The organism is Arthrobacter sp. AOP36-A1-22 (genome assembly GCF_052377615.1).
GTDB lineage: Bacteria > Actinomycetota > Actinomycetes > Actinomycetales > Micrococcaceae > Arthrobacter_H.
Map to the genome: position 1 here is coordinate 56417 of NZ_JBQSWX010000001.1, position 202032 is coordinate 258448.

At 67.0% G+C, this 202032-nt stretch carries 197 protein-coding genes and 4 tRNA genes (1 of these 201 running past the window's edge); 91 read left to right on the plus strand and 110 right to left on the minus strand.

Annotated elements, in window-relative coordinates:
* From ACT3S2_RS00295 to ACT3S2_RS00325, 7 genes are all read right to left on the minus strand, one after another.
* A protein-coding gene (locus ACT3S2_RS00295; RefSeq protein ID WP_444561063.1) for an aromatic amino acid transport family protein crosses the window boundary here: on the minus strand, nucleotides 1–403 show its beginning. Its footprint begins 887 nt before the window's first position; only the first 403 of its 1290 coding nucleotides appear in the window; its start codon is at nucleotides 401–403; its stop codon lies beyond the left edge, outside the window.
* Between the two features lie 196 nt (nucleotides 404–599).
* Nucleotides 600–1769 carry a GNAT family N-acetyltransferase gene (locus ACT3S2_RS00300; RefSeq protein ID WP_444553304.1) on the minus strand — a complete coding sequence of 390 codons (1170 nt, stop codon included), beginning with the start codon at nucleotides 1767–1769 and terminating at the stop codon, nucleotides 600–602.
* Between the two features lie 169 nt (nucleotides 1770–1938).
* The gene (gene rplA / locus ACT3S2_RS00305) at nucleotides 1939–2646 is read right to left on the minus strand and encodes a 50S ribosomal protein L1 (RefSeq protein ID WP_444553305.1); all 708 of its coding nucleotides are present in this window, start codon (nucleotides 2644–2646) and stop codon (nucleotides 1939–1941) included.
* 153 nt (nucleotides 2647–2799) lie between these two features.
* Nucleotides 2800–3234, minus strand: coding sequence for a 50S ribosomal protein L11 (gene rplK, locus ACT3S2_RS00310; protein WP_444553306.1), 435 nt, complete (start codon nucleotides 3232–3234; stop codon nucleotides 2800–2802).
* 136 nt (nucleotides 3235–3370) lie between these two features.
* Entirely contained in the window at nucleotides 3371–4213 is an 843-nt protein-coding gene (gene nusG, locus ACT3S2_RS00315; RefSeq protein WP_444553307.1) for a transcription termination/antitermination protein NusG, read from the minus strand.
* Between the two features lie 98 nt (nucleotides 4214–4311).
* The gene (secE, locus tag ACT3S2_RS00320) at nucleotides 4312–4578 is read right to left on the minus strand and encodes a preprotein translocase subunit SecE (RefSeq protein WP_087000260.1); all 267 of its coding nucleotides are present in this window, start codon (nucleotides 4576–4578) and stop codon (nucleotides 4312–4314) included.
* Between the two features lie 124 nt (nucleotides 4579–4702).
* Nucleotides 4703–4775: transfer RNA gene (locus tag ACT3S2_RS00325), tRNA-Trp, on the minus strand.
* Nucleotides 4776–5014: 239 nt separating this feature from the next.
* Here ACT3S2_RS00325 and ACT3S2_RS00330 point away from each other — a divergent pair.
* Nucleotides 5015–6214, plus strand: coding sequence for a pyridoxal phosphate-dependent aminotransferase (locus tag ACT3S2_RS00330; protein WP_444553308.1), 1200 nt, complete (start codon nucleotides 5015–5017; stop codon nucleotides 6212–6214).
* Between the two features lie 36 nt (nucleotides 6215–6250).
* Here the strand turns inward: ACT3S2_RS00330 and ACT3S2_RS00335 are convergent, their stop codons facing one another.
* Nucleotides 6251–6925 carry a LuxR C-terminal-related transcriptional regulator gene (locus ACT3S2_RS00335; RefSeq protein ID WP_444553309.1) on the minus strand — a complete coding sequence of 225 codons (675 nt, stop codon included), beginning with the start codon at nucleotides 6923–6925 and terminating at the stop codon, nucleotides 6251–6253.
* Complete coding sequence (locus ACT3S2_RS00340; protein ID WP_444553310.1) at nucleotides 6922–8244, minus strand: ATP-binding protein; 1323 nt, start codon at nucleotides 8242–8244, stop codon at nucleotides 6922–6924. Before ACT3S2_RS00340 ends, ACT3S2_RS00335 begins: the two co-directional genes overlap by 4 nt.
* A 124-nt stretch (nucleotides 8245–8368) precedes the next feature.
* Here ACT3S2_RS00340 and ACT3S2_RS00345 point away from each other — a divergent pair, with 124 nt between their 5' ends.
* From ACT3S2_RS00345 to ACT3S2_RS00365, 5 genes are all read left to right on the plus strand, one after another.
* Complete coding sequence (locus tag ACT3S2_RS00345) at nucleotides 8369–9643, plus strand: PspC domain-containing protein (RefSeq protein WP_444553311.1); 1275 nt, start codon at nucleotides 8369–8371, stop codon at nucleotides 9641–9643.
* Nucleotides 9640–10092: a hypothetical protein gene (locus ACT3S2_RS00350; protein ID WP_444553312.1), complete on the plus strand. Its 453-nt coding sequence runs from the start codon at nucleotides 9640–9642 to the stop codon at nucleotides 10090–10092. The genes ACT3S2_RS00345 and ACT3S2_RS00350 overlap by 4 nt, the downstream gene beginning before the upstream one ends.
* Before the next feature lie 40 nt (nucleotides 10093–10132).
* Nucleotides 10133–10381 carry a PspC domain-containing protein gene (locus tag ACT3S2_RS00355; RefSeq protein WP_444553313.1) on the plus strand — a complete coding sequence of 83 codons (249 nt, stop codon included), beginning with the start codon at nucleotides 10133–10135 and terminating at the stop codon, nucleotides 10379–10381.
* 171 nt (nucleotides 10382–10552) lie between these two features.
* Entirely contained in the window at nucleotides 10553–11581 is a 1029-nt protein-coding gene (locus ACT3S2_RS00360; RefSeq protein WP_444553314.1) for a 6-phosphofructokinase, read from the plus strand.
* 43 nt (nucleotides 11582–11624) lie between these two features.
* Complete coding sequence (locus tag ACT3S2_RS00365) at nucleotides 11625–12359, plus strand: GNAT family N-acetyltransferase (protein WP_444561064.1); 735 nt, start codon at nucleotides 11625–11627, stop codon at nucleotides 12357–12359.
* A gap of 34 nt (nucleotides 12360–12393) precedes the next feature.
* On the opposite strand, the gene ygfZ is transcribed toward ACT3S2_RS00365, so the two are convergent.
* The 3 genes from ygfZ to ACT3S2_RS00380 form a co-directional block, all read right to left on the minus strand.
* Nucleotides 12394–13467 (minus strand): CAF17-like 4Fe-4S cluster assembly/insertion protein YgfZ, encoded by a 1074-nt coding sequence (gene ygfZ, locus ACT3S2_RS00370; RefSeq protein ID WP_444553316.1) that lies wholly within the window; start codon nucleotides 13465–13467, stop codon nucleotides 12394–12396.
* Between the two features lies 1 nt (nucleotide 13468).
* Entirely contained in the window at nucleotides 13469–14068 is a 600-nt protein-coding gene (locus ACT3S2_RS00375; RefSeq protein WP_444561065.1) for an FABP family protein, read from the minus strand.
* A gap of 196 nt (nucleotides 14069–14264) precedes the next feature.
* Nucleotides 14265–15158: a permease gene (locus tag ACT3S2_RS00380; protein ID WP_444553318.1), complete on the minus strand. Its 894-nt coding sequence runs from the start codon at nucleotides 15156–15158 to the stop codon at nucleotides 14265–14267.
* 135 nt (nucleotides 15159–15293) lie between these two features.
* On the opposite strand from ACT3S2_RS00380, the gene mshD reads away from it, so the two are divergent.
* The 10 genes from mshD (at nucleotide 15294) to ACT3S2_RS00430 (ending at nucleotide 24710) form a co-directional block, all read left to right on the plus strand.
* Nucleotides 15294–16277 (plus strand): mycothiol synthase, encoded by a 984-nt coding sequence (gene mshD / locus ACT3S2_RS00385; protein WP_444561066.1) that lies wholly within the window; start codon nucleotides 15294–15296, stop codon nucleotides 16275–16277.
* 94 nt (nucleotides 16278–16371) lie between these two features.
* Nucleotides 16372–18582 carry an RNA degradosome polyphosphate kinase gene (locus ACT3S2_RS00390; RefSeq protein WP_444553320.1) on the plus strand — a complete coding sequence of 737 codons (2211 nt, stop codon included), beginning with the start codon at nucleotides 16372–16374 and terminating at the stop codon, nucleotides 18580–18582.
* Nucleotides 18582–19550, plus strand: coding sequence for an NUDIX hydrolase (locus tag ACT3S2_RS00395; protein ID WP_444561067.1), 969 nt, complete (start codon nucleotides 18582–18584; stop codon nucleotides 19548–19550). Before ACT3S2_RS00390 ends, ACT3S2_RS00395 begins: the two co-directional genes overlap by 1 nt.
* 82 nt (nucleotides 19551–19632) lie before the next feature.
* The gene (locus ACT3S2_RS00400) at nucleotides 19633–19980 is read left to right on the plus strand and encodes a GNAT family N-acetyltransferase (RefSeq protein WP_444553322.1); all 348 of its coding nucleotides are present in this window, start codon (nucleotides 19633–19635) and stop codon (nucleotides 19978–19980) included.
* Nucleotides 19981–20043: 63 nt separating this feature from the next.
* Nucleotides 20044–20808, plus strand: a complete 765-nt coding sequence (locus ACT3S2_RS00405; RefSeq protein WP_444553323.1) for a DUF1648 domain-containing protein — start codon at nucleotides 20044–20046, stop codon at nucleotides 20806–20808.
* Between the two features lie 27 nt (nucleotides 20809–20835).
* Complete coding sequence (locus ACT3S2_RS00410) at nucleotides 20836–21639, plus strand: thymidylate synthase (RefSeq protein WP_444553324.1); 804 nt, start codon at nucleotides 20836–20838, stop codon at nucleotides 21637–21639.
* Complete coding sequence (locus ACT3S2_RS00415; protein WP_444553325.1) at nucleotides 21636–22217, plus strand: dihydrofolate reductase; 582 nt, start codon at nucleotides 21636–21638, stop codon at nucleotides 22215–22217. The genes ACT3S2_RS00410 and ACT3S2_RS00415 overlap by 4 nt, the downstream gene beginning before the upstream one ends.
* Complete coding sequence (locus ACT3S2_RS00420; protein WP_444553326.1) at nucleotides 22218–22445, plus strand: NF038396 family protein; 228 nt, start codon at nucleotides 22218–22220, stop codon at nucleotides 22443–22445.
* Between the two features lie 109 nt (nucleotides 22446–22554).
* Nucleotides 22555–23673 carry an aspartate-semialdehyde dehydrogenase gene (gene asd / locus ACT3S2_RS00425; protein WP_444553327.1) on the plus strand — a complete coding sequence of 373 codons (1119 nt, stop codon included), beginning with the start codon at nucleotides 22555–22557 and terminating at the stop codon, nucleotides 23671–23673.
* A gap of 155 nt (nucleotides 23674–23828) precedes the next feature.
* Nucleotides 23829–24710 (plus strand): class II glutamine amidotransferase, encoded by an 882-nt coding sequence (locus ACT3S2_RS00430; RefSeq protein ID WP_444561068.1) that lies wholly within the window; start codon nucleotides 23829–23831, stop codon nucleotides 24708–24710.
* A gap of 111 nt (nucleotides 24711–24821) precedes the next feature.
* On the opposite strand, the gene ACT3S2_RS00435 is transcribed toward ACT3S2_RS00430, so the two are convergent.
* The gene (locus tag ACT3S2_RS00435; RefSeq protein WP_444553329.1) at nucleotides 24822–25013 is read right to left on the minus strand and encodes a hypothetical protein; all 192 of its coding nucleotides are present in this window, start codon (nucleotides 25011–25013) and stop codon (nucleotides 24822–24824) included.
* Nucleotides 25014–25132: 119 nt separating this feature from the next.
* Here ACT3S2_RS00435 and ACT3S2_RS00440 point away from each other — a divergent pair, with 119 nt between their 5' ends.
* Complete coding sequence (locus ACT3S2_RS00440; protein ID WP_444553330.1) at nucleotides 25133–25753, plus strand: hypothetical protein; 621 nt, start codon at nucleotides 25133–25135, stop codon at nucleotides 25751–25753.
* 68 nt (nucleotides 25754–25821) lie between these two features.
* Here ACT3S2_RS00440 and ACT3S2_RS00445 read toward each other — a convergent pair whose 3' ends face one another.
* Genes ACT3S2_RS00445 through ACT3S2_RS00455 form a run of 3 tightly spaced genes read right to left on the minus strand, consistent with a single transcriptional unit; the run spans nucleotide 25822 to nucleotide 27778 of the window.
* Nucleotides 25822–26883, minus strand: coding sequence for a UDP-N-acetylmuramate dehydrogenase (locus tag ACT3S2_RS00445; protein ID WP_444553331.1), 1062 nt, complete (start codon nucleotides 26881–26883; stop codon nucleotides 25822–25824).
* Nucleotides 26883–27329, minus strand: coding sequence for a MaoC family dehydratase (locus ACT3S2_RS00450; RefSeq protein ID WP_444561069.1), 447 nt, complete (start codon nucleotides 27327–27329; stop codon nucleotides 26883–26885). Before ACT3S2_RS00450 ends, ACT3S2_RS00445 begins: the two co-directional genes overlap by 1 nt.
* Nucleotides 27326–27778, minus strand: coding sequence for an FAS1-like dehydratase domain-containing protein (locus ACT3S2_RS00455; protein WP_444553333.1), 453 nt, complete (start codon nucleotides 27776–27778; stop codon nucleotides 27326–27328). The genes ACT3S2_RS00450 and ACT3S2_RS00455 overlap by 4 nt, the downstream gene beginning before the upstream one ends.
* A 151-nt stretch (nucleotides 27779–27929) precedes the next feature.
* Between ACT3S2_RS00455 and ACT3S2_RS00460 the strand changes: the two genes are divergently transcribed.
* Nucleotides 27930–28268: an ArsR/SmtB family transcription factor gene (locus tag ACT3S2_RS00460; protein ID WP_444561070.1), complete on the plus strand. Its 339-nt coding sequence runs from the start codon at nucleotides 27930–27932 to the stop codon at nucleotides 28266–28268.
* Entirely contained in the window at nucleotides 28265–29929 is a 1665-nt protein-coding gene (locus tag ACT3S2_RS00465) for a SulP family inorganic anion transporter (RefSeq protein WP_444561071.1), read from the plus strand. The genes ACT3S2_RS00460 and ACT3S2_RS00465 overlap by 4 nt, the downstream gene beginning before the upstream one ends.
* Nucleotides 29930–29936: 7 nt before the next feature.
* Here ACT3S2_RS00465 and ACT3S2_RS00470 read toward each other — a convergent pair whose 3' ends face one another.
* The 5 genes from ACT3S2_RS00470 to ACT3S2_RS00490 all read right to left on the minus strand — a co-directional run bounded on the left by ACT3S2_RS00470 (nucleotide 29937) and on the right by ACT3S2_RS00490 (nucleotide 33514).
* Nucleotides 29937–30194 (minus strand): hypothetical protein, encoded by a 258-nt coding sequence (locus ACT3S2_RS00470; protein WP_444561072.1) that lies wholly within the window; start codon nucleotides 30192–30194, stop codon nucleotides 29937–29939.
* 19 nt (nucleotides 30195–30213) lie between these two features.
* The gene (locus ACT3S2_RS00475; RefSeq protein WP_444553337.1) at nucleotides 30214–31176 is read right to left on the minus strand and encodes a DUF2797 domain-containing protein; all 963 of its coding nucleotides are present in this window, start codon (nucleotides 31174–31176) and stop codon (nucleotides 30214–30216) included.
* Nucleotides 31177–31261: 85 nt separating this feature from the next.
* Nucleotides 31262–31335 (minus strand) — tRNA-Met (locus tag ACT3S2_RS00480).
* 70 nt (nucleotides 31336–31405) lie between these two features.
* Nucleotides 31406–31477 (minus strand) — tRNA-Thr (locus tag ACT3S2_RS00485).
* A gap of 174 nt (nucleotides 31478–31651) precedes the next feature.
* Nucleotides 31652–33514: a DEAD/DEAH box helicase gene (locus ACT3S2_RS00490; RefSeq protein WP_444553338.1), complete on the minus strand. Its 1863-nt coding sequence runs from the start codon at nucleotides 33512–33514 to the stop codon at nucleotides 31652–31654.
* A 283-nt stretch (nucleotides 33515–33797) separates the two neighbouring features.
* On the opposite strand from ACT3S2_RS00490, the gene ACT3S2_RS00495 reads away from it, so the two are divergent.
* The 3 genes from ACT3S2_RS00495 to ACT3S2_RS00505 all read left to right on the plus strand — a co-directional run bounded on the left by ACT3S2_RS00495 (nucleotide 33798) and on the right by ACT3S2_RS00505 (nucleotide 36748).
* Nucleotides 33798–34223 carry a hypothetical protein gene (locus ACT3S2_RS00495; RefSeq protein ID WP_443384145.1) on the plus strand — a complete coding sequence of 142 codons (426 nt, stop codon included), beginning with the start codon at nucleotides 33798–33800 and terminating at the stop codon, nucleotides 34221–34223.
* Nucleotides 34224–34301: 78 nt separating this feature from the next.
* Nucleotides 34302–35489, plus strand: coding sequence for an amidohydrolase (locus ACT3S2_RS00500; protein WP_443384146.1), 1188 nt, complete (start codon nucleotides 34302–34304; stop codon nucleotides 35487–35489).
* 29 nt (nucleotides 35490–35518) lie between these two features.
* A complete protein-coding gene (locus ACT3S2_RS00505) occupies nucleotides 35519–36748 on the plus strand; it encodes a CaiB/BaiF CoA transferase family protein (protein ID WP_443384147.1) in 1230 nt (409 codons plus the stop codon).
* Nucleotides 36749–36803: 55 nt separating this feature from the next.
* Here ACT3S2_RS00505 and ACT3S2_RS00510 read toward each other — a convergent pair whose 3' ends face one another.
* Both ACT3S2_RS00510 and ACT3S2_RS00515 read right to left on the minus strand, forming a co-directional pair.
* A complete protein-coding gene (locus ACT3S2_RS00510) occupies nucleotides 36804–37961 on the minus strand; it encodes a cystathionine gamma-synthase (RefSeq protein ID WP_444561073.1) in 1158 nt (385 codons plus the stop codon).
* A 32-nt stretch (nucleotides 37962–37993) separates the two neighbouring features.
* Nucleotides 37994–39370, minus strand: a complete 1377-nt coding sequence (locus tag ACT3S2_RS00515; protein ID WP_443384149.1) for a cystathionine beta-synthase — start codon at nucleotides 39368–39370, stop codon at nucleotides 37994–37996.
* A gap of 115 nt (nucleotides 39371–39485) precedes the next feature.
* Here ACT3S2_RS00515 and ACT3S2_RS00520 point away from each other — a divergent pair, with 115 nt between their 5' ends.
* Nucleotides 39486–40514, plus strand: coding sequence for a DNA-3-methyladenine glycosylase family protein (locus ACT3S2_RS00520; RefSeq protein WP_443384150.1), 1029 nt, complete (start codon nucleotides 39486–39488; stop codon nucleotides 40512–40514).
* Nucleotides 40515–40529: 15 nt separating this feature from the next.
* Here the strand turns inward: ACT3S2_RS00520 and ACT3S2_RS00525 are convergent, their stop codons facing one another.
* The gene (locus ACT3S2_RS00525; RefSeq protein ID WP_443384151.1) at nucleotides 40530–42239 is read right to left on the minus strand and encodes an AMP-binding protein; all 1710 of its coding nucleotides are present in this window, start codon (nucleotides 42237–42239) and stop codon (nucleotides 40530–40532) included.
* A 98-nt stretch (nucleotides 42240–42337) separates the two neighbouring features.
* Nucleotides 42338–42706 (minus strand): thioredoxin, encoded by a 369-nt coding sequence (gene trxA, locus ACT3S2_RS00530; protein WP_443384152.1) that lies wholly within the window; start codon nucleotides 42704–42706, stop codon nucleotides 42338–42340.
* 150 nt (nucleotides 42707–42856) lie between these two features.
* On the opposite strand from trxA, the gene ACT3S2_RS00535 reads away from it, so the two are divergent.
* Complete coding sequence (locus ACT3S2_RS00535; RefSeq protein ID WP_443384153.1) at nucleotides 42857–43270, plus strand: hypothetical protein; 414 nt, start codon at nucleotides 42857–42859, stop codon at nucleotides 43268–43270.
* 103 nt (nucleotides 43271–43373) lie between these two features.
* On the opposite strand, the gene ACT3S2_RS00540 is transcribed toward ACT3S2_RS00535, so the two are convergent.
* Nucleotides 43374–43455, minus strand: a tRNA-Tyr gene (locus ACT3S2_RS00540).
* Nucleotides 43456–43635: 180 nt separating this feature from the next.
* Between ACT3S2_RS00540 and ACT3S2_RS00545 the strand changes: the two genes are divergently transcribed.
* Nucleotides 43636–44124, plus strand: a complete 489-nt coding sequence (locus ACT3S2_RS00545; protein WP_443384154.1) for a YajQ family cyclic di-GMP-binding protein — start codon at nucleotides 43636–43638, stop codon at nucleotides 44122–44124.
* 72 nt (nucleotides 44125–44196) lie between these two features.
* Here ACT3S2_RS00545 and efeB read toward each other — a convergent pair whose 3' ends face one another.
* The 4 genes from efeB to htpX all read right to left on the minus strand — a co-directional run bounded on the left by efeB (nucleotide 44197) and on the right by htpX (nucleotide 48554).
* The gene (gene efeB, locus ACT3S2_RS00550) at nucleotides 44197–45510 is read right to left on the minus strand and encodes an iron uptake transporter deferrochelatase/peroxidase subunit (RefSeq protein WP_443382573.1); all 1314 of its coding nucleotides are present in this window, start codon (nucleotides 45508–45510) and stop codon (nucleotides 44197–44199) included.
* Between the two features lie 2 nt (nucleotides 45511–45512).
* Nucleotides 45513–46676, minus strand: coding sequence for an iron uptake system protein EfeO (gene efeO, locus ACT3S2_RS00555; protein WP_443382571.1), 1164 nt, complete (start codon nucleotides 46674–46676; stop codon nucleotides 45513–45515).
* Nucleotides 46677–46723: 47 nt separating this feature from the next.
* Nucleotides 46724–47581 (minus strand): iron uptake transporter permease EfeU, encoded by an 858-nt coding sequence (gene efeU, locus ACT3S2_RS00560; RefSeq protein ID WP_443382569.1) that lies wholly within the window; start codon nucleotides 47579–47581, stop codon nucleotides 46724–46726.
* A 106-nt stretch (nucleotides 47582–47687) separates the two neighbouring features.
* Nucleotides 47688–48554 carry a zinc metalloprotease HtpX gene (gene htpX, locus ACT3S2_RS00565; RefSeq protein ID WP_443382566.1) on the minus strand — a complete coding sequence of 289 codons (867 nt, stop codon included), beginning with the start codon at nucleotides 48552–48554 and terminating at the stop codon, nucleotides 47688–47690.
* 244 nt (nucleotides 48555–48798) lie between these two features.
* On the opposite strand from htpX, the gene ACT3S2_RS00570 reads away from it, so the two are divergent.
* Both ACT3S2_RS00570 and ACT3S2_RS00575 read left to right on the plus strand, forming a co-directional pair.
* Nucleotides 48799–49263, plus strand: coding sequence for a Fur family transcriptional regulator (locus ACT3S2_RS00570; RefSeq protein ID WP_443382563.1), 465 nt, complete (start codon nucleotides 48799–48801; stop codon nucleotides 49261–49263).
* Between the two features lie 47 nt (nucleotides 49264–49310).
* Nucleotides 49311–50807: a catalase gene (locus ACT3S2_RS00575; protein ID WP_443382560.1), complete on the plus strand. Its 1497-nt coding sequence runs from the start codon at nucleotides 49311–49313 to the stop codon at nucleotides 50805–50807.
* Between the two features lie 90 nt (nucleotides 50808–50897).
* Here the strand turns inward: ACT3S2_RS00575 and ACT3S2_RS00580 are convergent, their stop codons facing one another.
* The 3 genes from ACT3S2_RS00580 to ACT3S2_RS00590 all read right to left on the minus strand — a co-directional run bounded on the left by ACT3S2_RS00580 (nucleotide 50898) and on the right by ACT3S2_RS00590 (nucleotide 53269).
* A complete protein-coding gene (locus ACT3S2_RS00580) occupies nucleotides 50898–52331 on the minus strand; it encodes an FAD-dependent oxidoreductase (RefSeq protein WP_444561074.1) in 1434 nt (477 codons plus the stop codon).
* A 197-nt stretch (nucleotides 52332–52528) separates the two neighbouring features.
* Nucleotides 52529–52825 carry a hypothetical protein gene (locus ACT3S2_RS00585; RefSeq protein ID WP_443382555.1) on the minus strand — a complete coding sequence of 99 codons (297 nt, stop codon included), beginning with the start codon at nucleotides 52823–52825 and terminating at the stop codon, nucleotides 52529–52531.
* A gap of 99 nt (nucleotides 52826–52924) precedes the next feature.
* The gene (locus tag ACT3S2_RS00590; RefSeq protein ID WP_443382552.1) at nucleotides 52925–53269 is read right to left on the minus strand and encodes a WXG100 family type VII secretion target; all 345 of its coding nucleotides are present in this window, start codon (nucleotides 53267–53269) and stop codon (nucleotides 52925–52927) included.
* 200 nt (nucleotides 53270–53469) lie between these two features.
* On the opposite strand from ACT3S2_RS00590, the gene ACT3S2_RS00595 reads away from it, so the two are divergent.
* The 5 genes from ACT3S2_RS00595 to rarD are packed head-to-tail and all read left to right on the plus strand — an operon-like array spanning nucleotide 53470 to nucleotide 61265.
* The gene (locus ACT3S2_RS00595; RefSeq protein WP_443382549.1) at nucleotides 53470–53799 is read left to right on the plus strand and encodes a hypothetical protein; all 330 of its coding nucleotides are present in this window, start codon (nucleotides 53470–53472) and stop codon (nucleotides 53797–53799) included.
* Nucleotides 53800–53805: 6 nt separating this feature from the next.
* Entirely contained in the window at nucleotides 53806–55152 is a 1347-nt protein-coding gene (gene eccD, locus ACT3S2_RS00600; RefSeq protein ID WP_444561075.1) for a type VII secretion integral membrane protein EccD, read from the plus strand.
* 15 nt (nucleotides 55153–55167) lie between these two features.
* Entirely contained in the window at nucleotides 55168–56229 is a 1062-nt protein-coding gene (locus ACT3S2_RS00605) for a nucleotide-binding protein (RefSeq protein ID WP_444561076.1), read from the plus strand.
* Nucleotides 56230–56232: 3 nt separating this feature from the next.
* Nucleotides 56233–60210 (plus strand): type VII secretion protein EccCa, encoded by a 3978-nt coding sequence (gene eccCa / locus ACT3S2_RS00610; RefSeq protein ID WP_443382541.1) that lies wholly within the window; start codon nucleotides 56233–56235, stop codon nucleotides 60208–60210.
* A 47-nt stretch (nucleotides 60211–60257) separates the two neighbouring features.
* Nucleotides 60258–61265, plus strand: a complete 1008-nt coding sequence (gene rarD / locus ACT3S2_RS00615) for an EamA family transporter RarD (protein ID WP_443382538.1) — start codon at nucleotides 60258–60260, stop codon at nucleotides 61263–61265.
* 27 nt (nucleotides 61266–61292) lie between these two features.
* On the opposite strand, the gene gabT is transcribed toward rarD, so the two are convergent.
* The 3 genes from gabT to ACT3S2_RS00630 form a co-directional block, all read right to left on the minus strand.
* Entirely contained in the window at nucleotides 61293–62681 is a 1389-nt protein-coding gene (gene gabT / locus ACT3S2_RS00620; protein WP_444561077.1) for a 4-aminobutyrate--2-oxoglutarate transaminase, read from the minus strand.
* Nucleotides 62682–62824: 143 nt separating this feature from the next.
* Nucleotides 62825–62965 carry a methionine/alanine import family NSS transporter small subunit gene (locus tag ACT3S2_RS00625; protein WP_443382533.1) on the minus strand — a complete coding sequence of 47 codons (141 nt, stop codon included), beginning with the start codon at nucleotides 62963–62965 and terminating at the stop codon, nucleotides 62825–62827.
* Nucleotides 62962–64563, minus strand: a complete 1602-nt coding sequence (locus ACT3S2_RS00630) for a sodium-dependent transporter (protein WP_443382530.1) — start codon at nucleotides 64561–64563, stop codon at nucleotides 62962–62964. Before ACT3S2_RS00630 ends, ACT3S2_RS00625 begins: the two co-directional genes overlap by 4 nt.
* A 120-nt stretch (nucleotides 64564–64683) precedes the next feature.
* Here ACT3S2_RS00630 and ACT3S2_RS00635 point away from each other — a divergent pair, with 120 nt between their 5' ends.
* The 3 genes from ACT3S2_RS00635 to ACT3S2_RS00645 are packed head-to-tail and all read left to right on the plus strand — an operon-like array spanning nucleotide 64684 to nucleotide 67077.
* The gene (locus tag ACT3S2_RS00635; RefSeq protein ID WP_443382527.1) at nucleotides 64684–66090 is read left to right on the plus strand and encodes a PucR family transcriptional regulator; all 1407 of its coding nucleotides are present in this window, start codon (nucleotides 64684–64686) and stop codon (nucleotides 66088–66090) included.
* A gap of 25 nt (nucleotides 66091–66115) precedes the next feature.
* Nucleotides 66116–66550 carry a hypothetical protein gene (locus ACT3S2_RS00640; protein WP_444561078.1) on the plus strand — a complete coding sequence of 145 codons (435 nt, stop codon included), beginning with the start codon at nucleotides 66116–66118 and terminating at the stop codon, nucleotides 66548–66550.
* A 5-nt stretch (nucleotides 66551–66555) separates the two neighbouring features.
* Nucleotides 66556–67077, plus strand: a complete 522-nt coding sequence (locus tag ACT3S2_RS00645) for an HIT family protein (RefSeq protein WP_443382522.1) — start codon at nucleotides 66556–66558, stop codon at nucleotides 67075–67077.
* On the opposite strand, the gene ACT3S2_RS00650 is transcribed toward ACT3S2_RS00645, so the two are convergent.
* The 3 genes from ACT3S2_RS00650 to ACT3S2_RS00660 are packed head-to-tail and all read right to left on the minus strand — an operon-like array spanning nucleotide 67074 to nucleotide 70257.
* Nucleotides 67074–68171, minus strand: coding sequence for a polyprenyl synthetase family protein (locus tag ACT3S2_RS00650; protein WP_443382519.1), 1098 nt, complete (start codon nucleotides 68169–68171; stop codon nucleotides 67074–67076). The two genes, ACT3S2_RS00645 and ACT3S2_RS00650, sit on opposite strands and share 4 nt — an antisense overlap.
* 4 nt (nucleotides 68172–68175) lie before the next feature.
* The gene (locus tag ACT3S2_RS00655) at nucleotides 68176–69507 is read right to left on the minus strand and encodes a geranylgeranyl reductase family protein (protein ID WP_443382517.1); all 1332 of its coding nucleotides are present in this window, start codon (nucleotides 69505–69507) and stop codon (nucleotides 68176–68178) included.
* A 24-nt stretch (nucleotides 69508–69531) separates the two neighbouring features.
* Entirely contained in the window at nucleotides 69532–70257 is a 726-nt protein-coding gene (locus ACT3S2_RS00660) for a demethylmenaquinone methyltransferase (RefSeq protein ID WP_443382515.1), read from the minus strand.
* Nucleotides 70258–70327: 70 nt separating this feature from the next.
* Here ACT3S2_RS00660 and ACT3S2_RS00665 point away from each other — a divergent pair, with 70 nt between their 5' ends.
* From ACT3S2_RS00665 to ACT3S2_RS00680, 4 genes are all read left to right on the plus strand, one after another.
* Nucleotides 70328–71683: an isochorismate synthase gene (locus ACT3S2_RS00665; protein ID WP_444561079.1), complete on the plus strand. Its 1356-nt coding sequence runs from the start codon at nucleotides 70328–70330 to the stop codon at nucleotides 71681–71683.
* Nucleotides 71684–71822: 139 nt separating this feature from the next.
* Nucleotides 71823–72635 carry a basic amino acid ABC transporter substrate-binding protein gene (locus tag ACT3S2_RS00670; protein WP_443382509.1) on the plus strand — a complete coding sequence of 271 codons (813 nt, stop codon included), beginning with the start codon at nucleotides 71823–71825 and terminating at the stop codon, nucleotides 72633–72635.
* 75 nt (nucleotides 72636–72710) lie between these two features.
* Nucleotides 72711–73499 carry an amino acid ABC transporter permease gene (locus ACT3S2_RS00675; protein WP_443382507.1) on the plus strand — a complete coding sequence of 263 codons (789 nt, stop codon included), beginning with the start codon at nucleotides 72711–72713 and terminating at the stop codon, nucleotides 73497–73499.
* Nucleotides 73500–73504: 5 nt separating this feature from the next.
* Nucleotides 73505–74260 (plus strand): amino acid ABC transporter ATP-binding protein, encoded by a 756-nt coding sequence (locus ACT3S2_RS00680; protein WP_443382504.1) that lies wholly within the window; start codon nucleotides 73505–73507, stop codon nucleotides 74258–74260.
* An 89-nt stretch (nucleotides 74261–74349) separates the two neighbouring features.
* On the opposite strand, the gene menD is transcribed toward ACT3S2_RS00680, so the two are convergent.
* Together menD and ACT3S2_RS00690 are read right to left on the minus strand one after the other, a co-directional pair.
* Nucleotides 74350–76161, minus strand: coding sequence for a 2-succinyl-5-enolpyruvyl-6-hydroxy-3-cyclohexene-1-carboxylic-acid synthase (gene menD, locus ACT3S2_RS00685; RefSeq protein ID WP_443382501.1), 1812 nt, complete (start codon nucleotides 76159–76161; stop codon nucleotides 74350–74352).
* 9 nt (nucleotides 76162–76170) lie between these two features.
* Nucleotides 76171–77178: an o-succinylbenzoate synthase gene (locus ACT3S2_RS00690; protein ID WP_444561108.1), complete on the minus strand. Its 1008-nt coding sequence runs from the start codon at nucleotides 77176–77178 to the stop codon at nucleotides 76171–76173.
* Nucleotides 77179–77301: 123 nt separating this feature from the next.
* Here ACT3S2_RS00690 and ACT3S2_RS00695 point away from each other — a divergent pair, with 123 nt between their 5' ends.
* Nucleotides 77302–78222, plus strand: coding sequence for a phosphatase PAP2 family protein (locus ACT3S2_RS00695; protein WP_444561080.1), 921 nt, complete (start codon nucleotides 77302–77304; stop codon nucleotides 78220–78222).
* A gap of 15 nt (nucleotides 78223–78237) precedes the next feature.
* On the opposite strand, the gene ACT3S2_RS00700 is transcribed toward ACT3S2_RS00695, so the two are convergent.
* The gene (locus ACT3S2_RS00700; protein WP_444561109.1) at nucleotides 78238–79500 is read right to left on the minus strand and encodes an MFS transporter; all 1263 of its coding nucleotides are present in this window, start codon (nucleotides 79498–79500) and stop codon (nucleotides 78238–78240) included.
* A gap of 4 nt (nucleotides 79501–79504) precedes the next feature.
* Complete coding sequence (locus ACT3S2_RS00705; protein WP_444561081.1) at nucleotides 79505–80344, minus strand: MBL fold metallo-hydrolase; 840 nt, start codon at nucleotides 80342–80344, stop codon at nucleotides 79505–79507.
* A 183-nt stretch (nucleotides 80345–80527) separates the two neighbouring features.
* Here ACT3S2_RS00705 and ACT3S2_RS00710 point away from each other — a divergent pair, with 183 nt between their 5' ends.
* The gene (locus tag ACT3S2_RS00710) at nucleotides 80528–80908 is read left to right on the plus strand and encodes a hypothetical protein (RefSeq protein WP_443382494.1); all 381 of its coding nucleotides are present in this window, start codon (nucleotides 80528–80530) and stop codon (nucleotides 80906–80908) included.
* On the opposite strand, the gene ACT3S2_RS00715 is transcribed toward ACT3S2_RS00710, so the two are convergent.
* Complete coding sequence (locus tag ACT3S2_RS00715) at nucleotides 80905–81651, minus strand: TetR/AcrR family transcriptional regulator (RefSeq protein WP_443382491.1); 747 nt, start codon at nucleotides 81649–81651, stop codon at nucleotides 80905–80907. The genes ACT3S2_RS00710 and ACT3S2_RS00715 overlap by 4 nt on opposite strands.
* A 131-nt stretch (nucleotides 81652–81782) precedes the next feature.
* On the opposite strand from ACT3S2_RS00715, the gene ACT3S2_RS00720 reads away from it, so the two are divergent.
* Nucleotides 81783–82721 (plus strand): NAD-dependent epimerase/dehydratase family protein, encoded by a 939-nt coding sequence (locus tag ACT3S2_RS00720; RefSeq protein WP_444561082.1) that lies wholly within the window; start codon nucleotides 81783–81785, stop codon nucleotides 82719–82721.
* 80 nt (nucleotides 82722–82801) lie between these two features.
* Here ACT3S2_RS00720 and ACT3S2_RS00725 read toward each other — a convergent pair whose 3' ends face one another.
* Genes ACT3S2_RS00725 through pdhA form a run of 3 tightly spaced genes read right to left on the minus strand, consistent with a single transcriptional unit; the run spans nucleotide 82802 to nucleotide 86537 of the window.
* Entirely contained in the window at nucleotides 82802–84235 is a 1434-nt protein-coding gene (locus ACT3S2_RS00725) for a dihydrolipoamide acetyltransferase family protein (protein ID WP_443382487.1), read from the minus strand.
* Nucleotides 84236–84237: 2 nt separating this feature from the next.
* Nucleotides 84238–85353 carry an alpha-ketoacid dehydrogenase subunit beta gene (locus ACT3S2_RS00730; RefSeq protein WP_443382484.1) on the minus strand — a complete coding sequence of 372 codons (1116 nt, stop codon included), beginning with the start codon at nucleotides 85351–85353 and terminating at the stop codon, nucleotides 84238–84240.
* Nucleotides 85350–86537, minus strand: coding sequence for a pyruvate dehydrogenase (acetyl-transferring) E1 component subunit alpha (gene pdhA, locus ACT3S2_RS00735; protein WP_443382482.1), 1188 nt, complete (start codon nucleotides 86535–86537; stop codon nucleotides 85350–85352). Before pdhA ends, ACT3S2_RS00730 begins: the two co-directional genes overlap by 4 nt.
* A 218-nt stretch (nucleotides 86538–86755) precedes the next feature.
* On the opposite strand from pdhA, the gene ACT3S2_RS00740 reads away from it, so the two are divergent.
* Complete coding sequence (locus ACT3S2_RS00740) at nucleotides 86756–87205, plus strand: Lrp/AsnC family transcriptional regulator (RefSeq protein ID WP_087000797.1); 450 nt, start codon at nucleotides 86756–86758, stop codon at nucleotides 87203–87205.
* A gap of 35 nt (nucleotides 87206–87240) precedes the next feature.
* On the opposite strand, the gene ACT3S2_RS00745 is transcribed toward ACT3S2_RS00740, so the two are convergent.
* The 6 genes from ACT3S2_RS00745 to paaA are packed head-to-tail and all read right to left on the minus strand — an operon-like array spanning nucleotide 87241 to nucleotide 91899.
* Complete coding sequence (locus ACT3S2_RS00745) at nucleotides 87241–88020, minus strand: enoyl-CoA hydratase/isomerase family protein (protein WP_443382480.1); 780 nt, start codon at nucleotides 88018–88020, stop codon at nucleotides 87241–87243.
* Nucleotides 88021–88030: 10 nt separating this feature from the next.
* On the minus strand, nucleotides 88031–89200 hold the full coding sequence (gene paaE, locus ACT3S2_RS00750) for a 1,2-phenylacetyl-CoA epoxidase subunit PaaE (RefSeq protein WP_444561110.1): 1170 nt from the start codon (nucleotides 89198–89200) through the stop codon (nucleotides 88031–88033).
* A 38-nt stretch (nucleotides 89201–89238) separates the two neighbouring features.
* Nucleotides 89239–89727, minus strand: coding sequence for a 1,2-phenylacetyl-CoA epoxidase subunit PaaD (gene paaD, locus ACT3S2_RS00755; protein WP_443382478.1), 489 nt, complete (start codon nucleotides 89725–89727; stop codon nucleotides 89239–89241).
* A gap of 10 nt (nucleotides 89728–89737) precedes the next feature.
* The gene (gene paaC, locus ACT3S2_RS00760; protein ID WP_443382476.1) at nucleotides 89738–90589 is read right to left on the minus strand and encodes a 1,2-phenylacetyl-CoA epoxidase subunit PaaC; all 852 of its coding nucleotides are present in this window, start codon (nucleotides 90587–90589) and stop codon (nucleotides 89738–89740) included.
* Nucleotides 90586–90909, minus strand: a complete 324-nt coding sequence (paaB, locus tag ACT3S2_RS00765) for a 1,2-phenylacetyl-CoA epoxidase subunit PaaB (protein ID WP_443382474.1) — start codon at nucleotides 90907–90909, stop codon at nucleotides 90586–90588. Before paaB ends, paaC begins: the two co-directional genes overlap by 4 nt.
* The gene (gene paaA, locus ACT3S2_RS00770) at nucleotides 90910–91899 is read right to left on the minus strand and encodes a 1,2-phenylacetyl-CoA epoxidase subunit PaaA (protein WP_443382472.1); all 990 of its coding nucleotides are present in this window, start codon (nucleotides 91897–91899) and stop codon (nucleotides 90910–90912) included.
* Nucleotides 91900–92037: 138 nt separating this feature from the next.
* On the opposite strand from paaA, the gene ACT3S2_RS00775 reads away from it, so the two are divergent.
* The 3 genes from ACT3S2_RS00775 to ACT3S2_RS00785 are packed head-to-tail and all read left to right on the plus strand — an operon-like array spanning nucleotide 92038 to nucleotide 93934.
* The gene (locus ACT3S2_RS00775; protein WP_443382470.1) at nucleotides 92038–92457 is read left to right on the plus strand and encodes a PadR family transcriptional regulator; all 420 of its coding nucleotides are present in this window, start codon (nucleotides 92038–92040) and stop codon (nucleotides 92455–92457) included.
* Nucleotides 92454–93167, plus strand: a complete 714-nt coding sequence (locus tag ACT3S2_RS00780; protein ID WP_443382468.1) for a hypothetical protein — start codon at nucleotides 92454–92456, stop codon at nucleotides 93165–93167. The genes ACT3S2_RS00775 and ACT3S2_RS00780 overlap by 4 nt, the downstream gene beginning before the upstream one ends.
* A 56-nt stretch (nucleotides 93168–93223) precedes the next feature.
* On the plus strand, nucleotides 93224–93934 hold the full coding sequence (locus tag ACT3S2_RS00785) for a hypothetical protein (protein ID WP_443382466.1): 711 nt from the start codon (nucleotides 93224–93226) through the stop codon (nucleotides 93932–93934).
* A 20-nt stretch (nucleotides 93935–93954) separates the two neighbouring features.
* Here ACT3S2_RS00785 and ACT3S2_RS00790 read toward each other — a convergent pair whose 3' ends face one another.
* From ACT3S2_RS00790 to ACT3S2_RS00805, 4 genes are all read right to left on the minus strand, one after another.
* A complete protein-coding gene (locus tag ACT3S2_RS00790; protein WP_443382464.1) occupies nucleotides 93955–94365 on the minus strand; it encodes a hypothetical protein in 411 nt (136 codons plus the stop codon).
* A 199-nt stretch (nucleotides 94366–94564) separates the two neighbouring features.
* A complete protein-coding gene (locus ACT3S2_RS00795) occupies nucleotides 94565–95323 on the minus strand; it encodes an amino acid ABC transporter ATP-binding protein (RefSeq protein ID WP_443382462.1) in 759 nt (252 codons plus the stop codon).
* Nucleotides 95320–96810, minus strand: a complete 1491-nt coding sequence (locus ACT3S2_RS00800) for an amino acid ABC transporter substrate-binding protein/permease (protein WP_443382460.1) — start codon at nucleotides 96808–96810, stop codon at nucleotides 95320–95322. The genes ACT3S2_RS00795 and ACT3S2_RS00800 overlap by 4 nt, the downstream gene beginning before the upstream one ends.
* 153 nt (nucleotides 96811–96963) lie before the next feature.
* Nucleotides 96964–98412, minus strand: a complete 1449-nt coding sequence (locus tag ACT3S2_RS00805; protein ID WP_444553346.1) for a serine hydrolase domain-containing protein — start codon at nucleotides 98410–98412, stop codon at nucleotides 96964–96966.
* A gap of 119 nt (nucleotides 98413–98531) precedes the next feature.
* Between ACT3S2_RS00805 and ACT3S2_RS00810 the strand changes: the two genes are divergently transcribed.
* From ACT3S2_RS00810 to ACT3S2_RS00835, 6 genes are all read left to right on the plus strand, one after another.
* Nucleotides 98532–100703, plus strand: coding sequence for a S9 family peptidase (locus ACT3S2_RS00810; protein WP_444561083.1), 2172 nt, complete (start codon nucleotides 98532–98534; stop codon nucleotides 100701–100703).
* A 157-nt stretch (nucleotides 100704–100860) separates the two neighbouring features.
* A complete protein-coding gene (gene paaI / locus ACT3S2_RS00815) occupies nucleotides 100861–101313 on the plus strand; it encodes a hydroxyphenylacetyl-CoA thioesterase PaaI (RefSeq protein WP_443382454.1) in 453 nt (150 codons plus the stop codon).
* A gap of 74 nt (nucleotides 101314–101387) precedes the next feature.
* Nucleotides 101388–102707 (plus strand): AMP-binding protein, encoded by a 1320-nt coding sequence (locus tag ACT3S2_RS00820; RefSeq protein WP_443382452.1) that lies wholly within the window; start codon nucleotides 101388–101390, stop codon nucleotides 102705–102707.
* A 10-nt stretch (nucleotides 102708–102717) separates the two neighbouring features.
* Complete coding sequence (locus ACT3S2_RS00825) at nucleotides 102718–103326, plus strand: TetR/AcrR family transcriptional regulator (protein WP_443382450.1); 609 nt, start codon at nucleotides 102718–102720, stop codon at nucleotides 103324–103326.
* Between the two features lie 136 nt (nucleotides 103327–103462).
* Nucleotides 103463–104155 carry a nicotinamide mononucleotide transporter gene (locus ACT3S2_RS00830; protein ID WP_443382448.1) on the plus strand — a complete coding sequence of 231 codons (693 nt, stop codon included), beginning with the start codon at nucleotides 103463–103465 and terminating at the stop codon, nucleotides 104153–104155.
* A 47-nt stretch (nucleotides 104156–104202) separates the two neighbouring features.
* Nucleotides 104203–104814, plus strand: a complete 612-nt coding sequence (locus ACT3S2_RS00835; RefSeq protein WP_444561084.1) for a GrpB family protein — start codon at nucleotides 104203–104205, stop codon at nucleotides 104812–104814.
* 25 nt (nucleotides 104815–104839) lie between these two features.
* Here ACT3S2_RS00835 and ACT3S2_RS00840 read toward each other — a convergent pair whose 3' ends face one another.
* Nucleotides 104840–105475, minus strand: coding sequence for a GNAT family N-acetyltransferase (locus ACT3S2_RS00840; RefSeq protein ID WP_443382444.1), 636 nt, complete (start codon nucleotides 105473–105475; stop codon nucleotides 104840–104842).
* 185 nt (nucleotides 105476–105660) lie between these two features.
* Between ACT3S2_RS00840 and ACT3S2_RS00845 the strand changes: the two genes are divergently transcribed.
* The 4 genes from ACT3S2_RS00845 to ACT3S2_RS00860 are packed head-to-tail and all read left to right on the plus strand — an operon-like array spanning nucleotide 105661 to nucleotide 109823.
* Nucleotides 105661–107214 carry a thiamine pyrophosphate-binding protein gene (locus ACT3S2_RS00845; RefSeq protein WP_444553348.1) on the plus strand — a complete coding sequence of 518 codons (1554 nt, stop codon included), beginning with the start codon at nucleotides 105661–105663 and terminating at the stop codon, nucleotides 107212–107214.
* A gap of 45 nt (nucleotides 107215–107259) precedes the next feature.
* On the plus strand, nucleotides 107260–107703 hold the full coding sequence (locus ACT3S2_RS00850) for a hypothetical protein (protein WP_444561085.1): 444 nt from the start codon (nucleotides 107260–107262) through the stop codon (nucleotides 107701–107703).
* The gene (locus ACT3S2_RS00855) at nucleotides 107690–109183 is read left to right on the plus strand and encodes a sensor histidine kinase (protein ID WP_443382438.1); all 1494 of its coding nucleotides are present in this window, start codon (nucleotides 107690–107692) and stop codon (nucleotides 109181–109183) included. Before ACT3S2_RS00850 ends, ACT3S2_RS00855 begins: the two co-directional genes overlap by 14 nt.
* On the plus strand, nucleotides 109155–109823 hold the full coding sequence (locus ACT3S2_RS00860; protein WP_443382436.1) for a response regulator transcription factor: 669 nt from the start codon (nucleotides 109155–109157) through the stop codon (nucleotides 109821–109823). Before ACT3S2_RS00855 ends, ACT3S2_RS00860 begins: the two co-directional genes overlap by 29 nt.
* A 40-nt stretch (nucleotides 109824–109863) precedes the next feature.
* Here the strand turns inward: ACT3S2_RS00860 and paaZ are convergent, their stop codons facing one another.
* Nucleotides 109864–111996 carry a phenylacetic acid degradation bifunctional protein PaaZ gene (paaZ, locus tag ACT3S2_RS00865; protein ID WP_443382434.1) on the minus strand — a complete coding sequence of 711 codons (2133 nt, stop codon included), beginning with the start codon at nucleotides 111994–111996 and terminating at the stop codon, nucleotides 109864–109866.
* A 220-nt stretch (nucleotides 111997–112216) separates the two neighbouring features.
* Here paaZ and ACT3S2_RS00870 point away from each other — a divergent pair, with 220 nt between their 5' ends.
* Complete coding sequence (locus tag ACT3S2_RS00870; protein ID WP_443382432.1) at nucleotides 112217–113113, plus strand: serine protein kinase RIO; 897 nt, start codon at nucleotides 112217–112219, stop codon at nucleotides 113111–113113.
* A gap of 12 nt (nucleotides 113114–113125) precedes the next feature.
* On the opposite strand, the gene ACT3S2_RS00875 is transcribed toward ACT3S2_RS00870, so the two are convergent.
* The 5 genes from ACT3S2_RS00875 to ACT3S2_RS00895 all read right to left on the minus strand — a co-directional run bounded on the left by ACT3S2_RS00875 (nucleotide 113126) and on the right by ACT3S2_RS00895 (nucleotide 117932).
* Nucleotides 113126–114115 (minus strand): NAD-dependent epimerase/dehydratase family protein, encoded by a 990-nt coding sequence (locus ACT3S2_RS00875; protein WP_443382430.1) that lies wholly within the window; start codon nucleotides 114113–114115, stop codon nucleotides 113126–113128.
* A gap of 103 nt (nucleotides 114116–114218) precedes the next feature.
* Nucleotides 114219–114926, minus strand: a complete 708-nt coding sequence (locus tag ACT3S2_RS00880) for a tyrosine-protein phosphatase (RefSeq protein WP_443382428.1) — start codon at nucleotides 114924–114926, stop codon at nucleotides 114219–114221.
* A gap of 50 nt (nucleotides 114927–114976) precedes the next feature.
* The gene (locus ACT3S2_RS00885) at nucleotides 114977–115879 is read right to left on the minus strand and encodes a 3-hydroxyacyl-CoA dehydrogenase family protein (protein WP_443382426.1); all 903 of its coding nucleotides are present in this window, start codon (nucleotides 115877–115879) and stop codon (nucleotides 114977–114979) included.
* Nucleotides 115880–115881: 2 nt separating this feature from the next.
* Complete coding sequence (locus ACT3S2_RS00890) at nucleotides 115882–116691, minus strand: enoyl-CoA hydratase/isomerase family protein (RefSeq protein ID WP_444561111.1); 810 nt, start codon at nucleotides 116689–116691, stop codon at nucleotides 115882–115884.
* 17 nt (nucleotides 116692–116708) lie between these two features.
* The gene (locus tag ACT3S2_RS00895; protein ID WP_443382424.1) at nucleotides 116709–117932 is read right to left on the minus strand and encodes an acetyl-CoA C-acyltransferase; all 1224 of its coding nucleotides are present in this window, start codon (nucleotides 117930–117932) and stop codon (nucleotides 116709–116711) included.
* Between the two features lie 292 nt (nucleotides 117933–118224).
* Between ACT3S2_RS00895 and ACT3S2_RS00900 the strand changes: the two genes are divergently transcribed.
* A complete protein-coding gene (locus tag ACT3S2_RS00900; RefSeq protein WP_444553350.1) occupies nucleotides 118225–119649 on the plus strand; it encodes an MFS transporter in 1425 nt (474 codons plus the stop codon).
* Nucleotides 119650–119708: 59 nt separating this feature from the next.
* Here ACT3S2_RS00900 and ACT3S2_RS00905 read toward each other — a convergent pair whose 3' ends face one another.
* Entirely contained in the window at nucleotides 119709–120254 is a 546-nt protein-coding gene (locus ACT3S2_RS00905; RefSeq protein ID WP_444561086.1) for an SRPBCC family protein, read from the minus strand.
* Between the two features lie 32 nt (nucleotides 120255–120286).
* A complete protein-coding gene (locus ACT3S2_RS00910) occupies nucleotides 120287–121435 on the minus strand; it encodes a baeRF3 domain-containing protein (protein WP_444561112.1) in 1149 nt (382 codons plus the stop codon).
* Nucleotides 121436–121541: 106 nt separating this feature from the next.
* On the opposite strand from ACT3S2_RS00910, the gene ACT3S2_RS00915 reads away from it, so the two are divergent.
* Genes ACT3S2_RS00915 through ACT3S2_RS00925 form a run of 3 tightly spaced genes read left to right on the plus strand, consistent with a single transcriptional unit; the run spans nucleotide 121542 to nucleotide 124560 of the window.
* A complete protein-coding gene (locus ACT3S2_RS00915) occupies nucleotides 121542–122492 on the plus strand; it encodes a 1,4-dihydroxy-2-naphthoyl-CoA synthase (RefSeq protein ID WP_444561113.1) in 951 nt (316 codons plus the stop codon).
* Nucleotides 122493–122501: 9 nt separating this feature from the next.
* Nucleotides 122502–123620 carry an AMP-binding protein gene (locus tag ACT3S2_RS00920; protein ID WP_444553352.1) on the plus strand — a complete coding sequence of 373 codons (1119 nt, stop codon included), beginning with the start codon at nucleotides 122502–122504 and terminating at the stop codon, nucleotides 123618–123620.
* A 43-nt stretch (nucleotides 123621–123663) separates the two neighbouring features.
* Complete coding sequence (locus tag ACT3S2_RS00925) at nucleotides 123664–124560, plus strand: 1,4-dihydroxy-2-naphthoate polyprenyltransferase (protein WP_444553353.1); 897 nt, start codon at nucleotides 123664–123666, stop codon at nucleotides 124558–124560.
* Between the two features lie 11 nt (nucleotides 124561–124571).
* Here the strand turns inward: ACT3S2_RS00925 and ACT3S2_RS00930 are convergent, their stop codons facing one another.
* The gene (locus ACT3S2_RS00930; RefSeq protein ID WP_444561087.1) at nucleotides 124572–124841 is read right to left on the minus strand and encodes a DUF4229 domain-containing protein; all 270 of its coding nucleotides are present in this window, start codon (nucleotides 124839–124841) and stop codon (nucleotides 124572–124574) included.
* Between the two features lie 54 nt (nucleotides 124842–124895).
* Between ACT3S2_RS00930 and ACT3S2_RS00935 the strand changes: the two genes are divergently transcribed.
* The gene (locus ACT3S2_RS00935) at nucleotides 124896–125321 is read left to right on the plus strand and encodes a PLDc N-terminal domain-containing protein (protein ID WP_444561088.1); all 426 of its coding nucleotides are present in this window, start codon (nucleotides 124896–124898) and stop codon (nucleotides 125319–125321) included.
* A 34-nt stretch (nucleotides 125322–125355) separates the two neighbouring features.
* On the opposite strand, the gene ACT3S2_RS00940 is transcribed toward ACT3S2_RS00935, so the two are convergent.
* The 6 genes from ACT3S2_RS00940 to ACT3S2_RS00965 form a co-directional block, all read right to left on the minus strand.
* Nucleotides 125356–125583: a hypothetical protein gene (locus ACT3S2_RS00940; RefSeq protein WP_444553356.1), complete on the minus strand. Its 228-nt coding sequence runs from the start codon at nucleotides 125581–125583 to the stop codon at nucleotides 125356–125358.
* Between the two features lie 170 nt (nucleotides 125584–125753).
* Nucleotides 125754–126815 (minus strand): c-type cytochrome biogenesis protein CcsB, encoded by a 1062-nt coding sequence (ccsB, locus tag ACT3S2_RS00945; RefSeq protein ID WP_444553357.1) that lies wholly within the window; start codon nucleotides 126813–126815, stop codon nucleotides 125754–125756.
* 18 nt (nucleotides 126816–126833) lie between these two features.
* Nucleotides 126834–128513, minus strand: a complete 1680-nt coding sequence (gene resB / locus ACT3S2_RS00950; protein ID WP_444561089.1) for a cytochrome c biogenesis protein ResB — start codon at nucleotides 128511–128513, stop codon at nucleotides 126834–126836.
* On the minus strand, nucleotides 128513–129307 hold the full coding sequence (locus tag ACT3S2_RS00955; RefSeq protein ID WP_444553359.1) for a cytochrome c biogenesis CcdA family protein: 795 nt from the start codon (nucleotides 129305–129307) through the stop codon (nucleotides 128513–128515). The genes resB and ACT3S2_RS00955 overlap by 1 nt, the downstream gene beginning before the upstream one ends.
* On the minus strand, nucleotides 129304–129939 hold the full coding sequence (locus ACT3S2_RS00960) for a TlpA family protein disulfide reductase (protein WP_444553360.1): 636 nt from the start codon (nucleotides 129937–129939) through the stop codon (nucleotides 129304–129306). The genes ACT3S2_RS00955 and ACT3S2_RS00960 overlap by 4 nt, the downstream gene beginning before the upstream one ends.
* Nucleotides 129940–129946: 7 nt before the next feature.
* Complete coding sequence (locus ACT3S2_RS00965; RefSeq protein WP_444561090.1) at nucleotides 129947–130609, minus strand: histidine phosphatase family protein; 663 nt, start codon at nucleotides 130607–130609, stop codon at nucleotides 129947–129949.
* Between the two features lie 172 nt (nucleotides 130610–130781).
* Here ACT3S2_RS00965 and ACT3S2_RS00970 point away from each other — a divergent pair, with 172 nt between their 5' ends.
* Nucleotides 130782–131624 (plus strand): hypothetical protein, encoded by an 843-nt coding sequence (locus ACT3S2_RS00970; RefSeq protein ID WP_444553362.1) that lies wholly within the window; start codon nucleotides 130782–130784, stop codon nucleotides 131622–131624.
* Nucleotides 131625–131630: 6 nt separating this feature from the next.
* On the opposite strand, the gene ACT3S2_RS00975 is transcribed toward ACT3S2_RS00970, so the two are convergent.
* Together ACT3S2_RS00975 and ACT3S2_RS00980 are read right to left on the minus strand one after the other, a co-directional pair.
* On the minus strand, nucleotides 131631–132278 hold the full coding sequence (locus ACT3S2_RS00975; protein WP_444561114.1) for a redox-sensing transcriptional repressor Rex: 648 nt from the start codon (nucleotides 132276–132278) through the stop codon (nucleotides 131631–131633).
* A 5-nt stretch (nucleotides 132279–132283) separates the two neighbouring features.
* Nucleotides 132284–132538 (minus strand): glutaredoxin family protein, encoded by a 255-nt coding sequence (locus tag ACT3S2_RS00980; protein ID WP_444553363.1) that lies wholly within the window; start codon nucleotides 132536–132538, stop codon nucleotides 132284–132286.
* A gap of 102 nt (nucleotides 132539–132640) precedes the next feature.
* Here ACT3S2_RS00980 and ACT3S2_RS00985 point away from each other — a divergent pair, with 102 nt between their 5' ends.
* Nucleotides 132641–133459, plus strand: coding sequence for an HAD family hydrolase (locus ACT3S2_RS00985; RefSeq protein WP_444553364.1), 819 nt, complete (start codon nucleotides 132641–132643; stop codon nucleotides 133457–133459).
* Between the two features lie 118 nt (nucleotides 133460–133577).
* On the opposite strand, the gene ACT3S2_RS00990 is transcribed toward ACT3S2_RS00985, so the two are convergent.
* The 6 genes from ACT3S2_RS00990 to ACT3S2_RS01015 form a co-directional block, all read right to left on the minus strand.
* The gene (locus ACT3S2_RS00990; protein WP_003792170.1) at nucleotides 133578–133676 is read right to left on the minus strand and encodes a 30S ribosomal protein bS22; all 99 of its coding nucleotides are present in this window, start codon (nucleotides 133674–133676) and stop codon (nucleotides 133578–133580) included.
* Nucleotides 133677–133803: 127 nt separating this feature from the next.
* Nucleotides 133804–134016, minus strand: a complete 213-nt coding sequence (locus ACT3S2_RS00995) for a helix-turn-helix domain-containing protein (RefSeq protein ID WP_444553365.1) — start codon at nucleotides 134014–134016, stop codon at nucleotides 133804–133806.
* A gap of 204 nt (nucleotides 134017–134220) precedes the next feature.
* A complete protein-coding gene (locus ACT3S2_RS01000; RefSeq protein WP_444553366.1) occupies nucleotides 134221–134772 on the minus strand; it encodes a flavin reductase family protein in 552 nt (183 codons plus the stop codon).
* 89 nt (nucleotides 134773–134861) lie between these two features.
* Nucleotides 134862–136202, minus strand: coding sequence for an NADP-specific glutamate dehydrogenase (gdhA, locus tag ACT3S2_RS01005; RefSeq protein ID WP_444553367.1), 1341 nt, complete (start codon nucleotides 136200–136202; stop codon nucleotides 134862–134864).
* Nucleotides 136203–136368: 166 nt separating this feature from the next.
* Nucleotides 136369–136980: an ArsR/SmtB family transcription factor gene (locus ACT3S2_RS01010; protein WP_444553368.1), complete on the minus strand. Its 612-nt coding sequence runs from the start codon at nucleotides 136978–136980 to the stop codon at nucleotides 136369–136371.
* A 52-nt stretch (nucleotides 136981–137032) separates the two neighbouring features.
* A complete protein-coding gene (locus ACT3S2_RS01015; protein ID WP_444553428.1) occupies nucleotides 137033–138178 on the minus strand; it encodes an acetoin utilization protein AcuC in 1146 nt (381 codons plus the stop codon).
* A gap of 202 nt (nucleotides 138179–138380) precedes the next feature.
* Between ACT3S2_RS01015 and ACT3S2_RS01020 the strand changes: the two genes are divergently transcribed.
* Nucleotides 138381–139799, plus strand: a complete 1419-nt coding sequence (locus ACT3S2_RS01020; RefSeq protein ID WP_444561091.1) for a TrkH family potassium uptake protein — start codon at nucleotides 138381–138383, stop codon at nucleotides 139797–139799.
* A 25-nt stretch (nucleotides 139800–139824) separates the two neighbouring features.
* Nucleotides 139825–140463, plus strand: coding sequence for a potassium channel family protein (locus ACT3S2_RS01025; RefSeq protein WP_444553429.1), 639 nt, complete (start codon nucleotides 139825–139827; stop codon nucleotides 140461–140463).
* Nucleotides 140464–140477: 14 nt separating this feature from the next.
* On the opposite strand, the gene proC is transcribed toward ACT3S2_RS01025, so the two are convergent.
* From proC to ACT3S2_RS01055, 6 genes are all read right to left on the minus strand, one after another.
* On the minus strand, nucleotides 140478–141347 hold the full coding sequence (gene proC, locus ACT3S2_RS01030; protein WP_444553370.1) for a pyrroline-5-carboxylate reductase: 870 nt from the start codon (nucleotides 141345–141347) through the stop codon (nucleotides 140478–140480).
* Between the two features lie 84 nt (nucleotides 141348–141431).
* On the minus strand, nucleotides 141432–142289 hold the full coding sequence (locus tag ACT3S2_RS01035; protein WP_444561092.1) for a sugar phosphate isomerase/epimerase family protein: 858 nt from the start codon (nucleotides 142287–142289) through the stop codon (nucleotides 141432–141434).
* A gap of 17 nt (nucleotides 142290–142306) precedes the next feature.
* A complete protein-coding gene (locus ACT3S2_RS01040; RefSeq protein WP_444553372.1) occupies nucleotides 142307–143326 on the minus strand; it encodes a Ppx/GppA phosphatase family protein in 1020 nt (339 codons plus the stop codon).
* Between the two features lie 17 nt (nucleotides 143327–143343).
* Nucleotides 143344–146082 (minus strand): type I DNA topoisomerase, encoded by a 2739-nt coding sequence (gene topA, locus ACT3S2_RS01045; protein ID WP_444553373.1) that lies wholly within the window; start codon nucleotides 146080–146082, stop codon nucleotides 143344–143346.
* Between the two features lie 130 nt (nucleotides 146083–146212).
* The gene (locus ACT3S2_RS01050) at nucleotides 146213–146854 is read right to left on the minus strand and encodes an ArsR/SmtB family transcription factor (RefSeq protein ID WP_444553374.1); all 642 of its coding nucleotides are present in this window, start codon (nucleotides 146852–146854) and stop codon (nucleotides 146213–146215) included.
* An 11-nt stretch (nucleotides 146855–146865) separates the two neighbouring features.
* Nucleotides 146866–148524, minus strand: a complete 1659-nt coding sequence (locus ACT3S2_RS01055; protein WP_444553375.1) for a DUF7059 domain-containing protein — start codon at nucleotides 148522–148524, stop codon at nucleotides 146866–146868.
* A 65-nt stretch (nucleotides 148525–148589) separates the two neighbouring features.
* Here ACT3S2_RS01055 and ACT3S2_RS01060 point away from each other — a divergent pair, with 65 nt between their 5' ends.
* Entirely contained in the window at nucleotides 148590–149153 is a 564-nt protein-coding gene (locus ACT3S2_RS01060; protein ID WP_444561093.1) for a GNAT family N-acetyltransferase, read from the plus strand.
* On the opposite strand, the gene trhO is transcribed toward ACT3S2_RS01060, so the two are convergent.
* Nucleotides 149108–150034, minus strand: a complete 927-nt coding sequence (gene trhO / locus ACT3S2_RS01065) for an oxygen-dependent tRNA uridine(34) hydroxylase TrhO (protein ID WP_444553377.1) — start codon at nucleotides 150032–150034, stop codon at nucleotides 149108–149110. The genes ACT3S2_RS01060 and trhO overlap by 46 nt on opposite strands.
* A 176-nt stretch (nucleotides 150035–150210) precedes the next feature.
* On the opposite strand from trhO, the gene ACT3S2_RS01070 reads away from it, so the two are divergent.
* The gene (locus tag ACT3S2_RS01070) at nucleotides 150211–150876 is read left to right on the plus strand and encodes a GNAT family N-acetyltransferase (protein ID WP_444553378.1); all 666 of its coding nucleotides are present in this window, start codon (nucleotides 150211–150213) and stop codon (nucleotides 150874–150876) included.
* Nucleotides 150877–150923: 47 nt separating this feature from the next.
* The gene (locus tag ACT3S2_RS01075) at nucleotides 150924–153242 is read left to right on the plus strand and encodes a DEAD/DEAH box helicase (protein ID WP_444561094.1); all 2319 of its coding nucleotides are present in this window, start codon (nucleotides 150924–150926) and stop codon (nucleotides 153240–153242) included.
* 8 nt (nucleotides 153243–153250) lie between these two features.
* On the opposite strand, the gene ACT3S2_RS01080 is transcribed toward ACT3S2_RS01075, so the two are convergent.
* The 7 genes from ACT3S2_RS01080 to ssd all read right to left on the minus strand — a co-directional run bounded on the left by ACT3S2_RS01080 (nucleotide 153251) and on the right by ssd (nucleotide 158341).
* Entirely contained in the window at nucleotides 153251–153685 is a 435-nt protein-coding gene (locus tag ACT3S2_RS01080; RefSeq protein WP_444553380.1) for an Rv3654c family TadE-like protein, read from the minus strand.
* A complete protein-coding gene (locus tag ACT3S2_RS01085) occupies nucleotides 153675–154055 on the minus strand; it encodes a TadE family type IV pilus minor pilin (protein ID WP_444553381.1) in 381 nt (126 codons plus the stop codon). Before ACT3S2_RS01085 ends, ACT3S2_RS01080 begins: the two co-directional genes overlap by 11 nt.
* Nucleotides 154056–154063: 8 nt before the next feature.
* On the minus strand, nucleotides 154064–154300 hold the full coding sequence (locus ACT3S2_RS01090) for a DUF4244 domain-containing protein (protein ID WP_444553382.1): 237 nt from the start codon (nucleotides 154298–154300) through the stop codon (nucleotides 154064–154066).
* Nucleotides 154301–154471: 171 nt separating this feature from the next.
* Nucleotides 154472–155038: a type II secretion system F family protein gene (locus ACT3S2_RS01095; protein WP_444553383.1), complete on the minus strand. Its 567-nt coding sequence runs from the start codon at nucleotides 155036–155038 to the stop codon at nucleotides 154472–154474.
* Entirely contained in the window at nucleotides 155038–155913 is an 876-nt protein-coding gene (locus ACT3S2_RS01100; RefSeq protein WP_444553384.1) for a type II secretion system F family protein, read from the minus strand. Before ACT3S2_RS01100 ends, ACT3S2_RS01095 begins: the two co-directional genes overlap by 1 nt.
* On the minus strand, nucleotides 155901–157157 hold the full coding sequence (locus ACT3S2_RS01105) for a TadA family conjugal transfer-associated ATPase (RefSeq protein ID WP_444553385.1): 1257 nt from the start codon (nucleotides 157155–157157) through the stop codon (nucleotides 155901–155903). Before ACT3S2_RS01105 ends, ACT3S2_RS01100 begins: the two co-directional genes overlap by 13 nt.
* Complete coding sequence (gene ssd / locus ACT3S2_RS01110; RefSeq protein WP_444561095.1) at nucleotides 157154–158341, minus strand: septum site-determining protein Ssd; 1188 nt, start codon at nucleotides 158339–158341, stop codon at nucleotides 157154–157156. The genes ACT3S2_RS01105 and ssd overlap by 4 nt, the downstream gene beginning before the upstream one ends.
* Nucleotides 158342–158474: 133 nt before the next feature.
* Between ssd and ACT3S2_RS01115 the strand changes: the two genes are divergently transcribed.
* Nucleotides 158475–160190 (plus strand): bifunctional 3'-5' exonuclease/DNA polymerase, encoded by a 1716-nt coding sequence (locus ACT3S2_RS01115; RefSeq protein WP_444553387.1) that lies wholly within the window; start codon nucleotides 158475–158477, stop codon nucleotides 160188–160190.
* A 10-nt stretch (nucleotides 160191–160200) separates the two neighbouring features.
* Here ACT3S2_RS01115 and ACT3S2_RS01120 read toward each other — a convergent pair whose 3' ends face one another.
* The 3 genes from ACT3S2_RS01120 to ACT3S2_RS01130 are packed head-to-tail and all read right to left on the minus strand — an operon-like array spanning nucleotide 160201 to nucleotide 163048.
* Nucleotides 160201–160956, minus strand: a complete 756-nt coding sequence (locus ACT3S2_RS01120) for an NUDIX hydrolase (protein ID WP_444561096.1) — start codon at nucleotides 160954–160956, stop codon at nucleotides 160201–160203.
* On the minus strand, nucleotides 160953–161720 hold the full coding sequence (gene nth / locus ACT3S2_RS01125) for an endonuclease III (RefSeq protein ID WP_444553430.1): 768 nt from the start codon (nucleotides 161718–161720) through the stop codon (nucleotides 160953–160955). The genes ACT3S2_RS01120 and nth overlap by 4 nt, the downstream gene beginning before the upstream one ends.
* Before the next feature lie 50 nt (nucleotides 161721–161770).
* Nucleotides 161771–163048 carry a hypothetical protein gene (locus tag ACT3S2_RS01130; RefSeq protein ID WP_444561097.1) on the minus strand — a complete coding sequence of 426 codons (1278 nt, stop codon included), beginning with the start codon at nucleotides 163046–163048 and terminating at the stop codon, nucleotides 161771–161773.
* Nucleotides 163049–163294: 246 nt separating this feature from the next.
* Here ACT3S2_RS01130 and acs point away from each other — a divergent pair, with 246 nt between their 5' ends.
* The 3 genes from acs to ACT3S2_RS01145 all read left to right on the plus strand — a co-directional run bounded on the left by acs (nucleotide 163295) and on the right by ACT3S2_RS01145 (nucleotide 166849).
* A complete protein-coding gene (gene acs / locus ACT3S2_RS01135) occupies nucleotides 163295–165277 on the plus strand; it encodes an acetate--CoA ligase (RefSeq protein WP_444561098.1) in 1983 nt (660 codons plus the stop codon).
* A 103-nt stretch (nucleotides 165278–165380) separates the two neighbouring features.
* On the plus strand, nucleotides 165381–165833 hold the full coding sequence (aroQ, locus tag ACT3S2_RS01140) for a type II 3-dehydroquinate dehydratase (RefSeq protein WP_444561099.1): 453 nt from the start codon (nucleotides 165381–165383) through the stop codon (nucleotides 165831–165833).
* 32 nt (nucleotides 165834–165865) lie between these two features.
* Nucleotides 165866–166849: a DUF2332 domain-containing protein gene (locus tag ACT3S2_RS01145; RefSeq protein WP_444561100.1), complete on the plus strand. Its 984-nt coding sequence runs from the start codon at nucleotides 165866–165868 to the stop codon at nucleotides 166847–166849.
* Between the two features lie 5 nt (nucleotides 166850–166854).
* Here the strand turns inward: ACT3S2_RS01145 and ACT3S2_RS01150 are convergent, their stop codons facing one another.
* The gene (locus ACT3S2_RS01150) at nucleotides 166855–168036 is read right to left on the minus strand and encodes a MarP family serine protease (RefSeq protein WP_444553393.1); all 1182 of its coding nucleotides are present in this window, start codon (nucleotides 168034–168036) and stop codon (nucleotides 166855–166857) included.
* 203 nt (nucleotides 168037–168239) lie between these two features.
* Between ACT3S2_RS01150 and ACT3S2_RS01155 the strand changes: the two genes are divergently transcribed.
* The gene (locus ACT3S2_RS01155) at nucleotides 168240–168917 is read left to right on the plus strand and encodes a Crp/Fnr family transcriptional regulator (RefSeq protein ID WP_444553394.1); all 678 of its coding nucleotides are present in this window, start codon (nucleotides 168240–168242) and stop codon (nucleotides 168915–168917) included.
* A 143-nt stretch (nucleotides 168918–169060) separates the two neighbouring features.
* On the opposite strand, the gene ACT3S2_RS01160 is transcribed toward ACT3S2_RS01155, so the two are convergent.
* Together ACT3S2_RS01160 and ACT3S2_RS01165 are read right to left on the minus strand one after the other, a co-directional pair.
* Complete coding sequence (locus ACT3S2_RS01160) at nucleotides 169061–169966, minus strand: NUDIX hydrolase (protein WP_444553395.1); 906 nt, start codon at nucleotides 169964–169966, stop codon at nucleotides 169061–169063.
* Nucleotides 169967–170048: 82 nt separating this feature from the next.
* Nucleotides 170049–170474: a RidA family protein gene (locus tag ACT3S2_RS01165; protein WP_444553431.1), complete on the minus strand. Its 426-nt coding sequence runs from the start codon at nucleotides 170472–170474 to the stop codon at nucleotides 170049–170051.
* Nucleotides 170475–170739: 265 nt separating this feature from the next.
* Here ACT3S2_RS01165 and ACT3S2_RS01170 point away from each other — a divergent pair, with 265 nt between their 5' ends.
* The 4 genes from ACT3S2_RS01170 (at nucleotide 170740) to ACT3S2_RS01185 (ending at nucleotide 177719) form a co-directional block, all read left to right on the plus strand.
* Complete coding sequence (locus ACT3S2_RS01170; RefSeq protein ID WP_444561101.1) at nucleotides 170740–172908, plus strand: transglycosylase domain-containing protein; 2169 nt, start codon at nucleotides 170740–170742, stop codon at nucleotides 172906–172908.
* Nucleotides 172909–172937: 29 nt separating this feature from the next.
* Nucleotides 172938–173891: a metallophosphoesterase gene (locus ACT3S2_RS01175; RefSeq protein ID WP_444553397.1), complete on the plus strand. Its 954-nt coding sequence runs from the start codon at nucleotides 172938–172940 to the stop codon at nucleotides 173889–173891.
* A gap of 175 nt (nucleotides 173892–174066) precedes the next feature.
* Nucleotides 174067–175914: an ABC transporter ATP-binding protein gene (locus tag ACT3S2_RS01180; RefSeq protein WP_444561102.1), complete on the plus strand. Its 1848-nt coding sequence runs from the start codon at nucleotides 174067–174069 to the stop codon at nucleotides 175912–175914.
* A complete protein-coding gene (locus ACT3S2_RS01185; RefSeq protein WP_444561103.1) occupies nucleotides 175911–177719 on the plus strand; it encodes an ABC transporter ATP-binding protein in 1809 nt (602 codons plus the stop codon). Before ACT3S2_RS01180 ends, ACT3S2_RS01185 begins: the two co-directional genes overlap by 4 nt.
* A 97-nt stretch (nucleotides 177720–177816) precedes the next feature.
* Here the strand turns inward: ACT3S2_RS01185 and ACT3S2_RS01190 are convergent, their stop codons facing one another.
* The gene (locus ACT3S2_RS01190) at nucleotides 177817–178152 is read right to left on the minus strand and encodes a hypothetical protein (RefSeq protein ID WP_444561104.1); all 336 of its coding nucleotides are present in this window, start codon (nucleotides 178150–178152) and stop codon (nucleotides 177817–177819) included.
* A 171-nt stretch (nucleotides 178153–178323) separates the two neighbouring features.
* Here ACT3S2_RS01190 and ACT3S2_RS01195 point away from each other — a divergent pair, with 171 nt between their 5' ends.
* Nucleotides 178324–179562: a helix-turn-helix domain-containing protein gene (locus ACT3S2_RS01195; RefSeq protein ID WP_444553401.1), complete on the plus strand. Its 1239-nt coding sequence runs from the start codon at nucleotides 178324–178326 to the stop codon at nucleotides 179560–179562.
* Nucleotides 179563–179594: 32 nt separating this feature from the next.
* Here ACT3S2_RS01195 and ACT3S2_RS01200 read toward each other — a convergent pair whose 3' ends face one another.
* Nucleotides 179595–180500, minus strand: a complete 906-nt coding sequence (locus ACT3S2_RS01200; RefSeq protein ID WP_444561105.1) for a phosphoribosylaminoimidazolesuccinocarboxamide synthase — start codon at nucleotides 180498–180500, stop codon at nucleotides 179595–179597.
* The gene (purD, locus tag ACT3S2_RS01205; protein WP_444553403.1) at nucleotides 180500–181786 is read right to left on the minus strand and encodes a phosphoribosylamine--glycine ligase; all 1287 of its coding nucleotides are present in this window, start codon (nucleotides 181784–181786) and stop codon (nucleotides 180500–180502) included. Before purD ends, ACT3S2_RS01200 begins: the two co-directional genes overlap by 1 nt.
* 53 nt (nucleotides 181787–181839) lie before the next feature.
* On the opposite strand from purD, the gene ACT3S2_RS01210 reads away from it, so the two are divergent.
* Genes ACT3S2_RS01210 through purM form a run of 6 tightly spaced genes read left to right on the plus strand, consistent with a single transcriptional unit; the run spans nucleotide 181840 to nucleotide 186965 of the window.
* Nucleotides 181840–182451 (plus strand): class I SAM-dependent methyltransferase, encoded by a 612-nt coding sequence (locus ACT3S2_RS01210; RefSeq protein ID WP_444553404.1) that lies wholly within the window; start codon nucleotides 181840–181842, stop codon nucleotides 182449–182451.
* Between the two features lie 34 nt (nucleotides 182452–182485).
* Nucleotides 182486–183484, plus strand: coding sequence for an asparaginase (locus ACT3S2_RS01215; protein ID WP_444553405.1), 999 nt, complete (start codon nucleotides 182486–182488; stop codon nucleotides 183482–183484).
* 3 nt (nucleotides 183485–183487) lie between these two features.
* Entirely contained in the window at nucleotides 183488–183871 is a 384-nt protein-coding gene (locus ACT3S2_RS01220; RefSeq protein WP_444553406.1) for a sterol carrier family protein, read from the plus strand.
* A gap of 3 nt (nucleotides 183872–183874) precedes the next feature.
* Nucleotides 183875–184210, plus strand: coding sequence for a hypothetical protein (locus tag ACT3S2_RS01225; RefSeq protein ID WP_444553407.1), 336 nt, complete (start codon nucleotides 183875–183877; stop codon nucleotides 184208–184210).
* 47 nt (nucleotides 184211–184257) lie between these two features.
* Nucleotides 184258–185808 carry an amidophosphoribosyltransferase gene (gene purF / locus ACT3S2_RS01230; protein WP_444553408.1) on the plus strand — a complete coding sequence of 517 codons (1551 nt, stop codon included), beginning with the start codon at nucleotides 184258–184260 and terminating at the stop codon, nucleotides 185806–185808.
* Nucleotides 185809–185822: 14 nt separating this feature from the next.
* Nucleotides 185823–186965 carry a phosphoribosylformylglycinamidine cyclo-ligase gene (gene purM, locus ACT3S2_RS01235; RefSeq protein ID WP_444553409.1) on the plus strand — a complete coding sequence of 381 codons (1143 nt, stop codon included), beginning with the start codon at nucleotides 185823–185825 and terminating at the stop codon, nucleotides 186963–186965.
* A gap of 106 nt (nucleotides 186966–187071) precedes the next feature.
* On the opposite strand, the gene ACT3S2_RS01240 is transcribed toward purM, so the two are convergent.
* Nucleotides 187072–188016 (minus strand): Sir2 family NAD-dependent protein deacetylase, encoded by a 945-nt coding sequence (locus tag ACT3S2_RS01240; protein ID WP_444553410.1) that lies wholly within the window; start codon nucleotides 188014–188016, stop codon nucleotides 187072–187074.
* Between the two features lie 109 nt (nucleotides 188017–188125).
* A complete protein-coding gene (locus ACT3S2_RS01245; protein ID WP_444553411.1) occupies nucleotides 188126–188353 on the minus strand; it encodes a DUF3073 domain-containing protein in 228 nt (75 codons plus the stop codon).
* A 195-nt stretch (nucleotides 188354–188548) separates the two neighbouring features.
* Here ACT3S2_RS01245 and ACT3S2_RS01250 point away from each other — a divergent pair, with 195 nt between their 5' ends.
* Complete coding sequence (locus ACT3S2_RS01250; protein ID WP_444553412.1) at nucleotides 188549–189145, plus strand: septum formation family protein; 597 nt, start codon at nucleotides 188549–188551, stop codon at nucleotides 189143–189145.
* Here the strand turns inward: ACT3S2_RS01250 and clpB are convergent.
* Both clpB and ACT3S2_RS01260 read right to left on the minus strand, forming a co-directional pair.
* Nucleotides 189142–191754 (minus strand): ATP-dependent chaperone ClpB, encoded by a 2613-nt coding sequence (clpB, locus tag ACT3S2_RS01255; RefSeq protein ID WP_444553413.1) that lies wholly within the window; start codon nucleotides 191752–191754, stop codon nucleotides 189142–189144. The two genes, ACT3S2_RS01250 and clpB, sit on opposite strands and share 4 nt — an antisense overlap.
* Nucleotides 191755–192150: 396 nt before the next feature.
* The gene (locus ACT3S2_RS01260; protein WP_444555771.1) at nucleotides 192151–193596 is read right to left on the minus strand and encodes an integrase core domain-containing protein; all 1446 of its coding nucleotides are present in this window, start codon (nucleotides 193594–193596) and stop codon (nucleotides 192151–192153) included.
* Nucleotides 193597–193978: 382 nt separating this feature from the next.
* Here ACT3S2_RS01260 and ACT3S2_RS01265 point away from each other — a divergent pair, with 382 nt between their 5' ends.
* The 3 genes from ACT3S2_RS01265 to ACT3S2_RS01275 all read left to right on the plus strand — a co-directional run bounded on the left by ACT3S2_RS01265 (nucleotide 193979) and on the right by ACT3S2_RS01275 (nucleotide 197954).
* Nucleotides 193979–194950: a 3-oxoacyl-ACP synthase III family protein gene (locus ACT3S2_RS01265; RefSeq protein ID WP_444555740.1), complete on the plus strand. Its 972-nt coding sequence runs from the start codon at nucleotides 193979–193981 to the stop codon at nucleotides 194948–194950.
* Between the two features lie 83 nt (nucleotides 194951–195033).
* A complete protein-coding gene (locus tag ACT3S2_RS01270) occupies nucleotides 195034–195675 on the plus strand; it encodes an ABC transporter ATP-binding protein (protein ID WP_444555741.1) in 642 nt (213 codons plus the stop codon).
* Complete coding sequence (locus tag ACT3S2_RS01275; RefSeq protein WP_444555742.1) at nucleotides 195672–197954, plus strand: ABC transporter permease; 2283 nt, start codon at nucleotides 195672–195674, stop codon at nucleotides 197952–197954. Before ACT3S2_RS01270 ends, ACT3S2_RS01275 begins: the two co-directional genes overlap by 4 nt.
* Before the next feature lie 60 nt (nucleotides 197955–198014).
* Here the strand turns inward: ACT3S2_RS01275 and ACT3S2_RS01280 are convergent, their stop codons facing one another.
* A complete protein-coding gene (locus tag ACT3S2_RS01280; RefSeq protein WP_444555743.1) occupies nucleotides 198015–198638 on the minus strand; it encodes a ScbR family autoregulator-binding transcription factor in 624 nt (207 codons plus the stop codon).
* Between the two features lie 287 nt (nucleotides 198639–198925).
* The gene (locus ACT3S2_RS01285; protein WP_444555744.1) at nucleotides 198926–199735 is read right to left on the minus strand and encodes a MerR family transcriptional regulator; all 810 of its coding nucleotides are present in this window, start codon (nucleotides 199733–199735) and stop codon (nucleotides 198926–198928) included.
* A gap of 55 nt (nucleotides 199736–199790) precedes the next feature.
* On the opposite strand from ACT3S2_RS01285, the gene ACT3S2_RS01290 reads away from it, so the two are divergent.
* Nucleotides 199791–201068 carry an amidohydrolase family protein gene (locus ACT3S2_RS01290; protein WP_444555745.1) on the plus strand — a complete coding sequence of 426 codons (1278 nt, stop codon included), beginning with the start codon at nucleotides 199791–199793 and terminating at the stop codon, nucleotides 201066–201068.
* 308 nt (nucleotides 201069–201376) lie between these two features.
* Nucleotides 201377–202032: AAA family ATPase (locus ACT3S2_RS01295; RefSeq protein ID WP_444555746.1), on the plus strand; the 656-nt coding region annotated here is incomplete at its 3' end.

Genomic DNA, 202032 nt, shown 5'->3' on the forward strand with positions numbered 1-202032 from the left:
CCATCAGGCTTTCCACCGTATTGGTGATGCCCACCCCGTAGATCAGCACGATGGGATAGATCGCCAGGAAGTACAGGATCGTCACCACGCGCCCGGCGTTCTCTCCGAAGTAGTTCCGCACCACCCCGGTGATGTCCTGGCCGGGGTTCGGTGAGGCGCAGACGATGCGTGAGAGCGCCCGGTGGGAGAAGTAGGTCATCGGCCAGATCAACAACGTGGCGATGAGCAGCGGCCACAGCCCTCCCAGACCTGCGTTCATCGGCAGGAAGAGGATCCCGGCACCCACTGCCGTGCCAAAGAGTCCGAGGGTCCAGCTGGTGTCGAACCGGTTCCACGCCGGGAGGGCCCCCTGTCTGGTGGAGGTCGATTCCCCGGATGGCAGGGGTGGTTGGCTCGATGGCATGGCAGGCTCCTCCATTGGGGCTCTTCGGCGTCTGGCTTGGAGCCCCGGGGACCAGCAGTCCCCGTGCCGCACGGTCACCAGGGGTGTTGGTCAAGGAACTCCGCCCAGGGGCCAGGGGGTTTTCCCCATCCGGCGCCGTGGGACTACGGGACCCCGACGATGCTGCTGTGCTGATCCACCGAGGACTCCGATTCCATCATCCCCCAGGGCGGGTCCCGAGCGCCATTCGGTCGTTCGGCCATGCCGGGTCCCCGGTCCTGGCCCATTCGCCTTCCATCATGGACGGCGAGAACCCCAGGGCCTCGTTGACCCGGAGCATGTAGGAATTCTCCGCGGCGTTCCAGGTGTAGATGCGGTCGACCCGCGGCAGGGCCTGCAGCAGCCGCCGGTGGTTGGATGCCTTGATCCGCAGGCCGAGCCGGTGGCCCCGATGCTCCGGAAGCACCAGCGTCCCCTCCTGGAAAGCGAGGTGGTCCTGGCCGTTGAACACCACCAGTTCGGTATAGGCGACCAGGTGTCCACTGGCGAGTTCACGGGCCACGGTGACCACCGAGGTGGTCCCCTGGTTCCGTCGCCGGGCCTCCATGGTGCGCAGTCGCGGGCCATCCCACCGTGAGGGTTCGAAGCTCAGCCCGCCGGCCGGAGGGTCGGTATCCATGCGCTCGATGATCCGGCAGTAGTCGGCCACGTCGTCGTCCGGCACCGGCCCCGTCCACGATTCGAGGACATAGCCGGTCCCGGAGGCGGAGGCCCGCTCCTCCAGGGACGCCAGGGCCGCGTCATCATCGATTCCGATCCCGGCCCTGCTGCCACGGTCCACCAGTCCCAGGGTGAAGCCGTGTCGATGGGCGAAGGCGGGCCCGGGCGCGTCCAGGCTGATCCATCCGGCCCCGGAGTCAGGTCGCAGCACCCCCTCCACGGGCCGATCCGCTGCTTCTTCACCACCATGGTCCAGCGAGACGCCGGTATAGAGGTTCAGTACGGTGCGCCCCCGTTCCAGACACCGGTCGGCCACCCGACGGAGCAGCCGGCTGCCCACCCCTTGGCGCCGCCACCGCGTGGCCACGACCAGGTCGACGTCGGCCGACTGCCGGTTTTCGGCCGAGGGCAGGAAGACCACGGCCGCGCCGATGATCTCCGCTTCCGGGCCCTGCCCCCGGCGGGCCACCTGAATCAGGTGCCGGCCGTAGGCACTGGGTTGGATCCGGGCGATTTCCACGGAATCGCCGGTCACGAGGTCATCATGTCCGAGCTCTTCGATCCCGGCCTGCCGAAAGAGCCCCCGGATGGTGGAGAACGCCGCCCCGCCGGGGCCGTCCAGGGTGGTCGGGATGGCTAGTTCCTGCAGCGTGGTTGGTTCTGGCATGGCGGCCTTCCGCTGGCGCTCCGTGTGGCAGACACCTGCGTCGAACCACTGATTGGTACTTGTCAATCAATAGTCTAGCCATCCATGGTCCCCCGGGTAAAGACAAGGAACCCCCGCACCCTTCGGTGCGGGGGTTCCTTGTTTCCCCTGCAGGGGAGGCCTCTGCCGTTTAGGCGTCGGCGATGACCTTGGTCACGTTCGGGTCCACCGGGATGCCGGGGCCGAAGGTGGTGGCCACGGTCGCCTTCGAGATGTACCGGCCCTTGGAAGCCGAGGGCTTCAGGCGCAGGACCTCATCGAGGGCTGCTGCGTAGTTCTCCGCCAGCTTCTCGGCGTCGAAGGACACCTTGCCGATGATGAAGTGCAGGTTGGAGTGCTTGTCGACGCGGAAGTCGATCTTGCCGCCCTTGATGTCGGTGACGGCCTTGGCGACATCCATGGTCACGGTGCCGGTCTTCGGGTTCGGCATCAGGTTACGCGGGCCCAGGACCTTGCCCAGACGTCCGACCTTGCCCATCAGGTCAGGGGTTGCCACGGCGGCATCGAAGTCGGTCCAACCGCCCTGGATCTTTTCGATCAGGTCGTCGGAGCCCACGAAGTCGGCGCCGGCGGCAATGGCTGCTTCAGCCTTGTCGCCGTTGGCGAAGACCAGCACGCGGGCGGTCTTGCCGGTGCCGTGCGGCAGGTTGACGGTGCCGCGGACCATCTGGTCGGCCTTGCGGGGATCGACGCCCAGGCGGAAGGCGACCTCCACGGTCGAGTCCGTCTTGGGTGAGCCGGTCTCCTTGGCCAGGGCGATGGCCTCGATCGGGGAGTACAGGTTGTCGCCATCGATCTTGGCGGCGGCCGCCTGGAATGCTTTGCTGCGCTTTGCCATCTGCTTGTTCTCCTTATGCAGTCGTGGTCATTCGTGGATCGCGCTGGACCCTGCCACTACGACGCCGGTGGCTGCCACCGGAGGGGGCTTCCGACGTCGTTCTTTGATGTTTGGTGGGTGTTGCCGCCGGGAGGCGGAAACGGTCGGGCGGTCTTAGCCCTCGACGGTGATGCCCATGGAGCGGGCGGTTCCGGCGACGATCTTGGCGGCGGCCTGAATGTTGTTGGCGTTCAGGTCCTCCATCTTGGTGTTGGCGATCTCGTCGACCTGTGCGGCGGAGAGCTTGCCCACCTTGTCGATGTGCGGGGTGGACGAGCCCTTGGCGACGCCCGCAGCCTTCTTGATGAGCTCGGCAGCCGGCGGCGTCTTGGTGATGAAGGTGAAGGAACGGTCTTCATAGACCGTGATCTCCACCGGGATGACGTTGCCGCGCTGGGATTCCGTGGCGGCGTTGTACGCCTTGCAGAACTCCATGATGTTCACGCCGTGCTGACCAAGTGCCGGACCGATCGGCGGGGCCGGGTTGGCGGCACCTGCCTGGATCTGCAGCTTGATGAGGCCGGAAACCTTTTTCTTCTTCGGGGCCATATCGGGACCTTCTTCTCATTGCGTTTCCCGCGGAACACAGGAGCGTGTCCCGGGGTGGTGGCCGCCGTGGCGCGGCGGCCTGGTCGTTTCCAGCGGCGGAAAGCGGCCGCACTGGGAACGAAGTCTTCGGTGATCCCTACTGGATCTTGGTGACCTGGCTGAACGACAGCGTCACCGGGGTCTCGCGTTCGAAGATCGACACGAGGACCACGAGTTGCTGGGACTCGAGCTTGATCTCGCTGATCGTCGCCGGCAGGGTCTCGAACGGCCCGTCGTTGACGGTCACCGACTCCCCGACGGTGAAATCGACGTTGACCTCGGTGAACGGGGCGCGTCCCGGCTTCGAGGAGCCGCCTTCCTGGGCAGGTTCCTCGCTCACGATGGTGTGCTCGAGCATCGAGAACACCTCGTCCAGGCTCAACGGCGTCGGATCATGGGCGTTGCCCACGAAACCGGTGACGCCGGGGGTGTGGCGCACGGTGCCCCACGATTCGTCGGTCAGTTCCATGCGCACCAGCACGTAGCCGGGGATGCGCACGCGGCGGACGATCTTGCGGGTCGTGTTCTTGATCTCCACGACTTCTTCCATGGGGACCTGGATCTCGTAGATGAAATCCTCCATGCCCAGGGTCTGGGCGCGGGTCTCCAGGTTCACCTTCACGCGGTTCTCGTAGCCGGCGTAGGAATGGATGACATACCAGTCACCGGGCTGGCGGCGCAGCTTGGTCCGGTACTCCTCCTTGGCGGCCGCGACGGCCTCCTCGGGGGTCAACTCGGGAGCCTCAGCTTCCGCCTCGTCCTCGTCCGGGGTGGTGGCTTCGTCGGCGGTGGAGGCGTCGTCCGCGGTTTCCTCGGACGCCTCGGCGGCCGGGGTCTGTTCCGAAACGACGGAATCGACCGGCGCCTCTACGGCGTCGGCCTCGGTTGCCTGCTCAACGGCGTCGTCGTTGGCCTGCGGTTCGAGTTCCTGCTCGGACACTGCGGTTCCTGCTTTCTTTGACTGGTAAACCAGAACATTTCATCGTGGCTGGGCCGAGGGATGCCGACGTCGCCCTTATTCAAGGATGTCGGCAGCCGCTACTGCTCCGGTGGGTTGGTGAAGACCAGGATCGCGCCGTTTCCGAACAACAGGTCCAGCCCGCTGACGATCAGCATCACCAGGATCACGAAGCCCAGAACGGTCAGCGTGTAGTTCACCAACTCGCTACGGGTCGGGGTGACGACCTTCTTCAGCTCGGAAATGACCTGGCGGAAGAACAAGGCGATACGCGCAAAGAAACCGCCCTTGGCGGGCTTGCCGCCTCGGGGGGAGCCCGTGGAGCGTCCCGTTGTTGCTTCGGTCACTGTGCCTCGATTCGAGTTCTTCGCATCTTGAAACGATCACGGTGCACCGCGGCCTGTCGGCCGCAACACACCGTGACGTGGATTTCGCCGAGCCCCCACATGAACCATGTGGGTTGCCACTGCGCAGGGCAGACAGGACTCGAACCTGCAACCTGCGGTTTTGGAGACCGCTGCGCTACCAATTGCGCCACTACCCTTCGGATTGGTCGTCCGTCCCGCCGTGGTGGCCCTTCAAGCACACCGCGTCGAGGCGTATTCCAACACCGAGGGAACAGTCTACGCATTCACCACCCACAAGTCGAACCGGATTTGTGCCGCGGACCCGCCGGATTGGCCTGCTTCCGTAGGCCTGCCGACGCATTCTGTGCTGCCCGGCGGAGCGCGGCTAAGCTGGAATCAGCTAGGCCCCACGCCCCCGACCCCAGGAAGCGAACCCATGTCACGCATTTCCCGACGCATCGGATCGATTGCCGAATCAGCCACGCTCGCCGTGGACGCCAAGGCCAAGGCGCTCAAGGCCGCCGGACGTCCCGTGATCGGATTCGGTGCCGGCGAACCCGACTTCCCGACCCCCGACTATGTCGTGGAGGCCGCGGTCACCGCCGCACGCAACCCACGATTCCACCGCTACTCCCCCGCTTCGGGACTGCCCGAGTTGAAGTCCGCCATCGCCGCGAAGACCCTGCGGGATTCCGGCTACGCCGTGGAGGACTCCCAGGTGCTGGTCACCAATGGCGGCAAGCAGGCGGTCTACAACACCTTCGCGACCCTGCTGGATCCGGGGGACGAGGTCATCGTCCCCACCCCCTATTGGACGACCTACCCCGAAGCGATCCGCCTGGCCGGCGGCGTTCCGGTGGAGGTCTTCGCCGGCCCCGAGCAGGGCTACCTGGTCACGACAGAGCAGCTCGAGGCCGCCGTGACCGAACGCACCAAGATCCTGGTGTTCGTCTCCCCCTCCAACCCGACCGGTGCCGTCTACCCGCCGGAAATGGTCGCCGAGATCGGCCGGTGGGCCGCCGAGAAGGGCCTGTGGGTCGTCACCGACGAGATCTACGAACATCTGACCTACGACGATGCGAAGTTCACCTCGATCGCCACGGCGGCCCCGGAACTAGGCGACCGGGTCGTCATCCTCAACGGCGTGGCCAAGACCTACGCGATGACCGGCTGGCGGGTCGGCTGGATGATCGGCCCGACGGACGTCATCAAGGCGGCCACCAACCTGCAGTCCCATGCGACGTCGAATGTCGCCAACGTCCCGCAGATGGCCGCCCTGGCTGCCGTATCCGGCCCGTTGGACGCCGTCGATGAGATGCGCACCGCCTTCGACCGTCGACGCAAGGCCATCGTCGCGGGGCTCAATGCCATCGACGGGGTGGAATGCCCCACCCCGAAGGGCGCCTTCTACGTCTACGCCGACGTCCGTGCCCTCCTGGGCCGGGAGATCGACGGGGTCCGCCCGCAGACGTCGGCCGAACTCGCGGCACTGATCCTGGAAAAGGCAGAAGTGGCGGTGGTCCCCGGTGAGGCCTTCGGACCTTCGGGTTTCCTGCGTCTGTCCTACGCGCTCGGTGATGAGGACCTCGCCGAAGGCATCGGCCGGATCGCCGAGCTGCTGGGCCGGGCTTCCTAGAAGCCGTGACCACCCGGTGGGGCGCCGGGCCGTGGGTCAGAGGATCCGGCGGTCCACGGCCCATCGGGTGAGTTCATGCCGGTTGGACAGCTGCAGCTTGCGCAGGACCTTGGAGACATGGGTTTCAACGGTCTTCACCGAGATGAACAGCTCCTTGGCCACTTCCTTATAGGTGTAGCCGCGGGCGATGAGGCGCATGACCTCCAATTCCCGGGCGGACAGCAGGTCCAGCTCGTCCTCGGCGCTGACCCCGGCCTGGGTCCCGAAGGCGTCCAGGACGAAACCCGCCAGCCGCGGGGAGAACACCGCGTCCCCTGCCGACACCCGGATCACGGCATCGGAGATCTCGGCCCCCGAAATGGATTTGGTCACGTAGCCGCGCGCCCCGGCCCGGATGACGGTCACCACGTCCTCGGCCGCATCCGAGACGCTCAGCGCCAGGAAGCGCACGTCGGCCAATAATGCGGTGCATCCGGCCAACACCTCGGCACCGCCGCCGCCACGGCCTCCTGGCAGGTGCACATCAAGCAGGACGACGTCGGGGCGTTGTGCGGTGACGATCCTGATGGCTTCTTCCACGGTGGCGGCCTCCCCGACCACCTGGAGCCGATCGTCCAGATCGGATTTCAGTCCGGAACGGAAGATTGCGTGGTCATCGACCACCACGACCCTGGTCCGCCGCGCTGCCGCGGCCGGTTCGAGCGTATTCACCGGTTCGACTCCTCGTTTGGTTCATGCTTCATGGACAGGTGCACCTCGGTGCCCCCGGTATTGCTGGAAATGGTGGCGGTCCCGCCGTTGCGCTGCATGCGCCCGATGATCGATTCGCGGACCCCCAGGCGGTCCTGCTCCAGGGCCTCCGGATCAAACCCCGTTCCGCGATCGCGGATGAAGACATCGATTCCTTCCGGGGAGGCTTCCACGTAGACGGCCACGGTCCCGCCGGCATGCTTGGCCGCATTGAGCATGGCTTCACGGGCGGCCTGCACCACGGCGTCGTGCCCTTCAAGGCCCTCGAGGTCCCCGACGGCGACCACCTCGATCACCGCGTCATGGGACTCCTCAAGCCGGGCCGCTTCAGCCCGGATGTCCGCGCAGATGCCCCCTGCCGCCGCCGGGGCCTCCCGGTAGAGCCATTGACGTAGTTCCCGTTCCTGGGCCCTGGCCAGGCGAAGCACCTGGGCCTCGTCACCGGCGCGCATCTGGATCAGGGCCAGGGTCTGCAGGACCGAATCGTGCAGGTGCGCGGCGATCTCTGCCCGTTCCCCCACCCGAACCCTATTCGCCCGCTCGGATTCGTAGTCCCGCCAGAACCTGAGCCCCCACGGGGCGAGGACCAGCAGGATCCCGGCCAGGACGATGACGGCGACGAAAACCCCGTTCCACAGCGACTCAAGACTCACCGCCCCCGAGACCAGGAAGATCAGCCCCAGGACGACCAGTGCGACGCCTCCCACCAGACGCACCATTCCGGCGGCGCGTTCGGCCCCGGCGGCCTTGCGCAGCCCACGCCGCCGGCCCGCGTCGAGCTGCAACCAGGCCAGGACGGCACCGGCGATGATCAGCACGGCCGGCCAGATCAGCCCCCAGGCCACGGCCAGGCCCTGCATCTGGGCGAAGAGCAACACGCTCAGCAGCAGCAGGCCCGCGCCGGCGAGGACCTGGCGCCCTGCCAGGCCCCCCAGCCGCAGGGACCACCGGCCCCCCGCCCCCGAGGTCGAGGCGGCGCCCGGAGCCGCGGGCCCCTGCCGCTGCGTTCCGGGGACAGCCCCGGCATCGGCGGCCAGGGCGATGGGGCCTCCGGCGCGGGAACGCTCGGCCTCCTCCAGGGCGTCTTCACGGGACGGGACCATGACCCACAGCCAGCCGTACAGCACGATCCCGGCCCCGGCGAACACGGTCAGCAGGACCATCCCGATGCGGATGTTGCGCACGGGGTGGTTCAGGTGGACCGCCAATCCGGCGCAGACTCCTCCCAGGACGCGCGGTTCGGCACGCACCAGGGGTGGGCGGCTGCGCGTTTCGGTCATGACCCCATACAAACATGCCCGGACCCGTTCACCACTCCCGCTCAGGGGAATGGGGGGAAGGATCAGGGGGCGTTCAGGGCAGACCCCGATGGTGGCGGGAGCCCCGACGGGCAAGGATGGAAGCATGAATCACGCACCTGTAGAAAATTCCTTCTTCCGCTGGCTCCGGGGGCTGGGCGTCGAGCGCGGTGAACACCACTGGATCGGTGGTGTCTCCTCCGGGCTGGGACGACGCTTCGGCATCGACCCCGCACTGTCCCGCGGCCTGTTGTTGATCGTCGTCGTCTTCTCCGGCGTCGGGCTCCTGCTCTACGGGCTGGCCTGGGCCCTGCTGCCCGACTCCGAGGGGCGCATCCACCTCCAGCAGGCAGGACGCGGCCACTGGAGCAGCGGGATGACCGGGTCGCTGATCTTCGTGGTCATCGGGGTCGTCAACGGGCCCTCCTTCCTGGGCGGCTGGCGATTCGACCCCGGCAACTCCTGGTGGAGCAGCCTCATCTGGACCGCCATCTGGGTGGGCGCCATCATCTGGTTCTTCTCCACCCGGTCCACCCGTCGGGAGAACCGCCTCAACCGGCAAGGCCCCCCGGCCGGCCACGGGCCGGAGGGGACCACCCTTGACCCGGAAGCCCCGCGGGCTTCCTCCATGCCTCCCGCAGGCCCGGACACCCCGGGTTCTGCCGCCCCGTCAATGGCTGCGGGTCCCGCCCAGCCCGGAAAGGCTCCCATGACCACCACACCCCCACCCCGCCCGGTCCGGGCCCGCCCGGCCCTTCCCGGCCACACCGTCGCGATCCTGCTGGGCGTGGCCGTGCTGGTCGCCGGGTCCGTCATCCTCACCGCGATGAACGGGATCCTGGACTACGGGGGGCGCGAGGTCACCGTGGCCCTGGCCGCCGCATTGACCGTGTTGGGCGCCGGCCTGGTTGGCGCCGCCCTGCGCTCGCTACGCGGAGGGGCGCTGACCGGATTCACGATCGCGTTGCTCGTCCCCACCCTGCTGGTCAGCGGACTCGGGGCCCAATATGCTCCGAGCGTCAACTGGCCCGGGCCGGTCGTGCAACGGTCGGGCCAGGAGTACACCTACGTCTTCAACAACGGGACCCTTGACCTGACTCCGTACGGGAACGACATGAAGGAGGACACCAAGCTGTCGGTGACCAACGTCTTCAGCAACCTGAAGATCGTCATCCCGGAGGACGTCCCGGTGAAGATCACCGCCGACTCGGCCTTCTATTCGCTCCAGGTGCCCGACGACGACGGCGTGCGCAAATACTCGGGCATCGCCAGCGGGGACACCATCAACCTCAACGCCGACGCCGATGGTCCGGTCCTGCACCTAGACATCGACGGGGCCTTCAATTCCATCGACATTACCTCCAAGGAGGTCACACCATGAGCACCCCCCACCCCGAACACCAGCCCGACCAGGGTCCGGACGAAACGCAGCCCGACCAGCCGAGCGGGCCCATCGAACCCTCCGGGGACCCGACGACGCCGATCGGCACCACCGGGCCCGCCCCCTCCACGGAGTCCCCCGCCTCGGACCCCTGGCCGACGACGGCACCCACCGAAACCGGCCCCCGCTCCCCGGGCCCGGCGGCAGCCCCCGGTGAAGAGGCTCCGCTGGTGGCCGAGGAACCCCAGGGGATGCCGTTGGGGACCTTCGTCTTCGGCCTCGTGGTCCTGGCCGTGGGACTACTGATCCTGGTTTCGGTCCTCTACGGCATCACCTTGTCCGGGAGCACGGTGGCCATCATCCTGTTCCTCGGGGCCGGACTCGTGTTGGTCGTCGGTGGTCTCGTGGCGGCACGCCGGGCCTCCCGGACGCACCCCTCCCGGTCCTGATAGCGTCACTGTCCAGCAGCACACCACGAAAGGAATCCCCATGGAATCCGTCTACAAGTCCCTGCGGGCCATCCCGTTCCGCCGCGGTCCGCAGCGTTTGGCCGGCGGCATCGCCGGGGGAATCGCCCGGGCCACCGGCTGGGATGTGACCATCGTCCGGATCGCCATCCTGCTCAGTTTCGTGCTCCCGTTCATCGGCGTGCCGCTGTATCTGGTGCTCTGGCTCCTCCTGCCCTTCCACGACGACACCCTCCCCCTGGAGCGCATCATCAAGACCGCCCGCCAGTAGTGGCACCGACGGTCCGGCCCCGGACGGGGCCGGGCCGTGTGACGTGTTCAGGTGTCGCTGTGGTGGCCGTCTCATGGGCCAGTTGCTAGCATCGACGTGTTGAGCTCAACGTCGCGCTCCGATCAAGGTCCCTCACCGGGACGAGAACCCGACGAAAGCACACACATCACCATGCGCATCGGAATCCTGACCAGCGGCGGAGACTGCCCGGGACTGAACGCCGTCATCCGCGGGGCGGTCCTGAACGGCATCAAGAGCCACAACCACGAATTCGTGGGCTTCCTCGACGGCTGGCGCGGAGTCGTCGAAGGCGATGTCGTCGATCTTCCCCGCGAACGCGTCCGCGGCATCTCCAAGCAGGGCGGCACCATCCTGGGCACCTCCCGCACCAACCCCTTCGACGGGGACCACGGTGGGCCGGAAAAGATCCAGCAGACCCTGGACCGGTTGGGCGTCGACGCCGTCATCGCCATCGGAGGCGAAGGAACACTGGCCGGGGCCAAACGGCTGACCGACGCCGGGGTGAACATCGTGGGGGTCCCCAAGACCATCGACAACGACCTCGACGCCACCGACTACACCTTCGGCTTCGATACCGCAGTCGCCATCGCCACGGAGGCCATCGACCGGCTGCGGACCACCGGTGAATCCCACCACCGTTGCATGGTGGCCGAGGTCATGGGCCGCCATGTCGGTTGGATCGCCCTGCACTGCGGCATGGCCGCCGGGGCCCACGCGATCCTCATCCCCGAGCAGCACACGACCATGGAACAGATCAACGCCTGGGTCCTCGAAGCCCGGGACCGCGGACGCGCCCCCCTGGTCGTCGTCGCCGAGGGGTTCGTCCCCGAAGGTGCGCAGGAAGCGTATTCGGATCGTGGCCATGATTCCGTCGGCCGCCCCCGGCTGGGCGGGATCGGGGACCAGCTGGCCTACCGCATCGAGGCCGATACCGGCATCGAAACCCGGGCCACCGTACTCGGACACATCCAGCGCGGCGGCGTTCCCAGCGCCTTCGACCGGGTGCTGGCCACCCGGCTGGGCATGGCCTCCGTGGACGCCGTGGAGGAAAAGGCCTGGGGCAACATGGTCGCCCTGCGCGGCACCAACATCCACCGGGTGCCGTTCCAGGCGGCGCTGAACAACCTCAAGCGTGTTCCCCAGCACCGGTACGACGAGGCCTCGCTGCTCTTCGGCTAGCTCCGACGGGCCTTGCGGGCCGGCGATCAGTAGTGTGGTGAGCATGGAACTGGAGACCGGAACGCTGGCCATCATCGCCTTGGCGTGGGCCCGACGATTGAACATGGAGGACTCCGCCCTCGCCTCGGTGGCGATGGGCGGGGACACCCCGCTGCGGATCAACCATTGCGATGAGGACACCTCGACGGTGACGTTCCTGCGCTTCGGTGCCGGATCTGTGCTCTGCGGCCCCGCCTGGCTGCTGCAGGCCGCCGCCGATACCGCCGATGAGGAACTGGCGGCCGAAGCGGTTCTGCTGGGCCTGCTGCGCGACCACGGCGACGGATCGGCCCGGGGGCTGGGCGAATCCCTGCTCTACCACGCCGACCAGCCTCCGGAGATCGTGGAATCGCGTACGACCCTGGTCTCCGATGAGGCCTCCACCGCCGTCGAACTCGAGGAATTGTGTCCCCGCGACGATCTGGCCGGGGTCCGGCTCTCCGCCCAGGACCGGGCCTTCACCCTCGTCGCCGAAGAGGGCCGGGCCGCACTGGCGGGAGCCGGGTATTCGGTCTGGGAAGGGCTCATCGCCGATCTGAAGGTCCTCACGGCACCGTCGCTGCGGCGGCATGGACTCGGGACCTACATCGCCGCGGTGGCCGCCGACGACGCCCTCAGTGAAGGGTTCGTGGCCCAGTTTGCCGCCGATGTGAACCATAAGGGCGCCCAGCGTCTGGCCGATGCCCTGGGGCTCGTGCTCTCCGGATCCCTCACCCGGGCCAGCCTGGGCGGGGAATAAGGCACACGCCCACGGCACGGCCCGGGGGGCCGGCCTAGCGGCGCGGGCGGAGGAACCCGGTGGCCCGGCCCACGACCTGGCCGGCGTCCGGAGTCACGATCGTTTCCTGGTTCACCGGGTACTCCTCGTCACCATCCACCACGGTCAAGGCCGCCTCGGGATCGGTGTTGCGTCGCACGACGGCCAGCGCGATCGGCCCGGCTTCGTAATGCCAGGCGACGGAGGTGACCCTGCCGACGGTCTTCTCCCCCAGTTTCACTTCGCTTCCGGCGGCCGGATGGGAGTGCATGCTGCCATCCAGATGCAGGAAGACCACCCGACGCGGCGGACGGCCCAGGTTGTGGACCCGGGCGATCGTCTCCTGGCCCTTATAGCAGCCCTTGTCCATGTGGACGGAAGTGCGCAGCAGATCCAGTTCGTGGGGAATGGTCTTTTCATCGGCATCCACGGCCACCCGTGGACGCCATGCGGCCACGCGAAGCGCCTCGGCTGCCATGGTCCCCGCCAGCGGCAGTTGCCCGATGGCGGATTCCAGTTCGGCCCGCGGAACCAGGTATTCGATCCAGACCCGGCCCGTGCCAGCGTGCTCGGGGGCCGAATAGGCGTAGCCTCCGGTGCTGATGCCCGGCCACGGATCCCGCCAGGCGGTGAATCCGGCCAGTACTTCGAGCGGGGCTCCGGCGCCGACCACGGCCCAGTCGGCCGTGGCGTCGTGGACCTCGACACGCAGCGTGAAGCGCATGGCGTCGAGCCAGGAGGCCAGCGGGGCCGCGTCGGCGGCCTCCACGATCAGCCAGGTCGTCTCGCCATCGTCGATGACGCGGCAGGCATATTCGATGCGTCCCTGCACGGTCAGCAGCAGTGTTTCGCTGCTTTCCCCCGGAGCCAGGCCGAGCAACAGCTGGCTGGAGAGGGTGTTCAGCCAGGAGAGCCGGTCGACACCGCTGACGGTGACGACTCCCCGATGCGACAGGTCCACGACGGCTTCCCCGGCGTCGAGTCGGCGTTGTTCGGGCAGCGGCTCACCGTAATGGGCGGGGACACCGGCATCGATGCCGGTGCCTTCGATGGCCCCGTCGCGTCCGAGCAGTGGTGATTTCCACGTCATGTCATGCCTCCTTCGTCAAGGCGGCCGAAGCATGGGCCGCCAAGGCAGCGCCGCCGGCGGCGACATCCCAACGCCAGAAGAGCTGGCCGTTGACCAATCCATACATCCGCGTGGCCGCGGAGAAATCCCGGGAGTTGGACCCACGGACGACCATGTCCGTGGCCAGCTCGATGCGCGGACCGTTGATGTTGCCGTAGTAGAGCTCGCACACCCCTCGCGGGTGGGCGATGTTCACCACGATGTTGAATCCGCCTTCGGGGGCCCGCAACGCCTCGACGTCGTCGGCCGTGCGCAGGGCGGGGACGATGTCGCCGGGGATCAGGCCGGGTCCTCCATCGGCGTCCTCCAGGGGACGGTCCAGTCCCCAATAGCCCTGCTCGGTGGCCAGCGGGCGCAACTTATTGCCCTCTTCGTCACTGAGCCAGCTCTCGGCCCGGTAGGACAAGTAGGGAGTGGAGTCGTGGGTGAACTCCACCCGCTGCACGAAGTGGGCGTCGTCGCCCTCTCCTTCGCCCAGCCGTCCGGCACCTTCCCAGGTGCCGATGAGCCAGGAGAGCGGGACGAGTTCGGGGGTCAGGTCGGTGGGTAGCTCAATGGGCATGCAGTACGGTCCTGCTACTTCTGGCCCTTGAACAGGCGAGTGACGACCAGACCGGCGAAGCCGGCCATCCCCAGCCCGGCAACGACCAGCAGGGTGATGAAGAAGATCTCTAGTGCCATGTAATTCGATTCCATGGTTCCATCCTAACGCCGTGCCGCCGTGAAAGGGATTCGGTGTCCGGCAGGCGGGATCGGGCTCAGTGCAGGAGCATTCGTTCCACGTAGTAGACCAGCGCCCCCGAGGCGATCACGCAGGCCACACCGACGGCAATGGCGCCCCGGATCCCCAGCACCCCGGCGTCCTTGCCCGCGACCGTGCCCTGCTCCGCCGACGGGGAAGCCGCGATCCCGAGGACGTCGTCCCGGGGTCCGGCCGTGGCCCCGGGAGCGCCCGGTGCCACGGTGGAGAAGGATCCGCCCCGCAGCACCTGTGCCTCCGAGACCACCAGGACGTGGAAGCAGACGACGACCGACCCCACCACGGCCCCCACCACGACGGCCGGGATCACGGAGACATCGACGACCAGGACGCTGGCGACCCCACCCACCAAGATGGCGGCGAGCCAGCCCAGCGGGGCCGTCAGGCGTTCGGGCCAGGGGATGGCGCTGACCAGGACGGCGGCGGCGATGCTCAGTCCCGACAGCAGCATCATCGACCCGTTGCCGGCGTTGGGGGCCAGCCGGTCGGCGGCGACCCACCCGCTGCCGAACACCACGACCAGCACGCCGGCGCACCCACCCAGGGTCGATTCGAGTCGTTGCCGCTGGCCGGTCCCGCGCAGCAGTTGGGTCACGAAGACCAGGATCACTCCCAGGGCACCGAAGGCGCCCATCCACTGCAGCGGGGACGGCATCGGGGCCACGGTCGCCGCCGTCGACGCCCCGAGGCCGGCGAGCGCGATCACCGCGCTGAGGGGCCAGGGGGCGGGCAGGCCCACCAGGCGGGGGTAGCCCCAGGCAAACACCAGGACGCTGACGCAGACCACCGCCCAGATGGCCCAGCTTCCGGCTTCTGCCGGACCGACGTAACTTGCGGCGACGAGTGCGGCGACCGCCACGAGCGAGGCCGTGGCAAAGGTTTTGGTTCTCACGCCTTACATCCTGCCTCATCGGCCCGGTCGAGGGCAGCACGGGGACCCTGTCCATCGGGCGACTTCGGAGCACGACGCGCCCCGACGGGGAGTCGCGGACTGCACAAGCGGGCCCACCGGGGATAGGTTGGGTGCATGAGCGCGACCCAGAACACCGATTGGACCATCACCCTTGCCAACGGCAGGCCGGATCAGGACCTATTGCGTCGGATCACCCACCTGTCGGCGGAGGCCGAGGACAGTGACGGCAACCCGCCGCTGAGCGACCAGACCATCGTGGAACTGCGTACCGGGGAGGCCTCCGAGGGCCTCATGGTCGTCACCGCCTGGCTCTGCGACGACGACGGGGCGGTCTCCGGCGAGCTGGTCGGGGTCGCCGTGGCGGTCTCCACTGCCGACTCCGCCTCCGGGACCCTCGAACTGGTCGTCCACCCCGAATACCGCAACGACGGGATCGGCGCCGCCCTGCTGGCCGCTCTCGATGCCAGATCCCCGCTGGAGGCGATGCAGGCGTGGTCCCACGGCAACCATGCCGCGGCGTCCCGGTTGGCCCAACGCCACGGGTTCGTGCCCGTCCGCGAACTATGGCGCATGCGTTTGATGCACGATGCCGGTCTTCCCGCCGCCGAGATGCCTGCCGGATATCGGCTGCGCCGTTTCGTCCCCGGGCAGGACGAGGACGCCTGGCTGGCCGCCAATGCCGCCGCGTTCGTCGACCATGCCGAGCAGGGGTCGATGACCAAGGCCGATCTGTTGGCCCGGATGGAGGAGGACTGGTTCGATCCCGAGGGCTTCCTGATCGCCGAGGCCGGGGACGGTTCGATCGCCGGTTTCCATTGGACGAAGGTCCACCCACCGCTGAAGGACAGTGCCACCGGTGCCCATCAGAGCCTCGGGGAGGTCTACGTGGTCGGGGTGGTCCCCGCGGCCCAGGGCACGGGACTGGGCCGGGCCCTGACCATTGCCGGCATCGAGCATCTGCGCTCCCGCGGGCTGCAGGCCGTCATGCTTTATGTCGACGCCGACAACACCGCCGCCGTCGGGCTCTACAACAAGCTCGGTTTCACCCGCTGGGACGTGGACGTGATGTACGCGCACGGTACGGCGGCCGCCGGGTAAAGTAAGGCAGGCATGCACCGTCGCCCCCGCGCCGGAATCGTGGGCGCCACGGAGCATGCCCCACTGCACAGATTTGTACGTTAGGACAGACCCGATGGACAGCACCTCCGTAGCCGCAGCAAGCTTTGGCGACGGTGATGTGCCATCGGCCAGGGCCACCCAGGACCGGATCGAGCTGCCTTTGTTCGACCCGCCGCTGGGCCCGGACGGGGATTTCACCCTCGATCGTTTCCTGGACCGCGAGGTCAGCTGGCTGGACTTCAATGCCCGCGTGCTCGAGCTCGCGGAGGACCCCGATCTGTACCTGTTGGAGCGCATCAGCTTCCTGTCGATCTTCGCCTCCAACCTCGACGAGTTCTTCATGGTCCGCGTCGCCGGGCTCAAACGGCGCATCGCCACCGGTCTGGCCGTCCCCTCGGCCGCCGGGGTCAGCCCCATCGACCAGCTGGAGGAGATCCTGGTCATGGCCAAGGAACTGCAGCTGCGTCACGCCCACGTCTTCGCCGAGACGCTGCGCCCGGCCCTGGCCACCGAACAGATCGTGATCACCCGCTGGGAGCAGCTGGACCAGGCGGCGCAGGAGGAGATGCGGCGCTGGTTCGTCGCCCAGGTCTTCCCGATCCTGACGCCCCTGGCCGTGGATCCGGCCCACCCCTTCCCCTATATCTCGGGGCTGTCGCTGAACCTGGCGGTGATCGTGCGCAACCCGGTCAGCAGCAAGGAGCTCTTCGCCCGGTTGAAGGTCCCGGACATGCTCCCGCGGCTGATCTCGGTGGATGGGCCCCGCGCCGGGAACACCGCAGGGCGGCTGGCCCGGTTCATCCCGCTGGAGGATGTGATCGCCCAACACCTGGAGTACCTGTTCCCGGGGATGGAGGTCGTCGAGCACCACACGTTCCGGGTGACCCGCAACGAGGACCTCGAGGTCGAGGAGGACGACGCCGAAAACCTGCTCCAGGCCCTGGAGAAGGAACTGCTGCGCCGTCGGTTCGGCCCGCCGGTCCGCCTGGAGGTCGCCAGCGACATCAACCCCACGATCCGGGACCTGCTCGTCCGTGAGCTCGGGGTCGAGGAGGACGAGGTCTTCGCGGTGCCGGCCCCCTTGGACCTGCGCGGGCTCTCGGTCATCGCCAACATCGATCGGGCCGATCTGCACTATCCCAAGCAGCTGGCCCACACCAGCCGGGACCTGAACCCCTCGGAGACCTCCAAGGCGGCCAATGTGTTCGCCGCGATGCGCCGTCGGGACATCCTGCTGCACCACCCCTACGATTCGTTCTCGACCTCGGTGCAGGCCTTCCTGGAGCAGGCGGCCGCCGACCCGAAGGTCCAGGCGATCAAGCAGACCCTGTACCGCACCTCGGGCGACTCCCCCATCGTCGATGCCCTGATCGATGCCGCCGAGGCGGGCAAGCAGGTGCTGGCCCTGGTGGAGATCAAGGCCAGGTTCGACGAGCAGGCCAATATCTCCTGGGCCCGCAAGCTCGAGGAGGCCGGCGTCCATGTGGTCTACGGGATCGTGGGGCTGAAGACCCATTCCAAGCTCTCCCTGGTCATCCGCCGTGAGGGGGACCGGCTGCGTCGGTACTGCCATATCGGCACCGGCAACTACCACCCGCGCACGGCCAGGTACTACGAGGACCTGGGCTTGCTGACCACCGACGAGCAGGTCGGGGAGGACCTGTCCCGGCTGTTCAACCAGCTCTCCGGCTATGCACCGCGTTCGACGTTCAAACGCCTGCTGGTGGCTCCGCGCTCGCTGCGCTCCGGACTGATCGACCGCATCGACCAGGAGATCCACCACCGCGAGGCAGGACGCGAAGCCCGGGTGGTCATCAAGGTCAACTCCATGGTCGACGAGGCCATCATCGATGCCCTGTACCGGGCCAGCCAGGCCCAGGTGAAGGTCGATGTCATCGTCCGCGGGATCTGTTCGCTGCGCCCGGGGGTACCCGGGTTGAGCGAGAACATCAGGGTCCGGTCGATCCTGGGCCGTTTCCTGGAGCATTCCCGGGTCTTCGCCTTCCACAACGACGCGGACCCCGTGATCTACATCGGCTCGGCCGATATGATGCACCGCAACCTGGACCGCAGGGTCGAGGCCCTGGTCAGGATCTCCAATAAGGAGGACGTGGCCGAACTGCAGCGCATCCTGGACCGCTACCTCGACGAGGGCACGGCCAGCTGGCATCTGGACTCGGACGGCGATTGGACCCGCCATCACCTCGGCCCGGACGGGGAGCCCCTCTCCGACGTGCAGTCGTGGCTGTTGGAATCCCGCCAGCGGTGGGCGGCCCGCCGCTGATGTCACTGGTACTGGGATCTTCCGATGACCCACTGGTCACCGGCGGTACCGTCAAGGTGCTCGCGGGTGGGGCGATTCCCTGGCGGATCTCCGACGGCGAGCTGGAGGTCCTGCTGATCCATCGCGGGAAATATGATGACTGGTCCTGGCCCAAGGGCAAGCTCGACGACGGCGAAACCCTCCCGCAGTGCGCCGTGCGGGAGGTCCGGGAGGAAGTGGGGCTGGACATCACCCTGGGCATCCCGTTACCGGCCATCCGCTATCCGGTGAAGGCCGGACCGAAGGTCGTGTATTACTGGGCGGCCCGGGTCTCCGGCGAGCGCATCGAACCCGATGGCCACGAAGTTGATGCGGCCCGGTGGGTCTCCCCCTCCGAGGCCCGGCGTCAGTTGACGAACCCTTCGGATATCGACCCGCTCGACACCCTCGAGGGCGCCTACATCAACGGGCGTCTGGCCACGGTGCCGTTCATCGTGGTCCGCCACGCCAAGGCGAAGCCCCGGTCGAGCTGGACCAAGGAGGAGGGCAAACGTCCGCTGGCCGCCACCGGTAAGCGCCAGGCGCTGGAGGTGGATGCGCTCCTGTCGGCCTGGCGTCCCGAACGGGTGGCCAGCAGCCCGTGGACGCGCTGCATCCAGACGGTCTCCCCGTATCTGAAGCGCCACGACCTGGGTGTGAAGCTGGTTCCGGCCTTGACCGAGCATGAGGCCAAGCGCCGCCCGTCCACCGCACGCAAGGCGGTGTTGAAGCTGTTGAACAAGGGCGTGCCCCAGGCCGTGTGCACCCACCGGCCGGTCCTGCCCCTGGTGTTCGACGCGATGGCCGAGCGGCTCCCCGGGCCCTTGGCCCGTTTCCTACCGGCGACGGACCCCTACCTGCGCCCCGGCGCCATGGTCGTGCTGCATCTGCCGGTGACGAAGCTGCGCAAACCGGTGTCGGTGGAGGTCTTCGAGACCTTTGACGACTGAGACCCCGCCGTCGGGCAGGTAGTGCCCGGGCGGTGCGCCGAGTAGGGTCGGAGCACAGCTATCCGTCGTTCCAGGAGGTAATGTGACCGCCGACCACGAGCCACAGGCAGTACCGGGCTGGCGTCCGGAAAAGATCGTCCACGAGGGTCTGCGACTGGAGCATGACGACGACCGTGGCCGGTATGCGCTCTGGCAGCACGACGAATTCATCGGCTTCCTCGGGTACAGCACCGATCCGCAGAGCGGGATCGTGACCCTGCAGCACACCATCATCGATGAAGCCCATGGACGCCATGGCTATGCCCGGGCCCTGGTCACCCTGGTGCTTGACGAATTGCGTGCCGAACAGCGCCGGATCCTCGTCGAATGCAGCTACATCCAGGACTATCTGGACCGCTACCCCGAATATCAGGACCTGGTCGTCGAATAGGCCGGGACACGACGTCGGGAAGCGTGGCCGGTCGGCAGCCCGGGAACCACTAGCATCGAGGCCATGACGATGACGATCACCGAGAACGTCCTGGCCCGCGGTCGAGGCCCGATCTGGCTGACCTACCTGGTGGGGCTGGCGATCCTGGTCGGGACCCAGCTGTACGGCTTGGGTCTGTATGCGGGGCTGCCCGAGACGATCCCGACCCATTGGGGGCCCTCCGGCGCCCCGGATGCCTTTGCGGATAAATCCCCCGGCACCGTCTTCGGCATGTTGTGGGTCGGCGCGGGCATGATCGTCCTGCTGGCGTTCATCGCCGCTGTGGTTCCGGCGATGTCCCCGGCCCGCAGAAAGCGCTCCGAATACGGCCTGGTCCGCCGCGAGGGGATGATTCGCGGAACCATCGGCGCCCTGGGGTCGACCTCGATCGCCCTGGCTGCCGTGTTCGCGGGCCTGGCGCTCGAAGGCTGGCTCAGGCCGGAGCACGTGGGAGGTTGGTTCGCCGTCTTCCTGGCGCCGATCCTGCTGGTTCCCATCGGTTGGGCCATGTGGCGGGGTTCGCGCTGGGGCCGGCGCCGCGTCGTCGAACTGGGCCTGCACCCCGATGAGGACGAAGCCGCCGAGGAACGCCGGTGGGTCGCCGGCGGGCTGTTCTACAACGACCCGGCCGATCCGCAGATCCTAGTTCCCAAACGGGAGGGGACGGGGATGGGGTTGACCATCAACATCGGCAACCCGAAGGGCAAATGGGCCATCGTCATCCTTCTGCTCCTGATCGTCGGCCTGCCCATCGCCATGTCGCTGGGCATCGCAGCAGGGACCGGCTAGGCACCGGAGGGCCGGTAGACTTTGGCCATGGCTATTCCCACCCCCTACGAGGATCTGCTCCGTGATGTGCTGGACAACGGCACCCCGTCCCCGGATCGGACCGGAACCGGCACCCGCAGTGTCTTCGGACGGCAATTGCGTTTCGACCTGGACGCCGGGTTCCCGCTGATCACCACCAAGCGCGTGCACTTCAAATCGGTGGCCGCCGAGCTGCTGTGGTTCCTGCGCGGGGAATCCAACGTCTCCTGGCTGCAGGAGCAGGGGGTGCGAATCTGGAACGAATGGGCCGATGAGAACGGCGATCTCGGGCCGGTGTACGGGGTGCAGTGGCGGTCCTGGCCCACCCCTGGTGGTGGACATATCGACCAGATCACCCAGGTGGTCGACGCCTTGAAGACCAATCCGCATTCACGGCGCCATCTCGTTTCGGCCTGGAACGTGGCCGAACTGGAGAACATGGCCCTACCGCCGTGCCATGTCTTCTTCCAGTTCCATGTCTCCGACGGCAAGCTCTCCTGCCAGCTCTACCAGCGCAGCGCGGACACGTTCCTCGGGGTCCCCTTCAACATCGCCTCCTACGCCCTGCTCACCCATATGGTCGCCCAGCAGGTCGGCCTCGGGGTCGGGGAGTTCATCTGGACCGGCGGGGACGTGCATATCTACGACAACCACCTCGACCAGGTCAACGAACAGCTCGGGCGGGAGCCCTACCCCGCTCCCCGGCTGCGCCTGACCCGCACCCCGGAATCCATCCTGGACTACCGGCTCGAGGACTTCGAGATCCTCGATTACCAACACCACCCGACCATCAAGGCCCCGGTGGCCGTATGAGCCGCCACTCCGCCGACGCGGTGACGCACGCGGCCCCGACGGACCAGACCGGGGCGGGCCCGCGCATCGGCATGATCTGGGCCCAGACGGTGGACGGGGTCATCGGCCAGGGGGGCACCATGCCCTGGCACCTGCCCGAGGACATGAAGCATTTCAAGCACACCACCCTGGGCCATCCGGTCATCATGGGTCGGCGGACCTGGGCCTCGATCCCCGCGAAGTTCCGCCCCTTCGCGGGCCGGACCACCATCGTGCTGACCTCCGAAGACCGGACGGCCGCCGAGGCCACCGAGGCCGGCGCCACGGTGGCCGGGTCCCCGCAGGAGGCCTTGGACGCGGCGGCCACCGCCGAGGGCTCGGCGGAGATCTGGATCTGCGGTGGAGGCGAGGTCTACACCGCCTACGAGCCGCTGGCGGACACGGCAGTGGTCACCGTCATCAACATCGAGGCCGAAGGCGACACCCGGGCCCCCCGGCTGTCGCCGGCCTGGACGCTGACCTTGTCCGAACCCGCCCAGGGGTGGCTGACCGCCGCCAACGGGACCGAATACCGCCACGAACTCTGGGAGCGCCGCTAGGTGAAGGAAGCCTTCAAGGAACTGACGACCAAGCCGGAACCGCTTTTCGCGATCGGTTTCATGCTCTTCCCCCTGCTGGCGCTCATCTGCGCCGCACTGGGGCTCTGGATGATCATCACCGGCCAGGTCATCGGCGGGATCATCGTGCTGTTCACGATCACCCAGGCCTTCGCCCTCGGCGCGTTCTGGGCCATCAACCGCCGGGCCCGGCTACTCTCCGACCAATAGGTCCCCGGCCCGCCGGAAGGCTCTGGATCCGGCCCCGAAGCCCGGCATGGGCGGCCGGGCGAAGTAACCCGACTGGGGTTCGACCCCCTGCCCGCCGTACGATGGTTGAATGACTTCTACCGTTGGATTCATTGGATACCGAGGCATGGTTGGCTCCGTGCTCATGCAACGCATGCTCGACGAAGGGGACTTCGAGGGCATCGACCCCGTCTTCTTCTCGACCTCAAACCCGGGTGGCCCGGCCCCCTCGTTCGCCGTGGGTGCGGGCGTCCTGCAGGATGCGTACGACGTCGACCAGCTCGCCAAGCTGCCGATCATCGTCACCGCCCAGGGCGGTGACTACACCCAGCGCGTGCACCCCGAACTACGGGCCCGCGGCTGGAAGGGCCTGTGGATCGACGCCGCGTCGACGCTGCGCATGAACGACGATTCGATCGTCGTGCTGGACCCGGTCAACCGCAACGTCATCGACGCCGGCCTGGCCGGAGGCACCCTGGACTTCGTCGGCGGCAACTGCACCGTCTCGTGCATGCTCATGGGCCTGGGCGGACTGTTCCGCAACGGGCTGGTCGAATGGGGCACGGCCATGACCTACCAGGCGGCCTCCGGAGGCGGGGCCCGCCACATGCGTGAACTGCTCACCCAGTTCGGGGGGATCCAGTCCGCCGTGGACACCGAGCTGGCCGATCCCTCCTCCGCCATCCTGGACATCGACCGCAAGGTCCTCGAGGCCCAGCGCGCGAACCTGGACGCCTCCGAGTTCGGGGTCCCGCTGGCCGGCTCGCTCATCCCGTGGATCGACGCCGATCTGGGCAACGGCCAGTCCAAGGAGGAGTGGAAGGCCGGAGCCGAGACGAATAAGATCCTCGGGACCACCGCGGACAACCACATCATGCTCGACGGCCTCTGCGTCCGCGTCGGCGCCATGCGCTCGCATTCGCAGGCACTGACCCTGAAGCTGACCGAGGACCTGCCGCTGGCGGAGATCGAACGCCTCCTCGACGAGGACAACGAGTGGGCCACGGTGGTCCCCAACTCCAAGGAGGCCACCATGGAGCAGCTGACTCCGGTCTCCGCCTCGGGAACGCTGGACATCCCGGTCGGCCGGCTGCGCAAGATGGAGATGGGCCCGAAGTACCTCTCGGCCTTCACCGTGGGTGACCAGCTGCTCTGGGGCGCGGCAGAACCGCTGCGCCGCATGCTGGCCATCGCCCTGGGTCGCCTCTAGTCCCCGGACCTTCCACGACGACGGCTGCCCCCAGGGCAGCCGTCGTCGCTGTTTAAGCACCCCGCCACCCCGCCTGTTGCCTGGACGGAGGTCCGGGTCCAGACTGGCCTGACCAACCAGTTGCGGAGGTGGCCATGTGCCGCTGGATTGCCTACATGGGTTCGCCCATCACCCTCGATACCGTCCTGACCAGGCCCAACCACTCACTGCTGGACCAGAGCCTGCTTGCCCGGGATCTCCAGCTGCCTTCGCTGGAGATCTCCTCCCAGTTCCGCGACCATGCCTTCCCCACCAACGGGGACGGGTTCGGGCTGGCCTGGTCGGGCGTCAACGGCACGCTGGGGCAGTATCGGGAGATCACACCCGCCTGGGACAGCCGGAATCTCCGCCATCTGGCGGCGCAGATCTCCTCGGGGTGCTTCCTGGCCCATGTGCGGGCCGCCCCCGGGGGGACCATCGCGCAGGACAACTGCCATCCCTTCGTCCATGCCGGGTGGATGTTCCAGCACAACGGGGACATCAACGGGTTCAGCGCGGTCAAACGTGAACTGACCTTCGACGTGGACCCGGAGCTCTACCCCTTCATCCGGGGCAACAGCGATACCGAGGTCTGCTTCTTCCTCGCCCTGACCTACGGGCTGGCCACGGACCCCGTGCAGGCGCTGACCCGGATGATCCTGCGGGTCGAACAGGCCCGGAGGGACCGGGGCCTGGCCGAACCGTTCCGCGCCACCATCGCCACCTCGGACGGGGAACGGCTCTACGTCCTGCGCTGGGTCAGCCCCGACGCCACGACCGTCCGGGCCCCCTCGCTCTACCACTCCTTCGGGCCGATGACCCTGCATGTCGGCGTCGGCTTCGGCGCGGGTACCGGAGAACTGGAGATGCTGCCCGACGATGCCCAGTTGGTGGCCTCCGAACCGCTGGAACTGCATTGGAGCAAACGGCATTGGGTTGAAATACCTGCGGCCACGGTGGGCGTCTTCGCCCCTGGCCGGTCCCCGGTCTTCAGCCCGCTGGAACCCACCGGCCGGTAGCGCGGGCGGGCCCGTGGCCTCCGGGGCCGGGCACATCAATGGCGGGGGCACCACCGGGTCGCCCCGGGGTGCCCCCGCCATTCAAGGTCACGCCCACCTGCTCGCGTCGACTCAGGTGTCGCGGCGGGCGCGCCCCTCGTCCTCATGCGCCGTGTCATAGAGGCGTTGCAGCGAGGCCATCCGTTCGTCCGTGATCTCCCCGGCGGCATGGGCCTTCTTGCCCTGGTCGAGCAAACGCTTGGCTTCCTTCATGTTGCCTTCGGCCAGATCCATCGCGTGTTCCAGGCTTGTCTCGTGTTCCATGCCTCAATAATGCGTCAGATCAGCCCTAAAAGTCCACGATGACTTGCACGGGGAGGAAACCTTAATTTCCTCGTGCCCGAACCCCACCCGTGTCGTGCGCCGGGGATCCGATCGGCACCGTGCCATCGGAAATGCTCGAACTCTTTGAAGTCGTCGCGTTGGCAGCTGCCGTGTACGCGGTCGTAGCCACCGCACGCGAAGTAGTCGATCCGGCCGCCGTAGTTCGGGGCCGGTCCCCTAGACTGGACGCCGATTCACCACCGCAGAAAGGACCCGCCATCCTCAAGGGCCAGACCGCCGCCCCACTCCTCGTCGCAGCCATCGCACTCGCCGGATGCAACGCCGCCGCCCCCTCCACCGAGACCGGCACGCCGGAACGGCTCTGGGCGCAGCCCAGCTTCACCCCGCCGGACGAGCCCTACATGGAACAGGCCGTAGCCGAGGCCGCCTTGAACCGTTGGCTCAGCAACGAAGGCGCACACAGCCTCGAAGGCTTCGCCGCTCCATACAACATGATTGAGCGTGTGGAAGGCCCCGAGCGGGGAACCATCGTCCTCTACGTGGACAACCATCTCGCGGCCAGGGCCGACCCCGAGGGAGATCTGCACTTGATCGCGGCCGAAATGCTGGACAACGTCGGAGTGGACTTCCCCGAAATCGGCAGAATCATCGCGGCCACCCAAGACGGCAAGCACAGCGCGACCGTCTACGGCGACCAGTCCGACGTGATCATCAGCTAAGCAACCCGCCTCCTGGACCGGGCACCGATCCACTTTCCGGGCCACCGTAAGACCTTCGAGCAGCGAGTTCAGAGTTCGACGCCGATGAGCAGGGACTCGTTGTGCAGGGTGACCCCGAAACGTTCGGTGACCCCGTCGCGGACGGCCCGGGCGATGGCCAGCAGGTCCCCGGCGGTCGCCTCGCCACGGTTGGTGATGGCCAGGGTGTGCTTGGTCGACAGCGAGGCCCTCCCCCCGGTGAGTTCGGCGCCGGGGGTGCCGGGCAGCCCGAATCCCTTGGCGAAGCCGGCGCGGTCGATCAGCCAGGCTGCCGAGAGCTTGGTTCCCCCCTCGGCGGCGAAACGCGGGGCGTCCTCGGGTAGGGACGCGGCGGTGTCGGCATCCACGATCGGGTTGGTGAAGAAGGACCCGGAGCTGTAGGTGTCGCGGTCCGCCGGGTCCAGCACCATGCCCTTGCCCGCCCGCAGGCCCAGGACGGTCTCGCGGACGGCGGCCGCCTTCGCGCGTTCGCCGGTCTGCACGCCCAGGGTGCGGGCGAGTTCGGCGTAGGCGATGGGTGCCCCCCATTCGGAGGTTTCCAGGGCGAAGGTGACGTCGAGGACCACGTAGCGCGGGGACCCGTCCACCGTGGTGGCCTTGAGCAGCGAATTGCGGTATCCAAACTCCAGCTCGGCGGTGCCGAAGACCACCAGGGCCGCCTCCTGCCGGTCCCAGGCCCGGACGGTTTCCAACGTCCTGGACACGTCCGTCCCGTAGGCCCCCACATTCTGCACCGGGGTGGCCCCCGCGGAGCCGGGGATCCCCGAGAGGGCTTCCAGGCCCACCAGGCCGGCCTCGAGGGTGCGGTGGACGACGTCGTCCCACGGATGTCCCGCCTGGACCGTGATGCGGGCCCCTCCGGGGCCGGTGGTGATGTCCACGCCCCGGGTCGCTACGCGCAGCACGGTGCCGGGGTACCCGTCGTCGGAGATGACCAGATTGGAGCCGCCACCGACCAGCAGGAGCCGGTGGCCGGCGTCGTCCGCCGCCCGTACCGCGGCGATGAGCTCCTGTTCGGTATGCGCCTCGAGGTAGGTCCCGGCCGGTCCCCCGACCGCGTTCGTGGTCAGGCAGGACAGCAGCTGGGCCATCAGAACCCGACCAACGCCTGGGCCTTGACCAGGACCTTTTCGCCCCCGGCGATGACCGTCAGGTCCACCCGGGCGGTGCGTGCCTCGGGATCCAGTGCCCCGATGACCCCGGTGACCTCCAGGGCGGTGCCGTCGGCCTCGGAGGGGTTGGTGCCCGCGGGATCCTCCACGACGACCGGCTTCGTGAAGCGGCTCTGGTAGTCGATGACCGCCCCGGGATCGCCGATCCAGTCCGCGACGAGCGTGACGGCGGCACCCATGGTGAACATGCCGTGGGCGATGACCCCGGGGAGCCCGACGTCGGTGGCGAAGCGTTCGTTCCAGTGGATCGGGTTGAAGTCACCACTGGCCCCGGCGTAGCGCACCAGGTCGGCCCGGTTGACGTGCACCGTGGTGCTGCCGATCTGCTGGCCCTTTTCCAGGGTGGCGAAGTCGATGGGGCTCATGCTGCTTCCTCTCCGCGAACGAGGATCGACGAAATGGTGGTGGCGACGGACTCCCCGTCCACCGTGCTGATTTCCGCGCGCGTGGTGATCATGGCACCGGTCCCCATGCCGCGGACCTTGTCCACATGCAGTTCGGCCACCAGCTCATCCCCGGCGAGGATCGGGCGGTGCAGGGTGAAGCGCTGGTCGGCATGGACCACGCGGGAGAAGTCGATGCCCGCCTCCGGATCGGCGATCAGCTGGGCATCGGCCCGCTGGGCCACGATGATCGCGAAGGTCGGCGGGGCCACGAGCTCGGCATGACCGAGCGAGGCGGCGGCCTCGAGGTCGAAGTGGGCCCGGTGGGTGGCGTGGGTGGCCGTCGCGAATTCGCGGATCTTCTCCCGGGAGACCACGTAGGTCCCGCCCGCCGGATAGCTGCGCCCCTGAAGGGCTGGATTGATGCTCATGGTGTCCTCGCTGTCAGGCACGTCGGTGGCTGGAACTGCTCGGTCTCCAGCCTATGACACCGGGAGCCGGCGGGCCGGCCGCGGCCCCCGGGCCCGGCCCGTGTTCCCACCCACGTCCGGTATAATGAATCCATCATGTCGGTATCCTGTGGTGAAAGGCAGAATGTTCCTGGACGACGAGCAACGACCGCTGTATGAAATCAAGGCCAACCTCTTCAAGGCCCTCGCCCACCCGGCCCGTATCCGCGCCCTGGAGATCCTCAGTGCCGCCGAGGGGGGCACGGCCACGGTGGCCGAGCTGCTGCATGGCATGGACATCGAGCCCAGCCACCTGTCCCAACACCTCAGGGTGCTCCGCCGCCACCAAGTGGTGACCTCCGAACGCCGGGCCAGCCACGTCCACTACACCCTCGCCCACCCCGGGATATCGGAACTGCTCGACATCGCCCGGGTCTTCCTGGGCGACCGGATGAACGCGGGCCGGTCATGAGGCCGGGACAGCGCATCCGCTCGTTCCTGCCCACGGTCGACGACTACGTCGAACTGCCCGGCTCCTGGCGGGTCGACCTCCTGGCCGGGGTGACGGTGGGCATCGTGGCCCTTCCCCTGGCCCTGGCCTTCGGAGTCACCTCGGGGGTCGGGGCAGCGGCCGGGCTGGTCACCGCCGTCGTCGCCGGATTCGTGGCAGCGGTCCTGGGTGGCTCCCATGTGCAGGTCTCCGGTCCTACGGGGGCCATGGTGGTGATCCTGGCCCCGATCGTCGCCGCCCATGGGGCCGGCTCGATCGCCCTGCTCTCGATCATGGCCGGAGTGATCGTGTTGGCTGCCGGCTTCCTGGGGATGGGCCGCGCCGTCGCCTACATCCCGTGGCCCGTGGTGGAGGGGTTCACCCTGGGCATCGGTACCATCATCTTCCTCCAACAGGTGCCGCTGGCCACCGGAACCACGGCCCCGCCGGGACTGAACACCGCGGTGGCCGCCTGGCTGGCCGCCTCCGGATCCGTGTGGCCGACCGCGGCCATCACCGGCTCGATCGTGCTGCTGGTCGCGGCCCTGATGGTGTTCGGCCCGCGGATCCACCCCGGGCTGCCCGCCAGCCTGGCCGCCGTCGTGCTGATCACCGTCGCTGCCGAATGGCTGCAGCTGGACATTCCCCGCATCGGCGAACTGCCCTCGGCGTTGAGTGCCCCCTCGATCCCCGGATTCTCCTGGCCCCTGATCACCGACCTGGCCGGCCCCGCCTTGGCCGTCGCGGCCCTGGCCGCCATTGAATCACTCCTCTCGGCGCGGGTCGCCGCCGGCCTGGTGGGCCCCAGCGGCTCCGCCACAGGCCCGTACCAGCCCGATCGCGAGCTCTTCGGACAGGGATTGGCATCGATCGCCGCGGGGCTCTTCGGGGGCATGCCGGCCACCGGGGCGATTGCCCGGACCGCGGTGAACGTCCGCAGCGGGGCCCGCACCCGGCTGGCCTCCATGGTCCATGCCCTGCTGCTGCTGGTGGTCGTCTATGCCGGCTCGCAGCTGGTGGGGCGCATCCCGTTGGCCGTGCTGGCCGGGATCCTCATGGTGACCGCCACCCGCATGGTCTCCCGCCACACCATGACCTCGATCCTGCGTTCCAGCCGGGCGGACGCCGCGCTGTTCGTGATCACCGCGGTCATCACCGTGGCCTTCGACCTGATCGAGGCCATCCAGATCGGTGTGCTCGTGGCCGCCTTCTTCGCCCTGCGCACCGTGGCCAGGTCCTCGGGCGTCGCCCGGGAACCGCTGGAGGGTCCCGCCGTGGGCGGGGACGAACGCATCGCCATCTTCCGGCTGGACGGGGCCATGTTCTTCGGGGCCGCGGAGAAGATCCTGCAGGACCTGCAATCGGTCACGGGGGTCGAGGTGGTGATCCTGCGGCTGTCCCGGCTGCGAATGCTCGATGCCACCGGGGCCCACGCCCTGGTGGAGATCATCGGGGCCCTGGAACGACGCAGGATCACCGTGCTCATCAAGGGCATCAAACCCGAACACCTCCAGCTGGCCGATACCGTCGGGGTCATCGGCGCCCTGCGGCACTACCGCCACTCCTTCGATGAGCTCGAACCGGCAATCGAGCATGCCCGCAAGCATGTCCGGGAGAACCGGGAGGCCGACGAGGCCAGCTGACCGGGCCCTAGCGTCCCGGGTTCTGTTTCGGCGTGGGCGGATGCTGCTGCCGATAGACCTTCACGTCGCGGCTGCGCACCACCAGCCCCGTCACATGGGTCAGCAGGCCCAGCAGGATGATGGCGACCGCCGTATACATCAGCGGCCGGTTGGTGGTGTTGGCGCCGAACAACGCCAGGATGATGCCCAGCCCGGAGATGGACATGGAGGCGATCACCAGGAGCTTGTACAGGCCCGACGCCGATTCCCAGGGTGTGCTGATCATGTCCTCCAGTGTATCGGGCTCAGAACAAGGAGTCCTGCGCCGCGGGGATGGCGGTGGTGTATTCGCCCGGGGTGACCCGGCGGCCCTTGAGCACGGCGGCGTCGGCGGCGTAGAGCCGGTCCGAGCCCTCCAGCCGCACCCCCAGGCTCTGGCCCAGGACGGAGTCCACGACGAATCCGTGGGTGCTGGCGCTGAGCCACCCGGGGTAGGGGTAGAGCTCCCCCGCGTCCCAGGCCGACAGCATCGCGGCGGCCGGACGGGGCGGCACGAAGGCCTCGTCGGCGGGCTCGATGCCCAACTCCCGCGCCTGTCGATCCTCGGCGATCAGGGCCAGTACGCGCTCCACCTCGCTGCGGTGCATCCGGGCCAGCGAGACGGCGTCGTACACCCCGGCCGCCGAGGGCCCGCCCTGGCCCGGTTCGCATAATCCCGCGGTCTTGGCGGAGGCCCGCACGGCCTGCCCCAGCCCCAGCCGTCCGGTCACCAGGTCCTCGAGCACACGCACCTGGCGTCCGTCGGCGACCAGTGCCACATAGGTGCCGGCCACGGCCCCCTGCTGGGCGAGCCGGCGCCATTTGTTCCCCTCCCCCGCGGTTCCGACCTTGGAGGCCCCGTGGGCGAAGGTGGCGACGTAGAGCCACTGCGGGCGGGCCAGGTACTCGCGCAGGCCCGGCGGGGCGATCCCCGACCGGTGGAAGTCGTGCATGTACCGGGCCTGGTCCAGGGCCAGGCAGGGCCCGCATTGGGTGCCGCGTTCGGCCCGGGAGGCCCGGGGACACTCGACGTGTTCCCAGCCCCCGACCGCGTGGACCAGGACATGGCCCAGGCACCAGCGTCCCGGAGCCACCGCGAAGGAGCAGCGGGTTCCCGGCTCCAACACCAGGTCCGCCGATTCCCCATGACGGGTGCGCAGGTCCCACCGCGGGGTGGAGCCGTCGGCCGGCCATTCGATGCCGCCACTGAGCAGGGCCGGTGATTCCATCCCTCCAGCATAGAGGGGCGCCGGACAGGTGGGGGTGGGCGTTAACGACGAAATCCGCCCCGCGAACGGGACGGATTCCTGTGGGTAGCGGTGCCGGGACTCGATCCCGGGACCTCACGATTATGAGTCGTGCGCTCTAACCAGCTGAGCTACACCGCCACGAATGTGAAATGCCCGCGCCGCGTCGGTTCCTCTTTCGAGTCGACACGGACGCGGGCTTTCCATTCAGAGCCCCCCACGGGATTCGAACCCGTGACCTCAGTCTTACCAAGACTGCGCTCTACCCCTGAGCTAGGGGGGCAACGGAGAAAAACATTACCAGCATTTGCCGCCCGGATGAAATCGAGACGGCCGTCGTGACACAGCCCACAGGGCTGCGGTCCCGAACGCCGGAGGCCGGGCGTTCCCCGGGGGGACGCCCGGCCTCCGGACAGGGTGGTTCCGGCGCTCCCGACCCGCGGGACGCCGGGCGCTGCTAGCTGCGGCCGCGGCCGCCTTCGAAGCTGCGCTGCGAGCTGCGCGGCTTGCGGGATCCGCCGTATCCGCCACGGCCGCCCTCGTCCTTGCGGTGGCCTCCACCGCCACGGTTTCCGTCGAAGCCACCACGGTCCTTGCGGTAGCCGCCGCCTTCGCGGTCACGGCGCGGGGCCCGGCCGGTATCGAGCTCCAGGCGGATCAGTTCGCCGCCGATCCGGGTGCGGGACAGCGAGTTCCACTGGTCCTTGGACAGTTCGGCGGGCAGTTCGACCAGGGTGTGGTCGGCGCGGATGTCGATCCCGCCGATCTGCCCGGAATTGAAGCCACCCTCATTGGCCAGGGCGCCGACGATGGAGCCCGGCATCACGCGCTGACGGCGTCCGACGGCGATGCGGTAGGTGGCGTTGCCCTCGGTGAGGGCGCGCGTCGGGCCGCGGGAACCGAAGCCGTCCTTGGCGCCCTTGGACATGCGCGCCTGCTTGGCCGGCGGGGTCGGCAGTTCCTCCATGAGCAGCGGGCGTCCCCCCTGGGCCATATGGGCCAGGGCGGCGGCGACCTCCACGGCCGAGACGTCGTGCTCGGCCTCGAACTTCTCCACGAGGTTGCGGAAGACCCCCAGCTCCTGGGAGGCCAGGGTCTCGGAGATCTGTCCGGCGAAGCGCTCCAGGCGCTTGTCGTTGACGATGTCGATGCTGGGCAGGGTCATGGCCTCGACCGGCTGGCGCGTGGCCCGCTCGATGGAGCGCAGCATGTGCTTCTCGCGCGGGGTCATGAACAGGATCGCGTCACCCTGGCGGCCGGCACGGCCGGTGCGGCCGATCCGGTGCACGTACGATTCGGTGTCGTGCGGGATGTCGTAGTTGAAGACGTGGCTGATGCGCTCGACATCGAGGCCGCGGGCCGCGACATCGGTGGCGACCAGGATGTCGATCTTGCCGCTGCGCAGGTTCTCGACCGTGCGCTCACGCTGCTGCTGCGGGATGTCGCCGTTGATGGCGGCCGTAGTGAACCCGCGGGCCTTGAGCTTATCGGCCAGGTCCTCGGTGGCCATCTTGGTGCGCACGAAGGCGATGACGCCCTCATGGGCCTCGGATTCCAGGATCCGGGTCATCGCGTCGAGCTTATGCGCGCCCATGACCTGGACGTAGCGCTGACGGGTGTTCTTGCCGGTGGTCGTGGAGGACTTCACCGACACCTCCTGCGGGTTGCGCAGGTACTGCTTGGAGATCCGGCGGATGGAGCCGGGCATCGTGGCCGAGAACAGGGCCACCTGCTTCTCCTCGGGGGTGGCCTCGAGGATCTTGTCGACCTCTTCGGCGAAGCCCATGCGCAACATCTCGTCGGCTTCGTCCAGGACGACGTACTGCAGATGCGACAGGTCCAGGGACCCCTTGTTGATGTGGTCGATCACGCGGCCCGGGGTGCCCACGACGACCTGCGCCCCGCGGCGCATCGCCGAGAGCTGCGGGCCGTAGGGGGATCCGCCGTAGACGGGCAGCACGGTGAAGTCACCCATGTGCTTGGCGTAGGAGGTGAAGGCCTCGGCGACCTGCAACGCGAGTTCGCGGGTCGGGGCCAGGACCAGCACCTGCGTCTTGCGGGCGGTACCGTTCTGGTCGGCCAGTTCGGCCATCCTCGACAGGGCGGGGATCGCGAAGGCCGCGGTCTTGCCGGTGCCGGTCTGGGCCAACCCGACGACGTCGCGGCCGTCCAGGAGCATCGGGATGGTGGCGGCCTGGATCGGGGTCGGGGTCTCGTAGCCGAGGTCCTCGACGGCGGCCAGGACGCGGCCATCGATCCCGAGGTCGGAGAACTTCACCGGGGTCTCTTCGGAGGCGGATTCGGGCGTGTTGGTGGACATGTCTGAAGACACGGGGCATTACCTCATTCATAGGGGCGGATAACCCGGGGCTCGGTTCGAGACGGGATCCGCGGCACATTCGGACTCAAACACCAGTCCGGCCGCTCCCCTATGAAGGAACTGCCCGCTGTTTTGCGGACTCACACACGATGAGCTCCTGCCTCAAGAATTGGGCAGGATGCGAGGGAAGCCGGATATCGGTGAGATCCCAGTCTACAGCAGGGACCGGCGTGAGGACGGGCCGGACGCTGTGCGGTTGGGCACATCCAGTAGGCTGGCAGGCGTGGAGAAACTACCCCTGACCCTGCGCCTGGCCGTCGGCTGGTGGACCGTGCTGGCTGCCGCTCTGCTGGGGCTGGGCATCGCCTCGTGGGGGAACTCCAAACTGTTGGAGGACCGGGGCCCCTCGGGCCTCGTGGCCCTGGGGGTGCTGCTGGCCCTGCTGGGGCTGGGCGTCGGCTACGGTGCCTGGCGCCTGGCCCGCGGGAAACTGGCCGGGCGGGCCTGGTTGACCACCGTCGGACTCATCGGCGGGGTGCCGTTGATCCTGCGCGGCCCGCGACTGGGGGTCATCGGGGCGACCCTGCTCATCGGCGTCGTCCTGCTCTGGCTGCCGCCGAGCCTGGCCTATTTCAAGGAGCAGTCCCGGGCGGCCCGGGCCGAGCGCAAGGCCCAGCGCCGCGCCCTGCGCACCCGTCCCCCGAAGTAGCAGGCCCTACCGTGTCGCAGCTCACGGCGGGGCGATAGGCTCGGGGCATCCCGTCTCCGCTCCGAAAGGGCTTCACCCATGAGTCTGCTGGCCATCATCAACGCACACGTCGTCCCCATCGAGGCCGAACCCTACGACGGGGCCGTCGTCGTCCGTGACGGCAGGATCGAGGCCAGCGGCCCCGATATCGTCGTTCCCTCCGATGCGGAGATCGTCGACGCGGACGGCCAATGGCTGCTGCCGGGCTTCATCGACGCCCACGTCCACCTGGGTATGCACCCCGAGGGCGAAGGCGACGCCAGCGCCGATGTCAACGAGATGACCGACCCGATCATGGCGGCGGTCCGCGCCATCGACGCGGTGGACCCCTTCGACCCCGGCTTCGACGATGCGCTGGCCGGGGGCATCACCACGGTCAACGTCAACCCCGGCTCGGGGAACCCGGTGGGCGGTCTGGCGGTGGCCATCCACACCCATGGCCGCTACATCGACGAGATGGTGCTGCGCTCCCCCAGCGGGCTGAAATCAGCCCTGGGTGAGAACCCCAAACGGGTCTACGGGGAGAAGAAACAGACCCCTTCCACCCGGCTGGGGACGGCCATGGTGATCCGCAAGGCCTTCATCGAGGCGCAGAACTACATGGCCAAGGCCGACCCCGAAGCCATCGACCCGCGGCTGGAGGCCCTGGCGATGGTGCTGCGCCGGGAGATCCCGTGGCGTCAGCACTGCCACCGCACCGACGATGTGGCCACCGCCATCCGTCTGGCCGAGGAATTCGGGTACGACCTGGTCATCGACCACGGCACCGAGGCCCACCTGATCGCCGATCTGCTGGCCGAACGGAACATCCCGGTGCTGATCGGCCCGTTGTTCACCACCAAATCCAAGGTCGAACTCCGCGGACGCTCCCTGGCGAACCCGGGCAAACTGCACGACGCCGGGGTGGAGATCTCCGTGATCACCGACCACCCGGTGGTGCCCATCAACTTCCTGGTCCACCAGTGCACCCTAGCAGTGAAGGAGGGGCTGGACCCGGTGACGGCGTTGCGCTCGATCACCATCAACCCGGCCCGCGTGCTCGGCCTGGCCGACCGCCTGGGGTCCATCGAGGCGGGCAAGGACGCGGATCTGGTGTTGTGGTCCGGGGATCCGCTGGATGTGATGCAACGGGCGCAGCAGGTGTTCATCGGAGGCCGGAAGGTCATGGAGTTCGACGCCGGGACCCGTCTTCCCGTCGTCGCCGACCGGGCCCCGTCCCTGCGCTAGGTCCCCTCCCCGTCCCGAAAGGAGACTTCATGTCCCCCACGAACGCTTCGTCCCCCTCCACCGCCGGCGGACCGCTGGCCGGATACACCGTCCTGGACCTGACCCGGGCACTGGCCGGACCCCACGCCGGCATGATGCTCGGTGACCTCGGGGCCCGGGTCATCAAGATCGAGACCCCCGGCACCGGGGACGACACCCGGAGCTGGGGCCCGCCCTTCGTCGGACCCGAGGACGACCCCCAGGCCACCTACTTCCTGTCCTGCAACCGCAATAAGGAATCGCTGTCCCTGGACCTGAAATCCGCGGAGGGCCGGGAGACGTTGACCGCGCTAATCCGCCGGTCCGATGCCCTGCTGGAGAACTTCAGATCGGGGGTGCTCACCCGCTTGGGGTTCTCCATGGAGGCGTTGCAGGAGCTCAATCCCCGGTTGGTCATCCTCTCGATCACCGGTTTCGGCCACGACGGGCCGGAGGCCCGGCGCAGCGGCTACGACCAGATCGTCCAGGGCGAGGCGGGGCTGATGTCGTTGACCGGGTCGGGCCCCGATGACCCCCAACGGGTCGGGGTGCCGATCACCGATCTGCTCTCGGGCATGTATGGCGCCTACGGGGTGCTCGCGGCACTGCTGGAACGGGAGAAGACCGGACGCGGCCAGGTGGTGCGGACCTCGCTCCTGGCGTCGGCCATCGGGGTGCACGCCTTCCAGGGCACCCGGGCGACCGTCGCCGGGGAGGTCCCGAGAGCCCAGGGCAACCACCACCCCTCGATCGCCCCCTACGGGCTGTTTGCCTGCCGCGGCGGCAACGTCCAGATCAGCGTCGGCAGCAACAAGCTCTGGAAGGCGCTGACCGGGGCCTTCGGCCTCGACGGCGACGACCCCGATTTCGCCACGAACGCCGAGAGGGTCCACCACCGCGAGAAGCTCATCACCGTGATCGAGGATGCCTTCAGCGCCTATGCCCCGGCCGACCTGCTGGAGAAGCTGAACGAGGCAGGGGTCCCCGCCGGGAAGGTCAGGACCCTGGACGAGGTCTACGCCTGGGACCAGGTCGAATCCCAGGGCCTGCTGGTCGACGTCGACCATCCGGTGCTCGGGACGATCCAGTTGCCCGGCCCGCCGCTGCGCTTCTTCGACGCGGCCACCGCCGAGGAGACGACCCGCACCACCCATACGTCCCCTCCCCTGCTCAATGCCGACGCGGAGTCCATCCGCTCCTGGCTCGAGGAGGAGAACCCTGCCTCGTCGACCGGGGACTAGGAAGCAGTGGCCCCGGCCGCCTGTCCCGGCGGGGCAGGCGGCCGGGCCGGTCGGCCTATAACCGGCTGAAGGCCCGGTCGAGATCGGCGATCAGGTCCTCGACGTCCTCGATCCCGCAGGACAGGCGCAGCAGGTTCACCGGAACCTCCAGCTCGGTGCCCTTGACCGAGGCGTGGGTCATCTCCGACGGGTAGTTCATCAACGATTCGATGCCGCCCAGCGATTCGGCCAGGGTGAAGACCCGGGTGGACTCGGCGATCTTCCGGGCCGCGGCCTCGCCGCCGGTGAACTGCACCGAGACCATCCCCCCGAAGCCACTCATCTGGCGCGCCGCCAACTCGTGGCCCGGATGCTCCGCCAGACCCGGATAGAGGACCTTTTCCACCTCGGGTCGGCCCTGCAGCCATTCGGCGACGACCTGGGCGTTGTGGCAATGCCGATCCATCCGCACGCCCAGGGTCTTCAGCCCACGGGTGGTCAGGAACGCATCCAGCGGACCGTTGACCGCGCCGGCCGCGAACTGCAGGAAGCCGATCTTCTCCGCCAGCCCGGCCTCCTTGACGATGACCGCCCCACCCCCGACGTCGGAGTGGCCCCCGATGTATTTGGTGGTCGAGTGGACCACCACGTCCGCACCCAGGTCCAACGGCTGCTGCAGGTAGGGCGATGCAAAGGTGTTGTCCACCACCAGCAGGGCCCCGGCGTCGTGCGTGGCCCGGGCGACGGCGGCGATGTCGGTGATCTTCATCATCGGGTTCGAGGGCGTTTCCAACCACACCAGTGCCGTCCGATGCGCGGCGATCGCGGTGGCCAGTGCCTGCGGGTCCGCCATGTCCACGGCGGTGTTGCCGATGCCCCAGTCCCCGAAGATGCCCGAGATCAGCCGGTAGGTGCCGCCATAGGCGTCGTTGCCCAACACGATGTGGTCCCCGGGGCGGGTGAGCGCACGGATCAGCGAATCCTCGGCGGCCAGACCGGAGGCGAACGTCAAGGCATGGGTTCCGTTTTCCACGGCCGCCAGCTGTTCCTGCAGCGCATCGCGGGTCGGGTTGGTGCCGCGGCCGTATTCGTAGCCGTCACGCAACCCGCCGATGCCGTCCTGGGCATAGGTGGTGGAGAAATGCACGGGGGGCACGACGGCGCCGGTGCGCGGTTCGAAGGCCTGTCCCGCGTGGATGGCACGGGTATTGAAGCCGCTCGTCGGGCTGCTCATGGGGGTTCTACCTTTCGCTGGGATGGGCTGGGTCAGTGGTTCAGGTGGTTCAGCAGGTCCTGCCGGGTCAGCACCCCCGCGGGGGCCCCATGGTGGGTGACCAGCAGGGCGTTGGCCTCCTGGAGTCGGGTTCGGGCCGCTCCGATCGTCTCTCCGGCCCCGATCAGGGGCATGGGGGCGCCCATATGCCCGGCGACGGCCTCGGTCAGGGCCGCTTCGCCGGAGAAGAGCAGTGCGGTGAGTTCACGTTCGTCGACGCTGCCGACGACCTCGCCCAGGCGCACGGGGGGCTCGGCGGTGAGCACGGGCAGCACCGAGACCCCGTATTCGTTCATGATGTCGATGACGTCGCGCACCGACTCCCCCGGGTGGGTATGGATCAGCTCCGGCAGGGCGCCGGTCTTGCCGGCCAGCACCTGCGCCACGGTCCCCTCCTCGCCGTCGGTGATGAATCCATAGGACTTCATCCAGGAGTCGTTGAAGATCTTCGCCAGGTAGCCGCGTCCGCCGTCGGGCAGGATGGCCACCACGACGGCGTCCTCGTCCAGGTCCTTCGCCGCTTCCAGGGCCGCCACCACCGCCATGCCGGAGGAGCCCCCGACCAGCAGGCCCTCCTCCCGGGCCAACCGGCGGGTCATCGCGAACGAATCCGCGTCGTCCACGGCGATGACCTCGTCGGGAATCGAGGGGTCGTAGTTGCCCGGCCACATGTCCTCCCCGACGCCTTCGACGAAATAGGGCCGTCCGGTGCCCCCGGAATAGACGGAGCCGTCGGGGTCGGCGGCGATGACCTTGACCTGTCCGGTGGCCCGATCCGCCGACACCTCCTTGAGGTAGCGACCGGTACCGGTGATGGTGCCCCCGGTACCGGCGCCGATGACCACATGGGTCAGCTTCCCGTCGGTGTCCTTCCAGATCTCGGGGCCGGTGGAGGCGTAATGGCTGGCGGGGGCGGCGGGGTTGGAGAACTGGTCGGGTTTATAGGCCCCGGGGATCTCCCGGACCAGCCGGTCGGAGACCCCGTAATAGGATTCGGGTGATTCCGGTGCCACCGCGGTCGGGGTCACCACGACCTCGGCGCCGTAGGCGCGCAGCACATCGAGCTTTTCGGCACCGACCTTGTCGGGGGCCACGGAGATCGTCTGGTAGCCCTTGGCCTGGGCCACCAGGGCCAGTCCGACGCCGGTGTTCCCCGACGTCGGTTCGACCACCGTCCCCCCGGGGGCCAGTTCCCCGGATTCCTCCGCGTCCTCGATCATCTTCAACGCGATCCGGTCCTTGATGGAGCCCCCCGGGTTCAGGTACTCCACCTTCACCAGGATGGTGGCCCGGAGGCCGTCGGTGACCTTGGACAGTTTCACCAACGGGGTGTTGCCGATCAGTTCCAGAACGGATTCCGCGTATTTCATAGGCCGACTCTACCGCCGGGCCCACGGGGCCCCCGGGTCCGGCGCAACCCGGAGTCATGGAGTGCGCCCGGGCCTTCGGCTGGGTCCTGGGGCGTCCGGGTGGGATCATCGGGGGATGACCTCCACCCCTGCTGCGGGCCTCCCGACGTCGGCGGCCCTGCTGCGTCCCACCGGCCCGGTGGACGCCCCGGATGCCCACCGGCGGTGGTCCGCCCCGGCCGGATACGACCTGGCAACGACGCTCGGAGTCCTCCAGCGTGGCACCCACGATCCGTGCACCCGTGTGGGACCGGGTCTGGCCTGGCTGTGCTTCGAGACCGGCCAGGGCCCCGCCACCTTGCTGGTGATGCGGGACCGTGGAAGCCCCCTGGAATCCGGTGGCCACGGCCCCGGACCGGAATTCTCCGTGCGGGCCTGGGGGCCCGGGGCCCAGCAGGCCGTGCTCTGCGCTCCGGCACTGCTGGGCGCAGCCGATGACTGGTCGGGCTTCGACGCCGGGGCCCGGCATGAGCTTCCACACTGGATCGCCGAGGCACGACGGCGGAACCCTGGCTTGCGCCTGCCCTCGACCGGCCGGGTCTTCGATGCCCTGGTGCCGGTCATCCTGGAACAGAAGGTCACCACCATCGAAGCACGCCACGCCTGGCGGTATCTGGTCTCGCGTTTCGGCGAACCGGCTCCCGGTCCGGCGCCCGAGGGCCTGGCCATCGCCCCCGGAGCCCACCGGCTGCGCCTGATCGGCGGCTGGGACTGGCATCGGGCCCGGGTGGATGACTCACGCCGTCGCACCGTTCTGCGGGCCGCCGAAGCGGCCGCCGGAATCAACCGGCTCGGTGCCGTGGAGCTCGCCCGCAACCCGGGCTCCACGCTGCAGTCGGTTCCCGGAATCGGCCCGTGGACCGCCGCCGAGACCCTGCAGCGCAGCCATGGGCACCCCGATGCGGTATCCGTCGGCGATTTCCATCTGGCCGCCTACATCGGCCATGCCCTGGCCGGGAAGTCCACCGACGACGCCGGGATGCTCCGGTTGCTGGCCCCCTTCGCCGGGCATCGCCAACGCGTGGTCCGGCTGATCGGGCTGTCCGGATTCCGCAAACCGTCCTTCGGGCCCCGGCTGGCCCCGATGGACCACCGGGGCCGCTGAGCCGGGTCGGCGCGGCTAGTCCCCGGCCACCATCCGGATCGCTTCCTGGCGCATCTCCACCTTGCGGATCTTCCCCGAGATCGTCATCGGGAAGCTGCTGCGGATCTGCACGTAGCGGGGGATCTTATAGTGGGCGATCTGACCGGTGCAGTATTCGCGGACCGTTTCCAAGGTCATCTCCTGCGCCCCTTCATGCAGGATGATGCAGGCCATGATCTCCTCCCCGTACTTCTGGTCGGGCACCCCGATCACCTGGACGTCCTGGACATCCGAATGGCGGTAGAGGAACTCCTCGATCTCCCGGGGCGAGACGTTCTCGCCGCCGCGGATGATCAGATCCTTGATGCGCCCTTCGACGCGGACGTAGCCGTCCTGGTCCATCGAGGCCAGGTCCCCGGTGTGCATCCACCCGTCCGGATCGATGGCTGCGGCGGTCTTCTCCGGTTCGTTCCAGTAGCCCTTCATGACCGCGTAGCCGCGGGTGCACAACTCACCGGTCGATCCCCGGGGAACCACGTCCCCCGACACCGGGTCGACGATCTTGGATTCGAGCTGCGGCATGGTCCGGCCCACGGTTTGCGTGCGGCGTTCGAGGGAATCATCGGTGCGGGTCATCGTGGAGACCGGGGAGGTTTCGGTCATGCCGTAGCAGATGGCCACTTCGGCCATGTTCATCTCGGAGATCACCCGTTCCATGACCTCCTCCGGGCAGGTCGCCCCGGCCATCACCCCGGTGCGCAGGGTGCCCAGGTCGTAGTCGGCGAAGTCGGGAAGGGCGAGTTCGGCGATGAACATCGTCGGTACCCCATACAGGCTGGTGCCTCCGTGGTCCTGCACGGCCTGCAGGGTTTCATCCGGTTTGAAGGCCCGGCCCGGCAGGACGGTGGCCGCCCCGTGGGAGAGGGCCCCCAGGTTGCCGATGACCATCCCGAAGCAGTGGAAGAACGGGACCGGAAGCACCACCCGGTCGTTCTCGGTGTAGCCGAGCAGCTCGGCGATATGGAAGCCGTTGTTCAGGATGTTGTGGTGGCTCAGGGTCGCACCCTTGGGGAATCCCGTGGTCCCCGAGGTGTACTGCAGGTTGATCGCCTCATGGGGGTCCAGCGATTCCAGGATCGTTTCCAGGTGCGCCTGCGGTGTTTGGCCGGCCATTTCCAGCAAGGAATCCCAGGTGAATTCCCGTCCGGGGTTCCGGGCGGCATCCGCCGCGGGGTCTCCGCCGCGCGGTTCCATGCCCTCGGGGCGCGGCAGGTGGATCAGTTCCTGCAGGGGGTTGTCCTGTCCGGCCACGGTCCGGGCCATCGAGGTGTAGTCACTGCTCTGGTCCGACGGGGCGACGGCCAGGGCCCGCATGCCGCATTGGCCCACGACGAAGGAGAGTTCCTCCAGCCGGTAGGCCGGGTTCACGTTCACCAGGATGATCCCGGCCTTGGCGGTCGCGTATTGCAGCAACGTCCATTCGGCGCAGTTCGGACTCCAGATACCCAACCGGTCGCCGACGCCGATGCCCGCGGAGATCAGGGCCCGGGCGAGCTGGTCGGTGGCCCGGTCCATCTGGGCATAGGTCCAGCTGCGTCCGGTCGAGGCTTCCAGGACCGCCGGATGATCCGGGAACCGGGCCGCCACGGATCTGAAGTTCTCCCCGATACTCTGTTCCAGGACCGCGGGGGTGTTCCCCCCGTGGGTGTAGGAATCGGCGCTGGCTGGGTTGTCGGTATCCATCATCGACGGCACCTTTCAGGGGTTGCGGTCCAAACATCTGTGATCCACAACATATCAGCCCCGAACGGTGGCCCGACGCCCCGCGGAGGGCCGTCGCGGTGCTACTGGCCGGGGGTCTGCTCGGCGAGCTGGGCATGGACTTCCTGCATGTCGATGCCCTTGACCGCCTCGATCAGGTCATCGAACTGGGAGGACCCGATGGCCCCGGGCTGGGAGAACACCAGCACCCGGTCCCGGAAGGCCATCAGCGTGGGGATCGAGGTGATTCCCGCTGCCGCGGCCAGCCCCTGCTCGGCTTCGGTATCCACCTTGGCGAAGGTGATGCCCTCGTGCTTTTCCGAAGCCGCCGCGAAGATCGGGGCGAACTGCTTGCAGGGCCCGCACCAGGAAGCCCAGAAATCAACGAAGACAATATCGTTGTCCTGGATGGTCTGCTGGAACTGGTCTTCGGTGATGTCGATGGTAGCCATGCCTCCACGGTAGCCTTCCCCCCTGCCGCATGTCTGCCCCGGCGCCGTTCCGTGGTGGGTTTTCCACAGCCCGGGGTCCCCCCTGTTCCGGGCCGTTGCCGCTCCCTAGGCTTGCCCCACTATGGAACCGGCGCCAAGGAAGGAACGCATATGCCACGGTGCACGCTGCTGTTCGTGATCGAAGGTGAACTCCTGCGGGAGTCCATCCGGGCCAGCTGCGAACTGGCCGACGAGTACCAACGCCTCATGCCCCAGGTGATGGAGGTGTCCAAGTCCGAGATCTTTGCCGTCGGTGAAGCCCCGAGGATCCAGCGGCGCATGCGCCTTCCGCGCCCGTTGGACGACTGCTCCTCGGCGGCCACCAGCGCCGGCCCGATCCACGCCCTCTGGTCCCCCGCCGGATGGCGGACCCCCGGCGATTGTCCTCCCGCGCCCCCGGATTCCAATGGGGCGACCGCTTGGCAATGGGCCCATTATGCGACCGTGATGAACGCCAGCCGGGAGGCCCACCTGATCCTGTGGGACCTCTATCTCAGGCACGTCGGCAACGAGCTGGCCGCCTGACGCCGTCCGGTCGGGCCACCGGAGGGAAGACCCGGCCCCGGACATGAGAAGACCCCGGACTCATGAGTCCGGGGTCTTCAGCGGTCCTGGCCGGGACCGTGGGTGGCAGATACTGGATTCGAACCAGTGAAAGCGATGCTAGCTGATTTACAGTCAGCCCCCTTTGGCCACTCGGGAAATCTGCCCGAAGTTCCGTAACGGAACGAGAAGAAACTTTACCGAAGTTCCTGCCAAGAATCGAATCGGGCCCCAAACCGGGCCCCGCCGGCCGGGCGGGCCCGCCCCCGGGGCCCGACAGGGTGCCCCGGATGGCCCCTGCCGATAGGCTGGAGGCCAATGCAGGGAAACCAACTTGAGGAGGACTTGTGGCCAGTGAATCCACATTCGATGTCGTGAGCAAGGTCGACAGCCAGGAAGTCTCGAACGCAATGAACCAGGCCCAGAAGGAAATCTCGCAGCGCTACGACTTCAAGGGCGTCGGAGCCGAGCTGGACTACAGCGGCGAGAACATCCTGCTGAAGGCCAGCTCGGAGGAACGCGTCAAGGCAGTGCTGGATGTCTTCCAGTCCAAGCTGGTCAAGCGCAAGATCTCGCTGAAGTCCCTGGATGCCGGGGAGCCCTACGCCTCGGGCAAGGAATACCGGATCGATGCCTCCATCAAGGAGGGGATCGCCCAGGACATCGCCAAGAAGATCAATAAGCAGATCCGCGACGAGGCCCCCAAGGGAGTGAAATCCACCATCCAGGGGGATGAACTGCGTGTCTCCTCGAAGTCCCGCGACGACCTGCAGGCCACCATGGAACTGCTGCGTAAATTCGAGGAAGTCGACCTGCAGTTCGTGAATTTCCGCTAGATCGTCACCTCATGGATCCCCGCGGGGCCGTAGTCCGCCACGGACTGCGGCCCCGCGGCGTTTCCGCAGCCCCTAGGTCTCGAACAGTCCCTGGCCGAGGTAGCCATCCGGCTCGGTGACCCCCGGGGGCACCGCGAAGAGCCCCGAGCCCGTATGTTTCAGGTACTCCACGAGCAGATCGTTCTTGGCCATCGCCATCTGCATCGGCACATAGTGGGTGCGCGGATCAACCACGTAGGCAATGAAGAACAATCCGGCGTCGAGCCGTCCCAACCCATCGGAACCGTCGGTGTAGTTGAATCCACGACGCAACATGCGCACCCCGGCGTTCCGGCTCGGATGGGCCAGTGCGACATGCGAATCCCCCGCAATCAGCGGTCCCGCGGAGCCCTTGAGCTCGAAGTCGGGTTCGTCGAATTCCCCGCCACCTGACAGGGGCGCCCCTTCGCGTTTGGTCCGTCCGATGTCCAGTTCCTGTTCACGCAGCGAGGTGCGGTCCCAGGTTTCGATGTGCATCCGGATGCGGCGGGCCACCATGTAGGTGCCCTCGTTCATCCACGCTTCCCCGCCCGTGGCCCCGGAGACCCACACATGCTCGGCGACGGCCTGGGTCTCCTGCGATTTGACGTTCGCGGTCCCGTCCTTGAAACCAAAGAGGTTTCTCGCCGTGACCTGGTCGGTCGAGGTGGAGGACGTGCGCCCGAACCCGATCTGGCTCCACCGCACCCGGGCCCGTCCGAAGGCGATGCGCACCAGGTTGCGGACGGCATGCACCGCAATCTGCGGATCATCGGCGCAGGCCTGGACCACCAGGTCACCATCGCTGCGTTTCTCCTCCAGGGCGTCCCCGGGAAAGTGCGGCAGCTCGATCAGCGCCTCGGGGAGCCGCTCGGACAGGCCGAACCGGCCCTTCCCGTCCTTGGTGAAGAGCGTGCGCCCAAAGCCGATGGTCACCGTCAGATGGCTCGCCGGCAGATCCAACGCCTCCCCGGTGTCTTCCGGCGGGGCATCATAGGCGCCGCCGGTGGCCCCCTCGGGGCCGCCGACCGGCTGCCCTCCGGTCATCGATTCGATGGCGGCAGTCCAATCCTTCAAAAGCGAGATCAGTTCCTCCCGCTCGGTGGTCGTGACATCGAAGGCTGCGGTATGCATCCGGTCCTGTGCTTCGGTCTCGATCCCGGCCTGGTGATCTCCCCGGAAGGGCACGATGTCCTGGTCCGCCTCCGGCGCGGAAACACGCTCCACGGCGGAAGCCCCGGTGGCACCGGCGGCCACACCGACCACCCCGCCGATGCCCGCGGCAGTGAACAGGGTCCGGCGTCGCAGCCCGGGCCGCCGCTCCTGCGGCTCCGGCACCGTTTCTCCCTCGGGCTGTTGTTCCTCCACGACTACTTCACCACCGCGGCGGTCAGCCGGGAGAGCGGTTCGGCCAGGGCGTCGACGGCCGAGGCGAGTTCCTGTTTCTGGGACTCGGTCAGTTCATCGAAGTACACGAATCCGTCACCTCGCTGGTACTGGTCCAGGAGCTTCTGCAGCGCAGTGAAGTTCTTATCGAGGCTGGCGTCGAGCTTCGCGTCGTCGCGATCGAGCAACGGCTTCAGGTCCTCGTAGGCGATGCGGGCCCCATCGACGTTGGCCTGGAAGTCCCACAGATCCGTATGGGACCAGATCTCCTCTTCGCCGGTGACCTTCCCGGTGGCGACCTCGTCCAGGAGTTCCTTGGCCCCGTTGGCCAACGCGTCCGCGGTGAACTCCGTGTCCAGCGTGCGCTCCTTCAGTTCCTGGGTGTCGTCCACCATCTGGTCGGCGATCTCCTGGCGCTGGGCGGAGCTCATGGCCTGGTAGTCGTCCTTCGGCGGCCAGAGGTCCTTCTCCGCACGGTGCCAGCCGGTCCAGTCCTGGCCCGGCTCCAGATCAGCTTCCCGGGCGTCGAGGATCGGGTCCAGGTCCCCGAATGATTCGGCCACCGGTTCGATCCGCTCCCAATGCATACGCGTCGAGGCGTAGAGCTTCCTGGCCTGATCCGTCTCACCGTCGGCAAAGGCCCGGGCGAATTTCTTGGTGCCCGCCAGCAACTGGTCGGTCTGGTCCTTGACGTAGGCGCCGTACTGCGTCGTGGCCGTGTCCTGCAGGGCGGCCCGGTCGGCGCTGATCTCCTGGCCCTCGGGGACCGGTCCCACGGCGAAGTCCGCCCGGATCCCGTCGCCGACCATGCCCGGCTTGCAGGCGGTGGCATATTTTCCTTCGGGGGCCACGACCACCAGATCCCGGCTCAGGCCCGGGCCGATGTTCTCCACCTCCCCGACGATGCGCAGGCCGTCGTCGGCTAGCAGGTAGAACTCGGTGACCTGGGACCCCTCGTTCTTCACCGAGAACTTGAGTGTCCCGCCCGGCACGGTATCGGTGCTGACCTCGCAGGTGTCATCGGTGCTGGTCACCGCGATGCTGCCGTCCCCGCCATCGGCGGTCGCATTGTTGTCGGTGCACCCGGCCAGGGCCAGCGCGGCCAGCGCCAGGGCGGCGACGGTGGGTAATGTGCGGTTCGGGGTCATGGGGTTCCTTGGTGGGTCGGGCGGAATCGCGGGGACGGCGGGGGGATTCAGGCGTTCGAGTCGACGACGGTGCCGGCAGAGGCCCCGGTCCGTGCCTCCGGGGTGCCGCGGCGCAGGCCGCGGAAGTAGAGGTAGAACACCGGGATGATGTAGCCGGTCCAGGCGATGGCCTCGAGCCAGGTGGTGGCCGGGGAGAAATTGAAGACCCCCTTGAGCACGGTGCCGTACCAGCTCGAGGGCGGGATGACGTGGGACACGTCGAAGGCCAGCCGATGCAGCCCCGGTAGGATGCCGGCTTCTTGTAGGTCGTGGATGCCATAGGCCAGGACCCCGGCAGCAACGATGATCAGTGCCGCCCCGGTCCAGCTGAAGAACTTGGCGAAGTTGATCTTGACGGCACCGCGGTGGATCAGGGCGCCCAGGACGACGGCGACGGCGAGTCCGAGCCCGGCGCCGGCGATAGGCTCCCAGGTCTCCCCCGTGGCGCGGGCCGCGGCCCAGATGAACAGGGCGGTTTCCAGGCCCTCCCGACCGACGGCCAGGGCAGCCACCAGGACCAGCATCCAGGCCTTCCCGTCGGCGGCACCATCGACCTTATGGCGCAGGTCGGTGGCCATGGACCGCGAGGTCCGGGCCATCCAGAAGATCATCCACGTCACGAATCCGACGGCGACCAGGGACAGGGTTCCTCCGATGGCCTCTTGCGCTTCGAAGGTCAGGCCGCGCGGGCCGAAGGTCAGCAGTGCCCCGAAGGCCAGTGACACGGCGACCGCGACACCGACGCCGGCCATGACCCGCGGCACCAGATGGGTCCGTCCGGTCTTGCCCAGGTAGGCCAATAGGAGCACCACGATCAGGACGGCTTCAAGCCCTTCCCGCAGGCCGATCAGGAAATTCGCGATCATCGTGGAGCTTCCGGGTGGACGTCAAGGTGTCTAGGTAAGCCTTACCTATGCTCATGACGATACGCAAGCCTGACCCAATGACCAAATGGGTGGTGCGCGGCCGCTTCTACTCCAGCGGCCGGCCCGCCATCTTCTCCAGCCGGGAGATGCGGTCCGCCATCGGCGGGTGGGTGGCGAAGAGCTTCTTCGCTCCGCCGAGGAAGGGGTTGGCGATCATCAGGTGGGAGGTGTTGACCAGGCGCTGATCCTCGGGCAAGGGCGCCCGCTGGACGCCGGTTTCGAGTTTGCGCAGGGCCGAAGCCAGGGCCAACGGGTCATTGGTCAGCGTCGCGCCGTCCTCGTCGGCGTCGTATTCACGGGTCCGGCTGATCGCCATCTGGATCAGCGCGGCCGCCAGCGGCGCCAGCAATGCGGTGGCGATCATGGCCAGCGGGTTGGCGTTGCGGCGGTCTCCGCCACCGAAGAAGAGCATGAACTGGGCCACCGAGGTCACCACGCCGGCGACGGCGGCGGCCACGGAGGAGGTGAGGATGTCCCGGTTGTAGACGTGCATGAGTTCATGGCCCAGCACTCCTCGCAGTTCACGCTCGTCGAGCAGGTTCAGGATGCCCTCCGTGCAGCACACGGCGGCGTTGCGCGGGTTCCGTCCCGTCGCGAAGGCGTTGGGGGCCGCGGTCGGGGAAACGAACAGCCGCGGCATCGGTTGACCGGCGCTGATGGAGAGCTGGTTGACGATCCGGTACATCGCCGGTTGTTCCTGTTCGGTGACCGGGTAGGCCCGCATCGAGCGGATGGCGATCTTATCGCTGTTCCAGTACCCGTAGGCGGTGGTCCCCACACCGATCAGGGCGAATATCCAGATGAACGAGGACCTGCCCGTTCCGGAGGCGATCAGCGATCCGATGACCAACAGCAGGGCGAACAGGCCGCCGAGCAGGGCGGCCGTCTTGAGGCCGTTGTAATGATTGCGCACCGGGTGTGGCTCCTTGCTACTGCCTCTGCCCCTCGACCTGACGGGCGGGATATCTGCTTAACGTCCGCCTCCTGCCCGGGGTTCCGGATGAGCCGCGGATCACGGCGCCGGAGGAACGGACGGGATGGGGCTCCTCGACCCACCATTCTATGGCACGGCCCGGGGGCGCCCCCATCCGGACCGGTGGCAGCCGACTTAGTCTGCCCTATCTTGACTTCATCAAAATAGGGAGTTGAATAGGGGTATGGATCACACGGAGCGGCTACACGAATTGGGACTGCGCGTGACACGCCAGCGCCTGGCCGTGCTGCGCTTCCTGGAAACGACTCCGCACTCCTCGGCCGATACGGTGGCCTCCGGAGTGCGTGACGAGTTGCCCGAGGTGTCCATGCAGTCCGTCTACAACGTGCTGAACGACCTCACGGCGCTGGGGATGCTGCGGCGGTTCACTCCGCCCGGTTCCGCGGCCCTGCACGAGACGCGCGTGGACGACAACCACCACCACGCGGTGTGCATGACCTGTGGACGGATCGAGGATGTCGAGTGCGCGGTGGGCCATGCCCCCTGTCTTTCCCCCTCCGATACGCATGGCATGAACATCCAGATCGCTGACGTGGTCTATCAGGGGGTATGCGCTTCCTGCAGGGAATCGGCGCATGCCACCGAGGGTGGCGCTTCCGGGGCCCAGCCCCGGGAGAGCGTTGCCTGAGACCGCCCAGTCATCGACCAGCAAACCATCACCTGAAGGAGAACCTCTTGTCTGAGAACTTCACCACCACACAAAGCGGTGCCCCCGTCCCCAGTGACGCACACTCGCTGACCACCGGCGCCAACGGCGTCACGGCCCTGCACGATCGTTACCTGGTCGAAAAGCTGGCCTCGTTCAACCGCGAACGCGTCCCGGAGCGCAACCCGCACGCCAAGGGCGGCGGAGCCTTCGGCGAACTGACCATCACCGAGGACGTCTCGAAGTACACCCGGGCCGCGGTCTTCCAGCCGGGCGCCAAGTCCGAGACGCTGGCACGCTTCTCCTCCGTCGCCGGCGAGCAGGGCTCCCCCGACACCTGGCGTGACGTGCGTGGTTTTGCCCTGCGTTTCTACACCACCGAAGGCAACTACGACATCGTCGGCAACAACACCCCGGTGTTCTTCATCCGCGATGGCATCAAGTTCCCTGACTTCATCCACTCGCAGAAGCGCCTGAACGGCTCCGCCCTGCGTGATGCCGACATGCAGTGGGATTTCTGGACCCTTTCCCCCGAGTCCGCTCACCAGGTCACCTACGTCATGGGCGATCGTGGCCTGCCGACCTCCTGGCGCGAGATGAACGGCTACGGTTCACACACCTACCAGTGGATCAATGCCGAGGGCGAGCGCTTCTGGGTCCAGTACCACTTCCAGTCCCGCCAGGGCGTCCACAACATGAACAACGACGAGGCGGAAAAGCTCGCCGGCTCCGACGCCGACTTCTACCGTCGCGACCTGTACGAGAACATCGAGGCCGGCAACTTCCCGACCTGGGACGTGTTCGTGCAGATCATGCCGTATGAGGATGCCAAGACCTACCGTTTCAACCCCTTCGACATCACCAAGGTGTGGCCGCACGCCGACTACCCGCTGGTGAAGGTCGGACACTTCACGTTGAACCGCAACCCGCAGAACTTCTTCGCCGAGATCGAGCAGGCCGCCTTCTCACCGTCGAACATGGTTCCGGGCACCGACATCAGCCCCGATAAGATGCTGATGTCCCGCGTGTTCTCCTACCCGGATGCCCAGCGCAACCGCATCGGCACGAACTACAACCAGTTGCCGGTGAACCAGCCGCGCGCTGCCCATGTGAACACGTACATGCACGAAGGCAACATGCAGTACCACTTCAACGACGCCACCACGCGCCCCTACACGCCGAACTCCTACGGTGGAGCGGCAGCCGAGCCGGAGCGTGCCGGCGAAGGCAGCTGGGAAACCGACGGGACGCTCGTCCGCGCCGCACAGACCCTGCGCAGCGAGGACAGCGACTTCGGCCAGGCCGGAACGCTGTACCGCGACGTCTTCAGCGCCGAGTCCAAGGAGCGCTTCCACGACAACCTGCTTGGACAGGTTGCCGGCATCACCCGTGATGACATCCGCGAGCGCTTCTTCCAGTACTGGACGAACGTGGACGAGAACCTCGGTCAGATCCTGCGCGACGGCCATGCTGCGGGCAACCAGGGCACGACCGATGGCGCGTCGGAGCAGTCCGGCAAGGCCTAGGCAGCCCGTCCCCGGCACCCGCCGGTGACCGACAGAAAAGCCCGGGATCCCTTCGAGGGGATCCCGGGCTTTTCCGGTGGCGGCTCCGAACTACGGCTGCTGGGAGATCCGCACCATCTCCTCGCGCTCGACGACCTTGACCCGCTCACGGGATACCGGTCCACGGCTGGTTTCCACGGCACCTGCCGCCTCCCCCAGGGAATGCTCGTGCGCATCCAGGGCGACCCAGCCCTCCCACGTCGTGAAGGCGACTTCGCGTTCCTTGAGCAGGTCGATGATCGCCTGTTCATCGGGATGCACCGCAGCCGGCAGCTCCAGCCGGTCCTCCAGCAGGTTGCCGATGGTCTCGAGGGCATCGCCCTTGGTGCTACCGATCAGGCCCACCGGACCGCGCTTGATCCACCCGGTGGCATAGAGCCCGGGAATCTTCTGCCCGTCATCGTGCAGGACGCGTCCGCCCTCGTTGGGGATCACGCCACGGTTCGGGTCGAAACCGATCTCGGCCAGCTCGGAGCCGAAGTAGCCGATCGCCCGGTAGACGGCCTGGACCCCGTAGTCCACCAGCTCCCCGGTCCCGCGCACGTTGCCGGTCCCGTCCAGTTCCTGACGTTCGAACCGGATGGCCTCCACGGACCCGTTGGACCCGGTGATCTCCACCGGGGCGTGCAGGAAGTGCAGATGCAACCGCCGCGAGGCCGGGGTCCGAGTCCCGGCGTCCTCGGCCTCCTCCCGGTCCTCCTGCTCGACCAACCAGTTGGTGAGTGTATTGACCATCGTCTTGGCCTGGTTGTTCGTCTTGATCGCCTCATCGGAGGCATCGTCGAATTCGAAATCCTCCGGGTAGAGGACGATGTCCACATCCCTCGAATGTGAGAGTTCGCGCAACTCCAACGGGGTGAACTTCACCTGGGCGGGGCCCCGCCGGCCGAAGATATGCACGTCGGTCACCGGTGAGGCGGCCAGGCCCGCATGGACGTTGTCCGGGATCTCGGTGACCAGCAGGTCCTCGGGATGCTTGGAGAGCATCCGGGCGACGTCCAGGGCGACGTTGCCGTTGCCGATGACCGCGATCTGCTGCGCGTCCAGGGGCCAGGTCCGCGGCACATCGGGGTGCCCGTCGTACCAGGACACGAAGTCCGCGGCCCCGTAGGCGCCCTCGAGGTCCATGCCCGGGATGTTCAGGTCGGCGTCCTTGATCGCCCCGGTGGCGAAGATGACTGCGTCGTACATGTCACGGATGTCGGCCAGGGTGATGTCCTGGCCGTAGTTGACGTTCCCCAGGAAGCGGATGTCCCCGCGGTCCAGGACCTTATGCAGGGCCTTCACGATGCCCTTGATCCGCGGGTGGTCCGGGGCGACGCCGTAGCGGATCAGCCCGTAGGGGGTCGGATACCGGTCGAAGAGGTCGATGCTGACCTCGAACTCGCGTTCGGCCTTGGTCAGGATGTCCGCGGCATAGACGCCCGCAGGACCGGCGCCGATGATGGCGACTCGCAGCGGACGATCAGCAGCTGGGTTGGACACTGTTTTTCCTTTCGGCGGTACTCCTGGGATGCGTCATTCCGGAGAATAATTAACACACGGCCACCTAGTCTAATTGCCAGAGCGCCGGCCCGCGCATTTGTGTGGGAGCGCACACACCAAGGGGGCGGGTGGCCGGCCGGCCACCCGCCCCCTTGGGACGTCGATCGCAGCGTGGTGCACCGCGATCCATCAGCGGATCAGCTCCAGATGCCCTGGACCTTCCCGCTGGCGTCCTTGGCCGTCACGGAGTTCTCGCCCAACAGCTTGCGCGCCCTGTGCACGAGCTGGAGGGTTTCGTTGGCGGCATCGATCCAGTCCTTTTCGACGCTGGAATAGGCATCTCCCGAGTTGTTGTCCTCCCAGTTGTCCTTGACGAACTTCGTCTGGGATTCGCGGTCGCCGATGATGCTTTCGATGCGTCCGGCAATGCGGATGATGTCGCCTTCGGTACGCGAGGCGGCGTCACTGTCAAACTGAATGAGGCCTTCTTGCATGTTCGATTCCTTTGCTGCGGGTCCGTGTCGGACCGGTATGTCGGGTTGGTGGGGCGCTGGTGCGCGTGGACAGCCCCCGGAGGCGCTGCGCGGTAGTGGCTATTTGGAGAAGCTGAAGCCCGAGGTCTTGGCTCCCGCAGCCTGTCCTTCGGCTTGCTTGCCTTCGGCATCGAAGGCGTCATCCATCTGGACGTAGTGCTTGGCGCTCTCGGCCTGACCCTGCGAAATACCCGACAGTGCCTTGATCAGGTCCTGCTGGACCCGCTGGGACTCGACCATGAAGTTCTGGTAGGAGACCGCCCCCTGGCCCTTGAAAGTGGTCTTCAAGTCCTCGACGCCGTCGACGAGCTCCTCGACCAGTCGCACCAGCTCATCGCCGGAGCCGCTGGACTCTTCAGCCGCCTTGTTCATGGCGTTGACGTCCATTTTTCCCTTGAAACTCATATCCCGCTTCCCTTCATCGATGCGTGGCGGTGGCCTCGCTGACCGTGCTTTGCTTGCTACCAGCTAACGGCAAGGCAACAAACAGGGTCAAGCGTCCTGCATGGGGAGAACTACCCATGCCCCCGGTTTCCTGCCATTTTTCGTCCATCGACCTGACATGATGGACTCACACCACCACATTGTTAGACCGAAAGGGCTCCATGGCGACTGAATTCGACAACCAGCTCATCGAGTCGGTCGCCGTCCGTCGCAACCGGGTCACCGATGCCCTGCTCTATGGCGAGAACCCGACCGAGCGCCGTTGGAAGGCCACGACGAAGCAGTTCCTCTTCAGCCTCGTCGCCGCGGCCTTGATCACCGCCATCTGCATCGGGATCTCCTTCGTCTCCAACATGCTTGCCACCCGAGCCGAGGAAAAGAAGCAACGGCAGGATCAAATGCAGAGTTCCGCCGCCGCCTTCATCGGGCCGACCCAGTCGGCCTGGTCTTCGTCCAACCCGAGCCCGAGCCCCGGAAGGATGGGGAACTAGCCCGTCATGGCCCAGCCCTACACACGCGTGACCCTTGTGGGGGAACGCCGCAACGCCGACCTCCTGCTGCCCGCCACCGAATCGGTGGGAACACTGATGCCGCAGATCCTGGACCTGCTGGGCGACAACCCGGGCGACGCCGTCGCGACCAAGGTCCTTCTGACCGCCAGCGGGGAACCCATCCCAGCCCGGGAGACCTTGACCCAGGCGCAGGTCTTCGACGGGGCACGGCTGACCCTGCTCAGCAACAGCGAAGCCCCGCCCCCTGCCGTCGTCTATGACATCTCCGATACCGTCGTCGAGCAGTCCCGTGAAGTACGCGGTTCCTGGGACCGGACCCATCTGGTCACCGCGTCGGGGATCTTCGCCGCATTCGGGCTTTGGCTGGCGCTGGACATCCTGTTGGGAAGGTATCTGCCCGATGCCCGCTGGTGGGTCCTGCTCGTCGTGGGGGCCGGGCTGCTGGCACTGGGCGCCTCGGTCTCCGCTGCGTCCCGCCCGGTGGCCTCCGCCCTGATGGGCGCCGGATGGGGGGCGGGCATGATCGGTCTGCTGCACTGGACCGCGGCTCCCTCGTTGCGATTGCTGCTGGCCGCGGCAGGCACCGCCGTATTCGTCGCCTGCCTGGCCACGGTGCTCAAACATCCCCGGGCCGTCCTGCTGGGTGCCGGTGTCCTCGGGACGTTGGCCGGCATCTGGGCCGTGGCCCTACCCCTGGCCCGGTGGACAGCGGCCAGCACCGATACCGACCTCCTCGTCGGGGTCGGTGCCATCGCGGCGATCTGTTCGGTGCTCATCATGGGCCTGCTGCCGGCCCTGGCCCTGTCCCTGTCGGGTTTGTCCACCCTCGACGACCAGCGGGCCAACGGCACCTCGATCTGGCGCCGTGATGCCATCACCGCCATCCGTTCGGCCCACGCCGGCCTCACCCTGGCCACCGTGGCCGCAGCCCTCTCCGCGGCCGCCGGGATGTGGCTGGTTGCCACGGGCGATCGGCATCCGGTCTGGACGCTTCCCCTGCTCCTTGCTCTCGCGTTGGCAACCCTGCTGCGCTCGCGGGCCTTCCCCCTGGCCCTGGAGCGCTATTCGCTCTATGCCGCCACTGCCATCGGGGTCCTGGCCGGTGCCGGGGCCCTGACCCGGCTGAACGAAGACACCGTATGGATTGTCGGGCTGTCGATCCTGGTGCTGGCCGTGGTGATCGGCCTGGGGTTGGCCGTGGATCTTCCGGACCATATCGAGGCACGGATCCGACAGATCTGTGAACGCCTCGAAACCCTGGCCATCCTCGCCACGATCCCCTTGCTCATCGGCTACTTCGGCGTCTACGCCCAAATGCTGGACACGTTCTAGCACGGAGGACCTTCCATGACCGCACCTCAGACTCCCGGCCACCCCGCGGGCGAGCAACCACTCGACCCGTGGGGACAGCCGATCACCGATCCCTGGGCCCCCGCACCGGGCCGCCGGCGCGCCGGTTCCGTCCCGGCTCCCGGCCCTTCCGCCCCGCCTGCCCAGTCCTCCCCCGGCACCCTGGGGGCCCCGCTGGAGAACGACCGACGCCGGCTCTCCGGCGTCCGCGCCACCGGGGGGTCCTTCCCGCGGGCCCTGCAGATGTTGTTCGGCGGCAAGCACCGGGCCACGCAGGTCAGCCAGTTTGCTGCCGGCGTGCAGACGCCGGTCACCACCGGTCGACGGATCGCCGTGGTCTCGACACGCGGCGGTGCCGGGAAGACGACTGCCTCCGCACTGCTCGCCCGCACCTTTTCCGCCCTTCGGCCCGACAGTGTCTGCGTCCTGGACCTCGACCCGGGCCACGGAAGCCTCGCCCTGCGGCTGGGACTCGATCAGGCTCCCTCGCTGGACTCCATCGTTCCCGAACTCACGAACGGCGCCCAACCCGGGGCCGCGCATCTGGCAGGGTTGCTGGCCCCGGCCGCCGAAGGCCTCTATGCAACGGGTCCTCGGTCGGGGTCGGCACAGCGAACCGGCGCCCCGTTGCTCCGCGAAGCCGCCTCCACGGTCTCGAGGTATTTTCCGATCACCCTGCTCGACTGCCCCACCGGTCTGCAGGCCCCCGAGACCCAGGCGGCGCTGGCCGATTGCCATGGGGCCCTCTTCATGGTCCCGGCGACCCTATCCGGCCTCGATGACGCGCTGGCGGCCTTGTCCAGATGGCGGGCGAACCCGCTGTTGTCCGGCTTGCCCCTGACGGTGCTCGTGATGCAGCAGGACCGTTCATCGGCCCTGCAGGCCCTCGATCAGGCGGGCCGGCTCTCCCGCCTCGGATTCGATGCCCATGCCATCGGCTACGATCGCCATCTGGCCGCAGGGGCCCTCATCACCTTGCCGTTGATGCTTCCTGCCCATCGGGAGGCTGCCACCGCACTGGCTGCCCGTAGCCTCGAACTGGCCAACGGGGTCCGGTAGCCGATGGCCCAGCGAATCATCCACCGCCCAGCGCGGACCTCGGCACCACTGCGCATCTTCCGCCCCTTCCTTCTCGACGGTCCCCCACCAGTCGAAGGCGAGGCCCCGGGGCTGAACCTGATGTCCATCGTGCCCATGCTCGGTGGCGCCGTCTCCATGACCGCCATGATGATGTTCCGCAATTCCCCGTTCGCGGCCATCGGCGCCATGATGATGATCGTGACCGTGGTGATCGCCATCTTCATGATGTTCTCCAACCGGGGCAAGGCCGTGAGGACGCGCACCCAGCTGCGCGAGAACTACATGCGCTATCTGGAACGCTCCCGGGTGAACATGCGCTCCGACGAGATCGAGGCACTCGGCGTGGCCCGGCAAAGCGCCCCACCGCCCGAGGCCCTCTTCGACATCGTCCGCACCCCCATGAGGCTCTGGGAACGCCGGCGCGGAAACGAGGACTTCCTGCACGTCAGGATCGGTTCCGGGTCCCGCCCCTGCCGGGACATCACGGTCAACGACGTCTCCGGCGCCACCCAGCAGACCGATTCCTTCATGGCCGCTGAAGCCGAAATCCTCAGGCGCCGTTTCTCCACCAGCCCCGACATGCCGGTGACGGTTCCGCTCGATTCGGTGGGGAACGTCAGCATCATCGGCGACCGCGACTTCGTCACCGCCACCACCCGGAACCTCCTGGTTTCCGCCAGCGCGTTCCATTCGCCCGAGGATCTGGGTCTGGGCATCAGCACGCCCGAGGATTTGCGGGACGACTGGCAGTGGGCGACCTGGTTGCCGCATCTGGCGGACCAGGGCCGCAGTTCGGGGGTGGAACTGGAGCGTCGGATCGGCCCCGACCTGGCGTCGTTGGCCGACATCATGGATACCGATCTGCAACGGCGGGCCAAGATCGCCGTGGAAGCCAAGAAGGTCAATAGCCGGGCCAGCCAGGCCTTGGCACGGCTCGTCGTGGTCTCGGATACCCATGGATCCCGGGCCCAGGAGCTGCCCTTGGCCGACCGGTTCCTCACCCCCGGGGATCTCGGCCTCACGGTCCTGCACCTGGTGCACGACCGGAGCGAGGAACCCAGCGACATCACCATCCGGATCACCCAGACCAGTGAGGGGTTCCAGGTCCAGGACTACCGGGCGGATCCGGTGCATCCCGACGTCTCCTCCGGATCCCTGGACCCCCTCTCCGTCGCGACGGCTGATGCGCTGGCCCATGAACTGGCTCCCCTGCGGCTCTCGGCCGACTCGCTGGAGCATGGGGGGTCCGGCCAAGGCGCCGAGAGTTTCCTCGGCATGCTCGGGCTCAGCTCGAACCTGGACCGGGCCGATATAGAGCGGACCTGGAAACCGCGTGGCGACGCCGAATTCCTGCGGATCCCGTTGGGGCCCGACGACGCCGGCCGTCCCACGGTCCTGGATCTGAAGGAGTCCGCGCAATTCGGCATGGGTCCGCATGGGTTGTGTGTCGGGGCCACCGGTTCGGGCAAATCGGAGATGCTGCGTTCACTGGTCTTCGGACTCCTGGCCACCCACTCCCCGGACGTGCTGGCCATGGTCCTCGTGGACTTCAAGGGCGGGGCTACCTTCGCCCCCTTCGAGGGGGCGCCGCAGGTCACGGGCATCATCACGAACCTCTCCGATGACCTCTCACTGATCGAACGCGTCTATGCCAGCCTCAACGGCGAGATCCTGCGCCGCCAGGAGGTCCTCAAGGCCGCCGGGAACATCGCCAACATCACCGATTACCAGGTCCACCGCAACGAACGTCTGGCCCGCGGGGAGGACATGGCCCCCTTGCCGCATCTGGTGGTCATCATCGACGAGTTCGGTGAACTGCTGACCGCACGCCCCGATTTCATCGACCTGTTCCTGTCCATCGGACGCATCGGCCGCTCCATCGGCGTCCACTTGTTACTGAGCAGCCAGCGCGTCGAATCCGGAAAGCTCAAGGGCCTGGAAACCTATCTTTCCTACCGGTTGGGCCTGCGCACGCTCTCGGAATCCGAATCGCGGACCGTGCTGGACAGCCCCGATGCCTTCCACCTGCCCCCGGTGCCCGGCTACGGCTTCCTCAAGGTCGACACCACGGTCTATACGCGATTCAAGGCCGGCTACGTGTCCGGCCCCGTGGAGGACGTCCGGCAGGACGAGGCGGATGAACTGGCCCCTGCCGAGGTCGCCGAGGTGCTCAGGGTTCCCCGCTATGCCGGGGAGGAACCCGATGGGGAGGAAGGCACCGCCAGGAAGAAGGACGTGGCCGCCAAGCGCACCACCGGGCCGACCGTGATGTCCACGCTGATGGATACGCTGCGCTCCTTCCCGCGTTCGGTCCAGGAGATCTGGTTGCCTCCGCTGCCGGCCGCCATCCCCCTGGATGCCGCAGCCGGCGGCGTCCATCCGGGGGAACATGGCCTCCAGCTGGGGGCGGGAGGCGGTTTGCGGGTGCCGATCGGTCTGCTCGACGACCCGGCCAAGCAGTGGCAGGGCCTCTGGCAGATCGATTTCGGTTCGGGCGGTGGGAACCTGATGATCACCGGAGGCCCGCAGTCAGGTCGCAGCACCTTGTTGCGCACCGTGGTGGCTTCGATGGCCCTGACCCATTCCCCCCATGAAGTCGGCATCTACTGCATCGACCTGCTCGGTTCCGCTTTGCTGCCGCTGGGAGGGTTGCCCCATGTCGGGGGAACTGCGATCCGTACCAACCGGGAGGTCGTCCGCCGCACGGTGGAGGAGCTGGTGGGCATGCTCATGGTCCGTGAGCGGGTCTTCGAACACCACCAGATCGATTCCCTGACCACGATGCGCCGGATGCACGCCGACGGGCGGCTGCCCGAACTGCCCAGCGCCGATATCTTCCTGGTCATCGACGGTTACGGGCAGATCGCCGACGACTTCGAGGAGATCCAGGAAAACGTCTTCGCGCTGATCATGCGCGGTGGGGGCTACGGCATCCATGTGGTGACCACCTTGAACCGCAATGCGGAACTGCGCATGGCCCAGCAGGGCTTCTTCGGCAACAAGATCGAAACCGCCCTCGCCGAACCCTCGGACTCGCAGATCGATCGGAAGGTGGCCCCCGGGATCAATCCGGAGGCCCCCGGACGGGCCTTGTCGGACCGCAAGCTGATCGGCCATGTGGCGCTGCCTCGGATCGACGGGGTCCACGATCCCGAGGACCTCTCCGACGGGCTGAAGGACCTGGTGGCCCAGGTGGCCGAACACACCACTGAAACCGCCATGAAGGTCCGGGTGCTGCCTCCCAGCGTCGCGTGGGACCAGGCGCCCGCAGCCTCGGGCCGGGGCCGGTTCCCGCTCGGGCTGCGCGAGGTCGACCTCGGAGACCACGTCCTGGATCTGCAATCCAAGGACCGCCACCTGATCCTGCTCGGCGACGAGGAATCTGGTAAATCCAACATCCTGCGCAACGTTATCGCCACCCTGGTCGCCCAGCACGCCCCGGATGACTTGCTGTTCGGCGTCTACGACCCCCGCAAGGGGCTCGACGACGTCGTGCCCGACGACTATCTGGGTGGTTACGCCGGCAGCGCCATCGTGGGCGAGCAGCTCTCCGGGGCCCTGGCGGCCGAACTGGAGCTGCGCAGCACCGGAGGCGACGAGGAGAACAAGCCCAGCAAGGCGAAGCTGGTGGTCATCGCCGACGATTACGACGTGTTGACGGCCAGTGGTTCCTCCCCGCTGTCACGCCTGACCCGATACCTGCCCATGGCTGATGAACTGGATCTGCATGTGATCCTGACCCGCAAGGTGCGCAGTGCCAGCCGCGGAATGTATGAATCGTTCTTCTCCACCCTGCGCGACGCCGGAACGGCCGCCCTGATCATGAGCGGGGACCGGTCGGAGGGTGGACTGATCAACAACATCCGGGCCCGGCCGCTTCCCCCGGGACGCGGCCAGCTGGTCCAGACCGGTCGACCGGTGCAGACCATCCAGACCTATTTGAACTCCGACACGGAATAGCCCCCGGAATGCGGAATAGGCCGGGCACGCCCCGGGTTGCCAGAGGTATGTCCCACCAGAGCGCCTCCGAAGCACCCGTACGTCCGGGAACGGCGGGCGCCGCACCCCGGCCGAGCCGCGCCGGATTGGGGCAGGGTCTCGGTGCCTACGGGCTATGGGGCCTGATGCCGCTGTACTTCATGACGATCGCGATCGCTTCACCGACCGAGATCGTGGCCAGTCGGATCGTGTTCAGCCTGGTCTTCTGCCTGCTGCTCATCACCATCACCCGCAGCTGGGATGACCTGGGCGTGCTCTTGCACGATCGCCCTGCCCTGCGACGGCTCTCCCTCGCCGCGGTCCTGATCACCGTGAACTGGGTGACCTACGCCTTTGCCGTGCTCAACGGGCACGCCGTGGAGGCCTCCCTGGGCTACTTCATCAATCCGCTGGTTTCCGCTGGCCTGGGAGTTCTCTTCCTGAAGGAACGATTGACCCGGCTGCAATGGACGGCCCTGGGATTCGGGCTCGCCGCGGTACTCGTGCTGACCTTCGCCTACGGTTCGGTGCCGGTGATCGCCTTGACCCTGGCCTTCTCCTTCGGCCTCTACGGCTTCGTGAAGAACCGGGTGGGACGCACCGCCACCGCCGTGACCAGCCTGACCTTCGAGACGGCATTCTTGACGGTTCCCGCACTGGTCTTCCTGGGGTGGCTGATCTCCCGGGGCGAGGCGACGGTACTGAGCAGCGGTCCCGGACACTTCTGGCTCATGGCCGCCAGCGGCATCGTCACGGCGGTACCCCTGCTGCTCTTCGGCGCCGCGGCCCGGCGACTGCCGTTGAGCACCCTGGGGACCCTGCAGTTCCTGAACCCGGTGATGCAGTTCATCATTGCGGTGGCCATCTTCGGGGAGGCCATGCCGGCCGAACGACTGGCCGGCTTCGCCCTCGTCTGGGTGGCCATCATCCTGGTGGCGGTCGACATGCTGCGCCGGCCCGGTCCTCCCCGGATGGCTCGCCGCGCGGCAACTGCCACCGCGCTTAAGCACGACGGCGCCGGACCAGCCAAGGACTGATCCGGCGCCGGCCGTCACCCCGGCCCGTCAGGCGTGCTGGCGGATGGCTGCCTCCAGCACGTCGAAGGCGTCGGCCAACAACTCATCTGAAATCACCAGCGGCGGCAACAGGCGCACCACGTTCCCGTAGGTGCCACAGGTCAGGATGATGACACCGGCGGCCAGGCAGTCGGCGGCGATCTTCCGCGTCAGTTCGGCATCCGGTGCCGTCCCGCCGGCCTGGACGAATTCAATGGCCAGCATGGCTCCACGACCCCGCAGGTCCCCGATGGCCGGCAGCTGCTGCTGCAACGGACGCAGGCGGGTGTAGAAGGCCTCCTCGATGGCGCGGGCGCGACCGTTCAGATCCGCCTCGGCCATGTAGACCACGGCGGCCAGCCCCGCGGCGACGGCCACCGGGTTGCCACCATAGGTTCCGCCCAACCCGCCGGGATGCACGGCATCAAGCAGTTCGGACCGGCCGGTGACCGCCGAAAGCGGCAGGCCCCCGGCGATGCCCTTGGCCAGGGTGACGAGGTCGGGGACCACGGATTCGTGGTCGACGGCGAACCAGTCACCGGTACGGCAGAAGCCCGTCTGGACCTCATCGGCGATGAAGACGATGCCCTGCTCCTTCGCCCATTCGGCGATGCGCGGCAGGAATCCGTCGGCGGGGACGATGAACCCGCCTTCGCCCTGGATCGGCTCGATGATGATCGCGGCGATCTGGTCGCCGCCGATCTGCTTCTCCATCGACAGGATGGTTCGTTCGGCGGCTTCCTTGCCGGAGATGTTTGGATTCTCCTCACGGAACGGGTAGCTCATCGGCATCCGGTAGATCTCCGAAGCCAAGGGCCCGAATCCCCGCTTATAGGGGGCCGCCTTCGCGGTCAGGCCCATGGTGAGGTTGGTGCGGCCGTGATAGGCGTGGTCGAAGGCCACGACGGCGGTCCGGCCGGTGGCGACCCGGGCGATCTTCACGGCGTTCTCCACCGCTTCGGCACCCGAATTGAAGAACACGCTCTTCTTGGCGTGTTCGCCGGGAGTCAGTGCGGCCAGCCTCTCGGCCAGTTCCACATACCCCTCATAGGGGGTGACCATGAAACAGGTGTGGTTGAAACGTGCCGTCTGCTCGCTGACCGCGGCGGAGACCTTCGCATTGGAGGCACCGACGGTTGTCACCGCAATGCCGGAACCCAGATCGATGAACGAGTTTCCGTCGACGTCCACGATGACCCCGCCATCGGCATCGGCGGCATAGACCGGCACGGACGAGGCGACGCCGGCGGCCACGGTCGCCGCACGACGTTCGGCCAGGGCCAGGGAGGCCGGACCGGGGAACGCCCCGGTGATGTTGCGCTTTTGTTCGAGCCGGTATTCGATCTCCACGGCGGCTTCCTTCCATTCGATGCTGCGTCCGGGGTCAGACGTCGGCACCGAGCCTACGGTCAGGCCTACGGCCGAAGCTAGGGTGCTTGGCACAGGCCTGCCGACGATGCGTTATGCATCCGCACAGCACACGGACGGCGGCGTTTCCCGTCCCCGGAAGGGACGGGAAACGCCGCCGTTGAAGGAAGGCGCTAGTGTTCGGGTGCGGCGGCCTCGGTCAGGTCGTCCTCCGGTTCCTCGGGGTGGCGGGAGAGGTTGATCAGCGCAAGCGCCAAACCGCCCCAGACCGTCACGATGGCAATGATGAGCATGGTGATCGCAATGGGTGTCATCGCAGGGTCTCCTCCTTCTTCGCGGCCGCGTATTCGTCCTCGTCGGCCTTGACTACGTCGTATTCCGGGTCGTTGTTCGCCTTGGATTTCCTGCTCCAGGGAACGAGCGTCAGCAAGAGGGCGATGACGATCAGCGAACCGGCCATCCCCCAACCGAAGACCCCGTTGAACCAGGCAGGGTAGCCGCTGTACTGTTCGGTGGCCTTCTCCTGCAGCTCGGAGATCAGGATGTAGCCGAGGACGATGGGCGTCAGCCCTCCGAGCAGCACCCGCCACAGCCCGCCCATCTTGAGGCTGGAGGTGCGGTTGAGGTGTTCGTGCAGGGCGGGCAGCTTGGTGACACCCACGGTGACCACGATGACCGCGGCCAGGGCGACGGCCATGATGCCGAAGCTGTTCACGAACGCGTCGGTGGTATCGAGCAGCTGCAGCCCCGTGGTGGTGGGGAAGAGCACGAGCGAGATCAAGGCGATCGGCACGGTCACCACCAGCGTCGAAGCCACACGCCCCCAGGCCAGCTTGTCCTGGACGGCCGCGACGATCACTTCCAGGATCGAGATCAACGAGGTGATGCCGGCAAAGACCAGCGCCCCGAAGAACAACACCCCCAGCACCGCACCGAACGGCGCTTGCGAGACGATCGTCGGGAAGGCCACGAACGCCAGGCCGATACCGCCGCTGACGACATCGTCGATGGCGACGTTCTGTGCCTGTGCCATGAAGCCGAGCACCGCGAAGACGCCGATGCCGGCGAGCAGTTCGAAGCCCGAGTTGGCGAAGGCCACGACCGAGCCGGATCCGGTCAGGTCGGTTTTGCGCTTGAGGTAGGAGGAATAGGTGATCATGATGCCGAAGGCGATGGAGAGGGAGAAGAAGATCTGACCGTAGGCCGCGGCCCAGACTCCGGGATCCGCCAAGGCACCCCAGTTCGGGGTGAAGAAGGCATTCAGTCCGTCCATGGCCCCGGGCAGGAAGAGTGCCTGGACGACCAGGATGACGAACATGACCACCAGCAACGGCAGGAAGATGCTGTTCGCCTTCGAGATACCGCGCCGCACACCGAGCACCATGATGGCGATGATGACGGCCCAGACGATGAACAGCGGGATCAAGACCCCCGGCACGTAGTCGAAGCTCAGGCCGGGGACTTCGGCGACCTGCAGGAAATCACTGGAGAAGAACGCGTCCGCGTCGTCGCCCCAGGCCTTGTCGAAGGAGAAGATCGTGTACATCGCAGCCCAGGCGATGATGACCGCATAGTAGATGGCGATGACGAAGCAGATCAGGACCTGCCACCAGCCCAGCGGTTCGGCGGCGCGGTGCATGCGCCGGTAGGCCAGCGGGGCCGACCCGCGGTATTTATGGCCCACTGCGTAGTCCAGGAAGAGCAGCGGGATGCCTGCCGTCAGCAGGGCCACCAGATACGGGATCAGGAAGGCGCCGCCACCGTTTTCGTAGGCAACGTAGGGAAAGCGCCAGATGTTGCCCAGGCCGACGGCGGAACCGATGGCCGAAATGATGAACAACTTGCGCGAGGAGAAGGTTTCTCGTTTGTGGCTCTTGGCTGTCGCTGCCCCGGCCTGAGATGGAGTGGTCATGCCATACACCGTAAACCGCTGTTGCGCTCGTCACAATTACCCCGAGTCGCGTTCGTCACAACAACCAAAGATCCCAACTGTTGTAAGGCCGATGCACAACCACGGACTAGACTGGCGCTTATGGCGATGACGCTCTCCGGACTTTTGTCCTCCCCCACCTTGAAACTCAAGCCCCTCGCCGGGACGGACGACGCCGCAGACAGCGCGCTGTCTTGGGCGGCCGTCACCGAATTGGCCGATCCCACGCCGTTCCTGGCCGGCGGCGAGGTCCTGTTGACCACCGGGGTCCGCCAGAAGACCGTCGCCTCCCAGACCGGGTTCGTCGATCATGCCGTCCGTGCCGGGGTGCTGGCCCTGGGCTACGGCACGGGGCTGACCCACGCCAGGGTCCCCGCCGCCGTCATCCGACGGGCCACGGAGGTGGGCCTGCCATTATTCGAGGTGCCGTACGAGACACCCTTCGTGGCCATCACCCGGATCATGGCCGAAGCACTGGCCGCCGAGAACGTCGCCCGTGTGGAAGGGCTCCTGCAGGGCCACCAACGACTGGCCTCGGCACTGCTCAGCGGCGGTCTGCACCCCTTGCTGCGCGAGCTGCGCCGACAAGTCCAACGGCCTGTTGCGCTCACCCAATACGGGGCCCGGATCCATGGGCCGGCCCCCGCTGCCGAGGGATGGCAGAGCGTGGCAGTCTCCACCGGCCTGCAGGATCGATGCACCTTGTATCTGGAAGGCTCCGGGGCCGGCGGGGGCCTCATCGAATACGCCCAGTCGCTGATCAGCGTCGAGCTGGCCGGCAGGGCCCGGTTGCGCGAATCCCGCCGCACCACCAGCGGACAGGTCCTCTCCGACCTCACCCGTGGAATGGTCGAGGGCCAGGACGCCGCCCTGCGGCTGCAGTCGATCGGGATCGCCCCCCACGCCGCGCACACCCTCCTGCTGGTCGAAGCGCTCAGACCCAACAGCAAGGCGCTACCCACCCTGCCGCTGCCGCCGGGACGGGAAAAGGCGGTCTCGGCCATGGTGGAGGATCGGCTCGCGGTGGTCCTGGACGCCGGGGACGGCGAGGTTGCTGCCTCGGAATTCGCCACCTACCTCTCGGGCGCCGGCATCCCGGCCAAGGTGTCCTACGGCGGCTCCTACGCCCAGGTGACCGGCCTGCGGTGGAGCTATTTCGAAGCCGTCGAGGCGCTGCGTCATGGGGCCCGGATCAACCACCCCTCCAGGATTTCGTTGACGTCGCTGCTCCTGGCGGCCCATGACGTGCCGCTGCAGGCACTGGCAGCCGAGGCGCTGGAGCCCCTGACGGACTTTGATGCCGCCCACGGCTCCGACCTGATGCTCACGCTGCGACGGTTCCTGGAGCTCAATGGCAGCGTCGGTACCGTCGCCGAGGCGTTGGGCCTGCACCGCAACACCGTCAGGTACCGGCTGCAGCAGATCGCCGATCTCAGCGGGTACGACCCTTCGAACACCCCGGACCGGGTCCAGTTGTGGCTGGCCCTCTCGGCCCGCGACGTCTACTGAGTCCCGGGACAGATAGTATTTAGGCATGGCTGAAATGTTCGTGGAGAAGTTCCGTTCCCTGATTCCCAAATACCTTGATGACCAGTGGATTTCACAGGACGGGTTGACTTCCGAAGAGCTCCGTGACGAGCTCGCGGATGCCGGCGTCGAGATCCCCCAGGTGCTCGAGGAGTTCTACCTGGCGGTCGGGGCCTGTGATGACCTCATGGAGGCCTACTACTTCTTCTTCGATCCGGACGAGTTGGAGATCGAGGACGGGTATCTGCTGTTCATGGAGGACGAGGACGAACAGTATGTCTGGGGCTTCCGGGCCGACCAGTTGGACGTCCCCGACCCGATCGTCCATCGTCGCCGCAACGCCAACGGATCATGGGACAGCGAGGAGGGGACCTTCAGCGAATACGTACTCGATTTGTTCGAGTGGGTCTTCGAGGAACTGGAACCCGAACTGGAGGTCTAGCCCACGTGCCGGTGCACCCCCATGGAAGCCATGAGCCGCCCGGGTACCACTGCCCCTTCTGCGAACTGCTGGCCGGCGGCCCGCTGTCGGAAGACAACCTGTGCGTGCCGACCGATCTGGTCTACAGCGACCAGACGGTCGCGGTCATCATGGCCTGCGACGGATTCGGTGATTACGGCGGGCATGCGATGGTCATTCCCGCAGCCCATCTGGAGTCCCTCTACGATCTGGATGACGCCGCCGCAGCGTCGATCATGATCATGACCCGCCAACTCGCCCTGGCCATGAAACTGGCGTGGAATCCCGAGGGGACCTCCACACGGCAGCATAATGAGCCGGCCGGAAACCAGCATGTCTGGCATTACCACCAGCATGTCTTTCCCCGGTATTCGGACGATAACCTGTACCGCCAGCTACGCCACCGGGTTCCCGCTGACATCAGGGCCCGCAAGGCCCGGGAGTTGTCGGCAGCCCTTGCGGCGCTCGGCTGGGCCCCGGACCCGGGACGAGCCCGCCCTTCGGGCTAGTTCTCCCGGGAGACCACGGCATCGGCGAAGGCCGCCAGTGAGGACTTCACCGGCCCCTCCGGCAAGGGGGCCAGGGCCCCGATGGCGTCTGCGGACCATTGGCGGGCCACTGCCCAGGATTTCCGGGTGACCTCATGGGCCGCCAGGGCGGTGACGGCGCGGGCCAGATCCTCGTCGCTGGACAGATCCCCGTCCACCAGTGTCAGCACCTCGGCCGCGGAGGCGTCCCCCGCGGCGGCGGCCTCGCGCAACAACAGCACCGGAAGCGTGGGGACTCCTTCACGCAGGTCGGTTCCGGGGGTCTTGCCCGAATCCACCTGGGCTCCGGTGACGTCGATGACGTCATCGGCCAGCTGGAAGGCCACCCCGACCTTCTCGCCGTAGTCACGCATGACGTCAACGTAGTCGGCGGCCCCGCCGAAGAGGGCGCCGAAGACTCCCGAGGTGGAGATCAACGACGCCGTCTTGTCCCCGATCACGTCGAGGTAATGCGCCACCGGGTCCTCCCCGTCGCGCGGGCCCACGGTTTCGTGCAATTGGCCCAGGCAGAGGCGTTCGAACGTCTTGGCCTGCAGTTCCACGGCCTGGGCCCCGAGCTCGGAGCCGATGACCGAGGCGCGGGCGAAGATCAGATCACCGGTGAGGATGGCCGTGGAGTTGCCCCAGACCTCATGGGCGGTGGGGGCTCCGCGCCGGTAGGAGGCCGAGTCCATGACATCGTCATGGTAGAGCGTGGCCAGGTGCGTGAGCTCGACGATGGCCGCGGCCTTGATGGTCTCGGGGCCCACGCCCTCGCCCAGCAGCGAGGTCAGAATGACCAGCAACGGGCGCACCCGTTTGCCGCCGGCTTCGACCAGGTGGCGGCTGGTGGCGTCGATGAGCGGATCGGAATTGGCCACGGCGGCGCGCAGGACCTTCTCGACCTTGGCCATGCCCTGCGAAATGGCGGGGCCGAATTCTGCGTCCTCGGCGACGGCTCGGAACCCCGGTGGCAGGTTGATGCCCGCGGCGATCGCCGAGGTTTCCGCGAACAAGTCAACGGATTCGGGCACACCGTGTCCGGCGGTCGTCCAGTTGGTCGGGGAATCATTCACGGTTCTAGGACCTGCTTGTCATCTGGGTGGGTCGTTTCTCGGGCCGTGCCCTTTGTGCTTGCCGGTTTCCCGTAGGCGGGGCCAACCGTTCCAGCACATGGATCACTCTATCCTCAAAAGAGCGTCCGCCGTCGTCGGTGAGGTTGGCGAGCATCCGCACGACGAACCGCATCAGCACCGGGGTGCTCATGCCGGTACGCAGCGCCAGTTTCATGATCTTCGGGTTGCCGATGAGCCGGGCGAACATCCGGCCGAGCGTGAAGTGGCTGCCCCAGGCGTTCCTCACCACGTCCGGGTAGGAAGCCAGGAGTGCCTCCCGGGCCGCCGGCGTCGTCCCGCGCAGCCCCGACCGGGCATCGATGATCAGCTCGGCCGCCATCCGGGCCGATTCCATTGCATAGCTGATTCCCTCGCCGTTGAACGGCGAGACCATGCCGCCGGCATCGCCGAGCAGCATCAGCCCCGGGGTGTAGTGGGGGGTGCGGTTGAACCCCATCGGCAGGGCGGCGCCGCGGATCGGCCCGACCTGGTTCGCTTCGGTGAACCCCCATTCCCCCGGCATCCCGGCGGTCCACTCGCGCAGCACCTGACGGTAGTCCATCTTGCCGAACTCCCGCGTGGAGTTCAGGATGCCCAGTCCGACGTTGGAGGTTCCGTCGCCGACCCCGAACACCCACCCGTAGCCGGGTAGAGGGCGTCCGGACTTATCCGGCAGTTCGAGCCATCCTTCCATCCAGTCGTCGTCGTGCCGGGGGGAGGTGAAGTAGGTCCGGTAGGCGACTCCCATGGGCCGGTCATCGCGCTTATGCAGCCCGCTACTGACCGCTGTACGCGTTGAGTTCCCATCGGCGGCCAGCACCACATCGGCCCGGAATTCGCGCCTCTGGCCCGTTTTGCGGCCGCGCTCGTCCAGGATGTTGGCCATGACGCCGGTGACGCGGCCCGTCGCATCCCGGACCACGTCGGAAACGCCGTGGCGTTCCAGCACGCGGGCGCCTCCGGCCTGGGCATGGCGGGCCAGCGTTTCGTCGAATCCCTCCCGGGTACGGATCAACCCGTAATCGGGGAAATCGCTGAGCTCGGGCCACGGGATCTCCAATGAACGTCCTCCGGCGACCAGACGAAGCCCCTGGTTCCGCCGCCAGATGCCGTTTTCGGAATGATCGACACCGAGCCGGGCGAGTTCACGGACGGCACGGGGGGTCAAGGCGTCGCCGCAGACCTTCTCCCGGGGGAAGGAGGTCTTTTCCAGGACGGTGACCTCGATGCCGGCACGGGCCAGGTAGCTGGCTGCGGTCGAGCCGGCCGGGCCGGCCCCGACGATCAATACAGACACGGGTGTTCCTTAATCGACTGGAGGCTAGCTGGCCGGACGGGCGGCGGCCCGGGGGTCAACCGGTTTGGTGGCCCGGTGAACGGCGACGATGCCGCCGCTGAGGTTGCGGTACCTGCAGTTTTGCCACCCGGCTTCGGCCACCCACCCGGCCATGCCTTCCTGGTTCGGCCAGGCACGGATCGATTCGGCCAGGTACACGTAGGCGGCGGGGTTGGAGGTGACCTTCCGTGCAACGGTCGGCAGCGCGCGCATCAGGTATTCGGTGTAGACGGTCCTGAAGGGTGCGAAGGTGGGGTGGGAGAATTCGCACAACACCAGCCGGCCGCCCGGCTTGGTGACCCGGAGCATCTCGGCCAGGGCCTTCTTCGGTTCGCTGACGTTCCGCAGGCCAAAGCTGATGGTGACGGCGTCGAAGCTGTCATCGGCGAAAGGCAGGTTCGTTGCGTCGCCGGCCACGAAATCAATATCCGGACGCCGGCGTTTGCCGACCTCGAGCATGCCCAGGGAGAAGTCGCAGGCCACGACGTCGATTCCGGCGTCGGCATAGGGTTCCGACGAGGTCCCGGTTCCGGCCGCCAGATCCAGCACCCGCTGACCGGGCACCGCGTCGACGGCTTCGACGACGACCTTGCGCCACAGCCGTGCCTGCCCCAACGAGAGGATGTCGTTGGCCAAGTCATAACGCGGGGCAACATCATCGAACATGGCTTGGACTTCTTCGGGACGCTTTTCCAGCGATGCACGGCTCATTCCCCAAGTATCCCAAAATTCAACGTCAGGGCGAAAAGCGCCCCGCACGCCCGGGTAGGCTGGGACCATCATGGACATTGATCTTCCCGGCTCCGTCGCGCCGGAAACCGGCAGCGCGCAGACCCAGGACCCATCCCGTCCCCGGTTGCGCAGCATCACCATCGCCCGCGCCCCCGGCCAGGAGAGCTCACTGTTGGACCTGCTCGTTCGCGATGACTCCCTCGTCTGGGGCCGCCGCGGCGAGGGCCTGGTCGGGTTCGGGGAGGCAGCCCGCTTCACCGCCGACGGCCCGGATCGCTTCCGTCTGCTCCGTCATTGGTGGGCCGACGTCTCGGCGGCGGCCTCGGTCCAGGACGATGTCGACTTGCCCGGAACCGGACCGGTTGCCTTCTCCTCCATCGCCTTCTCGGGCACCAGCCCCCATGCTTCACGACTCATCGTCCCGCGCGTACTCGTGGGGCGCTCCGGCGACAGCGGCTGGTTGACCCTGGTCACCGACGACCCGGAGTTCGAGCTCAGCGCCGCTGCGGCCGAGGCGGAGCTGGCCGGGTTGCTCGAGGAGGCCTCCACCGAACGCGACCTCTCCCCCGGTGGCGACCAGCTGGTGCCCGGCCGGGTCTCGGAGGACCAGTATGAGGAGTCGGTGCGCGCCGGGGTCCGGGCGATCGCTGCGGGGGAACTGACCAAACTCGTTCTGGCCCGTGATGCCGTGGCCGAACTGGGCTCTCCGCTGGCCGTTTCCCAAGTGCTCAGGGAGTTGGCGCTTCGCTACGCCGATTGCTGGACCTACTCGGTCGACGGTCTGATCGGCTCAACCCCCGAGATGCTGGTCAAGGTCTCCGGGAACACCGCGCGGGCCCGGGTGCTCGCCGGGACCCTGGACCGGGCCACGGCACCATCCGGTGACGAGGGGTACGCCGAACGGATGCTCTCGGGCAACGAGAAGCAGCGCCACGAACACCGCCTGGCCATTGATTCGCTGACGGTCGAGCTCGGGCCCCTGGTGACCGGGATGACCGCCCCCGAGGAGCCCTTCGTCCTGGAGCTGCCCAATGTGTGGCATCTGGCCTCCGACGTCGAAGCGCAGCTGCGGGTGAACGAGGACGGAACCTCCCCCTCGGCGCTGGATCTGGCCGAGGTCCTCCACCCCACCGCTGCGGTCTGCGGAACCCCGACGGTGACGGCCGATGACCTCATCCTCCGGTTGGAGAACATGGACCGCGGCCCCTACGCCGGACCGGTCGGGTGGGTCGACGCCACCGGCAACGGGGAGTTCGGTATCGCCCTGCGCGGCGGGGTCGTCGAATCGCCGACGACCGTGCGGCTGTATGCCGGCTGTGGCATCGTCGCAGCCTCCGACCCGGCCGCCGAACTGGCTGAATCCTGGGCAAAGATGCGCCCCATGCGTGAAGCGCTTAATTTGTAATCTTTTTGTCACCTAAACAACTTGTTTACCGGAGCGACACCACTGTAGCTTGTGATGAACATCTCATTGGGCCCGTTCCCGGGCTACACTGGCCATCCCGGCGAGGATGTCCGTCGGATCACTCGAGAAGGACACTTACATGCGGATTCACTCCAGCTTCACTAAGGCTCTGGCCGTTTCGGCCGTTGCCTTGATGTCATTGACGGCTTGCGGCGGCTCGGACGGCGGGGACGAACAGTCCACCTCCTCGGCCGGCGGCGACGATCTGGGGCTGGTGACCGCGGGCACCCTGACGGTCTGCTCGGATATCCCGTACAAGCCCTTCGAATATGAGGAAAACGGTGAATACACCGGCTTCGACATGGACATGGTGGGCGCGATCGCCGAGGGGATGGGCCTGAAGCTGGACGTCAAGGACGTGGGCTTCGACGGCCTCCAGTCCGGCGTTGTCCTCGCCTCGGGGCAGTGCGACATGGGGGCCAGTGCCATGACCATCACCCCGGAACGCGAGAAGAAGCTCGCTTTCACCGATGGCTACTACGACTCCGAGCAGTCGCTGCTGGTGCCCAAGGGCTCGGATATCAAGTCAATTGATGACCTGGCCGGCAAGAAGGTGGGTGTCCAGCAGGGCACCACGGGTGAAAAATACACCCGCGAGAACGCCCCCGAGGACGCGAAGATCAAGGCCTACCCCTCGGATGCCGAGCTCTTCCCGGCCGTGCAGTCCAGGGGCGTGGACGCGGTGCTGCAGGACCTTCCGGTGAACCTTGAACACACCCAGGGTGGCAAGTTCGACATCGTCGCCAAGTACAAGACCGACGAGCAGTACGGCTTCGCCGTGAAGAAGGACGGCGGCGAGGCCCTCCTCAAGGAGCTCGATGCCCAGCTCGCCGAGCTCAAGGACAACGGCAAGTACGACGAGCTCTACGACAAGTACTTCTCCACGAAGTAGTAGTAATCCAGATGGCTGTGCCCCGGGGAAGAATCCCCGGGGCGCAGCCCTGACAACGCCCGGAAGGCCACACCGTTGAAACCCTCCACTCGCAGGCGCCTCTTCCGCGGCAGCCTGTACGTCATCCTCGTCGCCGCCATCGCAGCCCTCCTCCTGTCTGCGAACTGGAAGGAAATCAAATACAACTTCCTCGACGTGGAGATCGCCAAGCAGCTCTTCCCCGCGATCATCATCACGGCGGCGAAGAACACCGTGGTCTACACGGCCATCGCCTTTGCCGGTGGCCTGCTCCTGGGTCTGCTGCTGGCCCTGATGAAGCTGGCCCCGGTGGGCCCGTACCGCTGGATCGCCACCGCATACATTGAGACTTTCCGCGGTTTGCCGGCCCTGCTGGTCATCTTCGGTTTCGCTTTCGCCGTGCCCACCGCCTTCGCCTCCTGGGATCCACCCGGCGGTAGCGCCAGTAGCGGCCTGATCGGGCTGATCCTCGTCTCCGCCGCCTATATCGCCGAAACGATCCGCGCCGGCATCCAAGCCGTTCCTGCCGGACAGCGCGAGGCCGCCCGATCGCTGGGCATGGCACCGGGGTGGACCATGATCTCCGTGGTTCTTCCCCAGGCCTTCCGCATCATCACCCCACCGCTGACCAACGAACTGGTCATCATCATCAAGGACACCTCGCTGCTGTTCATCGCCGGCATGGCGCTGGGCGACCGCGAACTAACCGTATTCGCCCGAGATTCGCTGTCGCAGTTCGGCAACTCGACGCCGCTGATCGTGGCGGGACTGATGTACCTGGTCATCACGTTGCCGCTGACCCAGCTCGTGGCCAAGCTCGAACGCCACCAAAACAGAGGACGGTAAGGCCCATGAACGCACAGGAATCCGCACCGGCCCATCCGGCCATCGAGGTCCGCAATCTGCATAAGAGCTTCGGTGACAACGAGGTCCTCACCGGCATCGATTTCCATGTCGGCCAGGGCGAGGTGGTTTGCGTGATCGGGCCTTCCGGTTCAGGCAAGTCGACCCTGCTGCGCTGCGTGAACCGGCTCGAGGAACCCACCTCGGGAACGATCCTGGTCGAGGGGATCGACATCACCGACCCGGAAACGGACCTGAACAAGATCCGCACCCGCATCGGAATGGTCTTCCAGCAGTTCAATCTCTTCCCCCACCTGGACGTGCTGGACAACCTGGTGCTGGCCCAGCGCCGGGCCAAGAAACGTGGCAAGACCGAAGCCCGCCGGATCGCCCGTCAGAACCTGGAGAAGGTCGGGTTGGCCGATCGCGCCGACGCCTTCCCCTCCCAGCTCTCCGGTGGCCAACAGCAACGCGTGGCGATCGCCCGGGCCCTGTCGATGGATCCGGACATGATGCTCTTCGACGAGCCGACCTCGGCACTGGACCCCGAACTGGTGGGCGATGTCCTGGCGGTCATGCGTCGGCTGGTCGACGAGGGCATGACCATGATGGTGGTGACCCACGAGATGGGATTCGCCCGCGAGGTCGGCGACCGGGTGGTCTTCATGGACGGCGGGGTCGTCGTCGAACAAGGCAAACCGGACGATGTCCTGGGAAACCCCCAGCATGAACGCACCCGGGGATTCCTCTCCAAGGTCCTCTAGGAACACACCACCAGGACGAAGAGCGTGGCCCCTGCTTCGGTGGGAGCCACGCTCTTGCTGTGGTTGAAGGGCCCCGCCCACCGCCGGCCTCAGGTACGGGCGACGGAGGCCATGATGCGCTGGTGCAGTCCGCGCACTCCGACACGGTCGATCCGCACATCGACGATGCGCCGGCGCACCGCCGAGTCGGCCATCGGACCGGAGGCCAGGACGGTTTCCAGGGCGCGGCGGTCCTCGACCCGGACGTAGTCCACCCCGTAGGCGTCGGCCAGGGCGCGCAGATCCACCCCATGCGGGGTGGCGAAATAGCGTTCCACGGTTCCTGCATACTCCGGTTGTTCGGCCAGGGAACCATGTTCGAGCGTGGAGAAGATCGCCCCACCACCATCGTTGAGGACCACCAGGTCCATGACCGGGACCGTTTCCCCGGCGCCGACGAACAAGCCGCCGACGTCATGCAGGAAGGTCACGTCCCCCAGCAGGACCGTGGTGCGCTCCCCGACGCCGTGCGAGGTGCCCAGGGCGATGCCCGTGGCGGTGGCCAGGGTCCCGTCGATTCCTGCCAGCCCGCGGTTGGCATAGACGGCCCGCCCGGTACGGCCGGGGGTCCCGGCGAGATCGACATCGCGGATCGCATTGGAGGAGCCCAGGACCAGCGGGCCGGTATCTGCGCTCCAGACCGTCCGGGCCAGTTCCACACCGGTCAGTGTCGTCGCGGACGTCGCCTCGTCGATGATTCCGGTGGCCCGTTGCGCGGCAGCTCTCCACTCATCGAGCCACCCCGCGGGGCCCCGGCCGGCGAATCCCGCCAGTTCACCCAGTTCGGTGATGACCCGGTCCCGGCGGTGCCCGGCGTCGAACCAGGCCACCGGTTCGGGGACGTAGAGCGCCGGTGGCAGCTCGCGATGGGCCAGCAGCCGTCCCACCTGACGGTTCAACGTCGGCCTGCCGAAGACCACGACCCGGTCGATCCTGGCCTCGAATTCCGGGATCAATACCCGGTAGGGGCCGATCGCATTGGGACCGAAGCGGGCGTTGGAACTCGGCTCGGCCAGGAGCGGCAGGCCCAACATCCTGGCAAACCGTTCGGCAATGGCCGTTGCATCGTGTCCGGCGATGACCACCGTGCGTCGATTCTCCAGCTCCGCCTCGCGCAGTTCGTCCAGCACCGTGCCCGAAGACAGGTCCCCGACCGTGGCGGGATCCGGCTCGCCTGGCACACCGCTCCCGGGAGCCTCCGTCGGGTCCTCACGGCTGCCTTCGGTGTCCGGGACCAGCGGGTCCCGGAAGGCGAGGTTGATATGGATCGGTCCACGGGCCGCGAGTTGGACGGCGGGGCGCAGTGCCCTGGACGCCGGGGTGGGGGTGCTGACGTCCACCGCATGCACCCCGGCCCTGGTGGACCCTGCCAGCGGCAGCCCTTCCCCGGCCAGCAGGGCGCGCCTGACCTCCGGCGTCGGGTCCTGGCCTGCCGGGATGTCCACGCAGTAGCGGACATGCACCCCGAACAGGCCGGCCTGGTCGGTGGTCTGGTTGGCCCCGGTGCCGCGCAGCTCCTCCGGCCGGTCGGCGGAAACAACCACCAACGGCACGGCGGCGTGGTTGGCTTCCATCACGGCGGGGAGCAGCTCCCCCACCGCGGTGCCGGAGGTGGTCACGATGGCCACCGGGCGGCTCGTGGCCAACGATAGCCCCAGTGCGGTGAAACCGGCGTCGCGTTCGTCGATGCGGATGTGCACGCGCACCTGGCCCCGGGTCTCGGCCTCGGCGAGCGCATAGGCCAGCGGGGCACTGCGGGAGCCGGGACACAGGACGACTTCACGGACGCCGTCCTCGATCAGGGTCCCTACGGCGAACCGCGCCGCCTGCATGGAGGTCAGGAGGCTTTCCGAGAACGTCATGCCCCCATCCTATGGCTGGCCGGCCGCCAGGAGCCCGGCACAGCGCCGCAGGCGTTCCCTCCACCAATGCTGCCGCTCGGGGGAGGCAGCATGCCGGCGCAGTAGATCCGGATCGGCCACCACGTCGCGGACCTGGAGCGAGCCGCCGTGGGCTTCATACCGGTCGAGGCAGACATCGTCGGCAAACAGCGATACCGTCCCGAGTCCGCAGGCGTATGGCAGCGCGGGCAACGCCGCGGCCAGGGCCACCCCGGTACGGATCCCGACGGAGGAATCCAGGGCCGAGGAGACGACGGCGGGCAGCCCGGCGTCGGCCACGACCCGCAGGGCGGCACGGACCCCGCCCAGGGGTTGGGCCTTGACGATGATCAGGTCGGCGGCCTCCGCCCGGGCCACCGCCAGCGGGTCCGATTCCTTGCGCACCGACTCATCCGCGGCGATCCGCACCCCCAGCCCCCGGCGCTGGACCTCCAGACGCAGCCGACGCAGCCCGTCGATTCCCGCGACGGGCTGTTCGGCGTATTGCAGGTCGAACCCGGCGAGCGCCTCGAGGCCTTCCAGGGCTTGTTCGTGGGTCCACCCCGCATTGGCGTCGACCCGCAGGGCGGCGGCGGGCAGCAGGCGACGGACCTCGGCGACGCGGGCCACGTCGTCGCGCAGGGTTTGACCGTGTTCGGCGACTTTGATCTTGACGGTGTCGGCGGCGTCGAATGAGGCGAGAACCCCCTGAACCCCTCCGGCCGGGACCGCCGGGACCGTGGCGTTGACCGGGATGCTGGTCCGCACGGGCGCGGGGAAACCCTGCCAGCCGGCCTCGAGTGCGCACCGCAACCAGGGGGCAGCCTCCGCGTCGTCGTATTCCAGGAACGGGGAGAATTCCGCCCATCCTGCTGGACCGTCCAGGAGCAGGACCTCACGGTGGGTCACTCCCCGGAAACGCACCCGCAACGGCAACGACACGACACGGGCCGAGGCCAGGATCTCCTCCACGGGGGGCAGCGCCCAGGGGGTCTTCATCTGCCTCGATGCCTGCGTGGGAACCTCGGAGGGGGATGGTGCGTTGTCCGGATTAGCCATCACACCATCGTATCGGCGGCGGTCCGCTCGAACCGGCCCGGCCCGTGGGATGCTAGGAGCGACATGAACGAGACCAGGGAAATACCCGTTCCGGGGGGACCGCCCCACCGTGCAGCCCGCAATCCGGGGTTGTGGATCCTGGCGATGCTGTTGGTCGCCGGACTGTTCGGCGTGGCCTATTGGGCCTTCGTCCTCACGGCCACGGGACAGCAGGCCGATGAAGACGCCCTGCGCGGGGCGACGGCCTTCCTTGACAGCGACACGGCCCGGGCCGCGGCCCTCTCGTTCTTGAACCAGCTGCCGTTGATCTCCGGCATCGTGGCGCTGGTGGCGCTGCTGGCTGCGGCAATCCTGCGGCGGGACCTGTATGCCCCCATCGTGGCAGCCTTGTCCTTCGGCGCCGCCATCGGCAGCACCCAGATACTCAAGCACTTCCTGCTGGTCCGCCCGAACCTGGGCATCTCGGAGGCCACCGGCAATTCCTTCCCTTCCGGGCACACCACGGTCGCCACCTCCGCGCTGATCGCGGTCTTCCTGGTGACCTCCCCCCGGTGGCGTCCCCTGATCGCGACCTGTGGCGGGCTCTATGCGGCGGTGACCGGGATCTCCACGTTTGCGCTGGGCTGGCATCGGCCCTCCGACGTGGTCGCCGCCTATCTGGTCGCCGGTTTCTGGGGGTTGCTGGCCGGCCTGATCATCCTGCGTCGGCAGCCGGAGTGGAACCGATGGAAGGGCCCGGATTCCTCCTGGTCCTCCTCCGGGATCTGGCCCACGCTCCTGTGGTTCCCGGGGATCCTGGGGTTCATCGGCGCCGCGGCGGTGTATCTGTTCGTCACGCATGTGGGCCCGACGGCGGGGACCACGGCCCGTGGCTGGTTCCTCGTCGCCGGGGCATTGCTCATCATCGGTGCCGCGGGCTGCCTGTTCGGCTTGTTGTGTGGGGTCTTTTCCCATCAGACCCGGAGCCGGGCCCCCCTGTCCTGACCCGGGCCGGACTCCTCACGAGGCCCGCGTCCTGCGGGCATCCAGGCTTCCCGGTGGTGCCTTGCGCGGGATGAACCAGGCGAAGAGACCTCCCCCGGCGAAGGAGAGGGCCGCGATGGCGAAGACCCCGGTCCCCAGGCTGGCCATCGCCGTCACCGCCGAAAGGAGGACGGGCCCGGACAACACCCCCACATCCGAGATCAGTCGCCAGAAGCCCAGGAACTGCGGCCGGCCCACCGAGGGGGAATGATCGGCGCCCAAGGTCATCACCAGACCCGAGCCGATCCCGTTGCCCAGGCCCAACAACATGGCCACCAGCAGCAGGGTCCCCGGCCCGGTGGTGAAGGGCATCAAGGCCAGGGAAACACCCATGACCACCATGCACGGTACCGCGATCCACGTCCGTCCACGCCGGTCCATCACCACTCCTGCCGGGTAGAACACCAGCATGTCCACGGCCCCGGAGAGCCCGTAGACCAGCGAGGTGGCGGAGGCGTCCATGCCCAGGTGTTCGGCCCAGAGCGGGATGACCGCCTGGCGGGTGGCCCGCACGGCGGAGATCACCACGATGGCACTGCCGATCGTGGCATAGGTGCGCCAGTGCGCGGCCAGGATCGCCCGCAACGTCACCGTCGCGGTCCGCGGCACCGGGGCGGCACCGGTTTCGCCCCTTTCCGGGCGTCCCGACCCGGCAGGGGCCTGGAGTTCGGGGATGCCGATGCAGACCCCGGCTGCGGCCACCATGGCCACCAGCCCGGCCCAGTAGGCCCCCTGCAGACCAAGGAAGTGCATGGTGGCTGCCCCGACGAAGGGCCCGACGAACAGGCCCACGCGCAGGGTTCCGCCCAGCCCCGACATGGCCCTGGCCCGGTAGGTGACCGGCACCGCTTCGGTCAGGTAGCTCTGCCGGGAGAGGTTGAAGACGGAACCGGCCATGCCGATCATCAGCACCCCGGCAGCATAGGGGGCCAGGTGGCCCGCCCCCAGGCAGACGGCCATGCCGACGCTGGCCCACAGCGCGGCACCGATCATGGCGGTGCGCTCGCCGAGGCGGGCGATCAGCAGGGACGCCGGGATGTTGGTGATCAGGGAGCCGACCCCCATGAGCGTGATGACCAATGCTGCTTCGGCGACCGTGGAGCCGTGCCCACGGGCGCTCAAGGCGATGACGGGCAGGATGCTGCCCCGGCCCACGGCATAAAGCAGTGACGGGGCGTAGATGCGGAAGATCAGCGTGCGCAGCGGGGGTCCACCGCCGGGCTGCGAAGTCGAGGTGATGTCCCTACTCCTGTTCCGTCCCGGCGGTGTCCCTCACCCGCAGGAACAGGTGCCGGGACTGGACCGGGTCGTAGGGCAGGGACGGGACGACCCCGGCGGGGTCGGTGGAGGGGTGCTCGAGCACGGCACGGCACCGCTCTATGGCTGTTTGAAGCTCCTCACGTTGGGCCCGGACGAACCCCAGGTCCACGATCTTCCCGTGCCCCGGCACCACCACCGGGTGCCTCGGGCCCAGGGCCAGGATCCGTCCGAGCGCCTCGTCCCAGGCGCCGGGGAAGGAGTCCTCGAATTGGGGGGCGGCCCCCTCTTCGACGAGGTCCCCGGCAAAGAGCACCCGGCCGGAAGCGATGAGTAGATCCCCGTCGGTGTGGGCGGGGCCCAGGTGGAAGAGCCTGATGGACCACCCGCCGAGATCCAGGTCCACCCCGTCGGCCCCCACGGTCCGGTTCGGGGGGAGGATCCGGGTGTGTGGACCCCGAGGTGCCGCCATGTCCGGATCCACCTCCAACACCAGGTCGCGCTGTTCGGCGCCGCGCAGGGCGATCGTCGTGGCGGCCCGGTCGTGGGCCCAGATATCGGCGACCCCTTGGGCACGGAAGTAGGCATTGCCGAAGAAGTGGTCCCCGTGGGCGTGGGTATTGATCAGCACCAGCGGCAGGTCGGTCAGCGTGCGGACTGCGGCATGTAGTTCGGCCGCTTCGGCCGGCCCGGCCCCCGAATCGATGACAGCTGCCCGCCGATCACCGATCACCAGCCCGGCATTGACGGCGAACCCCTCCAGGCGCAGGACGTGGGTGCGTCCCCCTGCCCGCTGCCAGGGAGCGGCCGTCGCCTTGGCACTCATGATCCGTCCTTGTCCCGGCAACCGTGGGTGGGCCGCGGTTCTCCGAAGTCGCTGTCGATGCTCCGACTCTATTCCCCCGGCCCCCCCGGGGCCGTGGGGGCCGGTCCTGGTAGGTAGGCTCGAGGGGACCAAGGCGCCGGCGAGGAACCGCCGGAACCACCCAAAGGACCGGGGGAAGCAGCGATGAAACGCATTTCGATCAAGCTCATGATCTACGGGGTCGTGATCTTCATCATCGGTGTGGCGCTGCAGCTGTTTTCGATGAACCTCATGCAGTACCTCTTCGACACGGTGGACCCGGAAGATATGGTCACCGCCAACGCCTTGAGGGCGCTGAGCACGATCTTCAGCACCGCGGTCATCCCGCTGGGCGTCGCGTTCATTGCCGCCTCGGTGGTGGTGCGCATGCTGGAGAACCATCTGCGGCTCGACGAACGGGCAACCCCGGCCGTGCCACACGGTGCCGCCGGGGACGAGGGACCCGAGGTCCCCCACGCCGCAGCCACGCCCGCCGAGGACGACGAGGCGGTGGAGACCTTCTCCGACGACTTCTACCGCCGTTAGGCCTTCCCTCCCGGCTGGCATCGGGGGCCCAACCCCACCTGTGTCGCCAGGAGCCGGATGGTTCGTTCGAAGATCTCCCCGGGGTCACCGAAGGTCGCGGGCCCATAGTGACCAAATACTTCGAAGGTGACTGCCCCGAATAGGCCCGACCAACAGCTGAATCCCCGGGCTACGAGTTCCGCGGGCATGGAGATTCCGTAGTCCTGCCTGATCGCCTCGAGGTCCCGGCCCAACCGCTCCGGGATGGCGGGCTCCTGGTCCCCGGCGGAACCACTGACCGCCGTCGTGATCATCCCGTTGGCCCACGCCTGGTCAAGAATCGTGAAGAGGGCGACCACCACCCGGGTCCCCGCGTCGTTCGTCAGCGCTGCCGGGGCCGCGTACCCCGGGACCGGGGTTCCGAACAGCAAGGCGTAGCGGGCGGCATCGTCCAGTGCCCAGCTGCGAACGGCCCGGGCCAGCGCCGTGAATCGTTCCAGCGGGTGCGCCGGGGCCGCGGCCACTGCCTTTTCGACCTGCCCACCGAGATCCGAATACGCCTCGACGATCAGCAGGGTCAGCAGTTCGTCCCGGCTGGAAACATAGCGGTAGATGGCCGAGGAGACGATGCCCAGCTGCCGGGCCACGGCCCGTAGCGACAGCGCGGCGGGCCCCTCGGCGACCAATTGGTCCCGGGCGATGCGCATGATCTCGGCCATGGTCCGTTCCCTGGCTTGTTCACGCGGCGTCAACGTCCTGGTCATGCCCTCATCAAACGACACCTCCGGGAGCACTGTCAACTTAAGAGAGCACTGCTCTTGACCACTCTGTTTCCCGGCTGTAGCCTTGCGTTAGAGAGCACTGCTCTCATTTCCGTCCAACGAAAGAGCGTGTCATGTCCCAGCATTTCCTGGTCACCGGATCCGGCCCCGTCGGATCCACCGTTGCCCTCCAACTGGCCGATGCCGGCCACACCGTGGTGATGGCCACCCGTTCAGGTGGCGGGCCGGCCCATCGGTTGATCCGCAGGGTCCGCGTCGACGCGACTGATGCCTCCCAACTGGCCGAGGCCGCCGCGGGTGCCTCCGCGATCTTCCACTGCGTCCACGCCGCCTACCGGGCCGACGCCTGGCGCAAGGTCCTGCCGCAGGCGGATCAGGTGGCCCTGGAGGTCGCCGGCGCCCAGGGGATTCCGGTCATCTTCCCCGAGGGCCTGTATTCCTACTCCGAGCCGGGGGTCGTCATGACCGAAGACTCCCCCCGCCAGGCGACGGGAGGCAAACGCGGGATCAGGACCGGGCTCTTGGCCGCGCGCGAGGCCTCGACGACCGCGACGGTCAGCGTGGTCGCTTCGGATTTCTTCGGCCCCCTGGTGGAGAACGCCCATGCCGGAGCGCGCATGCTGGAGGCCGTGTTCTCGGGCCAACGGCTCTTCGCGTTCGGTCACCCGGGACAGCTCCACTCCTTCACCTTCGTCCCGGACCTTGCCGCGGCGATGATCCGGGCCAGCGAACGGCCCGAGCTGTGGAACCGGATCCTCCACGCCCCCACCGCGACCGCCACGACGCAACGGGCCCTGGCGGCGGCGTATGCCCGGGCGGGCGGGGTGGAACCACCCCCGGTTTCGGGACTTCCTGGATGGCTGGTGCGCCTGCTGGGCGTCGCCGCCTCCGGCCTCGGGGAAATGGCGGAGATGGCCTACCAATTCGATCGCCCGTTCATCATGGATTCCCGCGCCAGCCAGGAAGCCCTCGGGCTCGAGCCCACCGCCCTGCCGGCGGCCGCAGCGGCGACCGTGGACTGGTGGCGGAACTCCCGGCTGGCACCGGCCTGAAACCTTCCGCCTCCAGGGCTTCCGCCGATTCCCTCGGGACCTTCATCGCCGGCTGCATGGTCCCGCCGGGCCGGCCCGGCCTACAGGTCCGCGAGCACCGAGCCGGGATTCTCGATGGCGTCGGCGATATAACGCAGGAACCCTCCTGCGGTACCGCCGTCGCAGACCCGGTGGTCGAAGGTCAGGGTCAGCTCCGTGACCTTGCGAACGGCCAGTTCCCCGTCCACGACCCATGGGCGGTCGATGATGCGCCCGACGCCGAGGATCGCGACCTCGGGGTGGTTGATGATCGCCGCGGACCCGTCCACCCCGAAGACGCCGTAGTTGTTCAGCGTGAACGTGCCACGGGTGAGCTCGGCGGGCGTGCATTTGCCCTCGCGGGCGACCCCCGCCAGACGGCGGACCTCGGTGTCGATCTGTCGGGCGCTGAGGTCCTGGGCCCGGGCGATGCTGGGCACCATCAGGCCGCGATCCGTCTGGGCGGCGATGCCCAGGTTGATCCCCTCGAAGCCGATGATCTCCTGTCCGCCATCGGAGGCGTCCTGGATCCGGGTGTTCAGTTCCGGGTACCGCTCCAGACCGGCGACGGTGAAGCGGGCGATGAACGCGAGCAGCCCGGGGGTGTTCTGCGGATCCGCCGCCTTGAGCTTCGCCCGCATCCGCACCAGTTCGGTGGCATCGACATCGACCCATACCGTGGCCTCGGGGATTTCACGGCGCGAGGTGCTCATGGCTTGGGCAATGGTCTTGCGGACGCCCTTCAACGGTGTCCGTGAGCTAATGCCCAGCCCCGAACGGGAGTCGGCTCCGACCATGCCATCGACCGAAGCTGCAGCCGCAGCCGGGGAGGCTGCCGACACTGCCGGCGCCCCGTCCGACGAGGCGTCGATGGCCCCTTGGACGTCGGCACGCATGATCAGCCCGCTGCGGCCCGAGCCGGTCAGCGTGGCGATGTCGATCCCGTGGTCCCGGGCCAGTTTGCGCACCAGCGGGGAGATCACGGTCGGTGCCGCGGTGCGGGCCTGCGTCAGAGCCGCTGCCGGGGCCGCGGTGGCGGATGGCGCCTTCGCCGCGGAGGGCGTCGAGGAGCGCGGGCGGCGGGTCCGCCGGGTCGCACCGGCCCCGCCGGGGGTGCCGTAGCCGACCAGCACGTTGCCGGAGCCCTCGCCGGTTCCGGCCCGCTCCTCCTCCCGGTAGGACTGGGCCGTTTCCACGGGGGCCGCCTCGGTGGCGACCGGGGCTTCCGGTGCCGCGTCACCGCCGTCGGCACCCTCGCCGTCGTCCACGGAGAGCAGTGCCTTGCCCACATCCATGGTGTCTCCAGCGGCACCATGGAGCTGGTGCACGGTGCCGGCGAACGGGCTGGGCACCTCGACCAGGGATTTGGCGGTCTCGACTTCGGCGATCGGCTGGTCCACGACGATCGTGTCGCCTTCGGCCACGAGCCAGTTCACCAGATCCGCTTCGGTCAGCCCTTCGCCCAGATCGGGCAGCAGGAATATCTTGATGCTCATGTCTAGTCCTCCCACTGCAGCGAGTCGACGGTGTCCAGGATGCGGTCCACGCCAGGCAGGAAGAAGCCTTCCAGCTTCGGTGCCGGGAACGGGATGTCGAATCCGGTCACCCGCAATACCGGGGCGGCCAGGGAGTGGAAGCAGCGTTCCTGCACCCGGGCCGTGATCTCCGAGGCGACGGAGGCGAACCCCGGGGCTTCGGAGATGACGACGGCGCGGCCGGTCTTGCGTACGGAAGCGCAGACGGCCTCATCGTCGAAGGGCACGATGCTCCGGACGTCGATGACCTCCAGCGAACGCCCCTCCTCGGCCGCGGCCGCAGCGGCGGCCAGTGCCGTGGAAACCGACGGACCGTAGGCGATCAACGTCGCGTCGGTGCCGGCACGGGCCACGGCGGCATGGCCCTCGGTGGGGTGTTCGCCGGCGGCGGCCGCGGCCTCGTATTCGGTGCGCAGGGCGTCCAGGTCCACCGTGTCCTTGGAGAAGTAGAGCTTCTTCGGCTCCAGGAACACCACGGGGTCGTTCGAGGCAATGGCCTCGCGCATCATCCGGTAGGCGTCGGACACCGTTGAGGGGGTCATGACCTTCAACCCGGGGGTATGCGCGTAGTAGGCCTCGGAGGAGTCGCAGTGGTGTTCGACACCGCCGATGCCCCCGGCGTAGGGGATGCGCACGACCACGGGCATGTCCACGGCACCGCGGGTGCGGTTGCGCATCTTGGCCAGATGCGAGGCGATCTGTTCGAAGGCCGGGTAGGCGAAGGCGTCGAACTGCATCTCGATGACCGGGCGCATCCCGTTCATGGCCATGCCGATAGCCATGCCGGCGATGCCGGATTCGGCCAGCGGGGTGTCGAAGCAGCGTTCGACTCCGAAGCGTGCCGTCAGCCCGTCGGTGATGCGGAAGACCCCACCCAAGGTGCCAATGTCCTCGCCGAAGAGCACGACGCCGGCGTCGGCTTCCATGGCGTCGGCCAGGGCCGTGTTCAGGGCCTTGGCGAAGGTGACCGGCCGCGGGCCTGCGGCCTCGGCCCGTTCTGCGGCGCGTTCGGTGGCTCGGGCCGTGGCGGCGCTGACGTTGCCGTTGGCCTCGGATGAAGTGGTGATGTGCGGGCTCACTTGGCGTCCCCTTCCCGGGAGAGTTCGTCCGCGAGCAGTGCGCGCTGTTCGGCCAGCTGCGGGGTCTGGGTGGCGTAGACGTGATCGAACAGTTCCAGCGGATCGATCTCCGGGTCCTGGTTCAGTCCATCACGCAGGGCCTGCGCCGTGTCTTCGGCGTGGGCGGCAATGCGTTCGGTGACCGCATCGTCGAGCAGACCCTTGTTCTTCAGGTAGGTGGTCATCCGGTTCAACGGGTCCTTCGCCTGCCAGGCCGTCACTTCCTCGTCCTCCCGGTACCGGGTGGCGTCATCGGCGTTGGTATGGGCCTGCATCCGGTAGGTATGGGCTTCCACCAGGAGCGGGCCGGAGCCGGTGCGGGCCAGTTCCACGGCGCGTCCCAGCACGGCCATGAGCGCGACCAGGTCGTTGCCGTCCACGCGTTCGCCGGCCATGCCGTAGCCGACGGCCTTATGGGCCAGCGACGGGGCCACCGACTGTTGGGACAGCGGCACGGAAATGGCGTACTGGTTGTTCTGCACGAAGAAGATCACCGGCAGGTTGAACACCGCGGCGAAGTTCAGGGCCTCGTGGAAATCGCCTTCGCTGGTCGCCCCATCGCCACACATCGCCAACACGACGGTGTCCTCGCCACGCAGCTTGGCGGCATGGGCGACACCGACCCCGTGCAGCAACTGGGTGGTCAGCGGGGTGGATTGGATGCCGACCTTGTACTGGCGGGGGTCGTAGCCGCCGTGCCAGTCTCCGCGGAAGAGCACCATCGTCTCCACCGGGTCCACTCCCTTGGCCATCACGGCCACGGAGTCCCGGTAGGTGGGGAACATCCAGTCGTTCTGGCCCAGGCAGAGGGCCGCTGCCACCTGGCAGGCCTCCTGGCCATGGCTGGAGGGGTAGACGGCCATGCGGCCCTGGCGGACCAGTGCCGAGTTCTGGTCGTTGGCCCGGCGGCCGATCACCAGCTGCTCGTAGGCCTTCAGCAGCGTCTCGTCGTCGGGAAGCGGGTATTCATGGCCCGGCTCGGTCCCCTGGTCCTCGGCGGGGCGCAACGAACCGCCCTCGTCGACGATCTGGATCTGGCCGCGCGAGGGCAGCAGGTAGTCCTCCACGGAAATGCCGAAGTGGCGGCAGACGCTGTCGAGGTCGGCGGCTTCGGCGGCTTGCGACTCACCTGGCACGGCGCTCATGATGTACTCCTTCGTAGAATCCCGGCGCCCGACGGGCCGCATCAGCACGGCAGCGTCGAAAGCACTTCGTGACTCAAGTATGCGAAGCGGGAGCGGATCGTATCCAGTTAAGGACAAATGCCTAGAAAATAGGGAATAAATACTCTATTCTTGAAGACAGAACGTCACCGTGAGTGACGTTACATCGTCTTTCGTAGACATCCGTTCCGGAGGAGACCATGGACTCGATCCCCGTGAAACTCGACGACGTCGATCACCGCATCATTGCCGAGCTGACCCGTGATGGCCGGCAGTCGGTGACCACCGTGGCCCAGAACGTCCACGTCTCACGCGCCCACGCCTACTCGCGCATCAACCGGTTGCAGGACGAAGGGGTCATCACCCGGTACATGGCCGTCGTGGACCCGGTGCGGGCGGGACTGCGCTCCTCGGCCTATGTCACCTTGAAGTTGCGCCAACACTCGTGGCGTGAGCTGCGTGAACGGCTCGCGGCCCTGCCGGAGGTCCACCACATCGGACTGGTGGGCGGGAACTTCGACGTGATCCTGCTGGTCCGGGCGAAGGACAACGTGGATCTGCGCCGCGTGGTGTTCGATAACATCCAGTCGATGCCCGGGGTGCTGGACACCCAGACGTTCCTGGTCTTCGAGGACGTCGACACCCGCTAACGGGCACGGACCGGGCGGATGCCGCCCGGACCGGCTCAGCCCTTGAAGTCGGGCTTGCGCTTCTCCTGGAAGGCCTTAAAACCCTCGGCGTAGTCGGCGGTGGCGCAGAGTCCGTCCTGGGCCCGGTTCTCGTGGGCCATGGACTCCCAGAGCCCGAGCCGCTGGTCGCGCACCTCGGCCACCAGCGCCTTGGAGGCCACGAAGGCCCGGGTGGCCCCCTGGGCGACCTTGCCCACGATTCCCCGCGTGGTCTCCAGCAGGTCATCGGCGGGCATGGACCGGCTGAACAGCCCCGAGCGCACCGCTTCCACCCCCGAGATCAGCTCGGCCGTGTAGATCATGTCCAGCGTCCGGTGGGCACCGAGCCGTTCGGTGAACAGCCAGTGGCCGCCCGAATCCAGCGTGGCCCCGAGATTGGCGAAGGGCGAACCGATCTTGGCGTTCTCCGCCACGTAGACGACGTCGGTGGCGATGGCCAGGCCCAGCCCGACGCCGAGGCAGGCGCCCTGCACCGAGGCGAAGGTCGGGGCCGGGAACTCGGACATCCGGCGCAGCAACGGCTGCACCAGACCGCCCAGGTAGCCCTGGACGTCGTCCTCCGCCGGGTCGACGTCGGAGATATCGCGTCCGGCGCAGAATCCGCGTCCTTCACCGCGCAGCAGCAGGGCCCTGACCTCTCCGGAGTCCGCGGCCCGGGCGGCACGCCCGTAGACCTCGGAGAGTTCGCGTAGGGCGTCCTCGTTGAGGGAGTTCATCTTCCCGGGTGCGTTGAGCACGACTTCGGCGATGCCGTCGGAGATCTGCAGATCGATCATGCGGTGCCTCCTAGGCGTCGTAGTTCACGGACACGGCGTCCGAGGTCGGGTGGGACTGGCAGGTCAGGATGTAGCCGGCTTCGATCTCCTCGGGTTCCAGCGCATAGTTCTCTTCCATCTCCACGGTTCCGGTGACCAGCTTGGCGCGGCACGTGCCGCAGACCCCGCCGGCACAGGCGAAGGGGACATCCGGGCGGACCCGCAGGGCGGCGTTGAGGATCGTCTCGCGGGCGGAGAGCGGGGATTTCACCTGGCCCTGAAGTCCGTCCAACCGGAATTCGATGTCGTAGTTCTCACCGGAGTCATCGACTTCCACTGCCCGGCCGATCTGGCCTTCGGGACGGTTGGGCCGGCCGGTGGTGAAGAGTTCGTACCGGACCTTCTCCGGCGATACCTCTTGTTCGGTCAGGTGGTCACGGACCAGCTGGACCAGCTCGAAGGGTCCACACAGGAACCATTCGTCGATCTGGTTGGTGCGGATGACCGAGCCCAACAGCGAGGTGAGCTTCTCGGCGTCCAGGCGTCCGGACAGCAGCGGGGAGATCCGTTGTTCACGCGAGAGCACGTGGTGCAGGGCGAAGCGGGAGGGGTAGCGGTCCTTCAGATCCGCCAGTTCCTCCAGGAACATGACGTCCATGGCGGCCCGGTTGGCATAGATGAGGTCGAAATGGACGTGCTCGTTGGCGGACAGCACGGTCCGGGCGATGGCCATGACCGGGGTGATCCCCGAGCCGGCGGCGACGGCGACGAAGTTATGGCTGACGTTCGTGTCGATCGATGTCGGGTCGTTCAGCGCGGTCATCTTGTGCTTGGAGATGAAGGCACCCGAGGGGCTCATCACTTCCATCGTGTCGCCGGCACGCAGCGATTCGTTGGCCCAGGAGGAGAAGAGGCCACCCAGATCGCGTTTGATCGCCACCTTGATCTCGCCCGGCTTCGGCTCGGCACAGATGGAGTAGCTGCGCCGGACCTCGGAGACGTTGCCCTCCTCGTCGGGCAGGTCCTTGCGCAGGGCGACGTACTGACCCGGAAGGTAGTCGTACTCCCCGATCAGGTCTTCCGGGACGGCGAAGGTGACCTCGATGGCCGCGGCCGTCAGGCGGCGGACCTCGCTCACCTCGAGGGTATGGAACGCGGCCCGGCGGCGCGAGGAGGTCCCGGTCCCGGAATCCTCCGGCATATCGGTGTCGGCTGCCTCGGGCAGGGGGGTCGTTTCAGTCATGAAAGCACCTTGAAGTAGTCGAAGGGTTCCAGGCACTCCCGGCACTGGTACAGCGCCTTGCAGGAGGTGGACCCGAAGCGGGAGAGTTCCTTGGTATTGAGGCTGTGGCACAGCGGGCATTTCACGGCCAGGCCGAGGGTGACCGGACCGCGGTGACCGGTTCCGGTCGGCGGGGCGATCCCGTATTCCTCGAGCTTGAGCTTGCCGGATTCGCTCATCCAGTCGGTGGTCCATGCCGGGGAGAGCACCAGGTCGACGGTGACGTCGCCGTAGCCCTCGGCGTGGAACGCCGTCTGCAGGTCCTCGCGGATGGCGTCCATGGCCGGGCACCCCGAATAGGTCGGGGTGATGACCACCCGCACACCGCCGTCCTCGGCGAGTTGGACATCACGCAGGATGCCCAGGTCCTCGATGCTCAACACCGGGATCTCGGGATCACAAACCTGCGCGGCGATGGCCCACAGGGTCGTCGTGCTCGTGCTCATGGCTTGCTCCTTACCAGCTGGCGCCGGGGTGCTTGCGCGCCAGGACCTGCATTTCCGCCAATAAATGGCCCAGGTGTTCGGAGTGCTCGCCGTGGCGGCCGCGGCAGAGCGCGAACGGGCCGGTCGGGACCTCGAGATCGGCCGACTCGAGGACGGCGGCGAATTCGGTGTCCCATCGTTCGCGCAGGCTCGAGGGCCGCACCCCGGCGTCGCCGAGTTCGTCGTAGAGGTCCTCGTCTTCGAAGAGTTCGCCCACATAGGGCCAGAGGACCTCGAGGGCATGGCGCATCCTGCGGGCCGATTCCTCGGTGCCGATGCCCAGCCGGCGGGTCCACATGATGGCGTGGTCACGGTGGTAGTCGACCTCCTTGACCGCCTTGGCACAGATCGCCGAGATGGTCTCATCGGAGGAATCCAGCAGCTCGGTGTAGAGCAGGTGCTGGTAGATCGAGATCATCAGCTGGCGCATGATGGTGACCCCGAAGTCGCCGTTGGGCTGCTCGAACAGGTGCAGCGAGCGGAAGTCCTCCTCCTCGCGCCAGTAGGCCAGATCGTCTTCGCTCTTGCCCCAGGCCAACCCGGCATAGGACAGGAACGAGCGGGCATGGCCGAGTTGGTCCAGGGCGATATTGCCCAGGGCGATGTCCTCTTCGATTTCCGGGCCGCGCGAAATCCAGTTCGATAGGCGCTGGGCCAGCACCAGGGCGTCGTCGCCCAGACGCAGGGCATACTGGGCCACCGCTTCGCCCGGTGCCCCCTGCTGCAGCTGGATGTCTTCCGGGCGCAGGGCGTTGCCGGGGGTGATGCGGGTGGCCGAGGCGGTGGAGTCGCCGTAGCTCTCGGTGGTCTCGGTGGCGCTCACAGGTGCTTCACGCCTTCGCTCTTCTTGTAGTACGTGGCGTGCCGGTAGTCCTTGCCCTGGGGGGATTCGAAGAACTGGCCCTTGGAATCCGGGTCTGAGGCGATGATGTCCGTGGAGGCCACGACCCAGAGCGAGACGCCCTCATTGCGCCGGGTGTACAGGTCCCGGGCATTGCGCACCGCCATTTCGGAATCCGGTGCGTGCAGCGATCCGGCGTGCACATGCGACAGACCGCGGGCGGAGCGCACGAAGACCTCCCACAGGGGCCATTCGCGGGTGGCGGGGGCCCCGGCGTCGTGCTGGTTCTTTTCCTGGGCCACCTAGGCCACCTCTGCTTCCTGTTGCATCTTCTCGGCATATGCTGCGGCGGCCTCGCGGACCCAGGCCCCTTCGTGGTGGGCATCGCGGCGACGCTGCAGGCGCTGCGCGTTGCACGGTCCGGCCCCGGCGATCACTGCCTTGAACTCGGCCCAGTCCAGGTCCTTGTGGATCCATTTGCCGGTTTCCTCGTCGAAACGCAGTTCCGGATCGGGCAGGGTCAGCCCCAGCACCTTGACCTGCTCGGCGATCATGCCCACGAAGCGCTGGCGCAGATCGTCGTTGGTGAAGCGCTTGATCTTCCACTTCATCGTCTGCTGCGAGTTCGGCGAATCCCCGTCCGGAGGACCGAACATCATCAACGAGGGTCCGTAGAAGCGGTTGATGGCATCCTGCGCCATCTGCTTCTGGGCCTCGGTGCCGGCGGCCAGCTCCATGAGGATCTCGAAGCCCTGGCGCTGGTGGAAGGATTCCTCCTTGCAGACCCGCACCATGGCCCGGCCGTAGGGCCCGTAGGAGGCACGGCACAACGGAACCTGGTTCACGATGGCGGCACCGTCGACCAGCCAGCCGATGGCGCCCATATCTGCCCAGGAGCGGGCCGGGTAGTTGAAGATCGAGGAGTATTTGGCCTTGCCGGAGATCAGCTGCTCGGTGAGCACGTCCCGGCGGGTGCCCAGGGTCTCGGCGGCCGAGTAGAGGTAGAGACCGTGGCCCGCCTCGTCCTGGACCTTGGCCATGAGGATGGATTTGCGCTTCAGGCTCGGGGCGCGGGTGATCCAGTTGGCCTCGGGCTGCATGCCGATGATCTCGGAGTGGGCATGCTGGGAGATCTGCCGCGTGAGGGTCTTGCGGTACCCCTCCGGCATCCAGTCGCGGGGCTCGATGCGCGAGTCTTCGGCGATGACCGCGTCGAAGTGCTCCTGCGCCGCCTCTTCCTCCGGCGTCGGAACCGTGGACAGGGGCCCGTTCGGGTCGTTCTGTGCAGCCAAGCGGCTCACCTCACTGTGACAAGTATTCGAATTACTGACCGTTCGTTCAGGATATGGGGCAGATCACCTATCCGTCAATTGATGCGCCCGACCTCCCAAAAGATTGACACACTTACTAGTTAGACAGACAATCTACTCATGTCCATCCACCACGCGGCTGCCGACGACGGGCCCCCGGGAACCCCGTGGCCCACCGATTGGATGCGTGCCCTCTTGGGGCTATGCACCCTGCGGGCCCTGGAATCCGGGCCGTCCTACGGCTACGCGATCATCGCAGAACTGGAAGAAGCGGGACTCGGCGTGGTCAAGGGCGGGACCCTGTACCCGCTGCTCACGCGGTACGAGGGGGCCGGCTGGGTGGAGACCGAATGGCGCGCCGGAACCTCCGGCCCGGGCCGCAAGTACTTCTCCCTCACGACCGAGGGGCGGGCCGAGCTCGAACGCCACCGCCGCGGGTGGCAGCAATTCGCGGCACTGACCTGCCGCTTCCTGGCCTCCGAGCCGGACCAGACGGCAGTATCGCCGTCCACTGATCACGAAAGGCAGCCCCGGCCATGAGCTCCACGCAACCCAACGAATCCTGGATCGAAGAGTTCATCCTCGCCCTGCGCCTGCGCGAGGTCCGCGGCGATGCCATCGGCGATGCGACAGCCGTGGTCCGCGGGCATATCGCGGATTCCGGGCAGGACGCCCACGAAGCCTTCGGGGATCCAAGCTTCTACGCGAAGCAACTCGACCTGCCGCGTCAACCGAATCTTCGACCAGGCAGCCCGGTCATCATGGGGCCGGCGATCTCGCTGACGGGGCTGCTGGTCTTCGCCCAGTCCATCCCTGCCGTGTTCGCGGGGAGCCCCATGGAGGTGTCACTGCCGCAACTACTGCTCTTCGCACTTCCCTGTGCGCTCGTACTGGCCTTGCCGTATTACTTCAACCTCGGGGTGCGCCACCTCTGGGTCTTCGCGGTGGCCTTCTTCGTGGTGATCGGCGCCGGTATCGGGGCGGGCCTCTTCGACCCCGACCGAGGCTTCCCGGCCTGGCTCAACCTCCAGCCCCTGTGGTTCGCCATCGGTTCCGGGGCCGCGATGCTTGCGGCTAGCGTCTGGTCGGTCGTCGACGATCTCCGCACCCCGCAGGATCCCTTGCCGGGCCCGACGGGCCCGGCCCCTGCCCCCACGGGTATCGTCGCCCGGCTCATCGGGACGATCCCGCATTTCTTGATGCCGCTGATCGCCCTGGCCTTCCTCGTCTCGGAACTCAGAATGCCATGACTGCGTCAAGCAGCGAACTATACGTCTCGGCGTCAACCGATCACGAAAGGCGGATCATGAGCCCCACGCAGACCGACAAGTCCTGGATCAACGATTTCATTCTCGCCCTGCGCCTACGGGGGGTGCGCGGCGAGGCCATCGGCGACGCGGTGGCCGTGGTGCGCGAGCACGTCGCCGATTCCGGCCAGGCCGCCGGTGACGCTTTCGGGGACCCCCGCACCTACGCCGAAGAACTGGAGTTGCCCACGGTCCGGCGAACCGGGGCGTCCAGCGTTTCCGTCATGGCTCCGGTGGTGTCCCTGCTGGCAATCGTGGTGCTCGGCCGCGCCGCTTCCGCGGTCTTCGGCGGTTCCGCACTCGGGCTCTCACTGCCGCAGCTGGGCCTGGTCCTGATCCCGATGGCCCTGATGCTTGGCTTGCCGTACTACTTCAACTTTGCCGTACGGCACCTGTGGGTCTTCGCGGTGGTCTTCGTTCTGGCCACGGGTGCCGCGGCCCTGTCAGGTTTCTTCGACCCCCACCATGGAACACCGGCCATCGTGGTCCTGAACGCGGGATGGGTGCTGGCCGTGGCCGCGGTGACCATCGCCCTCATGTCCGCCTGGCAACTCCGCCGGGCGCTGACAGATGCCGCGGATCCACTGGTGGACCCGCTGCAGCCATCGCCGGCAGCCGAACGCCACGCGAGGATCGCGGCCATGCTGCCGGCGGTGCTCATGCCGGTCATGGCGCTCGTCGTTCTGGCCATCGCCTGGGTGGCACGCTAACCGGCCGCTTCCGGCGGACCCTAGTTCGAGTCGAGGTCGTCGTCCGGGTCCGGATCCCCGTCGAGGTTCACGTCGTCCCCGGCGTCGGCTGCCAGGACCCGGTCCAGCCCTTCGTCTTCTTCCTCGTCGATCGAGGCGTTGGCCAGTCGGTCGGCCTCCGGGTCGGAGAGCTCGCCCTGGTCTTCCAGGTCTTCCACTTCTTCCTCGACGAACGGCAGCTCCTCGGCTTCGGCGTATCCGGCTTCATGCAGCGGGTCGCCCTCTTCCATCATGGCGGCATCGTCCGAGGACCCCTCGGCCGGTTGTCCTCCCCGACCATCGGTGGGCACCGGGTCCATTGGATCTCCGGTGGACTCTTCGGGGTCGGGCGCGAACTCGGATCCGGGGTCCGGTTCCATATTCGGGTCTCGTTCTGGCGTTTCGGAACTCATGAATCGCTCCTTCGCTGGTTGCCTGCAGGGCGACGAACGCCGCCTTGCCGTCCCCGGGGTGCGGTTCCGGGAACGTCCATCTTCACCGTAGGCACGGAGAGGGCCCGCGGACAAGGAGCCAGGGCCCCGGGAAACGACGACGGAGGCGAGCCGGCATCCATACCGGCCCCCGCCGTCGGACCGGGTGGCCCTGGCCGGGTCAGAGGACCTTCGAGAGGAACTCCTTGGTGCGTTCCTGCTGCGGGTCATTGAAGAGCTGCTCGGGGGTCCCCTCTTCGCAGACGACGCCGTCGGCCATGAAGATCACCCGGTCCCCCACCTCGCGGGCGAAGCCCATCTCGTGGGTGACCAGAACCAGGGTCATCCCCGAATTGGCCAGATCCCGGATGACTTGCAGGACCTCCCCGACCATCTCCGGGTCCAGGGCACTGGTGGCCTCGTCGAAGAGCATGATCCCGGGGTTCATGGCCAACGCCCGGGCGATGGCCACACGCTGCTTCTGCCCGCCCGAAAGTGCGGCCGGCCGGGCTTTGGCCTTCTCGGCCAACCCGACCCGGGTCAACAATTCCATCGCCTTCTCCCGCCCTTCGGCCTTGGACGCCTTCTTCAACTCGACGGGAGCCAGCATCACGTTCTCCGCCACGGTCATATGCGGGAAGAGGTTGAAGTGTTGGAAGACCATGCCGATATGGCGGCGGACGTCGTTGATATCCACTTTCGGGTCGGTGAGGTCGAAGCCGTCGACCACCACCGTGCCTCCGGAGATGTCCTCGAGCTTGTTCAGGCAACGCAGGAACGTGGACTTGCCCGAGCCCGAAGGGCCGATCACGCAGACGACCTCCCCCTCGGCCACCTCGGCGTCGATCCCCTGCAGGACCTCGTTGGAGCCGAACGATTTGCGCAGTCCACGCACCTCGATCATCAGCTTGCGGGCCGTTTCCGTTGTCGACGCACTCATTTGTTGAACCTCCTGTCAGCGAAGTTGGCCAGCTTCGTCAGCAGCATGACCGCGACGAAGTAGATGACGCCGACAATGAACAGCGTCTCGGTGACGCGGAAGTTCGCCGCGTAGATTTGTTGGCCCTGGTACAGCAGTTCGGCGAAGCCGATGGCCAGCAGCAGGGAGGAGTCCTTGAGCATGATGATCAGCTGGTTGATCAGCGATGGGGTCATCATCTTGAACGCCTGCGGAACAACGACCTTCTGCATGGACTTTCCGTAGCCCAGGCCCAGCGACCGGCTGGCCTCCATCTGCCCCGGATCCACCGATTGGATGCCGCCGCGGACGATTTCCGCGACATAGGCCCCCGAGTTCAGTGACAGGGTCAATACCGCGGCAACCCAGATATTGATGGGCAGGCCCGTCAGTTGGGGGATGCCGAAGTAGAACATGAAGGCCCAGAGCAGCAGCGGGGTGCCACGGAAGACGTTCACGAACGTCGTGGAGATCCCGCGGACGATGATGTTCCGTGCGATCTTCATGAATCCCGCGGCCAGGCCGATGATCATGGCGACCACGAAGGAAATCCCGGTAACGACCATGGTGTTCTTCAGACCCTTGAGCAGTGCCGGCAACGAGCTTTCCAGGAGTTCCCAGAAGCTCGTGGGCTGGGCGGCCGTGGGATCGCCGAGGTACTTATCGAGGATCTTGTCGTATTCCCCGTCGGCCTTGAGCTTGGCCAGCCCGTCGTTGAAGGCAGCCAACAGGTCGGCGTTCTTGCCCTTGTTCACGGCGAAGCCGTAGGACCCGCCGGGCACCTTGTCGGTGACGGTCTTCAGCCCGTTATTCTGCGCGATGCCGTAGGCCAGGACCGGGTAGTCATCGAACACGGCGACGGCGTTTCCGGATTTCACCAATTCGTACATGCTCGCCGACTGGTCCAGTGACTTGACCTTGAAGTCGTATTTCTTGGCAATGGACTTGGCGTAGGTCTCGCCTTCGGCACCGGTCTTCGCGGTGACGGTCTTGCCCTTGAGATCCTCGTAGCCCTTGATGTCGTCGTTGCCCTTGGCAACGGCCATCTGGACGCCGGATTCGAAGTAGGGCTCCGAGAAGTCGTAGACCTCCTTGCGCTCATCGGTGATGGACATGCCCGCAATGACGCCATCGACCTGGTTGGAGGTCAACGCCTGCAGTGCGGCGTTGAACCCGAGCGATCGGATCTCCACCTTGAAGCCCTGGTCCTCGGCCACTGCGCGGACGATGTCCATGTCGATGCCGGTCAGTTCACCGTCGGCATTGCGGAATTCGAACGGCGCGAAGGTCGTATCCGTGCCGATGACGAAGGTCTTGCCTTCGACGGCGGAATTACCGGAGCCTGATGCCGAGGTATCGGCGGCTGCTCCCGTCGCACCGAATAAAAGCGAGGCCACGGCCAGGAACGCCGCGACCACCAGCCCTGTTCGACGGCGCCCGGTCCGGGCCGCCCTGATGTGATGTCGCAAGTTCTCTACCCCGTTCGCTGGTGGTGCGGCCCGTCTTCACGGGTCTTGGACTCCCTTAGACAATAAGGCATCGTGACCCAGCTCACAGGGAGTGCTCAGCGGCGTGTGTTATTTTTTCCACCCACACCCGACGCTCGCGACGACCAGGCCGGGTCAGCCTGCTGGGTCGGCCACCCTTGACGGCAACCGGAAATCGGATTGCCGGACCAGCTTCATGCCCCCGGGGCCCCGGATGGCTGCGGCTCCGGCGGCATCGAATTCAAAGACGAAGTCCTCCCCGTACCCGCCGAAACCGTTGGGATCGCGCGTACGCAGGGTCCGGGAATCCACATATTCCAGCGGTTCGGCCAGTGCCGGATCGGGGGCGGCGCCCAGGGACAGGCAATACAGCTTGCCCCCGAGTTCGACGATGTCCTGGACACCCCACAGACCCGCGAACCGCCCGGTGAACCGGTCGAGGTGTTCTGCGGGGACGTCGGCGTACGATGCCGGGGTGTCCGCCGCAGCGAGGGTCGCCAACCCGATGAGCTGCTCGCCCCAGGTCGTGGCCGGGCCGTCGATGGCATTGGTCAGGACGCTGAGGGCGACCCCGGTTTTCGGCAACGCCCAACTGCGGCTGATATGTCCCGGGTAGCCGCCGCTATGTCCGAAGGTCTCGTGTCCGTGGACCTCCTGCAGGATCATCCCCAACCCGTAATCCCGGCCGGGCACCCCCGAGGGTTCGAATTTGCGTTGCATGCGGCGTTTGGAGTGTTCGGAGACCGGGGATCCCGCGACCGGTCGTCCCGGGCGCTGCGGCAGATGGGCCGAGAGGAATCGCACGACGTCGCCTGCGGTGGAGTAGAAACCGGTTGCAGCACTCAGCGCGCCGGTATCCACGTGGTCGATCGTGCACCGGTGCTCGAGCGTATAGGGCTCCCCCATCACGGCCAACGCCCCGTACCCGGTCGCCAGCTCGGTGGCCCCCTCGTCCAGATCCGGCCCGGTGTCGTGGAGCCCCAACGGTTCGATCAGCTTCTCCCGGACGTATCCGCGGTAGTCCTGTCCGCTGGCGGCCTCGATGACCAGACCCAGCAGACCGTAGCCGATGTTCGTGTATTTGAAATGGACATGGCGCCCGATGCCCCCACCCCCGGCAGCGGTCTCGAGCAGGACCCCGCGGCCGGGGAAGGGCCGGGACAGGACCCAGAAGTCCGAATCCGTGCCGTCACGGGTCAACCCGGAAGAATGGGAGAGCAGCTCCGCTACGGTGACCTTCCCCGTCTCCGTCCCCGCCAATTCGGGCAGGTGGTCGGCGAGCGCGTCCTCAAGGGTCAGCGAGCCCTGTTCGGCCAGCTGGAGGATGGCGGTGGCGGTGAACATCTTCGAATGCGAGGCGATGCGGAACTGGTGGGCCGCCGTCAGCCCGGTACCGGAGCCGACATCGGCATAGCCGCCGGCGACCGTACCGATGACCACCCCATCAACGGCGACGGCAACCTGGTAGCCGGGCTGCCGGTCGAAGGAGCGCAGATGCTTCAGGAAGCGGGGGGCATAGGCGAGGACGGATTCCCAGACGGCGAGGGCGGGGTTGGTTTCAGCGGTCGGTTCTTCAAGGGCCATGGACCCATCCTGCCACCAGGGATTCCGGCTGCCGTCGATCACGAGGCCCCGGAACAGTAGCCGCGCCCCCAACACGCCGCTGGCGAACAGCGCGCGGGACCCCTTCGTCATGGCGTTGAATGGGACGCATGAGCGAATCCCCCATCGAAGCGCAGCCTCCCGTTGCTGCCAAGGTCCCCGTCCAGCGCACCCACCACGGCGACACGTTCGTCGACGACTACGAATGGTTGCGCGAGAAGGAGAATCCGGAGGTGATCGCCCATCTCGAGGCCGAGAACACCTATGCGGAGGCGGTGACCGCCGGGCAGCAGGAGCTGCGTGGGAGGATCTTCGCCGAGATCAAGGAGCGCACCGAGGAGACGGACCTTTCGGTCCCCGCCCGCAAACGCGGGTGGTGGTATTTCAGCCGGACCGCAGAGGGCCAGCAGTATGCGGTGCACTGCCGCGTCGCGGCCACCGACACCGGGGACCCCGTCGCCGACTGGACTCCGCCGGTCATCGAAGCCGGGAAGCCCTTCGACGGTGAACAGGTGCTGATCGATGGCAATGCCGAGGCGGAAGGCCAGCCGTTCTTCGCACTCGGCGGCCTGGCCGTCACCGAAGACGGCAACCTGCTCGCCTACGCCGAAGACAATGCAGGCGACGAACGCTTCACCCTGCGCCTCAAGGACCTGTCCACCGGCGAGCTGCTTCCCGATGTCATCGAGAACGTCTTCTACGGCTTGGCCTTCTCCCCGGACGGCAGCCGGGTCTACTACACGGTGGTCGATGACTCCTGGCGCCCGAACCAGATCAAGGTCCACACCCTGGGCCAGGATCCCTCCCGGGACGTCGTCGTGCTCCAGGAGGATGATCCGGGCATGTGGATGGGCTTCGACCTCGCCCCCGACCAGAAGGAACTGCTGATCTCCATCGGCAACTCCGAATATGCCGAGACCCATTCGCTGGATCTGATCGACCCGTTGGCCGCGCCCCGCCTGCTGTTGGGCCGCGAGGCACGGATCCTGCATGGCATGGACCCGGTGACGGTCGACGGCGAACGCTGCTACCTCGTCACCCACAACCTCGAGGCCGTGAACAACATGGTCTCGCTGGTCGCCGCCGACGAGTTCTCCAAGCCCTTGGCCGACCAGGAGTGGGCCACTGTCTTCGCCCACCGCACCGATGTGAAGATCGAAGGCACCGCGGTCACCGCCACGCATGCCATGGTCTCCGTCCGCCAGGACACCATCGAACGGATCCAGGTCCTGCCGCTGTCCGGGCTGGGCACCGAGGCCCAGGCCGCGGTGACCGAACCGGACTTCGATGAGGAGCTCTACACCTGTTCGCTGGCCGGCGCCGAATACGATGCCCCGGTCATCCGGCTGGTCTACACCAGCTTCCTGGTTCCCCCGCGGATCTACGATTACCGGTTGGACTCCGGGGAACTATCCCTGCGCAAGGAGACCCCCGTGAAGGGCGGGTACGATCCAGCGGATTACGTGGCGGAACGCGAATGGGCCACTGCCGCCGACGGGACCCGGATCCCGCTGTCAGTGCTCCGCCGTCGGGAGGTCTCCCGGGATGGTTCCAACCCGGCTCTGGTCTATGGCTACGGCAGCTATGAGATGAGCATGGACCCCGGTTTCTCGATCCCGCGGCTTTCGCTGTTGGATCGCGGCGTCGTCTTCGTCATCGCCCATGTCCGCGGCGGGGGCGAGTTGGGACGCCACTGGTACGACGACGGCAAGAAGCTGGCGAAGAAGAACTCCTTCACCGATTTCGTCACCGCCACCGAACACGTGGTTGCCACCGGGTGGGCCCACCCGCGCCGCGTCGTGGCGATGGGTGGCTCGGCCGGTGGTCTGCTCATGGGCGCCATCGCCAACCTGGCCCCGCAGTTGTACACCGCGATCGTGGCGCAGGTCCCGTTCGTCGATGCCCTGACCAGCATCCTGGATCCGGAGCTGCCGCTCTCGGCCTTGGAATGGGAGGAGTGGGGCAACCCGATCACCGACGCGGACGTCTACGCGTACATGAAGTCCTACACCCCGTACGAGAACATCGCCGCGGTGCAGTACCCGAAGATCGCCGCGGTCACGAGCCTGAACGACACCCGGGTGCTCTACGTCGAACCGGCGAAATGGGTACAGCGCCTGCGTGACATCAGCACCGGCAGCGAACCGATCGTGTTGAAGATCGAAATGGACGGTGGGCACGGCGGCGCCTCGGGTCGTTACGAGGCGTGGAAGGACCGGGCGTGGGATTACGCCTTCGCCCTCGACGCGCTCGGTGCCACCGAACGTATCTGAGCAGAACTCACCTGAGGTTTCGGGCAGGGCGGGATCCATGCGGATCCCGCCCTGCCCCGTGCGTTAACAAAGCCTCTCCCACGGTTCATGGCTTGACTTGAATCACATTTCAAGATTACCTAATGAACGTTCAGTAATTCGTGGATGGAGTCCCAGCATGACCGATACCGACGTCGATGCGGCGGCAGCGGAAACCTCCCCGCAGCACGCCGTGCTCACCAACGACCACGCCTCGGAATGGCTCGGGATCAAGGTGGTCCACGTCAGCGAGGGCGAGGCCACGATCACGATGACCCTGCGTCGTGAAATGCTCAACGGCTTCGGCATCGGCCACGGCGGAATGATCTTCGCCTTGGCTGACACGGCCTTCGCGATGGCGTGCAACCCCGCCGAGGGCTCCGCGGACACCGTCACCGTGGCCTCGGGCGTGGACATCAACTTCATGAAGCCGGGCCTCCCGGGCCGACTGCTCACCGCCGAGGCGACCCGCCGTCACCAGTCGGGGCGCAGCGGCCTGTACGACATCCAGATCCGCCAGAGCACGCCGGAGGGCGGCGAGGAGATCGTCGCCGAGTTCCGCGGTCGTTCGCGCACCGTCACCAAGCGCTAGATGCCCGCCGCCGGAACCACTCCTGCGACCTCACGCATCCTCCACCCCACCCAGCTATCACCAAAGGGCCAGCAATGACGCATACAGTCCCAGAAACCGAACTCCCCAACCCGCTCGATGCCGAAGAGACGATGAGCCGGGACCAGATCGAGTCCCTCCAGCTCACCCGGTTGCAGGAGACCGTGGCCTACGCCTATGACCGCGTCCCGCTCTATAAGGAGAAGTACGACGCCGCAGGGGTCCACCCCACGGATCTGAAGGAACTCTCCGACCTGGCCAAGTTCCCCTTCACCGACAAGGAGGACCTGCGCAAGACCTACCCGTTCGGGATGTTCGCCGTCCCGCAGCACGAGGTCGCGCGGATCCACGCCTCCTCGGGAACCACCGGGCGGGCCACCGTGGTCGGCTACACCCAGACCGATCTGGACGACTGGGCCAAGCTCGGCGCCCGCTGCCTGCGCCTCTCGGGGGTCAAACCGGGGTGGAAGGTCCATAATGCCTACGGCTACGGGTTGTTCACCGGCGGACTCGGCGCCCACGCGGCGGCCGAACGGCTGGGCACCACGGTGATCCCGATGTCCGGCGGCCAGACCGAGAAGCAGATCACGCTGATCAACGACTTCGCCCCCGAAGCCATCCTGTGCACCCCCACCTATCTGCTGACCATCGGTGACGCCATGCAGCGCAAGGGCATCGATCCGCGGTCCACCTCGCTGAAGGTCGCCGTCCTCGGCGCCGAGCCATGGACCGAGGAGATGCGCCATGAGCTCGAGGTCATGTTCGATATCGATGCCTGCGACATCTACGGCCTCTCCGAGGTCATGGGCCCGGGGATGGCCGGCGAATCAGGTGAGACCAAGGACGGCAGCCACATCTGGGAGGACCATTTCCGTCCGGAGATCATCGATGCCTTCGACCCGTCCCAGGTCCTGCGCGACGGCGAACACGGCGAGCTGGTCTTCACGTCCCTGACGAAGCAGGCGCTGCCGATCATCCGCTACCGCACCCATGACCTGACCCGCCTGTTGCCGGGCACCGCGCGTCCCGGGCACCGTCGCATGGGCCGGATCACCGGGCGCAGTGATGACATGATCATCCTGCGCGGGGTGAACCTCTTCCCCAGCCAGATCGAGGAGATCGCGTTGAAGGTCGGTGGACTCTCACCCCACTTCCAGCTCGAAATCACCCGTCCGGGCCGGATGGACGAGCTCGCCGTGAAGATCGAACGCCGGGTGGACTGCACCTCGGACCGGGCCATCGAGGCCAGCCGCGAACTGCAGAAGCTCATCAAGATCCATGTCGGCTCCAGTTGCCGCGTCGACGTGGTGGACCCCGAGTCCCTGCCACGTTCGGTCGGCAAGCTGCGGCGCATCTACGACCTGCGCAACAAGTAGGATCGTCGGCATGCCCACCACCGCCAGCAGACCCTCCGGGGCCAAACGCGGCCGCCCCGGCCACGACCAGGACTCCGTCTTGTCCATCGCCGTCCAGGTCTTCAACAGATACGGCTACGATGCGACGTCCATGGGGACGCTGGCGGACCATCTGGGCATCAGCAAATCGGCGATCTACCACCATGTCCCCTCCAAGGGAGACTTGTTGGACCGGGCCCTGGACGAGGCCCTGGTGCCGCTGGAGGCCCTGGATCAGGATCCCCGCGCCTCCAACGGCACCGCCGGGCAGCGTCTCGAGTTCATCCTGCGTTCGACCATCAGGGTGCTGATCGAACGCCAGTCCTATGTGACCCTGCTGCTGCGACTGCGCGGGAACACCGAGATCGAACGTCTGGCGCTGGAACGCCGGCGTGCCGTGGACCGGCGTCTGGCCCGGTTGGTGATCGATGCCCAGCAGGAGGGCACGCTACGTCAGGACATCGACCCGCGCACCACCACGCGCCTGTTGTTCGGGACGATCAACTCGCTCGTGGAGTGGTACCGCACCGATGGCCCTTCGACTCCCGAGCAGGTCGAGGACAACGCAATCGCGATGATGCTCGACGGCCTTCGCCCCTGATTCCTGCCCTCGCCCGGCCCCGGATCGCTCCCGGCGTGGATTCGAATGCGGCCACGTTCCGGCGGTACCATCGTGGGGTTCCCTCCGTGTGGCTCCCCGCCCACGCCTGCTCCCATCCGTTCGATAGGCATTCTTCGTGGACCAGCTCTTCCAGACCCTCTTCAACCAGACCGCTGGCACCGCCGAGGCAACGATCCTCGCGCTCGACGCGCTGGGTGTGCTGCTGACCGGGATCGCCTTGCTGTTGCTGGCCCGCCGCAACGACCTCGGCTGGTGGTTCCAGATCATCGCCGTGTTCGCCGGTCCGATGGTCATCGCCCTGCAATTCGGTTACGACGGCTTCTTCAAGGCCGTCCCCTATCTGCTGGTCCCGATCTACGGTCTATGGCGTTTCAGCAAGTACCGCCTGCAGGGGAAGTTCGGCCGAGCCGTCGAGGTCAGGTCGTTCACGGCCTCCTCCCTGGTCTGGGGTTTCGTCATCACCCTGCTCATCGCCTTCGCCTCGGCCCTTCCCACGATCTTCAGCGGGCAGATCCTGGGCAGCATCCAAATTAGTTTCTGGTTGACCCTGGTCTTTTCTGCCTTGGTTCCCGCCGGCCTGGTGGGGGTGGCCAACGGCTTCCGGTGGGCCTGGCTCGTGGTGGCGGCATCGGCCGTCGCCCAGGTGGCCGTCTACTTCGGCAACCAGCCGGCCTTCGCCACGCTCGGGGTGCTTGTCCTGCAGTTCGGTGCCTCGCTCTTCGGCTGGTGGGCCTGGCGTCAACTCCCGGCCGAGGCCGTCCAGGACGACACCGTGGAATACCCGCCGAGCCCCTACCAGGAGGCCTGACAGCAGTCGGTTCCCGTCGCCACCGCGGCGTAGTAGCCTGTCGATCCATGGCCACCGACGAAGAAATCATGAACCATCATGATGAGGAACCGGATCCCGGCGTGTGGGTCACCGGCCCTCCCGTTCCACGTCCCATCGTCATCGCGGAGCCTGATCCCCTGTGGCCCGCCACCTTTGAACTCATAGCCGCACGTCTCCGCGCGGCGCTTGGCCCCACGGCCCTGGCGGTGGAGCATGTCGGGTCCACCGCGGTTTCCGGGCTGCCGGCCAAACCGGTCATCGACATCGATGTCACCGTCGCCGATCCTGCCGACGAATCCTCCTACCGCGAGGCGTTGGAGGGTGCGGGGTTCACCCTGGTCGTCCGCGAGCCGGACTGGCATGGGCACCGGTGCTTTCGGCTCGAGACCCCGGAGGCCAACGTGCACGTCTTCGGCCCCGACTGCCCCGAAACGATCCGCCACAGGCTCTTTCGCGACTGGTTGCGCGTCCACCCCGGGGACCGGGATCTGTATGTCGAGGCCAAACGCTCCGCGGCGGCGGCAACCATGGCCGCGGGCGGCGTCGTCATGGACTACAACCGCCGCAAGGAAGACACCATCCGGGCCATCTACGACCGGATCTTCGCCACCTCGGGACTGCAGGCCACGGACGGTTGAACCCCTTTCCCCTGGCCGGCGGGCCTCACCCCGGCAGGATGTCCAGGGGGACGGTCTCAGGGGACGGGTCCGTGGCCAGCCGGGCCCAGAGCGCGGTATCAAAACGCTCCCAGGCCCCGCCGTCGTCCTGGTAGCGCAGCTTCTGGCGTTCGACGCCCTCCCGGATGAATCCCGCAGCCGCGGCGACGGCGCCGGAGGCCGGGTTGTTCAGCCGGTGCCCCAACTCCAGCCGATACAGGCCCCACGTCCTGAAACACGTGCCGGCGAGTGCCGCCACCGCGGCGGAGGCCAGCCTCTGGCCACGGGCCGAGGGCTCGACCCAATAGGACACCCAACCGGTCTGGTGCCGCCATTCCATCCCGGACACCATGACGTGTCCGACGGCCACGCCGTCCACGTCGATGGCCAGTGCCTGCAACGTGACCGGATCCGGCCCCTGGTCCTGGGCCTCCTCGGCGGTCGGTTCCCGGACCTCGGCGCGCGGGACCATGACGTCCAGCCAGGTCCGGGCCCCAGCGGCATCGGTGATGGGCCGCGCCGACTGTCCGGCCATGTCGGGTGCGGCGTGGGCCCGGATCACCGAGGCGATGTCACGGTCGCTGAAAGTCCAGGGGCGCAGGACGGCCACCCGGCCCGTGACGGTGTGGGAACTCTGGGTCATGCTCCCCATCCTACGGACGGACAGCCGCCGCCGGGACCCCTGTTTCATGACGATGCCATGTCGGTGTTTCTGGGACCAGAAGCTACTGTCCGGTAACTTAGCTGTCGGCACGCACGGACGCTTCGGCTCCTTCCCGGAGCCCGTGTCCCCAGTGACGGTTCATTCAACGGCGAAAAAGGTCACCCATGACAACCACCCCGCACGCATCCACCGCAGCCGATCCCACCCCGGCCCGGGGGTCGGCTGCAACCGGCACCACGACCGCCGGCCATCTGATCGTTGAGACCCTGGTCGCCCACGGAGTGGAGCGGGCCTACCTCGTCCCCGGCGAAAGCTACCTCGATGTCCTGGACGGGTTGCACGACTCCCCCATCGACACGGTGGTCTGCCGCCACGAAGGCGGGGCCGCCTACATGGCCGAGGCCGACGGCAAGATGAACCCGCGGCCGGGCATCGCGATGGTCACCCGTGGCCCCGGGGCGGCCAATGCCCACGTGGGCCTGCATACCGCCTGGCAGGATTCCACCCCGATGGTCCTCTTCGTCGGGCTCATCCCCTTCGAGCACCGGGAAAAGGAGGCCTTCCAGGAATTCGATCCCAAGGCCTGGTTCGGTACCGGCGCCAAACGCGTTATGATCCTCGACCACGCGGAACGCGCCTCGGAGGTCGTCGCCGAGGCGATGTTCGCCGCCATGTCCGGGCGCCCGGGGCCGGTGGTCGTCGGCCTGCCCGAGGACATCATCACCCGTCCCGTCCCCGCGGAACTGCACCCGCGGATCCCGGTCGCCTCCGGAGGCATGACCGTCACCGATTGGAAGGCACTGAACGGGGCCCTGAACGAGTCCGAGAAACCATTATTCGTTTTCGGAGGCAACGACTGGACGGCCGAGGGCGCCCGGGAATTCACCACCTGGCTCGAAGAGCACGACCTTCCGGCTGCCGCGGAATGGCGCTGCGAAGGTACCGTCCCCTTCACGTCGCCCTCGTATGTGGGGCCCATCGGTTACGGACGCCCCAAACCCACCTACGACCTGCTCGAGGAGACCGACCTGCTCATCTTCGTGGGCACCGTCCCCGGCGACGTCATCACCGATGGCTTCGCGGTCCGGCAGAACTGGGAGAAGAAGAACTTCCTGGTGACCATCGATCCGTCCCTGCGCGGGCGTTCGGGCCCGGTATCGCATCAGATCGTGGCCAAACCCGATGTCTTCATTCGTGACCTGGTCCGCATGGAACTGCCCGTGAAGGATTCCTGGCGTGAATGGACCACCCGGATGCGCGCCGAACAAGAGAAGTTCGCCGCCTTACCCGAGAACGGCCCCGGGGACGGACCGGCCCGGATGTCCACCCTGATGGCCCAACTGGTTCCCACGCTGCCCCGTGACGCCATGGTCACCTTCGGCGCCGGGGAACACACCAACTGGGCACACCGCTACTTCCCCACCAACGGCTATGCCTCCATGATCAGCGCCCGCAACGGGTCGATGGGCTATTCCATCCCTTCGGCCGTCGCCGCCTCCCTCGCCCACCCCGGCCGTCGCGTGGTGAGCATCGCCGGGGACGGGGAGTTCCTCATGAACGGCCAGGAACTGGCCACCGCCTTCGGCGGATTCGGCATCCGCGTCCAGGACGACGACGAGATCCCCGCGGCGCTTCAGGCGGCACTGGCCGCGATCGACGACGAGGGACGCTTCGCCCTGATCCATCTCATCGTCGAGCAACGCGTCAAGGCATACTAGGAAGCCTCTCATCTGCGGCTCATCCGAAGGAGGAACACTAGGGGCATGAGACGGTTCGTGAATCTGACCGCCGCCATCGTGATTCTGCTGGCGATGGTGGTCGGCGCCTTTGCTGCTGCCCGGGCGCTGACCACCCCGCACGATCAGGATGTGGGCCCCGGCCTCGTCGTCGACAACGGAACGCTGCCGGCACTGCCGGGGAACCTGAACGCCCCCGGCTCCGGCGACAAGGCCTCCTATAGTCCGCCGATCAACGCGACCGAATGGCCCGTATCGTCGCCGGCTTCCTCCCCGCCCGCCGACTCCTCCTCCGCGGAGGCGAGTCCCTCCAGCGCACCGGCAGCCCCGGCGAAGACGCGCGTCCCGCCCCAGACCAAGGCCCCCGTCGCGCCGCTTCCCCCGTCCCCCGCGGACGACGATGACGACGATGATGACGATGATGACGATGATGACGATGACGACGAGGATGATGACGATGAGGAGGATTAGCCCGGCCCGTGGGGGCTGGTCGGTCAGATCCCGCGTCCTCATCGGGATGATCGCCATCGTGACCATCACCCTGGTGGTCGCCGGGGCAACGATCTATCTGCTGCAACGGTCGGCCCTGAACGACCGGATCGATGATTCCCTGCGCCGGACCGTCGGTGAGTTCCAGGTCCTCGCGGCCCAGGGCCTGGATACCGAAACCGGCAAGGCCTTCACCGAGGCGAACGACCTGCTCTACATCGCCATGCAACGGACGTTGCCGGCCCGCACCGAGGGCATGGTCAGCTTCAGCCAGGGGAACCTGCAATGGACGGCCCCCGAAACGGTCGACCTCCGGTTGGAGAACGACGAGGAATTCGTGGACTGGGCGGCGACCACCGGCCCACCGCACCGGATCGCCCTCAGCTCAGTCACGACCTCCACCACCACCTACCGGGCCGTGATCGTCCCGGTCCAGCTGGCCGCCGACCAGGAACCGGCCCGACTCGTGCTGGCCTACGACTACGGCGCCGAGGTCAGGGCCCTGGATCGCGGCTTCGAATTCTTCATCGCCGTCGGTGCCGGCGTCACGGTCCTGGCGGGCATCGCCAGCTGGCTGATGGTCGGACGGATGCTCCTACCGGTCAGGCTCCTGCGTGAGACCGCCGTGCAGATCTCGGAAAACGATCTCTCCCAACGCATCGATACCGTGGGGAACGACGAGTTCGCCGATCTGACCCTCACCATCAACGCCATGCTCGATCGGCTCGAAACCGCACTGACCTCCCAACGGCAACTACTCAACGACGTCGGGCACGAGTTGCGCACCCCGGTGACGATCATCCGGGGCCATCTGGAACTGATGGACGACCACGACCCCCAGGACGTCATGCAGTCCCGGGACATCGCGGTGGATGAACTCGACCGCATGTCACTGCTCATCGACGACCTGGTCACGCTGGCGAAATCGGATGGCCCCGATTTCGTGGTTCCCCGGCCCGTGGAACTGGGTCCCTGGCTCGATGAGCTCCTGGACAAGGCCCGCGGCCTCGGTGACCGGAACTGGCAGGTGGACCAGCGCGCCGACGTGTCCGTCGCCGTGGACCCCCGGCGCTTGACCCAGGCCGTGCTGCAGCTGGCAGCCAACGCCGTGAAGTTCAGTGGCACCGGGACGGCGATCGGCCTCGGCTCGGCCATCATCCGCGACGGCGGTCCCGTCGGCGGACCCGGGACCGACCGGCTGCGGCTGTGGGTTCGCGACCAGGGAACGGGGATCGAGCCCACCGACCAGCAGCGGATCTTCGAGAGGTTCGGCCGGGGCCGCAACAGCACCCGGAGCTTCGGCTCGGGGCTCGGCCTGAACATCGTTTCGGCCATTGCCGCCGCCCACGGGGGTATTGTCGAAGTGGACTCCGCCCCGGGGCGCGGTTCGATCTTCACCCTCACACTTCCCGTCCAAGAGGAGAACACCGGACATGAGCCGGATCCTGATCATCGAAGATGAGCAGCGCATTTCATCCTTCGTCGCCAAGGGCCTGAAGGCGGCGGGCTTGCAACCCAGCGTCGCCGATACCGGCGAAGCAGGTCTGCGGTTGGCCACCGACGGGGAATTCGAGGCCATCATCCTGGATCTTGGTCTGCCCGATCTCGACGGATACGAGGTCCTCAAACGCCTGCGGGCCTTCGGGTTGCAGACCCCGGTGATCATCCTCACCGCCCGCAGCAGCATCGACGACACGGTGACCGGCCTGCAAAGCGGAGCGGACGACTACATGGCCAAGCCCTTCCATTTCGAGGAATTGCTGGCCCGGCTGCGGTTGCGTTTGAAACCCGAAAACAGCACCTCGGATCCCGCCCTGCTGAGCAATGGCGACCTGGAGATGGATTGCCGGGGCCGCCGGGCCCTGCTCCAGGGCCGGGAAGTCGACCTGTCGGCCCGCGAGTTCGCCTTGGCCGAGACGTTCCTGCGCAACCCGGGCCAGGTCCTCAGCCGGGAACAGCTGCTCTCCCGGGTCTGGGGCTACGACTTCGATCCGGGATCGAACATCGTGGACGTCTACGTGAGGTATCTGCGCAATAAGCTCGGCGCCGAACGCTTCGAGACCGTCAGGGGGATGGGATACCGGATGGTGGATCTGGGATGAGCTGCCAGCGGCACTCGCCGCCGGCAGGTTCCCGGAGGCCTCAGTCGCGCGTCGACCAGTCCCGGTAGATGGTGTCTTCCTTCTCCACCAGGGTCAGCACGTCATAGGTCGCCACGATCTCATCGTCCTGGTTGTGGATGATGGCGTCCCAGGCGACCTCTCCATACTCGTCGGTGACCCGAGGGGTGATCCGCTTGGCGGTGAGCGTGACCCGGACCCGGTCCCCGGCCGGAACGGGGGTGATGAACCGCAGGTTCTCCAACCCGTAGTTGGCCAGCACCGGCCCCGGGGCCGGCTGGACGAAGAGCCCCGCCGCCCAGGACACCAGCAGATACCCGTGGGCGACGACCCCGGGGAAGAACGGGTTGGCCGCCGCCGCCTCCTGATCGGTATGGGCGTAGAAGGTATCGCCGGTCGTGTTCGCGAAGGCGGTGATCTCGTCCAGGGTGACTTCACGCAACGGGGAGGCGAAGGCGTCGCCGATCCGCAACTCGGCCAATGATTTGCGGAACGGGTGGATGGCTCCTTCCACGGCCCCGAATTCGGGGGCCCCGGCGATGACCCGGTCTGCTCCGGCATGCCAGACGCCGGTGACGGCGGTCAGCAGGTTCGGGGAGCCCTGGATGGCGGAGCGCTGCATGTGGTGCTTGATGGACCGGACGCCGCCGAGTTCCTCGCCGCCGCCGGCGCGGCCCGGCCCGCCATGGACCAGATGCGGGACCGGGGACCCGTGACCGGTGGAGGTGCGGGCGGTCTCGCGGTTGAGGATGTGGATCCGGCCATGGTGGCCGGCGATCCCGATGGTCAGGTCACGGGCAACGTCCCCGTCGTTGGTGCACACCGTGGCCACCAGCGAGCCGCTGCCGCGGGCGGCGAGCTCCACTGCCTCGTCCAGGTCCGTGTAGCCCAGCACGCTGGCCACCGGGCCGAAGGCCTCCAGCGAGTGGACTGCTTCCGCCTTCGCATCGGCCCAGGTCAACAGCAGAGGGGACATGAACGCGCCCTCGGCGACCTCGTGTTCCTCCCCCGAAGCGGTTCTGACCACGGGGGCATCCAACGTGCCGTAGGCGATCTCGCCGCCGGCAGCCAGCATGTCCTGGACCGCGCCGCGGACATCGCGCAGTTGGTCCAGCGACGCCAGGGCCCCCATGGTGACCCCCTCGGCCCGCGGATCCCCCACGACCACCCGCTGGGTCAGTCGGGCGCCGATGGCGGCCACGACGTCGTCTTCGAGTCCCGCCGGGACGATGGCGCGGCGGATGGCGGTGCACTTCTGGCCGGCCTTGACAGTCATCTCGGTGGTGACGGATTTGATGAAGGCCTCGAACTCGGGGGTGCCGGCCACTGCGTCGGGGCCGAGGATCGCGGCGTTGAGGGAGTCCGTTTCGGCGGTGAAGCGGATGCCGCCGGAGACGACGTTCGGATGGGATTTCAGGGCGTCCGCGGTCGAGGCCGAACCGGTGAAGGAGACCATGTCCCGGTAGTCGAGCACGTCCAGCAGGGTGCGGGCGGAGCCGGAGACCAGTTGCAGGGAGCCGGCGGGCAGGAGTCCGGATTCGACCAGCATCCGCACGACGGCCTCGGAGAGGTATCCGGTCGGGGTGGCGGGCTTGACGAGGGTGGGGACACCGGCGATGAAGGCGGGGGCAAACTTCTCCAACATGCCCCAGACCGGGAAGTTGAAGGCATTGATCTGTGCGGCGACCCCGGGGATGCGGGTGAAGATATGGCCCCCGAGGAACGAACCGTCACGGGATAGCGGCTCGGCGGGGCCGTCCTGGACGACGTTGGAGTTGGGCATCTCACGACGGCCCTTGGAGGACAGGATGAACAGGGCCCCGATGCCGCCGTCGATATCGACCATGTTGTCGACCTTGGTGGCGCCGGTCCGGTAGGAGACGTCGTAGAGTTCCTCGCGGCGTTCGTTGAGGTACTGGGCCATCTCCTTGACCCGCAGGGCCCGCTCGTGCAACGTCAGCTTCCCGAGCTCACGGTGCCCCACGGAGCGGCCGTGGTCCACGGCCTCGGCCAGATCGAGACCAGCAGCGCTCACCAGGGCCAGCTGTTGGCCGGTGTTCGCGTCCAGGACCGTCGTGGCCCCGTCAGTGCCCTCGGGAGTCCACCAGGAGTCCTGGATATAGCTGGGTACCAGCTCGGGGGTCTGCGTTGTCATCGTCGACTAGTCCTTCCTGAACGATCGGTCGGTATTTGAGGCCCAGCCTACATGACGGCCAGTGGGGCGCGGTCGATCCGAAAGTGATTGACTTTCCTCGATCACTGTTGTTGACTCAGGGTCCCGCCCATCACCGACTCCCGGGAGGCCGCCATGACGACCCTTGTTGCCCCACACGCCCCGACCTCCATCGACCACCTCCCCGGGAGCCACCACCTACATGACTTCGAATTCCGCTACTGATCCGGAAACCACCTTCCAAAAACTGACGCCCGCGACGTCCGGACACGGCACCGGCGAGGAACGCCCCGCGGGATGGAACATGCTCGACGATTCCCTGGCCGCCAATCAACGCTGGTCCACCTGGAACAACGTGGAACGACTGATGCGCGGCCCCACGCCCCGCCCGGGGTTCATCATCGAGGACGCCGGGGCCATCGACACCGAACTCGGGATCCTGAAAACCGGCAAGGAAGCAGACGTCTTCCTGCTCGAACGCGCCACCGACACCCGCCGGTCCCTACTGGCCGCCAAGAGGTACCGGCCCCCCGAACAGCGCGCCTTCCGCCGCTCCACCATCTATACCGAGGGGCGCACGGTACGGCGCAGCCGGGATGCGCGGGCACTGAAGAACGGTTCCTCCTATGGCCGCCAGGTCGAGGCGGCCCAGTGGGCCGCCGCCGAATGGAACTTCCTGGTCCGGGCCCACGAAGCCGGGATCCCGGTCCCCTACCCCGTGCAGGTGGATGGCACCGAGATCCTCATGGAATTCATCACCGACCCCGACCATCCCGACGCCGCAGCCCCCAGACTGCAGCAATTGCGGCCGACGCGGCCTGTGCTCCAGTCCTTTTTCGACCAGCTCGTCGAGGCCATGGGCGGGTTCGCCTCGCTGGGATACGCCCATGGAGACCTCTCCCCGTACAACATCCTGGTCTCCGGAAACCGGTTGGTGATCATCGACCTGCCACAACTGGTCGATCTGGCCGCGAACCCGCTGGGCGCCGATCTGCTGGCCAGGGATTGCCGGAACGTCTGCTCCTGGTTCACCAGCCGGGGACTCGACCAGGATCCCGAGGAGTTGCTCGCCGACCTTTTGGCCGCCGCCTGGACCTGACGATGATTCCACTCAGCCCAGTCGGTTGATCAGCTCCGCCTCGTGATCCGCGCTCAGTCCCGAGCGCAGCTCCTCGGTGGGGTCGTGCGCGGCGATGATATCGGAGAACGTCTCGGCCAACGGACGGCGCACCAGCCCCCACTTCAGGGCCCTGCGATCCGACCGGCGGGCGAAGCCGGCGAATTCGGTCCCGGCGGGCAGGATCAGCGGGAGCGAGCGGGGGCCCGACCAGGGGGCGACGGCGTCGTCCGGCATCCGGTGCAACGGGTAGGGCACGACGGCGGCACTGTATCCCGCGGCACTCTGGGCGCTGGCGATCACGTCACCCAGCGGCATCTCGGCACCGACGACGTTGACCGGTCCGTTGCGGGCCTCGAGCCCGGCGCGCAGGATGAAGGCCGCCAGATCGCGGACGTCGACGATCTGGACATAGCGGGCCTCGCCGTCGTCGTCGGGGACGAGGACCGGCTCCTGCCCGCGGGCGAACCGCAGGGGCCAGTAGGTGGACCGGCCGGTGGGGTCCCCGGGGCCACCGATCAGTCCCGGACGGACCAGCAGTGCCGCATTGCCACGGGAGGCAACGGTGAGCCATTCGCAACCGGCCTTGGCTTCGCCGAACTTCTCGTCGCTGTAACCCAGGCTGGAGTCCTGGGCCACCAGGAGCTTCGAGGCCTCGGCGGCCCCCGCCCGGGAGTGGACGGCGTAGGCGGAGCAAGAGGAGACGAAGACCCAGTGTCCGGCTTGCGGGGACAAGGCTTCCACCGCCGCCTTGGCGTGGGCGGGCCGGCAGGTCAGTTCCACCACGAGGTCCCAGGGTTCGGCCGCGGCCCCCGCGTAGGCGTCCTCGACCTCACGATCGACCCGGAATTCGCGGACCCCCTCGGGGAAGCCGTCCGAACTGCCACGGGCCAAGCACCCGACATCGTGCCCGTCCTCGACGGCCTGCAGCGCAAGGGTTCGGCCCAGCCACTGGGTACCACCGAGGACGAGGATTTTTGCCATGCCAACCAGCCAACTCCCCCGGCCCGGGTTCTGGCAAGTCGAATTCGAAAAATCGTTGGATCGGACGATATGTGTCCTCCCGCCGATCCCCGACCGGCAGCGGTCAGGCCCGGGAGCCCGCGAGCAGTTCCCGCACCGCATCGATCTCGGCGACCGTCAGCCCCTGCCCGAGCAGAAAGGCCTCGACGTCGATCCCGTCGACGAATTCGGCCAGTGACTGCTGGCGTCCGGCAATGACCGGGGCCAGCTCTTCCTCGCTCAAATGCCGTTCATAGGGGTGTTTGACCGGGCTGATCCGGTGCCATTCGTTGATTCCGCGCGCTCCGGCATCGTATTGGCCGGGAATCAGATCCTGCCTGCCGACCAGGGCCAGCGCCATGGAGATGATCATTCCCGTCCGGTCCCGGCCGGCGGAACAATGCACGACGACGGAGCCCCGGGCCGCCGCCAGGGCACGGAAGACGCCGGCCACCAGCCGGGGGAAGTGCTCCAAGTTCGCCGGGTAGTAGCGCGGATCGCTGAGGTACGGGGTGTCTGCCGAGGCGGCCGCGGCCATGAATTCCTCATGGGCCTGGTCCTCGGTGGGGCAATGCAGCACGGTGATCCCCGCCAGCGCCCCGGGGTCGACCGCGGGGTCGGTGGGCCGACGTCGACGCTCGTCGGCATTGCGCAGGTCGATGACCGTGCGGATGCCTGCGTCATGGGCCTGGGCCCACCCGCGTTCGGTGAGCCATTCGCTGCGGCCCATCCGGTAGAGCCGTCCTGCCACGCGCCGCGCGTTGACGGCGCCTTCCCAGTTCACCTCGTTCATGGGCCCATCCTGCCATGCGCCCCCATCGCCGGCAGGAGGGGCCCCACGGATCAGCTCCAGTCGTAGAAGCCCTGCCCGGTTTTGCGGCCCAGGTCCCCGCGTTCGACCTTCCGGCGCAGGATCGCCGGCGGGGCGAAGCGTTCACCGAGCTGCTCGGCCAGGTATTCGGCGATCCCCAGCCGCACGTCCAGCCCCACGAGGTCCGTGGTCTTCAACGGGCCGGTGGGGTGTTTATAGCCGAGCACCATGGCGTTGTCGATGTCCTCGGCGGAGGCAACGCCCTCCTCGAGCATGCGCATCGCCTCCACGGCGAGCATGACCCCCAGCCGGGAGGAGGCGAAGCCGGGGGCGTCGTTGACGACGACGGCGGTCTTGCCCAGACCGGCCACCCAGCCGCGGGCCTTCTCCACCAGGGCCGGCGCGGTCTGCTCGGCGATGACGACTTCGATCAGGGTCGAGGCCGGGACCGGGTTGAAGAAGTGCAGCCCCAGGAAGCTCCCGGGACGGGCCAGATGACCGGCCAGGCCGCTCATGGACAGCGAGGAGGTGTTCGAGGCCAAGACGGCCTCGGAGCCCAGCTCGGCTTCTACCGCCTGCAGCGAGGAGACCTTCAGGTCCCAGATCTCCGGGACGGCTTCGACGACCAGTTCGCGGTCCCCGAAGTCGGCGTAGTCGGTGCTCACCGTCAGGTGGGCCAGATGGTCCTCGACGGCTCCTGCCAGGCCGCGGTCGATGGATTTGCCCACGGCCGTGGCGACCCGTTCCCGGGCGGCTTCGGCACTGGGTGCGTCGCGTTCGACGATGAGCACGTCGGCTCCCTTGATGAGGAAGCCATGGGCGATGCCGGCGCCCATGCGGCCCCCGCCCAGGACCCCGACCCGGGTGGGCAGGGACGTCGAGGCGTCGGCCTCGCTCGGGACGGCGGTGTTCTTTTCCGGGGTGCTGGGGGTCATCGTTACTTCTTCTTCCTGTCGAGGAATGCCTGCATGCGGTCGAATTTGGCTTCTGACTCAAAGAGCATCGACTGGGCCAGGGTGTCGATCACCGGGTGGGCTTCCCGCGGGGTGTGGAACACGGCCTTGGTGACCCTGACCGCCAATGGGTCCTGGGCGCCGATCCGGTCCGCCAGCCCCTCGGCGGCACCGCCCAGTTCGGCCGAGCCGACCAGTTCGCCGATCAAACCCACCTTCAGGCAGTCCTCTCCGGTGAGCACCTTCCCGGCGAGCAGGATCTGTTTGGCCATCGGCTCCCCGACGAGCTCCTTCAACCGCCAGGTGGCCCCGGCGGCTGCCATGATGCCCAGATTCGTTTCGGGGTTGCCCATCCGCAGGGCCTCGGTGCCGATCCTGAAGTCGGCGGCGTAGGCCAGCTCGGCACCCCCACCGAGCGCGTAACCGTCCAGGGCGGCAATGACGGGCATCGGCAACCGGGCGATCCGCTCGAAGAGCGAGGAGTTGATCCCGGCCAGGGCGTCTTCGCGGCGGCGTTGGCGCAATTGGGCGATATCGGCGCCGGAGGCGAAGATGCCCTTGGCCCCGGTCTCCGGATCCGAGGGGGTCCCCGAAAGGATGAGGATCTTCGGGGAGGCCTCCAGATGGCTGCAGACCGCATGGAGTTCATCGACCATCGTCTGGTCGATGGCGTTGCGGACCTCCGGGCGGTGCAGCCGGACGGTGATCCGGTCGGCTGCCTCGGTGACGATCAGCGTGGCGAAGCCCGCGGCGTCGAGCCCGGCTGCGCCGTCGTGCTGCTCCTGGGGACCCAGGTCTTGTGCACTCACCACTAGACCCCCTCGACGAGCAGGGCGGCTCCCTGGCCGACGCCCACGCACATGGTCGCCAGTCCCAATTTGTTCCCTGCGGAGGCTTCACGGTCCAGCCGGCCCAGCAAGGTCAGGGCGATGCGGGAGCCGGAGGAGCCCAAGGGGTGGCCCAGCGAGATGGCGCCGCCGTCGTTATTGACGATGTCGGGGTCCAGGCCGAGTTCGCGCATGGAGGCCAGGGACTGGGAGGAGAAGGCCTCGTTGAGTTCCACGGCGGCGAGCTCGTCCACGGTATGCCCGGTGCGTTCGAGGACCTTCCTGGAGGAGGGGACCGGGCCCATCCCCATGATTTCCGGGGCCACCCCGGCCGAGGCCCCGTCGAGGATGCGGGCGCGCGGGGTCAACCCGTATTTCTCGATGGCCGCCTCGGAGGCGACGATGATCGCCGAGGCGCCGTCGTTGAGCGTCGAGGCGTTGCCTGCGGTGACGACCGAACCGCCCTTGACCACCGGGCGCAGTCCGGACAGGACCTCCATGGTGGTCCCGGCGCGCGGCCCCTCATCGGTATCGACGATGGTCCGGGCGCCCTTACGCCCGGTCACGGTGACCGGAACGATCTCCTCGGCGAAGCGGCCGGCGGCGATGGCTGCCAGGGCGCGTTCGTGGGAGCGTACGGCGAAGGCGTCGCAATCCTCCCGTGAGGTGCCGAAGACGCGGGCGACCTCTTCGGCGGTCTCGGGCATGGAGAAGGTGGTCTTCCCGTCGCGGGAGAGCTCCCCGGAGAGGAAAGCCGGGTTGGGGAACCGCCAGCCGATCGAGGTGTCGTAGGTGGCGCCGGGCTTCGCGAAGGCCTTGGAGGGCTTCTCCATCACCCACGGGGCGCGGGACATCGATTCGACCCCACCGGCGACGACGATGTCGGCGGCCCCCGCCTTGATCATGTGGCTGGCCATCGTGATGGCGGACATCCCCGAGGCGCACAGCCGGTTCACGGTGATCCCCGGAACCGAATCGGGGTACCCGGCCAGCAGCCAGGCCATGCGGGCGATGTTCCGGTTCTCCTCCCCGGCCCCGTTGGCGTTGCCGAAGATGACCTCGTCCACCAGCTCCGGATCGACTCCGGCCCGTTCGACGGCGGCCCGGACGGTCAACGCCGCCAGGTCATCGGGACGCACGGAGGCCAGGGCCCCGCCATAACGACCGACCGGAGTGCGGGCTCCGCCCACCAGGAATGCTTCGGACATGAAAACCCCTCTTCGGTTGGCCTCTGTTCAGGCATCTTTGCCGGCCGTGGAATGCGTCTCGGGACACAATTACCGACCAATCGTTCACTAAGAGATTCCCACCCCGCATCCCACCGGTCAACTCACCACGGCCTGATGACGAAATTGACCGCTTTTATACCTGCCGGTAATATGGATGCCTTTGACAGACTCCGATGCTCGACACCGGATCGTGGACCGTCGCCGGCCCTCCGCCCTGGGCGCTCAGAACCGGCCCCTGTCGACGAAAGCTGAAGAATTTTGGGAGGCACCCATGCCACCGAACGACAGCACAGACTCCCCCTCGACGGAGGGCACCCCCGACGCCACCGCGCAGGCCCCCATCGACTACTCCGAGGACATCGGCCCGGATCTTGACACCGCCGAGGGCCGCTCGATGATCCACAAGGCCACCGCGGCTTCAGCCATGGGCAACCTGACCGAATGGTTCGACTACGGCGTATATGCGGTGGCGGTGACCTACATCACCGCTCATTTCTTTCCCGGGGAGTACGGAACGATCCTGGCGTTGGCCACCTTCGCCGTCTCGTTCGTAGTGCGCCCCCTGGGTGGAATCATCTGGGGCCCGCTGGGCGACAAGCTCGGACGCAAAACCGTCCTGACCCTGACCATCCTCATGATGTCCGGGGCCACGTTCCTCATCGGCGTGCTCCCGACGTTCGACATGGTCGGGATCCTGGCTCCGATCCTGCTGATCCTGCTGCGCCTGGTGCAGGGTTTCTCCACCGGCGGCGAGTACGGCGGCGCGGCGACCTTCATGGCCGAATACGCCCCGGACAAGAAGCGCGGTTTCTTCGGCTCCTTCCTGGAGTTCGGCACACTGGGCGGCTTCGCCCTCGGTGCTGCCGTCATGTTGCTTTTCCAACTGGTGCTTCCCGAGGCGGCCATGGATTCCTGGGGCTGGCGGATCCCGTTCATGCTGGCCCTCCCGATGGGCCTGGTCGGTTTGTACCTGCGTAATAAGCTCGAAGACACCCCGGTGTTCCAAGAGCTCGAGGAGACCGGCGGGGTGGAGGAGGGCGGCAGCCTCAAGGCCGTGATCACCCAATACTGGCGCCCGATGTTGGTCATGTTCGGCATGGTCTCCTGCCTGAACATGGTGAACTACACCTTGATCACCTACATGCCCACCTATCTGGAAAGCCAGCTGGGAATGGATTCGAATCAGGCGCTGATCGTCATCATCCTCGGTGAGGTGGCCATGATGTGCGTCATCCCGTTCGTTGGCGGCCTCTCCGACAAGGTGGGTCGCAAGCCCATGTGGTATGCCTCCACCCTCGGTCTGATCATCTTCCCGGTACCGATGTTCTGGCTCATCGGCCAGAACTTCGGGCTGGCCATCATCGGCTTCGCGGTACTGGGTCTGTTGTACCTCCCGCAGCTGGCCACGATCACGGCCACCTTCCCGGCGATGTTCCCCTCCCAGGTCCGCTTTGCCGGCTTCGCCATCACCTACAACGTGGCCACTGCGTTGCTCGGTGGCACCGCGGCCATTGTCAACGAGGCGGTCATCGACAGCACCGGATTCGTGCTCTTCCCGGCCGTCTACATGATGATTGCGGCGGTCGTGGGTCTGATCGCCGTGCGTTACATGGTCGAAACCGCCGGCGCATCGCTGCGCGGCACGGAGACCCCGAATGCCAACGACACCGGGATCCTCGCCGAGGATCCCCGCTAGGCCCTGGAGGCAACTACGGCGGGCCCGGAACCATCCTGATGGTTCCGGGCCCGCCGTCGTCAGGCAGTCCCCCGGTCCGGCCCCGGCACCCCGGGGCCGGGATCCGGCTCGACGTCCGCCCCCGAGATACCCATGCCGGTGCCCTCCCCGGGATCCCCGTCGGGGCTTTGCCGGACCTCCTCATGGGCTCCCCGGGCCTCGGCGGCCTGGGCCAGGTTCCTGGCCAGTTCGTCGAGCCGGGCCTTGGGGTCCTCCTCGTCGTCCCCCAGCAGGCCGTGCAGGAGCCCCGAGTCCCGGCGGTCGAGCACCACCGTGCACCCGAATTCGGTCTCGGCCAGTTCGAAGGTGATCTCCGAAGCGTCCAATCCCCACCCGGGGCCCGTCCGCCAGGTCATGCTCCGGCGGTTCGTGGCCGTGGTGACCTGCATCCGGGTGCTGTCCTGGCCCTCCGGGCCGAGCAGCGTGATGGACTGGCCGTCCTGGATGCCTCCATCGACGTGCTCGACCCCGGGGACCCAGCGGCAGTACTGGGCACCGTCCTGCAGCACACTCCACACCACATCCGCGGTGGCGTTGACATCCTGTTGGGTTCGCAACGATTCCATCCTCGGAGCCTACCGCCCTACCCCCGCGGTGTTCAGTACCTGAAGATCGCGGAGATCGGGCTGTCCGGGTCGGCCGGTTCCGAACTGGCATGGACCAGTCCCCCGCTGCCCATCGTGGCGACCGCTGCCGCCTCGATCTGCTCGCAGCCGGCATACCGGTCGTCCCGTCCCAGCGCCACGATGGTGTGGGGTCCGGAAGCAGCCTGCTCCCAGCACCACGGATCGGCCTGGATGAACAGGGTCTCGATCCGCCCGTGCAGGGCGGCTTCATGGATCTCGGCACGATCGCTGGAGACCCTTCCGGTCCCATGGAGGGAACGGAACTGCTCGATCAGCTTCGACCTCTCGGCACGCAACCGGTCTTCGATGACGGGCCAGGCCAGCCGATGCAATTCACCGGAGGACAGAGGGTCCGGGTTGCGGATCACGGCGTCGTCCAGGATGTGGGGATAGTCCCCGGCGCCCCGATATTCTCTCACGAGCAGATCGGGGCCCACAAGCACCAGGGGCAGTCCGCGTTCGAACAGCAGCGGACGCAACCCGCTGGCGGCTTCACGCACGAACCGTGTCACTTCGTTCTTCTTGAAGTGTTCATCGGCGGCACCGTGGCCGTAGAACACGGCCGAACCGCCCTTGGTTCCGGCGTCGGCAGCCGGCCGGGCCATCGTGTCCGACCGGGGTTCCTGGGCCTCGACGACGTCGCGCAGGGCAGTGGGCACCCCGTTCAGCTCGAGTTCGGCCACCTGCTGGCGGTCGCCCTCCAGCAGGCGCAGGTTGCGTTGGCTGACGGCCAACAGCAGGAATTGTTCATCGCCCGAGAGCAGCCGGAACAGCGGCCCCAGCACCAGCCGGTCACCGACCGTGGAGAATTCGGGGACGGAATACGGCACCCGGTAGCTGGCGTGCCACCCCGGCCGCATGAATAATGCGACCCCGTCGCTCATGTGCTGCCAAGCCCAGGCATCGTCACGCAGCTGCCTGGCAGGGGCGAGCAGGTCGTCGATTTCGGCCGGGCGTAGACGCCCTTCCAGGGATTCCTCGAGCGCGCTGAGCAGGTTCTTCCAACGCAGCTGGTCCGCCCGGGACTGGTCGCCGAAGCGGTGGGTGGGCATGAACATCGAGATATGCAGTGCCGCCGTATCGGCTTCAGCCAAGAACGGTAGATCGGCACGGGTGATCATTTCCAACGTGTCCTCCTGATTCCAGTGGACACTTCATTCTACAGGGTGTCGAAAAACCCGCCCGGACGAGGTCCACGACCCTGCTGGCGCTAGACTCGTGGGCGTGATTGAAAACGTGCTTCCACCCCAGGTATCCGATCTCTTCGACCCCACCCGCTGGCGGGTCGTGGAGGGTTTCGATTTCGAGGACATCACCTACCATCGGCAGGTGGAACGCGATGCCCAGGGCAGGATCCTCCGTGATCTGCCCGCCGTACGCATCGCCTTCGACCGGCCCGAGGTGCGCAACGCCTTCCGCCCCGGAACCGTCGATGAACTCTTCAGGGCCCTCGATCATGCCCGCATGACCTCCGATGTGGCCACCGTGCTGCTGACCGGCAACGGCCCCTCCGCCAAGGACGGGGGCCACTCCTTCTGCTCCGGTGGGGACCAGCGCATCCGTGGCCGGGACGGCTACCGCTACGCCGGCGGCGAGACCGCCGAGTCGATCGACCCGGCCCGGGCCGGGCGCCTGCACATCCTCGAGGTCCAACGGCTGATGCGCACCATGCCCAAGGTCGTCATCGCCGTCGTCAACGGGTGGGCGGCCGGCGGCGGCCACTCGTTGCACGTGGTCTCCGACCTGACCATCGCCTCCCGTGAGCACGGCAAGTTCAAGCAGACCGACGCCACGGTCGGCTCCTTCGACGCCGGCTACGGTTCGACCTTGTTGGCCCGGCAGGTCGGCCAGAAGAATGCCCGCGGCATCTTCTTCCTGGCCCGCGAATATTCCGCCGAGGACATGGTCTCGATGGGAGCCGTCAACGAGGCGGTGGACCATGAGCGCCTCGAGGAGGTCGCCCTGGAATATGCGGCCGATATCGCCCGCCAGTCACCGCAGGCGATCCGGATGCTCAAATTCGCCTTCAACCTGGCCGACGACGGGCTGGCCGGCCAACAGGTCTTCGCCGGGGAGGCCACCCGCCTGGCCTACATGACCGATGAGGCCGTGGAAGGCCGGGATGCCTTCTTGGCCAAACGCGAACCCGACTGGTCCTCGCACCCCTACTACTTCTAGGAGCCCGGGATGGACATCGCAGAGATCCTGAAGGCCCTCGCCGCGACCCTGAACGACGAGGGGCCGGCGGTCGAGATCCTGCCCGGCGAGGCAGCGGGCAGCCACCGGATCGACACCCCGCAGGACGTCCCGGAGGGCACCGCCGCCGTCGTCCGGACCTCTGGTTCCACGGGGACACCGAAACGCACCGTGCTGCCCACGGATTCCCTGGCGGCCTCGTCCATGGCCGCCGCCGAACATCTGGGCACCGAAGGACAGTGGTTGCTGGCCCTGCCCGTGCACTACGTCGCCGGCTTGGCGGTGCTCACGCGCAGCCTCTACGCAGGAACCCGTCCCTGGGCCATGGACCTGGCCGGCTCGTTCACTGCCCAGGCCTTCACCGCTGCCGCGGGCGAGCTGACCGACAAGGTGCGCCTGACCTCCTTGGTGCCCACCCAGCTGGCCCGCCTGCTGGAGGATCCGGCACCGGAAACCATCGCGGTGCTGCGTCGGTTCAACACGATCCTGCTCGGCGGCGGGGCCGCCTCGGAATCGTTGCGTTCCAGCGCCCGCTCCCACGGCCTGAACATCGTGCGGACCTATGGGATGACCGAGACCTGCGGTGGCTGCGTATACGACGGCAAACCGCTGCCCGGGGTGCACCTCGACGTCGCCGCCGGCAGGATCCGCCTGGGCGGGGACGTCCTGGCCGCGGGCTACCTGGACGACCCCGCCCACACGGCCGAGCGTTTCCTCCTCGACGCCGCCGGGCGGCGCTGGTTCACCACCGATGACCTGGGCAGCTACGAGGACGGGGTGCTCAACGTGCTCGGGCGCATCGACGATGTCATCAACACCGGTGGCGTGAAGATCTCCGCCGCCGCGGTGGCTGCCGCCATCGAAGCGGTCCCCGGGGTCCGCTCCGCCCTGGTGGTGGGGGTCCCCGACCCCGAATGGGGCTCCGCCATCGGTTCACTGGTCACCGGGGAGGCCACCGGAGAATCCATCCGAGATGCCGTCAGGTCCTCGCTGGGGCCCGCGGCCGTCCCCCGCCGGTTGCTGCAGGTCCCCGAGCTTCCTGCCCTCCCGGGCGGCAAACCCGACCGTCGGGCGGCAATTTCCCAGTTGGCGGCGGCAGGGAGAGAATAGGACGCTGGACCAACAGCCAGCACCCACCCGAGAGGACCCTGCCGTGGCCACACCCGCCCAATGGATCGAAGGCGCCCGGCTGCGCACCCTCCCGATGGCCATCGCCCCGGTCATCATCGGCACGGCGGCGGCATTCGGGGTGGCGGGCGAAGTCCATTGGATCCGCGCCGGGCTGGCCGCCCTGGTGTCCTTGCTGCTGCAGATCGGCGTGAACTACGCCAACGACTACTCCGACGGGATCCGCGGCACCGACGACGTCCGCGTCGGCCCGTTGCGGCTGACCGGCTCCGGCGCGGCGAAGCCTGGCCGGGTCAAGGCCGCTGCCTTCGGCTGTTTCGCTGCCGCCGCGGTGGCCGGGCTGGCCCTGGTGGTCCTGTCCGAGGCCTGGCCGCTGCTGCTGGTCGGGGTCGCCGCGATCTTCGCGGCCTGGGGCTATACCGGCGGGGACCGGCCCTACGGCTACCAGGGCCTGGGCGAGGTGTTCGTCTTCTTGTTCTTCGGCCTCGTCGCCACCCTGGGCACCACGTTCACCCAGGTCCTCGAACTGCCTGCGACCGCCTGGGTCGGTGCCTGTGCCACCGGATTGATCGCCACGGCCCTGCTGATGGCCAACAACGTGCGCGACATCCCCACCGACCGCGAGGTCGGCAAAAGGACCCTGGCGGTGCGTCTGGGCGATGACGGGGCCCGCATCTCCTATGTGCTGATGCTGGGGCTGGCCCTGCTGCTGCCGCTGCTGGTCGTGGCCGACTTCCCCTGGCTGATGCTCGTCGTCCTGATCGCCCCGCTGTGTCTGATGCCGTCCTGGGTCATGTTGCGCACCCGTCGGCGCGCGGCCCTGATCCCGGTGCTACGGCAGACCGGGTTCATCAACCTCGGCTACAGCGTGCTTTTCGCCATCGGCATGGTCGTGACGGTCGTGCTCCGTCAGCAGGGCTGATCCGCGCTGGACTACTGGAAGTCGTCCTCGGCGTCCTCGTCCTCACGTTCGACCGTCCCCTTGTGGGTCCCCGGGTTCCGGCGTAGCTCCTCCACCCGTCCCTGGACCTGCCGGACGCTTTCAGTCCGCATCCGGTTCAGGAACAGATAGGCCACGCAGAAGGCGATCACGGCCGCGATGATGGCGGCCAACCAGGGGGAAAAGCCCAACAACCAGTACAGGGCGGCGAAGACCGCGAAGAAGAGGACCAGACGAATGAGGGAGTACTTGAGGAACTGCACTCTTCGATTCTACCGGCTGGAGCAGCGGCACGTTTTCTTCACTACAATGGATCCATGGTCAGAAACTTGATGCTCGGTGCACTGGTGGCCCTCGCCGTCACCATCTACGCAGTGATCCAGTGCGTGCAGACACCGGCGAACCGGGTGCGCAGCATCGCCAAGCCCTGGTGGATCCTGGCCATCATCCTGCTTCCGCTCATCGGGGCCCTCTTATGGTTCTGGCTCGGCCGTCCGGACGACTCGGGCTCGGGCCCCTCCCAGGGCCAGCGGCCCACCCGTGGCCCGGCGGCCCCCGACGACGACCCGGACTTCCTGCGCAGCCTCGAAACCCAACGGCGCCAACGCGCCAAGGAGGAGGACCTGCGTCGCCGTGAGGCCGAGCTGAGGGCCCGTGAGGAGCAAGCCCGGAAGAACCAGAACCCACCGCATGACGATGGGACGCATTCCTCCGACCAGGACTCGAACCCGCCGAGCAGCTAGGCACCCTTCCCGGGCCGAAGGGGCCCTGCACAGTTCAGTCGCGAGGCTGCTTTGCTGCTTCCTTCCGGACGCGGGCGAAGAGGATCCCCAGGCTCACACCGCAGCCCACCACGAAGAGCATGGCCAGCCCCAGCAGCACCAGCTTGGCCACCAGTGCCGCCAGGAACGTCGAAACCAGCGCCAGCGCGATGGCGACCATGGCCAGCAGCAGCGGCAACATGGCAGTGCGGTGGAAGGGCAGGGGGTCCTGGGCTGAGGGCATCAAACCACTCTAGGTCATCGCCCGGGCGCCGGAGGGCACACTGCCGGGGCTTGCGTCGTTCCCTGCGGTCCCGCCTCCCGCCTGCCGTCCCGAGGCCACCCTCTGGACGAAGAGGGCCCGGGAGGAAACCTTGCGGTCTCCTCCCGGGCCCCTCGGGGATCCGGCGGTGGCTAGACTCCCGCGTAGGAGTGCAGGCCGTTGAAGTACAGGTTCACCACGGTGAAGTTGAAGACGATGCACAGGTAGCCGATGATGCTCAACCAGGCCGACCGGGTGCCGGTCCAGCCACGGGTGGCCCGGGCGTGCAGGTAGCCGGCGAAGACCACCCAGATCACGAAGGTCCAGACTTCCTTGGTGTCCCAGCCCCAATAACGGCCCCAGGCGGCTTCGGCCCAGACGGCACCGGCGATGAGGGTGAACGTCCACATCACGAACGCGACGGCGTTGATCCGGTAGGCGAAGTTCTCCAACGCGGCCGCGCTGGGAACCAGACGCAGGAACGCCAATTTATCGGATTTGCCGGCGGCCAGCTTCGATTGGCGGTCTGCCTGCATCAGCTGCAGGACGCTCAACGCGAAGGTGATCGTGAACAGCGAAGAGGCCAGGACGGCAATGGAGACGTGGATGACCAGCCAGGGGCTCTGCAACGCCGGGACCAGATGCGCGACCGGGGTGGGGAAGCCCATCGTCGCGGCACACAGCATCAACGTCACCAGGCCGATGACGAAGGTCCCCATGAAGCGCAGGTCCTTGCGCAGCAGCACGACCAGGAACACCGCAGCCACCAGGAAGGCGCCGGTGGTGAGGAATTCATACATGTTCCCCCACGGCACCCGGCCGGCAGCGATGGCGCGGGAGACGACGGCGAACCCGTGGATCAGTACGCCGATCCAGGCCACCGAGACTCCGATGCGGGCTGCCGTGCGCTTGCCGGCATCCCGGGTGTAGTTCATCGATTCGTTGACCAGCAGGCCATCGTCTTCGGCGGGGGCATGCGGACCAGCAGGAGCGCTGGTCGCGGCGGCGCCACGTGCGGATCCCGTTCCGGCGGCACCGGCCATGGCCAGCTGCTTGGCCTCCTCGGCCAGCAGGCCCGATTCGAGTTCACGGATGGTGCGGCTCGATTTGGCCAGATCCCAGGCGAAGGCGATGAAGGCAATGGCGTAGGCCATGGCCGCCAGCAGCATGAAGAGGTCGCTGTAGGCGCCGAGGTTTTCGTTGATCGTGGGCATGCGTTTTTCCTCTGTCTCCTAAACTTCGGTCCGGTCGGTGCCGGTGAATTCACGCTCAAGAAGTGTGCGAATCTCCCGGGCTTCCTGCCGTACACGCGGGTCCTCGCCACGGGCGAGCACTCCGTATTCGATGATACGCCCACTCTTTTCCCCGGAGCCACCCGATTCGCCCGCGGCGGGGTGCACCTTGATCCAGGCACGCCGGCGGGGGGTGAACAGGGAAACGGCCAGACCCATCAGGGCCAAGGCGGCGAAGATGCCCACCGGCAGCTTGCCCGGATCGTGGTGGACGTCCAGGGCGGCGTAGCGTTTGATGCCCTTGAAGGTGATCGTGCCCTTGTCCTGGGGCAGTTCCACCGTCTGGCCGGCATTGACGACCAGGCCGCCGGCGTCCAGCTTCCTGCTGTTCAGTTCGTTCAGGTCGTCGGTGTCCAGGACGAAGACGTTCTGTGGATCCCCGGAGTCCAGACCGAGGTCACCGTAGTAGGAGTTCAGCTGCAGTTGCGGTTCCGTCGGGCTCGGATCCAGGGAGACCCCCACCCCCTCGGCGGTGATCCCCGCCGTGGGGAGGAACAGGCCGACGAAACCGAGCTGGTCGGGGGCCGCGTCGGGGACCTTCAGGACCAGCAGGGAGGTGAAGACCTCGTCCTGCGGCACCGCCACCACCGGGCCGGAGTAGGCCACCTTGCCGTTGCCGTCGTGCACGACGATCTCCGGGGCGTACCCGTTGCCCACCAGATAGACGGCGGTGCCACCGATCCGCAGCGGATGGTTCACGCGCAGATCCTGCTTCCGTGGCTTCTGGCCGGGTTCGGACGTGGTGACCTGGGCATGGAAGTCGATGGGCTGGCCGAAGTGTGTGGTCGATTCGCGGTCGTAGGTGACATCGAAGTCGTCCAGAGCGACGGAGAAGGGGCTCAGCGAGCCTTCCTTGAAACCGGTTCCGGGATTGAAGGAGTCGTAGGAGACCAGCGTGTTCACGAAGGACTCACCCTCCACGACGATCCGCTGGCCGGTGTACCCGTAGACCCCACCGATCGCGACGGAGGCCAAGACGCCGATGAGCGAGAAGTGGAAGACCAGGTTCCCGATTTCACGGACGTAGCCGCGTTCGGCGGCCACCGACGGCGTCGTGCCCCCGGGACGTTTCTCGACCCGGTAACCGCGTTTGCGCAGCAGGGCGGCGGAGCGGTCGAGGACCTCCCCGTCGCTGCGGGCGGCCGGATCGTCGGCCAGTTCGAAGCTCCCGTTCTCGGGGAGCCGCGACAGCCGGGCCGGGGTACGCGGTGGCGGGGTGCGCAAGGTCTTGTAGTGCTTCTTCGCCCGGGGAAAGACACAGCCGATCAACGAGATGAACAGCAGCAGGTAGATCGCGGAGAACCAGACGGAGGAGAACACGTCGAAGAGCTGGAAGGTATCGAGCCATTCCCCCAGCACCGGCTTGTTCTCCAGGTAGGCGGTGACCTCCGTCGGGTTCACCGGGCGCTGCGGGAACAGCGATCCCGGCACGGTGGCCACGGCCAGCAACAGGAGCAGGAACAAGGCGGTACGCATGCTGGTCAGCTGGGTCCAGGCCCACCTCACCATGCCCCAGGGCCCCAGGGACGGTACCGCCACCTCGGGCTTGCGGCCTCCCCGGGGGTTCTTCCCGCCCGCGGAACCCGAAGATGCGTGATTGGACTTGCTGTTCAGGGCCATCAAATCGGCAACCTTATCTCGTTGGCGAACCATGTTTGCAGTTGCACGACCCATTCACCCCACAGCCCCGTGACCATCACGAGGCCCAACAGGATGAGCAGGAGGCCGCCGGCGCGCATGACGGCCACCTGGTGGCGCTTGAAGAAGGCCAACGTCCCCGCGGCCCTCCTGAATCCCAGGGCGATGAGCAGGAACGGCACCCCCAGGCCCAGGCAGTAGGTGAAGGTCAGCAGGGCACCGCGGGCCACATTCGCGTCGGGACCGGTACTCATGATCAGCACTGCGGACAGGGTGGGCCCGATGCATGGGGCCCATCCCAGACCGAACGTCATGCCCAGCACGGGGGCACCCCAGAGACCTGCCGGGGGCCGGTGGTGGATCTTGCGATCACGCTGGAACCAGGAGAATCCGCCCATGAACACGATGCCCATGACGATGACCACCAGGCCCAGGGCCTGGGTGACCCAGTCCCCGTCCCGGGCCAGCCAGACGGTCGCCTTGGTGAAGACGATCCCGATGAGCATGAAGACCACGCTGAAGCCGAGGACGAACAACCCGATGCCGGTGACCATCCGGCCCCGTTTCTGTTCGGCCAGATCCGCCCCGGTCAGCCCGGTCACATAGCCCAGGAACCCGGGAACCAACGGCAGGACGCAGGGCGATAGGAAGGAGACGAGCCCGGCGAGGACGGCCACCGGGATCGAGAGCAGCAGCGAGCCGTCCTGGACGGCCTCGGCGAAGGGGTTGCCCTGGACGCCCAGCGCCGGAAGGGCAGTGACGAGCCCGGCGATCACGCGGACTCGGAGACCAGGTCGGAGATCAGTGCCTTCAGCGTGGACTCATCGGCTTCACCCAGCAGGCGGGCCGCCACCCGGCCCTGGCGATCAAGCACCAGCGTGGTGGGCACGGCCTGCGGGGGGACGTATTCGGTCATCGAGAGCAGGATCGATCCGTCGGCGTCGGGCATCGAGGGGTAGTCGATCTTGAAGGTGCGTTCGAACGCGTGCGCCGTGTCCTGGCCATCACGGACGTTCACCCCGTAGAACTGCACGCCCTTGGATTTGAAGGCCTTGCTCAGTTTGGCCAGATGCGGCGCCTCGAGCCGGCACGGGGCGCAGGCGGCATACCAGAAGTTCAGGACGGTGATCTGGTCCTTGAGCTGCGCCGAGTCAATGGTTTTGCCCTCGTACGTCGTGCCGTCCAGTTCCACAGGTTTCCCGCGGCTTGCCTGGTCGTATTCCTGGACGGAACCGTCCCCGGCAATGTAGTTCTTCCCGTTGCCGGCCTTGGCCTGTTCCGCCAGCGGGTCCTCGGTCGCGGCGCAGGCGGCCAGCGGCAGGACGGCGGCGAAGAGCGCGGCGGAGCGCAGGACGTGTCGTCGGGCGGGAAACGGTGAATCGGACAGGCGGGACGGATGGGACGGCATGTGTTCTTCAGGCTCCGGGGATGTTAGCCGCGTTGGCCAGCAGGTCAGCGCAGGGTTCGGTATAACGAACGGCAACGAGCCGTTCCCCCTCAAAATCCAGGCTGGTGACCGACGTGAGCGTGCATTGCCGCTTCCGGGGGTCATGCCACAGGTGCTTGTTTTCGGCGGCCAGGCGCGTCACCCAAATGGGTAGCTGGTGGCTGACCAGCACGGCTTGGGCTCCGGGGCCGCCGAGTGAAACGGCCCGGTCGCGGTGATCCTTCACCGCGGCCATCATGCGCTCGACCTGGACCCGGTAGGGCTCCCCCCAGGACGGACGCAACGGGTTGATGAGGTAGGGCCAGTGCCGCGGGTTGCGCAGCTGCCCCTTGACTCCGGAGAGTCCCTCGAAATGGTTTCCGCCTTCGATCAGTCGATCATCGGTGGCGATCTGCAGGCCCAGGGCCTTGGACGTCGGCTCGGCCGTTTCCTGGGCCCTGACCAGTGGCGAGGCCGCCAGATGCACGATTGACGCGCCGGCGTCGCGCTGGGCCACGAAGTACTCCGCGGCACGATCCGCCATGGTGCGGCCGAGATCGGAGAGGGGGAATCCGGGCAACCGGCCATAGAGCACCTTGTCCGGGTTGTGGACCTCCCCATGGCGGAGCAGGTGGACGGTGGCGACAGGCATGCATCTAGTGTCTCAAACCTTTGCGGCGTCGCCTAAAAGGGGGACGGTGATCCACTTCACGCATCCCTCGCGGGCGCATAGTGTCAGCCTTCGTGATGATGCCCCGACAGGGGTCGGGCGCATTAGTCTGGGAGCTGGGCCCACCGTACGCAACACCAATGGAGGACAGACGATGAGCACCCCCACCCCCGAGGACCCGCAGCAGGACCCGGATGCCACCAACGACGGCACCACTCCCCCGGTTCCCGGTCCCCCGCAGTTCGGACAACGCCTGCCCGAGACCGGGGCCGACGCCACCGGGTCCCCCCAATACGGCCAGAACCCTCCGGGCCAGCCGGGCCAGTACGGCCAGGGCACCCAGGGCCCCGGTTCCTCCGGGCAGCCGGGGGCGGGCCTGCCTCCGGGCTACGGCCAGCCCGGTCAGCCGAACCTGCCCCCGGTGGGACAGGGCCATGCGAATCCCGCCCCCTCCCCCTATGGCTACGGTTACGGCCAGCAGCCGGACGGTGGGGCAGCGGGCTTCGGGGGAACTCCCGGCACGCGGCCGGCACCCCCGAAACAGCTCAAGGCGGCATTCTGGTTGATCATTGGCGCCGGGATCATCACCCTGGTGCAGGCGCTGATCCTGATCTTCCTGCCGAACGCCATGGTCGTTGAGGCCATCCGCGAAGCCATCGCGCAGCAGGGTCCCGAGACCCAGCAGCAGCTCGACGACGCCGGGATCGACCTCGAATCGATGATCAGCGCCCTGAAGGTCGTCGTCCTGATCATGATGGTGGTCGTGGCCGGGGTCTACGCGCTGATCGCCAGCTTCATCCGCAAGGGCAGCAACGGGGCCCGCATCACCGGCACCGTCCTAGCGGCGATCTCCCTGTTCGGGTTGTTCACCCCGTCGGATCCGATCTCGCTCCTGGTGATCCTGCTCGGCGTGGCCGGCATCGTCCTGGCCTGGCTGACGCCCTCCTCGAACTACGTCAAGGCGATGGCCCAGCGTAAGCGGGGCGGCTTCCGCTAGCAGCCCTCAGTCCTGGTCTGCCGGGCGGCCCGCCCCGAAGCCTGCGTGGTAGGCCAGGATCTGCAGTTCCCGGGCCATGTCCACCCGGCGCATGTGGATGCCCTCGGGAACCTGGAGGATCACCGGGGCGAAACTGAGGATGTTGGTGATCCCGGCACCGACGACCCGGTCGCAGAGTTCCTGGGCCGCCGGTCCGGGGACGGCCAGCACGGCCATGTTCAACCCCAGTTCGGCCGTGGCCGCAGCCAGTTCACCCACCGGACGGACCGCCAGCCCGCCCACGGCATCGCCAATGACGGTTTCGGCGATGTCGAAGACCGCTTGGATGCTGAACCCGCCTTCATGGAAACCGGCATAGCCGGCCAAGGCGCGGCCCAGGTTGCCGGCACCGAGGATGCCGACCCGCCAATCCCGTTCCAACCCCAGGGTCTCGGAAATGGTCTCGGCCAACACCTCGATCCGATACCCGACGCCCCGGGTCCCGAAGGTCCCCAACAGCGAGAGGTCCTTGCGCAGGATCGCGGAATTCACTCCGGCGGCGGCGGCCAGGACCTCCGAGGAGATCGTCGGGCGACCGACCTCACGCATGGCCTCCAGGGCGCGCAGATAGCCGGTCATGCGACTCAGCGTCGCCTCGGGAAGTGCCTTTTCCATCGGATTCACGCACTGATCAACTTCTCGAGCCGATCCGCATCAATGACCCAGAAATCGCGTTGCACCCCATCCACCAACAGCACCGGCACCTCTTCGCCGAATTGCTGCATCAGGGCCGGATCGTCATCGATGAGGACCTCGTCCCACGCGACTCCATGCCGTGCCGTCACCGTCTGGACGGTGGCGCGGGCGGCCCCGCAGAGGTGGCATCCGGTCCGGCTCAAGAGCCTGACCCGGGGTGGTTGAAGCGAAGAATCCATACTCCAAACCTACCGTTACTCCCCCGCGGCCGGGCAGAAACGATCCTCCCCGTGACGCACGGCACCGCTCGCGTGGCCCGTCTCGGTGGATAGACTATCCAGATGCCAGAGCAGCCCCGAGCCGCCCATGTACCGGCAGCCCCACCATCCCCCGGGCATGCCGCCGCCTTCTTCGACGTCGACAACACCATGATGCGCGGGGCCAGTCTGTTCGCCGTGGCCCGGAAGATGTATAGCCGGGGGGCGTTCAGCCTGCGCCACGCCCTGTGGATGGGCGTGCAGCAGATCAGCTTCATGGTGCGCGGCGAGGACCTCGCGCAGGTCCACCGGATCAAGGACCAGGCGCTGGCCCTGGCCGCCGGCATCCTGGTCGATGACATGAGCGCCCTGGGCGACGAGATCTACGACGAATTCATTGCCAGCCGGATCTGGCCCGGGACCCGGGCGCTGGCCCAGGCGCATCTGGACGGAGGCCGGCCGGTGTGGCTGGTCACCGCCACCCCCTTGGAAGTGGCCGAGGTGATCGCCGACAAGCTCGGCCTTTCCGGTGCGCTGGGCACCGTGGTGGACCAACACGAGGGGGTCTATACGGGCCGGCTGGTCGGCGAGATCCTGCATGGCCCGGCCAAGGCCACCGCCGTGACCGAGCTGGCGGCCCGCGAAGGCCTGGATCTTTCGACCAGCTGGGCCTACAGCGATTCCTATAACGACGTGCCGCTGCTGACCGTCGTCGGACATCCGGTGGCCATCAACCCGGATGTACGCCTGCGCCGCCACGCCCTGGCCCACAACTGGCCCGTATATGACTTCCGCCGTGGACGGCATGCGGCAACGATCGGCATCCGGGCGGCCACCGTCTCGGGCGCCGTCTACGGGCTCTGGCGCGGCCTGCGGATGATGCGCCGACGCTTCCGCCCCTAGGAGCCGGGTGGGGCGGGCCCTGCCTCCGGCAAGGCCCGGACATGACGACGGCGGGGCCCCACCCGAAGGTGGAACCCCGCCGTCAAGCATCAGGGGCGGGATCCTGTCCCGCCGCGTGCTACTTCTTGTTGCGACGCTGGTGGCGCGTCTTACGAAGCAGTTTACGGTGCTTCTTCTTGGCCATCCGCTTGCGGCGCTTCTTGATAACTGAGCCCATTTGGTTCCTCACAGACTAATGATTGATTTCTGCTGACGACCACGCGGGGAGCAGGCAGCAACCATCGCGGACGTTAAATGTTCCCTACTAGTTTACCTTGCCCAAGGCGACCGTGCGGACCACGCCCTCAGGCGGTCTCCGACGTCCCGTCCACACGCGCGGTTTTCAGGTAGTCCTCGACGGCGGTCTCCGGCACGCGGTAGGAACGACCGAAGCGAACTGCCGGAAGGTCTCCCGCATGCACCAGGCGATACACAGTCATTTTCGACACACGCATCATCTCGGCGACTTCCGCCACCGTCATGAAGCGCGCATTCGAAAAGTTCTTAGCGTCGGCCATCGGCAATATTCTCCTGGTTCGGATGATAAAGGAACACCCCAGCAAGGCATCGCGTGGAAAAACCCGTACGCAGTACCATCTAGCAGACCACACTAGTGGCTGGTGATGCGATTGTGAAACCCGTCGCAGCAACCCGGCCCTCCGGTGTTCCCCCGACCAGGCCCCGGACAGCGCGAAGCAGGCGCCTCGGAGCCCTGGTGCCGGTCAGCGCCGCAAATGGCGGTATTCACGGGAGAAGTGGATCAGTGGATCGTTCGCGCCGGCGTCGTCGTCGGTGGTGCCCATCGCGACGACCTCCCCGGCGACCACCAGATGTGTCGCCACCTCGTGCACCGCCGTCGTCCTCAGCTCGAACCAGGAGATGGCCCCCTCGATCACTGCGGCCCCACTGACCGGGGCGCGACGGAAGGGGACCTGGCTCAACAGGCCATGGACGGGATTGGCGGGGCTGGCCAACCAGTTCGCGATCCCCTGGTGCTCCCCGTTCAACAGCGACAGCGTCCAGCCTTCGGACTCGGAGACCGCCTCCCCGATGCGTCCGTCCGCGTAGAGGCTGACCAGCATGGTGGGCGGATCGTAGGAGACGTCCAGGAATCCGGTGACCGTCGCGGCGATGTCCCGGCCATAACGGCGGGTGGCCACCACTGCGGCCCCCGAGGCGATGTCCCCGGCGAGCAGGCGGTAGGTGTCGATGTCGTCCTGCTCGAGCGCCTCGGGGTCGATGCGGTGGGCGGCGAGTGCTTCGGTGTTCTCCATCCCCCCATGTAAACACCCCGGACGCAACGATGTCCCGGACACCGCGGTGCCCGGGACATCGCCGGCCCGTCCAGTCCGGTCCAAGGCCCCTAGATGACTCCCAGGGCGAGCATCGCGTCGGCGACCTTCATGAACCCGGCGATATTGGCCCCGGCCACGTAGTTCCCCGGCTTACCGTAGGCATCGGCCGTCGTGGCACAGGTGGTGTGGATGCCGACCATGATCTCTTCGAGCCGGCGTTCGGTATGCCCGAAACTCCAGGAGTCACGGCTGGCATTCTGCTGCATCTCCAGGGCCGAGGTCGCCACTCCGCCGGCGTTGGCTGCCTTGCCCGGGCCGAAGAGCACCCCGGCTTCCTGGAAGATGGCGATCGCATCGGCGGTGCAGGGCATGTTCGCACCCTCGGCGACGGCCAGGACGCCGGTTTCCACCAGTCGCTTGGCATCCTTGGCCTCGAGTTCGTTCTGCGTGGCGGCGGGCAGCACGACGGTGGCGTCCACATCCCAGACGCAGCCGCCCTCGACGTATTTCACGTTCCCGCCGCGTCGATCCGCGTAGTCACTGATCCTGCCGCGCTCGACTTCCTTGATCTCGCGCAACAGCTCCACGTCGATGCCGGCTTCGTCGACGATGTATCCGCTGGAATCCGAGGCCGCCACGGCGGTGGCCCCCAGGGATTGCGCCTTGGCGATGGCGTTGATGGCCACGTTGCCGGAGCCGGAGACGACCATCCGCTGCCCGTCCAGGCTGGAGCCACGAGTCTTGAGCATCTCCTGGGCGAACAGCACGGCCCCGTAGCCGGTGGCTTCGGGACGCAGCAGCGAACCGCCCCAGCCCATGCCCTTGCCGGTCAGGACGCCCGATTCATAGCGGTTGGTGATGCGCTTGTACTGGCCGAAGAGGAAGCCGATCTCCCGGCCACCCACGCCGATGTCTCCGGCCGGGACGTCGGTGTATTCGCCGATGTGGCGGTACAGCTCGGTCATGAAGGACTGGCAAAAGCGCATGACCTCACCGTCGGACTTGCCGCGCGGGTCGAAATCGGAGCCGCCCTTGCCGCCGCCGATCGGCATGCCGGTCAGTGCGTTCTTGAATACCTGCTCGAAGCCCAGGAACTTAACGGTGCCCAGGTAGACCGAAGGATGGAACCGCAGTCCACCCTTATACGGGCCCAGCGCCGAGTTGAATTCGACACGGAAGCCGCGGTTGATCTGCACCTTGCTCTCATCGTCCACCCAGGGGACCCGGAAGATGATCTGGCGCTCGGGCTCGCACATGCGTTGCAGGATGGCGGCGTCGGCGTATTCGGGGTGCCGGCCGATGACGGTGTTGAGGCTTTCGAACACCTCGGTCACGGCCTGGTGGAATTCGGATTCACCCTGGTTGCGGTGGAAAACGTCTTCCCGGATATCGAGCAGATTCTGATCCAAGGGGTACTCCTTCAAGAACTGAGAGGTGGGCGCGACGGCACCCATGGGGGGGGTGGTGAGCGTCGGCGCTCCGAGAAGAACAATGACACGTCGGAGGGCATCGAACCCAACCGATCGTAAAAAATCCGTGAATCGCCCGTAACGTGGAACGGCCCGTCCACCGCCCCTAGCGGCGTCGCCCGAACTTCGGTTTCTGCAGCCTTTCCAGCAGATCCTGGGCCCGGCCGGTGACCTGTTCGACGGTCCGCCCCACGGTCCGCCCCAGCTGCTGCGGAGCATTCCCGGAGCCCGGGATGGCGGGGTTTTCGTGCTCGAGGTCCGTCGCGTCAACCGTCGGAAGCCCATCCTGTTCGCGCTGTTGGGCGGCGCGGTAGGAAGCTGCCACCTCCAGGGCCCGAACCGTCGCTTCCTCGTCGGTGCCGTCACCGCTACCCGCCGCGTCGCGGGCATTGCCGAATGCCATGTCCTTCTTGTACTCTGCGCCCGTGAGCCCGGTCACCGCCGCTTCGGTGCCGGGGTGGCCGGGGAAGGCGGCCAACCAGGTGGCGGCCCGGTGCAATGCCCCGGGTTCGACGGAATAGATCCGCCGCTGGCCGTCGGCCCGCATGCGCAGCACCCCGGCTTCGCGCAGGACCTTCAGATGCTTGGATACGGTCGGCTGGGATACTTCAAGAAGCTGCACGAGGTCACCGACGGAGTTCTCCTCTTCGCGCAGGGCTTCGAGGATCCTGCGCCGGGTCGGATCTGCCAGGACGGAAAAGACATCGTCGAAGGTCATTCCATCACCTTATCCGCAGAAGTTCTTCCGGGCATCCCGCCCCGGGCGGCGCTCAATCAAACCAGGGGTCCAACCCGAAGACGGGAAAGACCTCCTTGCGCGTGGCCATGATGGTCCGGTCGATGAAATCCGCCGGATCGTAGCCGACTTCCCAGGAGCGCCACCAGAGGTCGACGCCGTCGTTCATCAACGCGGGACCGGTGGCACCATATTTTTCCTTCACGTAGGCCAACCAGCTCCCCGGCACCTCGGTACGCAACGGGACGGGCCGGCCGCCGGCGATGGCCACCAGGTGGCTCCAAGCCCGGGGGACGACCTGGATGAGGTTGTATCCCCCACCGCCGGTGGCGATCCACCGGCCGCCACAGTGGCGTTGGGCCAGATCGGATATATCCAGTGCATTCTGCCGCTGCCCGTCGATGCTCAGCCGCAGGTTGCTCAGATCATCCTCGCCGTGCCCGTCACAGCCGTGCTGACTGACGATGACCTCGGGTTCGAAGGCGGCCACCAGTTGCGGCACGACCGCATGGAAGGCCCGCAGCCAGCCGGCATCTGTGGTCCCGGCGGGCAGGGCGACGTTCACGGCACTGCCCATGGCCTCGGATCCTCCTGTTTCGTTGGCGAACCCGGTTCCGGGGAACAGGGACATGCCTGATTCGTGCAAGGAGATGGTCAGTACCCGGGGATCGTCCCAGAAGATCGATTGGGTTCCGTCCCCGTGGTGGGCATCGACATCGATATAGGCGACCCGCTGCGTTCCACCGTCCAGAAGCCGTTGGACGGCCAGCGCGGCATCGTTGTAGACGCAGAATCCGCTGGCCTTGCCGCGGGAGGCATGGTGCATGCCGCCGGCAAAGTTGACCACGTGCAGGGCCCGTTCGGCCAATACGGCGTCGGCTGCCTGCAGCGACCCGCCCGCCAAGCGGGCACTGGCCGCGTGGATATCGGCGAAGGCCGGGGTGTCCTCGGTGCCCAGCCCGCGTTCCTCGTTGATCTCGTCCGGATGTTCCCCGGCGTACCGGACGGCGGAGATGTACTCCGGGTCGTGCACCAGGGCCAGTTCCTCGTCGGTGGCGACCTCCGGTGCAAGCAGCGAGATGTTCCTGCGCTCCAGGATCCCCAGCCCCTCGACCAGGCGCATCGTCAGATCCAGACGCGAGGGATGCATCGGATGACTTTCGCTGAAGCGGTAGGACATCAGCTCCTCGCTCCAGAGGACCTCGGTCGGCGGTGACGGCGGTGTACTCAAGCTCACGGGCTCAGGCTACGCGATATCCGCCTTTCGCGGGTGGATGTCTCCGCCGCGGCGGGTGTCCACCACCGTGCCGCGCACGGGTACTCTACTGTGGACAGTGCCGGGAAACGCCCGGAGCCATCGTTTCCCGGAGCAGCCCGCGACCATGTCCTCCACACCATCAGCCACCCCGCTCAGCTGGGGGAACGCCGTACCGCGTATCCTCCACGGGGTGCGAGACTTCGTCGACACCGTCGCAGCGACGTCGCCGGCCCGGCTGGCTATCGGTGTGTTCCTTCTGGTCATCGCCCTGTTCACGACCCTGCTGTCCTTGCCGGTGGCCTCCTCCACCGGGGAATTCACCCCGCTCCACGATGCCCTCTTCACGGCCACCTCGGCCGTCTGCGTGACCGGGCTGACCGTGGTATCCACCGCGGTGCACTGGTCCTTCTTCGGCCAAGTGGTCATCATCGTGGGCATCTTCATCGGCGGGCTGGGCATCCTGACCCTGGCCTCACTGCTGTCCCTGGCGGTGAGCAAGCGGCTGGGGGTACGCGGCAAGCTGCGCGCCCAGGAGGCCATGAACATCCAAAACGTCGGGCGCCTCGGTGAGGTCGGCACCTTGCTCCGGGTGGTCATCACCACCTCGGTGACCATCGAGGCGCTGCTGGCATTGGCCCTGGCCCCGCGTTTCCTGGTGTTGGGCGAGTCCATCGGCCAAGCCATCTGGCATGGGATCTTCTACGCCATCTCGGCCTTCAACAGCGCCGGATTCACCCCGCACTCCGATGGCCTGGTCCCCTACGAAACCGATTTGTGGGTCCTGGTCCCCATCACCGTCGGGGCCATCATCGGGTCCTTGGGTTTCCCGGCCCTCATGGTGCTGATCGTCTTCCGCAGCAAATTCCGCAAATGGAACCTCCACACCAAACTCACCGTCGTGGTGTCGGGCATCCTGCTGCTGGTGGGCAGCCTCAGCTGGGGTCTCATGGAGTGGAACAACCCGCAGACCATCGGCGGGATGAGCCTGTCCGATAAGCTCATCCACTCGTTCTTCGCCTCGGCGATGACCCGTTCCACGGGTTTTTCCCTGGTGGACCAGAACCAGCTCGAATCCTCCACCCTGCTGCTCACCGACGCGTTGATGTTCGCCGGCGGGGGTTCGGCGTCCACGGCAGGGGGCATCAAGGTCACCACGATCGCGGTGATGTTCCTGGCCATCGTGGCCGAGGCCCGGGGCGATAAGGACATCAAGGCCTTCGGGCGCCGCATCCCCGAGAGCACCATGCGTGTGGCGATCTCCGTCACCGTCCTGGGGGCCACCCTGGTCAGCGTGGGCACCGGGGTGATCCTGTCCATCAGTGATGAACCGTTGGATCGGGTCCTCTTCGATTCGATTTCCGCGTTCGGCACGGTGGGGCTGAGCACCAATCTGGCGGCCGAGCTCCCTCCCGAGGGCAAGTATGTCCTCTCCGCGCTGATGTTTGCCGGACGCGTGGGCACCATTACACTGGCGACGGCACTGAGCCTGCGCCAACGCAACCAGCTGTACCACTACCCCGAAGAGAGGCCGATCATTGGCTGAGAACTCGTCGAAACATAATGCCCCGGTGCTGGTCATCGGTCTGGGCCGCTTCGGCGCGGCGGTGGCCAATCAGCTGGTGCGCCAGGGCCGGGAGGTCCTGGCGATCGAGCGGAACCAGGATCTGGTGCAGAAGTGGGCCGGCACGCTCACCCATGTGGTGGAGGCCGATGCCACCAACGTCGATGCCTTGCGCCAACTCGGCGCCCAGGATTTCAACTCGGCGGTGGTCGGGGTGGGCACCTCGATCGAGTCCTCCGTGCTGATCACCGTGAACCTGGTCGATCTGGGCGTCGAGCACCTCTGGGTCAAGGCGATCACCCCATCGCACGGCAAGATCCTCTCGCGGATCGGCGCCAACCACGTCGTCTACCCGGAAGCCGACGCCGGGGTCCGCGCGGCCCACCTGGTGGGCGGGCGCATGCTGGACTTCATCGAGTTCGACGACGGGTTCGCGATCGTGAAGATGTATCCCCCGACGGAGACCCAGGGCTTCACGTTGGGCGAATCCCAGGTCAGGTCCAAATACGGCGTGACCATCGTCGGGGTGAAATCCCCCGGCGAGGATTTCACCTACGCCCAACCCGATACCAAGGTCACGCGGCGGGACATCCTCATCGTGTCGGGACACGTGGACCTGCTCGAGCGGTTCGCCTCCCGACCGTAGGGCCGGCCGGCGGGCTATCCGGCCAGTTCGCGGGTGATCTCCGCGGCCCGTTCGGTGGCCGCCTTGACCCCGGAGCCGATACCGGCCCGCACGCCGGCGGCGTCGAAGCCCTCCAAGGCCGCCTGGGTGGTTCCCCCGGGGCTGGTGACGGCGGTGCGCAGCGCGGAGGGATCGGCGTCGGGCTCGTCGAGCATGACCCCGGCGCCGGCCACCGTGGCCCGCGCCAGATCCCGGGCCAACCCGGCTTCCAGCCCCAGCTCCTCACCCGCGGCGGCCATCGCCTCGGCCAGGTAGAACGCGTAGGCGGGTCCGGAACCGCTCACTGCCGAGACGGCGTCGATCTGGTCTTCGGAGACGATCCGCACCATGCCGGTCTCGGAGAGCAGCGCGGACACCGCTTCAAGGTCCTTCTCGCCGGTCGAGGTGCCCCCGGCCAGGGCCACGACGCCCTTGCCGACGGTCATCGGGGTGTTCGGCATGGCGCGCACGACCGGCTGTCCCTGCGGCAGGGCCTCTTCGATCATGGAGATGGTGACCGCTGCGGCCACGCTGACGACGACGGCCTGCGCCGGGAGGGAGGCGGCGATATCGCGGCAGGCGTCCTGGATCCCGACCGGTTTGACCCCGACGAAGACGATGTCCGCCGCGGCGACCGCCTGCTGGTTGGCGGTCTCGTCCACGGTGGTGGCGAGGGAGCGCACCCCGGTGTCGGCGGCCAAACGCTCCGCTTTTTCGCTGCCACGCACCGTGGCGGTGATGGATCGGGGGTCGAAGCCACCGGCGAGGATGCCGCGGAGGATCGCCCCGTTCATGTTGCCGGTGCCGATGAAGGCCAGACGCCGGCCGGTCGACGTGGTGTCAGGAGTGTGTTTCGAAGATGCCATGGAACCATTCTTCCACGGGGCTCCGGCGGGCGTAGTCCCTGACGGTTCGTCGGCGATCGGCCGGGCAGCGGCCCGGTGGTCCGCTCAGGAACGCAGCGTGGAGGAATCCGAGGTGTTCCCGGCATCGCCTGCCTCGTTGGTGCCGGCGGGGGGTTCGACCGCTTCCAAGTGCTTCCGGGCAAAGCGCAGGGTCTCGGCGAGCCATTCCTCGCGCCCTCCGGCTCCCTTGGCCTTGCGGGTCGATACCTCCACGACGACGTGGCCGTCCCATTCGCTGTCGCGCAGGAACTGCAACGATTCCGCGACCGGCTGGGTGCCCCGTCCGGGGACCAGGTGTTCGTCCTTGCCGTTGTCGACCCCGTCGCAGAGGTGGACGTGGCTCAGCCGGCTCCCCAGCGCCTTGATGGACTCCAACGAGTCCACGTTCGCGATGGCGGCATGGGAGAAGTCCCAGGTGACGTATTCGTAGGGTTGCGGCACGGGGTTCCAGTGCGGAAGGTACATCTTGGCTTCACGACCGCGGGCCCGCCAGGGATACATGTTCTCCACGGCGATGCGGACCCCGTAATCGTCCATGATCTTCTTGACCCCGTCGGCAAAACCGGTGGCATAGCCCCCCTGCCAGCGGAACGGGGGGTGGACGACGACGATGTCGCAGCCCACATCACGGGCCATCGCGGCCGACATCTCGATCTTCGACCAGGCGTCACCCCAGACCTGCTGGGTCAACAGCAGCGTGGGGGCGTGGATCGCCAGGATCGGTTGATCGTAACGGGTACTGAGTTCGTGCAGCTTGCGGGGGTCCTGCGAGAGATGGTTTCCGGTGACCAGCACCTCGACGCCGTCGTAGCCCAGATCATGCGAGACCGCGAAGGCATCGTGGACGTTCAGCGGGAACACCGACGCGCTGGACAACCCCACCTGGATCGGATCCTTCGACATTGCCTGGCTCCCTCTTTTCAATCGACCGCGCCCACGGTGGGCAATCCCGGCAGTTGGCCGAGTTCGACGTGGCCAACTCCCACGCTACTCCCCAGTGGTAAAGGTCCGTCAAAGATCAAATGGTCGAAGCGGCGCAGGATCAGCCCCTCACGCAGCGCCCAGGGGCAGATGCGCAGGGATTTCACCCCCAGCGTGTTCATCGCCACGGAGGCCACGATGGCCCCGGCGAGCATCTGCGGTGCGCGCACTTCGGATACCCCGGGCAGCTCGGTGCGTTCGAGGGTCGTCATGGCTTCAAGCCGGCGGGTCCAGAGTTTCAGGTCATCCAGGCGCAGGACCCGTTTGACATGGATCCCTTCGGCGCTCGGGGCGGCCCCGGTGATCCGGGCCAGGGACCTGAAGGTCTTGGACGTCCCGGTGACCAGGGTCGGCTTCGGATGCTCGGCGATCAGCGCCAGCGGTTCGGCCAAGGTCTCCTTGACGTGGGCCCGCAGCGCCTTCACATCGGAGGTGCGGGGCGGGTCCCCGGGCAACCAGTCACGGGTCAACCTGCCGGCACCCAGAGGGACCGAAAGGGCCAGTTCGGGAAACTCGTCGGTCCCGTAGGCCATTTCAAACGACCCACCGCCGATGTCCAGGTCCAGGATCCTTTCCGAGCTCCACCCGAACCAGCGACGGACCGCATGGTAGGTCATCCCCGATTCCTGCTCGCCGGAGAGCTCCGCCAGCTGGATCCCGGTTTCCTGCACCACCCGGTCCAAGACGGCGGGACCGTTGCTGGCACTGCGGATCGCCGAGGTGCAGAACGCCAGCAGGTCCTCGGCCCGGTGACGGGTGGCGAACAAGGAGGCCTCGTGGACGAAGTCAAGCAGCTCGCGTTGGCCGTCCTCGGTGATCGCCCCGTCCTCATCGAGGTAGGCCACCAGGGACAGCGGCCGCTTATGCGAGGCGAAGGCCGTGGGCCGGGCCCCCGGGTAGGCATCGATCAACAACAGATGAACCGTGTTCGAACCGATATCGAGGACACCCAGTCGCATCTCTGACCCCGCCTGCGCTACTTCTTCTTCTTGGCTGCCGGGCGCTTGGCCGGGGCCTTGCCAGCCCGCTTGACCGGACCCTTGGCGCGCTTGTCCGCCAGCAGCTCCACTGCCTGCTCGCGGGTCAGGTCCTCGATCGCGGTCCCGCGCGGAACCGTGATATTGGTGGCCCCATCGGTGATGTAGGCCCCGAAGCGGCCCTCCTTGACGATGATCGGCTTCTCGGACACCGGGTCGTCCCCGAATTCCGCCAAGGGCGGGGTCGCGGCGCGGCCACCACGCTGCTTGGGCTGGGAGTAGATCTCCAGTGCCTGTTCCAGCGTGATGCTGAAGATCTCTTCCTCGGTCCCGATGGAACGCGAGTCGGAGCCCTTCTTCAAATACGGCCCGAAGCGACCGTTCTGCACGGTGATCTCCGCGCCTTCGGCATCGGTCCCGAGCACCCGAGGCAGGGAAAGCAGCTTCAAGGCCTCCTCGAGGGTGATGGTCTCCAGGGACATCGACTTGAACAGCGAACCGGTGCGCGGCTTGATCTTCTCCGGCTTCTTCGGGGGCTTGGGCTTGCCGTTCTTGTAGTATTCGACCGGCCTGGCGGCCAGCTCCTCCTCGGTCGGCGGGACGATCACCTCGGAAACGAAGGGTCCGTATCTCCCGTCCTTGGCCACGATTTCGCGTCCGGTCTCCGGATCGATGCCCAGCGGGCGCTCCGAGGGCCCGGCATTGTCCATCAGGTAGGTCGCCTTCTCGGCGGTGAGCTCATCGGGGGCCAGATCCTCGGGGACGTTCGCCCGTTCGGGGTCGGTGCCTTCCGGGGAGCCGGCCGGGGCGGGACGTTCCAGATAGGGGCCGTATTTGCCCACCCGCAACACGATGCCCGGGGCGATGTCGATCGAGTTGATGGCCCGGGCGTCGATGTCGCCGAGGTTCTCGACCAGGCCCTGCAGACCCTTTTCCTCCCCGTCACCGAAGTAGAAGTCCTTCAGCCACGCCGAGCGAGCCAGATGTCCTGCGGCGATCTCATCGAGGTCGTCCTCCAACCGTGCGGTGAATCCGTAGTCGACGTACTGGGCGAAGTGTTCCTCCAGCAGGCGGATCACCGAGAAGGCGATCCAGCTCGGCACCAGGGCGCCACCGCGTTTGCTGACGTATCCGCGATCCATGATGGTCGAAATCGTGGGGGCGAAGGTCGAGGGCCTGCCGATCTCCCGCTCTTCGAGTTCGGCGATGATCGATGCCTCGGTGTAGCGCGGCGGAGGGGTGGTTTCGTGGCCGGAGGCCGTGACATCCGTGCCCACCAGGGCGTCGCCCTGGGCCAGCTGCGGCAGCCGGCGCTCGGCATCCTTCTCGGCTTCCTCGGCGGCCGAGACGTCCTTGCCTTCTTCATAGGCGGCCATGAAACCGCGGAAGGTGATGACCGTGCCGGAGGCGGAGAATTCAGCGCGGCGGCCGTCGGTGGCTTCCCCGGCCAGCCGGACCGAAGCGGTCGAGCCCTTGGCGTCGGCCATCTGCGAGGCGACCGTGCGCTTCCAGATCAGTTCGTAGAGCCGGAATTCGTCGGCCCCCAACTGGGATTTCACGTCCCGGGGGCGGCGGAAGGCGTCACCGGAGGGCCGGATGGCCTCGTGGGCCTCCTGGGCGCTATCGGATTTGGCCTTGTACATCCGCGGCTTCGAGGGCACCGATTCCTGCCCATAGAGTTCGGCGGCCTGTTTCCGGGCCGCCGAGACGGCCTCGTTGGAGAGGAACACCGAGTCGGTACGCATATAGGTGATGTAGCCGTTTTCGTACAGGCGCTGGGCGACCTGCATGGTCGACTTCGAGGACCACCGCAGTTTGCGCGAGGCCTCCTGCTGCAGCGTCGAGGTGGTGAACGGGGCCGCCGGGCGGCGGGTATAGGGCTTGGTGTCGACACTGGTGACGGCGAAATCGCTATCCTGCAGGCCAGCGGCCAGCGAGGTCGCCGCTGCTTCGTCCAGGTGGACGACTGCGGTGCCGGATTTCGGGGTCTTCAGTCCACCCCGGTCATCGAAGTCACGGCCGGCGGCCACGCGGCCCCCGTCGACGGCCACGAGCTTGGCGCGGAAGGACTCTCCCGCTGTGGTCGCGAATTCCCCGGCCAGATCCCAGTAGGAGGCGGAGCGGAAGGCCATGCGTTCGCGTTCACGTTCGACGACCAGCCGGGTGGCCACCGATTGCACACGCCCCGCGGAGAGACCGCGGGCCACCTTGCGCCACAGGACGGGTGAGATCTCGTATCCGTAGATCCGGTCCAGGACCCGACGGGTCTCCTGGGCGTCCACCAGATCGGTATCGAGTTCACGGACGTTCTCCATGGCCCGGGCGATACCTTCGCGGGTGATTTCGGTGAAGGCCAGACGGTAGACGGGGACCTTGGGTTTGAGGACCTGCAACAGGTGCCACGCGATGGCTTCGCCTTCGCGGTCCGCATCGGTGGCCAGATAGAGTTCGTCGGCATCCTTGAGTTCGGCCTTGAGTTCCGAGACCTTCTTCTTCTTGTCCGGATAGACCACGTAATAGGGCTCGAAGTCGTTCTCCAGATCGACGGCGAACTTGCCGACCGAGGACTTCTTCAGTTCCGCCGGCAGCTCCGAGGGTTGGGGAAGATCCCGGATATGACCGACCGAGGCATCGACGATGAAGCCATCGCCCAGATACTTGGCGATCGACTTGCTCTTGGCCGGTGACTCGACGATCACGAGCTTCTTGCCGGTTTTTTCCTTGGCCTTGGGGGGCACAACACTCCTATTTGCCGCTGACGGCACGCCGTTGGGGGCGCACCTGCTCATTCTGCACTAGGTTAGCCGCTTCGGGCACACCAACCGCAAGCCAGGACCTCCCGGTGTGGTCAACGCCGCGTTGCGCGGGTCAGGAATCGGTGGCAGGTGCCTCGGGGAGGAAGGAGAGCATGTAGTAGATGCGTTCGCCTTCCACCCCGCGCTCATCCGGTTGCGCCAGGGCCTCGTATTCGTCCACCAGCCCGTAGACCCTCTGGGCGAACTCCTCCTGCAATTCCTTGCGCAGGAACACCATGCCGGTCGTCAGGACCGGTGGTCGGTTCGGGGAAGGTTCGATTCCTGCCTTGCGTTCCTCATCGCGACGGTTGATCTCCACGCTGAGCCGCTCGCGGAAGGCGTTGAGCTGGACGTTGAGGAAGGAATTCTTGGCTGCCGTCGAGTCGTTGAAGGATCCGACCACCAACTGGTCCCCCGCCGCCTTCCAACGGCGTTCCCGGCCATCGCCCTCGCTGGCTGCACGTTCGACGTAGCCGTACTTCTCCAGGGCCCGCAGATGGTAGCTCATGGCGCTGGGCGTCAGGTTGCAGCGCGAGGCAAGTTCGGTCGCGGTGCGGGTGGACTGCGAGGCAAACAGCTCTTCGAGGACCTCCAACCGGGCCTCGTGGGCCAACGCACGGATGGCCTGCGGGTCGCCGATGACCACCGGTTTCTGGGCCTGTCGCCGGAACTTCGCCTCAACGGGCGGCTCTTCTCCGGATGTGTTCTGAGTCATACGGAAAAAGTTTAGCCTTTGTTTCGCACTTCGGTGACGAACCCCTGGGTAACGAGTCGATCAACACTGGCCAGTAGGTTCGCCGCGGTCTCCCGTTCGTCCCCTTCCACGAGGGAGGCCACGGCCTGGGCCAGCACGCCGGCGCTGAATTCTCCGTCGCAGGCCGAAACGAATCCGGCCTCCGCCGAACCGAGCAGGGTGGTGCGTCGCAATCCGGCCCCCTGGCGCAGCAGGATGACCCCGGGATGTTGCGCGCCGGGTCGTTGGTGGCGTTCTTCGGTCACGTCGTCGGCGACCACCAGGACCAGCTCCGCCCGGTCACGCCCCAGCAGGGAGTCGGTGGCCTCGATCTGCGCCTGCAGATACGGGGCGACGGGCTGCTCCAGGGGATGGGTGATCTCTTCGAAACGCAGGCCGAACGGCAACCGGTCCGGCTGGGCCGGCCGTCGGAGCCAGAGCATCCCGAAACCGATCCCGGCCACGTCGCGGTCGGCGAAATCCCTCAGATAATCCCGGTAGGCCGCGTCATGGGCCTCCTGGTCACGCCCCTGGGAGGCATCGCGCAACCAGGTTTCGGCATAGACCTCCGGTGCGGTGACATCGCGCTGGATGAACCACGCTTCAGTGCCCTCGCGGATCCAGGAGCGAGGACCGGCCTCCCACGCATCAGGGGACTCCTCACCCGGTGTCATCTCATCTACGTGGTTCTCGCCGTCATCCGACGCCGCCTGGGTTCGGATCTCCCAGTTCGCCAGCATCTGCGCCGTCCCTCCGGGAGCGAGCACGTCCGGAAGGTCCCGCACCAGGGATTCGACGAGGGAGTCCCCCGGCATCCCTCCATCCCGGTAGGTGTACCGGTCTTCGGGCCGTTCGCTCGCCGAGCGGGGGGTGATCACGAAGGGCGGGTTGGAGACCACGAGGTCGAACTCCTCCCCGGCGACGGGTTCAAGCAGGGACCCCAGGCGAAGCCCGACCCGCTCCTCGAGTCGTTCCGGATCCACTCCGAGCACCCGGTGGTTCAGCAGCAGGTTGAACCGGGCAAAGGCCAGCGCCCGATCCGAGATGTCGGTGGCCACGATGCGTCGGCAATGGCTGAGCAGGTAGAAGAGCTGGATCCCGGATCCGGTGCCCAGCTCGAGTGCCCGTTCTACGGGCCGGCGGATGACCGCCTGCGCCAGGGTCGCCGACGCGCGGCCGACACCCAGGACGTGGTCATGCCGCAACGGCCCGGGCCGTTGGTGGGCCCCGAGGTCACTGGCGATCCATGTCTGCGCAACGACATCGCTGGCGTGCGGGCGCAGATCCACCGCGGCACGGAATCCTTCGCCGTCGGGTTCGATCAGCTGAAGCCGGGACAGCCCGGCGGTACCGGTGCGCGGGAACGCCATCTGGAGGGCCTCGTCGGGGAAGGACATCCCCAGCAACCACAGCCCGACCAGCACCGGGAGGGCCCCGGCGCCCCCGGCGCCCAGGGACCGTTCGACCACCAGCTTCGCCGGCACGATCTGGTCCCGCCCCAGGGCCTCGTGGGACGCGTCTCCGAGGAGGGTGGCCACGGCCTCCTGGTGATAGCAGGCCCGGGTCAGATCGTCGGCCAGGGCATCGAGCAGATCCTGCTCGTTGCTATGGGGGGCATGGTTGATGACGGAGAAGGGGGCCGAGGTATTCACCGTTCGAGCCTAGCGGCGGATAGGCTTCCGATGCATCGACCCGCACCGGAACCCCAGGAGCAGCCTTGACCTTGGTCACCACGACATCCCTGCAGATGACTTCCGCCCGGTCCCTGACCCCTGCCGCACGCCCGCTGCCCCGGGGGTGCCGGATCGAACGCGTCCCGGGGATCACCGCCGACTACAGCAAGTTCCTCTACCGCTCGGTGGGCGGGTCGTGGAACTGGGTGGATCGGCTGGGGCTGACCCGGCAGCAGTGGGCGGCAGAAGTCCAGCGTGAGGGCAGCGAGACCTGGGTGTTGACGGTCGACGGCGCGCCGGCCGGGTACATCGAACTCGGTGGTTCGGCCGACGGGGTCGTGGAAATCATCTACTTCGGCCTCTTCCCCGAACAACTCGGTCTGGGTCTCGGTGGGGTGCTGCTCAGCGAGGGGACGGCACGGGCCTGGGACCTGCATACGCGGTGGGAGGGGTTCGCCGCGGTGCACCGGGTCTGGGTCCACACCTGTTCCCTGGACGGTCCCGCCGCCCTGGCCAACTACCGGGCCCGCGGCTTCGAGGTCTTCGCGACCGAAGAGGCCGATCAGGTCGTGGAGGACGCCTCGGCCGGCCTCTGGCCCAAGGCATAGCAGTCGGGGCATAGCCGCAGTTGGTCATCGGCGGCACACCCGGCGCAGAACAACCGCAACTTCCGGCATGAGGCCGTGGCACAGTTCTCGAACTTGTTCGTCGGGTCCTGGCAGCCCACGCAACGTCCGACCGTCACCGCCTCGGGAGTGAATTCCAGGTGCATCCGACGGTCGAAGACGTAGAGCGATCCCTCCCACAGTCCACGGTCCCCGTATTGCTCGCCGTAGCGCGCAATCCCGCCTTCGAGCTGGTAGACCTCCGTGAACCCCCGGTTGAGCATCAACGCCGAGAGCACTTCGCAGCGGATGCCCCCGGTGCAATAGGTGACCACCGGCTGGTCCTTGAGGTCATCGTATTTTCCCGAGTCGAGTTCCTTGACGAAGTCGCGCGTGGTCTGGACGTCGGGAACCACGGCGTCGCGGAATTTGCCGATCTGCGCTTCAAAGGCATTGCGCCCATCGAAGAAGACCACCTCCTCCCCGGAGGTCCTGCGGTTTTCGACGAGTTCATGCAGCTGGCGGGGGTTCAGATGCCGGCCGCCGCCCTGCACCCCGTCGTCGGTGACCGATAATTCGCCCGGGGCCCCGAATGAGACGATCTCCTGACGGACCTTGACCGAGATCCGCGGAAAGTCCTCGGCGCCACCCTCGCTCCACTTCACATCCAGGCCGTGGAAGGCCGGGTATTCGCGGGTGGCCTTCAGGTATTGCTTCACCGCACGGATCTCCCCGCCCACGGTTCCGTTGATCCCGTCGGGGGAAATGAGGATGCGCCCGCGCAGTTGCCATTGTTCCAGGAGTGAACGCTGCCACAGGCGGATGGCCTCGGGATCGGGCAACGGCTTGAAGACGTAGAAGAGGGCGATGCGGTGCTGGGCCATCCTTCAAGGATAAGGCGGCCATCGTCCTCGGAGCGCGTCGGGCCCGGGGCCGCGCCCACCCGCGCCGACGCCAGCGGTCCATGCGGTGGTCGCCGTCGTTAACAATTCGCTACCGAAGTGCCGAAAATGCCCTCCCGACTCTGCAGTGGATCGCGGCACCGGGTATTGTCTGGAGCATGGGATCGACTGCAACTGACAAATTGATTGGCGTCTGGGTCACCGGCTGGGTCGGTGCCCGCGGTTATGAAAGCCGTACCGAGGGCCGGGTCCATGCCGCCCTGCGCCATGACACGAGCGGGGACTGGGAATACATCATCAACGACCCCACCTCCGAGGAGCTCGTGGCGGTCAGCGAGACGCTGAACAAACACCCTGCCCGCCGGCTGACGATCGTCACCGGCGATTCCCTCAGTGTCACCGAGGCGGCCCTGGCCGCCGGCTTGGGCGTGGTCACCTCGGATGAGGCCCTGATGGTCGCCGACATCTCGGGACACGACGTGGAGTCGCCCCGCCCGGCCGAGGGCTTCACCATCGAGACCGAACGCGATGGCAAGCACGCCTACGTCTCCATCCACCTGGAGGACGACCCCGACGTCGTTGCCGCCAGTGGGCACGTCGCAATGGTCGACGAATACGCCGTCTTCGACCGGATCATCACGGCCGATGACTTCCGCCGCCGTGGGCTCGGCAGCCTGGTGATGCGCGCACTGGTCGCCCTCGCCCTGGAGCATGACGTCGAAGAGGGTCTGCTGGTGGCCTCCACCGACGGGCAGGCGTTGTACCACTACCTCGGCTGGACCCCCATCGGCAGCATCGTCACCCTCGAGGGCAAGAAGGACTGATCATCTCCGGTCCCCGTTCCGTCGGTCAGTGATGCCACACTGATGCGGTGAGAGAACCCAACGCACTGATCGAGCAACTGGGCCATGGCGATTCCCCCGAGGCCTTGACGCATCTGCACGTCATCCCGGCCCGTGAAGCCGTCCATGGTCCGTGGCCGGAGTGGGCGCATCCGGAGGTCGTGGAGGCCTTCGAACGGTGCGGCGTCCAGACTCCCTGGTTGCACCAGGTGCAAGCGGCCCACAGTGCCCACGAGGGCCATCACACGATCGTTGCCACGGGCACGGCCTCCGGCAAGTCCCTTTCTTACCAGTTGCCTGCCCTGGACGCGATCCACCGGGCAGAGCTGGACCAGACGGTCAGCCTGCGGACCACCGGTTCGGTGGTGCTCTACCTCTCCCCCACCAAGGCGCTGGCCGCCGACCAGCGTTCCGCACTGATCGGCTTGGGGTTGCCCACGGTGAAGGTCGCCAGCTATGACGGGGACACCGACCCCGGCGAACGCCGGTGGATCCGCGATCATGCCAATCTCGTGTTGACCAATCCGGACATGCTGCATTTCGGGATCCTGCCCAACCATCCGGGGTGGGCCCGGTTCTTCCGCCGGCTCAGCTACGTCGTCATCGACGAAGCCCACAGCTACCGGGGGGTCTTCGGCTCCCATGTGGCCAACCTGCTGCGGCGTCTGCGCCGGATCTGCGCCCACTACGGTGCCGACCCCGTGTTCATCGGGGCCTCGGCCACCAGCGCCGATCCCGCCGAGTCCTTCGGACGACTCATCGGGGCCGAGGCCCGGGAGGTCACCGTCGATTTCTCCCCCCACGGCCAGACCGCGGTGGCGCTCTGGGAACCCCCTCTGCTGGAGGGGCGGGGGGAGAACGGTGCCCCGGTCCGCCGCACGGTCATCGCCGAGACCGCCGGGCTGTTGGCCCATCTGGTCAGCGGTCAGGTCCGTACCATCGCGTTCATCAAATCGCGGCGGGGGGCGGAGACCATCTCCAGCATCGCCCGCCGTCTGGTCGACGAGGTCCACCCGTCGCTGCCCGGCCGTATTGCCGCCTACCGTTCCGGCTACCTGCCCGAGGAACGCCGGGACCTGGAAACCCAGCTGCGTACCGGTGAACTGCTCGGGATCGCGTCGACCTCGGCACTGGAATTGGGCATCGACGTCGCCGGTTTGGATGCGGTGCTGGTGGCGGGTTGGCCGGGGACCCGGGCCTCGTTCTTCCAGCAGATCGGCCGCGCCGGCCGGGCGGGCCAGGATGCGCTGGCCACATTCGTCGCCAGCGACGACCCGCTGGATACGTATCTGGTCCACCACCCGGAAGCCATTTTCGAGACTTCGGTCGAAGCCACCGTCTTCGATCCGTCCAACCCCTACGTGTTGGGCCCCCACCTGTGTTCTGCGGCGGCCGAGCAGCCGCTGCGCACCGAGGAGGTGGAACTGTTCGGCGCGAGCGCGGCCGGACTGTTGGATTCGCTGGTGGACCGCGGGTACCTGCGCCGACGCCCGTCGGGCTGGTTCTGGACCCACCCGGAGAACGCCGCCTCGATGGTGAACTTGCGGGCGGACGGCGGTGGCCCGATGAACATCATCGATGCCGCCACCGGCGCCCTGCTGGGAACCATGGGGTCCCCACAGACCCAATACCAGGCCCATACCGGGGCGGTCTATGTGCATCAAGGAACCACCTATGTGGTGGAGGAGCTCAATGAGCAGGACCACTGCGTGCTGGTCCAGCGGGCCACCCCTGATTTCTACACCCAGGCCCGGGACATCACCACCATCGGGGTCCTCGAGGTCCTGCGCACCCTGGATTGGGGCCCGGTCCAGGTGCACTTCGGCGAGGTGAAGGTGACCACGCAAGTGGTCTCCTTCCAACGCAAGGCGTTGGTCTCCAACGAGATCCTCGGAGAAGAGCCCCTGGAACTCGAGGCCCGGGACCTGTTCACCAAGGCCATCTGGTTCACCGTGCCCGAACGCGAGATGGCGGCGGCGGGAATCCTTCCCGATGCCGCCCCCGGGGCCTTGCACGCCGCCGAACACGCGGGCATCGGCATGCTCCCGCTGGTGGCCACCAGCGACCGGTGGGATATCGGCGGGGTCTCCACTGCATTGCACGTGGACACCGGGATGCCCACCATCTTCGTCTATGACGGACATCCCGGCGGCGCCGGTTTCGTCGAGCGGGCCTTCGAGCAGGTCACCGTCTGGCTACGGGCCACCCGGGAGGCCATCAGCGCCTGTGAGTGCGACGCAGGATGCCCCTCCTGCGTCCAGTCCCCCAAATGCGGCAATCGCAACAACCCCTTGGACAAGGCAGGAGCCATCGCCTTGCTGGGGCTGTTGCTGCGGCACGCTTCATGACTGCCTGATCACCCCGGAGGGGTCCAGGCGGTCGTGGGGGGACCGGCCCTGGAACGACCCGTGGCTTCCACCCCCAGCGGGGCCAGCCAGGAAAGCCCCGGCCCGAGCGGGATGTTGGTCCGGACGTCGACGACGACTCCTCCGGTCCCTGACCTGTGGCATTGGGCCAGGCCGGCCCCGTTCCGGGCGGCCGTCTGGGCAGCGACGGTGCACGGTTCACCCGGGGCCAGGCCGCGGGCCGCGTCGGCCGCGGCCAATGCCGCCAGATCGGCGGCGCTGGCCGCCCGACCGGCCGCGGTGGCCACCGCGGACACGGACAGGACCACCACCAGGCAGAAGGCGAGGCCGGCGACCAGGGCCACGACCAGCAGTGTCCCGGAACCGCGCTCGGATCCTGCAGGGCAGCGGACGCAGACCCCCACGGGTCGCGGTTCAGCGACCATCGTGGCCCACCGGCCCGCCCGGGTCGGCCTCGGTTCGCGCCTGGGCCTGCGCGCTGAGCACCAGGAACTCCCGGTCGGAGAGCCAGGGCAGCGTGATCGTGCGGGTGACCTCCACCTTCCGATACCGGCCCGCGGATCCGATCCGGACGGAGGCGCCCTCCCCCGCCAGACGATGTCCGGTGTCCACGGCGTGGGCGGCAGGTTCACCCCGGGCCAGTTCCCTGGCTGCCGCCCGGGCCGCCTGTTCCACCCTGACCTGGGTGCTGCCGCAGACACCCACCCCCAGGACCAGGGCCAGGAAGGCGGCCACCACCGGCAGCAGCACGGCGAACTCCGCCGTGCTGCTGCCTCGCTGGTGATTGACGATCACCACCGGTCCTAGAAGGACAGGGCCTGACGCACCAGGCCCATCAGCAGCTCACGGACACCCCCGCTGCTGAGGATGCTCACCAACAACCCGGCAAACCCCACGGCGGCCAGGGCCACGATGGCAAATTCAGCGGTGGCGATCCCCTCCTCACCGCTTCCCGACCCGGAGCCGATTTCCGCGGCGTCCTCCGGGCCGCCGGCCCTGGTGTGGCCTCCGGGGTCGACCTGTTCGTCCTGCTCGTTCATGATGTTCTCCATTCCTTCCGGCTACGGGCCCCGGCACGGGACCTGCCTCCACCCTCCGGTGCCCACGGCCGGGGGCGGGGGCGGGGCCGGCACGCTCTGGACAACGGCGTGGCCGCCACCACCTGTGAGGGATCCGTCGGCGGCCACGGGGCCATGAAGACGCCCGTCCGGCTAGCCCAGCGCCGGGAGCAGGGCCATGACCACGGGAACGATCCCGAGGCAGATGAAGGCCGGTAGTGCGCAGACGCCCAGCGGGATGACCATCTTCACGCCCAGTTCGGCCGCTTCCTTCTCCGTTCTCCTGGCCTCGCTCCGTCGGGCCTGGTCCGCGGCGGAACGGAGCAGGCCCGACGTGGCCGCCCCGGTGAGGTGGGCGAAGGCCAACGCCTCACCGATTCCGAGCAGCTCCGCGGGGGCGGCTTGCCAGGCCCGCTGCCAGTCGATGCCCAGGTCCAGGCATCGGACCACCGGCTGCAACCCCCGGCAGGGGGCCACCTCACGCGCCAGGGTCGCCAGGACCCCGTTGACCGGAAGCCCGGCGTCGAGCAAGGTCGCGGCCAGTTCCAGCAACAGCGGAACATCCGCGGTCGTCGGGTGCTGGTCCCCGGCTCCGGAGGCCTGCTTCCCGGCCCCTGTCGCTGGGCCGGCGGCGGGGCCGGGTCCGGCCCACGGGCCGCGCCGGACGGCCAATGACCACCAGGCCGTCATCCCGGCCAGGAGCGCGGCAACCAGGACCATCACCGGCTCCGTCCCGCCCCCCGGGTGCGCCCCCGGCGCCGATGCGGCCGGGGCGGCCCCAATAGATGCCTGCTCCACAGCGCGTTGGCCCACCAGAGTCCACCCCCGGCCACCAGGCACATCCGTCCCAGATCGGTTCCGGTGAGTGTTCCGAGGGGGTCCGCCCCCATGAGTTGGGCCAACCCCAATCCCAGGGCAGGCAACCAGGCCAGCAGCTTCTGCGTCATCCGTGGTCCGGCCAAGGCAGCCTCGAGGGCCCGGCGACGGTCCTGTTCGGCTTCAAGCTGGTCGGCCAGGCGGTGCAGCAGATCGCCCAACGCGGCCCCCGTGGACTCCGAGAGGCTGATGCACCACAACAGCCGCTGCCAGGCGTGCCGGAATTCCGGCCGGTCACGCAGATGGCGTTCGATTCCCGCCGAAGACCCCGAACCGGTTTCCTGGCAGATCCGGGCGGCCCGACATCCCGACACGATGTCCCGGGCGCCGGCAGCGCCACCGGCCCGTGGGCCCCTGCCTCCCACAGCGGACCCGCCGGCTGGTCTTCCGGCTTCCCCGGCGTGCGGGATCCTCAGGTCCCAGCTGGATTCCAGCAGCAGCCAGGCTTCCCCCGGGTGGCGCCCCGAACGCAGCAAGGCGGCCAGTTGGCGCATCATTTCGACGTGGTCGTCCAGCCCCGCCCCCGATGCCGGGCCGGGGCGATGGAACCATCGGCGTTTCCTGCCCGGGTCTCCGCCGGCTCCGGGCTCCTGCGTCCTCCTCGCGGCAGCGGGCCGTCCCGCAGCGGCTGCGGGGACGGAAGGCAGCGACCGGCTGGTCGGCAGGAACCAGCAGGCGAGCCCGGCCAACACGCTGCCGGCGAGGATCACCAGGGACATGGGATCGACCTTTCGGCCAACAGTCCGGCCAACCATGGGGCCGAAGGTCCCGGCCGCAGGGCCTGATCGGTCCCTGGGTGCAGCACCGGAGAGACCGTGAGGAACCCGTGCCCGTCGGGGACCAGCCGCCCCAATTCCAGCGGGGTGCGGCGTCCTCCGATCCGGCCCATGTGGATGACCAGGTCCAGGGCGCTGCCGGTCTGGACGGCGAGCGCGGTGCCGGTCATTCCCGACAGGGCCGCCAGGGCCGCCAGCCGTGCGGGGACCGCGGCGGCGGAACTGGCATGCACCGTGCCGCCGGCGCCGTCGTGCCCCGTGTTCATGGCGGTGAGGAAGTCGCTGACTTCGGCACCACGGCATTCCCCCACCACCAACCGGTCCGGGCGCATGCGCAGGGCCTGCCGGACCAGTTCGGTCATCCCCACCGCCCCGGCCCCCTCGATGTTCCCGGTCCGGCATTGCAGGCCCACCACATGGGGATGGTCTGGTTCCAGTTCCCGGGCGTCCTCCACGATCAGCAGCCTCTCGGTGGGTTCCGATTCCCCCAGCAGCGCCCCGAGCAGCGTGGTCTTGCCGCTGCCGGTGCCCCCGCTGACCAGGAAGTTCAGCCGGGCCCGGACCACGGCGAGCAACACCGGATGCCAGGGGTTGGACGTGCCCCCGGGCAGGAGCGCTTCCAGTCCCGCGGACCGACCTGGTCTGATCCTCACCGAGATCAGGGGGCCGCCGGTGGAGATGGGAGGCAGGACCACATGGATGCGGTAGCGTCCCACGACGACGTCGGCGAAGGGTTGGGCCCCGTCCAGCCTCCGCCCTCCCGAGGCGGCCAACCTCACGGCCAGGGCCCTGATCCGTTCGGGGTCGGTGAAATGCAACGCGGTCCGGCACAACCCCTCCTCGCCGTCCCGCCAGACCCGTCCCTCGGCGTCGACGAGGACATCGGTGGTGCCCGGTTCATCGGCGATGGCCTGCAAGGGGCCCAGACCCTGCAGGTCCTCCTGGAGCAGGCGGATGACCTGGGCCGCACTACTGCTGCCGACCACCAGTCCCGAGGCCCGGACCGCGTCGGCCAGATCCGCTCCGGTCAACGGTCCGGCCCCGCCCAGGGCCCGTCGCCGCACCTCTTCGAGCAGGCGTTCGTCGAGGTCCGGACCACCGGACCGGGCCGCGGCCCGCGGATCCCAGCGACGCCGACCGGTGGGCTGGTCCCGGGCCCCGGCGGCGGGCGACCCGTTGAGGCTCATGAGGCCACCGGTCCGGTGTCTGCCGGGTCGTCCACAGGCGGGAGGGACCACCCCACGATGCCGGCGAGTCGACGGCGCAACCGGCGGCGCGTGAGCACCCCACCCAGCCGTCCTTCCCCGGCCGCCGCGGAGAATGCGGCGCTTGCGGGGACGTATCCCAGCAGTTCCAGCCCCGTGGCGGAGGCCAGCCGGCCGGCATCGACCCCGGTGGGCAGGCGTCCGGTGACCACCAGGCGGCAGGGGCTTCGGTGGGCAGGCCCGTCACCGGGCACCGGTGGTCCGGTGCCGGTCATGGTACCCGGGGCCACCACGATGACCGAGTCCGCCAGCGAGGACAGCGTCTGATCCACCCCTGCGGTCCTGCCGGCATCGACCACGACCGTATCGAAGGTCTTGCGCGAGGCGGCGATGACCTCGTTCACCATCGCCGGCGGGACCGGTGCCGGCAGGCCCCCGGTCCAGGTCAGCACGGTGGTGCCCTCGCTCGAGGGCAGGACCTCGGCAAGATGCCCGGGGGCGATGCGGCCCCTCGAGCGCATGAAGTCCTCCCAGCCAACCCCGGAAACCGCCGGCCGGCCCAGCAGTGGCCACAGCCCCCGGCTATGCGGATCCGCATCCACCAGCAGGCTCCGGACACCGCGGCGGGCGGCTCCCACCGCGGCGAGCACGGCCAAGGTGGTGGTGCCGGCACCCCCGGTGGCCCCGGAAAACACGGTGACCCGTCCCCGCCCCGAATGCAGGGCCCGTTCCCCGAGATACTCCCCCAGCCAGGCTGCTGCTTCGGGCAGCACCGCCACCCGGGCTCCCGGGTCCCGGGCCGCGGCCCGCCAGAGGTCCTCGCCGTCACGGACGAACCCGATCAGGACCACCGGAACCCGGAATCCTCCGGCCGGGCACTCCGGCGCGGCATCGGGGCCCAGCAAGACCATGGAACATCCGTCCGGCACCGCTTCCGGAACGCTTCGGTGGAGCAGCAGGACCACCCCGCACGCGGCAGCGATGAGGGCCACGTGATCGGCCAGCTGCTCATCGCGGGTCACCAGGAGACAGCCGGTGCCCGCCGATTCACCCCCGCCGGCCTCCTCGCGCCCGGCCGGTGGCATCGGCCGGGTGGGCTGGCCCACCTCCCGGACGGCAGCGCCGGTGGGTGGGGCCGACGGGGTGAAGACTGGCGACTGGTCCATGAGCCCACCGTGCCGCGGGCCCCGGCCACGGCAGGGCCCCGCCCCGCCCGTTGTGGACGCTGCGCGGGCCGCTGCCTTCCGACACTGGCTGTGCAGGGCCCGTCGGCTCCGGTGTCCCTGTCAGAATGGGACGGTGCCCGGTTATGCAGTCCTTGCCACCCATTCCACCGCCCAGGCGGCCCCCGACCAGGGGGCGGCCACCGCCGTCGTGCAGTTATTGGATGGGTCCGGTGTCGCCGAGGCCGACCCCGTCGTCCTGCTCCGCGACCAATTGGCCGGTGCCGTCCAGGAATTGGGGCCACGGCGGCTGCGCTGGGTCTGGGGGCGCACCAGCGACTGGTATCCGGGCCTGCTGGCCGCCGGGTGCACCGTGGAGCGGGCCAGTGACCTGAGCCTGAACCGCACCATCCTGCGTCATGCCCCGGCCGCGACGAACACCGAATATCTGGCTTCCCTGCGGGCGGACGGGGCCGCGGGGGACGACGGCGGCGAACCCGCCTGGTCCCTGCCGCCGGCCCGGGTGCCGGAGAACCAGGGGGCGCTCTTTTCCGAGCCGAAGGACGATCAGACCTCCATCGAGGCCGTCACCGCAGAATTCCGGGAACAGCAGCGTGCCGTACCCGGCAGCCAGCCGGGGCGTCGGCTCCAATTGCTCTTGGCCGCCGAATCCGCCGGTGCCCTGGTGGCCGCGGAGATGCAGCACCAGGGCATTCCGTGGAACCGCGGGGTCCACGAACAGCTCCTGGTCGACCAGCTGGGTCCCCGCCCCGCCCCCGGGGTCCGTCCGCCGCGGATGGAGGAGGTCGCTGCCGAGCTGCGTGCCGCCTTGGGCGCCCCGGGACTGAACCCGGACTCCCCCCACGAATTGCTGAAGGCCCTGCACCGCGTGGGCGTGGACGCCAAGAGCACCGGCCAGTGGGAGTTGCGCGACTTCTCCCACCCGGCCCTGGAGGTCCTGCAACGCTATAAGAAGCTCTCGCGGCTGCATTCGGCCAACGGGTGGGTCTGGCTGGACGAGTGGATCCATGAGGGCCGTTTCCGGCCCGAGTACGTGGTCGGCGGGGTGGTCACCGGACGGTGGGCGTCGCGCGGCGGTGGGGCATTGCAGATTCCGCACACCATCCGCGATGCCGCCCGGGCCGACCCCGGGCATCTGCTGGTCGTCGCCGACGCCGCCCAGCTGGAACCGCGCATCCTGGCCGTCCTGGGTCGCGATACCCCGCTGGCGGAGGCCGCCCGGGGGCAGGACCTCTACCAGGGCATCGCGGAAAAGGGGTTCGGCGGGGATCGTGCCCACGCCAAGATCGCGATGCTCGGGGCCATGTATGGCTCCACCACCGGTGAGGCCGGACGCCTCATGCCGCAGCTGACCCGGACGTTCCCGCAGGCCATCGGGGTGCTGGAACGGGCCGCCCGGACCGGGGAATCCGGCGGGTCCGTGCAGACCTTCCTGGGCCGTGGTTCCCCCGCTGCCTCGCAGGCCTGGCTCACCGGGCAGCGTGCCGCCTCCGCCGAGGAACAACGCCGGGCCGATGCGGCGGCCCGGGCCCGGGGGCGGTTCACCCGGAACTTCGTGGTCCAGGGAACCGCCGCGGAGTGGGCCCTGTGCTGGCTGGCCGAGATCCGCCTGCGGTTGCGGGCCGCCCGGGCCGCTGGACGGGACGACGGCGCACTGGTCTTCTTCCTGCACGACGAAGTGATGCTCCATGTCCCCCGCGAAGCGGCCGAACGGGTCTCGGTGATGGTCCAGGAGGCCGCCGAGCGGGCGGCAACACTGCTCTTCGGCACCGTCCCGGTGCAGTTCCCCGTCGGGGTCACCGTCGTGGAATCCTACGCCGACGCCGACTGAGCCCCTCCGATCAGGAGAACGGGTGGGGTCTGGTCCTGGACGGATCCCAGGGAAGGGACCATCCCAGGTCGTCGAGCAGCCGGGACAACACGATCCCGGTGAACCCCCAGATGAGCCGGCCCTGCAGGTCGAAAGCCGGCGACCGGTGCTGCTGGCCTCTGCGGCTGACTTCGATGCTCAGCCGGTTCCGTGGATCCACCAGATCCGCGACGGGGGCACGGAACACGGAGGCCGATTCCCCCTGGTCGACGGCAAAGACCTCGCAGGGCAGCTTCCACCAGCCCAGCACGGGGGTCACCACGAAGTTGGTGACGGGAAGTTCGGCCGGCGGCAGCTGCCCCAGGATCTCCACGCCTTCCGGGTCCAGCCCGGTCTCCTCCTCGGCCTCGCGCAGCGCCGCCGCCCGGCTGGAGGAATCGGTGTCGTCGATGGCCCCGCCGGGAAAGGCGACCTGTCCCGGATGATTGCGCAGGGTCGTCGCCCTTTCGACGAACAGCACGTCCAGATCCGCGGGTGCGGTCAGCGGTGCCGCCGTCGCATCGATGTCGTCCAACCGCCCGAAAAGGATCAGCACCGCGGCCCGGCGGGCCCGGGAGTGGTCCATGCCATCGAACATCCACGAGGAGGGCATCTTGCTGACCCCCGCGTCACCGGCTTCGGCCATCGGACGGTGGCGTTCGATCACCTCCAGCAGGTCCTCGCGCGCCAGCCCCGATGTCACCTGCCGTCCGGGGGCCGCCTGGCCGTTGGTCTGCCGAGCGTTCATGCGCCCAACCCGAAGCCCAGCGCCCGCAGTTCGCGCCGCGATGTGCCCGACCGCATCAAATCCAGCAGGTCCTCACGTCCGGGCGCCAGCTCATATTTCAGCAGTTTCGCCGCCTTCACCGGGTCGACTTCCCCTTCCCCGTAGGACGGGCACAACGTGGCGATCGGGCATTGGCCGCAGGCCGGCTTCCTGGCATGGCAGATGCGCCTGCCATGGAAGACGATCCGATGCGAGAGCATCGTCCAATCACGTTTTTCGAAGAGCTCCCCGACGGCATGCTCGACCTTGACCGGATCGGTTTCCAGGGTCCACCCCAGTCGGCGGGCCAACCGCAGGAAGTGGGTGTCCACGGTGATGCCCGGGAGGCCGAACGCATTGCCGAGCACCACGTTGGCCGTCTTGCGCCCGACCCCCGGCAGGGTGACCAGATCCTCGAGACGAGAGGGGACCACGCCGTCGTACTCGTCGACCACGGCCCGGGCCAGCGCGATGATGTTGCTGGCCTTGGTCCGGTAGAACCCGGTGGAGCGCACCAGCTCCTGGACGTCCTCGAGCTGGGCCTCGGAAAGGGACAGCGGGTCCGGGTAGGCGGCGAAGAGCGCCGGGGTGGCCGCGTTTACCCGCACATCGGTGGTCTGGGCGGACAGGACCGTGGCGATGATGAGTTCGAAGGCGTTCTCGAAGTCCAGTTCGGGGACGGCATAGGGGTAGGTTTCGGCCAGGACCCGGTTGATCTTCCGGGCCCGGCGTTTGAGCCCGATCATCGTTTCCCGGTCACGGGGCGTCGCCTTCAGGGGGCGCTCGGCGGTCACGGTCAGGCTCGCTCGATCCGGCTCAGATCGCGCAGGACCCCGACCGCACCGTCGGAGGTCTGGACGAGGAATTCATATCCACGGTCCTCCAGGGCCAGGATCCACTCCCCCGGTTCCAGGACGAAGGAGTTGCGGCCGGTGGCTTCGTTGACCGCGGTGCGGCGGTCGGGGACGGCGAACCAGAAGGCCGTGGAGGCCGCGGCGTTCCCTCCGCTGGTGGCGGCGAAGGACTGTTCGGCGTCCTGCCGGGTGGCGGTGTCGCTGCCGGCGGCCACCGGATGCACGGTCGTCTGCGGTGCCGGGGCTTCGGCGGCGGGTTCCTGCGCTGCCGGGGTTCCCACGATGTCCTCCTCGACGGCCGGGGACCGGCGATCGGCGACGACCGGCAGGGCCCCCGCATCGGTGGAGGGTCCCGCTGCCTCAGGTTCCTCGCCTCCTCCGGCGGGCTCGGACGGCTCCGACGCTGCGGGTGCCTCGGGTCCTTCGTGCGCCTCGGGCTCCTCGGGCTCCTCGGGCTCCTCGGGCTCCTCGGGCTCATCGGGTTCTGCCGCGGCGGGCTGCGGGTCCACGCCGTCCGTGGTGTCGGCGGCCCGGTCGGCGTCCGCGGATACCGGCCAGGCACCCGGAACCGGTTCGGGCGTCGTGCTGTGTCCGGCGGCCAGTGCGGTCGCCACCGTGGCCTCCGCCGTCGGATCGTGCGGCCGGTCCGCGGTGGACGGTTCCGTTCCGGTGGCGGACGGGGTGGCCGCAGCCGGGGCGTTCGACTCCGCGGGCCGGGTGTCGGCGCGGGGGGCGCTGGGGCGGATCGGACGGGTCAGCAGGGCCGTCTGACCGGGCGCGAAATCAAGCACGAACCCGGGAATGTAGGGGGCCGCCGTCGTGCCTGCGGCCATGACCAGTGCGCCAACCAGTCCCAGTAGGAACGCCGGGTTCATCGACATCACCGACGAGATGAAGAAGTACAGGATCCCCAGCAGGGACACCACCGAACCCAGCTGGTCCAGGGTGAGGGAACCAGCGGTCACCTTGGTCCTGCCGGCGAGCCGGCGCCAGGCGAACGCCCCGCCGATGATCAGCGGCAGGGCCAGCGAGATGAACTGGTTGAAGGCGGTCGTCTGATGGTTCCAGACGTTGGCATAGGAGCCGGCGCCGATCTGGAACGGCAACACGGATCCCACCAGCAGCAGCAAGGCACCGGCCATCACCACGACTTCGCGCAGGGTGAAGGGACCGGCCAGGGCCGGGGCGGCCCCCGACGAATCGGCGGAGGAACTAGCCACGATGACTCCTTTCGCCGCCCACTTCGTGACGGTCTGCAATCGACTGTGGGTCCCAGCCTATCGGCGGGGGACGGCCAACGCCGCACCCTTTCCGACGCCATTTCAGCCTCCGGGGCGCCTCGGGGCTACCGTTCACCGCAGAATCCGCACGGTGGGCGTCTCACTGCGTGATCGAGGCCACCACGAGCGGCGATCGGTTGTAACCTGACTCACAGCACTTAATTCCGCGCCGAAAGGATCCGCACCGTGTCGGACAAGCACTCCACCCTCGATAACCTCTCCCATGAGGACCGCAGCTTCGCGCCGAGCGCCGAATTCGCGGCCCAGGCGGTGGCCCGCGAGGAGTTGTACCAGCGCGCAGCCGAGGACCGGCTGGGTTATTGGGCCGATCGGGCCCGGGAGGCCTTGACCTGGGAGACCGACTTCACCGAAACCCTCGACTGGTCCGAAGCCCCGGTCGCGAAGTGGTTCGTCGGAGGCAAGGTCAACGCCGCCTACAACGCCCTGGACCGGCACGTCGAAGCCGGCCACGGCGACCGGGTCGCCATCCACTTCGAAGGCGAACCCGGCGATACCCGCCGCTACACCTACGCCGAGCTCACCGCCGAGGTGAAGCGGGCCGCCAACGCCTTCGGCTCGTTGGGCGTGGGCAAGGGCGACCGCGTCGCCGTCTACCTGCCGATGATCCCCGAGGCCGTCATCACCATGCTGGCCTGCGCCCGCATCGGCGCGATCCACTCGGTCGTCTTCGGCGGCTACTCGGCCGACGCCCTGCGCAGCCGCATCGACGACGCCGAAGCCAAGCTGGTCGTCACCGCCGACGGGACCTGGCGCCGGGGCAAGCCCAGCACGCTGAAGCCGGCCGTCGACGAGGCGGTGGCCGGTTGCGCCGGCTCGGTGCAGAACGTCCTGGTGGTCAAGCGCAACGGCGAAGACGTCGCCTGGACCGAGGGACTCGATGTGTGGTGGGACGACGTCGTGGCCACCGCCGAGCCCGAGCATGTCGCCGAAGGCCATGACTCCGAGCACCCGCTCTTCGTCCTCTACACCTCGGGGACCACCGGCAAGCCGAAGGGGATCATCCACACCACCGGCGGCTATCTGGTGCAGAACGCCGTCACCCACCGCGACACCTTCGACCTGCACCCCGAATCGGATGTCTTCTGGTGCACCGCCGACATCGGCTGGGTGACCGGCCACAGCTACGTCACCTACGGCCCGCTGCTCAACGGTGCCACCCAGATCATCTACGAGGGCACCCCCGACAGCCCGCACCAGGGCCGCTGGTGGGAGATCGTGCAGAAGTACGGCGTCTCCATCCTGTACACCGCCCCCACCGCGATCCGCACCATGATGAAATGGGGCCGCGACATCCCCGACGGCTACGACCTCTCCTCGCTGCGCGTGCTGGGGTCGGTGGGCGAACCGATCAACCCCGAAGCCTGGATGTGGTACCGCGATGTCATCGGTTCCAATGCCGGGGCCAACGGGGAGCGCAAGGAGAATCCGACGCCGATCGTCGATACCTGGTGGCAGACCGAAACCGGCGCCCACATGATCGCCCCGCTTCCGGGCGTCACGGCGGCCAAGCCGGGGTCGGCCCAGGTCCCGGTCCCGGGCATCAACATCGACGTGGTCGACGAGAACGGCGAGGCGGTGGCCAACGGCGAGGGCGGCTACCTGGTCATCCGCGACCCCTGGCCGGCCATGCTGCGCGGCATCTGGGGCGATATGCAGCGCTATAAGGACACCTACTGGTCGCGCTTCGACGGCATGTACTTCGCCGGCGACGGGGCCAAACGCGACGAGGACGGCGACCTCTGGCTGCTGGGCCGGGTCGACGACGTCATGAACGTCTCGGGCCACCGGCTCTCCACCACCGAGATCGAGTCCTCGCTGGTGTCCAGCGACCTGGTGGCCGAGGCCGCCGTCGTCGGGGCGAAGGACGAAACCACCGGGGAGGCCGTCTACGCCTTCGTCATCCTCCAGCGCGAAGCACGCAACGGGGAGGACGTCGTGCAGTTGCTGCGCAGCCACGTGGGCAAGCAGATCGGCCCGATCGCCAAACCCCGCGATATTTTCGTGGTCCCCGAGCTGCCCAAGACCCGGTCGGGCAAGATCATGCGCCGCCTGCTCAAGGACGTCGCCGAGGGTCGTGAGGTCGGGGATTCCAGCACCTTGGCGGACGCCTCGGTGATGCGGGAAATCGCTGATTCCGTGCGCCACTGATCCACCCGGTCCCGGCGGGGACTTTCCGCCCCGCCGGGACACTGTTGCTGCCACGCCCCGTCATACACCATGTGTAGGCGGGGCGTGGGGGTTTAATGAGGGCATGACTGTCACCACTTTGGAACCCCGCCGCGTCCTGGTCCTGAACGGGCCGAACCTGAATCTGCTCGGTACCCGCGAACCGGGGATCTACGGCACCGCGACCCTGGCCGACGTCGAGGCCCTGTGCCGGGACCGGGCCGCCGCACATGGCCTGGCGGCCGATTTCCTGCAGTCCAACCACGAGGGCGTGCTCGTCGATGCCATCCAGGCGGCCCGCGATACGGCGTCGGGCATCGTCCTCAATGCCGGGGCCTACACCCATACCTCGGTGGCGATCGCCGATGCCATCTCGGCGGTCGGGCTTCCGGTGGTCGAGGTCCACCTGTCCAACGTCCACGCCCGGGAGGAATTCCGTCATCATTCCTTCATCTCCCCCGTCGCCACCGCGATCATCATCGGGGCGGGCCTCAATGGATATGGGTATGCCATCGACCAGCTCGCCGGTCTACCCTGAGCTGAAGGACCCCCACCAGGCAGGAGCAGCCCATGGAGGAAACGCACGAGCCGGTGGCAGCGACCGCGGCCATCTACGACCAGTTCACCCGGCACTGGTTCGCCGGACATTCACCGCTCTATGCCGCCTGGGCTTCCCGGGTCGCCACCGACCGGGAGCTGGCCGCACTGGTGGCGACCCTGCCGGCGGCCAAACGCCAACCCAATCTGGTGTTCGCGGCCAGCCGTTTCCTGGGCTGTCCGGACCAGGACGCCGACACCCTGGCCCGGTTCCTGCGCGACCGCTGGTCCGAGGTCGCCGAGGTGGTCCTGGCCCGGCGCACCCAGACCAACGAACCGCGCCGGTGCGCCACCCTGCTTCCGGCCCTGGGGCTGATCGCCGCGGCCGAGGAACGGCCCCTGGCCCTGATCGAGGTCGGCCCCTCCGCCGGGCTCTGCCTGCTGCCTGACCTCTACGCCTATGAGTACGACGACGGCCCCCGACTAGGCACCGGGAGCCCCCTGTTGCGCTGCACCACCACGGGGAATCCGCCGTTGCCCCCGGCCCTGCCCCGGGTCGCCTCGCGGACCGGGGTGGACCTGAACCCGCTGGACGGCACCGATGCCTCGACGGTCCGCTGGCTTGAATGCCTGGTCTGGCCGGGGCAGGAGGACCGGCTGGCCACCCTGCGCGCGGCGTTGGGGAGGTTGGCGTCCCTGGGCCCTGAAGGGCCGACGCTGCTGGCCGGGGACCTGAACGACCGGGTCGCCGAGCTGGTGGCCGGGGTGCCGGACACCCATGCCGCCGTCGTCTTCCATTCGGCGGTGTTGGCCTATCTGTCACCGGACGACCGGGCCCGCTTCGCCGCCACGGTCAGGTCGTTGGACTGCCGGTGGCTCTCCAACGAGAACTTCTTCCTCGATGAGGCCGGCCGGACCGTCGACTCGGTCCAGGGGGACCGGTTCACGCTGGCCCTGGACTCGGTCCCGTTGGCCTACACCGGTCAGCACGGGGCCACACTGGATTGGATCGGTTGAAGGGCTCAGTGCGCCGAGCAGGCCCCGGTGGACACGGTTTCGGAATAGTCGGAGGCCTGTTCCAGGACCGGGCCGACTTCCTGCAGCGAGAGCGCATATCCCACCTCGGTGTCGCCCTTGGCCTTGGCGAAGATGACCCCGACCAGTTTCCCGGCATCGTCCAGCAGCGGGCCGCCGGAGTTGCCCTGTTGGACGTCGGCGCCGAGCTGGTAGATCTCCAGGGTGGAGGCGTCCGCCCCGTAGATGTTCTGCACCGAGATGCTGCGCAGCGACTGGACGATGGCGCCCCGGGCCTGGAACGGGCCGCCTTCGGGGTAGCCCATGTAGGTGGCCGAATCCCCGGTGGATAGATCCCGGCCTTCCTTCACCGGATCCAGTCCCAGGGAGTCCACCGCCAGCACGGCCAGATCCTGGGTGGAGTCGAAGTGGACCACCCGGGCGGGGAGCGCCCGGCCGTCGGCGGTGTTCACCACCGGTTCGGCGATACCGGCGACCACATGCGCGTTGGTCAGGATCCGGTCCGGCGCGACGACGAAGCCGCTGCCGGTCTGGTTGACCCCGCAGGCGAAGGCCGTCCCGGTGATCTTGGCCACCGACTCCTCCACCGTGTTGATGGCTTCCGGCTCCGCCTCCGCCGCGGCCCCGTCGGGGGCCGGGGCGAAGGGTTCGATCAGATCGGGGATGGACTGTCCCATGACCACCGAGCGGGCCTTGGCCATCGCCGAGGAGACCGGGTCGGGGGTGGCATTGCGGATCGTGCTGATCACCTGCGAGGAGGCGATCTGTTGGGATAGGAAGGGCAGGCCCATGCTCGCGGCGGAGAAGGCGATTGCCGAGATCACCAGGGCCGCGACGACGACGTTGGTGATCCCGCCCAGGAGCCGGTCGAAGGTCTTGATGACGGGGAAGTTCAGCAGCAGGCGCACCCGGTTGCCGACCGCCACCCCGATGGAATGTCCCAGCAGCACCAGGACGACGGCGGTGGCGATGACCCAGAAGACCCGCCAGCCGGCCGTGGTGACCCAGCTGGAGACGAAGGGGATCGCGTAGAAGGCTCCGACCCCGCCGGCCACCAGGCCGACCACCCCGCCCAGGGTGACGAACAATCCCTTGCGCAGACCCGAGATCAGGAAGGCGACGAACGACAGCAACAGCAGGATGTCGAGCCAGCTGAACCCGAAAATCACCAATATCTCCTACCGTCGCGTGGGGCTGCGGCGGGTTTCCGGCAGGCGCCGGTGCCCGCACGGCTCCATCAGTCTACGGGCACGCCCGGGTCAAACATTGGTGCTGAGGGCTGAAATCATGCCACTATCGTTGTGGAAGGTGTCACATCGGTTCTGACTACGGCACAATAGGACAAGCGCCATCACACTTGCAAGGAGAATTCATGGACATCGAGGTACTGCGCCGGGCACCACTATTCACGACGCTCAGCGACGAAGTATTCGCCGCCCTGACCGAGGAATTGATCGAGGTCGATTTGTCACGCGGGGCATCAGTGTTCCGCGAGGGGGATCAGGGCGACCAGCTCTACTTCATCGTTTCGGGCAAGATCAAGCTCGGGCGTACCGCCCCGGACGGACGGGAGAACCTGCTGGCCGTCCTCGGTCCGGGTGAACTCTTCGGGGAAATGGCCCTGTTCGACCCCAGCCCGCGCAACGCCACGGCAACCGCCGTGTCGGAGACCCGTCTGGCCGGGCTGCGCCACGAGAACCTGCGCAAGGTCCTGCAGAACTCCCCGGAGGTCTCGGTGCAGCTGCTCCAGGCGTTGGCCCGCCGTCTACGCCGGACCAACGAGTCGCTGGCCGATCTGGTGTTCTCCGATGTCCCCGGCCGCGTGGCCAAGGCCCTGCTGGATCTGGCGGACCGTTTCGGCCGCCCGGCCACCGACGGGGTGCTGGTCGCCCACGAACTCACCCAGGAGGAACTGGCCCAGCTGGTCGGGGCCTCCCGCGAGACGGTGAACAAGGCCCTGGCGGAATTCGTCCAGCGTGGCTGGCTCCGGCTCGAAGCCCGCGCCGTGGTGATCCTGGACATCCAGCGTCTACGCCAGCGTTCGCGCTAGGGCCGTAGCCTCCGGGCGGTACCCACCGCCCCTCGTTCCACCCCCGCCACCGGGGACGCCCCACGACGGGGTCCCGGGGTGGGGGTCGTTCGTTTAAGCGCCGGGCCGGCCGTGCTGCAGGGCTCGGCCACGTTGGACCCGGTTCAGCGTCCGCGGGCGCCGGCTCCGCCCTCCGTGGCGGTACTGATGCTGACGTCGAGGTAGAAGGACCCCTCGACCTGGGTCAGCTTGGGGTGGTAGGACTTCATCCGGCGGCGATGGGAGAGATAGGCCACCGTGCCGCGGGTGGTGGCCACCTTCTCCAGGATGAACTCCACGGCGGGTGTGGTGATCCTGCTCAGTTCCTGCCCGCGGGTGTCCTGCTGGTCGACTTCATCACCCAGAGACGAGGTGGCACGGCCCTTCAGGACCTCGGCGGCTGACTTCCAGGCGCCCCAGACCCCCTTGCCCTGCAGGAGGCGGGCCTGTTGCTGCGGCGGCAAGGCCGCGGCGAAGTAGCGGGTGTCGAAACGCCGGTGGGCGAAATCGGGGCTGATCCAATGTGAGAGCGGACGCAGCAGGTCGGTCCGCAGTCCCAGCCCCCGCTTGGCCAGCATCGCGGTGAAGGAAATGTCCTGTCCGGCGACGGCCTCGCGGATCTGCATCCATTCGGTGGTGTTGGTGTTCTCCACGATGGACAGGGCGTCGGAACCGGCCAGCAGGATGCCGGTCTCCTCGAAGAGCTCGCGCACCGCGCAGATGATGTGGCTCCGGGCGAAGCGGTGGTCCAGCACCCCCAGTTGGGCGCCCCACCAGCCCAGCGACGGACCGAACCAGTCGGTGTTCTCGTCGTCGCCGGCTTCGAAGCTTCCGCCGGGAAAGGCCACCGACCCCAGCGGGGAACCGCCCGGGCGGTACGTGAGATAGGTCTCCACCCCCCGGGGCGAGTCCCTCAACAAGACGACGGACGAGGCCTTCCGGGCGGCACGCGGGGTGCGGCTGCCATAGGTGATCCAACTCTCCGCCGCCCCGTATTGGGACGGCGGGAGCGGAAAAAGTCGCCGGAGCATGCCGGTGCGGGGTGTGGCGGATTCCGCTGGACGCGGTCCCCCGCCCCGACCGGACACGCCCCCGACGACGGGTCGTGACGAATCAGCTGAATTCGGCAATCAATTCAACTTCGACACAGGCGTCCAGCGGCAGGGCCGCCACGCCGACGGCCGACCGGGCATGAATGCCCGCATCGCCGAAGACGGTGCCCAGCAGCTCGGACGCCCCGTTCACCACGCCCGGCTGGCCGGTGAAGGACGGGTCGGAGGAAACGAATCCGACGACCTTGACGATCCGGGTGACCCGGTCGAGGTCGCCGATCATCGATTTCACCACGGCCATGGCGTTGAGCACCGCCGTGGCGGCTTGTTCCTTGGCGGTATCGGCGTCGACCTGCGCACCGACCTTTCCGTTTGCTGTGAGTTCGCCGTTAATGAACGGCAGCTGTCCCGAGGTGTGCACGAGGTTGCCGGTGATCACTGCAGGCACATAGGCGGCCACGGGTGCTGCCACCTGGGGCAGGGTCATCCCGAGTTCCGCAAGACGCTGTTCGACAGCGGATGAAGGCTGGTTTTCCACGATTTCAGGTTTCCTTTCGGACTACTGCTTGGGGCGTTTGAGATAGGCCACTGGAGCATTGCCGTCGGGCCCGGGAATGACGGTGACAAGCTCCCAACCGTCATCTCCCCATTGGTCCAGGATCTGCTTCGTGGCGTGAATTATCAGCGGTAAAGTCGCATACTCCCATTTCGTCATACCGAATACGTTAGCCCCTCCGGCTAAACTGGTCCGCATGGCGTCTAGAAAGTCCCCCTTCTTCAACACTGCAACCACCCTCGGCAAGATCGTGGCCTTCTTCGGGGTCAGTGCACTCTGTGGGGTCCTGGCTGCCGGAATGCTGGTGCCCGCAGCCTCCGTGGCCGGCTCCACCGCAGCGATCGGGATGGACTTCTTCGACGCACTGCCGGCGGAGCTGAAACAGGAGCCGCTGTCCCAGCCGTCCAAGGTCGTGGCCAAGGACGGGACGACCCTGGCCACGTTCTACGCGGAGAACCGCACGCCGGTCGAACTCGACGAGATCTCCAAGGACATGCAGAACGCCATCGTCTCCATCGAGGACGAACGCTTCTACGAGCACAACGGCGTGGACCTGCGCGGCATCGCCCGCGCTGCCGCGCACAACTTCACCAGCTCCTCGCAGCAGGGCGCCTCCACGTTGACCCAGCAGTACGTGAACAACGTGCTGATCAACGCCAAGTTCCTCAGTGGTGCCGATAAATCGGACATCACCTACTCCGGTACCAAGGACCTCGCCGATAAGCTGCGCGAGGCCAAGCTGGCGATCTCCGTGGAAAAGGAATTCACCAAGAAGGAGATCCTGCAGGGATATCTCAACCTGGTGCTCTTCTCCGGGACCAACTACGGTGTCGAAGCCGCCGCGGAACGCTACTTCTCCGTCCATGCCAAGGACCTGAACATCCAGCAGTCGGCCATGCTCGCCGGGATGGTCCAGCGGCCGAACACCTTCGATCCGATCAAGAACCCCGATCTGACGCTCAAGCGCCGCAACACCGTGCTCGGTGCCATGCTCAAGACGGATTCGATCACGAAGAAGGAATATGACAAGGCCGTGAAGACGAAATTGGGGTTGAAGCCCAAGGACGTGAAATCCGGATGCGTGGCCGCCAAGTCGGCGAACTACTTCTGCGATTACGTCTCCCACGAGATCATGAAGGATCCGGCCTTCGGCAAGACGAAGAAGGAACGCGAGACGCTGCTCTACCGCGGGGGATTGACCATCAAGACCACCTTGGATCCGCGCCTGCAGAAGGAAGCGGAAAAGGAAACCACGAAGACCATTCCCGCCGACGACAGCTCCAACATGGGCTCGGCCATCGTCACCGTGGAACCGGGCACGGGCAACATCCTGGCCATGGCCCAGAACAAGAAGTACGGCTCGGATCCGGACGATTCGTCATACACGACCTACAACCTCACCGCGGGCCGCTCCATGGGCGGCACCAACGGCTTCCAGGGCGGCTCGACCATGAAGCCCTACACCGCGATCGCCTGGCTGGAGGACGGCCGGCACATGTGGGACAAGGTCAACGCCCAACGCCGGCTGTACGACGCGAACTTCCATTGGAAGGCCTCCTGCATGCCCAAGGGCTACGTGACCGTCGACGGCGGCTACGAACCGAAGAACTTCGACGCGGGCTTCCGCAAACCGATGACCGCGGACTACGGGCTGTACTGGTCCATCAACACCGCGACCGTCAACGAGGCCTCCCAGCTCGACCTGTGCAAGATCGCCGACGTCACCGAGCGGGTCGGGCTCTTGAACGCCGCGACCGGCAAACCGATCACCGGGGCCAACCCCTCGTTCGTGATCGGCGCGGATCCGATCACCCCGCTGGCCCAGGCCACCGCGTTCGCGACCTTCGCCAATAAGGGCGAATACTGCAAGAACCGGGCCCTGACCTCGGTCACCGACGCCGCCGGAAACTCCTATAAGGTCCCCGGCGAATCCTGCGAGCAGGTCATCGACGAGCAGGTCATCGCCAACCTGAACGGCACCTTGAAACGGATCGCCGGCACCCGTGTCGCCAACGGCACCATCGACAAGCCGATCGCCGGCAAGACCGGCACCAACAACACCGCATCCTCCACCTGGTTCGTGGGCTACAGCACGGGCATGGCCACCGCTGCCTGGACGGGCCGCTTCGATGGGAACGCGCAGATCAAGGGCGTGGAGATCAACGGCAAGCGCTATTCCAACCCCGACTCCTCGACCCTGGCCGCGCCCTTGTGGCTTGAATACACGAAGGACGTCATCGACTACTATCCGGCCAAGGGCTTCGGGAGCAAGGATTCGAAGCCGGGCAAATCCCCGGACCACAGCGATTCGCCGGACAACGGTCCCGCCGGTGACGCCGGTGACGACAACAACGACGACGATTAACGGCTAGGACGAGGGAGGGCACCCACGCCATGGGCGCATCACAGGACATCACGCAGGCCGTCAAACGGGTGGTCCCGGTCGCGGGGGCCGCGGCCGGCATCGGGGCCTCGTTGGCCGGGCTGGCCATCGGCTACGGGCTGCTGGAACGCAACGCGTTCACCATCCGCCACGAGACCGTCCAGCTCCTGCCGCCGGGGATGCCTGACCTGCGGGTGCTTCATCTGTCCGATATCCATCTGGTGCCGGGCCAGGATGCCAAGAAACGCTGGCTTCGTTCCCTGGCCGGGCTGGCCCCCGACCTGGTGGTCAATACCGGCGACAACCTCAGCCACCGCGATGCGGTCCCGGAACTGCTGGAGGCCCTTGAGCCGTTGATGGCCTTCCCCGGGGTCTTCGTGCCGGGCTCCAACTGCTATTACGGCCCGCGTCTGAAGAATCCGCTGCGCTATCTCACCGGCGGGAGGGACAAGCCCCGCAACCTGGCCAAATTCACGCTGCCCTGGCAGCAGATGCATGCAGGGTTCGGCGCCGCGGGCTGGACCAATCTGACCAACCGGGCCATCTCCAAACCGCTCAACGGGGTCCGCTTGGACTTCTCGGGCGTGGACGACCCCCACCTGAAGCTCGAGCAGTTCGCCGGCTGGCCCCGCGGTTCCTCCACCGCCGGCGAAGCACCCCATGTGCGCATCGCCCTGACCCATGCCCCCTACCAGCGGGTGCTGGACCAGTTCACCGACTCCGGTGCCGACATCATCTTCGCCGGCCACACCCATGGTGGCCAGATCTGCGTGCCCGGCTACGGCGCCCTGGTCAGCAACTGCGATCTGCCGACCTGGCGGGCCCGCGGTCTGACCGAATGGGAGCACCGGGGCAAGACCGTCCCCCTGGAGGTCTCGGCAGGCATCGGGACCTCCAGATACGCCCCGGTGCGCATCGCCTGCCCACCGGAGGCCGTGTTGCTGACGTTGACCGCCCGCGACTGAAACCCTCGTGACAATGGCCCGGGAACCACGTCGGAAATCCTCTCCCGGCGCCTCCGGGCCCACGATCCACGCTCCCGGTGGACCACGACACCTCGCTGATTGATGAAACCCAACCGGTGGTTGTACGCTGTCTTTGATTGCTGTAGGCAAACACAACAGATCGAGGACGCCCTCCGTGGTGCAACACCAGAATAGTCAGCAACAACCCCAAGCCCCGGCGTCGTTCTGGCAGACCGTGAGCCGGCTCGGCCCCCAGGTCCGCCCCTACGTCCCCCGCCTTTTCGCGGGGTTCCTCTGCGCCCTCGGAGCCGGCGTGGTCGCGTTGACGATCCCGCAGGTCCTGGGCCAGATGGTCAAGTCCGTCCTGCATGCCGGTGGCTCATCGGCCGACGTCTGGTTCAGTGTCGGCATCGTCGCCGCCCTGGGCCTGGCCGAAGCGGTCCTGGTCTTCTTCCGCCGGATCTTCGTGATCACCCCTGCCGCACGCATCGAAACCGATCTGCGCGTGGGGATGTACCGGCATCTGCAACGACTCCCCGTGGCCTTCCACGATAAATGGGGGTCCGGCCAGCTGCTCTCGCGGTCAATGGCCGATCTCGGGCTTCTCCGCCGCTGGTTGGCCTTCGGCTCGATCATGCTCATCGTCTCCACGGTGACCGTCCTGGTGGGGCTCACGCTGATGTTCACCAGCAGCTGGCTGTTGGGGGCGATCTACCTGGTCGGGGCCATCCCGATCACCATCCGGGCCTTCTACTTCCGCAACGTCTTCCGCATCGCCAGCCGGCTCAGCCAGGACCAGGCCGGCGACCTGGCCACCAATGTGGAGGAATCCGTCCACGGCATCCGGGTCATCAAGGCCTTCGGCCGCGGCAGCGAGGCCCTCGAGGGATTCGGCGTCCGGGCCAGGCGCCTGCGGGATACCGAAATCAGCAAGGCCCGCACGCTCTCCGGCTTCCTGATGTTCGTGGTCTCCATCCCCGAAGTCACCCTCGGGGCGGCCCTGCTGGTGGGCATCTGGCTCACGGCCCAAGGCCAACTCGACGTCGGGGACCTGACGACCTTCTTCGCCACCGCCGCCGTCCTGGCCGCCCCGGTGGAGGGCATCGGCATGCTGTTGGGCATGACCCTGACGACCAAGACCGCCCTGGATCGCCACTTCGACGTCATGGACACCGTCAACACCATCGACTCCCCCGCCACCCCGATCCACCCGGAACGCCCCGACGGACGACTGAGCCTGCACGACGTCTCCTTCAGCTACCCCGATGCCCGCCCCGGGAGCGCCCCGGTCCTGGACGGGGTCGATCTGGAGGTCGAACCCGGAGAGACCATGGCCCTGGTGGGGACCACCGGGAGCGGCAAGTCGACCCTGCTGCAGCTGATCCCCCGGCTGTATGAGACCTCCGGCGGTTCCGTGGCCATCGACGGCGTGGACGTGCGCAACTACGATCTCGCCGAGCTGCGCACCGCGGTATCCGTCGCCTTCGAGGACACCACCTTGTTCTCCTCCTCGATCGCCGAGAACATCCTTTTGGGCGCCTCCCTCCCCCCGGGGACCGACCCCCGCACGGCCCTGGCGGAGGCGCTCGACGTCGCCCAGGCCCAGTTCGCCCACCAGCTCACCGATGGCGTCGACACGGTCATCGGCGAGGAGGGGCTGTCCCTGTCGGGGGGCCAACGCCAACGCATCGCCCTGGCCCGGGCGATCGCCGCCAAACCCCGCGTCCTGGTCCTGGATGACCCGCTCTCGGCCCTGGACGTGCGCACCGAGGAGGCCGTCACCGAACGCCTGCGGGCGGTGGTCGCCGACATGACCACCCTCATCGTCGCCCACCGGCCCTCCACCGTGATGCTCGCCGACCGGGTCGCACTGCTGCGCAACGGACGGATCGACGACGTGGGAACCCACACCGAGCTCCTCAACCGCAGCGCCCACTACCGCTACGTGATCGCCAGCCTGGACGACCCGCCCACGGTGGAGGACGTCCTGCAGACCAACACCGGAAAGGGGCCCGGAGCATGAGCGGCACCCGAGGCGTCGAGAACGAAGACCAGATCCTGCTCGGCCGCGAGGACCGGGCCCGGGTCAGGTCCCGGTCCTGGGCCCTGCTCAAAAAACTGGCGGCCACGCAGAAACCCCTCCTGAGCCTCACCGTGGTGCTGGTGATCGTCTCCAACCTGGCGCGGGCCTCCTTCCCGCTGATCGTCGCATGGTCCATCTCCTGGGCCCTGCCCCGGCTGATGGACGGGGACACCGCCCCCTTCGCCCTCACGGGTGGGCTCTACATCGTGGCCGGACTGCTCGCGGGGATCCTGCTGGGCTGGTACAACCTCTGCACGGCCAAGGTCAGCCAGGCCATGCTGCTGACCTTGCGGATGCGGGTCTTCCGGCACACCCAACTGCTCAGCCTGGAGTTCCACGAGAAGTACACCTCCGGACGAATCATCTCCCGGCAGACCTCGGATCTGGAGACGCTGCGCGAACTCCTGGATCAGGGCATCTCGGAACTGGCCTCCGGCATCGTGTTCATCACCTTCACCGCCGTGAGTATCTTCCTGCTGGACTGGCGCTCGGGGCTGGTCATCCTCTGCGCGCTCATCCCCATCTCGGTGATCTTCCGGTGGTACCAGAAGCGTTCCGAACTGGTCTACCGCGAGTCCAGGGTCTTCTCCGCCCGGCTGATCACCTCCTTCGTGGAGACGATGACCGGGATCCGTGCGGTCAAGGCCTTCCGGAGGGAACGCGAGAACAACGAGAGCTACCGCAAGGTCGCCCACGACTACCGTGACAACTCCATCCGTTCCATCAACCTCTTCGGTGTCCTGCAACCGTCCCTGGTCCTCATCGGGAACCTGACGGTGGCCGCCCTGCTGCTCTTCGGCGGCTTCCGGGTCCTGGAGGGGACCCTGGACGTCGGGACGCTCATCGGCCTGCTGCTGGCCGGCAAACGGGTCTTCCAGCCCGTGGACCAGATCGCCATGTTCTACAACTCCCTGCAGGCCGCCACGGCGGCCCTGGAAAAGGTGTCGGGGCTGCTCGAGGAGGAACCCACGGTCGTGGAACCGGTGGAGCCCGAGCCGATGGAGGAGCCCACCGGGCATATCGAATTCCGGCAGGCGGTCTTCGGCTACGGGGACGGGCCGGTGATCATGGAACGATTCGACCTGGACATCCCCGCCGGCCAGACCGTGGCCGTCGTGGGCCAGACCGGCGCCGGGAAATCGACGTTGGCAAAGCTCATCGCCAGGTTCTACGACCTCTCCGACGGGTCGTTGTCCCTGGACGGGGTCGAGCTGAGCCGGTTGGCCAATGAGGACCTGCGCCGGGCCGTGGTCATGGTGACCCAGGAGGCGTTCCTGTTCTCGGGAACCGTGGCCGAGAACATCGCCCTGGGCAAACCAGGGGCCTCCGTCGATGAGATCGTCCTGGCGGCCCGGGCCGTGGGGGCCGACGAGTTCATCAAGTCCCTGCCCGACGGCTACGACACCGATGTCAATAAGCGCGGAGGTCGGGTCTCCGCGGGCCAACGCCAGTTGATCTCCTTCGCCCGCGCCTTCCTGGCCGACCCTGCGGTGCTCATCCTGGACGAGGCCACCTCCTCCCTGGACATCCCCAGCGAACGGCTGGTCCAGCGCGGCCTCCAGACGCTGCTGGGCCAACGGACGGCCCTGATCATCGCCCACCGGCTGTCCACCGTGGAGATCGCCGACCGGGTCCTGGTGGTCCATGACGGACGGATCGTCGAAGACGGCACTCCCGACGAACTGGTGCGGGCCGGCGGACGCTTCGCGGCCCTGCATGACGCGTGGCAGGACAGCCTGAACTAGCGTCCGGCACGCACGAAAATGGTCCGGCCCCCGGAGGGACCGGACCATTTCCTTCTGACATCAATGCTCCTGCGGCGTTCCTTCCGGAACCCCGGGATCAGGCGATGGCTGCGTGCGGCCAATCGCCGACGGCCACCGTCGAATGCGGCCAGTCGCCCACGTTGATCGTGGCGTGCGGCCAGTCGCCCACGGCAACTGCCGAGTGCGGCCAATCCCCGACATTGATCGTGGCGTGCGGCCAGTCACCGACGTTGATGGTGGCATGTGGCCAGTCACCGACGTTGATGGTGGCATGTGGCCAGTCGCCGACTGCTACAGAGGAATGCGGCCAGTCACCGACGTTGGGGGTGACGTGGGGCCAATCGCCGACGGCCAGAACCGAACCGGCCGCCAGGGCGGCCGTGGCCGCGAGCGCTGCAACAAGCTTTTTCAATGTCTTCTCCTTGTGTGGGTCGCCACGAATTCTTCGATATATACCTCAGTGAGTGGCGCATCACTTAACATTCATTGTAAATTGGAGGGAACATGTTTCGTCAAGGTTTGCTACCAGACCTTTTCGAATAACACCGAGTTATTCACTTCCAGTTCGTTCTAAGGGGTTTCCATGGGAATCAAATTCGGCGAAAAGCTCCGCCATGCTCGCCAGCAGATGAAATTGACCCAGGCCCAGCTCGGACACGGGAAATACTCCACGAGCTACATCTCCCTGCTGGAGACCGGAAGCCGCGAGCCGACCTCGGATATCATCACCGAGCTCTCCTCCCGGTTGAACCTGGACCGCGAACTCATGGATTCGTGGAACACCCCGGTTTCGGCCGATGAAGCCGAGTTCGTCCTCCTGGAGCACCGTGCCCGCCAGTCCTTCACCGCCCGCGAATATTCCGATGCCGGGGAAACCGCTGCCGAAGCGGCCTCGGTGGCGCTGCGGCTGAAGAATTCAAGTGCGTGGTGGAACATGATGTTCCTGCGCGCCGAGTCTTTGCGTGACCAGGGCCGTCACGATGAATACCGCACCACGGCCGAGGAGGTCCTGAACCACCCGCTGACGGACGAGTCCCTGGCGCTGAAGGTCCGGGCCGAAACGCTGGTGGCCAATGCCTATCTGGGATTGGGCAAGCTGCATATCGCCGTCGAACATGCGATCACCGCCGTGGAACTGGGCAAGAACCTGCCCGGTGATTCGCTGATCTACATCGGCGCCTTGTTCTCCCTCATCGCCTCGCTGGCCGAATCCGGACAGCTCGACGCCGCCTGGACCAGCTGCGAGGCCTTGGCGGATGCGGTGGCCGAGGGCGCCCCCAGCCAGACCGCCGGCAACGCCTACTGGGCCATCGGCAACGTGGCCTTCAAGCGCCAGGACATCGTCTCGGGGCTGAGCAACCATCAACTGGCCGCCCAACGCCTGCTGCCGGCCAGCGACATCGAACAGTGGGCCCGCTTCAACAAGGCCTCGGCGTCGATGCGGCTGACCGCCGGGGTGGTCGAACCCGAAACCCTGGAGTGCATCGAAAAGGCCGAACTGGCGATCAGCGTCATCGGGGGCAACCCGGCCGAGGCCCTGGAACTGCGCCTGATCCGGGCCCGCTGGCTGCACCTGAACGGCCAGCCCGAGCAGGCGCTCGAGGAACTGGCCCCCGTGGAGAAGGACCGCGAGATCCTCTCCCAGCACCTCCAGGGCGAAATCGACCTGCTCACGGCCCGCTGCATGGTCGGGATGGGCAACGGCACCGAGGCCATCGACCATCTCGCCCGGGCCCAGCAGGCCTTTGCGTTGGCCGGTTCCCCGGACCGCGCCTCGTTGGCGATCGAGCTGGCCACGGAGATCCGCGCTTCACGGCGTTAGGAACCCCGCCGTGGCCGGCGGGGCCCGCCCGCTCAGGCCGTGAAGGTCTTCCCGGTCAGGCGTTCGTACGCCTCGATGTAGCGGGCCCGGGTCCGCACGACGACCTGCTGCGGGAGCGGCGGTGGCGGGGTCGTGCCGGCACGGTCCCACCCGGAGTCATCGGAGACGAGCCAATCGCGGACGAACTGCTTGTCGAAGGATGGCTGGGCCCGCCCCGGGGCGTAGGTGCGGGCATCCCAGAAGCGCGAGGAATCGGGGGTCAGCACCTCGTCGCCCAGGGTGATGGTCCCGGTGGCCGGGTCCAGTCCGAATTCGACCTTGGTGTCGGCCAGGATGATGCCGCGCCCACGGGCGATCTCCTCCGCCCGGGTATAGATGCCCAGGGTCAGGTCGCGCAGTTGCCCGGCCACCTCGGCCCCGACCCGTTCCACGACGGCGTCGAAGGTGATGTTCTCGTCGTGCTCGCCGACCTCGGCCTTCGCCGAGGGGGTGAAGATCGCCGGTTCCAGTGCCGAGCCGTCCACCAGTCCCTCCGGCAGGGGAAGTGAGCACACGGTTTGGTGAGCCGTGTATTCGGCCAACCCCGACCCGGTCAGGTATCCGCGGGCGATGCATTCGACCGGGTACATCTGCAGTTTCCGACAGACCATGGCCCGTCCGGCGACGGCGTCGGGCACTTCGGTGGAGATGACGTGGTTGGCGAATCCGTCGAGCTGGTCGAACCACCACAGGGACAGCTGGGTGAGGACCTTGCCCTTATCGGGGATGGGGGTGTCCAGGACGAAGTCATAGGCGCTGATGCGGTCGCTGGCGACCACCAGGACGCGATCCGACTGCTCGGCGTCGATCCCCGCGGGGGTGTACAGATCGCGGACCTTCCCCGAATACAGGTGGTCCCATCCCGGTAGTTCCAGGGTCTCGGTGGTGAAGTCGGTCATCAGTGGCCTTCCGGTTCGACGATGATTTTTCCTTGTTCCGCACGCAGGCCGATGTCGGTGCGATGCTGGCTGCCCGCGAGGCCGATCCGTGCGATTCCCGCATAGGCGCGTTCCCTGGCCGCTGCCAGGGAACGCCCCAGTCCGACCACCGCCAGGACCCGGCCCCCGGCGGAAACGGTGGTCCCGGCATCGTCCAGCGCCGTTCCCGCGTGCAGGACGCTGACCCCCTCGAGGGCTGCTGCCTCGTCGAGCCCGGTGATGGCGTCCCCGGTCACCGGTGCCTCCGGGTAGCGGGCCGAGGCCACGACGACACCCACGGCCGTCTCCGGACGCCAGGTGAGCGGTTCGACGTCGTCCAGGGTGCCCTGGGCCGCCGCCAGCAGCAGCGAGCCCAACGGGGTCTTGAGCCGGGCGAGGACCGCTTGCGTCTCGGGATCGCCGAACCGCGCGTTGAACTCGATGACCCGGATGCCACGGCGGGTCAGCGCCAGCCCGCAATACAGGACCCCGGTGAACGGGGTCCCGCGGTCGGCCATCGCCTTGATGGTCGGTGCCGCCACCCGTTCGATGACGTCGTCAACGAACCCCTCGGGGAGCCATTCCAACGGGCTGTAGGCGCCCATGCCCCCGGTATTCGGGCCCTGGTCGTCGTCGAAGATGCGTTTGAAGTCCTGGGCCGGTGCCAGCGGAACGGCATGCCGGCCGTCGGACAGGACGAAGAGGGAGACCTCGGGCCCGTCCAGAAATTCCTCGATGACGACGCTGCCGCCGGCGGCGAAGCATTCGGTGGCATGGGCCAGGGCCTCGTCGCGGTCCCCGGTGACCACGACCCCCTTGCCCGCGGCGAGCCCATCGTCCTTGACGACATAGGGTGCCCCGAAGGCATCGAGGGCGTCGGCCGCGGTGGCGGCATCGGTGGCGACCCGGGCCATGGCGGTGGGGACGCCGGCGACTGCCATGATCTCCTTGGCGAAGGCCTTGGATGCCTCGAGCTGGGCTGCGGCCTTCGAGGGGCCGAAGACCGGGATGCCCGCGTCGGTCAGGGCATCGGCGACCCCTGCGGCCAGCGGGGCTTCCGGCCCGATGACCACCAGGGATGCTTCCAGCGTCCGCGCCAACGCAAGGACGGCCTCCGGATCCTGGGCATTGATGGCATGGACCGGCACGTCGCCGGCGATGCCCGCGTTGCCCGGTGCTGCATGGACCTCGGTGACGAATGGATCGTCGAGGAGGGAACGGATAATGGCGTGTTCGCGGCCGCCCGGGCCAATGACGAGTACCTTCACGATCCCCTAGCCTACCGGGGCGGATGGCCCCCGGCGTGAGTAGGCTGGTCCCCGTGCGTAAAGAAACCCTGTGGGAAGCCCAGTGCAAGGAAAACCCGGGACATTCACGGTCCTATATCGAACGCTTCGAGTCCCTGCGGGCCGAAGGCGCCGACCTCGACGGTGAAGCCCGTCTGATCGATGCCATGCTCCCGCGGAGGAGCAGGATCCTGGACGCCGGATGCGGCCCGGGACGCGTGGGCGGGGAACTGGGCCGACGTGGCCACCAGGTCCTGGGCATGGACGCCGACCCCGTGCTGCTTGCGGCGGCGAAGACCGCGTTCCCGGAGCAGGACTGGAGGGTCGGCGATCTCTCTGACTCCGGGCTGTCCGCGGAAGGGGCGGTATTCGACCTGGTGGTCTGCGCCGGCAACGTCATGGCCTTCCTGGCGCCGGGCACCGCCCCGGAGGTGTTGCAGGGATTCCACTCGGTCCTGGCCCCCGGAGGCCGGGCCGTCATCGGGTTCGGCGCCGATCGGGGCTACGCCCCGGAGGACTTCCTGGCCGACGCCCGGGCCGCCGGCTTCACGGTGGACGGGCTGTTCTCCAGCTGGGATCTGCGCCCCCACCCCGGGGACACGAATTTCCTGGTCGCCGTCCTGGGCCGCGCGTCCGCGGATGCCTGAGCCGGATCGGCGGGGCGGCGAATACACTGGGGGCATGCCACAGACCCACTCCGACTTCGCCGACCTGGCTGTCATCGACCGCAGCGGCCTCGTCGAGTCGCGCCATGCCGGTACTGCCGTCGTCCTGGGGGCCGACGGGGCGGTCCTGCACGCGCTGGGCGATGTCGACGCCCCGATGTACCCCCGCTCCTCGCTCAAACCCTTCCAGGCACTGGCCTCCATGCAATCCGGGGTCCCCTTGCGCGGCGCGGAGGTCGCCTTGGCCTGCGCCAGCCACGTCGGCAGCACCGAGCACCAGGAATTGGCGGCCTCGATGCTGTCCAAGGCGGGGCTGACGGACGACGATCTGCAATGCCCCGCGGCCTGGCCCCGGCATGAAGCCACCCGGATGGAGGCGATCCGTTCGGGCGGTTCCCCGTCCCGCCTGGCCTTCAATTGTTCGGGCAAGCATGCCGCCTTCCTCTGGGCCTGCACCGAGAACGGGTGGGACACCGCCACGTATCTGGATCCGGATCATCCCCTGCAACGCCGGGTGGTCGAGGTCGTGGAGGACTACGCCGGGGAGAAGATCACCCATCTGGCCGTCGACGGATGCGGGGCCCCGGTGCCCGCCATTTCGTTGCGGGGCCTGGCCTCCGCCACCGGACGGCTTTCCCGCTCCCCCGGCAACAAATCCTCCGACGCCCGCGCCACCACGATCGCCACCGCCATGCTCGACTACCCCTGGGCCGTGCACGGGCACGGGGAGGAGAACACGGTGGTCATGGAGGATCTGGGCGTCATCGCCAAGCTCGGTGCCGAAGGGGTGCTGATCCTGGGCACCTCCGATGGTGTCTCCTGCGCCCTGAAGATCCGTGATGGGAATGCGCGGGCCGCCACGCTGGTCGGTCTGACCCTGCTGGCCTCCGTCGACGCCGTCGAGATCGATGCGATGACCGCCGTCCTGGAAAAGATCAACAAACCCGTCCTGGGTGGTGGCCGACCGGTGGGGCGGATCCGTGTCGCCAAGCCGGTCCTGGATCTGTTGGACTAGGACATGGCCGTACGACGACGGATCCCCGCCGAGCAGGGGCTCGCGGCGCTGTCCACCTGGCGGCGGACCGACGCGGACGCCCGCGCCGACCTGCCCCGGCCCACGGTGGCGATGGCGGTGCGCTACGCCCTCGAAGAGCTTTCAGAACGGGCCGAGGGCAATTCGGTGGAGGTCAGGGTCCCGCCCTTCGGGGTCGCCCAATGCGTGGCCGGCCCGCGCCATACCCGCGGCACCCCGCCGAACGTGATCGAACTCGAGGCCGCCGTCTGGCTGCCGCTGGCCACCGGTGAACTGGACTGGTCCGAAGCGGTGGCCTCCGGTTCGCTCTCGGCCTCGGGGTTGCGGGCGGACCTGTCCGAACATCTTCCGCTCTTCGGTATCCTTTAGGGTATGGATTCACCCCGTTCCGCGCCCGTTCCCCCCGACCGCGACCGCGGCTCCGCTTCCGAGTCCGTCGAGGTCTCGGTGTCCAGTTCACCGAAGTTCTGGCCCTTCGTCGGCGTCGGGGCCTTCATCGGCGTCCTGGCGGCCATGTTCACCGCCCTGGCCGGGGATCCGGGAGCCGAGTTCACCCGCGGATCGGTATTCGGTTTCTTCGCCGTGGTCTTCGCCTTGGCGGGGGTCCTGCTCGGTTCCATCGCCTTCCTGGCCGTCGATGCGGTCCTGCGTCGGCGCTCCACCCGGGCCCGTGCGGTACCCATGGATGACGGGAACGCGTCAAAGTAGCAGCTTCGGGACCTTCCGGGCACCCACAACGTGCAAGAATGATGACCATGGTGCGTGGTGACGGAATGCTTTCACATGATCTTTTGGCCGACGAGAAGGGCCCGCAGGACGAATGCGGGGTCTTCGGTGTCTGGGCCCCGGGCGAGGACGTGGCGAAGCTCGCCTACTACGGCCTCTATGCCCTCCAACACCGCGGTCAGGAGTCCGCGGGCATCGCGACCTCGGATGGCCAGCGGATCAACGTCTACAAGGACATGGGGCTGGTGTCCCAGGTCTTCGACGAGAACACCCTGAACTCCATGAGCGGGCACATCGCCATCGGGCACTGCCGCTATTCGACCACGGGTTCCAATCATTGGGCCAATGCCCAGCCCACCCTGGGCGCCACCGCCGACGGCACGGTCGCCCTGGGCCACAACGGCAACCTCATCAACTCGGCCGAGCTGATGGAACTGGTCGTGGCCGAGCAGGGCTCCAAGTTCCGCGGCGAACTCGCCCAGGGCAACACCACCGACACGGCCCTGGTCACCGCCCTGCTGCGCGGAGAAGAAGGAACGACCTTCGAGCAGACCGCCCTGGACCTGCTGCCCAAGCTCCAGGGGGCCTTCAGCCTCGTCTTCATGACCGAAGGCACCCTGTATGCCGCCCGCGACCCCCACGGGGTCCGTCCACTGGTCCTGGGTCGACTCTCCCGGGGCTGGGTGATCGCCTCCGAACAAGCAGGCCTGGCCACCGTGGGCGCCAGCTTCATCCGGGAGATCGAACCCGGCGAATTCATCGCCATCGACGACGAGGGCATCCGCTCCCAGCGGTTCGCTCCCGCCACCCCAGCCGGCTGCGTCTTCGAATACGTCTATCTGGCCCGCCCCGACGCCGCGATCAGCGGCCGGTCGGTCTACGAATCCCGGGTGGACATGGGACGCCAGCTGGCGCGCGAGAGCGCCACCGACGCCGATATCGTCATCCCCGTCCCGGAATCGGGCACCCCGGCCGCCATCGGCTATGCCGAGGAGTCGGGGATCCCCTTCGCCCATGGCTTCGTGAAGAACGCCTACGTGGGCCGGACCTTCATCCAGCCCTCGCAGACGCTGCGCCAGCTGGGCATCAAGCTCAAGCTCAATGCCCTCGAACCGGTCATCCGGGGCAAGCGCGTCATCGTCATCGACGATTCCATCGTCCGCGGCAACACCCAGCGGGCGGTCGTGCGGATGCTGCGCGAGGCCGGGGCCGCGGAGATCCATGTCAGGATCTCCTCGCCTCCCATCAAATGGCCCTGCTTCTACGGCATCGATTTCGCCTCCCGGGCCGAATTGATCGCCAACGGGGCCACCATCGAGGAGATCACCACCTCCGTCGGCGCCGATTCCCTGGCCTACATCTCCCAGGACGGGATGATCGCCTCCACCCGGCAGCCGCGCGAGCGTCTGTGCACCGCCTGCTTCTCCGGGGAATACCCGATCAAGCTGCCCGACCAGGACCGTTTGGGCAAGAACCTGCTTGAGCGTCCCGATGCCGGCAGCCGCGGTTGCGATCCCGGACCGGACGCAGAGTTCGAGGACACCCTCTCCCCCGCCGACAAGACCCCGAGCTCCCAGTAAAGGACGCCCCCAGAATGACTTCCTCCCAGCCCGGATCCGCAGGCATCACCTACGCAACCGCCGGTGTCGACGTCGAGGCCGGCGACCGTGCCGTCGAACTCATGAAGGACGCCATCAAGGCCACCCATAATGATTCGGTCATCGGCGGAGTGGGCGGTTTCGCCGGTCTCTTCGATGCCAGTGCCCTGCGCTCCTACGACAAGCCTCTGCTGGCCACCTCCACGGACGGTGTCGGGACCAAGGTCGCGATCGCCCAGGCCATGGACATCCACCACACCATCGGCCAGGACCTGGTGGGCATGGTCGTCGATGACATCGTCGTGGTCGGGGCCAAGCCGCTGTTCATGACCGACTACATCGCCTGCGGCAAGGTGGTCCCCGAGCGTATCGCCGATATCGTCAGGGGCATCGCCGAGGGCTGCTCGCTGGCCGATACCGCGCTGGTCGGCGGGGAAACCGCCGAGCACCCGGGGCTACTCGGGGAGCATGACTACGATATCGCCGGGGCCGCAACCGGCGCCGTCGAAGCCGATGCCCTACTGGGCCCGGAACGGGTACGCGACGGTGACGTGGTCATCGCCATGGCCTCTTCGGGCATCCATTCCAACGGCTACTCGCTGGTCCGCAGCGTCATCAACCATGCCGGCTGGTCGCTGGAACGCGAGGTCCCGGAATTCGGTGGGACGCTGGGTGAGGAACTGCTGGTCCCGACCCGCATCTACACGGCGGACTGCCTGGACCTGATGGGCCACCTCAATACCGGCAGCACCATGGCCCTGCACGGATTCAGCCACGTCACCGGTGGTGGCCTGGCGGCGAACCTGGCCCGCGTGCTGCCACAGGGACTCATGGCCTCGGTGGACCGTTCGACCTGGTCGCTGCCGGCGGTGTTCACCGTCATCAGTGAGCTGGGGGGTGTCCCCCAGTCCGACCTGGAGCGCACGCTGAACCTGGGGGTGGGCATGATCGCGATCGTCGACGGCGCATCGGCAGATGCTGCCGTGGCCCGGCTGAACGACCGCGGTGTCCCCTCCTGGGTCGCCGGGACGGTCGGGACCGTCACGGAGGAAGCGTCGAGCGCCGGTACGGACTTCGTCCAGGGTGCCAAGGGCGTCGACGGCGGAGCCGTGTTGATGCGCGGGGCCTACGCCGGCTGATCCGGTTTCCCCTGCCGACCGCCGCGTTCCCGCTCAGGGGGCGCGGCGGTCGTCATGGAGCTCCAGGCCAGCGGACCAACCCGCCGATCCGGGATGCGCCAGGGCTCTAGCTGGGGTCTTCGAGGCCCAGGGCCCGGGTCAGTTCATGCAGGGCAGGGGTGACCCGGGTGCGCCATCTCCAGTCGGCCTTTGCATCGCCGCGGCTGGGCCCGCCGTTGATGATGCCCACCGGCCGCCCGGCGGCCACGGCGTTGAGCACCAACTTATAGCCGCTCATGACCGCCAGACTCGACCCGATGACCAGCAGCCCCCGGGAGCCCTTCTCCAGGTGCTTCAGCGTCTCCTTGCGCTCCACCGGGACGTTCTCCCCGAAGTAGACGACGTCGGGTTTGAGTTCCATGCTGCCGCAGGACAGGCACCCGACCATGGTGAAGTCGGCGATCTGGTCTGCACTGAGAGTGATGTCGCCGTCGGGGTTCACCGAATCGGGGTCCACGACGATCCGATCGAGGTATCCCGGATTGGCCTCCACCAGCCTCCGGTCGAGATCGACACGGTTTTCCACGAAGCCGCAGTTCAGGCACTTCACCTCATCGAGGTCCCCGTGCAAAGGCAACACCTCGGTGGATCCTGCGAGACGGTGCAGGCCATCAACGTTCTGGGTCACGACGCCGTTGAGGAATCCCGCTTGCTGAAGTGAGGCCACCAACCGGTGCCCCTCGTTGGGCTCCGATCCGGACATCCTGCGCCATCCCACGAAACTGCGGGCCCAATAGCGTTGGCGGGCCCCGGAATCGTGTTTGAACTCCTGGAAGGTCATTGGCCGATGGGAGCGCAGGGAACCGTTCGGGCCGCGATAGTCGGGGATCCCCGAGTCGGTCGAGATCCCGGCACCGGTCAGGGCCAGGACGGATCCACCCTCAAGCATCGTGGTGATGCCACGCCGGGCGACGTCAGGGGCCTGGGGTGGTGCCGACTCGGCGACGACCCGCTCGATGGAACGGATCGCCGCCCGGTGCGCGTTGGCGATCGGCAGGTCCATGGGCATCATCCTGGCTTCCGGGCATGAAGAAGTACACAGGCGACACGGTTGTGTCGTCCGGCGTCGGTGCACCGTATCGGGTGGAACTCATTGCCACCGCATCCAGGGGATGCCGTGGTCAGCCGATCCGACGGGATTCGCCCTCGTCGTCATCGCTGGAATACCTGTCCGCATACTCCGCGTAGTCCGCGTCGTAGGAATCGTCGGCATGCGCAGAGGAGCCTGTCCCATGACCGCGGCCTTGTCCGAGCTCGCGTTGCAGGGCAGACAAATCAGTGGCCGGGGAATAGTACTTGATATCCCTGGCCTGTCGTGTCGCTTTTGCCTTCTGACGGCCGCGCCCCATGGCGTGACCCCCTTTATCGCTAGATCCGGAGGTGGTCCCTCACGTGAGGAGGAAGGCCCCGGAGAATGTGGCTGTTTCTTTCGTATTCCAAGGTTAACATGTTTCCCAGTCGGGTGCCGTCCCGACGACTCCCGGGCGCCCGTTAGAGTAGGTGGTAATACTCTCATCGCCGCACTCGTCCTGAAGGGAGCGTCCGTGGAGCAGCCCCCCGATCAGCAACCGCCGGGTTACCAACCAGCGCGGTCGGCACGGACCCAAGTCTCCCACCGGTTCGGGATCGCCCCCGTCTGGTTGGTGATCGGTTCCATCGGCATCATCCTGATCCTGGTCTTCGGCGTCACCCGGTTGGTCCAGTCCAGGCAACCGGACCCCGAACCCACGGACAGCGTGGCGCGCAACAGCTCCCCGGGGATCGACGGGATCATCGCGGAGAAGGCCCCTGCCTCGCAATTCGAGGTCGGCGACTGCCTGGCGGAGTTCAGTTCCCCGCTCGAGCCGGCGACGATCGTCACCTGCTCGACGCCGCATGCGGCCCAGCTCATTGGCCTCGAGACCCTCGAAGACGTCCCCTTTCCCGGGGATCCACGGGTGACCACGAAGGCGGAAGAGGCCTGCCGGGCGATCGAGCTCGATCCCGAGGCTGCGCTGGAAGGCAACTGGAACTATGCCTTCAGCCGCCCCTCCTCGGGAACCTGGGAGGCCGGGGATCGCAGTGTCGCCTGCTTCCTCGCGCTGGAGGAGGGAACGACGACGGTCTCGCTCCTCCCGGCCTCCGAAACGACCTCCACCTAGCTGGCGGTGCCTGTCGGCGCGGCAGTGGACCGGTTGACCGTCAGTGCCTCCGCCTCGGCATCGAGCTGGACGTCCACGGTGTCCCCGTCGACGATTGCCCCGGAGAGCACCGCCTTGGCCAGACGATCCCCGATTTCGCGCTGGACCAGCCGACGCAGGGGTCGCGCCCCGTACGCGGGGTCGTATCCGGTCCTGGCCAGCCATTCCCGGGCTTCGTCGCTGACCTGCAGGCTCAGCCGCCGTTCGGAGAGTCGACGGGCCAGGGTGGCCACCTGGATCTCCACGATCCGGCCCAGCTGGTCCAGGGAGAGCGGATCAAAGAGGATGACGTCATCCAGGCGGTTCAGGAACTCGGGTTTGAACGAGGTGTTCACGATGTTCATGACCGCTTCCTTCTTGGCTGTGGCGTCCAGCGCGGGATCGACCAGGAATTGTGAACCCAGGTTGGACGTGAGCACCAGGATGGTGTTGCGGAAGTCCACCGTACGGCCCTGCCCATCGGTCAGGCGCCCGTCGTCGAGGACCTGCAGGAGGATGTCGAAGACCTCGGGATGGGCCTTCTCCACCTCGTCCAGCAGGATCACCGAATACGGCCGACGGCGAACCGCTTCGGTGAGTTGTCCGCCTTCCTCATAACCGACATACCCCGGAGGGGCGCCGACGAGCCGGGATACCGCATGCTTCTCGGAGTACTCGGACATGTCGATGCGTACCATGGCGTGTTCGTCGTCGAACAAGAAGTCCGCGAGCGCCTTGGCCAGTTCCGTCTTGCCCACGCCGGTGGGTCCGAGGAACAGGAACGAGCCCGTGGGCCGGTCGGGGTCGGCGATCCCTGCCCGGGAGCGTCGCACGGCGTCGGAGACCGCGGTGACGGCATTGGACTGGCCGATCAGCCGCTGCCCGAGCAGGGACTCCATGTCCAGCAATTTCTGGCTTTCGCCTTGGAGCATGCGTCCGGCGGGGATCCCGGTCCAGGCCGAGATCACTTCGGCGATGTCATCGGCGGTGACTTCATCGGAGACCATCGTCTCCTCGTGGGCGCCTTCGGCCTCTTCGGCCTGGGCGGCGTCGAGCTGCCGCTGCAATTCGGGGATCTCACCGTAGAGCAGGCGCGATGCCTTCTCCAGGTCCCCCTCCCGTTGCATCCGCTCGGCCCGTGAGCGCAGCTCGTCGAGCTGGACCTTCAGATCGCCGACACGGTTCAGGCCTGCCTTTTCGGCGTCCCACCGGGCGTTCAGGGCATCGAGCCGTTCGCGCCGGTCGGCCATATCCGCACGCAGTGCCTCGAGGCGTTCCCGCGAGGCGGGGTCGTTTTCGCCCTTGAGGGCCAACTCCTCCATCGTCATCCGGTCCACCACGCGGCGCAGCTCGTCGATCTCCTCGGGAGCCGAATCGATTTCCATGCGGAGCCGGGAGGCGGCCTCGTCAACCAGATCGATGGCCTTGTCCGGCAGCTGGCGACCGGAGATGTAACGGTTGGACAGGGTGGCCGCGGCCACCACCGCCGAGTCGGCGATCTCTACCTTATGGTGTGCCTCGTAGCGTTCCTTGAGACCGCGCAGGATGCCGATCGTGTCGTCAACGCTGGGTTCGCCGACATAGACCTGCGCAAAACGGCGTTCCAGGGCAGGGTCCTTCTCGATGTTCTGCCGGTATTCGTCCAGGGTGGTGGCCCCGATCAGCCGCAGTTCGCCGCGGGCCAGCATCGGCTTGAGCATGTTGCCGGCATCCATGGCGCCCTCGGAGGCCCCGGCACCGACCACGGTGTGGATTTCGTCGATGAACGTGACGATCTGTCCGTCCGAATCCCGGATCTCCTCCAGGACCGCCTTGAGGCGTTCCTCGAATTCGCCCCGGTATTTGGCGCCCGCAACCATCGATCCGAGGTCCAGGGCAATCAGCGTCTTGCCGCGCAATGATTCGGGGACGTCGCCGGCGATCATCCGCTGGGCCAGCCCTTCGACCACTGCGGTTTTGCCGACGCCCGGATCACCGATGAGCACCGGGTTGTTCTTCGTCCGGCGGGAGAGCACCTGGACGAGCCGGCGGATCTCGGCATCACGTCCGATCACCGGGTCGAGTTTGCCCGAACGGGCGATGGCCGTCAGGTCGGTACCGAACTTCTCCAGGGCCTCGAAGGTGCTTTCGGGGTCTTCGGTATCGCGCGGATGATCCCCGCGCAGCCCCTCGACCGCGGCCTTCAGTGCCTGTTCGGAGGCCCCTGCGGATCGCAGGATCTCCCCCGTCCTCCCGGCGTCGGCCGCCAACCCCAGCAGCAGGTGCTCCGCCGATACCCGGCCGAAGCCCAAATCGGAGGCGGCCTTCGTTGCGGCGTTGATGACCTGCAGGAACGACCGTGAGTACTGGGCCTGGGCGACGGTGCTGCCCGAGGAAGCCGGCAGGTCACGAATCGCCCCGCTGGCGGCGACGGAGACCTGGTCCGGGTCGACCGCGGCCTTCTTCAGCAATTCGACGGCCAACGATCCGCGGTCGTCCATCAGCGCCTTGAGCAGATGCGCCGGTTCGACCTGCGCGTTGCCCGCGGTGGAGGCGTTCATGCCGGCAGCCGAGAGGGCTTCCTGGCTCTTGGTGGTGAATTTGGCGTCCATGTGGATCCTTTCCTGGGAGGTCCATCCTCGTTTCAAACTTGAGTCTACCTGACTCAACTCTATTTGGGGATGGGTTATTCCCGGGGCGAAGACCCGGAACCGGGAGTGCTGTAGGATCCTGCTCAAAATGAGAATTTCCCATTATTGTGAGAATTTTTTGAGAATTAATCCTGCTTAAACAAGAATGATGTGACATACTTCATAAATGGAGGAACTCGCTACCGAGGTCCGGTTCCGCCGCATGGCGAGTAGGGCTTGACGGTAGCGCGAGTCCGCGTAGTTGGTGTGTAATCTCGCAACATCGTGGACACCAAATCTCTTCACTTCGTGGACAGCGGATCTCATGGCTTCGTGCACAGCTACCAGCGCTCACTACGAGCCATGTGGGTCTTGAACCTAGCCGCGGTTGAAGACCTCCGGCACCTGTCGTTGACGTTCGGCGAACTGCCCGCGGTAAGCGGCTTGTTTCCGCGCCCATTGCTTCGTTGAATGGGACAGTTGCACGCCCTGGATCGCGTAGGAGGCAACGTAGCGCCCGCGCACGTGTAATGCGATCATGGGCAACGGGAACGAGAACACGATTTCACTGGTGTCGGGATCTGAGAGCAGGAATTCATTCTCGGTGATCGTTCTTTGGAACCGGCGTCCGGCGAACGTCGTCGGCAACGACACGTGGTATCCCTGATAGTAGACCTGCCGGTTGTCCGCGGTGACGTCTACGAGCACCTGGTTGACAGCCTGCGGTGCCTGCTCATTACCACCGAGGATGTCGTTATCGATGATCTTCCCGGACTTGGACATGGTCACCGTGGCGCGCCCGAGCTCGAGCTGCCTGAGCCTGCGCACCCGGCGGTACTCGGCGGCCTTGCTCTCGAGCACCGCCAGCGCCAACGGCTCCGTCGCCGGCGTATGGACGAGCAGTTCCCACGCGGTGTCTGGGGTGGATTGGTTCAGGGACTGGTGCGGCCGACGATGGTTATAGTGCTGTCTATATCGGGCGATCCTTTCGCGCAGTTGCTCCAGTGTCCCGGGCCGGTTGGCTAGGAGAAACCGCTGCAGGGTTTGATGCGAGCGTTCATTCTTACCCTGGGTCGTGGGCTTGCCCGGCAGGCCACTGATCGGCATGGTGCCCTTTGAGGCCAGGTAGATTTCCACGGCTCCGATCTTGCCCTGGCGCAGTTGGTTGAACGCCAACGAATTGTCGCTTAAGACCTCTTGCGGAGCTCCGTGCGCGGCGATGGCCTTGGCGAGGACGTGTTGGGCGTCGGCGCTGTTTTCCTCCCGTTGGTATGCCCAGGTACCCACGTCGTAACGGGTCGCGTCGTCAAGGAGCTGGTACACCGTCACCTTGGGCCCGTTGGCCAGCCGGAACTCGAAAGCATCGAGCTGCCACAGCGCCATCGCGGTGGCCCGCACGAAGGGGATGTAGGAGGATTTCGGACGTTTGCGTGGAGAGCGCTCGACATGTCCGACGCTGGCCAGGAGCCTGGCGATGGTCGCCACTGAGGGGACCTTCCCGCCGGGGAAGGCGTCCTGGATGGTGGCCTCGTAATAGATCGTAAGTGGCCCGTAGTCCCACCCGTCGGATTTGAGCTGTTTTCGGATCCTGACGAGCTCATTGACCACCGCCGTACCGTACCGCCGAGCGGGCTGTTTCGGCGCCCGGGACTGGGGATGCAGAGCGGCCGTTGATTCGGTGGCGGCACGGCCGCGGATCTTGTAGAACACGCTCCGGGAGACCTTCAGCGATTTGCAGAAATCGCTCACCGTCAGGGAGTGGGGCTGGGCCGGGTCGTAGTTGATGATCGCAGCCCGTGTGCTGGGCGAAAGTACGTTGGTCATGCCATCGACTGTCCCAGCGCACTGAGCACGGGCCAGTGTCTACGATGTGGTGAGACAGCGTGTCCACGATGTCATGAGATCGTGTGTCCACGATGCGTTGAGACAGGACACACGAAGCCATGAGATCCGCTGTCCACGAAGTGAAGAGATTTGGTGTCCACGATGTTGCGAGATTACACACCATATCCCCGGAACCGTGCTACCAAATGTCCAGACGTGCGCTACCGTCAAGCGCTACTCGCCAATGAGGACGCCGGAAAATTTACCAAACGTCCCACTCTTGGGCGTCGACCTCCATACGTCTGAATTCGTTCTGTCTTTTTCACTGACCGGTCGGCTAGTATGTCGATTATCGTTGATGCTTAGGGGAGGAAGTCCGGTCATGGGTACTTTGTCAGTTCGGGTTTTGGGATCAGGGGAAGCGCTACCACGACGGATCGTTCCGACAGCGGAGGTTGCCGCTCTCTGCGGAATCTCCGCGGAGGAAGCCATACAGCGGACCGGGATACACCATAGGCATTGGATCAGTGCCGACGAGGACCCTCTAGCGCAGGGCGCTTTGGCCGCGGAGAGGGCCATTGAAGATGCCGGACTGACTCTGAAGGATATCGACCTGGTGCTCAATGCCTCGGGAAGTCCCATGCAGGCCATCCCCGACGGAGGTGCACCCATCGCTAGCCAGTTGGGGATAACCGGAAAATTTGCGTTCTCCATTCATGCAACTTGCATTTCGTTCCTGGTGGCCTTCCAACAAGCGGCTCTCATTCTTGAAGCTGGCCTTGCTGCCAACATCCTGGTGGTTTCGACGGAGGCGGGTAGCCGCGGACTGAATTTCAGTCAGCCAGAAAGCGCCTGTCTCATCGGCGATGCAGCGGCGGCAGTGGTGCTGGGAAAAGCAGATCGTTCGGGCCAAGGAATCACGGATTCATCGTTCTTCACGGATCAACGGGGGATTCGTGATGCCGAAATTCGCGGTTTTGGCAGTCGGTTGCGCGTCGATGACGCCCCCGCACACCCGGAGGACTTCCAGTTCGATATGCAGGGCCTGAAGTTGCTTCGGGGCGCCATTGGAACTTTTCCGCCCTTCCTCGAAGCTCTCCGCCCCGGGTTGAGCACCAGCACGGAGGGGATCGACCATGTGATTCCCCACCAAACGAGCAAAGCCGGAATGGAAATGATGGCCAGGTTCTGGGGACGGGAGAAGATGACCATCACCCTGGCGGAGGTGGGCAATACCATCGCCGCCAGCATCCCCCTGGCCCTGCATAGGACGCGGATCCGACCCGGAGAGACCGCGTTGCTGGTGGGAACGGGCTCGGGAACGCACTATGGAGCGCTGATCGTCCAGTGGTAGCTACACACCCGACCTATATCTCGACCAGTGGCGCGGGCCGGACCTTCGGCACCGGACACGCCCGAGTCGTTGCGCTGGCGGACGTGAGTGTCCAGATTGCCGCCGGTGAGTTCACCGTTATCCTCGGTCCTTCCGGGTCGGGGAAGACCACTCTGCTGAACATCATCGGGGGCATGGACAGCCCGAGCACAGGCACCATCCGTGTTGGCGAAGACCATCTGGAGTCGCTGTCGGATCGTGCCCTGACGCAGTATCGGCGCGCTCAAGTCGGATTTGTCTTCCAGTTCTACAACTTGGTGCCCAATCTGACCGCCGTCGAGAATGTTGCCCTCGCGGCTGCTCTGGTCATGTCACGTCGCGAGGCGGGGAGCATCGCTACTGATCTGTTGCGTCGCGTCGGACTCGGACACCGGCTCAACCAGTTTCCTCGCCATCTCTCGGGCGGGGAAATGCAACGAGTGGCGATCGCGCGGGCGCTGGCCAAGAGGCCGGCCCTCTTGCTTTGCGACGAGCCCAGTGGTGCCCTGGATTCTCAGACCGGGGTGGAGATTCTTGCCCAATTGCAAGAAACCGCGCACGCTACGGGCACCGCCGTGGTTGTTGTGACGCATGATCAATTGTTGGCTGCCGCTGCCGATAAACTCATCCGTCTGGCGGACGGAAAAATCATTGAGGACACCCACAATGCGACCCCCGAGATCATCGGTCGGCAGGCTTCCGCATGATGGTGCTGTTCATCCACAAACTCGGCAGGGACCTGCGAGAGCATTGGGCCCAATTCGCCGCCGTTTGCCTCATGGCAGCCCTCAGCGTTCTAATCTTTTCGGGTCTGGAAGGCGGGTGGAAGGGAATCGAAATGGAGCTTGATTCCTTTGCCGCTGAGAACAGGATGCCTGACGCATGGATCACCGGTCTAGACCTGACCGATGAGGATCTTGCCGAAGTCGAGCAGATCGGTGGTGTGGACGAGGCCGCCCTGGTGTCTTCGATCCCGGTCACGGTAACCCGTGGAGGGACGGTCGATGATCTTGAACTGTCCACCAGAGGCGTCAGCGACATCAATTCGCCGCGGGTCGTCACCGGCGCCCCGGTGGACTCCTCGGACGGAGTTTGGCTCGACGAGTCCTACGCGAAAGCCAACAATCTGGACACAGGCGATCGGATGACCGTGACGCGTGAGGGGGAGGAAACAGAACTACGCATCAATGGGCTGATACTCCAACCGGACAAGATAGCCTATGCCGGTAGTGGGATGGTCGCCCCTGACGCTTCGACCTACGGCTATGGGCTGGTCAGCAACGAGACCGCCAGGGAACTGGCCGCCCAAGCACCCGTCAGCCAGAGCATCGTGGTGAGCGGGGACCCTGCACAATTGGGTGATGCGGTCAGGACGATCCTGGGCGATCGGTACGGGTCGTTTACTGAAACAGATACTTACCCCCATGTCGCGACCGCGTACGAGCGGGTGGACCAGATCCGGAGTCTGTCGTACCTGTTCTCGTCGTTGTTCCTCCTCGTGGCCTTGCTATCGATTTCCACCTCCATCCGACGTCTCACCGATATCCAACGCGCCGAGGTGGCCATCCTGAAAGCCCTTGGCTACTCGAATCGAGTTATCGCCTCCTACTACACCGCGGTGGGGATCGTCGCCGTATCGGCAGGTTGCGTCGCGGGACTGGCGCTGACGCCCGCGTTGTCCCGCTATGTTCTTGATACGCAGCAAGGCAGCTTCTCGTTGCCCATCTGGCAGCCCGCCTATGCCATCGACAGCGCTGCCCTTCCACTCGTGCTGATTACGGTCTGTATCGTCGCGTCCTGGTCTGCAACCCGCCGCATGCGAAGGATGAGCCCGGCAGAGGGGATGCGGCCAGACACGGGGAGGGCTCGACGGACACCACTTGAACGCCTGCGCGCCATATGGCAGCGGATTCCCTATGGCAGCAGGTGGGCCATTCGGGATGCCACGGGTAGTCCCGTCCGGGTCATTATGGGGGTCATCGCGACGACAGGATGCATGATGCTACTTGTCACCGGCTTCGGGATGCCGGATACGCTCAATAAGCAGGTGGAGCTGTCTTACGAGGAACAGTATCGTTACGACACACGTCTGCAGATCTCCCCGCTGGCAGGTGCGGCGGCACGAGACAGGATCGAATCCGAAGCCGGGACCGGACAGTGGATCGAGCAGTCCCCGGCGCGCATCGACTCTGATGGAGGTGTCGAGCACACCTTGACAGTTCTGGGAGAGGGGGATCTCTTCCGGGTTCTCGATTCAGGCGGAGACCCGGTGACGGTGGACGACGGCGCAATCATCAGTGAGCGGCTCGCTAATCAACTGGGCGTCGATGTTGGAGACGAGATCAACGTGGAAACGACGGATGGCTCCGGTATCGATCTCCAGATCACCGCGTTGACCTCCATCTCCGAACCCCAAGGTGTCCTCGTCTCGGATTCCACCTGGGCCGCAGCCGGAGGGATATTCACGCCAAACGGCTATCTGACCGAGAAGTCCGTTGGCCAGGAGGTCATCGACCTGTCCGCCGTGGCCGGTGCGGTCACGCTCGACGAGCAGAGCGAAAATGCGCGGTCGCTGGTCGCGTCCCTGACCAGCGTTTTCACGCTCATTAAGGTCTTTGCGATCATCCTCGCCGTCGTAGTCCTTTATAATCTCGGCGCGATGAGCTTCACCGAACGTATCCGAGACTACGCGACCCTGCGCGTCTTGGGCTTCCATCATCAGGAACTCCGATCTCTGGCCAGCCGCGAGAACATTTCCACCACCTTGATCGGGTGGCTCTTGGGCATCCCGGCCGGGTGGTGGTTCCTCGGTGAATATGTTGGCCTGTTCAGCACGGATCGAGCCAGTTATCACCCGTTCATTACGATGGGAAGCTGGGCCATTGCGTCCCTGATTACGATCGTTTTCGCGATGACTGCGACGCTGATGTTGACCAGGCGGATCAAGGGCATCGATATGACGAGCGCGCTCAAAGGCGTCGAATAGCAGCACTACCACGTGCGGACCCGGCGGCTGGTCCTGTTCTGGGAAGGAGTCTGGTAGCTTTTAGCCCGTGCGTACTGCCGCGATCCCGGGCAGAAACATTTCCCACATCGCTTCAACTCGCTCGACGAGATCGGAGCGCCCAGTGAGCTGGTGGGATATTTCCTGGGCACCGAAGAAGCCGGCAACGATCTGCCACGCGACGGCGTCGAGATCCAGATCAGGGCGAACCTCCCCCCCGTGGCGGGCTTCACCCAGATGCTTTGCGACCGACTCGACCCATGCGAGGAACGGAGTCGGCAGGTCGATGCCAATGAGATTGGCTTCGCGCATCAGTCGGAGTGGTGCCCGGACTCCGGCGTCATCCCGATAGCGGTGCGCGACTTCGGCCGAGAGCCAACGCAGTGCTGTCAGTCCTGTCAGTTCGCGATCGGAGATTGCCTGCACGAGTGACTCCCACGCCGAAAAATACGTATCGATCACGGCTTTGGCCAGGTCGGATTTGGAGTTGAAGTGGAAGTACACCGATCCTTTGGTCAATTCGATGCGCTTCGCGATTTCACTTAGTGCGACCGCGGCATATCCACGCTCGTCAAATTCCTCCGCGGCCACCCGCAGGATCGAAGCCCGCGTGCGCTGCCGCTGCTGTTCGCGCATCGCCAGTTCCACTGCGCTCTCATCATCCACTAGTCGGTCGGTATGCCAATACCTTATCAGCCGTTGATTTCCAGTGAATGGCACCCATCCCTATCATCAGGTTTTTGGAGTCGGTGCCTGCGAACGTGCGCCGGGCCCTGCCCGGAGTTAGGCCGTGGCAACTTCGTCTGGATCGTGGTACGGGCGGGGAAGTGTGTGAGCTTCGGGAATTGGCAGCGCGGAATGTCATACGTCGCTTTCGAAGTGAAACTAGAGGCCCCGCCTTAGCAGGGAACTTTTACCAGTCGCCTCAAAATCTCTTACCGGACCTCTTGCTGTCAGTAGTTCAACTCACGGCATCGATGTTCGTCGGATTTACGAGTCGGGGCTCTATGAGGCAGCTGCTTGGCATAGGTTTTCATCGCTGCTGCGAGCCACGGAGGCAAGACGGGATCGATCTTGCTGATCCACGCTCGTTGCTGGTTGTCACTCAAGTAGAGATCAGCCAAGGCCTCGTAGGAACTGGCATCTGGCTGCCAGAATTGGCCCATGGAGTTGTAGTGCTCGCCGACGAGCTCCTGAGCGGGGCCCGCACATGGTGGGACGCCTTGATGGAAAAGGACCGCCATTCGGTGCAGAAGCTCGCGGCTCTTGGTTGCCGCCTGCTCGTAGTCGGCGACTTCCCAACTGGAGGTGGCCGCCGCGGCACTGCTGAAGGTGGCCTCCACACCGGGACCGTGCACCGCCGACAAGTGGTTCCGTAAGCGGAGACGGTCTTGATGGAGGCCACGGAAGAAATCCTCGGGATCCATGACATCATTGCCAGTGAGGTCTGTGATGGTCCGCTCGATCGTCTCGATGACGGCGTCCAGACGATCTCGCTCAGAGAGGATCTGATCGCGTTGAAAACGCAACGCGGAAATCTCGCTGCTCTGCCCGCTGATTACCTGCCCAATCTCGACCAAGCCCAAGCCCATCTGTCGCAACAACAGGATGCGTTGGAGCCGACGCAGCTCGGCACGGCCGTACCAACGGTAGCCATTGGCACCGACTTCACTGGGGGTAAGAAGGCCGATGGCGTCATAGTGTCGAAGTGCTCGAGAAGTGACGCCAGCGATCTTCGCGACCTGGCTGATGGAATGTCGCACCAAAGAAGCCTAGCCGCTTGACCTTCTCGTTAGGTCAACTTCTATCTTCGTGGACATGAGCCTCACGATCACCAACATTCGGGTATTTGATGGCAACCGGATCACTAAGGACAGCGCCGTACGTATCGTTGACGGATGGATCGACGCCGTCGGCGGCCCGGAGTTAGCCGACCCGTCGGATCAGGTTGTCGACGGAGCCGGGGGGACACTGCTGCCGGGGTTGATCGATACCCACCTCCACTTGTTGCCAGGAGCGCCGCACCAGGCGGTGACATTCGGGGTGACGACCATCATTGATCAGTTCAGCAAGCCGGAACTCGTCACACCGATCCTCGCCGGCAACGGATCATCAGACGTCGCCGAGGTCCGGACCTCAAGCATCGGAGCGACCGCCCCCGGAGGGCACCCAACGATGGCATACTCTCCGTTTCCCTACGTCACTGGCCCCGAGGAGGCATCTGGGTTCGTAGCGGACCGTCTTGCCGAAGGCGCGACCCACCTGAAGGTGCTGTACGACGACGGATCCACCAGCCCCGTGCCGATGCCCTCATTGGACTTGGGCACGGTACGGGCGCTGGTGGAAGCAGCCCATGCTGCAGAGATCATCGTCATCGCGCACGTCATGACGGCCGCCGCGGCCGTCGACGTCGTCAACCAAGGCGTCGACGTGCTGGCTCATGTGCCCTTCGAATTGCTGAATCCCACGCAGGTGGAGACTTTGGCGGCAGCCGAGGTGGCGGTGATCGCCACGCTCGACATCGCTGATGGCTTCCCCGACTCCGAGGGCCGGATGCCGCTGTTGACGCAGCTCGGACTAGCCACACGCCTGGGGTCGGCATGGACCGGGATGCTCGAACGCCAGGCACAGCGGTGGATGCCTCCTGGACTTCCGGACTTCGCTGCCGCACGTCGAAACGTGCACGCACTGCATTCCTGCGGAGTTGTTCTTCTGGCCGGGACGGACGCCCCGAACCCCGGCCTGGTCCCCGGTGCCAGCCTGCACCGTGAACTCCAACACCTGACCGAGGCCGGACTCAGCCCCTGTGAAGCACTCGCTGCCGCGACGTCCCGACCTGCTGACGTTTTCGGTTTGAACGATCGCGGAGCGATCCTCCCGGGAAAACGAGCCGACCTTCTTCTGGTCGCAGGATGCCCAGACCAAGAAATCGTCGCAACACAGGCCATCGCCGCCGTGTGGAAGCAAGGGATACCGGTCGTGCTCGACGCCTACGGGGGCAGTGTCGAGGAGGACGAGAGCCTGGCCTCGCTCCAAGCAACCAACGAGAAGATCATCGCCGCCATCACGGAGATGTGGCCGAAAATCTCCAGCTAAAGCTAGTCCTAGGCTCTTGGCCGAACTTAGCAAAAGCTCCAGCGGACGGATAGCACGATGTATGTCTCATCCCTCAGGCGACGCCCCTAGGAAGTGCTTTCCGATTTGCCCAACTGTGAGTCAGATCCCAGAGAGCTAAATCGCCTAGATTCGGGCGACCTATCCCAGATAGGGCGCGCAGGAATCGCATGCGATCCAGCCTGGCGACAACGCGGCTTTCCCCTCCAAAGCGAAATCCAAATGTTCTGGAACAGGGCCTGGCACTTACCCTAAATAGGATGGGGGTAGGTCTAACTCGAGGGGGAAATTTGCGAATCGAAAATATCAAGTCCATCAACGACTTCAGGATCTTTCAGGGCTGGTCCCCTCCAACGGCATTCACCGGCTTTAGAGATATCAACCTTATTTACGCCAACAACGGCAGTGGGAAGTCCACACTCGCGTCGCTGCTGTGCCCGCCGCAGTCCCCTGACGGCTGGGCTGCTGGCGTCTCCTTGGAAATCTCTGAAGGAAAAGCCAATCGAGAAGTCACCTCCCCCGAGGACCCACTTTGGGACAGGGTCTCAATTTTCAACAAAGCCTACGTGGAGGAGTGTTTCGATTTCCAAGCGGGCGAAGCCAAAGCACTTCTCGCCCTTGGAAAAGAAAATGCAAACCGCGAAAAAGAGCTGCGGGCTACACGCGCCCGGTTGGATGAACTGATTCTCGAGTCGCCAAAGCTAGAGAGAGCGGCCGCGCAAAAGGAAGCATCCCCCAAGATGATTCTCAAGAACCTCGGGACACTTGTCACTTCAACGCTTGGGGGTGTGAACGGTTACGGTCGTGGATACGACGCCCGCAACGTTCATAAGGCACTTTCGCGGGCGATGAAAGACAAGCTGAGAGCAGCTTTTGATCCTGAAGCGGAGATAGAAAAGGCACAATCTACCTTTCTCGAAAAAGTGACACGAACACCGCCGCTGTC

Bases quoted from the DNA above. Each gene is read 5' to 3' on its own strand.
- ACT3S2_RS00300 (WP_444553304.1), bottom strand. From the start codon at position 1,769: ATGCCAGAACCAACCACGCTGCAGGAACTAGCCATCCCGACCACCCTG.
- rplA (WP_444553305.1), bottom strand. From the start codon at position 2,646: ATGGCAAAGCGCAGCAAAGCATTCCAGGCGGCCGCCGCCAAGATCGAT.
- rplK (WP_444553306.1), bottom strand. From the start codon at position 3,234: ATGGCCCCGAAGAAGAAAAAGGTTTCCGGCCTCATCAAGCTGCAGATC.
- ACT3S2_RS00330 (WP_444553308.1), top strand. From the start codon at position 5,015: ATGTCACGCATTTCCCGACGCATCGGATCGATTGCCGAATCAGCCACG.
- ACT3S2_RS00340 (WP_444553310.1), bottom strand. From the start codon at position 8,244: ATGACCGAAACGCGCAGCCGCCCACCCCTGGTGCGTGCCGAACCGCGC.
- ACT3S2_RS00345 (WP_444553311.1), top strand. From the start codon at position 8,369: ATGAATCACGCACCTGTAGAAAATTCCTTCTTCCGCTGGCTCCGGGGG.
- ACT3S2_RS00350 (WP_444553312.1), top strand. From the start codon at position 9,640: ATGAGCACCCCCCACCCCGAACACCAGCCCGACCAGGGTCCGGACGAA.
- ACT3S2_RS00355 (WP_444553313.1), top strand. From the start codon at position 10,133: ATGGAATCCGTCTACAAGTCCCTGCGGGCCATCCCGTTCCGCCGCGGT.
- ACT3S2_RS00360 (WP_444553314.1), top strand. From the start codon at position 10,553: ATGCGCATCGGAATCCTGACCAGCGGCGGAGACTGCCCGGGACTGAAC.
- ACT3S2_RS00365 (WP_444561064.1), top strand. From the start codon at position 11,625: ATGGAACTGGAGACCGGAACGCTGGCCATCATCGCCTTGGCGTGGGCC.
- ygfZ (WP_444553316.1), bottom strand. From the start codon at position 13,467: ATGACGTGGAAATCACCACTGCTCGGACGCGACGGGGCCATCGAAGGC.
- ACT3S2_RS00375 (WP_444561065.1), bottom strand. From the start codon at position 14,068: ATGCCCATTGAGCTACCCACCGACCTGACCCCCGAACTCGTCCCGCTC.
- mshD (WP_444561066.1), top strand. From the start codon at position 15,294: ATGAGCGCGACCCAGAACACCGATTGGACCATCACCCTTGCCAACGGC.
- ACT3S2_RS00390 (WP_444553320.1), top strand. From the start codon at position 16,372: ATGGACAGCACCTCCGTAGCCGCAGCAAGCTTTGGCGACGGTGATGTG.
- ACT3S2_RS00395 (WP_444561067.1), top strand. From the start codon at position 18,582: ATGTCACTGGTACTGGGATCTTCCGATGACCCACTGGTCACCGGCGGT.
- ACT3S2_RS00405 (WP_444553323.1), top strand. From the start codon at position 20,044: ATGACGATGACGATCACCGAGAACGTCCTGGCCCGCGGTCGAGGCCCG.
- ACT3S2_RS00410 (WP_444553324.1), top strand. From the start codon at position 20,836: ATGGCTATTCCCACCCCCTACGAGGATCTGCTCCGTGATGTGCTGGAC.
- ACT3S2_RS00415 (WP_444553325.1), top strand. From the start codon at position 21,636: ATGAGCCGCCACTCCGCCGACGCGGTGACGCACGCGGCCCCGACGGAC.
- asd (WP_444553327.1), top strand. From the start codon at position 22,555: ATGACTTCTACCGTTGGATTCATTGGATACCGAGGCATGGTTGGCTCC.
- ACT3S2_RS00430 (WP_444561068.1), top strand. From the start codon at position 23,829: ATGGGTTCGCCCATCACCCTCGATACCGTCCTGACCAGGCCCAACCAC.
- ACT3S2_RS00435 (WP_444553329.1), bottom strand. From the start codon at position 25,013: ATGGAACACGAGACAAGCCTGGAACACGCGATGGATCTGGCCGAAGGC.
- ACT3S2_RS00445 (WP_444553331.1), bottom strand. From the start codon at position 26,883: ATGGCCCAGCTGCTGTCCTGCCTGACCACGAACGCGGTCGGGGGACCG.
- ACT3S2_RS00450 (WP_444561069.1), bottom strand. From the start codon at position 27,329: ATGAGCCCCATCGACTTCGCCACCCTGGAAAAGGGCCAGCAGATCGGC.
- ACT3S2_RS00455 (WP_444553333.1), bottom strand. From the start codon at position 27,778: ATGAGCATCAATCCAGCCCTTCAGGGGCGCAGCTATCCGGCGGGCGGG.
- ACT3S2_RS00465 (WP_444561071.1), top strand. From the start codon at position 28,265: ATGAGGCCGGGACAGCGCATCCGCTCGTTCCTGCCCACGGTCGACGAC.
- ACT3S2_RS00470 (WP_444561072.1), bottom strand. From the start codon at position 30,194: ATGATCAGCACACCCTGGGAATCGGCGTCGGGCCTGTACAAGCTCCTG.
- ACT3S2_RS00475 (WP_444553337.1), bottom strand. From the start codon at position 31,176: ATGGAATCACCGGCCCTGCTCAGTGGCGGCATCGAATGGCCGGCCGAC.
- ACT3S2_RS00490 (WP_444553338.1), bottom strand. From the start codon at position 33,514: ATGTCCACCAACACGCCCGAATCCGCCTCCGAAGAGACCCCGGTGAAG.
- ACT3S2_RS00500 (WP_443384146.1), top strand. From the start codon at position 34,302: ATGAGTCTGCTGGCCATCATCAACGCACACGTCGTCCCCATCGAGGCC.
- ACT3S2_RS00505 (WP_443384147.1), top strand. From the start codon at position 35,519: ATGTCCCCCACGAACGCTTCGTCCCCCTCCACCGCCGGCGGACCGCTG.
- ACT3S2_RS00510 (WP_444561073.1), bottom strand. From the start codon at position 37,961: ATGAGCAGCCCGACGAGCGGCTTCAATACCCGTGCCATCCACGCGGGA.
- ACT3S2_RS00515 (WP_443384149.1), bottom strand. From the start codon at position 39,370: ATGAAATACGCGGAATCCGTTCTGGAACTGATCGGCAACACCCCGTTG.
- ACT3S2_RS00520 (WP_443384150.1), top strand. From the start codon at position 39,486: ATGACCTCCACCCCTGCTGCGGGCCTCCCGACGTCGGCGGCCCTGCTG.
- ACT3S2_RS00525 (WP_443384151.1), bottom strand. From the start codon at position 42,239: ATGATGGATACCGACAACCCAGCCAGCGCCGATTCCTACACCCACGGG.
- trxA (WP_443384152.1), bottom strand. From the start codon at position 42,706: ATGGCTACCATCGACATCACCGAAGACCAGTTCCAGCAGACCATCCAG.
- ACT3S2_RS00535 (WP_443384153.1), top strand. From the start codon at position 42,857: ATGCCACGGTGCACGCTGCTGTTCGTGATCGAAGGTGAACTCCTGCGG.
- efeO (WP_443382571.1), bottom strand. From the start codon at position 46,676: ATGACCCCGAACCGCACATTACCCACCGTCGCCGCCCTGGCGCTGGCC.
- efeU (WP_443382569.1), bottom strand. From the start codon at position 47,581: ATGATCGCGAATTTCCTGATCGGCCTGCGGGAAGGGCTTGAAGCCGTC.
- ACT3S2_RS00570 (WP_443382563.1), top strand. From the start codon at position 48,799: ATGGATCACACGGAGCGGCTACACGAATTGGGACTGCGCGTGACACGC.
- ACT3S2_RS00585 (WP_443382555.1), bottom strand. From the start codon at position 52,825: ATGCAAGAAGGCCTCATTCAGTTTGACAGTGACGCCGCCTCGCGTACC.
- ACT3S2_RS00590 (WP_443382552.1), bottom strand. From the start codon at position 53,269: ATGAGTTTCAAGGGAAAAATGGACGTCAACGCCATGAACAAGGCGGCT.
- ACT3S2_RS00595 (WP_443382549.1), top strand. From the start codon at position 53,470: ATGGCGACTGAATTCGACAACCAGCTCATCGAGTCGGTCGCCGTCCGT.
- eccD (WP_444561075.1), top strand. From the start codon at position 53,806: ATGGCCCAGCCCTACACACGCGTGACCCTTGTGGGGGAACGCCGCAAC.
- ACT3S2_RS00605 (WP_444561076.1), top strand. From the start codon at position 55,168: ATGACCGCACCTCAGACTCCCGGCCACCCCGCGGGCGAGCAACCACTC.
- eccCa (WP_443382541.1), top strand. From the start codon at position 56,233: ATGGCCCAGCGAATCATCCACCGCCCAGCGCGGACCTCGGCACCACTG.
- rarD (WP_443382538.1), top strand. From the start codon at position 60,258: ATGTCCCACCAGAGCGCCTCCGAAGCACCCGTACGTCCGGGAACGGCG.
- ACT3S2_RS00625 (WP_443382533.1), bottom strand. From the start codon at position 62,965: ATGACACCCATTGCGATCACCATGCTCATCATTGCCATCGTGACGGTC.
- ACT3S2_RS00630 (WP_443382530.1), bottom strand. From the start codon at position 64,563: ATGACCACTCCATCTCAGGCCGGGGCAGCGACAGCCAAGAGCCACAAA.
- ACT3S2_RS00635 (WP_443382527.1), top strand. From the start codon at position 64,684: ATGGCGATGACGCTCTCCGGACTTTTGTCCTCCCCCACCTTGAAACTC.
- ACT3S2_RS00640 (WP_444561078.1), top strand. From the start codon at position 66,116: ATGGCTGAAATGTTCGTGGAGAAGTTCCGTTCCCTGATTCCCAAATAC.
- ACT3S2_RS00660 (WP_443382515.1), bottom strand. From the start codon at position 70,257: ATGAGCCGTGCATCGCTGGAAAAGCGTCCCGAAGAAGTCCAAGCCATG.
- ACT3S2_RS00665 (WP_444561079.1), top strand. From the start codon at position 70,328: ATGGACATTGATCTTCCCGGCTCCGTCGCGCCGGAAACCGGCAGCGCG.
- ACT3S2_RS00670 (WP_443382509.1), top strand. From the start codon at position 71,823: ATGCGGATTCACTCCAGCTTCACTAAGGCTCTGGCCGTTTCGGCCGTT.
- ACT3S2_RS00680 (WP_443382504.1), top strand. From the start codon at position 73,505: ATGAACGCACAGGAATCCGCACCGGCCCATCCGGCCATCGAGGTCCGC.
- menD (WP_443382501.1), bottom strand. From the start codon at position 76,161: ATGACGTTCTCGGAAAGCCTCCTGACCTCCATGCAGGCGGCGCGGTTC.
- ACT3S2_RS00690 (WP_444561108.1), bottom strand. From the start codon at position 77,178: ATGAAGACCCCCTGGGCGCTGCCCCCCGTGGAGGAGATCCTGGCCTCG.
- ACT3S2_RS00695 (WP_444561080.1), top strand. From the start codon at position 77,302: ATGAACGAGACCAGGGAAATACCCGTTCCGGGGGGACCGCCCCACCGT.
- ACT3S2_RS00705 (WP_444561081.1), bottom strand. From the start codon at position 80,344: ATGAGTGCCAAGGCGACGGCCGCTCCCTGGCAGCGGGCAGGGGGACGC.
- ACT3S2_RS00710 (WP_443382494.1), top strand. From the start codon at position 80,528: ATGAAACGCATTTCGATCAAGCTCATGATCTACGGGGTCGTGATCTTC.
- ACT3S2_RS00715 (WP_443382491.1), bottom strand. From the start codon at position 81,651: ATGACCAGGACGTTGACGCCGCGTGAACAAGCCAGGGAACGGACCATG.
- ACT3S2_RS00720 (WP_444561082.1), top strand. From the start codon at position 81,783: ATGTCCCAGCATTTCCTGGTCACCGGATCCGGCCCCGTCGGATCCACC.
- ACT3S2_RS00725 (WP_443382487.1), bottom strand. From the start codon at position 84,235: ATGAGCATCAAGATATTCCTGCTGCCCGATCTGGGCGAAGGGCTGACC.
- pdhA (WP_443382482.1), bottom strand. From the start codon at position 86,537: ATGAGCGCCGTGCCAGGTGAGTCGCAAGCCGCCGAAGCCGCCGACCTC.
- ACT3S2_RS00740 (WP_087000797.1), top strand. From the start codon at position 86,756: ATGGACTCGATCCCCGTGAAACTCGACGACGTCGATCACCGCATCATT.
- ACT3S2_RS00745 (WP_443382480.1), bottom strand. From the start codon at position 88,020: ATGATCGATCTGCAGATCTCCGACGGCATCGCCGAAGTCGTGCTCAAC.
- paaE (WP_444561110.1), bottom strand. From the start codon at position 89,200: ATGCCGGAGGATTCCGGGACCGGGACCTCCTCGCGCCGCCGGGCCGCG.
- paaD (WP_443382478.1), bottom strand. From the start codon at position 89,727: ATGAGCACGAGCACGACGACCCTGTGGGCCATCGCCGCGCAGGTTTGT.
- ACT3S2_RS00775 (WP_443382470.1), top strand. From the start codon at position 92,038: ATGTCCATCCACCACGCGGCTGCCGACGACGGGCCCCCGGGAACCCCG.
- ACT3S2_RS00780 (WP_443382468.1), top strand. From the start codon at position 92,454: ATGAGCTCCACGCAACCCAACGAATCCTGGATCGAAGAGTTCATCCTC.
- ACT3S2_RS00785 (WP_443382466.1), top strand. From the start codon at position 93,224: ATGAGCCCCACGCAGACCGACAAGTCCTGGATCAACGATTTCATTCTC.
- ACT3S2_RS00790 (WP_443382464.1), bottom strand. From the start codon at position 94,365: ATGAGTTCCGAAACGCCAGAACGAGACCCGAATATGGAACCGGACCCC.
- ACT3S2_RS00795 (WP_443382462.1), bottom strand. From the start codon at position 95,323: ATGAGTGCGTCGACAACGGAAACGGCCCGCAAGCTGATGATCGAGGTG.
- ACT3S2_RS00805 (WP_444553346.1), bottom strand. From the start codon at position 98,412: ATGGCCCTTGAAGAACCGACCGCTGAAACCAACCCCGCCCTCGCCGTC.
- ACT3S2_RS00810 (WP_444561083.1), top strand. From the start codon at position 98,532: ATGGGACGCATGAGCGAATCCCCCATCGAAGCGCAGCCTCCCGTTGCT.
- paaI (WP_443382454.1), top strand. From the start codon at position 100,861: ATGACCGATACCGACGTCGATGCGGCGGCAGCGGAAACCTCCCCGCAG.
- ACT3S2_RS00820 (WP_443382452.1), top strand. From the start codon at position 101,388: ATGACGCATACAGTCCCAGAAACCGAACTCCCCAACCCGCTCGATGCC.
- ACT3S2_RS00825 (WP_443382450.1), top strand. From the start codon at position 102,718: ATGCCCACCACCGCCAGCAGACCCTCCGGGGCCAAACGCGGCCGCCCC.
- ACT3S2_RS00835 (WP_444561084.1), top strand. From the start codon at position 104,203: ATGGCCACCGACGAAGAAATCATGAACCATCATGATGAGGAACCGGAT.
- ACT3S2_RS00840 (WP_443382444.1), bottom strand. From the start codon at position 105,475: ATGACCCAGAGTTCCCACACCGTCACGGGCCGGGTGGCCGTCCTGCGC.
- ACT3S2_RS00845 (WP_444553348.1), top strand. From the start codon at position 105,661: ATGACAACCACCCCGCACGCATCCACCGCAGCCGATCCCACCCCGGCC.
- ACT3S2_RS00850 (WP_444561085.1), top strand. From the start codon at position 107,260: ATGAGACGGTTCGTGAATCTGACCGCCGCCATCGTGATTCTGCTGGCG.
- ACT3S2_RS00855 (WP_443382438.1), top strand. From the start codon at position 107,690: ATGAGGAGGATTAGCCCGGCCCGTGGGGGCTGGTCGGTCAGATCCCGC.
- ACT3S2_RS00860 (WP_443382436.1), top strand. From the start codon at position 109,155: ATGAGCCGGATCCTGATCATCGAAGATGAGCAGCGCATTTCATCCTTC.
- paaZ (WP_443382434.1), bottom strand. From the start codon at position 111,996: ATGACAACGCAGACCCCCGAGCTGGTACCCAGCTATATCCAGGACTCC.
- ACT3S2_RS00870 (WP_443382432.1), top strand. From the start codon at position 112,217: ATGACTTCGAATTCCGCTACTGATCCGGAAACCACCTTCCAAAAACTG.
- ACT3S2_RS00875 (WP_443382430.1), bottom strand. From the start codon at position 114,115: ATGGCAAAAATCCTCGTCCTCGGTGGTACCCAGTGGCTGGGCCGAACC.
- ACT3S2_RS00880 (WP_443382428.1), bottom strand. From the start codon at position 114,926: ATGAACGAGGTGAACTGGGAAGGCGCCGTCAACGCGCGGCGCGTGGCA.
- ACT3S2_RS00885 (WP_443382426.1), bottom strand. From the start codon at position 115,879: ATGACCCCCAGCACCCCGGAAAAGAACACCGCCGTCCCGAGCGAGGCC.
- ACT3S2_RS00895 (WP_443382424.1), bottom strand. From the start codon at position 117,932: ATGTCCGAAGCATTCCTGGTGGGCGGAGCCCGCACTCCGGTCGGTCGT.
- ACT3S2_RS00900 (WP_444553350.1), top strand. From the start codon at position 118,225: ATGCCACCGAACGACAGCACAGACTCCCCCTCGACGGAGGGCACCCCC.
- ACT3S2_RS00905 (WP_444561086.1), bottom strand. From the start codon at position 120,254: ATGGAATCGTTGCGAACCCAACAGGATGTCAACGCCACCGCGGATGTG.
- ACT3S2_RS00910 (WP_444561112.1), bottom strand. From the start codon at position 121,435: ATGATCACCCGTGCCGATCTACCGTTCTTGGCTGAAGCCGATACGGCG.
- ACT3S2_RS00920 (WP_444553352.1), top strand. From the start codon at position 122,502: ATGGACATCGCAGAGATCCTGAAGGCCCTCGCCGCGACCCTGAACGAC.
- ACT3S2_RS00935 (WP_444561088.1), top strand. From the start codon at position 124,896: ATGGTCAGAAACTTGATGCTCGGTGCACTGGTGGCCCTCGCCGTCACC.
- ACT3S2_RS00940 (WP_444553356.1), bottom strand. From the start codon at position 125,583: ATGCCCTCAGCCCAGGACCCCCTGCCCTTCCACCGCACTGCCATGTTG.
- ccsB (WP_444553357.1), bottom strand. From the start codon at position 126,815: ATGCCCACGATCAACGAAAACCTCGGCGCCTACAGCGACCTCTTCATG.
- resB (WP_444561089.1), bottom strand. From the start codon at position 128,513: ATGGCCCTGAACAGCAAGTCCAATCACGCATCTTCGGGTTCCGCGGGC.
- ACT3S2_RS00960 (WP_444553360.1), bottom strand. From the start codon at position 129,939: ATGCCGTCCCATCCGTCCCGCCTGTCCGATTCACCGTTTCCCGCCCGA.
- ACT3S2_RS00965 (WP_444561090.1), bottom strand. From the start codon at position 130,609: ATGCCTGTCGCCACCGTCCACCTGCTCCGCCATGGGGAGGTCCACAAC.
- ACT3S2_RS00970 (WP_444553362.1), top strand. From the start codon at position 130,782: ATGAGCACCCCCACCCCCGAGGACCCGCAGCAGGACCCGGATGCCACC.
- ACT3S2_RS00975 (WP_444561114.1), bottom strand. From the start codon at position 132,278: ATGGAAAAGGCACTTCCCGAGGCGACGCTGAGTCGCATGACCGGCTAT.
- ACT3S2_RS00980 (WP_444553363.1), bottom strand. From the start codon at position 132,538: ATGGATTCTTCGCTTCAACCACCCCGGGTCAGGCTCTTGAGCCGGACC.
- ACT3S2_RS00985 (WP_444553364.1), top strand. From the start codon at position 132,641: ATGCCAGAGCAGCCCCGAGCCGCCCATGTACCGGCAGCCCCACCATCC.
- ACT3S2_RS00990 (WP_003792170.1), bottom strand. From the start codon at position 133,676: ATGGGCTCAGTTATCAAGAAGCGCCGCAAGCGGATGGCCAAGAAGAAG.
- ACT3S2_RS00995 (WP_444553365.1), bottom strand. From the start codon at position 134,016: ATGGCCGACGCTAAGAACTTTTCGAATGCGCGCTTCATGACGGTGGCG.
- ACT3S2_RS01000 (WP_444553366.1), bottom strand. From the start codon at position 134,772: ATGGAGAACACCGAAGCACTCGCCGCCCACCGCATCGACCCCGAGGCG.
- ACT3S2_RS01010 (WP_444553368.1), bottom strand. From the start codon at position 136,980: ATGACCTTCGACGATGTCTTTTCCGTCCTGGCAGATCCGACCCGGCGC.
- ACT3S2_RS01015 (WP_444553428.1), bottom strand. From the start codon at position 138,178: ATGTCCTACCGCTTCAGCGAAAGTCATCCGATGCATCCCTCGCGTCTG.
- ACT3S2_RS01020 (WP_444561091.1), top strand. From the start codon at position 138,381: ATGTCCTCCACACCATCAGCCACCCCGCTCAGCTGGGGGAACGCCGTA.
- proC (WP_444553370.1), bottom strand. From the start codon at position 141,347: ATGGCATCTTCGAAACACACTCCTGACACCACGTCGACCGGCCGGCGT.
- ACT3S2_RS01035 (WP_444561092.1), bottom strand. From the start codon at position 142,289: ATGTCGAAGGATCCGATCCAGGTGGGGTTGTCCAGCGCGTCGGTGTTC.
- ACT3S2_RS01040 (WP_444553372.1), bottom strand. From the start codon at position 143,326: ATGCGACTGGGTGTCCTCGATATCGGTTCGAACACGGTTCATCTGTTG.
- ACT3S2_RS01050 (WP_444553374.1), bottom strand. From the start codon at position 146,854: ATGACTCAGAACACATCCGGAGAAGAGCCGCCCGTTGAGGCGAAGTTC.
- trhO (WP_444553377.1), bottom strand. From the start codon at position 150,034: ATGGCCCAGCACCGCATCGCCCTCTTCTACGTCTTCAAGCCGTTGCCC.
- ACT3S2_RS01070 (WP_444553378.1), top strand. From the start codon at position 150,211: ATGGGATCGACTGCAACTGACAAATTGATTGGCGTCTGGGTCACCGGC.
- ACT3S2_RS01080 (WP_444553380.1), bottom strand. From the start codon at position 153,685: ATGGTCGCTGAACCGCGACCCGTGGGGGTCTGCGTCCGCTGCCCTGCA.
- ACT3S2_RS01090 (WP_444553382.1), bottom strand. From the start codon at position 154,300: ATGAACGAGCAGGACGAACAGGTCGACCCCGGAGGCCACACCAGGGCC.
- ACT3S2_RS01095 (WP_444553383.1), bottom strand. From the start codon at position 155,038: ATGGTCCTGGTTGCCGCGCTCCTGGCCGGGATGACGGCCTGGTGGTCA.
- ACT3S2_RS01100 (WP_444553384.1), bottom strand. From the start codon at position 155,913: ATGTCCCTGGTGATCCTCGCCGGCAGCGTGTTGGCCGGGCTCGCCTGC.
- ACT3S2_RS01105 (WP_444553385.1), bottom strand. From the start codon at position 157,157: ATGAGCCTCAACGGGTCGCCCGCCGCCGGGGCCCGGGACCAGCCCACC.
- ssd (WP_444561095.1), bottom strand. From the start codon at position 158,341: ATGGACCAGTCGCCAGTCTTCACCCCGTCGGCCCCACCCACCGGCGCT.
- ACT3S2_RS01120 (WP_444561096.1), bottom strand. From the start codon at position 160,956: ATGAACGCTCGGCAGACCAACGGCCAGGCGGCCCCCGGACGGCAGGTG.
- nth (WP_444553430.1), bottom strand. From the start codon at position 161,720: ATGATCGGGCTCAAACGCCGGGCCCGGAAGATCAACCGGGTCCTGGCC.
- aroQ (WP_444561099.1), top strand. From the start codon at position 165,381: ATGACTGTCACCACTTTGGAACCCCGCCGCGTCCTGGTCCTGAACGGG.
- ACT3S2_RS01145 (WP_444561100.1), top strand. From the start codon at position 165,866: ATGGAGGAAACGCACGAGCCGGTGGCAGCGACCGCGGCCATCTACGAC.
- ACT3S2_RS01155 (WP_444553394.1), top strand. From the start codon at position 168,240: ATGGACATCGAGGTACTGCGCCGGGCACCACTATTCACGACGCTCAGC.
- ACT3S2_RS01160 (WP_444553395.1), bottom strand. From the start codon at position 169,966: ATGCTCCGGCGACTTTTTCCGCTCCCGCCGTCCCAATACGGGGCGGCG.
- ACT3S2_RS01165 (WP_444553431.1), bottom strand. From the start codon at position 170,474: ATGACCCTGCCCCAGGTGGCAGCACCCGTGGCCGCCTATGTGCCTGCA.
- ACT3S2_RS01170 (WP_444561101.1), top strand. From the start codon at position 170,740: ATGGCGTCTAGAAAGTCCCCCTTCTTCAACACTGCAACCACCCTCGGC.
- ACT3S2_RS01175 (WP_444553397.1), top strand. From the start codon at position 172,938: ATGGGCGCATCACAGGACATCACGCAGGCCGTCAAACGGGTGGTCCCG.
- ACT3S2_RS01185 (WP_444561103.1), top strand. From the start codon at position 175,911: ATGAGCGGCACCCGAGGCGTCGAGAACGAAGACCAGATCCTGCTCGGC.
- ACT3S2_RS01195 (WP_444553401.1), top strand. From the start codon at position 178,324: ATGGGAATCAAATTCGGCGAAAAGCTCCGCCATGCTCGCCAGCAGATG.
- ACT3S2_RS01200 (WP_444561105.1), bottom strand. From the start codon at position 180,500: ATGACCGACTTCACCACCGAGACCCTGGAACTACCGGGATGGGACCAC.
- ACT3S2_RS01215 (WP_444553405.1), top strand. From the start codon at position 182,486: ATGCCACAGACCCACTCCGACTTCGCCGACCTGGCTGTCATCGACCGC.
- ACT3S2_RS01220 (WP_444553406.1), top strand. From the start codon at position 183,488: ATGGCCGTACGACGACGGATCCCCGCCGAGCAGGGGCTCGCGGCGCTG.
- ACT3S2_RS01225 (WP_444553407.1), top strand. From the start codon at position 183,875: ATGGATTCACCCCGTTCCGCGCCCGTTCCCCCCGACCGCGACCGCGGC.
- purF (WP_444553408.1), top strand. From the start codon at position 184,258: ATGGTGCGTGGTGACGGAATGCTTTCACATGATCTTTTGGCCGACGAG.
- purM (WP_444553409.1), top strand. From the start codon at position 185,823: ATGACTTCCTCCCAGCCCGGATCCGCAGGCATCACCTACGCAACCGCC.
- ACT3S2_RS01240 (WP_444553410.1), bottom strand. From the start codon at position 188,016: ATGATGCCCATGGACCTGCCGATCGCCAACGCGCACCGGGCGGCGATC.
- ACT3S2_RS01245 (WP_444553411.1), bottom strand. From the start codon at position 188,353: ATGGGGCGCGGCCGTCAGAAGGCAAAAGCGACACGACAGGCCAGGGAT.
- clpB (WP_444553413.1), bottom strand. From the start codon at position 191,754: ATGGACGCCAAATTCACCACCAAGAGCCAGGAAGCCCTCTCGGCTGCC.
- ACT3S2_RS01260 (WP_444555771.1), bottom strand. From the start codon at position 193,596: ATGACCAACGTACTTTCGCCCAGCACACGGGCTGCGATCATCAACTAC.
- ACT3S2_RS01265 (WP_444555740.1), top strand. From the start codon at position 193,979: ATGGGTACTTTGTCAGTTCGGGTTTTGGGATCAGGGGAAGCGCTACCA.
- ACT3S2_RS01275 (WP_444555742.1), top strand. From the start codon at position 195,672: ATGATGGTGCTGTTCATCCACAAACTCGGCAGGGACCTGCGAGAGCAT.
- ACT3S2_RS01290 (WP_444555745.1), top strand. From the start codon at position 199,791: ATGAGCCTCACGATCACCAACATTCGGGTATTTGATGGCAACCGGATC.